Origin of the sequence: Nisaea sediminum (assembly GCF_014904705.1) — a bacterium.
Lineage (GTDB): Bacteria > Pseudomonadota > Alphaproteobacteria > Thalassobaculales > Thalassobaculaceae > Nisaea > Nisaea sediminum.
The window spans coordinates 168,393-391,295 of sequence record NZ_JACZCQ010000006.1 but is presented as its reverse complement, the minus strand read 5'-3'; the positions used below and the strand labels follow the sequence as shown (position 1 = coordinate 391,295).

The window sequence follows — 222,903 nt, the reverse complement described above, 5'->3', positions numbered from 1 at the left end:
TGTCGAGTGACAGTTTCAACAAGTCCTTTCCCGTCAGCTGGGAAGAGCTCCACCGCACTGCCAAGGCGCTGGCCTGGCGTCTGACCGAGGTCGGCCCGTTCGAGGGAATCGTCGCGATCACGCGCGGCGGGCTGGTTCCGGCGGCGGTCGTCGCCCGCGAACTGAACATCCGCATCATCGACACGGTCAGCGTCGCGTCCTACGGCGTCGGCGGGGACGACAAGGAGCGCGGGAAGATCAAGGTCATGAAAAACTGCGAGATCGCAGGCGACGGCACCGGCTGGTTGATCGTCGACGATCTGGTCGATACCGGCGAAACCGCGAAGGCGGTGCGCGCGATGCTGCCCAAGGCGCATTTCGCGACGGTCTATGCCAAGCCGGCGGGCCGTCCGCTGGTGGATACCTTCGTGACCGAGGTCAGCCAGGATACCTGGATTCATTTCCCCTGGGATCTGGAGCCGCGACCGGTCGAACCGATTTCCTCGCTCCGGCGCTGACAGCCGGACCTAGACCGCTTCCGCCAGATCGTCGAGCTGTTCGTTGTCGACGATCCTGATCCGCGACGCGTTCTCCACTGAGATCAGGCCTTTGCTCTTGAACTGGGTGATCGTCCGGCTGACTGTCTCCGTGGTGAGGCCGAGATAGTCGGCAATGTCGGTGCGCGTCATCGGCACGATCACCGGATTCGCCGGGAGGTGCCGTTTTTCCTGCCGCTCGGCAAGCCCGCGCAGGAACGACGCAACCCTTTCGGCTGCCGATTTGCGGCCGAGCAGAACGATCTGTTCCTGCATCAGATAAAGCTCTTCGGTCGCCCGCGCGAACATCCTGCGCTCCAAAGTCGGAATTTCTTCCATGAGGCGCCCGAGTTCGGTGCGCTGGAAGCGGCACATCGTCACCGGCGTGATGCTCTCCGCGCTGGCGCCGTAGCTGTGTCGCATGGAGACGCCGAGGAAATCGCCCGGAAAGAGAAATCCGGTGACGGATCTGCGGCCGTCCGCGAGGAGCTTGTAGAGTCTGACGGCGCCGGCGGTCAGGGTATAGACGAAATCGGCGGGCTCGCCCTCGTCCACAATCGGATCGCCGGCCGCGAAGTTGATCGTGGTCATGATGCTGTTCAGGCGCTGGACTTCACCCAAACGCAACGTGCCGCAAATCGCGAGATCGCGGATATCGCAGTCGTCGCAAGGCGATTGCAAAGCCGCCGCTGCGTTTTTCTCTCCCGACACATTTGCCATGGGGTGCTCCAGCCTGGGGCTGTTGGACCTGTTCCGCTATGGGCCTTATCAGCCTTGTTCACCCATCCACAGTAACGTGTCAGGCACGCAGGTGGAAGCGACTCTCGTCGCGCCATCAGGCTGCGCGAGTGTTCGAGCGCGCACGTTCTGTCACAGGGCAAGGCAGATCGAGATGAAAGAGACTTCCGGACCCTCCGGTTTGCTCGAGAAACAGCGCGCCACCGTGGGCCAGCGCGATGTCGCGGGCGATCGCGAGGCCAAGGCCCGATCCGCCGCCGTGCCCGGAAAGCTGGAAGGGAAGGAACAATTTTTCGCGTATGGGATCGGAAATGCCCGGACCGTTATCCCGAAAGCGGATCGTCAGCGTGTTGTCATTCTGCTCGAACCCGATATGGAACAATGTCGCGCCGGCCCGTGCGGCGTTCGAGGCCAGGTTGGCGAAGATGCGGTAGATCTGGTCCTGATCGATCGTGAGGAGGGAATCGGGTACCTCGCCGACCTCGATGACGAGCTCTTCCTCGTCGAGAGCCGTCCTCAGTTCCGGGAGAATCCCGTCCAGCAGTTCCTTCAAAGTGACGCGCTCGGTCATCAGCGGCACCGTTTCCTGCGTGAAGTTCAGGGTGTCGGAGCAGAGCTTCACCGCCCGGTCGATGGTCCGCAAGAAGGGCGGGACCGCTTTACGCACGAACGGATCGGAGCTTTCCGCGAAACGATCCGAGACAAGGGTCGCCGTGGCCAGCATGTTGCGCAGGTCGTGGTTGATCTTGTTGACCGCCATGCCGAGCGTGGCGAGCCGGGTCTTCTGGCGCAGGGCCCGGCGGACGCCCTGCTTCATTCCCGCAAGTTCCCGGATCGCGATGCCGATCTCGTCCCGGCGGGCGGTCGGAGGAAGATCGGACGTCGGATCTTCCGGCCGTTGCCGGAAGGCAATCATGCTCGTGGTGATGCGCTGCATCGGGAGCACCATCATCCAGCGCAGCGAGAGGAAGACCAGGGCGGCGGTAAAGAGCGAGATCACCACCGAGAGCGTCAGGATGCGCCAGGAGAAATCGAGCATCTCCATGCGCATCGGCGCCTCGTCGATGATCATGGTGACGAAGATATCCGGATCGCGCGGGGACTGGCCGTGCAGCCGGATCACCCTGTCCTCCGTCTGCGCGAGAGTTGAAAAGGCATTCAGGATGAGATCGATCACGCCGACCTCGCGGAGATCGAACGCCATCTCGACCTCGGGCACCTCCGGACGGCGCAGCATCGGCATGAAGTTGGACTCGTCGTTGGCGACGACGCTGTAGGCACCGACATGGTCCAGGAGCTGGCGCGTCAGCATCTCAGTGATCATCCCGTCGGGCGCAGCCTTCACCGACAGGGCCGCGAGATGGCCCTCGGCCAGCTTCTCCTGAAGGTAGCTCAGCCGGTAGCGCGCGATGGAGGGCGTATAGATCAGGACCTCCGCCACCATCACGAAGAAGACCGTCAGGAGCAGCAGCCGGAAGGAAAGGCTGTTCGCAAAACTCAACATGCACATGCGTCCGTCGGCAGAACCCGATGTCCGAGTTTAGCCGAAGGCGGCGAGGAAACGGACGATTTTGCGCATCCGCGGACTGAACAGGGTTTCCGTGAAGAAGGATCCGGCTGCCCGCTTGCCGATTTCCGCCAGGGTTGGATAGGCGACGATCGAGGAGGCGATGGCGCCGATCTTGATCTTCTGGCCGATCGCGAGCCCCCAGCTCTGGATCAGTTCGCCGGCATTTCGGCCGACGATGGTCGCGCCGATCACCTGTCCGTTTTTCAGCACGATCAGCTTGATGAATCCTTCGATCGCCCGTTCCGCGCGGGCGCGGTCGTTCTCCTGATAGGTCCATTTCAGGACCCTGACCTTCTCGCCGTGCTTCGTGCGCGCCTCCGCCTCGAGCAGGCCGACCTGGGCAAGCTCGGGGTCGGTGTAGGTGACGCGGGGAATGGCACTCATGTCGGCCTTTGACGGCAGGCGGAACAGCGCGTTCCGGATCACCACGCTAGCGTGATATCCGGCGACATGGGTGAATTGAAGGCCGCCCGCGGCATCGCCGATGGCATAGACCCGACGGTTGCTCGTCTTCAGGCCGGCATCGACCTTGATCCCGGTGCGTGTCGTCTCGATACCCGCGGCCTCGAGATCCAGCCCGTCCAGATTGGCACGGCGGCCGGCGGCCACCAGCAGATGGGAGCCTTCGATCTTCTGAAGTGTGCCGCCCGTCTCGACCGAGAGCGCGATGCCGCCTTCCTTGCCCGACGCTTCCTTCACCAGCGCGCCTTCGAGCAGCGTGACGCCGATCTCCGCGAGATGCGCGCGGATCAGGTCTGCCGCGTCCGGGTCTTCGTTGCCGAGCAGCTTGGCGGCTTCGATCACGGTCACTTCGGAGCCAAGATTGCGATGCGCCTCTGCCAGCTCGCAGCCGATCGGCCCGCCGCCGATAATGAGGAGGTGCGCGGGGCGTTCGGTCAGGTCGAAGATGGTTTCGTTGGTGAGATAGGGCGTTTCGGACAGCCCCGCCACCGGCGGGATCGCCGCGGAGGATCCGGTGGCGATGACGAAACGACGGGCGCGCACCCGGTAGCCTCCGCCGGTCACGGTACGGCTGTCGGCGAAGCTGGCGGCAGCCTCGATCACCCGCACGCCGAGCTTCTCGAAGCGCTCGACGGAATCATGCGGGGCTATGCCCGCGATGACGTCCTGCACGTGGGCATGGACCCGGGCGAAGTCGATTTCCGGCTCAGGAAGAGTGACGCCGAAGCGGCCGGCGCTTCGCGCCGTAGCCGCGGCGTGCCCCGCTGCCAGAAGCGCTTTTGACGGCACACAGCCGTAGTTCAGGCAGTCGCCGCCCATGCGCCCGCGCTCGAAGAGGACGACGCTTGCACCCATCTGCACCGCCCCGGCCGCGACGGACAGACCGCCGGAGCCGCCGCCGATGACGCAGATATCGGTCTCGATGAGTGTTTCTTCCGTTCTCTGGGCGGGCGCGTCTGTCTTCATGTCTCTCTGCATCGTCCCTCGACACGGAAGCTGGGAATGATAGCGTATTCCGTATCATCTGATCCAAGACACCTATGTCGCGCGACGGTCGAGGCACAACCAGTCACCTTGGCGTGAGCCGAAGGGGAGATAGAGCGCGCCCGCGAAGTGGCGCTGGCGAAAAAGGTTGCGATGGCGGGCGCGTCCGGTGCAAATACGCGCGCCCGCGTTGACTCGGGCAGGGCAGTTCTATATACAGCCCCGCACTCGCGAGATTGCTATATTTACGTCGACGGAGAATTCCCGTGAAACGCACCTATCAGCCGAGCGTCCTCGTACGCAAGCGCCGCCATGGCTTCCGGTCCCGTATGGCGACCGTCGGTGGCCGTCATGTCATTCGCAACCGGCGCGCCAAGGGCCGCAAGCGTCTGTCCGCCTAAAATGCTGCAACCCGGCTTCGGCCGGGCGGCACGCATTCGGAAAGCGTTCTTGCCATGCGCAACCCGTCCTCCGGTACGTTGGAGCGCCTGCAAAAGCGCAGTGAATTCCTCAACATTGCCCGGACCGGGCGCAAGGCCGTGACCCAGGGACTGGTGCTTCAGGCCCGTGCGCTTGAGCACGGCCAAGAGGGCCTTCTCCGGGTGGGCTATACCGCCAGCCGAAAGGTCGGCGGTGCGGTCGAGAGAAACCGCGCAAGACGAAGGCTGAGAGCCGTGGTTCATGATGCCTTGAACACGATGGCCGCACCTGGGCATGAATTTGTCCTGATCGCGCGCGCCAACACGCTCAGCAGATCGTATGACGGTCTCGTCGCCGACCTGAAGCGCGCGCTGTCCAAGGTCGGCGCCCTGAAGGAGGAGACGCGGCCGTGACCCGTCTCATAACCGCTCCTCTCGTCTGGCTGCTGAGCGGCCTGATCCACGCCTACAGGCTGTTCATCTCTCCGCTGCTGGGCACCAATTGCCGTTTCGAGCCGAGCTGTTCGCGCTACGGGCTGGACGCGATCCGCCGTCACGGGCCGTTTGCCGGCTCCTGGCTGACCCTGAAGCGGATTCTCCGTTGTCATCCCTGGGGCGGCTGTGGCTATGATCCGGTCCCCGAGCGGGGCGGGGTCGCTTCCCAAACACAACAAGAATGTCGGGCCGAATAATGAACGAGCAGAAGAATCTGATTGCCGCTGTCGTACTTTCCGTGGCGATCCTGGTCGGCTTTCAGTTTTTCTACGAGGTTCCGAAATCCGAGAAGGAGGCGGCACGGCAGGCCGAGATCGCGGCGTCCAGCCCTGCGGCAAGCTCGACGACTCCGAGCGCATCCTCCGTGCCTTCCGCCGTGCCCGGCCAGGGCGGCGGCGCTCCCGCCGTCAGCGAAATGTCGCCGGCCGACGCAGCCAAAGCCCGGCGCGACATCGCCGCGGATTCCAAGCGCGTGCGGATCCAGGCGCCCGGGATGCGCGGCACGATCTCGCCGGTCGGTGCGCGCATCGACGATGCGATCCTGACCCACTATCGCGAGACCCTCGACAAGGACAGCGACAACATTCACCTGCTGAAACCGGTCGGCGCGCCGAAATCCTATTATGCCGAGTTCGGCTGGGTACCGGAGGCCGCGGGAACGAAAGTCCCCGATGCCAAGACGGTCTGGAGCGCGGACAGCGACGTGCTGAGCCCCAGCCAGCCGGTGACCTTTACCTGGGACAATGGCGAGGGTCTGGTCTTCGAGCGCACCTATGCGATCGACGACGATTTCATGTTCACGGTGAAGCAGCGGGTCCGGAATACCGGCGATACGCCTGTCACCCTCTTCCCTTATGGCCTGCTGTCGCGTGGCGGCACCCCGAAGACGGCCGGCTTCTATATCCTGCACGAGGGCCCGCTCGGGGTCTTCGACGAGACCCTGAAAGAGGTCGATTACGACGACCTTCAGGAATCCGGCAAGGTCGAGGTCGAGGCGACCGGTGGCTGGATCGGGATAACCGACAAGTATTGGCTCGCGGCTCTGGTTCCGTCGCAGGACGAGGCCATGAAATACCGCTTCACGCATTCGATCCGCCAGCAGGACGATCGCTACCAGACCGACTATCTCGGCGCGGCCCGTTCCATAGCGGCGGGCGGCACGGCTGAAACGGAAGCCCATCTCTTCGCCGGCGCCAAGGAAGTGAAGCTGCTCGACCGCTACGAGGCGAAGTACGGCGTCGCCAATTTCGATCTCGCGGTGGATTTCGGCTGGTTCTATTTCCTCACCAAACCGTTTTTCTATGCGCTCTCCTGGATCCACGGGCTGGTCGGCAACTTCGGTATCGCCATCCTGATCTTCACCGTTTGCGTGAAGGCCGTGTTTTTCCCGCTCGCCAACAAATCCTACAAGTCGATGGCGAAGATGCGCGAGCTGACGCCGAAGATGCAGGCACTGCGCGAGCAGTATGGCGACGACAAGCAGCGCCTGAACCAGGAGATGATGGGGCTCTACAAGAAAGAGAAGGTCAATCCGGCCTCCGGCTGTCTGCCGATCGTGATCCAGATCCCGGTCTTCTTCGCACTCTACAAGGTGTTGTTCGTCTCGATCGAAATGCGCCACGCGCCGTTCTATGGCTGGATTCACGATCTCTCGGCGCCGGACCCGACCACGCTGTTCAATCTCTTCGGCCTGATCCCCTGGACCCCGCCGGCCTTCATTCCGCTGATCGGCGTCTGGCCGATCATCATGGGGCTGACCATGTTCCTGCAGCAGAAGCTGAACCCGCAGCCTGCCGACCCGATCCAGGCCAAGGTGTTCATGTTCCTGCCGCTCTTCTTCACCTTCCTGCTGGCCTCTTTCCCTGCCGGCCTGGTGATTTACTGGGCCTGGAACAACCTGCTCTCGATCGCCCAGCAGCGCCTCATCATGTGGCGCATGGGCGTGAAGTAGGAACGTGATGGAAGACGAACTGGACCCCGAAGCGCTGGAGGCTGGGCGCCTCCTCTTCGCGCAGGAATGCCGGTTCGTCTGGGGCGCGGCCCGGCTCGACCAGCTGCCGGACGCCGGCCTGCCGGAGATCGCCTTCGCCGGGCGCTCGAATGTCGGCAAGTCGAGCCTTGTCAACGCGCTGACCGGCCGGAAGACCCTCGCCCGCACCTCGAACACGCCAGGCCGCACCCAGCAGCTCAACTTCTTCGATCTCGGCGGAAGGCTGATGATCGTCGATCTGCCCGGATACGGCTACGCAAAGGTCTCCAAGACCCAGGTCGCGGCCTGGAACCATGTGCTGCGGCATTACCTGAAAGGCAGCACCGTCCTGCAGCGGGTCCTGCTGCTCATCGACTCCCGGCACGGCCTCAAGGATACCGACCGGGAGATGATGGATATGCTCGATCAGGCCGCGGTGTCCTATCAGGTGGTCCTGACCAAGGTCGACAAGCCGAAAAAGGCCGAGCTGGAAAAGGTGATCGCCGATACCGAAGCGGAATTGCGCACGCATGTCGCCGCACATCCTATTATCGTGCGGACGAGTGCCGAGAAGGGAACCGGTATTCCGGAGTTGCGGGCGGCGCTGGCGGCACTCGCCGCGTCTTGAACAGGGGGAGGATGATCATGACCGGACCGTCATTGACCGAGCTGCGCCAGACCTGGCTTTCCAAAGCGGATATCCTGACCGAGGCGCTGCCCTACATGCGCCGCTACAGTGGCAAGACGGTCGTGATCAAGTTCGGCGGCCATGCCATGGGCGACGAGGAACTCTTCAAGTCCTTCGCCGCCGACATGGTGCTTTTGAAGCAGGTCGGCATGGACCCGATCGTGGTCCATGGTGGCGGCCCCCAGATCGGTAAGATGCTGGATCGCCTCAAGATCAAGAGCGAGTTCATCGACGGCCTGCGGGTCACCGACACCGCAACGGTCGAGATCGTCGAGATGGTGCTGGCGGGCTCGATCAACAAAGGTATTGTCGCTGCGATCAATGCGGCCGGCGGCCGCGCGGTCGGCATCTCCGGTAAGGACGGCAACCTGATCACCGCCCGCAAGGTGACGCGGACCAAGGTCGATCCCGACAGCAGCATCGAGAAGGTGCTCGACCTGGGGCTCGTCGGCGAGCCGGCGAGCGTCGATGTCGAGATTCTGAAGATTTTCTCCAGCGGCGGCCTGATCCCTGTCATCGCGCCGATCGGCCTCGGACCGGACGGCGAGACCTACAACATCAACGCCGATACCTCCGCCGGGGCGATTGCCGCGGCCTCCGACGCCGCCCGCTTCCTGCTGCTGACGGACGTCGCCGGCGTGCTCGACAAGGACGGCAAGCTGATCCCGGAACTGTCGGTCGAGGAAGCGCAGGCCCGCATCGAGGACGGCACGATTTCCGGCGGCATGATCCCGAAGATCGAAACCTGCATCGAGGCGATCAAGACTGGTGCCCGCGCCGCGGTCATTTTCGACGGGCGCGTTCCGCATGCCTGTCTGGTGGAACTTTTCACCCCGCATGGCGTTGGTACGATCATACGCCGCTGAGTGACGTGCCGCGTCCGGTGAGAAAGCCGCCGGCCGGACCCCACATCCCGAACAGATTTGAGCGGGGCGGCCTATCGGGGCCGCAACGCTATCGCTGTGCCTGACTTTTGGGGCGGCCCAGTCCGCAGGGAGCGCGGTGTGCGAAGACTTATGGTTAAGCAAGCGTTTAAAGGAAAAGCGGTTGCGTTTGCGTTTCGTAAATAAATTTTTTGTAGGGTGAGGTCTCGACAGGCCGTTCTTCTGCCGTTTTTCAGTGCATGGCTGTCGAATTCTTTTTTGGGCCTTTCGGGAACCGGCGCTGTCCTCAGAAAGGAGGAAGCACGATGGGGAAAATGAAACACCTGATCAAACACTGTGTGGCATTCGCCGCCCTCGTGACCGCTATCTCCTCTCTTCCGGCGCCCTCGCACGCCACGCAGCCACAGCTCTGCACCCAGCACGGCGAGCTCGTCGCCCAGCTGGATCAGAAATACGGCGAAAAGGTTACCGCCTCGGGCTTCGACGGAGCCGGAAACTTCGTCCAGGTCTTCAGTTCGAAGAACGGCACCTGGACCATCGCGATTTCGGTGCCGGGCGGCCTGACCTGCGTCATCGCCGCCGGCGACGACTGGCAGGAAGAGAAAAAGCCGTTGCCGAAGGCCGAAGTCGCCTCCTGATCCCGGTTGGGAGCTGGCCGCGCGCCACAGCGCGGCGGATCAGTCCTCCTTCTCGGTTTCTTCACTGACCAGTTCGATCTGCCAGGACATCTGATCGTCGCTGAGCGGGAAGCCGCCGTCTTCGGTCGGCTTCAGCGCCTTTTCCGGCGGAATGTTCGCGAGCCGGAGCTGGAGCTGCACCGCGAACTCCATGCTGTATCCGGCCTTCCAGACCAGGGCGACAACCGCTTTCGGGTTGATCGAGGACGCCAGGGAATGCACCGCGTCCTCGGGCAGGCCGGAGACGCATTCCAGAGCCGCGAGAACGAACGGACGCTTGCCTTCGCTGACGGCGTCCCGCACCGCCTCTTCCGTCAGCGTTCCGTTCTCGAACATCTTCATGGCTCGGTCGCGCCCGGTGAGGATGATCTCGCTCTCCTCGGTGCCGTCGGCGAGCTCCGGATTCTCCTCCAGACGCCGTTCGAGCTCGCGCGCCAGCTGGGCCGAGGCTTCCGCCCCGAGATCGGCCCGCTTGGTGAGTTCGGCCACCAGGGCGTAACCGACGAACCGCGCCAGGCTGAGGGCGTGGCGGCCGAGCAGTTTCGGCCGTGTGACCAGCGGGCGATGCAGGACCGGCCGGTCCGCCGCGTTCTCGATCAGCTCGTCCAGCGTTTCCTCGCGGATCTGCGCCGACTTGTTGCCGAGCAGTTGGGCGATGGCGGCGTCGTCCTCGGCGCCGATGACAGCGTCGGACACCGTCTCTGAAACGGCCTGACGGCGGGAGATGGCGGCAATCGCACCGGCCACGGGCTCGTTGCGGATGATCTCGACCAGAAGCTCGTCAGCAAGCAGGGGAGAATGTTCGAGGATCGGGCCTGAGACCGAGAGCGTCGTATCCCGCGCCAGAACCTCGATGACCCGGCTGATCAATTCCGGCGGCGCATCGGGAAGATCCTTCACCGCGTCGGCCAGAACCGCGCGGACCCGGTCGACATGGTCGAGGGCAAGGGTCTCCAGCACCTCGACGGTCAGCTTGCGGATGCTCTCCCGGCGTTCCGAGCTGAGATCGGGTGCGATCGCCGCGACCTTGCGGGCGACGATGGAGCGGACATCCTCGCTCTCGTCCTTTGCCAGGAACTGGTCGGCATGACGCGGCGTGGCCGTGTTCGCGGCGACCGCCTCGCGAATCTCACTATTGTCGTCCTCGGCGAGGAAGAACAGGATCTCCGGAGGGGTCAGGTGGTCTTCCGCCAAGCGCCGACGTTCCGCCAGATTGGTGCTGGCGGCGATGTTCTTGGCCTGCTCGTACGCGGCCTTGTCCGCATCGCTCATGCGTCGCTTGGGCTTATTGGCCATCGCTGCGGTCTCCGCTTGCGTCCGGGGCGAGAGCACCCGGGTCTGGGGCACCCGGGTCTGGGGCAAAGGTGTAGGCGTTCTTGCCGCCATGCTTGATTTCGTACATCGCTTCGTCCGCGCGGGCGATCAGGTTTTCGGCATTTTCAGACGGGACATCGCCGCCGGGGGCAATCCAGGCGATGCCGATCGACATCCCGACCTTGCGCTTCTCGTCGACGGCATATTTGGCGAGCGTGCCGGCGGCCTCCAGCAGGTGCTCGGCCTTCGCCCGCGCCTTGTCCCTGTCCGCATTGTCGAACCAGACCACAAACTCGTCGCCGCCGAGACGTGCCGGCATGTCGTTGTTGCCCGAGCATCCGTGGAGCATCGCGGCGACGTCGAGCAGCACCTCGTCGCCCTTCTTGTGGCCCAGATTGTCGTTCACGAGCTTGAAGTTATCCAAATCGACATAGACCAGCGCGCCGCCGGCTCCCTTTTTCCGGAGACGGCCGTCGAGCCGCTCCTGAAAGGTCCGGCGGTTGAGCAGTTTGGTCAGCGGGTCGGTGGTCGAAAGCAGTTCCAGATTCTCGTGTGAGGCGACCTGCTCGATGGCGATGCCGATCTGGTTCGAGACCTCCTTCATGAGAGCGGCGTCATCCTCGTTCCAGGCGCCGCCTGCATGGTCGCGCCAGAGCACCACCGCCCCGTTGGTGCGCTGATGATAATCGGTCGGCACGGCGAGAATATGGGCGCCGTTCGGGTCATTGATAACGGTCGGTGTCAGGCCCTCTGTTTCCGCGGCAAGCAGGTTCCGGAGAAAATCCTCCGGGGGATCGCCGAGTTCGGCGGCGACCAAAAGCCTGCCGGAGGCGTTGCGGCGGCAGATGACGCAGCCGTCGGAGGCGAGCGAACGGGCGATCGCGCGGGCGGCGGAGGCCATCATTGCCTTCGGGTCGAGTTCGTCGCGGATGGTGCGGACAATATAGGCCATCAGGCGTTCGCGGTTGCGCGCCTTCGCCAGTGCGGCATCGCGCCGCCGTGCCTCGGTGACGTCGCGGCAGACACCGCGCGCGCCGAGCCATTCGCCGTCCTCGGTGTGAAGCGGGGCTGCAGACGCCTCGAGCTCGGCGATCGATCCGTCGGCCCGGCGGAAGCGGAACTCGATCCCGGTCGAGGGTTCTTTCGCACTGAAGGGGGTGACGATCTGGATGCCGTCGAGCTTGCTGACGAAATCGTCTGCGACCCGCCCGACCAGTTCGTCCGGCTCGTAGCCAAGCGCGCCGGCCGTCGAGACGAAGACGAATTTTCCGCTGGCGTCGGTTTCCCAGGCGAAGTCGCTGGAGATCTCGACCAGATCCTTATAGCGCTGACGCGATTCGACCAGGGCGTTGCGCAAATTCTGATCGAGCGAGATGTCGCGGCCGAAGAGCAGGACATGTTGTCCGCCATCGACCGGCAGCGCGGTGATGTCGGTCGTCCGTCCCGCTTCCTCGTCGAGGATTTTCATGTTCTGCGGCCGGCCGCCGCTCGACAGGGTCGCACTGACCAGCGCCGTGATCGAAAGCGCCGTGCCGGACATGATCCCATGCACGAGCGACATCGCCGCCGGATTGGTGCCGACGACTTTCTTCTCGGGGTCGACCAGGATCACCGGGCCCGGATAATCGAACAGCGGAGCTCCGTTTTCCAACAGTCTCAGGAGCCTATCTGCGTCGCTTTCCGCCAATTCTGCCAGATCCTCTTCGAGCGGCGAATGTTGGTCGCTCTCAAGCCCAGTCACATCGATTTCCCCCAACGGTCCCTTTTCCGATCCGCGCTCCCGTGAAGCTTGCCCACGCAGGCCGGAATGGTCACTTTAGGGCGATGAAAGATAACAATCTCCTAAAAGACAAGCGAATGCTGGACCCGAATGCGGTCGAGACCTGGATCTTCGATCTCGACAACACGCTCTATCCCGCAGGGAGCAATATTTTTGCGCGGGTTTCCAAACGCATCACGGTGTATGTCCAGGATCGCTTCTCGCTCGAAGAAGAGGCGGCGCGCGCCCTGCAGAAGGACCTGTTTTGGCGCCACGGCACCACGTTGCGGGGCCTGATGGTGGAGCATGGCGTGGACGGGGAAGAATATCTCCATTACGTGCACGACATAGATGTCTCGGACATCGATCCCAATCACGCCCTCGCCGAGGCCATCGGCCGGCTGCCTGGGCGCAAGATCATCTACACCAACGGTTCTGTCCCGCATGCGCGCCGGATCATGGAGCGGATCGGCGTCGACCATCATTTCGAGGACGTGTTCGACATCGTCGCGGCGGATTACGTGCCGAAGCCCAACCCGGATCCTTACGACATTCTCGTCTCGCGCCATGGCATCGACCCCGTGCGGGCCGTCATGGTCGAGGACATGGCCCGCAACCTCGAGCCCGCGGCCGCGCTCGGCATGACCACGGTCTGGCTCTCCGGCACGCTCGACTGGGCGAAGGAGGGCGCCGAGGAGGACTATGTCCACCATGTCGCTGAGGATTTGACGGAGTGGCTGAACGGCCTGTCAGGCACGCCCGCCGCCTGAACTAGCTTTCGCCGCCGTCGGTCCTGACCCGCTCCAGCCGGTGCGCGGTCAGCGCCGCAAGGAAGGCGACTGTCGCCGAGCCGAGCATGACGAGCAGTAGCGCGAAGCGTGCGTTTTCTTCCGTCAGGACCGCGCTCGCGATCGAGGCCATGGCCGCCCCTCCGGCCACCGTGATGGCGCTTGCGAGGCCGGCCGCGCTGCCGGTGAGTTTCGGGTGCACCGAGATCGCGCCGGCGTTCGCGCTCGGTATGGTCAGGCCGTTGGAGACACCGACCAGCATGCAGGGGCCGAGCAGGGCCATGACGTGATCGATCCCTGCGGCATAGAGCGCCAGACCGAGAAGCAATCCGGCACAGGCGAGGGTCCGCCCGGCGAGCATCATGGTTGTCAGCGGCACGCGCCCGGCGAACCGTCCTGAGAGAAAGCTCCCGAACATGAAGCCTGCCGTGATCGACCCCATGCCGAGACCGAGTGCCGCCGGCGAGAGGTCGAAGGCCGCCCCGGCCGCGAGCGGTGCCCCGGCGAGAAAGGCGAAGAAGGCGCCGACCGAAAAAGCCATGCAGAGGGCATAGGACCAGTAGCGTCCGGATTTCAGCAGTGCGGGATAGCTGCGGAACTGCGCACCCATCGAGCTGGAGCGGGTGAGGTTGGTTTCCCGAAGATCGATCCAGCAAAGAGCGAAGACGGCCAGCCCGAAGGCGTCGAGGAACCAGAAACTCGCGCGCCAGCCGAAAGTCTCGTCGAGCAGCCCCCCGAGGCTCGGCCCGAGCATGGGTGCCACCGCCCAGGCCATCGCGACATAGCCGATCCGGCTCGCGGCTTTTTCCCGGCTCGTGGTGTCGCGGATGACGGCGAGGGCCACGGCATAGGTCGGGGCGATCACCGCCTGGAGCAATCGAAAGCCGAGGAAACTCCAGATGTCAGGCGCGAAGATGCAACCCGTCGTCGCGGCCATGAAGACCGCGACGCCGCAAAGGATCACGGGCCGCCGCCCGAACCTGTCGGAAAGCGGCCCAAGCAGGATCTGCAGGATCGCGGACGCTCCGGCATAACCCGCCAGCGCGAGCCCGATGACGCCGTACTCGACGCCGAATTCGGCTGCCATGCGGGTCAGCGACGGGAGGAAGATATTGACGGGCAGGATGCAGAGCGCCGAGAGCAGGATCAGTGTGCCGAGGCGCGGTCCGTGTGCGGGCAGTGGCATAGTGTGTACCGGTGACGATTTCGGAGGGAGCGGGATCGGGTCAAGAAAAAGGCCCCGCAAGGGGGGCCTGCTTACCGCGCATGGGTGCTCGCGCCGGACGGCTACGCCGCCTCGCCCATGCGCCTTCCGACTACGACAATCGTCAGGAGCCCGTTCATGACGAAACAGCTTAGTCAGGAAAAGCACTAGGTCAATCGTCGGCGCATCGCCTCCAACATGCCAAGCAGAGGCGTGCGGTTGTTCCGACGTGACCAGGCGAGCCAGAGGTCGATTTCCGGCGGCGGCGCGCCAGTCGGCATTCCGATCGGACGGACGACGATCCCCGGATATCCGGACTCGAACCCGCTTTTCGGCACGATGGATATGCCCTCCCCGCCGGAAACGAGCGCCATGACTGTCGGGATTTCGCGCACGACCTGGACGACGTTCGGCTCGAAATTCCGGGCCGCGGTCAACGCGGTTACCCGCCCATGCAGACCGTTCGCGGTATCCGCGGGCGTACCGATAAAGCGCTCTCCCCGGAATGTATCGATCGGGACGGTCGAAAGCTCCGTCAGCCGGTGATCATGCGGGAGCACGGCGACCAGCAACTGGGTCGCGACCACGAAATGTTCGAGATCTGTGGGGACATCGACCGGTGGCCGGATCAATCCGGCGTCGATACGCCGGTCGCGGATCAGAGCGAGTTGTTCCGCTGTCGTTGCTTCGTGCAGGTCGAGCACCAGACCGGGGCGCCTGCTTCTCAGGGTGCGAAGAAATTCGGGCAAGACGCTACAGGAGGGCAGCACACCCAGCCGGACTTCCCCAGCTTCCCCTGCCGCAATCTTTCGCGCTCGGCCGACCGCAAGCTCGAGCCTCTCGGAGACTTGCTCAACCTCGGTGAGGAAGGCCGTGCCCGCTTCGGTCAGTGAGACCTGCCGGTTGGTACGCTCGAACAGCGCGACGCCAAGCGCGGTCTCGAGGGACTGGATGGCCATGCTGAGCGGCGGTTGGGTCATGTTCAGTCGCGCCGCGGCGCGTCCGAAATGGAGTTCCTGCGCCACAGCCATGAACTGGCGCAGTTGACGGAGGCTGATATTTGATCCGGAAAACATATTATTCATTGCAGAATAATATATTGGATATCGGATTGTTCACACCGCTTTAATGCCGGCCATCCAATCGAGGGGGGCAGGCAGGGCCATGGACATCGAACTTCCAACCGAAATCGCTATCGTTACGGGCGCAGGCAGCGGTATCGGCGCGGCAATAGCCAAAAGGCTCGCCGAAATGTGGCCGGTGCTCGTCATCGGACGGCGCTTCGACAGACTGGTCGAGGTCGCCGACGGGAACGGGACGGGTCTCATCCCCTGGGCAATGGATGTCACGGACCGGAGCGACGTCGATCGTCTGGCAGAAAAGCTGCGGACAGACGGGGTGAAGGTCTCGGCCTTGGTCAACAATGCGGGCCTTGCCCGCAGCGGGGCAGCGGCGCTCCCTCAGACTGACCTCAGGGAGAATTGGGACACTGTCATCGCGACCAACCTCACCGGAGCGTTTCAGCTCGCGATGGCCGTGGCGCCGTTCCTGCGGCGCCCAGGCGGCCGGATCGTCAATATCGGGTCCATTGCCGCCTATACCGGCGGGCGCAGCAAGGGCTCCGCGATCTATGCGGCGAGCAAGGCCGGAATGAACGGACTCACGGTCGGACTTGCTCGCGAGTTCAGCGATGAAGGCATCACCGTCAATGCGGTCGCGCCCGGTCTGGTCGCGGAAACGGAATTCACTGGCGGATGGGATCCGGAACGCGTTCGGCAGATGGTTTCCGAGACGCCGGTCGGCCGCGCGGGAACCGCGTCGGAGATTGCCGCAACAGTCGCATTCCTCTGCGGGAGCGAAGCCGGGTACATCACCGGGCAGGTCATTCATCAGAACGGTGGCACCTACTTCGCCCCCTGATCGCGGAAAACGCCAGCCTGACAGATTGACAGGTCCCGGCCGCTTGCCCATGTTGCGCGTCGATTTTCCGATATGTGCGACGGGGTATGAGGCAATGAGCGCGAGCCAACTCGAATCTGTGATCAATGCGGCCTGGGACGACCGGGACAATGTCGGTCTGGAGACCAAGGGCGAGATCCGCGAGGCGGTCGAGGAAGCGCTCAGCGGCCTCGACAACGGCACCATCCGCACCGCCGAGCCCCTCGGCAATCACGAATGGCAGGTGAACGAGTGGGCGAAGAAGGCGGTGCTGCTTTCCTTCCGCCTCAACGACATGGACATCATCCCCGGCGGTCCGGTCGACAGCGACCTCGGCCCCTCCGTCTGGTGGGACAAGGTGCCGTCCAAGTTCGCCGGCTGGGGCGCCAACCGTTTCCGCGAGGCCGGCTTCCGCGCCGTGCCGAACTGCGTCGTCCGCCGCTCCGCCTTCATCGCCAAGGGCGTGGTGCTGATGCCGAGCTTCGTCAATCTCGGCGCCTATGTGGACCAGGGCTCCATGGTCGATACCTGGGCCACGGTCGGTTCCTGCGCCCAGATCGGCAAGAACGTGCATCTCTCCGGCGGCGTCGGCATCGGCGGCGTTCTGGAGCCGCTGCAGGCCTCCCCGGTGATCATTGAGGACAATTGCTTCATCGGCGCCCGCTCCGAGGTGGTCGAGGGTGTGATCGTCGAGGAGGGCTCCGTGCTCTCCATGGGCGTTTTCCTCTCCGCCACGACCAAGATCGTCGACCGCAGCACCGGCGAGATCTTCATCGGCCGCGTGCCGTCCTATTCCGTCGTCGTGCCGGGCTCCCTGCCGGGCAAGCCGCTGCCGGACGGGACTCCGGGTCCGAGCCTCTCCTGCGCCGTCATCGTGAAGCGCGTCGACGCGCAGACCCGCTCCAAGACCTCGATCAACGACCTGCTTCGGGACTGATCTTGGGCACCCAGATCGATCCGGTCCGGCTGACGCAGGGCCTTGTCCGCTGCGAGAGCGTGACCCCCGCCGAGGGCGGCGCGCTCGTGCTGCTCGAGAAGGAACTGACGGCGCTTGGCTTCACTTGCCGGCGCCTGACCTTCCGGCATGAAGGCACACCGGATGTCGAGAATCTCTATGCCCGTATCGGCACAGCGGCCCCGAATCTCTGTTTCGCCGGTCATACCGACGTGGTGCCGCCGGGCAACGCCGCCGACTGGGCCGTGCCGCCCTTCTCCGGCGAGATTCGCGACGGAAAGCTTTTCGGACGGGGCAGTTCCGACATGAAATCCGGCGTCGCCTGCTTTGCGGCGGCGGCGGCGCGTTTCGTCGAGAAACGCGGAGCGAATTTCGGCGGTTCGATCTCCTTCCTGATCACCGGTGACGAGGAAGGCCCGGCGATCAACGGCACCGCGAAGGTGCTCGACTGGATGGCGGACGAGGGCGAGAGCATTGACGCCTGCATCGTCGGCGAGCCGACCAATCCGGACTATCTCGGCCAGATGATGAAGATCGGTCGGCGCGGCAGCTTCACCGGCTATCTGACGGTCCACGGGACACAGGGGCACAGTGCCTATCCGCATCTCGCGGACAATCCGATCCATCGCCTCGTGAAGATGCTGGAGCCGCTTACGGCGGGCGTGCTGGACGAGGGCACGGAGCATTTCCAGCCCTCCACGGTGGCGATTGTGACGGTCGATACCGGCAATCCGGCGACCAACGTGATCCCGGCGAAGACCTCGGCGACCTTCAACGCGCGCTTCAACGACTTGCATACGGCTGAGAGCCTCGAGGCGAAGTTCCGCCAGATCTTCGACGCCGTTGGCGGGCGTTACGACTTCAAGGTCGAATGCACCTCGAACGCCTTCGTGACCGAGCCGGGTCCGCTCAGCGACGCTGTCGCGGCGGCGGTGAAAGAGGTAACGGGCAAGGACCCGGAACTCAGCACGTCGGGCGGCACGTCGGACGCGCGCTTCATCCGCAAGTTCTGCCCGGTGGTCGAGTTCGGCATCGTCGGCCAGACCATGCACAAGACCGACGAGCATGTGACGGTCTCGGATATCGAGGCGCTGACCGATATCTACGAGGCCGCGCTCGGGAAGTTTTTCGACGCGGCAAGGGGATAGCCCGATGATCCCGGGCGTGAACGAGATCGTCCGCGCGCTCTATGGCTGCTGGTGCCTCGCCCTCAACCGACCGGGCGCGATCGAGCTGTTCGACCGCAGCGAGGCCGGGTTCTGGCGCTCTTTCTTCGCCGCGGTGCTGGCGCTGCCGGGGATCCTGATTTCCGAGGTCGCGCATGGCCGGGCGGAGTGGCTCGCGGGCGATTTCTTCGACTGGATCAGCTTCGGGCTGCGCTACGCGGTCTACTGGCTCGCCTTCCCCTATGTCGCGGCGCTGATCGCGGAGAAGATCGGGGCGCTCGATAAGATCCTCGATTATCTCGTGCCCTATAACTGGCTCTCCCTGCCCTTCGTCTACATCACGTGCCTGTTTTACCTGCTTGGCTCGGGTGGCGGTGCCATGGCGGGGATCTTCGAGACGCTCAGCATCGTGCCGTGGCTTCTGATTGTCCTGCTCCGCTGGCGCTGGGCGCGGGATCTGCTCGGCGTCTCGGGGCTGATGGCGGCCGGGTTCGTGCTCGCTGACGAAGTGGTCTCGCTGCTCGCCTATTTGCTGCTGGAAAGCATCGCCGTCGCGAGCTGACCGGTCAGTATCCGACCGAGACCAGATAGAGCCCATCCGGCGGTGCCGTCGGCCCGCCTGCGGCCCGGTCCTTCGCCGCAAGTGCCGCCTCCACGTCCTTCCGCGTCCATTTCCCTTCGCCGACCAGCTTCAGCGTGCCGGTGATGTTGCGGATCTGATGATGCAGGAAGGAGCGGGCGTGGGCGTTCAGGTGGATCTCCTCGCCGACGCGCGAGACGGTCAGGGCATCGAGGGTCTTCACCGGCGACTGCGCCTGGCAGTGCTTCGCCCGGAAAGTGGTGAAGTCGTGATTGCCGAGCAGGGCTTCCGCCGCCTCGTGCATGGCGCCGGCATCGAGCTGTTGCGGAACGTGCCAGACGCGGCCGCGATCGAGCGCCGGCGGGGCCGGGCGGTTGAGGATGCGATAGAGGTAGGACCGCCGGGTGGCGGAGAAGCGGGCATGGAACTCCGGATCCGCCTCCGCCGTATGGCGGATCACGATGGGGGCCGGTTTTAGGTGGAAGTTCACCGCCTTCATCACGGTGGCCGCATCGAAGCGGTCGGTCTCCAGGTCGAAATGCGCGACCTGCGCCAGGGCATGCACACCTGCGTCGGTTCGTCCGGCGCCGACGACCTCGACAGACTCGCCGGAGAAAGCGGTCACCGCCTCTTCGAGTGCCTGCTGGATCGACGGTCCGTTGGCCTGGCGCTGCCAGCCGGAAAAATCGCCGCCGTCATATTCGATCGTGATCCTGAAGCGCGGCACGGGGCTCAGCCGAGTTTCGTGCCGGGCGCGAGACCGTCGAAGCCGCGCAGCAGGTCTGCCGCATCCATCGGTGCCTTTCCCGGCCGCTGCAGGCGGGTGATGCGCAGCGCGTCCTCGGCGCAGGAGACGGTAAGCTCTCCGTCGAGCACGGTGCCCGGATCGTTGGAGAGCGGGCCGAGCTTCAGCACCTCACCCGCAAAGACCTTGAAACGTTCGCCGCCGAGTTCGAACCAGGCGCCGGGCCAGGGGGCGAGGGCGCGGATGGTCCGCTCCAGCTCCTCCGCGCCTTTCGACCAGTCGAGGTGGCCGGTCTCCCGGGTCAGCTTCTCGGCATAGGTGACGCCGTCCTCCGGCTGCGGGCTCGCCTCGACATAGCCGCCGGCAATCGCGGCGAGCGCCGGCAGGATCAGCTTGGCGCCGACGGCGGAGAGCGTGTCATGCAGGGTCTCGCCGGTGGTCTCCTCCGTGATCGGCACGCGCTCGGCCATCAGCATGTCGCCGGTATCGAGACCCTCGTCCATCGCCATGATGGTGACGCCGGTCTCACTGTCGCCGGCGAGGATGGCGCGCTGGATCGGCGCCGCGCCGCGCCAGCGCGGCAGCAGCGAGGCATGGACATTGATGCAGCCGAGCCGCGGCGCCTCCAGGATCTCCTTCGGCAGGATCAGCCCGTAGGCGACGACCACGGCGGCGTCGAGCGCGAGGTTGCGGAATCGCGCCTGTTCCTCGGCGTTGCGCAGCGAGACCGGGGTGAAGACCGGAATGCCGTGGCGCTCGGCGGCCTCGTGCACCGGCGACTTGCGCTCCTTCTTGCCGCGCCCGGCGGGGCGGGGCGGCTGGCTGTAGACCGCCGCGATCTCGTGTCCGGCGGCGACCAGCGCCTCCAGCACAGGCACGGAGAAGTCCGGCGTGCCCATGAAGGCGAGGCGGAGGGGCTCGTAAGGGGTGATGGCGGTCTGGGCGGACCCGGACATGGGAGAGGTTCCGATCGGATCTAGGCCGCTTCGTCTTCGGCGCGCTGTTTCTTCGCCTTGGCCATCTTCCTCAGGATCATGTTCCGCTTCAGAGCGGAGAGATGATCGACGAAGAGGACGCCGTCGATATGGTCGATCTCGTGCTGCAGGCAGGTGGCGAGCAGGCCGTCGGCCTCGATCTCCTGCGCGGCCCCGGTCTCGTCGAGATACTTCACCCTGACCGCGGCCGGGCGGGTCACGTCGGCATAGTGGCCGGGCAGGGAGAGGCAGCCCTCCTCGTAGGTGCTCACCTCGTCCGAGGACCAGACGATCTCCGGATTGACGATCCTGAGCGGTTGCGGCTCCTCGTCCTTGCCCGCGACGTCGATGACGATGAGCCGCTTGGTGAGGCCGATCTGGGGCGCCGCCAGGCCGATGCCGGGCGCGTCATACATGGTCTCCAGCATGTCATCGAGGATCTGCCGGATCTCGTCGTCGATTGTCTCGACCGGAGTGCATTTGGTCTTCAGGACCTTGTCCGGCGCCCAGACGATGTCACGCTTGCTCATGCGGGTGTTTCGGTTTTGTTGCCAGCCGCCCCTGAGTTAGGGGATCGCCCTGCCGAGGTCAAGTTTGGCGGCGCCTTCCGGAGGCGCGTGCGCTACGTCGAGCGTGGTAGGATAAGTGATTCGCAAGAAGCGGTTCGGATGTGGAAACAGGCATGGATAGTCTGACCCTGGTGCTGGCGGCGGTCGCCGCCCTCGCGGTTCTCGTCGCGGTCGTGGCCCTGATGCGGGGGCGCGGCGGGGACGACCGTATCGCCATGGTGCTCGAGGAGTCGGCCCGGCGCCAGGCGGAGCAGGCGGAGCGCGCCGCCGCGGCACAGGCCGAACTCGCGGGACGGGTGACCCAGCTCTCCGAAAACCATGCCGCGGCGCAGGCGAAGATCGCCGAGCTGATGCAGCTGCAGGAGCGGGAGGTCGCCAAAAGGCTCGACGAACGGCTGGCCGACGTGACCCGTAAGGTCGGCGAGAGCCTGGAGAAATCCAGCACCAAGGCGCAAACCTCGCTCTCGGAGCTGCAGCAGCGCCTCGCGATCATCGACACGGCGCAGAAGAACATCACCGAGCTTTCCACCCAGGTGGTCGGATTGCAGGATATTCTTTCCAACAAGCAGGCGCGCGGCGCCTTCGGGGAGATCCAGCTGAACGATCTCGTTAGCTCGATCCTGCCGCCCAACGCCTACCGTTTCCAGGCGCAGATTGGCGAGAACCGGCGCGTCGACTGCCTGATCGACCTGCCGAACCCGCCGGGTTCCATCGCGATCGACGCCAAGTTCCCGCTGGAGAGCTATCATGCGCTGATGAATGCCTCGAGTGACGCGGAGCGCGCCGCGGCCCGTAAGCAGATGGCGACCGCGATCCTGAAGCATGTGAAGGATATCTCGGCGCGCTACATCGTGCCGGGGGAAACGGCGGAATCGGCGCTGATGTTCCTGCCGTCGGAGGCGATCTATGCCGAGCTGCATGCGAACCTGCCGCAGGTCGTCGAGCAGTCCTGGAAGGAGCGGGTCTGGATTGTCTCGCCGACCACGCTGATGGCAACGCTGAACACGGTGCGCGCGGTGCTGAAGGATGCCCGCATGCGCGAGCAGGCGCACGTGATCCAGAAGGAGGTGCGCACCATGCTGACGGATGTCGGACGGCTGGACGAAAGGGTCGGCAAGCTGGAAACGCATTTCAATCAGGCGGAGAAGGATATCCGCGATATCCGCACCTCGACCAACAAGATCACCCGCCGCGGCGAGTTGATCGAGGAGATCGAGGTCGGGACTGCCGAGGGCTCGGGCGATGCGGCGGCCGATCTGCTCGGTACTACAGAACATCTGCCGCTCGAAAGCTGACCGTGGCCGACCGTGATCTGAAACACACGACGCTCGAATTGCCGGTGCTGACCGAGCGGCTTTGCCTCCGTGCCTACCGCGACGACGACCTTGAGAATGTCTTCCGGCTGCGCTCCAATCCGGAGGTCGTCGCGATGCTCTACGGCGAACCGATGACGCGCGCGGAGGCGCCGGAAGCGCTGGCGCGGTACATGATCCCGCCTGTCCTCGAAGCGGACGGGGACGAGCTCAAGATTGCCGTCGAACGGCGGGAGGACGGCGCCTATCTCGGGAACCTGAAGCTGCAGCTGCTGAGCCGGGAAAATCTGCAGGGCGAGATCGGCTATGTCTTCGACCCGCGCCATCAGGGCCGGGGCTATGCGCTGGAGGCCGCGCGCAAGGGACTGGAACTGGGCTTCGCGCATTTCGGCATGCACCGGATCAGCGCCCATTGCGACGTGCGCAACACCGCTTCCTGGAAGCTGATGGAGAAGCTCGGCATGCGGCGCGAGGCGCATTACCGGGAGAAGGAGTTCTTCAAGGGCGCCTGGGCGGAGGATTTCGTCTACGCCATCCTGGCGCGCGAATGGGCGAGCACCGGCTAGGCATCACGACGGTGAATGAAAGCGGTCTTCGGGAATGACCGCGATGGCGGTCAGCTCAATCAGAAGGTCGGGGTCGACGAGGCCGACCACCTTGATTCCGGTCGTGGCCGGACCGTGTTGTTTCGAGAATCGCTTCGTGCGGACCTGCTGGATCGCAGGAAGGTCCCGGTCCCGGACATAGTACATCGTGGTCGAGACGATGTCCTCGAGACGCCCCCCAAGGGCCCCCAGGATGGCCTCGATATTGTCGATTGCCATTTCGGTTTGAAGCCCCGGGTCCCCAGGCCCGACAATCCTTCCCTCGGCATCCCAGGCCACTTGACCGGTCAGGTGCACCCGCCGCCCCGACGGCTCGACCACGGCCTGGGAGAACGGGAACTCCGGATCCGACCAGACGTTTCCAGGGGAGATACGGATGATTTCAGTCATGCAGATTATGTACCGCTTCTGACCTTGTTAAGGAAAGTTGCAACCTCGCGGTCGAGCGACTGGGCCTGCGCCGCGACCCCCTTGGCGGCGGAGAGCACCTCGTCGGCCGTGCTGCCGGCCTCGCCGGCGACGCTCATCATGCCGTTCATGGTCTCGCTCACCTGATTGGTGCTCTGCGCCGCTTCCGAGGAGGAACGCGCGATCTCGTCCGTCGAGGCGCCCTGTTCCTCGACCGCGCTGGAGACCGCGATCATCTTTTCGGTCATGTCGCCGATCAGCGTGCCGATCTCGCGGATCGCCTCGACGGCCTGGTTCGTGTTGGCCTGAACGGCATCTATCTGAGCCGAGATCTCTTCGGTCGCCTTCGCGGTCTGGGTCGCGAGGTTTTTCACCTCGGAGGCGACCACGGCGAAGCCCTTGCCGGCATCGCCCGCCCGTGCCGCCTCGATCGTCGCGTTCAGGGCCAGGAGATTGGTCTGCTCGGCGATGTCGTTGATGAGGCTGACGACCTCGCCGATCTTTTGCGATTCAGCGTCCAGACTGACAACGATGCGGTCCGTGTTCTGCGCCTTCTCCGCAGCCTGCTGCGCTACCCGGGAGGTCTCGGAGATGTTCGCGCTGATCTCCTGCACCGACGCGGCGAGCTCCTCGGCCGCAGCGGCCACCGTGTTCACATTGCTTGAGGTCGCCTCCGCGACCGCGCGCACGCCGGTGGACTCGCTTTTCACCTGCTCGGAGGCGTTCACCATGGTCTCCGAACTCTTCTCCATCGCCGCCGCGGACTGGCCGACCTGATCGACAATGGCCTTCACCGACCGCTCGAACGTGTCCGCGAGGTTCAGCATCGCCTGGCGCCGTTCCTCGGCGGAGCGTGCCTCGGTGCGCTGCTGCTCGTCGCGCAGCCGCTCGACCTCGCGGCCATTGTCGCGGAACACCTCCACGGTCCGCGCCATGGCGGAGATTTCGTCGGAACCGGCGGTATCGACTTCGGTTTCCAGATCGCCGTCGGCGATCTCGGCCATTGTCCGCTGCAGGCCGTTCACCCGGCGCACAACCTGACGGGAGACCAGCAGCCAGCCGATCAGGAAGCTGAGCACGACGCTCGCGCCGCAGACCGCGAACATGAAGTACTTGCTGTTGGTCACCGTTTTGCGGGCCGACTGCTCGCTGACCGTCGCCGCGGCCTCGGCATCGGAGACGAGCTCGTGAACCTTGTCCGACATGGTCGCGACCGCGGCCCGGCTCTTCGCCAGCGCTTCCTGCGAGGCGGCTTCGGTCTCCAGAAGCCGGGTGCGCAGATTGAAGATGGAATTGTCTCCGAGACCGAAGCCGACCAGCAGATTGCCGCTTTCCAGAGTCAGAGGATCGAGCTTGTTCTCGAAGCTGCCGAGCGCGCTCAGGAGGCCGTTGTTCGACAGGATGAACTCGCTGGAGATCTGCCCGACCGCCAGCGTATCCGGCGCACCGGCCGCGGCATTCAGCAATCCGGCGATGTGGTTGGCCTTGGCGACGAGTTCGAGCGCGTCGCGAATCACGGTGACGTCCTCGTGGATCAGCTTGGAGATCGCGTCCTTGATATTGTCGACCAGGCCGGTACCGCCGGCGGTGAGCCGTGCGGTCGCCTCTTCGATCACCGGATCGATCGAGGCCCGGAAGGTCGCCGTCAGCTCGGCGACTTCCGCGTCGATGTCGGCGCGCCGCTGCGGGTCGCCGTTTCCGCCAAGTTCCGCTTTACGCAGATCGAACACCGATTTGGAGCCCTTGCCGAAGAACAGCAGCTTGAGGCCGATCTGCCTCAGATCGTAGGCGGCGTCGCTCTCGTCCAGCATGTTCACGGCGTCGTGGATCTGACCGGCGACACCCTTGAACCGGGTTTCCAGGGTGTCGACATCGGGCTCTGTCCCCGCCGTCGCCGCCAGAGCGATGATGGAGAGCATCTCATGCCCGAGAGCGGCCGTCCTGAGGCCGGATTCGAGCTGCACCAGCTCCTGGGTCAGCAGGTTCTCGACGGCCTCGCCGGAAAAACTGATCGCAGTCTCACCGCGCTGCCGCAGGGTATCGCTTGCCTGCCGCACGAGGGGCAGGGCGCCGGATACGAAGAGCCTCTGTTCCTTGCGGAGATTGGCCGTCGTCGTATCGAGCGCGGTACGTAGTTCGTCGCGTTGGCCGATCGTGGTCTGGAGTTCGGCGAGCGCGCTTTCGATCTCCCCGATCAGCGCGGACAGACCGGCCCGGCCTTCCTCGTCGAGCGACGGCATCTGCTGCAGGCGGCCTCGGAGATCGGAGAGACCGGCCTCCATGTCGGCTTGAATCGTATCGCGCTCTTCCTGGTTCGCGGCGCTGACCAGTGCTGGCGCTGTGGCGGCGATGTTCGCGCTCGCATTGGCGAGGGCCATCGAATTCTTGATCGCGGGGATGGACTGGCCGGTGAACTGGTCGAGCGCCTGCTGCAGGGTGGTGAAGGCGAGGATCGAGATGATGGCGGCGCTCAAGGTGATGAGGGTGATGCCGCCAAGCGCAAGATAGAGCTTGCCGCCGACACCGACGCCGCGCCGCGGACGGGAGCGGTCTTCTTCCGCCCGTTCGGCTTCCGCGTCGTCCGGAATGAGATTTACGTCGTCCGACTCCAGTGACTGGTCCACGGCCTGAGATCCCCCTGCAAGCTTTGCCTCCCTCCAAAGACGGATCGATGGAGAGTGCGTCCCCGAAACGGCGCTGGGGCACTCGCATTGTGCGGTGCAAAATAGCGCGTCAAGGCCACTTTGACGTCACCAGATAGGTGAGATCAAGTTCGAAAAAGGCACTGTAAATATTCACTTATTTCTCAGTTTTATGGTTAATTTTTAGATGGATTTGCCGATTAGTTGATAAACACGCATCCAGAAAGCGGATTACCTAATCGGATCAATGATTTCGCAGCGCAAAAAGAACGGGCGGACTGCAGAGGTCCGCCCATTCGCAAGCATCGGTTCAGGGTTGTTGCCCCTGCCGATCAGGTCCCGCTTCTGACCTTGTCGAGGAATGTCGCGACCTCTCGGTCCAGAGATTGCGCCTGCGCGGCGACCCCCTTGGCGGCGGAGAGTACCTGATCGGCGGTGGTTCCCGCCTCGCCGGCGACGCTCATCATGCCGTTCATGGTCGCGCTCACCTGATTGGTGCTCTGTGCCGCTTCCGATGAGGAGCGCGCGATCTCGTCCGTCGAGGCGCCCTGTTCCTCGACCGCGCTGGAGACCGCGATCATCTTCTCGGTCATGTCGCCGATCAGGGTGCCGATCTCGCGGATCGCGTCCACCGCCTGGTTGGTGTTGGCCTGCACCGCGTCGATCTGCGCGGAGATCTCCTCGGTCGCTTTCGCGGTCTGGGTCGCGAGGTTTTTCACCTCCGAGGCGACGACTGCGAAGCCTTTGCCTGCATCGCCGGCGCGGGCCGCCTCGATGGTCGCGTTCAGCGCCAGCAGGTTGGTCTGCTCGGCGATGTCGGTGATCAGCTTCACCACCTCGCCGATCTTCTGCGATTCCGCATCGAGACTGGCGACGATGCGGTCCGTCGTCTCCGCCTTGTCGGCGGCGCGCTGTGCCACACGGGAGGTCTCGGAGATATTGACGCTGATCTCCTGCACCGAGGCGGCGAGCTGCTCGGCCGCCGCGGCGACGGTATTCACATTGCTCGATGTGGTCTCGGCGATGGAGAGCACGCCGCCGGACTCATTCTTCACCTGCTCGGAGGTGCTCACCATGGTCTCCGAGCTCTTCTCCATCTCGCGGGCGGAGAGCCCGACCTGGTCGACGATGGCTTTGACCGACTGCTCGAAGGTATCGGCGAGGTTCAGCATCGCCTTGCGACGTTCCTCGGCGGAGCGGGCCTCGGCGCGCTGCTGCTCGTCGCGCAGGCGCTCGACCTCTCGGCCATTGTCGCGGAACACTTCCACCGTCCGTGCCATGGCGGAGATCTCGTCAGAGCCCGAAGTGTTTACCTCCGCCTCAAGATTGCCGTCCGCGATTTCGGCCATCGTCTGCTGCAGACCGTTCACCCGGCTGACAACCTGGCGCGAGACAAGCAGCCAGCCGATCAGCAGGCCGGCCAGCGCGCCGATCCCGCCTATCGCGAAGAGCAATTGGCGGCTCTTCACGATCGTGTCCTTGGCCGAATTCTCGCTCGCCGTCGCCTCGGTTTCGGCGGCGGCCACAAGCGCGTTCACATCACTGGTCATTGCCGCCACGCTTTCGCGGCTACGGGTGAGTGCGGCTACGGCTTCGGCCTCGGTTTCCAACAAAGTGCGGCGAAGCTCGAACACCGACTCGTCGCCTGTGCCGAAAGTGTTGAGCATTTCCGCCTTCTCCGCCGTGACCTCGTCGATCCCGCGTTCGCGGAACTCCCCCAGTGCGGCGTTCATCGCATCGGTGGCGGCCTGGAACTGGTACCCGGTCTGCTTGATGGAGTCGGCATCGGGCGCGCCGGCGGCCGCGTTCAGAAGGCCGGCCACGAGATTCGCCTGAGCGACGAGCTCCAGCGCGGTCTTGATATTGCCCGCGTCCTCGTTGACGAGCGTGGTGATGGAACTCTTCACGTTGTCGACCAGCTTCTCCCCGCCGGCGATGAGCTTGTAACTCGCCTCGGTAACGACCGGATCGATCGAGTTCTTGAATTTGCTCGACAGTTCCGCGACTTCGGCCTTGAGCGCGACACGCTTGATGTCGAGCTGCAGCTGCTGGCCGATCGGCAGGGAGCCTTTCGTAAGTTCCTGTTTACGAAGCTCGAAGACCGATTTGTCGCCGAGACCGAACAGACTGAGGCCGAGCGAGACATCTCGCAGCGCGATGGAATTCTCGGTCTCCGCCAGATTGTTCACGGCGTCGTAGACCTTGTTCGAGCTCTGATCGAACTCATCCTTCAGCATGTCCAGCATCTCTTCCGATCCGGCGGTCGTCGTCAGGGCGATGATCGACAATATCTCGTTACCGAAGGCGGCGGCCTTCAGCCCGGACTGCAATTGCTGAACCTCGCCCTCGAGCAATTCCTCGACGGCGCGTACGGACGAACTGATCGTGTCTTCGCCGCGAAAGGTCAGGGTCTCGTTCGCCAGCTGGATCACCGGGATCGCTTCCGCGACGAAGAGGCCGTGCGCCTGCCTGATCTCCGCGGTCTTCTTGCCGAGGGCGGTCCGCAGCTCTTCCCGGCGCTCGATCGTCGCCTGCAAGTCGGCGAGGGCGCCTTCGATGTCGGTGACGAGACCGGAGAGCTTGTTCCGCTCCGTTTCCGGCAGTGCGGTCAGGGTATCGAGCCGCTGGCGCAGTTCGCCGATACCGAGCTGCATGCCGTTCTCGATCTCCGCCCGCTCCTCGTCGGTCTGGGCGCTGACCAGTGCCGGCGCGGTCGCGGCGATATTCGCGCTCGCATTGGCGAGGGCCATGGAATTCTTGATCGCCGGGATCGAGCGCCCGGTGAACTGGTCGAGGGTCTCTTGCAGGCCTGTGAAAGCGGCGATCGAGATCCCGATGGCAACCAGGGTCACCAAGGTGACCCCTATGAGGGCCATGTAGAGCTTGCCTCCGACACCGGGACCCCGGCGCTTCGTCTTCGGTTTGTTCAACTCTTCGTCCGAGTCGACCGAGGGGTCATGGGTATGCGCTGCGTTTTCCACGGGGACCGTCCTTCGAATTCGCCATTAATACGTGTGTGCGGGACGACGGTGTCGCGTCCGCATAATCTATAGTGGGCAAGTCAGCAAACGTATTCGCGACTGCAATATCAGCGGTAAACGGGTATAGAGCGCAAGTGCAAAAAAGTCAGTGTTTTTATTCGGTTGTTAGATGGCGTTAAAGGTAAATTTGCAGAAGAATTTTCGGAAAATTTGATCAACTTCAATGGTGTTTCACGGGAACGGGCGGACCGTTGAAGTCCGCCTGCCCAGTGACGCTCTCTTTCGGCTGACCGGCGTCAGCCGATCAGGTCCCGCTTCTCACCTTGTTGAGGAAGGTCGCGACCTCGCGGTCGAGGGACTGCGCCTGCGCGGCGACGCCCCGTGCGGCAGAGAGCACCTGGTCGGCGGTCGTTCCCGCCTCGCCGGCGACGCTCATCATGCCGTCCATGGTCGCGCTCACCTGATTGGTGCTCTGCGCGGCTTCCGAGGTGCTGCGCGCGATCTCGTCGGTCGAGGCACCCTGCTCCTCGACCGCGCTGGAGATTGCCATCATTTTCTCGGTCATGTCGCCGATCAGGGTGCCGATCTCGCGGATCGCGTCCACCGCCTGGTTGGTGTTGGCCTGCACCGCGTCGATCTGCGCGGAGATCTCCTCGGTCGCTTTCGCGGTCTGGGTCGCGAGGTTTTTCACCTCCGAGGCGACGACTGCGAAGCCTTTGCCTGCATCGCCGGCGCGGGCCGCCTCGATGGTCGCGTTCAGCGCCAGCAGGTTGGTCTGCTCGGCGATGTCGGTGATCAGCTTCACCACCTCGCCGATCTTCTGCGATTCCGCATCGAGACTGGCGACGATGCGGTCCGTCGTCTCCGCCTTGTCGGCGGCGCGCTGTGCCACACGGGAGGTCTCTCCGATATTGTTGGAGATCTCCTGTACCGAGGCTGCGAGCTGCTCGGCCGCGGCGGCGACGGTATTCACATTGCTCGATGTGGTCTCGGCGATGGAGAGCACGCCGCCGGACTCGGTCTTCACCTGCTCGGAGGCGCTCACCATGGTCTCCGAGCTCTTCTCCATCTCGCGGGCCGAGAGGCCGACCTGGTCGACGATGGCCTTCACCGATTGCTCGAAGGTGTCCGCGAGGTTCAGCATCGCCTTGCGCCGCTCCTCCGCGGAGCGGGCCTCGGCGCGCTGCTGCTCGTCGCGCAGGCGCTCGACCTCTCGGCCGTTGTCGCGGAACACCTCGACTGTCCGCGCCATGGCGGAAATCTCGTCGGAGCCGGATGTGTCCACGTCGGTTTCCAGATCGCCGTCCGCGATCACGCCCATCTTGTCGGCGAGCAGATTGACCCGGCGCACCACCTGACGGAACACCATGAGCCAGCCGATCAGCAGGCCGGCCGCGGCGCTGATGGCGACCATCCCGAAGAGCAGTTTCTGGCTCTCCTCGATCCGGCGGAGCGCGCTGGTCTCGCTCGCCGCTGCGGTTTTTTCCGCCTCGGCAACGATCCCGCGGACTTCCTGCTCGATCGCGGCGGCCGTCTCACGGCTCGCCGCCAGCGCGGCGAGCGCCGCCTCGTCGATCTCGAGCTGCGACCGGCGCAGTCCGAAGACGCTTGCGTCTCCGACGCCGAATGCCGTGATCTTTGCGACGAGATCGGCCACCCGCGAATTCTGGGCATGCTGCTCGAATTCCGAGACGGCATCGTCGAGATTGACGCTCCCCATCAGGAATCGTCCGTCCAGCACATTGAGTCCCGGCATGTCGGTGGCGCTGGCACCCGAATTGATAAGTCCTGCGAGGAGATTGGCTTCGGCGGTGAGCTGCAGCGTCGCGCGCAGCCGCGCGACATCGCCCCGGACGAAGCCATTGATGGTCTTGCCGATCGTATCCGTGAGGGTCTTTCCGCCTTCGGTGAGGTTGGAGCTCGCGGCTGCGATCACCGGTTCCACCATCTCGGAGAACTGTTCTTCAAGCCCCGTGAGTTTTTGGTTCAGGGCTCCGCTCTTCTCCTGCAGGGCCAGGGTTTCCTGGAAGGTCAGCGACTTGTTGTAATCGAGCTCGGTCGTCCGGACGGCGAAGATGGAGTTCTCGCCGGTACCGAGTGCCAGGAGATCGTTCGTATAGGTCCTGAGGGTATTTGCCGCCTCCGTATCGGGCAGCAGTTCCTCTTGTTGCAGAATCTCCACAGCGATTGCATCGAAACGCTCGCGCAGCGGAGGCACTGCTTCGAAATCCGCGGTCGCCTTGGTCCGGGCGAGCAGGGCCAGGATCTCGCGAAGGCCCGCATTGAGGCGCAGTCCGGCCCTGAGCGCGCTGACTTCTCCCTCGAGCAGGGAGACGATCATCTTGGACGTACCGTCCACCGCGTCCCGGCCGGTCTTCGCCAGACTGGAACTCGCAGCGTCGACGAGCGGCGTGATCTCCCCGAGGAACTCTTCGTGGGTGGTGAGCAGCGCCGTCACGTTGGTGCGGATACGGGCTGCGATCTCGTCCTTTTCCCGCATCTTATGTCCGAGCGAGTCAATGCCGGTCCGGAAGTCGGTGATGAGCTGGAGGTTTTTCTGTCTCTGTTCTTCTGTGAGGGCGGACAGGCCGGTCACCCGGGTTTCCAGCCGGGTCAGCAGGGCGGCGATTTCGGCTTCGGTCGCGGCGCGTTCCTCCTCGGACTGTGCGGTCACGATTTCCGGTGCCTTGGCGGCGACGGCGGCGCTTTCGGCGGCCATCTGAAGCGAACTCTTGATCGCCGGGATCGCCTCGCCAGCGAAGCCGTTCATCGCCCGCTTCAGGTCGCCGAACGCCCAAAGGGAAACGGCTGCGGCCACCACGGTGATGAAGAACATTCCACCGATGGCAAGATAGAGTTTGCCACCGACACCGATCCCTCTGCGTTTGACAGCGGGCTGACCGGACTCTTCCTGATCGATTTCATCCGTGGTGAGTTCACTTGCCGACATTTGATTTCCTCCCGGGTAGTCCGCTTTGCCGCCGCTTGCCTCGCGCTCATCCAGCGCGGGAACGGGATCTTGTTCTCTGGTTCAATGGTGTTTCGGGGGCCGCTTCCGACCGCAACGCCCCGCAGCGCTCTGCTGCCGGTCGAAGCCGGAAGAATGCTGTAGGTACGATCTTCCCCAGAGACACCGTTCCCAAAGTCGAACATGTTCTCAGTATATTAATAATTGCCTAAAATACGGAGGGAAATAATGATCGAAAGTTCAGGGTTCTCAGGAAATTAAGAAGATTTACTTAAAAAGCAAGATTAATTGCTTAAATGGAGATTTGATATTAACACATTGAGATAAAGAAAAAATTTTTGAACATTCAGGTTTCGCGGAAGATTTCCGGAGTGTAGCGTGCCCGCAAATACGTCCTTTCGGCGTATAGAAATATTCAACTTTCACGTTAATTCGAGAAACAGTCCCGTACCCATGTCTGCGTCGCATGACAATCCGAGGCTTCGACGGGCATACGGATATCCTTATCCGGCGCCCGAGGGTGATTTCCTCTTCGCCCGTGGCCGGGCGGAGCCGTTTGACGACGGGATCGACCTGTCCGGCCGGCAGCCGGTGATCGCGGTTGGCTCCAACCGTGCGCCGGAACAGTTACGGCGCAAGTTCGGCGATGGTCCGGGCAGCGAGATTCCGGTGACCTGGGGCTGGATGCATGGCTATGACGTCGTCTATTGCGCGCATCTTGCGGGGTACGGGTCCGTCCCGGCGACGCTGCACACCAGTGCGGGCACGGAAGTCCAGGTCGCGGTCACCTGGCTGACGGCGCCGCAGCTCGAGCGCATGCACGAGACCGAAAATGTCGGGGAAAGCTACGTCTACGGGACCTTCGACGAGAGTGCGATCGACCTCGGTGCGGCGCGTCCGGTGGTGCGCGCCGGCTGCTACATCACCCGGCGCGGAGCGCTGGCACTCGACGGAGCACCGGTGGCGCTCGCGGAGATCGAGGCTCGAAACCGAAGCTTCTCCAGCCTCCCTCAGGCCGCCAAGCTCGCGCTGTTGCACGAACGTTTCGGGGACCGCCCGGATGTCGAGGACTGGATCCTCTCCCTGCTTGACGACGAGAACCTGGAGCGCCGCAGGGGCCTTTCTCAAAGGATGTCCGAAACCGTGCTCGCCTTCGAAGACCCGCGTTTCAGGATCCTGCTGGGGTAGCGGTCTCGGCGGTGATCTGCCAGACGGAGGTTTCCCGGATCTCCCTGTCCTCGAGCTCGGTGGAAACCGGGACCTGATAGGTGGCGCAATGCAGACGACCGCTTTTCGGCAGATAGGCCCGGCCCGGGTCGCCGACGAGCACGAGCGCGCCCGCCGCCGCGTGACGCCGCAGCCAGGCCTCGGCGCGCACGGCCATGGGGCGCTCGTAGAAGACGTCCCCGGCGAGCACGACATCGAACAGCGGATTGCCGTCCTCCGCGAGCGTCGGCTCGTCGAACATGTCCCGTCCGGCGAAGGACAGCCCCGTCTCGAGACCGTTTGCCTCTGCGTTCATCCGGATCGCGAGGCCGGCGACCGGATCTGTGTCGTTGGCGATGACCGTCGCGGCCGAAACCCAGAGGGCGGCAAGGCTGACGATGCCGGATCCGGCGCCGATATCGAGGACGCGGCGGCCGGCGACCAGATGGGGGTGATCGATCACATAGCGTGCGAGCGCCTGTCCGCCGGCCCAAGCGAAGGCCCAGTAGGGTGGCGGCAATCCGAGCTGCTGCAGCTCGCTTTCCGTCGCTTCCCAGAGCGGTGTGATTTCCGTCGCGAGATGAAGCGTCAGTTCCGGAACCATCGGCGGGGAAGCAAGTTCGGTGTTGCGGAGAATGAACTCCGCCGTGACGGACGGGGTTCCGCCCGGCGTCATCCTGCGAGGATCGCCAGGGTGACGATCCAGCCGAAATAGCGGTTGGACTGGAAGCGGAGCAGGCAGCCCTTCGGATCGTCGATATCGATCGTGCGAATCTGCCAGAGGAGCTGCGCGCCGGCGGCGGCCAGAACGAGATAGAACGTCCAACCGAGACCGATCAGCGCGCCGCTGGCGGCGATCCCCGCGAGGGTCAGGGGATAGACGATCCAGAGGAACGGCACCGTCCGGGCGCCGAGGGCGAGGGCGGAGGATTTCACGCCGATCAGCACGTCGTCCTCCTTGTCCTGGTGGGCGTAGATCGTGTCGTATCCGAGCGTCCAGACGATCCCGGCGGCGTACAGCACGCTGTTGGCGAGCTGGATATCTCCCGTGACAGCAGCCCATCCCATGAGCGCGCCCCAGTTGAAGGTCAGGCCGAGAACGAATTGCGGCCAGTAGGTGATCCGCTTGAAGAGCGGATAGGTGACGACCAGCACCAGCACCAGAACGCCGAGCAGCCAGCAGGTTTCGTTCAGTTGCAGCAGGATGAGCAGCCCGACGCCGAGTTGCAGGCCGAGGAAGGCGAAGGCCTGTCGCACCGAGATCGCGCCGCTGGCGATCGGCCTCTCCATCGTGCGGGCGACCTTGCGGTCGAACTCGCGGTCCCAGAGATCGTTGATGGTGCAGCCGGCGCCGCGCATCACGGTCGCACCGACGCTGAACAGGACATAGAGCCAGATGAGGTCGGGCACGGAGAGAGCCTTGCCGGTCGCCTGCCAGCCGAGCGCGAGGCCCCACCAACAGGGGAGCAGCAGCAGCCAGGTCCCGATCGGCCGGTCGAGCCGCATCAGGCGGGCATAGGGGCGTGCGGCGGATGGCAGCAGCCGGTCCACCCAGTCATTGCGTGCGATATCGCTTGCGGTCATGGTGGCTTCTGCATAAACCGGGCGGCACTCCCGGGCAAGCACCGGGGTGCGAGGTCCTGGCTGGCGCGGTTCCGCGTCGCCGAAGCGTGAGGCTGGATGAGCCAAAAGATCGAAACCCGTCTCTTCGTGAGCACCGATCTCTCCGCCGGCGGGAGTGTCGTCCTCGAGAAAGACCAGAGCCATTATCTGAAAAACGTCCTCCGGCTCGGCGCCGGCGCCAGGGTCGCGCTGTTCAATGGCCGGGACGGGGAATGGGTCGCGGAGATCGACGAGATCGGCAAGAGTAGGACCTCGCTCGGACTGAGAGAGCAGAGCCGTCCGCAGATCGAAGAGCCCGATATCTGGCTCGCCTTCGCGCCGATCAAGCGCGCGCGCATCGATTTCATCGCCCAGAAGGCGACCGAACTCGGGGCCTCGCTGCTCTGGCCGGTCCTGACCGAGCGCACCAACGTGGAACGCGTGAAGACCGACCGCCTGCTGGCGAACGCGATCGAGGCGGCAGAACAGACAGCACGGGTCAGCGTGCCGGAAATCCGAGAACCGGTGCGTCTCGACGCGCTGCTCGACGCCTGGCCGGAAGATCGCCCTCTGATCGTCTGCGACGAGACGGGGGCCGGTAACCCGATCGCCCATGTGTTGTCGGAGCATCCTTTCAAGGGGGGAACCCCTAGCGGATTGTTGATCGGTCCGGAAGGAGGTTTTGCCGATCGTGAACTTGACCGCTTGCGGCAATGCTCCTTTGTTACACCAGTCAGTCTAGGGCCGCGTTTGTTGCGTGCCGACACGGCGGCGCTCGCGGCGCTCGCCTGTTGGCAGGCACTGGCCGGGGATTGGACCATGAAACGTCCCGAGGGACTTGATCTCTAAACCCGAGAGCGCGGCCGTCAGGCGCGCAACTTCGATCCTAACGGAGGAAACATGTCCCGTCCCCCTGGCGCCAAGGGCGATCCCATCGTCAGCAAGGCGCAGCTCGTCGAGGATCTGGAATCCGCCTGCAAGCCGCGCGACGCGTGGCGAATCGGAACCGAGCACGAGAAATTCCCCTTCCGCCTCAGCGACCACAAGCGCTTGCCTTATTTCGGCAAGGACGGCATCGGCGCCATCCTGCAGGGGCTGGTCGACAAGTTCGACTGGGATCCGATCTACGAGGGCGACAATGTCATCGCGCTTAATCACAGCGGCTGCGCGATCACACTGGAGCCGGGCGGACAGTTCGAGCTCTCCGGCGCTCCGCTGGATAACCTGCACCAGACCTGTGACGAGGTGCACACCCACCTTGCGCAGATCAAGGAAGTGAACGACGAACTCGGCGTCGGCATGCTCGGGGCCGGTTTCGATCCGACCTCGACCCGCGAGGAGATCGAGTTCATGCCCAAGGGGCGCTATGTGATCATGAGCGCCTACATGCAGAAGGTCGGCACCCTCGGCCTCGACATGATGAAGCGTACCTGCACGGTGCAGGGGAACTACGATTTCGAGAGCGAAGCCGACATGGTGGAGAAATTCCGCATCAGTGTCGCTCTGCAGCCGGTCGCGACCGCGCTCTTCGCCAACTCGCCCTTCAAGGAGGGCAAGCCGAACGGCTTCAAGAGCTACCGCTCCCATGTCTGGACCGATACCGATCCGGACCGCTGCGGCATGCTGCCCTTCGTCTTCGAGGACGGCTTCGGCTTCGAGCGCTATGTCGACTACATGCTCGATGTGCCGATGTATTTCCTCTACCGCGACGGCGAGTATCAGGATGTGTCCGGCAAGAGCTTCCGCAAGTTCATGGCGGGCAAACTCGAGGGTTACGAGGGCGAAGAGGCCTTCATGGGCGACTGGACCGATCACATGACGACCAGTTTCCCTGAGGTCCGGCTGAAGAAATATATCGAGATGCGCGGCGCCGACACCGGCCCGTGGCGCAACATCTGTGCGCTGCCCGCGCTCTGGACCGGCATTCTGTACGACAAGGACGCGCAGCAGGCCGCGGCCGACATGATCGCCGGCTGGAGTATCGAGGAAATGGAAGCGCTGCGCGCTGCGGTTCCGAAACACGGCCTGCAGACCCCGTTCCGCGACGGCACGGTGCAGGACCTGGCGAAGCGCATGATCGAGATTTCCCGCCATGGCCTGAAGCGCCGGGCTTGCGTCGATTCCGAAGGCAATGACGAGACCGGCTTCCTCAACTGGCTGCAGGAAGTCGCCGAATCAGGCAAGTCTCCCGCCGACCGCCTGCTCGATCTCTATCACGGCGCGTGGGGCGGCAAGATCGATCCGCTGTTCGAATACCAGCGGTACTGATCGGCGGCGGCTATCGGACCGGAAAGGGGAAGGGATGGAGCTGGACGCGCTCCCGAGATACCCTTTGCTGGAAGGGCCGACGCCCTTCCAGCCCTTGCAGCGTCTCGGCCGGGAGACCGGCCATCCGCGCCTCTTTATCAAACGGGATGACGCAATGCCGCTCGGCCTGGGCGGCAACAAGCTGCGTTCTCTCGAATACTGGCTCGGCGCGGCGTTCGCAGCCGGCGCGGACACGCTGGTCGTCGCGGGGCACACCGCCTCGAACCAGTGCCGTCTGACCGCCGCGGCCGCGGCAAAGTCAGGTCTCGGCTGCGTCATCCTGCATAATGCTGACCGGCCGGCGCGCATCGAAGGCAATCTTCGGCTCAGCCATCTTTTCGGGGCCGAGATCTCCTACCTCGGCCCGGTCGGCGAGAGCGAGCGCAGACAGGCCGCGGAAGCCAGGGTCGAGGAGCTGCGCCGGGAAGGCCGTAAACCGTATCTCGTGGGAGACCCGGTGCTCGGTGCCGCGGGCTATGTCCATGCCGGTATGGAACTGCTCGATCAGGCCCGCGCCCGGGGCGTGGTGCTCCGACATATCCTGCTTCCGGGCTCCATGGGGCCGACCGAGGCCGGCTTTCTCTATGGCCTGGTCCGTGGCGGTTTCGACGGCGAAGCCCATCTCGTCAGCGTCGAATACGGTGTCGCGGAGCTGGCGGAGCGTGTCTCCCGGATCTTCGCCGGGCTCGAACTGCTGCTCGGGGCCGCCGATCGGCCGGTCGGTTCGATCGCCCGCTTCACCGACCGGTTTCTGGGGCCAGGGTACGGCATTCCGGGACCGGACGCCGTCGCGGCGATCCGGCAATTCGCCGAGACCGAGGCCCTGTTGCTCGAACAGACCTACACCGCGAAACCGGCCGCGGCCCTGCTTTCGATGCTGGCCGATGGCAGCATCGCGCCGGACGAGCCAGCCTGCCTGCTCCATACCGGCGGCACCGCGTCTCTCTTCGAAGACGATTTTTACAATGCCGTCCTCGTCCGGGGCGACTAGTCTCGGGCCCGCCATAAGAAGCGGAAGACAACAAGCAATGAGCGACGGAAACGAACAGGACGGCTTTACGGCCGGGCGCGGCATCATCCTGATGATTGCGGGCGTGTTCGTGATGTCCGTGATGGACATGATGATCAAGTGGATGTCGGCAGGTTATCCGAGCATCGAGATCGTCTTTTTCCGCACCCTGTTCGGGCTGATTCCGCTGTTCGCCATCGTGTATTGGACCGGTGGGCTTCGTCAGCTCCGGACCCGGCGCTGGAAGCTGCAGCTCGCCCGCGGCGTGACCGGAACCGGGGCGACGGTCGGCTTCTTCTTCGCGCTCGGCAAGCTCGAGCTGGCGGAAGTCGTTGCGCTGGCCTTCGCCTCGCCGCTTTTCGTCACTGCTTTGTCGGTGCCGGTGCTCGGGGAGCAGGTAGGGTTTCGAAGGGTTTGTGCGGTTCTGGTCGGTTTCGTCGGCGTATTGATCATCGTGCGTCCGGGCGCGGACGTGTTCTCGCCCTACGCGCTGCTGCCAATCGGAGCCTCTTTCTGCTTCGCGCTGGCGATGGTGCTCGGACGCCGTCTCTCCTCGACCGACAGCGCGGTCTCCATTGTCTTCTACACGACCCTCGCCGCGCTTACGGTCAGCGCGATCGGCACGCCCTCGGTCTGGGTCATGCCGGTGCCGGCGGATTGGAGCCTGCTCGCGGCATTGGGGCTGCTCGGCGGCTGCGGGCAGTTTCTCGTCACCTCCGCTTTCCGCGCGGCGCCGGCGGCGATCGTCGCGCCGTTCGAGTACTCGGCGCTGATCTGGGCGACGCTGTTCGGATACGTGATCTGGGCCGAAGTGCCGGACGGGATGACTCTGCTCGGCGGCGCCATTGTGATCGCCGCCGGTCTCTATATCGGCTACCGGGAGACCAGGCTCGGCCGCCGGCCGCAGGGACCCGGCGTTATGCCCGATTCCCCGGCGGACGGCCCCCCTGCGGACGGTAAAGGCGCCTAGGAAACCTTGATGCGGCTGAGGAAGCCGTCGATCTCGGAACGCAGCAGGTTCGTATCCTGGGCCAGTCGCTCGGAGGCCGTCAGCATGGACTGGGCGGCTTCGCCGCTGCGCGCGCTCTCGGCGTTGAGGGCGCTCATGCCTTCAGAGGCGCTGATGCTCCGCTCGCTCGCCTGCGCTACCTGATTGGAAATCTCGTTGGTCGCGGCGACCTGCTCCTCGATTGCCGCGGCGATCCCGGCGGAGATTCCGTCCACTTTGGCGACCGTTTCGACGATCAGGGAAATCGCCTTCACAGCCTCGGTCGATTCCTGCTGGATCGCCTGGATCTGGGCGGAAATCGTTTCCGTCGCCTCCGCCGTCTGCGAGGCGAGGTTCTTCACTTCCGTCGCCACCACCGCGAAGCCCTTGCCGGCCTCGCCGGCGCGCGCCGCCTCGATCGTCGCGTTAAGCGCCAGCAGGTTGGTCTGTTCGGCGATATCGGTGATCAGCTTCAGGAACTCTCCGATCTTGTCGACGGCACCGGCGAGGCCGGACACCGTTTCGTTCGTCTGGTTGGCCTGATCGACCGCCACACGGGTCACGCTGCTTGCTTCGGCGACCCGCTGGCCGATCTCGGAAAAAGATCTGGCAAGTTCACCTGCGACTTCCGCAGCCGTGCGCACATTATCCGCCGCCGAAGCGGTGTTCTCGTTCGCCGCACGGGACTGGTTTGTGAGAGATCCGGCGACCGAGTTCAACTCGCTGGCATTCCGGCCAAGTTCGGTGGAGGCGCTGGCGACAGTGGCCGCGATGGACCCGACCGTGGAAGAGAACGTGTCGGCAAGCGCGGACATTTCCTGCGCCTTCTGCGCCTGCATCCGGCGTTCCTGCTCCATCTGCTGCGCGCTCAGCCTTTCGGCTTCCGCCCTGGCTTCCTCGGCTTCCTTGAGGGCCTTGTCGGACAGGCTGAAGGATTTCGCCACCGTCAGCGACAGCCAGCCGACGATGACCGCCTCGACGATCACGATCACGGCGTGAAGAACCACCCGGCCGAAATCCGCGCCGTCGGGGAAGATCCAGGCGGGGAAGGTGAAGTTCAGGCCGATATGATGAACGGCGACCGCCGCGGTCGCTGCGACGACGGCACGAATGTCGCAAAACGTCGTCAGGATCGCGAGACACGCGAAATAATACATGTGAACGTCGATCTGCCAGGCATGGCCCTGGAACTGGAACAGCACCAGCGAGACCATGACCATGAGCCCGACGGCGAGGAGCATCCGTGTGGATGCTTCATGCTTGGCTTTCCATGCCGCGAGCCCGCAGACCGTCGCCGTCGCGATCGCGCCAGCTAGAGGGGCGAGCAGGGGGGCCGAGAATACAAGGCCCAATCCCGCGATCAAAGCGATGTGCGCGGTGATGAAGAGGGCGAGAAAACTGACCGATTTGGCGCGGATCGAATCCAGCGTGTTCATTTTCATAAATCCTTTTGGAGCGGAAAGCGGGTGCCGCCTTTGACGCCTATGCAACCGAAGAGCCCGCCGGGATCGACGACCGCCCAAGCGCCCGCATTGCGCAGGCGTTCGGACGCGTCGGGCCGTTCGAGCCGGACAAGCGCGATGTTGTTTGTGCCGCCATGGCGCAGCATGGAGCCGCCGGCTTCGGACACCGCACCGAGAACGGAAGATTTGTCGAACCAGGGAGGAAAAATTGCCGCGACCGTCTGGTCGGACCTGACAGGCGCCGTAAGCATCAGCCCGGCGAGGAACGCCGAACTGACAATCAACAATGCCACCGCACCGACCGCGTCACGCAAGTCGCTTTCCTCTTCGAGTTCTGAAGTGAACGGAGGACTCCTGCCTCAACCGATGCAGGATTTAAGCAACTCTACGTAAAAATACACTTAATGGGCCGGTAACCTTAGCAATCTGTTCCTACATCGCGGTGCCGCCGATGGTCACGCCCGTCATCTTCAGCGTGGGCTGTCCGACGCCGACCGGAACGCCCTGGCCGCTCTTGCCGCAGGTCCCGATCCCGTCGTCCAGCGCAAGGTCATTGCCGATCATCGTGATCTGGTTCATCGCGTCCGGGCCGTTGCCGATCAGGGTCGCGCCTTTGACCGGGGCGCCGATCTTGCCGTCCTCGATCAGATAGGCCTCGCTGGCGGAGAACACGAACTTGCCGGAGGTGATGTCGACCTGGCCGCCGGCAAAGTTGACCGCATAGAGACCTTTCTTCACGGAGGCGAGGATCTCGCCCGGGTCCTTGTCGCCGGCTTCCATGAAGGTGTTGGTCATGCGCGGCATCGGATGGTGCGCGAAGCTTTGGCGCCGTCCGTTGCCGGTCGGCTCCATGCCCATCAGGCGCGCATTCTGCCGGTCCTGCATGTAGCCGACGAGGATGCCGTCCTCGATCAGCACGTTGCGCTGGCTGCGCGTGCCCTCGTCGTCGATGCTGATCGAACCGCGGCGGTCGTGGATGGTGCCGTCATCGACCACGGTGACGCCCTTGGCGGCGACGCGCTGGCCGATCATTCCGGAAAAGGTCGAGGTTTTCTTGCGGTTGAAGTCGCCTTCCAGTCCGTGGCCGACCGCCTCGTGCAGCATGACGCCCGGCCAGCCGTTGCCGAGCACCACTTCCATCTCGCCCGCCGGGGCGGCGACGGAGGAGAGGTTCACCTCGGCGATCCGCATCGCCTCGTCGACCTGGGCCTTCCACTTCTCCGGCGTCAGGTAGAGATCGTAGGCGACCCGGCCGCCGGCACCGCAGCCGCCGGTCTCCATCCGGTCGCCTTCCGCCATCACGACGGAGACATTGAGACGCACCAGCGGACGGATATCCGCGACCCGGTGCCCGCCGGCGCGGATGATCTGCACCGCCTGCCAGGAGCCGGCCAGCGAGGCACTGACCTGTTTCACGCGAGGGTCTCTGGCGCGGGCGTAGGCGTCGATTTCCTTCAGCAGATCGACCTTGTCGGCAAACGGCGTCAAGGCAAGAGGGTTGGCGTCGGTGTAGAGCGTGGCGTTGCTGGCGGCGGGCGGGGCGGCGAGGGTGCCGCCATGGCCGTGACGGACACTGGAGACGGTGTCCGCCGCGCGCTTGATGGCCTCCTCGGAAAGATCGGAGGCATGCGCGTAGCCGTGCGCTTCTCCGGCGATCGCGCGCAGGCCGAAGCCCTGGGTCGAATCAAAGGAGGCGGTCTTCAGGCGGCCGTCATCGAAAGCAAGGCTCTCGCTCTGGCGGTATTCGAGGAACAGCTCACCGTCGTCCGCGCCGTGCAGCGCCTCGTCGACGAGGCGGCCGACCCGGTCGAGATCCATGCCGCTGCGCTCGAAAAACAGTTCGTCCGTCTTGCCAAGGTCGCTCATTGAGTCCGCTCCTGAAATGTCCCGCGCGGGTGCGGGGCGCCGGTATGGGCTTGATCTTTCCGATAGCATATGGTCCCAAGCACGGGAAAGTCACGGTGCGCCCTTGCGGAAGAGCGCGGCGCCCGTCCGTTGCAAGAGGCGCGTCACTTCGTCGCGGATCGCTGGACCGCCCCGTGCCGGAGATCGAATTGTCTTCACGCAATGAGGCGGACGGTGTATTGCGATACCCTTGTGAAGGGCCGCGCCTGACGCTAAAAACGGCCCCGAGTACGAATATTGCGGAGAGAACGGACACCATGAGGCTTTTTAACCGGGCAATCTCCAGCCTCGCGCATCTCGCGGCGCTGCCCCTCCTGTTGGTCGCAACGCTGGCTCAGCCCGCCGGCGCCGAAGAAATCCGCATGCCCCAGCCCTACCAGCTGGGTTTGCAGGATCCGGTCTCGCCGGTCGGTGTTCACATCGGTGAATTCCACACCTACTTGCTCTACCTGATTTTCGCGATCTCGCTCTTCGTGCTCGCGCTGCTGGTTTATGTCTGTTTCCGCTACCGCGCTTCGGCCAACCCGAACCCGTCCCGGACCTCGCACAACACGCTGATCGAGATCCTCTGGACCGCGGTTCCGGTCATTATTCTTGTGGTGGTCGCGATCCCGTCTTTCAAGAACCTCTACTATCTTGATCGTGCGGTCGATCCGGACATGACCATCAAGGTCACCGGAAACCAGTGGTACTGGTCCTACGAATATCCGGACGAGCAGATCGTCTTCGACAGCTACCTGCTTGAGGGCGAGGACCTGCAGAAGGTGAACGGCCACCGTCTGCTCGACGTCGACAATCCGCTTGTCGTTCCGACGGGCAAGAAGATCCAGATCCTGGTGACCAGCAACGACGTCTTCCATTCCTTCTTCGTTCCGTCCGCGGTGGTGCAGATCTATGCCGTCGGCGGCCGCACCAACGAGACCTGGATGCAGTTCGACAAGGAAGGCACCTTCTACGGCCAGTGCAACCAGATCTGCGGTCCGCGTCACGCCTACATGCCCATCGTTGTCAAGGCCCTCTCCGAGGCCGACTACGCCGAATGGCTGAAGGGGGCGAAGGATAAATTCGCGATGAACAACGATGCGCCGGTCCGCGTCGCCGTTAACGCCAACTAACAACCACGCTATTGGGAGAGACCGATATGAGTGCCGCGCACGCTCACGCTGATGACCATGGGGTGCCGACGGGTATCCGGCGCTGGTTGTATTCGACCAACCACAAAGACATCGGCACGATGTACCTGATCTTCGCGATCATCGCCGGCTTAATCGGCGGCGCGATGTCCATCTACATGCGGATGGAGCTCCAGAATCCGGGCGTCCAGTTCATGGAAAACGGCCAGGTCTGGAACGTCTTCACCACGGCCCATGGCCTGATCATGGTGTTCTTCCTGGTCATGCCGGCGCTGATCGGAGGCTTCGGCAACTGGTTCGTGCCGCTCATGATCGGTGCGCCGGACATGGCCTTCCCGCGGATGAACAACATCAGCTTCTGGCTGCTGATCCCGGCCTTCCTGCTGCTCTTCCTGTCGGTCTTCGCCGATGGCGGCGCGGGCGTGGGCTGGACGATCTACCCGCCGATGTCGAGCAAGCTCGGCACGCCTGGCCCGTCCATGGACATGGCGATCCTGTCGCTGCACCTTGCCGGTGCCTCCTCGATCCTCGGCGCCAGCAACTTCATCACCACGATCTTCAACATGCGCGCACCGGGCATGACGCTGCACAAGATGCCGCTCTTCGTCTGGTCGATCCTGATCACGGCGTTCCTGCTGCTGTTGGCGCTTCCGGTCCTGGCCGGCGCCATCACCATGCTGCTGACCGACCGCAACTTCGGCACGGCCTTCTTCGACCCGTCCGGCGGCGGTGATCCGATCCTGTTCCTGCACCTCTTCTGGTTCTTCGGCCATCCCGAGGTGTACATCATGATCCTGCCGGCCTTCGGCATCATCAGCCACGTGGTCTCGACCTTCTCGCGCAAGCCGGTCTTCGGCTATCTCGGCATGGCCTACGCGATGGTCTCCATCGGCTTCGTCGGCTTCATCGTCTGGGCGCACCACATGTACACGGTGGGCCTCGATGTCGACACGCGGGCCTATTTCACGGCGGCGACCATGGTTATCGCGGTGCCGACCGGTGTGAAGATCTTCTCCTGGATCGCGACCATGTGGGGCGGGTCGATCTCGTTCCGCGTCCCGATGATCTGGGCGATCGGCTTCATCTTCCTCTTCACGGTCGGCGGCGTCACCGGCGTGGTGCTGGCCAATGCCGGCGTCGACGTGGTGCTGCACAACACCTACTACGTGATCGCGCACTTCCACTACGTGCTGTCGCTGGGCGCGGTCTTCGCGCTGTTCTGCGGGTTCTATTACTGGTTCCCGAAAATGTCCGGCTACCACTACAACGGCTTCCTGGCCCGGGTGCATTTCTGGATCATGTTCATCGGTGCGAACCTGACCTTCTTCCCGATGCACTTCCTCGGGCTGGCGGGCATGCCGCGGCGCTACATCGATTATCCGGATGCGCTGCACGGCTGGAACTACGTGGCTTCGATCGGCGCCTATATGGGCGGTGCCGCAACCCTGCTGTTCCTCTTCATCGTCTTCGAGGCGTTCATGAAGAAGCGGGTCGCCGGCGACAATCCGTGGGGCGAAAGCGCGGACACTCTCGAGTGGACCGTGTCCTCCCCGCCGCCGTTCCACACCTTCGACGAGCTGCCGCGGATCAAGTGATCCGCGGCGCCTCGCGGCGCTGATTTCAGAGCGGACCGAAGCGAGAAAGGTTCTCTTGCGTGTCTGACACTTCCATCGAGCTCAAAGCGGCGGCACCGACCGCCGCTTCGGCGTCTGAAGCGATCCGGGACTACCTGTCGCTGCTGAAGCCGCGGGTGATGTCGCTTGTCGTCTTCACCGGGTTCGTCGGCCTCTATCTCGCCCCGGGCGAGCTCAATCCTGGCCTGGCGGCCGTTGCGGTGCTCTGCATCGCGATCGGAGCGGGCGCGTCCGGTGCGATCAACATGTGGTACGACCGTGATATCGACGCCGTCATGGCGCGGACGCGCGGCCGGCCGATCCCCATGGGCAAGGTCGGCGCCGACGAGGCGCTCGCCTTCGGCGTCATCCTGTCCGGCTTTTCCGTCATGGTGATGGGGCTCGCGACCAACTGGGTCGCGGCCGCGCTGCTGGCCGGCACGATCGGCTTCTATGTCTTCATCTATACGATGTGGCTGAAGCGCCGCACGCCGCAGAACATCGTCATCGGCGGTGCCTCGGGCGCGCTCCCGCCGGTGATCGGCTGGGCCGCCGTGACCGGCGACGTCACTCTGCTGCCGCTGGTCATGTTCCTGATCATCTTCATGTGGACGCCGCCACATTTCTGGGCGCTCTCGCTCTATCGTTCCGGCGACTACGAAGCCGCGGGCGTACCCATGCTGCCGGTGGTCTCCGGCCGGCGCGAAACCCAGAAGCAGATCCTGATCTACACCCTGCTGCTGGTACCGATCACCCTGCTTCCGGCCGCGTTCGACTCCATAGGTCTGCTGACTTACGGCCTGCCAGCCGCGGCGTTCGGTCTGGTCTTCACGCTTTCCGCATGGCGCGTGTTCCGCGATGCCAGCGAGAGGAACTGCCGCCGTTTGTTCGGCTATTCCATTCTCTATCTCTTCGTGATTTTCACGCTGCTGATCATCGATCGGGCGGCAGGGGCATGAGTGCGATGAGCGACGATCAGAAACCGGAAACCAGAGAGGAATTCTATGCCCGCAAGAAGGGCAAGAATCTCGCCATTCTGGCTTGTATCATTGCGTTCTTCGTCCTGTTCTACGTCATCACCATCCTGAAGATGGGTTGAGCCATGACGGAACCGACGGAACGTAAGCGGAGCAATGCGCGGGTCGGCCTGGCACTGGGTGCGCTGGTCCTCAGCATGGTCGGCGTTTCCTTTGCCGCGGTTCCGCTCTACGACCTGTTCTGCCGGGTCACCGGCTTCGGCGGCACCACGCAGATCGCGGACGGCGCCAATGCGGAGATCCTCGACCGGAAGGTCACGGTTCGGTTCGACGCGAGCGTGCAGCCGGACCTGAAATGGTCCTTCCGGCCGGTCCAGACATCGGTCGAACTCAAGATCGGGGAAACCAAGCTCGCCTTCTATGAGGCGGTGAACAACGGCGACGAGCCGATCGTCGGGACGGCGACCTTCAACGTGACGCCGGACAAGGCCGGGATCTATTTCGACAAGATCGACTGCTTCTGCTTCACCGAGCAGGTGCTGCAACCGGGTCAGCGGGTCGACATGCCGGTCTCTTTCTATATCGACCCGGACATGGACAAGGACGTAAAGATGGACGGGGTGACGACGATTACCTTGTCCTACACCTTCTACAAAGCACAGGATCAGTCCGGAGCAACAGCCGCGCGGAACCAGGCCGCCCTGAAAGAGACAGGGGCCGGGGCGCGCGGCGCGACGGACATCAAGGGATAATCAAGGAGAGGAAGGCGCGCAAAACGCCGGACTGAAGGGGAAAGATAATGAGCGGACATCCACAGCATTCCTACCATCTCGTCGAACCGAGCCCGTGGCCCTTTGTCGGATCCATGTCCGGCTTCATCACCGCGGTCGGCGCCGTCATGTTCATGCATGAATATGCGTTCGGCGGGTACATCCTGATCGCCGGCCTGCTCTCGATCATGATGACCATGTTCTTCTGGTGGCGCGACGTGGTGCGCGAGGCCGAGTATCAGGGCCATCACACCTCGATCGTCCAGCTCGGTATGCGCTACGGCATGATCCTCTTCATCGCCTCCGAGGTGATGTTCTTCGCCGCCTTCTTCTGGGCTTTCTTCGACAGTTCGCTCTATCCGGATACCGGTGTCTGGCCGCCGGAAGGCATCGTGCCGTTCGACGCCTGGGACCTGCCGCTGATCAACACCATGATTCTGTTGCTCTCTGGCTGCACGGTGACCTGGGCGCACCACGCGCTGATCGAGAACAAGCGGGACCAGTTCCAGCTCGGCCTCGGCATCACCATCCTGCTCGGCGCGGCTTTCACGGCGCTGCAGGCCTTCGAGTACAGCCACGCGGCCTTCGGGTTTACCGACGGCATCTACGCCTCGACCTTCTATCTTGCGACCGGCTTCCACGGCTTCCACGTGATCATCGGAACGACCTTCCTGACGGTCTGCTGGTTCCGCGGCCGCGCCGGCCATTTCAAGCCGGACCATCATTTCGGCTTCGAGGCGGCGGCCTGGTACTGGCACTTCGTCGACGTGGTCTGGCTGTTCCTGTTCGTCTGCGTCTACTGGTGGGGCGGCTGACGGCCGGTATGGGATCGATGCGGGAGGATAGCGCGTGAGCGAGCCTTACTATCCCCCGCTGTCCCCGCTATCGACCGGGCTCTCCTGCACCTGTCCGCGCTGTGGCAAGGGGAGCCTGTTCGAGGGCTTTCTAAAGGTCCGCGACGTCTGCGCGAACTGCGGGCTGGACCTGAAGAACGAAGACAGCGGTGACGGTCCCGCTGTCTTCATCATTTTCGTGCTCGGGGGGACCGTCGTGCCCCTCGCGCTCTGGATCGAGACGCTGTTCGAACCGCCGCTCTGGGTGCATGCCGTGCTCTGGAGCGCCGTGGTTCTCGGCGGCACCGTGGCGCTGCTACGGCCTTTGAAGGCCTACACGATCGCGCTGCAATTCAAGCACAAGACACCGCACCGCCCGCCGGGGACCTAGCCGGCGTCAACGGAGCGGGCCGCCCCGCTCCGGCGGGCACAGTCTGGGATTAGAACATGCTCGGCAATCGCAGGTTTCGCCCCACCTTCTGGGCCACCTTCTTCACTATCCTCGCTGCCGCTTTCATGCTCGGTCTCTGCTACTGGCAGATCGAGCGCCTGATCTGGAAGACGGGGATCGTCGAGCAGTTCGAAGCCCGCGTGGCCGAGGCGCCGGTGGCACCTCCGCAGACGATCGACGACATCGAGGACTGGCGGTATCGCCGCGTGCGTCTCGAAGGCGTCTACCTGCACGACAAGGAACTGCTGATCACCGGGAAACCGTTCGAAGGCAATGCGGGCTTCCACCTGATCACTCCGATGAAGCTGACGGACGGTCGAACGATCCTCGTGAACCGGGGCTGGATCCAGCTCAAGACCCTGGGACCTGTCGACACCAAGCCGATGCATGTCGAGGGTGTGCAAACCGTCGAGGGGCTGATCCGCGAAGACCGCTTGAAAGGCTATTTCGTTCCCGCGAACGAGCCGCAGAACGAAGTCTGGCTCTATGTCGACACGGCTGAGATGGCGGCCGCACGCGATCTCGGCCCGGTGCTGCCGTACTATGTCGACCGTCTGCGCGATCCGGGGCCGTTCCGGATGCCGATCGGGGCGGATACGAAGATCCATGTCCGCAACGAGCATTTGAGCTATGCGGTGACCTGGGCGCTTCTCGCCCTCACCCTGATCGTCATCTATGTCATTTTCCACCTGAAGCCGGAGGACGAACTGTCCGACGGCGGCGAGGGATCCGGCCGTGAGCAATAACCCCTATACCGCCCTCGAGGCCCGTTTCCGGCGCCACTCCGCTCTTTCCGGAGCGAGCGCCGTGCTCGGCTGGGATCAGGAAACGATGATGCCGCCCGGCGGCGCCGAGGCCCGGGCCGAGCAGATGGCCGTGCTCGATGTGCTGCAGCATGAACTGCTCTCCGATCCCGCGGTCGAGGAAGAGCTTTCTGAGGCCGAAGCCACTGTGCAGGCGCTCGAACCCTGGCAGCGCGCGAACCTGCGCGAGATGCGCCGGGTCCATACCAATGAGACCGTTGCCCCGGCCGCACTGGTGGAGGCGCGCTCGCGGGCGACGTCGGCCTGCGTCAATGCGTGGCGCGAGGCGCGCAAGCAGGACGATTTCGCCGCCGTCTCGGACAAGCTCTCACGTGTGCTCGATCTGACCCGCGAATACGGTCAGGTAAAGGCCGAAAAGCTGGGATGCAGTCTCTATGACGCGCTGATCGACAGCTACGAGCCGGGCGGGTCCATGGCCTGGATCGATCCGATCTTCGCCACGCTGAAGGTTGAGCTTCCGGCCCTCATGGAGAAGATCTTCGCTCACCAGGCGGCCGGGCCGAAAGCGCTGCAACCGGAAGGGCCGTTCCCGTCCGAGAGGCAAAAGGCGCTCGGCGAGAAAGTCATGGCCGCGCTCGGCTTCGATTTCACCCATGGCCGCCTCGATGAGAGCGCGCATCCTTTCACCGGGGGCATCCCGGAGGATATCCGGATCACGACCCGCTATTCGGAAGAGGATTTCACCCGCGCGCTGATGGGGGTGATCCACGAGACCGGTCATGCCCTCTATGAACACGGTCTGCCGGAGGAGTGGCGAGGTCAGCCGGTCGGCTCCTCGCGCGGCATGGTGATGCATGAGAGCCAGTCGCTGCTGATGGAGATGCAGGCTTGCCGCTCGCCGGCCTTCTACCGCTTCCTGGCGCCTCTGGCGTCTGACGTTCTCGGCAAGGACGGTCCGGCGCTCACCCCGGAAAATCTGAACCGGCTCGGCCATCGGGTCTCGCGCGGCCTGATCCGGGTCGATGCGGACGAGGTGACCTATCCGCTCCATGTCATGCTGCGCTACGACCTCGAAAAAGCGCTGCTGGCGGGCGACCTCAAGGTGAAGGACCTGCCTGGCGCGTGGCGCGAGGGCATGAAGGCCTCGCTTGGCGTCGAGCCGAAGGACGACCGAGACGGCTGTCTCCAGGACATCCACTGGTATCACGGTTCGTTCGGGTATTTCCCGACCTACACGCTCGGGGCACTCGCCGCGGCGCAGCTCTTCAAGGCGGCGAAGGATGCGCTACCCGGTCTCGACGGACAGATCGCCGGTGGCAATTTCGCACCGCTCCTGTCATGGCTCGGCGAGACCGTGCACCGGAAGGCGAGTTCGACGCTCACCAACGAGATACTCGCTGAGGCAACCGGCGCCGAACTCAGCGCCGATCCGTTCCTCGCTCATCTCTCCGAGCGCTATCTCTAAACGCGTCCTTATTCCGCAGGCTGCTGCTGACCCAGTTCGGCATGGTTCACCGCCATCACCTTGTGGCGGGCGCCCGAGGACATGCGCTCGTAGAGCCGCGCGATGGTCTTGCTGCCGGTGCGGGTGAAGAGGAACGGGAACAGTCCGTGCGCGATGCAGGCGAGCCCGCCCAGCATCATCGCCGCGCCGGTCGAGGTCGCGAAGCCGAAATGCTGCCAGTAGCTCTCGCCGACCGATTCGGGATGATTGGTGAAGAGTTTGAAGATCATGGCGCGGCTCCCGGCTGAATGACGAACAGAGGGATATTGTCAGCCCAATCCAGCGCAAATTGTTTGCAATCTTTGATATGAAATCTCAAAATGATGGAATATTTTTCTATCAAAATGAGATTTCTTAGCATGTCGATGGACGATATCGATCGCCGTATCCTGGCATTGCTGCAGGAGGACGCCGCGCTCTCGGTCGCCGAGATCGGCAGCCGGGTCGGGCTTTCCTCCACCCCCTGCTGGCGCCGTATCCAGAATCTCGAAAAGCAAGGCGTCATCCGCAAGCGCGTCGCGCTGCTGGATCGCCGCGCGATCGACGTGCCGCTCACCGTTTTCGTGATGATCCGGACCAGCCAGCACAATGACGTCTGGCTGGAGAAATTCGCCAAAGGGGTTTCTGCGATCCCGGAGGTGCTGGAGTTCTACCGGATGAGCGGTACGGTCGATTACCTGCTTCGCATCGTGGTGCCGAGCGTCGACGCTTATGACGCGGTCTACAAGCGGTTGATCTCCATTGCCGACCTCGCTGAGGTCAGCTCCAGCTTCGCGATGGAGGAAATCAAGTACACGACGGCACTGCCGCTGGGTTACGCTGGGTAGTCTGGCTCTAGCGAGAGAAACAATGACGGGGAAGATCGCGGCCGCTGCGCCTGCAACGCCTGCTCTCGAAACGGAGCGGTTGCAACTTGGTCCACTGGAGCTTGCCGACGCTGAGGTGCTTCAGAGATGCTTCCCGCAATGGGAAATCGTGAAATATCTCGGCAGCCATGTGCCATGGCCCTATCCGGCCGATGGGGCACTGACCTATGTCCGGGATATCGCCTTGCCGGCCATGCGCGCCGGCACCGAATGGAACTGGACGATCCGCCCGAAATCCGATCCCGGGACGCTGATCGGGGTGATTGGCCTGATGGATCAGCCGGATAACAACCGCGGTTTCTGGCTCCTTCCGGAATGGCGCGGGAAAGGGATCATGTCGGAGGCGGTGGAAGCCGTGACCGACTTCTGGTTCGAGACGCTTGGGCGTTCGGTCCTGCGCGTGCCGAAAGCGGTCGCCAATGAGGGCTCGCGGCGGATCTCCGAGCGTACTTCCATGCGCGTGATCGCCACCGGCGAAAAGGATTATGTCTCGGGTCGCTTGCCGATGGAGCTCTGGGAAATCACGCGCGAGGAATGGCGGGCGCGGCGTCGTACCGCTATTTGGTTTCCGTCCTGAGCGCATCGGCGAGCCGCGAAACCAGGTCTTCGAGCGTGGTTCCCATGGTGCGGTTCTCCACCACTTCCTTGCCGAGCGGGGTGCTCTCGACGAGGCGGTAGACCTCTGCTGCGCCCTCGAAGGTTTTCGAACCGAGGCCCGCATCCCCATAGGTTTTGGCGATCTCCTCCATTTCGCCGACCCAGCGATAGGCCTTGGGCGGCATGCCGGGCAGGCTGTTGGTGAGGCTTTTGAGCAGGTTCGCCTGTGCGCCTTCCATCTCGGCGCGAAACTCCGGCCCGACCCCTTCCAGTTCCGCCGTGACGAAGCTCTGGATCGCCAGCGCCTGCACGCCCTTGGTCAGGGTCGCGAAGCACATCTTGAGGGCGGAGGCGGCGCCGACCTCGCCCGCGACCACGCGGATATCGAGCGCCGGACGCAGCGATTCGAAGGCCTCCGCGCCCGGGCCGTTCACATAGATCCGGGGGCTCGGCCGTCCTGGATAGGGCGGGCCGCCGATGATGCCGCCGTCGAGAAAGCGGATGCCGGCCGCTTCGGCCCGGTCTCGCGCGGCCCTCGCGGTCGACGGAGCCGTGGCGTTGAGATCCACGAGCATGGCGCGGGGCGCCCCGCCGACCGTTCCGGCGGCCTTGATCATCCGGTCGACGAAGCCCGGCGCCTGGTCCGGCGGCATGATGGAGAAAATGGCGTCGCATTCGGTAAGCAGCCGGGCGTCGGAGCCGAGATCCTCGATCCCCGCCTGCTCCGCCAGGGCGCGGCTGCGGGCCGAGCGGCCCTCGAGGTTGGTGACCACCCGGACCCCGCCCTCGGCGAGGCGGCGACCTATGGCGTGACCCATGTCCCCCGGTGTCATGATCGCGATGCAGTCGAGTGCCATGGAGCCCGTCCCGTCGTCCAAGTTGTGCTGGCCGCGGGCATTGTTGCAAGAACCCCAGCCCACCGCTAGGTTGCGCTCTTTCGGACAGCGAAAAGAGACGGCGGACGTGCGCTATATCAGTACCCGGGGCAAGGCCCCCGAACTCGGCTTCGAAGACGTGCTCCTGACGGGCCTCGCCCGCGACGGCGGACTCTACGTCCCGAAGACTTGGCCGCAGCTCAGCGCAGCGGACCTGACGCGGCTGTCCGGGCTGACCTACGCGGAGACCGCGTTCGAGATCTGCCGCCTCTTCACCGGCGATGCGTTCGACGACGCGACGCTGAAGCAGATCATGGACGAGGTCTATGGATCCTTCGGCCACACCGCCGTGGCGCCGCTGAAGCAGCTCGACGCGAATCTCTGGATGATGGAGCTGTTCCACGGCCCGACGCTCGCCTTCAAGGATTACGCGATGCAGGTGCTCGGGCGCATGTTCGACCATGTGCTGGCAAAGCGCGGCGAGAAGGTGACGATCGTCGGCGCGACCTCGGGCGACACCGGGTCGGCGGCCATCCAGGCCTTCCGCGACCGGTCCAATGCCGAGATCTTCATCTTCTTCCCGAAGGGCCGGGTCTCTCCGGTGCAGCAGCACCAGATGACGACGGTGCACGCCCCGAACGTCCATGCCATCGCGCTCGAGGGCACCTTCGACGACTGCCAGGACATGGTGAAGGCGCTCTTCAACGACGCGGATTTCCGCGACCGGCACAATCTCTCCGCCGTCAACTCGATCAACTGGGCGCGGATCCTGCCGCAGGTGGTCTATTACGTGACCTCGGCGCTTTCGGTCGGTGCAACGGCCGATCGGCCGGTCTCCTTCGTCGTGCCGACGGGCAATTTCGGTAATATCTTCGCAGCCTATGCCGCCAAGCAGATGGGGCTGCCGATCGACCGGCTGGTGGTGGCGACGAACCAGAACGACATCCTCTCCCGCTTCCTCTCTTCGGGCGAGATGAAGCTCGAGGGCGTCATGCCGTCAATCAGCCCGAGCATGGATATCCAGGTCTCGAGCAACTTCGAGCGCTTCCTCTTTGATCTCTACGACCGCGACGGCGCCGCCGTGACCGAGGTGCTGACCGGCTTCCGCAAGGACGGCAGTTTCTCGATCTCGCAGGGCATGCTGGAGAAAGCGCGCGCCGTGTTCGACGGCTACCGCACGGACGAGGCGGAGACCAAGGCGACGATCAAGGCGGTCTTCGAGGAAACAGGCGAGATCACGGATCCCCATTCCGCCGTCTCCCTCGGCGCCGCGCGCAAGGCCCGCGCCTCGGGCGCTATCGGCACCGAGATGCCCTTGATCTCCCTCGCCTGCGCTCACGCAGCGAAATTCCCAGACGCGGTCGAGGCCGCGACCGGTATCCGCCCGGCGCTGCCTGCGCGGCTTTCCGACCTGCTCGAGCGCGAGGAGCGGATGACGGTGCTCGCCAATGACTATGGCACCGTCAGTACCCACATAGCCGGCATCGTTTCCGGCAAGGAGAATGCTGCATGAGTACCGCCGATAACGGCGTCCGCATCACCGAACTCTCGAACGGAATCCGGGTCGTCACCGACCGGATGGCGAGCGTCGAGAGCGTGTCCCTCGGGGCCTGGCTCAATGTCGGGACCCGGCACGAGGTGGCGGCCGAAAACGGTGTCGCGCATCTGCTCGAGCACATGGTGTTCAAGGGCACCAAGCGCCGCTCCGCGCCGCAGATCGCCGAGGAGATCGAGGCGGTCGGCGGGCATATGAACGCCTATACCGCGCGCGAGCAGACCGCCTATTACGTCAAGGTACTGAAGCAGGACGTCGCGCTCGGCGTCGATATCCTCTCCGACATCCTGACCGAGTCGACCTTCGATGAGACGGAGCTCAGCCGCGAGCGGCATGTGATCCTGCAGGAAATCGGCCAGGCGGCGGATACGCCCGACGACATCGTCTTCGACTATTTCCAGGAAGTCGCCTACCCGGACCAAGCCATGGGCCGGCCGGTGCTGGGGCGTTCGGAGATCGTCCGCGACATGAGCCGCGACGGCGTGATGTCCTTCATCAACGGCAATTACGCGGGCGATATCCTCGTCTTCTCCGCGGCCGGCAATGTCGAGCATGACAGGGTGGTCGAGGCGGTCGAGCGCGGTTTCGGATCACTCGCGGCGCAGTCCGGCGCGAAGACCGAGGCGGCGGCCTACAAGGGCGGCGAGAGCCGGGTCGAGAAGGACCTGGAGCAGCTTCACCTGCTGCTCGGCTTCGAGGGCATGGGGTTCCACGACGAGGATTTCTACGCCCAGCAGGTGCTCTCCATGCTGTTCGGCGGGGGGATGTCCTCACGCCTCTTCCAGGAGGTGCGGGAGAAGCGCGGCCTCGTCTATTCGATCTATTCCTTCAGCGCCGCCTACAATGACGGCGGCATGTTCTCGATCTATGCCGGTACCGGCGAGAAGGATGCGGCGGAACTCGTGCCCGTGGTCTGCGACGAACTGAAGGACGTGGCGGAGAGCGTCACCGAGCAGGAAGTCGAGCGCGCCCGGACCCAACTCCGTTCCGGCCTGCTGATGAGCCGGGAGAGCACCTCGAACCGCTGCGAGCAGTTGGCCCAGCACATGCTGGTCTATGGCCGGCCGGTGCCGGTCGAGGAGCTGGTGGCGAAGGTCGACGCGGTGGATACGGATGCGATCCGGCGGACGGCGAAACGCCTGCTGGCCTCGACCCCGACCCTGGCGGCGCTCGGCCCGACCGGGCAGCTCGAATCCTACGACAGCATCCGGGCGCGGCTGAACTGACGGGGCGACAGGCACTTCCGCTTGCCTTCCGCACGGTTAGCAGGAAAAATGATCTCCGGCATTGGACTCCAAGGGGGATCGCCGATTGGTCCTGACGTTTTTCCCGCCGTCGAAGATCGAGCCGCGCGTCACGTTGCCGCGTCTCTATCTGAGGCAACCGAACAAGAATGACTGGAGTGAATGGGCGGAGCTCCGCGCCGTCAGCCGGGACTTTCTCGTCGAGTGGGAACCGCGCTGGCCGGACGACGCCCTGACCCGTGCCGCCTTCCGCCGCCGCCTCTCGCGCTACGCGGAGGACTGGGCCCGCGACCAGGGCTATTCCTTCTTCATCTACCGCCGCAGCGACGACGCGCTGGTCGGCGGCATCACCATCGCCAATGTGCGCCGCGGCGTCGCCCAGTCCTGCACCATAGGCTACTGGATCGGCCGCCCGTTCGCCCGCCGGGGCTACATGAGCGAGGCGGTACACGGCGCCTGTTCCTTCGGCTTCGACCAGCTGGCGCTGCACCGGATCGAGGCGGCCTGCCTGCCGCGCAACTATCCGAGCCAGGGCGTGCTTCGGAAAGCCGGCTTCACCGAGGAAGGGCTGGCGCGCAAGTACCTGAAGATCGACGGGCGCTGGCAGGACCACATTCTCTTCGCGCTGCTGCGCGAGGAGTTCTATCCGAACTTCGCCGACGAACTGAAAAAGTTCTAGAACTCAGCCTGCAATCGAAAGATAGAGCGACAGGGATGCGACCGAGAGCACGGTGGTGATCAGAACTACGCGGCTCGTGAGCACCGCCTCTCGCTGGTAGAACTCCGCCAGCATGAAGGGGCCTGTGCCGGTCGGCAATGCCGCGAGCAGCACGGCGATGTGCGCGACGCCCGCGGGCAGGGCGAGGATCGGAACGGCGACCACCCAGGTGATGGCGGGCTGCACGACGAGCTTCAGCGCGATCAGAGCGGCCTGCAGCCGGCTGTCTGCGACCGGCTCCGCATTCCGCACGGCATTGTCGGCGAGGAACAGGCCGAGCGCGATAAGGGCGCAGGGAGAGGCCGCCCCGCCCAGCAGCGCAAGGTAGCGGTCGAAGGTCTCAGGGAGGGAGAGACCCGACGCCATGAAAAGCGCGCCGAGGGCGGGAGCGGCAAGTAAAGGGTTTTTCACGAGGGCGAGAAGCGTCCGGCGCAGGATGTCGCGGCGGCGCGATCCGGTCTGCAGCGCGCATTCGATCAGCACGATGGCGACCGCGAAGAGCACGCAGGCGGTCAGGATGGTCGCGATCATCGTCGCGCCCATGGCGGAACTGCCGATCACCGCCAGCACCAGCGGGAAGCCCATGAAACCGGTATTCGGATAGCTCGCATTGAGACCGTCGATCGCCGCATCCGCGAGGTGGCAACCCTGCCGCATGCGGACCCAGAGCGTCGCGCCGAAGACCAGCGCGCAGCCAGCCGTGAAGGCGATAATGAAGTCCGGCTGCCAGATCTCCGCGGGGTCGGCCTTGGCCATGATGCCGAACAGCATGGCCGGCAGGGCGAGATAGACGACGAAACGGTTCACTTCGCGGGTCGCGGTCGGGCCGAGGGCGCCCGAGCGCCGGGCGATAAACCCGGTCAGGATCAGGGCGAAGATCGGCAGGACGACGAGGAGATTGGCGAGCATGACCGGGGCGTTTCGATGCGGAACGGCTTTTCTCTACGCCTGTCCGTCGATACAATCCAATCCAGATCAGAGCAATAATTAAACCAATAAAGGTATCAATGGACACGCGGCAGATGCGCTACTTCGTGGCCCTGGCCGAGACCCTGCATTTCGGCCGGGCGGCGGCGCGCATGAACATGACCCAGCCGCCCTTCAGCCGGCAGATCGCCAATCTGGAGCGCGATCTCGGGGTGACGCTGGTCGAGCGCACGTCGCGCCAGGTTTCGCTCACCCCGGCGGGGCAGCGTTTCCTGAAGGACTCCCGGGCGGTTCTGGCGCAGTTCGAGGCCGCTTGCCGGGATGCCCGTCTCGTTGCCGAGGGGCAGAAGGGCGAGTTGCGCCTCGGTTTCATGATGCATGCGGCGCATCGCATCGTGCCGCGCCTTGTCGGCGGTTACACGGCGATCCGCCCGGATGTCCGCGTCTCGCTTTCGGAAACCACGCCGGCCGAGATCGAGACGAAGCTGCTGAACCGCGATCTCGATGCAGGCATCACCTTTTCCGGCGGCACCATGCCCCAGCTCGAAAGCCTGCCGGTGGTCACCGACCGGCTTTGCCTCGTCGCCCCCCTTTCGCACCCGCTCGCCGATTTCGAGACGGTCGGTCCTTGGGATCTGCGGGATGCCGACCTGATCGCGGCGCCTTCCGAAATCGCCGAAAACCTGCGTCGGAAAATCGCCGACTATCTTGCGGCGGACGGCATCGTGCCACGCTTCCGTTTCGAGCCGCAGCTGCAGAACACCATCCTCCGTCTCGTCGCCGCCGGGCTCGGGGTGGCGCTGGTGCCGGAATCGATCTGCGACGGGCAGCTCTCCGATATCGTCGCCCGGCCGCTCAGGAACGCGCCGACGCTCGAGGTCGTGCTGAAGGTGCGGCGGGAGGCGGATAACCCGGCAGTCGCGCCCCTTCTGGAGCTGATCCGCACGGAGTCTTTCTCCGTTCGCGCCGAATGACGGTTTGAATCCGGCGCGGCGAAGGGGCATCCTTCCGTCTTCCTTCCTCCGGTCCGGCCGGCACGGCCGACATCTTGCGGAATTGCCATGACCCAGACGCCCGCCTTTTCCTCCCGCCACCACAATCGCATTTCGGCCTTGCACGAGGAGGTCACGGCATGGCGCCGCGACCTGCACGCCCATCCGGAGACCGGGTTCGAGGAGGTGCGTACAGCCGGCATCGTCGCCGAAAAGCTCAAGGAGTTCGGCGTCGACGAGGTGCTGACCGGGATCGCCAAGACCGGCGTCGTCGGCATCGTACGCGGCAAGACGGACGGACCGAGGATCGGGCTGCGCGCCGACATGGACGCGCTGCCGATGCAGGAGACCGGCGACCATTCCTACAAATCGACGGTCCCCGGAAAGATGCATGCCTGCGGCCATGACGGGCATACCGCGATGCTGCTCGGTGCGGCGAAGCTGTTGGCCGAGAGCCGCGATTTCGCCGGCTCCGTCGCGCTGATCTTCCAGCCGGCGGAGGAGGGCGGCGGCGGCGGACGGGTGATGGTCGAGGAGGGACTGTTCGAGAAGGCCGACTGCAAGAGTGTCTGGGGGCTGCACAACTGGCCGGACCTGCCGCTCGGGACCTTCTGCCCGCTCGCCGGGCCGACCATGGCCGGGATCGACTATTTCGACATCGCCGTGCGCGGCCAGGGCACCCATGCGGGCATGCCGCATGACGGCGTCGACACGGTGCTGGCGGCGGCCCATCTCGTCACCGCGATCCAGAGCGTGCCGGGCCGCAACGTCTCGCCGCACGAGACCGCGACCATCGGCGTCTCCATGTTCAAGGGGTCCGACGCCTATGTCGTGATGCCGGACGAGGCGGTGATCGGCGGCTCGGTGCGCTATTTCAACCCGGCGGTCCGCGATCTTGCGGAAACGCGCATCCGATCGCTCGCGGAAGGCATCGCCAAGGGCTTCGGCTGCGAGGCGGTGATCGATTACCGCAAGAACTATCCGCCCGCGATCAACCCGCCCGCAGAGGCGGAGATCGCCGCAGGCATCGCCGAGAGCGTGGTCGGACCGGAGAAGGTGATCCGCGAGCACGATCCCTGCATGGCGGGCGAGGATTTCTCCTTCATGCTGAACGAGCGGCCGGGGAACTATATCTGGATGGGCACGGCGGCGCCGGACCACAGGTCGGGCAAGCTGCATTATCCGGACTACAATTTCAACGACGCCTCGATCCCGCTCGGCATCGGCTACTGGATGGCGCTGGTGGACGAACTGCTGCCGGCAGCGTGAAGGACCTGCAGGTCTTTCCCATCAGGCGTGGATCGAGAGCTGGATTTCCGTTCCGGTCGCGCGCGCGACGCGGCGGACCGTTTCGAGGGAGGGGAGCGTCTTCCCGCCCTCAAGACGGGCGATGGTGCTGCGCGACGTGTTCATCTTCTCCGCCAGAGCCTGCTGGGTCAGACCGGCTTTCGTGCGGGCTGCGATGATCTTTCGCGCGACTTCGAATTCCAGCTCGAGCGCTTCGTATTCGGCGCGGGTTTCCGGATCCTGAAGCAGTTCCGCCCGCAACTCTGCGAATGCGATTTTCTTAGCCATTGTCCAACATCCGTTTCAGGGCCTTAGCGAGTTCCCGCTCCGGCGTTTTCTGGGTCTTCTTGACGAAGGCACTGAGGATGACAATGCGGCGTCCCTCTGCGGTGAAATAGAGGGCTCGTCCGATCCCGTCTTTCCCCGATGCCCGCATCTCCCAGATTTTGTGTCTCAGATATCTTACATGGGGTAGGCCGACGTTCTGAGGCCCGAATTCCGTCAGGAGTTGTCCCACCCGGAATATGCGGGCCCTTATATCGGCCGGAAAAGTCCGGAGTTCCGTCGCCGCACGCTCGTCGACCTCAAGGTCCCACTTCATCCTACATCCCAAACGTATCAAAATTGAGACAGCGCAGCAATCGTGCTTTGACCCGATAATGAGACGTTCTGGAGTGTTTCTTGAGGCAGGGAACGGAGATCTAGGCCCGCCCAGCTTCCGTCGAGAGCAGGGCGGAATCGACGCCGAGTTTTTTCAGGGCGCGGTCCCACTTGCTGTCGAGGTCGGTGTCGAAGACCAGCGCGTTGTCCGCATCGACATTAAGCCAGGCGTTTTCCTGGATCTCGCCGTCGAGCTGGCCCGGGCCCCAGCCGGCATAGCCGAGCGCGAGCAGATGATTCTTCGGGCCCTGGCCGGAGGCGATGGTGCGGACGATGTCCACGGTGGCGGTGAGGCCGACCTCCCGGTCGATATCCAGCGTCTCCTCGCTCTGGTAGTCGGCGCTGTGCAGGACGAAGCCGCGCTCGGTATCGACCGGACCGCCGAAATGCACCGGCGGGTTGGCGACGATGTCCGCTTCCATGAGGTTCATGTCGAGCTGCTCGACCAGATCGGTGAACTCGATCGAGCCGACGAGACGGTTCAACACCAGGCCGATCGCGCCCTCGGCATTGTGGACGCAGACATAGATCACCGTCCGGGCAAAGCGCGGATCGCGCATCGCCGGCATCGCCACCAGCAGCTGGCCGGTGAGATAGCCTTCCTCGGTTTCGTCGGCGACCGTGGTCGTCATGTTTGCGCTTCCGCTCGTTTCGGTCTTCTTGTCCTGCGGGACGCAGGGTTCCGGAAAATGTGACCGACGTACGCCCCGAGGTCCACTATATATCCCTGACGGGTCGGTGAAAGGCCCCCGGAAACAAAGTCGGACATTGTGCTTATGAATTGGGTTTCGCGCCCCGTCTTTCCAACTCTGCTCCTGCTTCTGGGTCTGATTGCGGCAATCACGGCTCCGGCGGCGGACGCGCGCGCGGCGGGGGCATCGGACTGGGTCAGCACGGATTTCGCCGACGTCCGTCTGGTCTCGGCCATTTCCGGGACCGAGGGACGTGAGAGCGTGCCGCTCGGCCTGCAGTTTCGCCTGGCGGAGGGCTGGAAGATCTACTGGCGCGCGCCCGGAGATGCCGGTTTCCCGCCAGAGATCGCCTGGGACGGGTCGGAACATCTCGGGACGGCGGACTGGCAATGGCCGGTGCCGGAACGGTTCAGCCTCTTCGGGCTCGAGACCTACGGCTATCACGACGAGGTGGTGATCCCGATTCGCGCGGTGCTCACCGCGCCGGGAGCGCCGCTCGCGCTGCGTGCCGACATGAACGCGCTCGCCTGCAGCGATATCTGTGTGCCGCTGAACGCCAAGCTCGCGCTCGACATCGCGTCCGGCCCGGCGGAGCCGACGGCCTTCGCGCAGCTGATCGACCGGTTCCGGGCACGGGTGCCGCAGGATCTGAGCGGCCTCGGCCTCGACATCTCCTCGGTCTCCGCGGTCGGATCGCCGGTACCGCACTCGTTGGCCGTAAAGGTCACGTCTTCGGTTCCGCTGGCAGAGCCGGATGTTTTCCCGGAGGCGCGGGCCGGTTTCGCCTTCGGCAAGCCCGAGGTGGACCTCGCGCCGGACCGGCTCTCCGCGGTCCTGACCGTCCCGGCCTCGGTCCCGGAGGGCGGCCGCCTGGCGGAGGAAAAGGTGACGCTGACGCTGGTCGACGGCGACCGTTTCCTCGAGCGCAGCCTGATCGTCGGTGCCGCGGGCGAGGGGGCGGAGAGCGGACGCTGGGCCGCGCTCGCGGCGATCCTCGGCATCGCTTTTCTCGGCGGGCTGATTTTGAACCTGATGCCCTGCGTGCTGCCCGTGCTGTCGCTGAAACTGGTCGGCGCGGTCAAATATGGCGGCGCCGACAAGGCGGCGATCCGCACCGGCTTCCTTGCCTCCGCCGCTGGCATCCTCGCCTCCTTCCTGTTGCTTGCCGGCGGCGCAATCGCGCTGAAACAGGCCGGGCTCGCGGTCGGCTGGGGCATCCAGTTCCAGCAACCGCTCTTTCTTGCCCTGATGGTGGCGGTGCTCGTGCTTTTCGCCGGCAACCTCGCGGGCCTCTTCGAGATCAACCTGCCGCAACGTCTCGCCGCGCTCGGGCTCGCCGGCGGCGATGGCGGACAGGGACGTCTGACCGGTCATTTTCTGACCGGAGCCTTCGCGACCCTGCTGGCGACGCCGTGCTCGGCGCCTTTCCTCGGCACGGCCGTCGGGTTTGCCCTCTCGCGCGGCTCGGCGGAAATCCTGACCGTCTTCGCCGTAATGGGGCTCGGCCTCGCCGCGCCCTACCTGCTGGTCGCCCTCGTTCCGGGACTGGCGCGCGCGTTGCCGAAACCTGGACCCTGGATGGTCTGGTTCCGCCGCATTCTGGCGCTGGCATTGTTCGCAACCGCGCTCTGGCTCTTCACTGTCTTTACCGCGAGTGCGGCGCCGCTCGATGCGGCCCTGCTCGCTGGACTGGCGGTTCTGCTCACCGGCGCACTTGCCTGGCGGGCGCGGCATGAAGGGGCGGGGCGCCGTGCGGCCGGTCTCGCCGCTATTCTCGCCTTCGTGGCGGTGATCGGCGTCGGCGTGCAGGCGACGGCGCGCGACGGCACTGCGCCGGCGGCGGAAACCGCGGTGGACTGGCGCCCGTTCGACCGGCGAGAGATCGCCCGCCTCGTCTCGGCGGAAAAGACGGTGCTGGTCGATGTCACCGCGGACTGGTGCCTCACCTGCAAGGTCAACAAGTCGCTGGTCCTGGAAAGCGGTGCGCTGGCGGAACGGATCGCGTCCGGCGACATCGTGGCGATGCGGGCGGACTGGACCATGCCCGATCCGGCCATCGCGGAATATCTCGCATCTTTCGGCCGCTATGGTATTCCGTTCAATGCGGTCTATGGCCCGGCGGCACCGGCGGGTCTGGCACTGCCGGAACTTCTGAGCCTGGAAGCGGTGGACGCCGCGATCCGGGACGCACGCGGATAAGGGTGCTGGCATTCCTGCTGGCGGGCCCTATCTCTAGCAGCATGAATTACCGCGGCCGCATCGGCCGCAGGAACGTCATAGGGGGAGACCAGGCATGACGATCAAGGTTGGGGACAAGATCCCGGCGCTCAAACTCAAAACCAACACTTCGGACGGGATCGACGATCTCGACACGGGGGAGTTCTTCAAGGGCCGCAAGGTCGTGCTCTTCGCCGTCCCGGGCGCCTTCACGCCGACCTGCTCCGTGAAGCACCTGCCGGGCTTCGTCGAGAAGGCGGGCGACCTGAAGGCACGGGGCGTCGATGCCATCGCCTGCACGTCGGTGAACGATGCCTTCGTCATGGGCGCCTGGGCCAAGGACCAGAAGGCCGGCGACGCGGTCACCATGATCGCCGACGGCAATGCGGAGCTGGCGAAGGCGCTCGGCCTCGAGATGGACGTCTCCGTCGCCGGCATGGGCACCCGCTCCCAGCGCTATGCGATGGTGGTCGAGGACGGCACAGTCACGAAGCTGTTCGTCGAAGAGCCGCGGGCCTTCGAAGTGTCCAGCGCCGAGCACGTGCTCGCCAATCTCTGAGTCTGAACGTCACGAGCCGGAGCGGCAGAGCCGCTCCGGTTTCCTCTCCTGCCGCTAGCGCAGGAACTCGCCGAGATGGGCCGTGATCTGCGGCCGGACGGCGGTATCGAAATCGTCCATCAGTTCTTCCGTCAGCTTGTACCAAAGCGTCTCCCGGTCGGCGAGCGAGGCATCCTCGGCGATCGTCGCGCTGCGGGTGGCAAAGGCTTCCGCGACGGCCCGGCGCTTGTTCTCCGGCGTGCGGATCTCGAGCCGGACCGCGATCCGGGCGGCATAGCGCTCGGTCTGGTCGGTGGTGAAGGCGCCGGTAAGGCCCGTTTTCTTCTTCAGTGGCGTTTCGGTGACGGAAGCGTCGGTGATGACCATCACCAGCTTGTCCGTCCCGCCCATCGCCTGCAGCACATCCGCGCCCCAGCGCTCGGCCGCCGGGCCCGGCGCCACCGGCATCTTGTGCTCGACATTCGGCGCCGCGAAGGGCATGCGGAACTCGTTGAAGACCTCGATCGAACCGACAGCGAGCCGCACCGGCTGTTTATGCCGGAAGGTCAGCTCGGGGAAGGTTGCCGAGGGCGGTGTCTCGCAGGCCGACAGCAGCGGCAGCATCAGGACGAAAAGAAAGAGCGCAAGACGTTTCCGCATTTGATCCCCCTCGGAAAACCGGTCGATGACCCATACTAACGCAAGATATGGGGCGGCAATGTGATCAATTCCCGGAAGTTTTCGCCCTGAGCTTTTCCAGTGCTGGTTCGTCGTACTCCCAGTGAGACTTGCAGAACTCGCAGGTCACGGACACGAGGCCGTCGACCGTCATGTCCTGCACTTCCTCAGGCGTGAGGGACACAAGCACCGTCTCGACGCGCTCGCGGGAACAGCGGCACTGCTCGACGATCCTCTGGGCCGGATAGGCGACGATCCCGGACTCGTGGAACAGGCGGAAGAGCAGGCGGTCCGGGGCGATCCGGGTGCCGGCCAGTTCGTCCGCGCTCGCACTGCTCAGCATCACCACCGCCGTCCGCCAGGCATCCTCGTGCGCATCCAGGTCGTGTATCGGCCGGGCCTTGCCGGGTTCCGGCGCATCGCCGCCGTCGAGCGGCATGCGCTGCAGCATCAGGGCGCCCGCGCGCCAGATCCCGAACTCGTCCTTGCGCACGGCCACGTTGATCCCGGTCTCGAGCTGCTCCGACTGGCGGAAATAGGCATGGGTGCATTCCACCAGGGTCTGCCCGGACAGCGGCACGATGCCCTGGTAGCGCTCCATGTCGGCGCCCTGGTCGACGGTGAAGGCGATATAGCCGCCGCCGAACAGGCGCGGCACAGTCAGATCGCCCTCGGCGGAGGCGGCCTCGACCGCATCGCTGTCGAACGCCGCGTAGCCCCTCAGATGGCCGTCGCTGGTGATGTCCGCCACCATGCTGCGCACCGGGCCGTCGCCCTTGATCTGCAGCGAGAACACACCCTCGTATTTCAGCGCGCCGGCGAGGCAGACCGAGATGGTCATGAGCTCGCCCAGCAGCAGCGAGACCGGCTCCGGGTAGCCGTGCCGCGAGAGGATCGTATGGACGGCCGAATTCAGGCGCACCAGACGGCCGCGCAGGCCGAACGGGTTGACCTGGAACGGCAGCAGCAAATCATCGTGGCCCGACTCGGCAAATATGTCGGCGATGCTCATTTCGAGTCCCCGGTCGTCAGAATGTCCCTCAGGAGAGGCACCAGTGCAGGATCGCCTTCTGGGAATGCAGGCGGTTTTCCGCTTCGTCGAAGACGATGGATTGCGGACCGTCGATCACAGCGGTGGAGACCTCCTCCTCGCGATGGGCCGGCAGGCAGTGCATGAAGACCGCGTTCGGCTTCGCCTTCGCCATCAGTTGCTCCGTCACCTTGAACGGGGCCAGCTGATTGTGCGCGTTCGTGGTGTCGTCGCCCATCGAGACCCAGGTATCGGTGACGACGCAGTCCGCGCCGTCGACCGCGGCCTCGGGATCGTGCAGCAGCGTGACCTTGCCGCCGTTCTTCCCGGCCCAGGCAAGCAGGGCCGGGTCGGGGCTCCGCTCGGCCGGGCAGGCGATGCGGAGCTCGAAACCGAACTTCGCCGCCGCGTGGATCCAGGAGGAGGCCATGTTGTTGCCGTCGCCGCTCCAGGCGACGACCTTGCCGCGGATCGGGCCGCGATGCTCTTCGAAGGCCATGACGTCGGCCATGAGCTGGCAGGGATGGGAACTGTCGGTCAGGCCGTTGATCACCGGCACGGTGGCATACTCAGCCATTTCCCGGATGTTCTCGGCGCTGAAGGTCCGCATCATGATGCAGTCGACATAGCGCGACAGCACGCGGGCGGTGTCGGCGATGGTCTCGCCGCGGCCGAGCTGCAGGTCGGCCGCGTTCAGCACGACGACGTCGCCGCCGAGCTGCTTCATGCCAACCTCGAAGGAGACACGGGTGCGGGTGGAGGGCTTCTCGAAGATCATCGCCAGCGTCTTGCCGGCGAGCGGCTTCTCGGTGCCCGCCTCGCCGCGCTTCATGGCGAGACCCTCGTCCACCATGGCCCGAAGGGTGAGGGAATCGATCTGGTCGAGATCGAGGAAATGGTTGAGATCGCTCATTCTGGATTTCCGTCGTCGGGGGCGGAAGCGGCCGGTTCCCCGAGGAGAACCGGCCCGGCGCCTCAGGAGGCGTCCATGTCCGCGCAGACTTTCTCGATGATGCCGCAGGCTTCCGCGACATGGCTTTCGTCGATGATCAGGGGCGGCAGGATGCGGAGCACGTTTCCGCCCGCGCCGACGGTCAGGAGACCGCCCTCGCGCAGTTTGCCCTGCAGATCCGCGTTCTTCACCACGCAGGCGAGCCCGATCATCAGGCCCTTGCCCCGTACCGCCGAAATGATCTTCGGATGGCGTGCCGCGATCTCGCCGAGACGCTTGGCGAAAAGCTCGCCCATCTCGGTGACATGATCTAGGAAGCCCGGTGCCAGAATGACGTCGAGCACCGCGTTGGCCACCGCCATCGCCAGCGGGTTGCCGCCGAAGGTCGAGCCGTGCGTGCCCGGCGCCATGCCGGAGGCCGCCTTCTCGGAGGCGAGGATCGCGCCGACCGGGAAGCCGCCGCCGAGACCCTTGGCAAGGCTCATGATGTCCGGCGCGACGCCGGACCATTCATAGGCCCAGAGCTTGCCGGTCCGGCCCATGCCGCACTGGACCTCGTCATAGATCAGCAGCGCGTCGAACTCGTCCGCCGCCTGGCGCAGCGCCTTCAGATACTGGACGTCGGCGGGATTGATCCCGCCTTCGCCCTGGATCGGCTCGACCAGGATGGCAGCGGTCTTCGGGCCCATCGCCTCGCGCATCTCGTTCATGTTGCCGAAAGCGACATGGCGGAAGCCTTCCGGGCGCGGGCCGAAGCCGGTCCGGTAGGTCTCGTTGTCGCCGGCCGAGAGCGTGGTCAGCGTGCGGCCGTGGAAGGCCGAGGTGCAGCAGATGATCTCCTGCCGTTCCTTCTCGCCGCGTTCCCACTGGTACTTACGGGCGATCTTCAGCGCGCCTTCGTTGGCCTCGGCGCCGGAATTGGCGAAGAAGACCGTGTCGGCGAAGGAATTCGCGACCAGCCGGTCGGCGAGCTTCCGCTGTTCCGGCACCTCGTAGAGGTTGGAGACATGCCAGAGCTTTTCCGACTGCTGCTTCAGCGTCTCGACGAGATGCGGATGCGCGTGGCCCAGCGAGTTGGTCGCGATCCCCGAGGCGAAATCGAGGAATCGTCGGCCTTCGGTGCTGTACAGATAAGGGCCTTCCCCGCGCTCGAAAGCGATATCTATACGCCCGTAAGTGGGCATCACCGTGGTAACCAACGTTCCTCTCCTGAGAAAAAGAAATGGCGGCACCGATACCCGGCGCCGCCGGAAAGCGAAAAAAGCACGGAATCCGGGGAACGCCAAGGGGAATGTGGCGATGCCACGAGGAATCCGCCGAAATGACGCGACTCGGCTGGTTCGTGCGCCTGCGGGACCGGTTCAGGCCCAGCGAAAGAGCCCGAGGGCGCTGCGCACTTCCTCCATCGTCGCCTCGGTGATCTCGCGCGCCTTTTCCGTACCTGCGCGAAGGATGCTCACGACCTCGCCCGGGTCTTTCGCGAACTCGGCCCGGCGCTGGCGGATCGGCCAGACCAGTCGCTGCAGGATCTCCTCGAGATGTCCTTTCACCTTCATGTCGCCGAGTCCGCCGCGACGGTATCGGACCTTCAGCTCCGCCACGCCCTCCGCATCGTCGGAGAAGGCGTCGAGATAGGTGAAGACGACGTTGCCCTCGACCTTGCCCGGGTCGGAGGCGCGCAGATGGCCGGGATCGGTATACATGCGGCGCACTGCCTGGCGGATATCCTCCTGCGAGGCCGAAAGGGGAATGGCATTGCCGGTCGACTTGCTCATCTTCGCCGCGCCGTCGATGCCGGGCAGGCGGCCGACCGGCGGGACCAGCGCTTCCGGCTCCGGCAGCAGCGCCCGGCCGCTCTGGCGGTTCACGCGGCGAACGATCTCGACGGTCTGCTCGATCATCGGGATCTGGTCCTCGCCGACCGGCACGACATTGGCCTTGAAACCGGTGATGTCCGCCGCCTGCGCGACCGGATAGCAGAGGAAGCCGGCCGGCAGCTCGCGCCCGAAGCCGCGCTGGCGGATCTCGGCCTTGATCGTGGGGTTACGTTCGAGACGTGCGACGCTGACGAAGTTCAGATAGAGCTGGCCCAGCTCGGCGAGCGCCGGCAGCGCGGACTGTACGGCAATGGTCGTCGCCTCGGGGTCGATTCCGGCGGCGAGATAATCGAGTGCGACTTCCAGCACATTGCGCCGGACCTTTTCGGGATCGCCGGCATTGTCGGTCAGCGCCTGACAATCGGCGAGCAGGAGGTACTGCTTGTGGGTGTGCTGCAGCGCGACCCGGTTCTTCAGCGATCCGGCATAATGGCCGAGATGCAGCGGGCCTGTCGGCCGGTCGCCCGTCAGGATGACGGGACGGGTTTCAAGATTTTCGGACATCGGTTTGGCTCCTCTTGGGGAAGCCGCCGGACCGGTAAGACGGGAGAGAGTCGCGTGGTGCCCTTGTCAGCCGGATCGCGGCGGCAAGGGTCGAACAAAAACGGAAATGGACGACGTGCCGCTCCTAGAAGGAGCGCCACCAGAAATTGCGGCGGATTTCGGTGCACGTGGTCATGCCGCTTTCTCGCACGGTCTCGTCGGCCCGGCAACCGGATTTGCGTGCGTTCCCCGAGCGCTCGCATGTCGACGGCATTTCTGTGAGAAAGCCCATAAAATCCAATACGATCCTTCATGACTCCTTAAGCCCTGCGCCCTATAGTGCGGGGGTTCGAAAAGCGGAAGTGCCAGAAAGGAGTCCGCCCATGACAACGCCAGTGCAGTCGACCGTCGCGATCTTCGCGTTCCGGTCCGACAAGCAGCAGCAGCTGGTTCAGGCCCAGGTCGTCAGCAGCGCCGTCGAGACGGCGAAGCAGATCGCCCAGTCGAACGGCGCGCAAGCCGCGTCCTCCGGCGGGGTCGACATCACGGTCTGACCGGCAGGGCCCGAAGCAACCGCTTCCGGCCTGCTCAAGCTTCATAAAGACAGTCAGCGACGCTCAGGGATGCCGAGGCATCTCCGGGCTGCGCTGACTGTTTTTTCGTATCAGCGCCGCTTTCGCTTCAGGTCCTCGATCTCGCGTAGCTGTACCTCGAAAGCCTCGATCGCATGCCGCTCCTCTTTGGTGAGGGTCGAGCGGTCGAGCCTGTCGACCAGCACCTGCATCGCCCCGCCCATGCGCCCGAGCTGGCGCCCGTAGGAACCGACCTCGGTCAGGATCTCCTGCTCCATCTCAGGATCTGCGGAACGGCCGAGATTGACGTTGACCAGGCTGAAACTGCTTCCGGCCCAGTCGAAAATCCATTTCCAGGGGTTGATGGTTTGAGTGACTCCGCCCGAGAGCGGCAGGTTCACCGTACGCGGTTCGTTCGTTCCCGGCATCAGGGGCTCCTTCGTCACAATTTGACATATCATATTCGTTATTAAATTCACGGAAAGATAGTAGCGTTTCGGCTCTCGACCACCCTTTACGGAGTATGCAAGCGCATGGCGAACACGATCACCGACTTATCGCCCGATGAACTCATCCAGCTGTTGTCGGGAAAGTACTATGGAATGGTGTACCTGGGTCTGGCCAACGCCGCCTATACGAGCGCTGCAAACAAGCTGGCCTTTGAGATCGAACGTGATCTCAAGAAGGCTTTGGAGGACACACAATACATTCCCTCATTGCCGGACATAAATCAGGTGAACGAGAAGGAAAACCTGAGGAAAGTTGACGGCGCCTGGCATCTTGAGTGGGGGCCGGGGATCGCCGAAGATCTGAGTAATCTGGTCTATATTGCATCCTATCGATCGCCCGCATCCGAGGTCTATTTCTTCGTCGTCGGGATACGCGGGACGGACGTGTCATCCGGACCGATCGGAGATCTCGATCAGATCTTCGAGGATCTTTACGCGTTTGCGGCCCCGAACTGGACGACTTATCTGAACAGCGGCGTCGATGTTGAAGTCAAAATCGGAGATGTGACGGAATGCCGGCACTATGGTCCGCCCCCGAAGCTCCCGGGATCGCGTGCGGACATAGGCGGATGCGTGGCCGCGGGGACGATTGCCGGCTTCGACAAGATCGCCGGACTGAAGGGGAAGCTGCGGGATCCGTCGAGCAACGAGTTCAGCGGCGACAAGATGTACCTCGTGGACGCATTGGCGGACCTCTTGGCGAACTCCGTAAGTCCGATATCGAAGTCTCACGACATTCCGATCATCGTTACAGGGCATAGCCTTGGCGGCTGCCAGACGCAGGTTATGACCTCCTATCTCGCCTGGCAGTTTGGCGACCAGACAGTCATCGGTCATCCCTTTGCCCCCTCGACGGCGGGCGACGCGGGTTTTGCCGCGCAGAAGGCATTCGAATACGGTTGTTTCTGGCGCAACACGCTGGATCTGGTGCCGGCGGCTTTCGGAAGGCTGCCACCGATCGGCGGTCAGGGCGAGCTTATGGTCTCCTGGGCGGCGAACAATCTCTGGACCGGTTTCAGCTGGCCGCACAAGCCTCTCGACCCCGCCGTTCCGGGACCCGAATTGCCGGAAAAGAAACGCATCGAAGATCTCATCAGCAAACATGGCAAGGATATCTACGATATTCACTATTCACGGCCATCGGCCGGTATGGTCGATGTCGAGCTTGACGGATACCTGCCTGAGCCGGATGTCATTCAGGCCTTCCTCGACGATCTGGGTAAAGACAAGGAGGATCCCAAAGGCGGCCTTGCCCAGCTGATGTGGCAACATTTTCCACCGAATTATCAGACTTTGATGTGGGATCAGCAGGGCTCGGAGTTGGTCTATTTCAACTACCAGTCCTACAAATAGCTGTTCTGTCTGGATTGGCGCGTCAAGGTGGCCTCCCCTTGCGAGAGGAGGCCACTTGCTGACGTAGGGGGCAATGTTAGATTGCGCTCCTGAAATGCTTCCCGAGCTTCAGGCCCTGGCCCTGATAGTTCGAGCCGATGCCGCCGGCGCCGTAGATCTTGTCGGGAACCTCGGTCAGCGGCTCGTAGACCAGGCGGCAGACGACCTGCCCGTCGGTGATCACGAAGGGCACATCGTGCGAGCGCACCTCGAGCACGCCGCGGGTCGCTTCGCCGCCGGCCTCCGGCATGCCGAAGCCGGGATCGAAGAAGCCGGCGTAATGCACCCGGAACTCGCCGACGCGGGTGTCGTAGGCCCGCATCTCGGCTGCGTAGTCGAGCGGAACCGAGACATATTCCTTCGAGGCGAGGATGTAGAACTCGTCCGGGTCCAGCACCAGTTCCGCCGGGCGGTTCGGCAGGCGGTAGAGCGGCTCCCAGAAGTCGGAGACCTCGTAGCCGCCGGGCCGGTCGATATCGATCAGGCCGGTATGCTGCTTCGCCTTGTAGCCGATGAGGCCGGTCTTCGGATCGCCGGTCAGATCGACGCTGACCGCGACGCCCTCCTTGATGTCCGCGTCCTGACCATGCACCAGCTTCACGCTGTCCTGCAGACGGCGCATCGCGGCGTCGCTCGCCACCGGATTGCCGCGGCGGAAGCGGAGCTGGTTCAGCCGTGAGCCGGTGCGCGCCAGCACGCTGAAGGTGCGCGGGCTGATCTCGGCATAGAGCGGGCCCTCGTAGCCCTCGGGCACGCTCTCGAACTCGGCGCCGAAATCGGTGATCAGCCGGGTGAAGATGTCGAGCCGGCCGGTCGAGCTTTTCGGGTTCGCCGTGCCGGACACCTTGGCCGGCAGCGAGACGCTTTCCTGCAGCGGGACGATATAGACGCAGCCCTTTTCCAGCACCGCGCCCTCGGTCAGGTCGATCTCGTGCATGGAGAGCGTGTCGAGCCGCTGCTTTACCGTGGCATTCCGGCCAGGCAGGAAGCTCGCGCGCACCCGGTAGGCGATTTTCCCGAGGCGGAGATCGATGCTGGACGGCTGGATCTGGCCGTCGATCACCGGCGTCTCTGAGGCGATCTCGCCTTTGCGGATCATCTCGCGGATCGTCTGGCTCGGCAGAATCCCGGTGCTGCGCTTCTCGCGCGGGGCCGCTGCGCCGCTTTCCGGCGCGGGTGCTGTCGCATCTGCGGGCATCGTCTCTTCCGCCAAATCGTCCGTAACCGGCGCAAAATAGCAGACGATCATTTCGCGCAAAGGGGTTTGTTGCTCTGTCGACGATCTGATTGAAGCAGCCAGAGAAAAGTTTTTTATATTAGGAAAACCTAAGAGTTGAATTTCTGGTGCCAACTCGCAGAGGCTTTCACACATGAAGTCCGGAGAAAAATGCTGGCTCTAGTGCTTCTTGGCATGCGCTCGGGCTACGTAGCTCAATACTGATGAGGGTCTCACGAATATGAACCGTGCAAGGTTTTTGGTTGCGGCGCTGGCGCTCGGCTTTCTGGCCCTCTTGTCTGTGGAAAGCGCGACGGCACAGAATCAAAAGGCGGTAGGCACAGTGGATCCGGCCGAAAAAGCTCAGCGTCCTCTAATTGGCAAATGGGAGGGGACGGCACCGAGTTGCGATGCTAACTGTGGCTCCGACCGGTTTGCATTCTGCGTCGCCGAGGAAAAAAATTTGGGGGACCATTGCTCCTACTCTCAAATTGTTATCCCGGATCAGAAAGGCTTCGGTGGAGGGTGTCTTTCGGGACACAAGGCATTTTGCTCGCCTGTCAGCGAGTATCCGCAGGTTCAGGACTATGCGGCAATCGCGGCGGCAGGCGGCGTATGGAGAGGTACCGCACCCACTTGCGAAGGAAGCTGCGGTGACGGGTATTTTGCCCTCTGCCGTTCCGTGGACGGCGATTCCTGTGATTTCACCAGCGCAATTGATATATCAAAGTTGCCTGGCTCTTTCGGAGACGATTGCTGGTCTGGCCGGAAGGTATTCTGCGTTCCGACATCATTCCTATTCAACGTTCAGTAGCCCGGATTCAAACATCCAGTTCGGGTCAGTTTCCGCGCGGGTGTTTCGGGAAAGTTGGCGGCCATTCGTCTGATGTATCAGTCTCTCATTCTCTGCTCCGCCCCGCGCTCGGGCAGTACGCTCCTCTGCGATCTGCTCTCCGGCACCGGTGTCGCGGGGAACCCGCATTCCTTCTTCCGCCGCGAATCCCTCGCGGAATACGCGGAGGAGTTCGGGCTTCCAGCGCCGGTGATCGATGAGACCTATCTCGACGCGGCGATCCGCGAGGGAACCGGCGACACCGGTATCTTCGGTGTGCGCATCATGTGGGAGACGTTTGGCGAGCTCGATGCGGCGCTCGACCGGATCCATCCGGGGTTTCCCGACGCTCCGGCGCGGCTGGAGCGGGCCTTCGGAAAAACGCTCTTCGTGCATCTGAGCCGTTCGGACAAGGTGGCGCAGGCGATCTCCTACCTGAAGGCGCAGCAGACCGGCCTCTGGCACCGTTTTGCCGACGGCTCGGAACGCGAACGGATGGCACCGCCGAGACCGGCTGAATACGATCCCGCGCAGCTCGCGGATCTCGTCGCGCGCCTGACCGCGGCTGATGCCGGATGGAGGGATTGGCTGGCGGAGCACGGGATCGAACCGGTGCGCGTCGATTACGACGACCTGAGCCGAGATCCGAGAGCGGAGCTGGCGAAAGTGCTCCTTGCGCTCGGCCGCGATCCCGCGATTGCGGAGAGGGTGGAGATCAGGGCCGGGAAGCTTGCCGATGCGGAGAGCGCGGCCTGGGCCGAGCGCTACCGGCGCGAGGTCAGCTCTTGATCTTGTAGCCGCGCTTCAGCAGCAGATAGCAGAGTGTAACCAGCGCCGCGTTCATCCCCGTCAGCACGGCCGCGCCGACCAGCGGGTTCGAATCAGACCAGCCGATCAGGCCGTAGCGCACGCCGTCGATCATGAAGAAGAACGGGTTGAGGTGCGCGAGCTGGTTCCAGATCCCCGGAAGCTGGTCGATCGAATAGAAGGTGCCGGAGAGGAAGGCGAGCGGCTGGATGACGAAGTTCGTCACCGAGGAGAGATGGTCGAACTTTTCCGACCACATGCCGGCGGCGATGCCGATCAGCGACATGGCGAGCGAGGCGGAAATCGCGAAGAAGATCGCGACCGGCCAGTGCGCGGCGTGAAAGCCGACGGCGAAGGACATGGTGAGTACGGTGGAGATGCCGACGATGAGGCCGCGGGTCACGCCGCCGGCGGCAAAGGCGGCGAGCAGTTCGCCCGGCCCGAGCGGCGGCATCAGGACGTCCACGATATTGCCCTGCACCTTGGAGATCATGATCGAGGAGGAGGTATTGGCGAAGGCGTTCTGCATCATCGCCATGACGACGAGGCCGGGCGCCAGGAACTCGGAATAGGTGATGCCGTTGCCGAGATCGATCGAGCGGTGCATCGCCAGGGTGAAGATCGCGAGGAACAGCAGCGAGGTGACGACAGGCGCGAAGACGGTCTGGGTGATCACCTTGAGAAAGCGGCGCACCTCCTTCTCGTAGAGCGTCCAGACCCCGACCCAGTTCACCCGGCCGACATGGCGGACGGTGGGAATGGGTACGAAAGTCTCGTTGTCGTTCGGGACGAACGGGCGGTCTGTCATGAACTGGGCCGTTGGCGAGTGGGCGGTCGGCGCGCACAATAGGCGCCGAGTGGAGTGACAGCAACCAGATGGGGCATGCCCGGCGGGGAAACAAGCCGCGGGCGCCCGGAAACCCGATGAACGACAGTCAGAACGAGGCCGCGAAAGGCAAGCAGCGCCGGGCCAAGAAGGTGCCGAAACGGATCACCGAGAGCTATCTGAAGAATGTCGCGCTCTGGTACATGGAGCGCTATGCAAGCTCGGCGGCCAATCTCCGCAACGTACTGATGCGCCGGGTGCGGGTCTCGTCGGCCCATCACGGCACCGATCCGGCGGAAGGTGCGGAGATGGTGGAGGCGCTGATCCGGCGCTATGGCGAGGCGGGTATCCTCAACGACCGGCTGTTCGCCGAGACGCGGGCGCGCTCGCTCGCCGCGCGCGGCGGTTCTGCGCGGATGATCCAGCGCAAGCTGATGGAGAAGGGCGTCTCCCCGGCGGATATCGATGCCGCGCTCGAGGCGGTGCGCGAAGAGGGGACGGGCGAGCTCGATGCGGCGTTCCGATATGCCCGCCGCCGGAGGATCGGTCCCTTTCGCAGCGCGGAAAAGCGCGAGGAGACCCGCGACCGCGACCTCGGCGCTCTTGCCCGGCAGGGCTTCCCGTTCGAAATCGCAGCCAAAGTGGTCGATGCGGAGACTGTCGAGGCGCTCGAAGCGGAATTGGATTTCGCAAGCGGCGCCTGAGTTCCGCGTCAACGCAGCGCACAAAAATCGCTTAACCCCGTGCTTACGATTGCTATAGTGGCGCCCAACGAATCACGACGGATGCGGTCAGCAATCCGCATCGGAGCAGAGAGGGGGAAGCAATGTGGGAAGTCCATGATTTTCCGGTGCCGGCGGATCTCGCCAAAACCGCGCATGTGGACGAGGCCGGTTACGAGAAAATGTACCGGGAGTCGGTCGAGAACCCAGAGGATTTCTGGGCCGAGCACGGCAAGCGGATCGACTGGATAAAGCCCTATACCAAGGTGAAGGACGTCTCCTTCGACGCCTCCGACCTGCATATCAAATGGTTCCATGACGGCACCCTGAACGCGTCCGCCAACTGCCTCGATCGGCACTTGGAAAAGCGCGGCGACCAGGTGGCGATCATCTGGGAAGGCGACGACCCGAAGGACGACAAGAAAATCACCTATCGCGAACTGCATCGCGACGTCTGCAAGTTCTCCAACGCGCTGAAGGATCTCGGCGTGAAGAAGGGCGACCGGGTGACGATCTACCTGCCGATGATCCCGGAAGCGGCGGTCGCCATGCTGGCCTGCGCCCGCATCGGCGCGATCCATTCCATCGTCTTCGGCGGCTTCTCGCCGGACGCGCTGGCGGGACGGATCCAGGATTGCGAGAGCAACATCGTCATCACCGCCGACGAGGGCCTGCGCGGCGGCCGCAAGGTGCCGCTCAAGGTCAACACCGACAAGGCGCTGGAAGACTGCCCGGACTGCAAGACCGTGGTCGTGGTCAAGCGCACCGGCGGCAAGGTCGACTGGGTCGAGGGCCGGGACCACTGGTACCACGACATCTGCGGTGCGGCCTCGGCGGACTGCCCGCCGGCGGAGATGAGCGCGGAAGACCCGCTCTTCATCCTTTACACCTCCGGTTCGACCGGAAAGCCGAAGGGCGTGCTGCACACCACCGGCGGCTACATGGTCTTCGCCTCGATGACGCATCAATACGTCTTCGACTATCGCGACGGTGAGATCTACTGGTGCACGGCCGACGTGGGCTGGGTCACCGGGCACAGCTACATCATCTACGGCCCGCTCGCGAACGGCGCCACCACGCTGATGTTCGAGGGCGTGCCGAACTATCCGGACTTCAGTCGCTTCTGGCAGGTCTGCGACAAGCACAAGGTCTCGATCTTCTACACCGCGCCGACCGCGATCCGCGCGCTGATGCGCGAGGGCGACGGACCGGTCAAGTCGACCAGCCGCAAGAGCCTGCGCATCCTCGGCTCGGTCGGCGAGCCGATCAATCCGGAAGCCTGGATGTGGTACCACGAGGTGGTCGGCGAGAAGCGCTGCCCGATCGTCGATACCTGGTGGCAGACCGAGACCGGCGGCATCCTGATCACCCCGCTGCCGGGCGCGACGAACCTGAAGCCGGGCTCGGCGACCAAGCCGTTCTTCGGCGTCCAGCCGGTGATCGTCGACGGCGACAACAAGGTCCTGGAAGGCGCGACCGAAGGCAATCTCTGCATCCAGGACAGCTGGCCCGGGCAGATGCGTACGGTCTACGGCGACCACGAGCGCTTCATCCAGACCTACTTCACCACCTTCCCGGGGCGCTATTTCTCCGGCGACGGCTGCCGCCGCGACGAGGATGGCTATTACTGGATCACCGGCCGCGTCGACGACGTGATCAACGTCTCCGGCCACCGCATGGGCACGGCCGAGGTCGAGAGCGCGCTGGTCGCCCACGACAAGGTCGCCGAGGCGGCGGTCGTCGGCTATCCGCACGACATCAAGGGCCAGGGCATCTATGCCTATGTCACCCTGAATGCCGGGCTGGAGCCGACCGAGGAGCTGCGCAAGGAGCTGGTCGCCTGGGTCCGCAAGGAGATCGGCCCGATCGCCTCGCCGGACCTGATCCAGTGGGCGCCGGGCCTGCCGAAGACCCGTTCCGGCAAGATCATGCGCCGCATTCTGCGCAAGATCGCCGCGAACGAGCATGACGCGCTCGGCGACACCTCGACCCTGGCCGAGCCGGCGGTCGTCGACGATCTGGTCCAGAACCGGATGAACAAATAAGCCTGACGCAGGGCCCGCTTCGGCGGGCCCTGCTGCTTTCCGGCCCGATCAGGGATGAGGGGCCGGTACCTTGACCGGCGCTTGGGCTCCCTTGTCTTTCAGGCCGATTGCCGCGAGAGCGATCTGGATTGCCTCGTCGCCGAGGGCGTCGCCCGCCGGCTGGCAATAATAGCCAGCCAGGTAGTCCGTACCTTCCGAAGTGCTTCTGTCCCCGCCGCCCTGGCCCTGACTTCCGGCGAAGACGACGCAATTGCGTCGATGCGTTTGCGCGGTCACGTAGGTCGCCTGAAGGTCGCCGATAGTGATCGACCGCTGTGCGCCGTAGATGGCGTAGGAGCCGGAAAAGTAGGGGAATTTCGCGATCAGCGTTTCCGCGTCGTTGGTCCATTGCAAGAAATAGTTCGGCGCGAGGCGTACCAGAACAACCTCGACATGAGGGTCGACGCCGGTCCTGGCGATAGAGGTGACTGTGAAGACGCGCTTCGAATACTCGTCATCCCAGCCGTGATCGGCATATACCAGCGGGAGGTCGAGTGCGAGATAGAGAGGCGCTTCAGCTTCGGTGATCGGTTTCGGGTCCTTAGCGACCGCGGGAGCGCTGCCGAGTGCTGCGAGCACCGAAATCGCGGCAAATGCCCGCGCAATACGGGGCAGGGCAAAGGGCATCAGAAGATCCAGCCGCTGCTGAAATCGGCGGCAGACACGCCGTCGAGCTCGACCTGGCCGCCGCTATGGACCACGACGAGGTCGCCGTCCGAACTCGTTGTCGTGGAATAGGTCGTTCCGTTGGCGAGATCGAGGCGGTCTCCCTCGGCGCCGTTGAAGTCGCTAATGACATCGTTGCCCTGATTGGAGGCGCCGAAAGCGAATGTATCGGCTCCGAGGCCGCCGTTCATGGTGTCGTTCCCGAGGTTGCCGAAGATCACGTCGTTGCCGCTGTTGCCGGAGATCGTGTCCTCGTTCTGGCCGCCATAGAGCGTGTCGTTGCCATCGTCTCCGTAGATGATTTCCGACCCGAAATTGCCGTAAATGACGTCGTCGCCGGAACCGCCGCGAATGGTCTCGATGCCGTCCTGCTGACGCATCAGACCTGAGGCGTCGGCGCGCGCCGTACCGCCGTTCTGGCCGCCGAAAATGGTGTCGTCACCAGCCCCGCCGCTGATGACGTCATTCTCCTTGTTGCCATAGATCAGGTCATTGCCGCTCCCGCCGTACAGGTGATCGCTTCCGCCATTTCCCCAGAGGATGTCGTTTCCGGTCCCCCCGACGATGGTGTCGGCGATCTCCGCGCCGGACAGATAGTCGTTGCCCGTCGTCCCGGTAATCCTGCCCGAGCTCGGTTCCGGCGTCGTGGTGGTGTTGGTTACGGTGTTCGGCGGGAGGTTTGCATAGAGCGCGACCAGGTTGGCCTTGTCGGTCGCGGACAATGTCGGGTCGCCGTCGAGCGACGGGTTCATGATGCTCCCGTTTTCGGAGCTGTCGCTCAGGCCGACGACATGGCCGACTTCGTGCAGGAGGACCTCGTAGATCTTGTCAAGGTCGGTCCGGTCCGAATAACTCAGATCGAGATAGATGTACGCGGAGCCGTCCCCGGAATTACTGCCGTCTTCCCATCCGAGCCGACCGTCGCCATCCGGATCGTTGAAAATCGTTCTCGCGCTGGTAGCAGTGGAACTGCCGACAGTTTTTATGCCGACAAAGACAAAGGCCTGGTCGAATACATCGGTTCCGTAGAAATTGAAATTGACGCCGTTATCCCAAACTTCAAACGCGTCGCTGACTGTGTCTCTCAGATAGTATGAGGTGCTGTAGTAGCCCTGCGCTCTCATCTCCGCGGTGGCGTTCCAGTTGTAGCCGCCGCCCCGCCCGACATTATATCCGTTGTAGGCCATAGAAGATCTTCCCCAAGAGACCTGGTCTGTTTCCGACTTGTCTGAGCGATGGGCCTAACAAGCCGTTCTCGTTGAACTCACGCAATCCACCCGGCGTCGAAACCGGTCGATCCGACGCCAATCAGTGTCACCGTGCCGCCGCCGTGGGTAATCACCAGATCCGCACCCGAGCTCGAGGCCGAGTAGGCGGTCGTGAAGCTCAGCCGGTCGCCCTCCGCGGCATTGAAATCCGTCACCGTGTCGTTGCCCTGGGCGTCTGTCGCGAAGAAGAAGGTGTCGGCGCCGCTACCGCCGGTCAGGACATCGTTCTCGCGGTTGCCGAGGATGAGATCGTCGCCCGCCCCGCCGTCGATCGTGTCCTCGTTCTGGCCGCCAAAGAGCGTGTCGTTGCCGGCCTCTCCAAAAATCAGGTCCTGGCCGTAATTGCCGAAGATGGAATCGTTGCCGTCGCCGCCGAGGATGGTTTCCACGCCGTCCTGCTGGCGGAGATTGCCGTAGGCGTCGATCCTCGCCGTCCCGCTGTTCTGGCCACCATAGATCGTGTCGTCGCCGGCTCCGCCGGCGAGGAAGTCGATTTCCTTATTGCCGTAAATGATGTCGGCGCCGGCCTCGCCCGAGAGATAGTCCGTGCCGGACTCTCCCATCAGGATGTCGCTGCCGTCACCGCCCAGCACCGTGTCGTTGCCGAGCCCCGCCCGGACGATATCGTTTCCGCCGAGCGTGCTGAAACTGTCCGCTGTCTGGCTGCCGGTCCAGTTCTCGGCGCCGGTGGTCCCGCTCCTGTTGTAGCCGTAGATCGCGGCCGCCTTCGCGATATCGTAATCGGTGATCGTCACGGTGTCGCCGAGATAGCTGTTCATCAGGCTGCCGGGAGTCTCGTCATGGTCGAGCCCCAATGCGTGCCCGACTTCATGCCGCAGCGTCGCGGTAAAATTTCCCGAATCGTAGTAGTCCATGACGATGAAGTCATAATCGACACCGTCTGTCGCGATCAGTCCGTCGCCGTTGCCGTCGTAGGGAATATTGACGCCCAGGGTTCCGCCATAGCCGTCGATGTAGCTTTCCATCACGAACACGTCGGCGGCGTTTGTGTTCGAGGTGAAAACGAAATCGATGTTCAGCTGGCTTTCCCACTCGTCGAAAACGGAGCGGGCGATCGACTTTTCCGAGGAAGAGACCTCGTAAAATCCATAAAGCGTGAAAGTGAAGTCCAGCTCCGTCGTGTAGTGAACCGTCGAGCCGGGAACAAAGGAAAGACCGGTATAAAGACCCATTTTTATAACTCTCTCAAAAATATATAAAAAAAATTGATCAGGGACGTTTGAAACCCGCTCTGGTTGTCATATTTCCATGTGACGTTCCGTGTGTGAAGAGGCTAATGAAGGAAGGCCTGTTCAACCTTCCGTTCGTGTCCCCCGAGATCGGTTTTCCCCGAAAAAAAAGCCCGGCATGTGCCGGGCTTTTCGCTGTCTTGCAGGAAGTCGCAATCAGGCGGCGACGTCCGGTTTCAGGACCTTGTCGATATTCTCGAGGATGTTCTGCGGCGAGGAGGCGCCGTACGGGTCGGTGCCGCAATTGTCCTCGAAGCCTTCTTCCTCGAACCAGCCGACGACGGTGCCGTCATCGACCACCGCGGCGTAGCGCCAGGAGCGCATGCCGAAGCCGAGATTGTCCTTGTTGACCAGCATGCCCATCTTGCGCGTGAATTCGCCCGAGCCGTCCGGGATCAGCTTCACGTTCTCGACGCCCTGGGACTTGCCCCATGCGTTCATCACGAAGGCGTCGTTCACGGAGATGCAGTAGATCTCGTCGATGCCCTTGGCCTGGAACTCGGGATAGAGCTTCTCGAAATCGGGAAGCTGGAAGGTCGAGCAGGTCGGGGTGAAGGCGCCCGGGAGCGAGAACAGGACAACTTTCTTGCCCTTGAAATAGTCGTCCGAGGTCATGTCCGCCCACTTGTAAGGGTTGGGACCTTCGATGGACTCGTCGCGGACGCGAGTGCGGAAGGTGACGAAGGGAACTTTTCTGCCAAGCATCGGTCTATCCGGAAATGTTGTGTGTCAAAGGAACTCACCGCCCCGGCAGAGCCGCCGGCGCTTGCCCGGTACGGGATTGTTTCCTCGTTTTTATCGCTGCCGGAAGCGTCCGCAAGGAACGTTTGCGGACCCCGGTTGAATCAAATCGTACAATAGAATCTCGCAACGCGGTAGGGCGCGATTTGATTGATTCTAAAGCGTAAAGACCTGAATTTTCGGGTCTTCTGCTGCGCTGCGTCATATGGCCGCAGAAATCCTGCGCCTTCTCCGCTGTCCTAGGCCGGGTGCCGCTGGACCAGTTGCTTGGCGATGATCAGGCGTTGCATCTCGTTCGTGCCCTCGGCGATGGCGAGCAACGGGGCGTCCCGGTAGTAGCGCTCGATATTGTACTCCTTGGCATAGCCGTAGGCGCCGTGAAGCCGCATGGCTTCGAGGCTGTTATGCAGCGCCGCCTCGGTGGCGAAGAGTTTCGCCATCCCGGCTTCCATGTCGCAGCGCTCGTGGCGGTCGTAGGCGGCGGCGGCCTGTTCCACCAGCAGACGGGCGGCCTCGACCTGGGTCGCCATGTCGGCGAGCTTGAGCTGGATCGCCTGGTGTTCCGCGATCGGCTTGCCGAAGGTCTTGCGGATCTGCGCGTAGTGCACCGATTCCTCGAGGCAGGCGCGGGCGATACCGACGCCGCGCGCTGCGACGTTGATGCGGCCGAGTTCCAGGCCGCCGAGGATCTGCTGCATGCCGCGGCCCTCGATCTCGCCCACGAGGTTGGCGTCCGGGACGAAACAGTCGTCGAGCGTGAAGCCGGCGGAGTCGATGCCCTTGTAGCCGAGCTTCTCCAGCTTCTTGGAGACGTTGAAGCCCTCACTTTTTTCGACCAGGAACAGGCTCATGCCCTTGTGCCTGGGTTTCGCCTCCGGATCGGTCTTCGCCAACACCGCGAGGATATGTCCGTGATAGGCGTTGCTGATCCACATCTTGGTGCCGTTCAGCCGGTAGCCGCCCTCGCATTTCTCGGCGCGCAGCCGGATCGCCTGCAGGTCGGTGCCCGCATCCGGCTCGGTCAGCGCGATCCCGCCGCGAAGTTCGCCGGTGGCGAAACGCGGAAGCCAGGCGGCTTTCTGGGCCTCGGTCCCCGAGCGCTCGACCGCGGCGGCCATGATCAGGTGGGAATTGAATATGCCCGAGATCGACATCCAGACCCGGCTGACCCGCTCGACGATCCTGGTATAGGTCGTGGCGGAGAGCCCGAGGCCACCCCATTCCTCGCCGATGGTCGCGCCGAAGAGGCCGAGTTCGCACATCTTGGCGACGATCTCCTCGGGCCAGGCATCCTCCGCTTCCAGCTTATGCGCGTAGGGCGCCACGTCGCGCTCGAGGAACCGTTCGACGGCGTCGAGGACCATCCGCTCCTGCTCGGCGCGTTCTTCCTGGGTCAGACCGATGTCGTTCGCGGCGGCGATGGCGTTCATGAGATTTCCTCCCGGACGGGCCGGAGTGATGTGCCGGTTTGGGGTGTCGGCTTGGTTGGATTATCGATCAACCGAGAATACAGATTTCTTCAGCTGCGTGGACTCAGAATGTAGCGAAAGATAAGGCCGGAGAGTCCGATGACAAGAAAGATCCGGACGATATGGAAGGCCGCGATCAGCGGCACGCCGAGTTCGAGCACCGCTGCGGTGATGCTCATTTCCGCCATGCCGCCGGGCGAGACGGACAGCACCATCGTCGCCGCCGGAAGGCCCGTGACGCCGGCGACGGCGATCCCGAACGCGATATTGAGTCCGACCAGGACAAGCGTGCTGATCACGGCGTGCGGCAGGAAGCGCCGGAGCGAGAGCACGAGGTCGCGGCGGTAGCGCAGCCCGATGAAGCAGCCGATCAGGATCTGCGACAGGTTGAGCAGCTCCCGCGGCATGCCCGAGAGATCGAGCTGCAGCACGGTGATCAGCGCGGCGGATGCCAGCGGGCCGAGGATCCAGGCATTGGTGATGCGGCGCCAGGCCATCAGGCCGCCGGCGGCGAGGGACGCCGCGATGAGGATCGGAAAACCCTCGATGTCGAACGACAGCTTCTGCACCTCGAACGGCGAATGGCCGGTCGCACCGATCAGGATCAGCGTGGTCGGGATCGTGGTCACGACGCAGAGGATGCGGAGCGACTGGGCGAGCGAGACCGGGGCCATCTCTCCGCCCCAGCGCGTCGCCTGCAGCGCCATCTCCACCACGCCACCCGGCACGCTGGCGAAGAAGGCGGTGGCGATATCGACCTTCGCGATGCGGCGCAGATAGAGCGCCGAAAGCAACCCGAAACCGATGGAGGCGAGGGCGCACACCACCATGACGACGATATGGTCGATGACGAAAGCGGCGACGGCCGGCGTGAAATTCAAACCGATCCCGGTTCCGAGCAGAAGCTGGCCGGTCTGCCGTGCGCCTTTCGGCATCGTCAGGGTCTTGCCGCTCATGCTGATGGCCGCGACCACCAGCATCGGGCCGAGCAGCCAGGGAAGGGGAACGTGGCACAGCGAGAACACCCAGCCGCTCCCCGCCGCGATGGCGAGGCTGAGAGCGTGACGGGCGAGCGTTGCTGCGGACATCGTGGCGATGGTTCTGTCGGCGGGCCGGGAGCGACCCTGAAAGAAAGGGTCGTTCTTTTTACGGATCGGCCACGCCGTCCGTCAATCGCTTGACCCGGGATTCGCCGTCGTGGTTGGGATGTATTCCACATCGCCGAAAGGTCCGGGAGCGGAAGCGTGAACGAGGCGGAAATGCAGGAGCGGTTCGTTGCGCTCGTCGATGAGAATCCGATCAACCGGGCAATCCTCGAGCGCTTGCCAGATCTTCGGGTTGATGACGCGTGGCTGGTCGCCGGATGTCTCTTCGGGACTGTCTGGAACAGTTTTTCCAGTCGTCCGCTGACGGAAAATATCCGCGACTACGACATCTTCTATTTCGATCCGGACACGAGCTACGAAGCGGAAGACAGAGTAATCCGGCGTGGCGCCGATCTGTTTGCCGATCTTGGCGTCGAGGTCGAGATCCGCAACCAGGCGCGGGTGCCGCTCTGGTACGAGGAAAGGTTCGGCGTTCCCTACCCGCCGATCTCGGAGGCGCGCACCGGGATCGAACGTTTTGTCGTTGCGGGTACATGCTCCGGGATCTCGTCGGCAGGCGAGGTCTATGCGCCGTTTGGCTTCGCGGACATGTTCGGCGGCATCCTGCGCTGGAACCCGATGAACCCGACGCCGCACCAGTTCGAATACAAGTGCGGCACCTATCTGGAGCGCTGGCCCTGGCTCAAGGTCGTTGAGAAACCGACACTCGTCATCGCCCCTTGATACCCGGCGCTGTGCGCCGACATGAGGAAGGCGGGAAGGACGGGACATGAACGGTGAGATCGAAAACGTTGGTGAAAAGGATACGGCCGGCGTGATCCTGCCGCCGCCGGTCATTCTGCTGATCGCGGTGCTTCTCGGGTTCGGTCTCGACTATCTCATGCCGCGGCCCTTCGCGCCGGACTGGGCGCGATACTATCTCGGCGCGGCGCTGATCCTCGCCGCCATTGCGCTCGCCGTTGCCGGGGAGCGCCAGTTCAAGCAGGCGGGGACCAGCGTGAAACCCTGGGTGCCGTCGACCGCGATCGTGACGTCCGGGGTCTTCGCCCGCACCCGCAATCCGATGTATCTCGCCATGGTCATCCTGCTGGCCGGGGTCGGTCTGCTCGGCAATTCCCTCTGGTTCCCCGTCATCACCATCGGTTTCGTCGGGGTGATGCAGTATGGCGTCATCCTGCGCGAGGAAGCCTATCTCGAACGCAGGTTCGGCGCTGTCTATACGGATTACAAAGCCCGGGTTCGGCGCTGGATCTAGAATTCTATCTTTCCCCGCGACGCCGTGAGCGGCCCTTTTGCTGGAGCGGGCCGCGTGCGACAGTGCGCGCTGAAATCCGGGGGAGAGCGGGATGAATGCGAGAATCATTCTGGTGACGGGTGCGGCAAGCGGGATCGGCGCCGCCACGGCGCGGCGGCTGGTCCGTGCCGGTGACCGCTTCCTGTTGCATACCCGTTCGAACGAAGCCGGGCTCTCCCGTGTCGCCGAGGATCTCCGCGAGGCCGGGGCCGAGGTCGAGACCGTGTTGACGGATCTGGCCGCGCCGAACGCGGGGCGCATGCTGGTCGAGCGCTGCACGGAGCGGTTCGGCGGTCTCGACGTGTTGATCGCCAATGCCGGTTACGCGGACCGCGCGCCGCTCGGCGAGGCCGGGACGGAGCTTTTCGAGCAGGCGCACGACGCTATCGCGCGCTCCTTCTTTGAAATGGCGGAATCGGCGCTGCCCTGGCTCGAACGCTCGCCCGTGGGCCGCGCCGTCGCGGTCAGCGCGTTCGGTCCGCATGTCTGGCGTACGGACCTCCCGTCCTTCGCGGCGACGGCCGGGGCGAAGGCGTCCCTCGAGGCGACGGCGCGGGCGCTTGCCCTCAAACTGGCGCCATCCGGCGCGACGGCCAACATCGTCGCACCCGGATTCATCGAGAAGGACGCGGGCACGCCCTCGGCGCTGAAGCCCGGGGCTGTCGACGCCTTCGTTCCGTCGATCCCGATGGGACGGCGCGGGACGCCGGACGAAGTCGCGGCGGTGATAGGCTTTCTCGCTTCCCCGGAGGCGAGCTACGTTACCGGTCAGCTCATCCATGTGAACGGTGGATTGATCTAAGGGGGAAACAGGAATGACTGAGAAGAAAGTCGCCGGGGTGATCGGCCTCGGCTCCATGGGCATGGGCGCGGCGCGCTCGCTGGTCGCGGCGGGCGTCGAGACATGGGGCACGGATGTGCGCGCGGAGTCTGTGACGGATTTCGCCGCGAACGGCGGCAAGGGTGCGGCCAGCCCGGCCGAACTCGCGACCCATGTCGATGCGCTGCTGGTGCTGGTGGTCAATGCCGACCAGACCGAGAGCGTGCTGTTCGGCGAGACCGGCGCGGTGAAACACCTGAAGAAGGGCGCGGTGGTGGTTGCCAGCAGCACCGTTCCGGCGACCTATGCGCGGGATCTCGAAGCGCGGCTGGCGGAACACGGCATCCTGATGGTCGACGCGCCGGTCAGCGGCGGCGCGGCGAAGGCCGCGACCGGCGAGATGACGGTGATGGGCTCCGGCAGGCCGGAGGCTTTCGAGGCGTCCTCCTTCCTGCTCGATGCGATCGCGACCAAGGTCTACCGCCTCGGCGATGCGGCGGGTCCGGGCTCGACGGTGAAGACCATCAACCAGCTGCTTGCCGGCGTGCATATCGCCGCCGCCGCGGAAGCGATGGCGCTCGGCATCCGGGCCGGTGTGGCGCCGCAGGACCTGTTCGAGGTGATCTCCAATTCCGCCGGCTCCTCCTGGATGTTCAACAACCGGGTGCCGCATATCCTGGACGGCGACTACACCCCGCTCAGCGCGGTGAACATCTTCGTCAAGGATCTCGGCATCGTGCTGGAGACCGGCAAGCAGCTCACCTTCCCGCTGCCGCTCTCGGCGGCGGCGCACCAGCAATTCCTCGGCGCGGCCGCGGCCGGACTCGGGCGGGAGGACGATTCCGCCGTCATCAAGGTGTTCCAGAAGCTGGCCGGGATCGATCTGCCCGAAGCCAAGTCCTGATCAGAAGAAGCAGAGCAGTCCGTAGCAGGACGCACCGAACAGTTTCACCGCGACGAGATAGCCGATCAGGTCGAGCGCCAGCGTCAGGCCGAGGATCGGCAGCGCCACGAAGCCGATGAAATAGAGCGCCGCCCAGTGGGTGAAGCGGCGGCCGGGGATCCTCTGCCCGTGGATCAGCGGCGGCTTTTTGAATTGTGCGAACAGGGACATGGGCTAAGACTAACCGGCGAACGGGGCAGGGGAAACTGGAATGGCGTCAGGCGCCGGAACCGACAGGCGCGGCGAGGAACTGGACGGCATCGTCGCCCTCTGGGACAGCGTCGACCAGCGGCAGTGGGACGAGCTGCTGGCCAAGGCCGAGCGCCCGCCGCTGGAACAGGCCTCGGCCTACGGTGCCGCCATGAGCCGCGCCTCGGCCTACCGGCCGGTTCCCGCCGTCTTCATGCGCGGTCCCGAGCCCGTCGCCCTCGCGCTGCTGCTCGAATGGCGCTTTCCCGGCGGATTCCGCATCGCCAAGCTGACCCGCGGACCGGTCTTCCTGGCCGAGATTTCGGATGCCGAGCGGAAAGCGGTCTTCGGTCTGATCAAGCGGCGCTATCCGGTGGCGAAGCTGAACCTCTTCTTCATGACGCCTGAACTGCCCGCCGGGGAAGAGAGCGAAAGCCTCCTCAGGTCGGTCCGCATGCGGCCGATGGTGACCGGCTACAGCACGGTCTGGCTCGACCTGCGCCCGGAGCTCGACGAGCTCCGTGCCGGCCTGCACATGAAATGGCGCAACCAGCTGAAGCTCGCCGAGGGCGCGAAGTTTCGGGTGCGCAGCGGCTATGGCGGCGCGCCGATGGAGTGGCTGCTCTCCCGGCATGACCAGCACCGCAAGCGCCGCAGGTTCCGCGCGCCCGCCGGGGCCTTCGTCGCCGCCATTGCGGACAGCGGGCGGGACAAGCGCGCGGTGCAGGTTTTCACCGCCTATTCCGGCAGCGAGCCGGTCGCCGCGATCCTCACCATCCGGCACGGCAAGGCGGCGACCTATTATGTCGGCTGGACCGGGCTCGAAGGGCGGGAGAAGCACGCCCACAATTTGCTGCTCTGGAACGCGATCGAGAAGCTCAAGGGACTAGGCGTCGAATGGCTCGATCTCGGCGGGGTCGACGGGCTGCACATGCCGGGCGTCTCCCGCTTTAAGCTCGGCGTCGGCGGCGAGCTGGTGACGCTCGCGGGGACGTATCTCTGAGACTTTGCCGGTCAGGTATTGACCGGTCCGCCCCGTTCCTTGCCTGTCTTGAACCGCACCTTCGCGAAGGCAAGCAGCCGGTCCTCGACCAGGCGGTTGATGCTGCCGGCGGGGTACTTCCCCTTGGCGCCGCGCGCGCCGGCCTTCTTGCCGGTCAGCGCCTCGATGCCTTCCTCTATGGTCGAGATCGGCAGGATGCGGAACTTCTTCCGCTCGCAGGCTTTGACCACATCCTCACGGAGCATCAGGTGCTTCACGTTCGAGGTCGGAATAAGCACGCCCTGACTGCCGGTAAGGCCGCGCGCCGCGCAGACGTCGAAGAAGCCCTCGATCTTCTCGTTCGCGCCGCCGATCGCCTGCACCTCGCCCATCTGGTTGACCGAGCCGGTTACCGCCAGCGACTGGTCGATCGGCACGCCCGACAGTGCGGAGAGCAGGGCGTAGAGTTCCGCCGAGGAGGCACTGTCGCCGTCGACGCCGCCGTAGGACTGCTCGAATGTGAGGGTCGCGGCGAGCGACATCGGCGCCTCGGGCGCGTAGGTCCGGGCGAGATAGCCGGAGAGGATCATCACGCCTTTGGAGTGCAGCGGGCCGCCGAGTTCCACCTCGCGCTCGATATCGACCACCTTGCCGCCACCGACGCGCACCGTGGCCGAAATCCGGCTCGGTTTGCCGAAGGCGAAACTGCCGATCTGCAGCACAGAAAGCCCGTTCACCTGCCCGACCTTCGCCCCGCCGGTGTCGATCAGCACCGTTCCGCGAGTGATCTGCTCGATGGAGCGTTCACGAATCCTGTCGGCGCGGTGGATCTGCTTCGTAATGGCCTGATCCACATGGGCGCGCGAGACGGCCTGCTTGCCGGCCTCTCCCGCCCAGTGATCGGCCTCGCGCATCAGGTCGGCGATCAGCCCGACGCGGGTCGAGAGGCGTTCGGAATCCCCTGCGATCCGGGCCGCATGTTCCATCACCCGTTCGATCGCATCGCGTGCGAAGCGGCGCAGCTTGTTGTTGCGCGCGATCGTCGCGACCAGGCGGGCGAAGAGCTGGTCGTTCTCCGGCGTCCGGTCCAGCACCTCTTCGAAATCGGCGGCGACCTTGAAGAGGTCCTGGAAGTCCGGGTCGAGCGAAGAGAGCAGAAGATAGAGGCGGTAATCACCGAACAGCACGATCTTCAGGTCGAGCGGGATGGGATCCGGCTGCAGCGACAGAACGGTGGCGGTGGCGGATGTCATGTAAGGAGATTCGATGGTGATCTGCTCGGCATAGAGCGCCCGCTTCAGGGCCTCCCAGCTCATCGGGTTGAGCAGGAGCTTGTCCGCATTGATCAGCAGGAAGCCGCCGTTGGCATGGTGCAGCGCGCCGGGCTTGATCAGCGTGAAGTCTGTGATCAGGTTGCCCATCTGGGCGTAGTGCTCGATCCGGCCGATCAGTTTCCCTAGGGCCGGATGGTCCTCGACGATCACCGGCGCGCCGCCCGACGGGATGTTCGAGACCAAGACGTTGACCTGGTAACGCGTCGCCGGATCGTGCTCGACCGCGCCTTCGCCGCTGCCGCCGTTCGGCAGCGCGAGTGGGCCGTCCTCGTCGGAATGCATGAAGAGACCGATATGCTCGACCATGTCGTCGGCGACGATCTTCAGATAGGCGAGGACGTCGTCGCAGCAGGTCATCACCGTCTCGACATCGGCGATTTCCTGCTCGATGACATGCCGCGCGGTCTCGCGCGCGATCTTGCGCAGTTCGCGCAGCCGGTCACGCTCGATCATCGGCAGGCCGTGAAGGACCTTCTGCAACTCCTCCATCATTCCCTTGGTGGCTTCCTGGTAGCGCTTCTGCGCCTCCTCGGGAAGCTGCTGGAAGGTCTCGGGCGCCATCGGCTTCTGGCCGGAGAGCGGTGCGAAGGCAAAACCCTGCGGGGTGCGGATCAGGGTCACACCGTGCTTGCGCGCTTCTGTATCGACGCCCTCCAGCGCGTGCTGCTGCTTTTCCGCCGCTTCCTTGTTCACCGCATCGATCCTGAGGCGGTAATCCTCGCTCTCGAACAGGGTCGGCAGGACCGCCTTCAGGTCCGAGACAAGCTCATGCATGGCCTTGCGGAACGGCTCGCCCCGGCCCGGCGGAACCGAGATCGCCAGCGGCATGTAGGGCTTCTCGAAATTGTGCACATAGACCCAGTCCGGCGGCGCGTCGAGTTCGGCCCCGCGTTGCTGCAGAAAGCGGTTCACCGCCATGTGCCGGCCGGACCCCTTGGGGCCGATGACGAAGAGATTGTAGCCGCGCTGCTGCATGCCGGCGGCGAACTTGACGGCGCCGAGTGCCCGTTCCTGGCCGATCAGCGCCTCGATATCCTCGAGGTCGTCCGTGCTCTGGATGGAATGCGGCTTCAGGTCGGTTCTTGTGAAGAGTGCTTTTGCAGCAAGTGGCTTAACGGCCATGGCGCGTTCCTCTGAAAGCCTTCTTCGGTTTTATCGCCGCTTCGCCGTGCAAGAAAGACCGGAGTCCTCAAGCGGGTTTCCGGGAGGCCTCCGAGCGGATCTCGGAGACCCGGTCGCGCAGCCGCTTCAGGCCGCGGTCGGGCATGCCGAGTTCCTCCAGATGGTCCACCGTATTGAAGAGATATTCGGCGCAGGGCCCGAGAAAGCCATGCGCCCGCTCGATGGTGCGCGCCATCTCCTCTTCCGGCATCTCGCCGACATAGCGTTCATGCTTGCGGTTCATCACGAAGCCGATCGCCCGGATCGGTCCTTCGTCGCTCGAAAGGGAAAGCCAGCGCGGGATGTAAGCGTCGCTGACCATCTCCCGACGCCAGACGATCTCGAGCTCGTCATAGGCGGTGTCGCGTGTGATCCGGAAGGCGACGCCGCGGCAGCATCCGCCGAGGTCGAGCCCGAGAGTGAGGCCCGGTACTTCGGGCGAGCCCCGGCCGAGATGGGTCTGCAGGCAGAACCGGCGATGATAGCCGTGCGCCGTGGCGCAGCGGGACTCGGCGTAGTGGATCGTCGGATTCCAGATCAGCGAGCCGTAGCCGAACAGCCAGACATCCTCGTTCGGCTTCCCGTCCGGAAACATCGAGGCGAGCGAGGCATGCAGTTCCTCGTCGGTCAGGACCCTGTAGGTGGTCGCATGCTGGCGGATGAGCTCCCGGATATGGCCGGAGCGGATCGTGTCGCGCGTCAGCGGGATCTTGTTCGAAGGTGCCATGCACGGAACTTAGCACCGGCGACATACCCGCGATATGCGGCAATCCCGAACAGACTGTTGCCTCAGCCGCGCTTGCGCGACCAGCGGCCGACGACCTGCAGCGGGCGTCTGTCGAAATCGAGAAGCACAAGCAGGTGCGAGACCCGGTCACTCTCGTCGACGAGGGGGAGAATGAGTTCGTCGCTCTTCAGAAACTCTTTCTTGGTCCCGATATAGGGCGTGTCGGACAGGACCGGCGTCCGTTCGGTGACCGCTCGCGACAGGTTGGAGTGCAGCCTGCTTGGCGCGCGCTGATGGGCGATCTGCGAGATCCAGCGGCCGGTATAGTTGGCCAGGAGATGCTCCCGCACCGTTCCGCCGATGACCCTGTAGCAATAGTCGAGAGGATCCAGGGTGACCTGGAGAAAGATCAGATGCGGAAGAAGAGACGGAATATGGGCCGGATCGAACGCGTTCCGCGCAGGTAAATCGCTGATTCGTTCGAGAGAGGTCCAGTAATCGAGGCCAACCAAATGAAGACGCGAGGAAAGATTACGACGCAGGTCCGCGAACGCGTGGCCGGGTGCGTCATCATCTAGTATGCGGATCATTTGGCTCCGTTCAGTTTGTTAGCCCAGATTGGACGAAGGTAATTCAAACCTGCACCGGATACAGTAAATCTCGACTCAGTAGCCGAGCGACGGATCGACCCGGTTCTTCAAAGACTCGCCGTTTAACAAGCGTTTGCAGTTTTCAAACACCAGATCGAGCGTCGCAGGGATATAGGAACGGTCGTCGTCCGAACTGACATGTGGCGTAAGGATCAAATTCGGAACCTTCCAGAGAGGCGAGCCGGCGGGCAGGGGTTCCGGGTCGTGGACATCGAGGAGCGCGCCGCCGAGATGACCGTCCCGGAGCGCCTCGACGAGCGCTTCGTGATCGATCACCGGCGCCCGCCCGAAATTGACGAGGCCGGCTCCTTGTTTCATCGCGCGGATGGCCTGCCGGTCGATCAGTCCCGTCGTCTCCGGCGTTTGCGGAAGAGTGACATGCACGAAGTCCGCCGCACCGAGGACGGTTCGCAAACCGTCCGGACCATGCATCTCGTCCACGGACGGATGCGGGGCTCCGCCGCGCCGAATGCCCAGCACCTTGAGGCCGAGCGCCTTGAAGGCGCGCGTCGCGGCGCCGCCCATTTCTCCGACCCCGATCACGGCAACGGTCTTGCCGGCGATCGGCGGGACGTAGACGGGATTCCAGCGGGACGCGCGCTGGTCGCTAACATAAGCGGGAATCCGGTTATGCAGCATGAGGACCGCCATGGCGGCGGACTCGGCGGTCTTTTCGGCATGGACGCCCCGGTTGTTGGTCAGGATTGTGCGCGGCGGAAGCCAGGTCAGCGGCTGCAGATGTTCGACCCCGGCACCGATGATGTGGATCCAGCGCAGGTGCGGAGCCCGGTCGCCGAGTCCCGCTGTCGGCAGGTCCCAGGTCACCAGCGCATCGGCGTCCCGCATCGATTTTTCGAAATTGTCGAGGTCCCAATCCACGCGGATATCGATACGATCCGCGGCATCCCCGTGGCGTTCGAGGGCTGCGGCGATCCGCTCGCCGGTGAACCGGAAAGCCTCTTCTCCGGCGCGGTTGTTCTTGATGTGGAGAATGAGACGGCTTGTCGGGTGCATGTCGTCGGCCGGATTGTGAGTTGAGAAAGTATGCGGCAGGTCTTCCGGTGAGTTCTTCACCGGCTTCAATGGAACCATATCGATCGGCGCCGGGCGACACTTGCTGTCGGCGCGAAACGAAATTGGTATGATTCGTGCGAGGGCTTTGATGCAAAGGCTTTGCGAAGCAATGGTTTGGCTCGCAAAAGCTTCCCTGGAATGAGATATAGGGCAGGGACAGAACCAGAGGGCCGATCCGTTCATGGCGGAGAAAGTAGATTTTAGCCTCGTCCATTTCCTGATCGTCGACGGCAACCCGCTCTCGGCCGATCTCGCACGGGATTTGTTGCTGACGATGGGAGCGACGACGGTTTTCGTTGCGCATGGCTATGACGAGGCGATCGCCGCGCTCAAATCGAACGTGGTCGATGTACTGCTCACCGAGCTGCATTTGCCGCCGCGCTCCGGGCTCGATCTGATCCGCGAGGTGCGTTCCGGAAAGACGGGCGGGAACCGCCAGATGCCGATCCTCGTGATGTCCGCCCTCTCCGCCAAGGATCATGTCTTCGAGGCCCGCGACGCCGGGGTGACCGAGTTCATCGCAAAGCCGTATGGCGTCGAGGGATTCTACCGCCGTATGGTTGGCATCATTGCGCATCCGCGCGCTTTCGTTGACAGTGACAAATATTTCGGACCCGACCGGAGACGGCGCCAGTTGCCCTACGATGGCCCGGACCGTCGGCAATAATCATCTGGGGAGCCGGTTTGACCGCCGCGAAGTCCAAATTTCTGCCTCCTGTCGAAGACCTCCGCGCGCGTGCCGTCAATAGCAGGACGGGCATGGATCTGCGTCTGAGCCCGGCCGTATTGCGACGGCTGGAGGAGGTGGTCAACGAGTCGCGCGAGCGTTTCGTGGTCGATCTCGCGGCCCGGCTGCGCAAACTGCGCACCAGCGTCCAGACGGTTCTCGACGGCGATATGACGCAGGAGGACATGCTCGCGCTGGTCTTCGACGAGAGCCTGCAGATCAAAGGGATGGGCGGAACCGTCGGCTACAACGTGCTCAGTCTGATCGCCACGACACTGAACGATTTCGTCACCGGACGGACGGAACTCGGGCGTATCCAGTTCGAGATTCTGCAGCTTCACATCGACGCCATGTATGTCGTCATCGCCGACAGGATCATCGACAATGGCGGAATTCTCGAAGATCAGGTGCTCAGCGGATTGCGGGCGGCGGTGCGGAAGTTCGGGTGATGCAGGAAGCCGGTGACAGAGTGCTCCGGTATGCTTATCTTGTCCCCGTGAAGTCACCCGGAGCGCTAGATGGCGAGCTTTGAGACCACCGATCGCAGAGCCCTTGGTATCCTTTCGGACACGGTTGCCGAGAAACTAGGTCCGTCGGACAAGGTGACGCGGGAAATCCGCAGGGCCTACACTTCCGGCAAGCAGATCGACCGCTTCATGGCGCGCGCCGCCTTCGATGCCTTGCCGGGCTGGCAGCGCACCGATATCGGCTCTGCCGCCGAGCATCTTGCTCATGCGATCATTCGCGAGGCGCTTCAGGGCGAGCCGTTCCAGACGGAGCGCGATTGGCGGGACATGGAATCGCCGCAGCGGCGGGTCCGGACGGCACGCAAGCCTGATGCCGGTGGCGATCTTCAGGCGCCGCCGCGTTTCCTCACGCGCGCGCCGCGATAGCACGGCAACGTGCGCTATCGCACCTTCCGGACCGATGGCCTGCGCCCGTCGGAAAGACGGCGTTGTTTTTCATGCTGTGCATCGGCTAGAGTTTTCGTGGATTTTGAATTTATTTCCGGAGGATAGGCCGATGGGTCGATCCTTCCGGAGCAAACGAACGTCAGGCGCCTGCCGCTCGTGCGGACAGGCCTGTTAAGGAGTTGGCGATGCGCGGCAGAGAGCCGGTGCAGACATTTTCAGTCGTTGAGCACGTCGCGAAGGAATTCGCGCGGTTTCTGAACCGTGTGCAGAACGATCAGGTCGATATCCTCGGGTCATTCCTGATCGAGAACGAGTGGGAGCAGTACAAGAAGGACGCGGAAGGCGTCGTTCAATCGCTCGAGCTGGCCGGTTTCGCAATCGTCCCGAAAGAGCCGACGGACGCGATGTGCGCCGGAGCGGACAAGACGCTTGCCGGTGGCCTGATGGGGCAGCGCGGCGCGCGGGTTTATGTCGAAGCCGTTTTCGGCGCCATGGTCGATGGCTGGATCGCGAGCTACAACCCGAACCTGATCCTCGATATCTTTTCGATGGCGCTGTCGCGCGCTTCGAACCCGCGGGCGCGGCGCGACAGCGGCATGGATTCCTCTTTCCAGCGGTTCCGCAAACATTCTCAGGACATGCTGGCGGGGCTGATCAAGAACGGCCAGGTTGTGGTTCCGGACGAGCCGACGCCGGAAATGGTGGCGGCCGGCGTGGCCGAGACGGCGGAAATCCGCAATCGCACGAACCAGCAGGTCAGCATCGGCGCGGATCCGACCTATCTCGCCAATCTCTACGAAAACATGGTCGAGGCGCGCCCTAGATAGGGACCGCCTTTCGGCCTCATCCGATCACGTTCAGGACTTGTTGCCGGGCTTGAAGGCCGAGGCGAGAAGCGTGACGGCCTGCCGGTGGCGCGCACTGCTTGCCGGAGGCGGCGGCGCGGAGCTGCGCGTACTGGACATGGTCTGCGCACCGCCGCCGCTGATCGCATTCAGCAGCGACGCGGCATTGTCCGCGGGACGCTTGCGACCTGACGCCGGTTTCCGCAGGGTGGCCCGGCCGGCGGCCGCGCTCTGCACCGCAAGTGCGCAGATATTGTTGAGGAACGGCCGGACCAGGTCGGCTTTCAATTTCTCGTCCGACTCCGCCCAGACCCGAAGGAGCAAGGAGGCCTCGCGGCGGTTGTTGCCGGTCGCTTCCAGCGCTTCCAGCGCTTTTTCCTTTGCATGGTTCTTCGCCATTCACCACCTGCCGCGTCTTGGATCGGATCCTTTGCTAACAATAACATAGTTCGAGGGCCGAAGCGTATTCCGTTCGACAGGACGCGTCCGGCGGATCCGAAACTCTTGGTCGGCGGTCCGAGCGCCATATATCGTTTGATATGCGGCCCGGAGCCGCGACAGCAGACGGAGGAGTGATGCAGGCGCAGTTCTTCGTGCAACGCGGAGCGGCTCTCCTGACGCTCTGCCTCGTTCTTCTCGGTTCCTCGCTCGCGTCCGCCCCTGCCCCTGCGGCGGGGACGGCGAATCCTCTCCTCAGCGTTGTCCGCGTGGAAGCCCGCGTTCCGGGAGATTCGAGAACCGCCTCCCGCCTCGGCACCGAGCGCGCGGGCGCAGGTGTCGTGATCGCGGATGACGGGCTGATCCTGACGATCGGCTACCTGATCCTGGAAGCCGACGAGGTTTCGGTGACCGATCGGAATGGCCGCCGTTTTCCGGCCGATATCGTTGCCTACGATCATGCAACCGGTTTCGGGCTCCTCAGAGCCTACGAGGGCCTCAGCGTGCCCTCAGTCGCGCTCGGTTCGTCAGCTGCGGTCGAAAGCCGCCAGAAGGCGCTCGCCGCCAGCGTCGGGCCGGTGCCGGCGCTGCCCGTTGAGGTCCGCTCGGTGCATCCCTTCGCCGGCGGCTGGGAGTATCTCATCGACGGGGCGATTTTCACGGCGCCTCCGATTCCGGAATTCGGCGGTGCCGCGTTGTTCGGCGAGGACGGTCGTCTGCTCGGCATCGGCTCGCTCATCCTGCAGGATGCGGACGGGAGCGGGCAGACGGGCAACATGTTCGTGCCGATCGATCTGCTGAAGCCGATCCTGGCGGACCTGCTCGCCTTCGGGCGTTCGACGGAACCGGCCCGGCCCTGGATCGGGCTCTACCCCACGGAGGTGAATGGATATCTGATCGTCTCGGGGGTCTCCGAGGGCGGCCCGGCCGAAACGGCGGGGCTCCGGTTCGGCGATCTGCTGGTCGCGGTCGACGGAGCGCCGGTGACGGACATGGCCGCCTTCTTCCGCTTGGTCTGGGCGCTCGGCCCGGCGGGGACGCGGATCCCCCTCACGGTGCTCCGGGAGGGCAAGATCCACGTCGTCGACGTCGAAAGCCGGGATCGCCACAGCTGGCTCAAGCTCGGCCGGACCTACTGACACGGCCCGGCCGGTTTTTACTTCGGGTTCTTCAGCTCGACGACGCGCTGTGGGAACGGAATCTCGATGCCGTTCGCGTCCAGTGTCTCTTTCACCGCCTTGTTGAAATCGAACAGGGTCGGCCAATAGTCGGCGGAATTGACCCAGAAGCGCAGTCCGACATTCACCGAACTGTCGGCGAGGGCCCGGACACTGACCTGCGGAGCCGGATCGGCGAGGACACGCGCATCTCCTTCGGCGAGCTTCATCAGTGCGGCGAAAGCGGTGTCGATATTGCTGCTGTAGCCGATGCCGACAACGATATCGATGCGGCGGGTCGGATGCTTGGAAAAGTTGCTGATCGCGCCGCCGATGATTTGGCTGTTCGGTACCGCGATCGACACATTGTCCGGCGTCGTCAGCTCGGTGGTGAACAGGCCGACCTCGGCAACCGTTCCGCCATTGCCGCCCGCCGTGACGTAGTCGCCAACCTTGAAGGGGCGCAGGAAGAGGATCATCACCCCGGCGGCGACATTGCTGAGCGTGCCCTGGAGCGCCAGACCCACGGCGAGGCCGGCGGCGCCGAGCACGGCGATGATGCTGGTGGTCTCGACCCCGAAGCGGTTCAACACCGCGACGACGGTGACCACGATGACGAGGTAGCGGACGATGGAGGCGATCAGCGGCTTGATCGTGCCGTCCATCCAGCCGATCCGCTCCACGGCGTTCCGTGTCGCGCGGCTTGCCCATCCGGCGACGATCCATCCAAGCAAAAGGATCACTATGGCCCCGAGGACATCGAAGCCATAGGTGGCGAGAATCAGTTGGGTCTCGTCCCAGAGGACGTTCATTTCACCGGCGACATCGACATTCATGGTCGTGTTTCTCCACGCAACGGAAACCTGAGGTCAATTGGTCGCCATCCGCGCGCGCTCTGTCAAGCGCGCGGCAGGCCTCACTCGGCTGCCGCCGCGAGTTCCTTCAGGGCGTCTCCGGAGACCGAATAGCGCAGCCATTCCTCTTCGTGCTTGAACCCGAGCCGGCGATAGACCTCGCGGGCCGGGTTCCAGTGCAGCACCGAAAGCGCGATGCGGCCGTGTCCCGCCGCCACCGCTTCCGCCGCGACAGCGGCCATCAGCCGCTTGCCGAGACCCTTGCCCCGCGCCGCTTCGGAGACGAAGAAGTCGTCGATGTAGCAGACCGAACGGCCGAGCCAGGTCGAGTAGTTGGCGGAATAGATCACGTTTCCGAGCAGGTTCCCGGCGCCGTCGTCGGCGACGACGGCCTTGAAGCGGGGCTCGGGCCCGAAACCGTCACGCAACAGGTCGGCTTCCGTCGCCTTGAGCAGATGGCTTTCCTTTACATATTCCGCGAGCCCCTGCACCAGCTTGAAGAGTTGCGGAACGTCCTCGCGTGTCGCGGGGCGGATGATGATGCCGTCGGTCATTTTTTTCTCTCGTCAATTGGAGGCCGCGCGGGCCCGGATGTCTTCATAAAGCGCGTCGGGGATCTCGACGCCGTCCCGTGCCGCCTGATCGCGCAGGATCAGCCGGCGGTCGCCGGGCAGGCGGGCCCCTTCCTGGGCGATGATCTCGGCGAACATCTCCTCGCCGCGCAGGGCGAAGCTTTCCGCACCGCCGAAGGCCGCCGAATCGAACAGCAGGATCATATGGCCAATCGAGGGCGGGGCACCGGTCGGTTCGAAGAAGGACGTTCCCTCATAGCCGAAATTGGACCCGGTGAGGGCGCCGCAGAGCAGCTCCACCATCAGGGCGAGGGCCGCGCCCTTGGCGCCGGCACTGGTGCCGCCGAGCGGCGCCATGGAACCCTCCAAGGCGGCATTCGCATCGGTCGTCGCATTGCCGTCGGCGTCGAGCGCCCAATCGTCGGGAATGGATTTTCCGGCCTTGGCGGCAAGCATCACCTTGCCGCGGGCCACGGTGGAGACGGACAGGTCGATCACCATCGGAGGCTTGCCGGGACGCGGCCAGGCGAAAGCGATCGGATTGGTGCCGTAGAGCGCCTTCTTGCCGCCCCAGGGCGCGATCGCCGACGGCGTGTTGGAGAAGGCCAGCGCAACGAGCCCCTGGTCGGCCGCGTCCTCGACATGATGGCCGGCGACGCCGAAATGGTGCGAATGGGCGATGCCGATGGCCGCGACTCCGGTCTCTTTCGCCGCCTTGGATCCTTCCGCGAGCCCGAGCGTTATCGCAGGAAAGGCAAAGCCGATGTGGCTGTCGACATTGATCACGCCCGGACGGGCACGCTGTGCCGTCGGTTTCGCGAAGCCGTCGACCTTGCCGCATTTCGCCTGTTCGGCATAGGGGGGCACCCGCGCGACGCCGTGCGAGGAAATGCCGTCCGCTTCCGCCCGCACGAGCGCGCGCGCAACGATCTCCGCCATGTCAGGCGCGACCTTGCTGTTGACGAAGGCGGCCGTAATGGTGTCCTGCAGCGGCGCGAGGGGTATCCGCATATCTCGGTCTCCGGGAGGCTCGGTTCTCGGGTGGTCGGGAGCAGGTCCGACCTTGCGACGAGGCGGCGGGCGGTGTCAACGCGGCCGCCCTCTCCGGGCAGGCACGAGACTATCCACGCGGAGTACAATTGCAGGCATGGGACATTGCTATAAGCTGCGCCTTCCTACCTTACGAGTCACACGCGTGCAATGCGCCCGGAGTCCCCTATGACCGATAGTTCCCTGATCTGGAAAACCGCGACCGAAATCCGCAATCTGCTGGCCAAGGGCGAGGTCACTCCGCTCGATCTTCTGGACGCGCTTGAGACGCGGATCTCTGCTGTCGAGCCGAGGATCAATGCGCTGCCGACGCTGTGCTTCGAACGCGCGCGCGATCATGCGAAAGCGCTTATGGAAAAGCCCGTCGCGGATCGCGGGGAACTTCTCGGCATCCCGGTCGCGATCAAGGATCTGGAAGAAGTGAAGGGGGTTCGGACCACCTTCGGCTCGCCGATCTTCGCCGACCATATTCCGGATAAATCCGACATCGTCGTGGAGACGCTGGAGAAGAACGGCGGGGTGGTCTACGCCAAGGCGAACACGCCGGAGTTCGGCGCCGGGGGGAACACCTTCAACGAGGTGCTCGGCACCACGTTGAATCCCTGGAACCAGAAGCGCAGCGTCGCGGGATCTTCCGGCGGGTCGGCGGCGGCGCTGGCCTCCGGCACCGCCTGGCTCGCGCAGGGCTCCGATACCGGCGGCTCGCTGCGCAATCCCGCGAGTTTCTGTTCCATCGTCGGCCTGCGCCCGAGCCCGGGTCGGGTCGCGCGCGGACCGGCCGGCACACCCTTCGCCAATCTCCCGGTCGCGGGCCCGATGGCACGCAATGTCGCCGACGTCGCGCTGATGCTCGATGCCATGTCCGGCGAACATCCGCGCGATCCGATCTCGCTGGCACGCCCGGCGGAAAGTTTCAGCGACGCCGTGAAGGCGCAGCGGTTGCCGAAGCGGGTCGCTTTCTCGCGCGATCTCGGCTGCACGCCGGTCGATCCGGAAGTGGCGAAGATCTGCGAGGCCGCCGCGCTCAAATTCGAAGCGCTGGGCGTCAAGGTCGAGGAGGCGCATCCGGATTTTCACGATGTTCAGGAGATCTTCCAGGCCCTCCGCGCCGAGGGGTTCTACATGACCAAGCGGAAGCTTCTGGAAGAGCACCGCGACAAAATGAAGCCGGAAGTGGTCTGGAACATCGAGAAGGCGCTCGATTACAGCCTTGAGGACTTCACCCGCGTCCAGCTCGCACGCGGCGCCTATATCCAGCGCGCTGTCGATTTCTTCGAGACCTACGATCTCCTGCTCTCGCCCGCGACCTGCGTCGGCCCCTATCCGGTCGAGCAGCGTTACGTCGAGGTCTGCGACGGCCATACCTTCGACAATTACGTCGAATGGCTGACCATGGCCTATGCGATCACCCTGACGACTTTCCCCGCATTGTCGATTCCGGCAGGCTTCACCGCCGAAGGACTTCCGGTCGGGCTTCAGGTCGTCGGAGGACCGCGCGGCGAAGCTGCCCTGCTCTCCGCTGCGGGTCTGCTCGAAGCGGAGATCGGTCATGCGGCGGCGGTTCCGATCGACCCGATCTGATTACTGTTTTCGCAAAAGGCGGCGTCTGAGCTAGAATCAGTCTTCCAATATCGGAGCCGCCTTGAACGCGAAGCCCTGGAAACCGTTCGTCGTGCCGCAGTCGGGAGCGGGCCGGCAATTCGGCCTGCACCCGCTCGACGCGCCAAGCGAACGGTTCGGTCCGCTTGGCTCCTTTGTCGAGATCTGGCGGAGCAAGTGGCAGGGAGCGGAACTGCCTTCCTGGTCGGCCTTCGATTTCTACGATTTCCGCGGCTGGTACGGCTGGATCCACGTCGACGAGCAGATATCCGAGGCCCCATTCGACATGCGCTGCCGGCTCTGGGGAACTGAGCTCGTAGACCGGCTCGGGATCGACGAGACGGACCAGCCGCTGAGCCAGTCGCCGGCGATGGTCGAGCACGATATCATCCCGTTCTACCGGAACATTCTCGCCCTGCCCGCGATCGGCACGAACGCCGGCATGGTCACGAGCTACGGGCGCGTATCGGAATGGACGGTGGTCAAGCTGCCCTGCCCGGGCCACGGCGAGGAGGCGAATGTCATTTTGTCCTGCAGCGTGCAGGGGGTTGCGCTCTCCTTCCCGCCGGAGCAGCTCCTGTCGGTCGGCCGGGACTGATCCCGCGCCCTCAGGCGATCTCCAATGCGACCTCGCCGAACGGGCCGAAACGCGCCACCACCATATCTCCGCGTTCGGCGAAATGGACGCTGGTCGTCGTGCCCGTGCTGACATAGGCGCCAGACTCCAGCGGGAGCCTGTTGGCGACCCAGGCGAGGACCCCGAGCGGGCCGCCATCGACATTGGCGGCGTTGCCGGACGCCACGTGATGCTTGCCGACCGAGAGCGAGACCGTTGCGTTCATCAGCATGTCCCGGTCCCAGTCTGTCACGGGCTCGCCCCGGACCCAGCCGTAGGAGGATCCGTTGTCGGCGATGAGCAGGGCCGGACCGGCCTCGGTCCACTCTTCGTGGCAGGACGAGACGATCTCGACGGCCGGGACGATCGCGTCGACGGCGGCCGCGACGCTCTCCGCTGTATGCGTCCGGTCTCCGGGCCGCAAGGGGGTACCGATCCTGAGGGCGAATTCCGGCTCAAGGATGATGAAAGGATAATCGTCCTTGGCGATGCGGGCCGGACTCTCGGTGGCGGTTCCTGAGAGAAGTGCCCCGTGGAACGGCCCGTCGAGGTGGAGCAGATCCCGCGCGCCCTGATTGGTGCAGCCGACCTTGTGCCCGATGATCTTTCCGCCGCGCCGGCGGAGCATCTCCGTCAGAACCGTTTCCTGGATCTTGTAGGCGTCCTCGATATCGGTGTTGCCGTACCAGTTCCGGGTCGGTGCAGGCATCTTTCCGTCCAGTCTGGCCGAGAGAATCAGCTCCGTCAGACGTGCCGTGTCTTTCATTTGATGCGTTTCCTCGTGAAATTCCGTCTTTTTTTCCATCTAAGCAGTTGAGCGCTTCCGGCTCTACGGCTATATTTTCTTTGCTGCACCGCACAATGACTTGACGGAGCCAGGATGTCCCCCGACGGAGCCATGATGTTACCGGTCGTGTCGCACGCACCGGAGAAGATCGGCCGCTATTTTCTCGAGGACCTTGCTCCGGGAATGCGTGCCGAATTCAGCCGTAAGGTCACGGGGGCGATGGTCGAGCAATTCGCCAGTGTTTCTGGCGACCGCAACCCGATCCATTTTGACGAGGATTATGCGCGCGGTACGATCTTCCGCGAGCGCATCGTCCACGGGATGCTCTCGGCGGGTTTTTTCTCGTCGCTGTTCGGAACGGTCATGCCGGGACAGGGAAGCGTCTACCTGAAGCAGAATCTCAAGTTCGTCGCTCCCGTCCGCTATGAGGACGAGGTCAAGGCCGAGATCGAGGTGCTGGAGATCCAGGAAGCGAAGAGCCGTGTCCTGTTCGCCACGCGTTGCTATGTCAACGAGCAGTTGGTCATCGACGGCGACGCATTGATCATGGTACCCAGCCGTCCGCACTAGGATGGCTGGAACATGCGGATAATTCGGAGTCTCGGGGACGTTACCTCGGACGATCGCGGCGCGATCGCCGCTGTCGGCAATTTCGACGGGGTTCATCTCGGCCACAAGGCGGTGATCGGGCAGGCCCAGCGCGCGGCGCACCTCGCCGGCGTGCCGGCGGCCGTCCTGACCTTCGAGCCGCATCCGCGCATGCTCTTCCAGCCCGACGCGCAGGCCTTCCGGCTGACGAGTGCCGCCCTGCGCGCTGAAGCGATCGCCGCGCTCGGGGTCAATATCCTGTTCGAACTCGGCTTCGACGACGCCTTCTCCCATCTCTCGGCGGAGGATTTCATCGCGCAGGTGCTGCATCGCGGCCTCGGGCTCCGGCATGTCATCATCGGTCACGACTTCTTCTTCGGCCATCGCCGCCGGGGCACGCCCGAAATGCTGCAGGAGTTCGGCATCCGGCTCGGCTTCGGCGTTTCGGTGGTGGATGCGGTGACGGAAGAGGACGGCGCGGTCTATTCCTCGAGCCGGGTGCGCCAGTGCCTGAAGGAAGGCGATCCGCGCGGCGCGGCCGCGCTGCTCGGCCGTCCCTGGGAAGTCGAGGCCGAAGTCATCAAGGGCGACCAGCGCGGACGGACGATCGGCTTTCCGACCGCCAATCTTCAGCTCGCCGACATCCTGCACCCGGCGCACGGCGTCTATGCGGTGCGGGCGCGGGACGTCGAGGGCGGCGAATGGTGGAACGGCGTGGCGAATTTCGGGCGCCGGCCGACGGTCAACGACCGCGGTCCGCTGCTCGAGGTCAATCTGTTCGACGTGTCGCCGGACCTTTACGGGCGCAAACTCCGCGTGCAATTCATTGACTTTATCCGCCCGGAAATGAAATTTAGCGGCCTCGACGAACTGAAGGCGCAAATCGCGCGCGACGCGGAAGTCGCGCGGGAGAAACTGTCCGGATAAGAGGGCGCGGGCCGGAGCGGTCCGCCCAGAGAGAAAACCGATGAGCGTGGACTACAAGACGACCGTCTTTCTGCCGAAGACCGACTTCCCGATGCGCGGCAACCTGCCGACCCGCGAGCCCGAGATTCTGGCGCATTGGGAGAAGATCGGCCTGCAGAAGAAGCTGCGCGAGAGCCGCGCCGGCGCCGAGAAGTTCATCCTCCATGACGGCCCGCCCTACGCCAACGGCCACCTGCATATGGGCCACGCGCTCAACAAGGTGCTGAAGGACGTCATCAACCGCTCGCAGCAGATGCTCGGCAAAGACGCGAACTACGTCCCGGGCTGGGATTGCCACGGCTTGCCGATCGAATGGAAGATCGAGGAGCAGTACCGCGAGAAGGGTCTCGACAAGGACAATGTCCCGGTCGTCGAGTTCCGCCGCGAATGCCGCGAATTCGCGCAGAAGTGGGTCGATGTGCAGACCGAGGAGTTCAAGCGCCTCGGGGTCGGCGGCAACTGGCAAGATCCGTATCTCACCATGACCTTCCCGGCCGAGGCGCAGATCGCCCGAGAGATCGGCAAGTTCGTGATGAACGGCGGACTCTACAAGGGCGCCAAGCCGGTCATGTGGTCGGTGGTCGAGAAGACAGCGCTCGCCGATGCCGAGGTCGAGTATCACGACCACAAGTCGACCACGATCCATGTCCGCTTCAAGGTCGTCGAGCCGAAGCATCCGGCGCTTGACGGCGCCTCCGTCGTGATCTGGACCACCACCCCCTGGACCATGGCGGGCAACCGTGCCGTCGCGGGCGGCGAGGAGTTCGTCTATGTCGTCGTCGAGGTGAAGGCGGTCGCCGAAGGAAGTCTTGCCCAGGTCGGCGAGAAGCTGGTCGTCGCCGCCGATCTGCTCGACTCCGTGAAGCAGGCGGGCAAGATCGAAGAGGTCGCGGAACTGGCACGGGTCACCGGCGCCGAGATCGCGGGCTCCGTCCTCGCCCATCCGCTGCGTGGCCAGGGCTACGATTACGACGTGCCGCTGCTGCTCGGCGATTTCGTCACCACCGATGCCGGTACCGGTTTCGTGCATATCGCGCCGGGCCACGGTGCGGACGACTTCGTGCTCGGCCAGGCGAACGGCCTCGAAATCCCTCAGACGGTGGGCGACGACGGCTATTTCTACGATCACGTCCCGGTCTTCGCTGGCATGCATGTGCTGGAAGACAACCTGAAGATCTCCGCCATCATCCGCGATGCGGGCGGTCTTCTGGCGCGCGGTAGCATCACCCACTCCTATCCGCATTCCTGGCGGTCCAAGGCGCCGCTGATCTTCCGCAATACGCCGCAATGGTTCATCTCCATGGAGACGAACGATCTCAGGCTGAACGCGCTGAAGGCGATCGACGAGACCCGCTTCGTGCCGCAGGCTGGCCAGACACGTCTCCGTACCATGATCGAGCAGCGCCCGGACTGGTGCATCAGCCGCCAGCGCGCCTGGGGCGTGCCGATCCCGGTTTTCGTCGAGAAGAAGACCGGCGAGATGCTGCGCGACCAGGAGGTGATCGACCGGATCGGCGCCATCTTCGAGGAGGAAGGCTCCGACGCCTGGTTCAACAGCGATCCGTCCCGCTTCCTCGGCAACAAGTACAATTCCGACGATTACGAGCAGAACAAGGATATCGTCGAGGTCTGGTTCGAGAGCGGCTCGACCCATTCCTTCGTGCTGGAGGCTCGTCCGGAACTGAAATGGCCGGCGGACCTCTATCTCGAGGGTTCGGACCAGCATCGCGGCTGGTTCCACTCCTCGCTTCTGGAGAGCTGCGGGACCCGCGGCCGCGCGCCCTATGACGCGGTGCTGACGCACGGCTTCGTGCTCGACGAGAACGGCCGCAAGATGTCCAAGTCGCTCGGCAACGTGACCGCGCCGCAGGATGTCATCGACCAGAGCGGCGCCGACATTCTGCGCCTCTGGGTGGTGAACTCGGACTATTCCGAGGATCTGCGTATCGGCAAGGAGATCCTGAAGCACCAGGCCGACCAGTACCGCCGGCTGCGCAACACGCTGCGCTACCTGCTCGGCAATCTCGACGGCTTCACCGAGGCGGAGCGCCTGCCGGTCGCCGAGATGCCGGAACTGGAGCGCTGGGTGCTGCACCGGCTCTGGGAACTGGACGCGATGATCCGCGACCGGGTGGACGCGTTCGACTTCCATACGCTCTTCACCCAGCTGCACAATTTCTGCGCCGTCGATCTCTCGGCCTTCTATTTCGACATCCGCAAGGACAGCTTCTATTGCGACAGGCCGGACTCGATCCGCCGCCGCGCCGCGCGGACCGTGTTGGACGAGATCTTCAGCCGGCTGACCGCCTGGCTCGCCCCGGTGCTCTGCTTCACTGCGGAAGAAGCCTGGATGACCCGTGGCACCGGTCCGGAAGAGTCCGTGCATCTGCGCACCTTCCCGGAAACACCGGCCGAATGGCGGGACGATGCGGTCGCCGCGCGCTGGGCCGAGATCCGGAACGTTCGCCGGGTCGTCACCGGCGCGCTCGAGATCGAGCGCAACCAGAAGCGTATCGGCTCCTCCCTGCAGGCGGCTCCGAAGGTCTATGTTGGCGAGGCGGCGCTGAAGGCCTTCGAAGGCCTCGACGCGGCCGAACTCTTCATCACCTCGGACGCTGAGCTGATCGTCGGCGAGGCGCCGGCCGAAGCGTTCCGTCTCGAGGACGTCGCGGGCGTGGGTGTCGTTCCGGCACTGGCCGAGGGCGGCAAGTGCGAGCGCTGCTGGAAGGTACTGCCGGAAGTGACGGAGCCGCCGGTCTGCGGGCGCTGCGCCGATGCCGCCGGTTCCCTCGAAACCGCTGCCGAATAGACCGGTGACGGACGCCGCGAAACGCAGTCTGAAGCTCGGCGGGCTGCTGGCCCTGCTGGTCGTGCTCGCCGATCAGTCGACCAAGCAATGGGCGCTCTCGACCCTGTTCCAGGACGGGCGGATCGTTGAGGTCACGCCCTTCTTCAATCTGGTAGCGGTCTGGAATCGCGGGGTCAGCTTCGGCCTGATGGCGAGCGACGATCCGATGACGCCATACTATCTCTCGGCCTTCGCCCTGGCGGTGGTGATCGGTCTCGGTATCTGGCTCTCGAAGGCGACCAGCCCGCTACTCCGGATCTCGCTCGGTCTGATCATCGGCGGCGCGATCGGCAATGTGATCGACCGGATCCGCTTCCACGCCGTGGTGGATTTCATCGACTGGCATGTCGCGGGCTATCACTGGCCCGCTTTCAATATTGCCGATAGTGCGATATCCATCGGCGTGGTGTTTTTGCTGTTTGACAGCTTTCTGGGTGACTCGCGGAGGGCGGATGCCCATATCTCGAAAGGGAGCGGCGAGTGACGCGGAAAGCGAGAGACCGGAGTGAAATTGGCATGTTGAGCCTCGGCAGGGTTCTGGGACTCACCCTTTGCGTCGGTACGCTCGGCCTGCAGGCCTGCAGCGACATCCAGTCCGCGATCGGCAACAGGAAGCAGTCTCCCGACGAGTTCGCTGTGGTGGCGCGGCCGCCGCTCAGCCTGCCGCCGAACTTCGCCCTTCGTCCGCCGACCCCGGGCGAGCCGCGCCCGCAGGAGCGCGACGTCACGAAAGCCGCCGAACGGCTGGTCCTCGGCTCCGGGACCCAGAGCACCGTTTCCGGCACTGCCGGCAGCGTCCCGTCCTCCGCTCCGAGCACGCCGGTCTCCCGCGAGACTCCGGGCGAGTCGAAGCTGCGCCAGCTGCTGCGGACGGCGGAGGCCGAGCCCGGCATCCGGAACACGGTCAATCAGGAGACCAAGAGCTTCGTCTACGAAGAAGAATACCTGATCGACAATCTCCTGTTCTGGCGCGAGAAGGCGCCGCGCGGCGTCGTCGTCGATGCCGAGGCGGAGAAGAAGCGCCTGCAGGAGAACGCGGCACTCGGCAACGCCCCGACGACAGGCGAGACGCCGGTCATCGAGCGCAAGCGCAAGGGCCTGTTCGACTAGGTCCGAGGCGCTCAGAGCGGGATGCAGCGCCGGGAGAGGCCGCCAAGGCGGTCTTCGATCTCCAGTACGGCGACCTGCATGTCATACATTTCCGAGAGGCGCTCCGAGGTCATTGTCTCCTGCGCCGATCCGGCCGCCAGCACCGACCCGGCTTTCATCAGCACCACCTGGTCGGCGTATGCGAGTGCGTGATCGGGGTTGTGCGAGGAAATCACCAGCGTTCTTCCATCCGAGGCGAGCGCCCTGGCTCGTTTCAGTATCCGGTGCTGGTTGCCGTAATCGAGATTGGCGGTCGGCTCGTCCATGACCAGCACCGGTGCGGCCTGGACGAGGGCGCGGGCGATTAGCGCGAGTTGGCGCTGCCCGCCACTGATCGCGGAAAAGGAGCGTTCCGCGAGGTCGTCGAGCCCGAGTTGACCGAGCGCGGCCCGGGCCAGCTCCCGGTCGTTCTTCCCGGGTGTCTCGAAGGTTCCGAGGAAGGGCGCGCGCCCCATCAGCACGACATCCAGAACCGAGAACGGAAAATAGCCGTCCGCGACCTGCGGAACGTAGGCGAGGCGACGTGCAATTTCCTCGCGTGAGAGGGATGAGAGCGGGATACCGTCCAGCGTGACCGCGCCGGCCTGTGCGGGAAGCAGCCCCAGCAGGGTGCGGAACAGGGTCGTCTTGCCGCAGCCGTTCGGACCCAGCAGCATTGTCACCTGGTGCGCGCCTATATCGAGGTCGAGCGCGTGTCCGACCGCATGTCCCGGATAGCCGAAGCCGAGCCCGCGGGCACTGAGCGTCATCGCCATGACCGCCGCGCCCTTGCGAGAATCCAGAGGAAGAGCGGCGCCCCGATGAAGGCGTTGAGGATGCCGATCGGGATCTCGATCCCGGTGCTGCCGCGGGCGACTGTATCGACCAGCAGCAGGTAACCGGCGCCGATCAGGACGGTGGCCGGCAGCAGCCGGCTGAATTCCGGTCCGACGAGGAACCGGGCGACATGGGGGATGATCAGCCCGACCCAGCCGACAGTGCCCGAGATCGCCACCACCGACGAGGTCATCAGCGTCGCCGCGACGACGAGCACGGCGCGTAACCGTCCGGTCTCGACCCCGAGCGCGCGGGCCTCTTCCTCGTCGAGCGCCATCAGATTGATCCGCCAGCGCAGCAGGATGAGCGGGACGATCCCGGCAAGCACCGGCGGCCAGGCCGCCATCAGGTCGTCGAAGGTGATGCCGGCGAGGCTGCCCATCAGCCAGAAGGTGATCGCCGGCAACTGATCGTAGGGATCGGCGAGATAGGTCAGAACCGATATGCCGGCGCCCATCACCGCGCCGATGACCACGCCCGACAGCACCAGCACGAGGATCGGATCGTGCACGCCCCGCACCAGCTTCGACATGAAGTAGACGATGAGCACTGCGACAAGCCCGAAGACGAAGGCGAAGGCCTGGATCATCAGGACCGGCAGCGAGAGGAAGATCGCAGTGACGGCGCCGAGGCCTGCTCCGGCGGAGACGCCGAGAATGTCCGGGGCGACCAGCGGATTGCGGAACACGGTCTGGTAGGTGGCGCCCGAAGCGGCCAGCGCGAGGCCGACGAGGAGCGCGGCGGCGAGCCTCGGAAGCCGGATGTTCAGCACCACGGTTTCCGCCGCGCTTCCGGTCTCTGTGCCACTCACGAGGGATCCGAGGGCGGCGAGCACTTCGGAGATGCTGAGCGGGTATTGTCCGACGGTGGCCGCGATGCAGAAAAGCAGGAAGATTGCGGCAAGCCCGGCGGCGGCCCATAGGCCGGTCCGCATTCCCGAAGCGCCGCCTGCAAGCGTCATTTCGAGCGCCCGGTTCCCGGCCGGGTTCCGGGCCCGAGCACCTTGGCGAGCTGCGCGTCGGTAAGCTCCAGATGGTAGAAGGTTCTGTAGAAGGCGCGGGTTTCCGGCTCCAGTTCGCCGGCGAACCGGTCCGGATAGAGCACGGCCAGCAGCCAGCGTAGCCCGATCAGGCGGTTGGCGGACGGAGGCCGGTCGAACCAGCCGAAGGGTAGGGTGGGGGAGAGATAGACCCTGCCTGCCTTTACCGCGCCAAGCGTCGCCCAGACCTCGTCTGACCAGACCCGTTCGTAGAAATTCGGATCGGTGGTCAGGATGACGTCAGGGTTCCAGGCGAGCACCTGCTCCATCGAAACGGAGGCGAGATTGCCGGAACTCGCGACCTCCTCGGCGACATTCACAGCGCCGGCATATTTGAGGAGTTCCGAATTGATTGATCCGCCGACGCCGGTCCGCAGCCCGTCCGCGCCGCGACCGTAATAGACCCGGGGTGCCGAGGAGCCGACCGAGAGGGACTGCCTGACGGCGGCGAGGTCGGCGAGGATGCGTTCGGCCTCCCGTGCCTTTGCCTCCCCTTCCGCCGGCCGTCCGATCAGATTTCCGGTCGCACGGAAGGCTGCCGGAATCTGGTCGAAGCTGCCGTCGATCAGGACATAGGGGATCCCGGTCTGGGCCTGCACCCGGTCGGCCAGCGAGATATAGGTCGGCCTGAGCGAGCCGTAATCGAGGATCAGATCCGGCTTCGATGCGAGGACGGTCTCCAGATTGGCGCTGCCGCCGCGCCCCGTCAGCCGGCCGATTTCCGGCAGGTGGGCATAGGCTTGCGGCATCAGATCGCGTTCGTCGGGACGGGGCGAGCGCGTCCATCCGGCCATTAGATCCGGGGCGAGCATGTAGAGGAATATTCCCGCCGGCGGTCCCGCGGGGAAGACCTTGGTCACCCGCTCGGGTACGGGTACCGCGCGTCCGGCGGAATCGCTGAAGGCCGCGGCGCCGGCATCCGCCGCCGCTCCCAGCAGCATGCCGAACGTCAGACAGAATCGGATGATATCTCTGAGCGTCACTCTCGCAGGATGCATCCTGTCCTCGCCTGTCGCCATTGTTCCCGCCGGGACTTTGTACCATCTTGCAGTCAGGCGGTATGAACGACAATCGGGACCCGCCGCAACCGGGAGATTCTTTCATGAAAATCAGCGCACGCAATGCTCTCACCGGCAAGGTGGTCGAGTTTCAGGAAGGCGTGGTCACCGCCGTGATCACGATCGATATCGGGAATGGAAATCACGTCATTTCGTCGATCACAATGGACTCGGCGAAGCGGCTTGGGATCGAGGTTGGCAAGAAAGTCACCGCGATCATCAAGGCCTCCGATGTAATGCTGGCGGTTGATTGATCCAAGCCGCCCGGGAGACGAAGCAGAGGGGCATTTCGCTCTTCGCTGCAGGCAGTCTTGAGGCTGCGCTCGGCGCCGTCGTCGCCGAATTCAACTCCAAGACAGGACATCCGGTCCGGGCGATCTTCGGTCCGTCCGGACTGCTGCGCCAACGCATCGAAGACGGAGCGCCCGCGGACCTGTTCGCCTCGGCGGACATGGCCCATCCCGAAGCGCTCCGGCGGGCCGGGAAAGCCGGCGAGGTTGCGCTCCTCTGCCGCAACCGGCTCTGCGCGCTCGTCCGTTCCGAGATCGAGGTCTCGCCGGAGGCGCTGCTCGACGTCCTGCTGGATGAAAGCGTCCGTGTGGCGACCTCGACACCTGTCGCGGATCCGGCGGGCGATTATGCCTGGAAGCTGTTCGGCAAGGCAGAGCGGCTGCGCCCGGGAGCGTTTGCAGCCCTTGACGGGAAAGCTCTCAAATTGACGGGCGGCGCGGATGCGCTGCCGGTTCCGGCTGGACGCAATCCCTACGGCTGGATTCTCGAACGAGGGTACGCCGACCTGTTCCTGACCTACCGGACGAATGCGTCGATCGCCCGGAGCGAGGTAGGCAGTCTGAAAATCATCGACCTGCCGGAAGCACTGGCTGTCGGGTCCGAAAACGGACTGGCACTGCTGCGGAGCGCGCCGCCGGAAGCCGCCGCGCTGCGGGACTTCATCCTTGCTGAGCCCGGAAGGAGCCTCCTGGCGCAATACGGCTTCGATCTGCCCTGAGAGACGGCCTTGTTCCTGCCGCAAACCTGTCCATATCTCGAAGGGTCGAAAGCCGTTCTGCCGGCGACGCAACCCAGGAGACTGACCCCGTGAGATTTCCGGCCATCGGGCGAGGCGCGCTTTTCCTCGCCCTGTTCTGCATCCTGATCTCCGGCGGGCCCGCCGGGGCCAAGGTCTACGAGCCTGAGAGCTTCACCCTGCCGAACGGCATGCAGGTCGTCGCCATCACCGACCAGCGTGTGCCGGTTGTCACGCACATGGTCTGGTACAAGGTCGGAGGTGCGGACGAGGCGCCGGGCGAGACCGGGCTCGCGCATTTCCTCGAGCATCTGCTTTTCAAGGGCACCGAGAAGGTGCCGTCCGGCGAGTTCTCCCGCATCGTCTCGCGCAACGGCGGTCAGGGCAACGCCTTCACCGGATATGATTACACCGCCTATTTCCAGACCATCGCCTCCGACAAGCTGCCGCTGGTGATGGAAATGGAAGCCGACCGGATGACGAACCTCACGCTGGATGAGGACGAGGTTGCGGCGGAACGCCAGGTGGTGCTGGAGGAGCGGCGATCGCGGGTCGACAACAGCCCGGCCGCGCTGCTGAGCGAGCGGACGAACGCGGCGCTCTATCTGAATTACCCCTATCGACGCCCGCTGATCGGCTGGGCGCACGAGATCGAGGCGCTGACGCGGGAGAACGCGCTCGCCTTCTACCGCAAATGGTATGCCCCGAATAACGCCATTCTGGTCGTCGCGGGGGACATCACGATGGAGCGGCTGATGCCGTTGGCCGAGAAGTATTACGGCGTCATCCCGGCCCGTCCGGTGCCGGAGCGGGTGCGGCCCGCGGAGCCGGAGCAGATCGCCGCCCGCCGCGTCGAGCTTGCCCATCCGCTGGCCGCGCAGGAAAGCTGGACGCGGCGCTGGCTGGCGCCGAGCCGCTTCTGGGGCGAGAGCCGCCACGTGCTGCCGCTCGCGGTGCTGGCGGAGGTGATCGGCGGCGGCTCGACCAGCCGGCTCTACAAGAAACTTGTGATCGAGCAGAAGATAGCGCTCTCGGTCGGGGCTTTCAGCGGCGGCGGCGATATCGGTCCCTCGACCTTCGGCTTCTACGGCGTGCCCGCTGAAGGGCACAGTGTCGAAGAGCTTGAGAAGGCGATCGAGACCGAACTGCAGGCGATCCTGCGCGACGGTGTCGATCCGGCGGAGGTCGCGCGTGCTGTGAAGAGCATGAAGGCGAGCGCGGTCTACGCCCGCGACAGCGTCACCGCGCCGGCCCATGCGGTCGGCCAGGCGCTGGCGGTCGGGCGGACGATCGAGCAGATCGAGAACTGGCCGGAGGAAGTCGGTGCGGTTACCGCGGAGCAGGTGATGGAGGCGGCACACGCGATCCTCACCAAACCGGGCCATGTCACCAGCATCCTGCGCCCGAAACCGGCGAGCTGAGGAAAGACAGATGACGAAGATGCTTCTCCGTTGCGCCGTTTTCGCCCTCGGCACCCTTCTCGTCCTCGGCCACGCTGGCGGCGCCGAGGCGATTGAGATCCGGCGCGTGGTGAGCCCGGGCGGGATCGAGGCCTGGCTGGTCGAGGATCACAAGAACCCGATCATCACGCTCTCCGCCTCCTTCAAGGGCGGAGCGGCGGCGGATCCCGACGGCAAGGAAGGCCTTGCGGACATGGTCGCGGCTTTGCTCGACGAAGGTGCGGGACCCTATGACAGCGAGGCCTTCCGGCGGCAGCTCGAGGACCGTGTGATCGGCCTCGGCTTCAGCGCCGGGCGGGACGGCTTCAGCGCCCGCCTGCAGACCCTGACAGAGAACTCGGATACGGCGTTCGAGCTGTTGCGCCTCGCCATGACGGAGCCGCGTTTCGATCCGGAACCGGTCGAACGCATCCGGGCGCAGATCGTCTCCTCCCTGAAACGCAGCGCGACACGTCCGCAGACCATCGCCAGTCGGACCTGGTGGCGCGCGGCTTTTCCGGATCATCCCTATGGTCGGCCCGACAGCGGTACGGTCGATAGCGTCGGCCGGATCACGGTTACGGATATGAAGGGGTTCGCGGGCAGGGTGCTGACTCGGGACCAGATGGAGATCGGCGTGGTCGGCGACATCGACCCGGAGCGGCTGGGCCTGCTGCTCGACCGGACCTTCGGCGCCCTGCCGGACACGCCCGCGCCGACGACGCCGGAGGCGGCGCAGCTCAGCGCGGTCGGTGAGACCTTCGTGGTCGAGCAGGCGGTGCCGCAATCTGTCGTCGTGTTCGGCCATCGCGGGATTCCGCGCGACGACCCGGACCGTTTCGCCGCGGCCATCCTGATGGAGATCATGGCCGGCGGTTTCGGCTCCCGTCTGACGGAGGAGATCCGTGAGAAGCGCGGCCTGACTTACGGGATCTACGCTTTCAGCCTGCCGCTGGACGGCGCGCAGATGGTCATGGGCGGGGTCTCGACCCGCAACGACAAGGTCGCGGAGACCGTGCGGTTGGTGCGCGAAATCTGGGCCGGGATGGCGGAGAACGGACCGACCGAGCAGGAGGTGCGGGATGCCAAGACCTATATCAACGGGTCGTTCCCGATGCAGCTCACGAGCTCGGCGCCGATCGCGGGCATGCTGGTCTCCCTGCAGCGGGACAAACGTCCGCTCGACTACCTGGAGAAGCGTCCGGAACTGATCGATTCGGTGACGATGGAGGATCTCAGACGGGTTGCGAAGCGCCTGTTCCATGCGGACGAACTGACCTTCGTCGTGGTCGGTCAGCCGAAGGATCTGAAGGCCACGGCCCCGGTGCCGGAGCCGCGGTCCTGAGATTGCCGGAAAACCGAAAGCGGATGCGGGAGAGCGCCGTTCCTATGGTGGTTCGGCCGGACCGCATCTGCTAGATTCGGTAACCATGAAAGCGCTTCATCTGACGGCCGGGCCGCTCTGGCATGATTTCTCCGCGACATTCGAGGGCAAACTCGGGCCGGGCGGTCTGTCCGGTGCCGCCTTCGCCGCGCTTGCAGAGCCGGCCGCGGCGTCGCTCGAGGGCCTGCGCCGCAAGCGGGAGAACGGCGAACTGCCGCTGCTCTCCCTGCCGTCGCGCATCGACGATCTCGAGCTCGCCGAGACGCTCGCTGACGATATCCGCCGCCGCGCGGCCGACGTTCTGATCCTCGGGATCGGCGGCTCCAGCCTCGGCGGCGCGACGATCTGCCGCTTGGCGGAGAAAGGCGCCGCCTTCTCGCCGAACGCGCCCCGGCTGCATTTTCTCGACAATATCGATCCCGCCACTTTCACAGCGATCTACCAGCGCGTCGATTTCGCGAAGACCGTTGTTATCGCGATTTCCAAATCCGGCGGCACCGCGGAGACACTCTGCCAGACGCTGCTGCTGCACGACGCCTACGTCGAGGCCGGGCTCGACCCGGCGCGGCATTTCATCGCGATCACCGAGCCCGGCGCCCGTCCGCTCCGAAAGTTCGCGGAGAAGACCGGTTGCCCCTGCCTCGATCATGATCCGGATATCGGCGGGCGCTATTCCGGACTCACACTGAACGGTCTGTTGCCCGCCATGATCGTCGGGCTTGATGCGCGCGCGATACGCCGCGGTGCCGCTGCCGTGACGGCGGCCGCCCTGGAGGCGAACCGGCCGGAGGAGAGCGCGCCCGCGGTCGGCGCCATGATCAATGTCGGACTGCTGCGCGAGCGCGGCGTGACGCAGAGCGTGCTGATGCCCTACAGCGACCGGCTCGACCGGATCGGCGACTGGTACACCCAGCTCTGGGCCGAGAGTCTCGGCAAGGGCGGCAACGGCACCACGCCGATCGGCGCGCTCGGCGCGGTCGACCAGCACAGCGCCCTGCAGCTCTTTCTTGACGGGCCGCGCGACAAGCTCGTCACCATCGTGCAGAGCGACGTCGCCAATACCGGCGGACGGGTGAACGGCAGCGCGACCGAACTGATGGGCGAGGGACTCGCCTATCTCGAGGGCCGCACCATGGGCGACCTGCTTGACGCGGAGCAGCGGGCGACCGCGGAGACCCTGATCGCCAACGGGCGGCCGACCCGGATCATCCGCACCGCGAAGGTGGACGAGGAAAGCGTCGGCGCCCTGATGATGCATTTCTTCCTCGAGACCATGGTCGCCGCGGACCTTTTCGGGGTCGATGCCTTCGACCAGCCGGCGGTTGAGCAGGGCAAGGTCCTGGCGCGGCGCTATCTCGCGGAGATGGGCGGGTGAGCGCCGTCGCGGAGCGCATGGACGAACGCATCGGGCGGATCCGCCGCCTCCCCGACGGGCTGGTCAACCGCATCGCCGCCGGCGAGGTTGTCGAGCGGCCGGCGAGCGCGGTGAAGGAACTGGTCGAGAACGCGCTCGATGCCGAGGCGACGCGGATCGACATCGTGATGCGCGACGGCGGGCGGACTGCGATCAGCATTACCGACAACGGCGTCGGCATGACCCGCGAGGAGCTGGAGGTCGCGGTCGAGCGGCACGCCACCTCCAAGCTCAAGGGCGAGGACCTGACCAATATCATGAGCCTCGGTTTCCGGGGCGAGGCGCTGCCTTCCATCGGTGCCGTCAGCCGCATGACGATCACCACGCGCGCGGCGGCGGCCGGGCCTGAGGACAGCGCCTGGAGCCTTTCCGTCGAGGGCGGCCGGGTCGGCCCGGCGGAACCGGCGGCGCTCGGCCAGGGGACGCGGATCGAGGTCCGCGACCTGTTCTACGCGACGCCGGCACGGCTCAAGTTCCTGAAGGCGGCGCGTACGGAATACGCTCACGCGGTCGACGTGATCGAACGCCTCGCCATGGCGCATCCGCATGTCGCCTTCTCGCTCGGCGACGGTACGCGCACGAGCCTGCGCCTGAACGAGGCCGCGGGCGATCTCTTCGAGGCGCGGCTTGTCCGGCTCGGCGCCGTGATGGGACGCGATTTCGAGGACAACGCGCTGCCGATCGAGGCGGAGCGCGAGGGCATCCGGCTTTCCGGTTATGCGGGCTTGCCGACCATCAACAAGCGGACGACGAGCCACCAGTTCCTCTTCGTCAACGGCCGCCCGGTCCGGGACAAGCTGCTCTACGGTGCGGTGCGCGGCGCCTATATGGATTTCATCTCGCATGACCGGCACCCGATGCTGGCGCTGTTTCTCGACGTCCCGCCCGAAGTGGTGGACGTGAACGTGCATCCGGCAAAGACCGAGGTCCGCTTCCGCGAGCCGGGACTGGTGCGCGGCCTCATCGTGGGGGCGCTGAAGCACGCGCTGACCGCCGCCGGGCACCGTGCCTCGACCACGGTTTCGAACGCGGCCCTCGGCGCGCTCGGGCGCTCGGCGGAAACCGCCGGCGCGCCGCATTACCAGTGGCAGCCGCCGAGCTATACGCAGACCCATGTGCCGCGCGGCATGGCCGAAGCGGCAATGGCCTATCAGGCTCCGATCGGCGGCATGATGCAGGATGTCGCGCCGCAGGCGCGGGCCGAGGCCCCGGCGCCGGAGAGCGCAGCGCTGCAGAATCATCCGCTCGGCGCCGCACGGGCACAGTTGCACGAGAACTACATCGTCGCCCAGACCGGCGAGGGCGTGGTCATCGTCGACCAGCATGCGGCGCATGAGCGGCTGGTCTATGAGCGGATGAAGAAGGCGCTGGAGGCGGACGGCATCAAGCGGCAGATGCTGCTGATCCCGGAAGTGGTCGAGCTGGACGAGAGTTCCGTCGACCGGCTTGGCGCGCGGGCGGAGGAATTCGCCGAGCTCGGCCTCGTACTGGAGCCGTTCGGTGCCGGCGCCGTCGTTGTGCGCGAGGTGCCGGCCCTGATGGGCGAGGCGGACGTGCAGGGGCTGGTGCACGATCTTGCCGAGGAGCTGACCGAGTTCGGCGAGGCGATGGCGCTGAAGGACAGACTGGCGCATATCTGCGGCACCATCGCCTGTCACGGCTCGGTCCGTTCCGGGCGGCGGCTGACGGTCGAGGAGATGAACGCGCTGCTGCGCGAGATGGAGGCGACGCCCCATTCCGGCCAGTGCAACCACGGCCGGCCGACCTACGTCTCGCTCTCCCTCAACGATATCGAGAAGCTGTTCGGGCGGCGCTGAGCATGGCGGTCCGGATCAGGGCGGTTCGCGAAGGGGATCTTCCGGCGCTCTACCGGATCTCGCTCCTGACCGGGGACGCGGGCGGGGATGCGAGCCACCTCTACCGCGATCCTGAAATCATGGGTCATATCTATGTCGGCCCCTATTCCATGCTGCAGCCGGACCTCTGCCTCGTCGCCGAGGACGCGGAGGGCGTTGCGGGCTATGTGATCGGCACCGCGGACACGCGCGCCTTTGAGGCGCGACAGGAGGCCGAATGGTGGCCGTCTCTCCGCCGACGGTATCCCGATCCGGGTGCGGAACCCGACCCGCACTGGGATGCGGACACGAAACGGGCGCACCGCATCCATCATCCGGAGGGCGTGATCCCCGACGAAGTTGTGGCGACACATCCGGGGCATGTGCACATGAACCTGTCGCCGCGTCTGCAGCGCCGCGGAATCGGCACGCGGTTGCTGGAGACCTGGTATCCGCTCGCGCTGGCAGCCGGGGCGCGGCGGGTGCATGCGGCGGTCAATCCAGGCAATGCGGGAGGGCTCGCATTCTGGAGGCGCGCCGGGTTCACGCCGATCGAGCTTCCGCCGGAGAAGGACACCGGCAGGGCGATCTGGCTCGGGCGGGAGCTTCCCTGAGCCTGCGGTTCAGGCGAGCAAAAGCCGAAGTGGCTGGTTCGTTTTCACCAGATCCTCCAGCGTGCAGCTGTCGAGCTCCGCGAGGAACGCCTCGACGGCCCGGTGCAGGACGCCATTCAGGCGGCAGGCGGGCGTGATCAGGCACTCGTTGCGCCCGGTCCGGAAACATTCCACCACGTCGAAATCGTTTTCCATCCGCCTTACCACCTCGCCGATCCGGATCTCCGCCGCCGGACGCGCCAGCCGGAGACCCCCGGAGCGTCCCCGGAGCGCCTCGACGAACCCGTCATGGGTCAATGCGCTGGCGAGTTTCATCAGATGCGTTTTCGAGATCCCGAAGCGGTCGGAGGCCTCCTTGATGGTCACCAGGCGGCCGGTATTGACCGCGAGATGCATCAACAGGCGGAGGGCATAGTCGGTCTGCACATTGAGCCGCATGACGCGCTCACTTCAGGCCGAGCGCGAGAGATATCCCGGCCCAGATATAGAGCGGCAGGGGCGCGGCGACCCAGAGCAGGAGGATCGGTCCGATCCTGCGCCAGAGAGGAAGGCGGTGTTTCATCATGTCTCCTTTCAGCCGACGGCGTTGACGGCGGTCAGCGCGACGAGCAGGGCGATCCAGCCGAAGAAGGCGCCGCGCGCGGCGAAGACCAGCGCGCCGCCGGTCTCGTCGAGGAAGGATTTCCGGCCGAGACGCTTGTCTTCACGGCTGCCGGTCTCGAGCGCCGTGAGATAGATCAGGAAAAAACCGGCCGTGGCGGCGAGCGCCAGCAAGGTGATGATCTTGAGAGCGATCATTTGTCCTCTCCTTTCGGGATCTGCAGTTCGGGCAGGCCGAACATGGCGAGCTGCAGGCTGGTGGCGATACGCTGCGCCCGCTCCATGAAATGGAAGACCGCGCCGGGGGTGGGGGCGGTCTCTTCCAGTGTTTCCTGGAAGAGTGCGAGCCAGCGCTCGAAATGCGCGGGACGAACCTCCTTCAGCGCGAGGTGCGCCGGGACCGGCTTGCCGGAATATTGCCCGCTGTTGAGGGCCACTGAGCTCCAGAAGGCCTTCATCCGTGTGAGGTGCGGTCCCCAGTCCGAAATCCGGCGGGCGAAGACCGGGCCGAGCATCCCGTCCTGCCGGACCTTCCGGTAGAACGCCTCGACGAGACGGTCGATATAACTCTCATCTATCCCGAGCGCGGCGGCCTGAGCCTGGATTTCCGCCCGGCGTTCGGGCGCGCTGCGGATCGGTTCGATGCTCATTGGAGGTCTCCCTCTATAAAGATGAATTTAATATGCATCTTTAATTGTGCAACTCAAGAAGCCTTGCGCACCTGCGACAATCCGCGCCGGGGCAAGGCGGCGGAGGGTCAGTCGGCGGCGGCCTCGATCGCTTCCATGTCGTCGTCGGAGAAGCCGAAATGATGGCCGATCTCATGGATCAGCACATGGCGGACAATGCTTTGCAGGTCCTCGCCGCTCTCGCACCAGTAATCGAGGATCGGGCGGCGGTAGAGGAAGATGCGGTTGAGGTCCGACGGGCTCGCCATGCTCTCCGCCTCGCCGAACGGGATGCCGGCATAGAGGCCGAGGATATCGAACGGACTTTCGGCCTCGAACTGGTCCAGCACGTCCTCTTCGGCGAAGTCGGTCACCAGAAAGGTCACGCCCCCGGTTTGCGCGCGCAATTCGTCCGGAATCGTCGCGAAGGCCTCGCGTGCGAGGCGTTCGATATCGTCGAGGGTTGGCGGTTCGATCATCCGGGTCATGCCAAGGCTATAAACGGCGCGCGGGTTTTGCGCTAGCATGGACACCGAACGTTGGAGAGGGAAGCCGACATGGTCAAGAAGCTGGCCGGGGCGGAACGGGATCAGGCCCTCGCGGGATTGCCGGACTGGAGTCCGGTCCAGGGCCGTGACGCGATTTCACGCAGCTACCGCTTCGGCGATTTCGCGCAAGCCTTCGCCTTCATGACGAAGGTCGCGGAGATCGCCGAGGAGATGGACCACCATCCGGAATGGTTCAACGTCTACAATCGGATCGACGTGACGCTGAGCACGCACGATGCGGGCGGTCTGACGAGGCTCGATATCGATCTCGCCGTGCAGATGGACGAACTGGCGGAAGGCGAGCCGGCGACGGACTAGCGCCCGCTCAGACCTCGCCTGCGAGCCAATCCTCGATCAGCCGCCGGGCAATGGAGTCCTTGCTCGGCAGGCCTTTTCCGAGTGCCCCGAAATTCAGTAGCTCCTCGCGGCTGAACCATTGCGCGTCCTCGAGCTCGTCGTCGCGACGGAAGATCTCCGTCGTCTTTGCCTCGGCATGGAAGCCGAGCATGATCGAGGCGGGGAACGGCCAGGGCTGGGAGGAATGGTAGCGCACGTCGCGGACCTCGACGCCGGTCTCCTCGTAGACCTCGCGTGCGACCGCCTCCTCCAGCGTCTCGCCCGGCTCGACGAAGCCGGCGAGGGTTGAGTAGCGCCCCTCCGGCCAGACCGCCTGGCGTCCGAGCAGGGCCTTTTCGCCCGCCGCGTCGTGAACCAGCATGATGACCGCCGGGTCGGTGCGCGGGAATGCCGGCGCGCGGCAGCTTTCGTTGCTGCAATTGCGCTGGTGCCCGCCTTTCGAAATACGGGTCGAGGCGCCGCAGACGCCGCAATAGCGGTGCCGCTGGTGCCAGTGCATCAGGCCGCGCGCATAGGCGAGCACCGAGCCCTCGAAGCGCTCCAGCACCGGGCCGACCTGGCGCAGGTCGAGAAATTGTCCGGCCTCACCGATGAGCCCGGCCGCCTCCTCCTCCTCAAGATGGGAGAGATCGACCGCGACATGCGCTTCCGCACCGCGATTGCCGAGGAAGATAACGGTCTCGGAACGTTCGACGAGGGCGGCGAACTCCCGGGCGTTCAGCAGCGCCGCCGACGGGGTTTCGCTGTCAGCGCCGAGCACCAGCGAGCGGCTGCGCCAGACCGGTACCAGCCGGGTGGTTTCGTCGCCGACAAGCCGCTCCAGCCAGCCCTCCTCCTCGCGGAGATGGGCGCTGCGGTCGAGCCCGCTGAAACCGTAGATGTTCGGCTTGCGGCGGGTGAGATCTAGGGGATATCCGGATGTCATGGCGCCGGAGTTTACACGCTCCGGCGCCGGCGGCAATCACGGGTTGGAAGTTGCCCGGTATCACGCACCGCCCCCGTCCTCGATCGCCGCCTCGAAGAAGCTCTCGGAGTCTTCGCATTCCCGCAGCCTGCCGTTATCGACCCGCCAGAACCGCGTTGCGACCGATCGGATGAAGGTCCTGTCGTGCGAGACGAACAGGCTGGTGGCCTCATGAACCTTGAGCTCGCTCTCGAGGGCGAGCTGTCCCTCGATGTCGAGATGGTTCGTAGGCTCGTCGAGCAGGTAGAAATTCGGGAACGACAGGTGCAGGACGAGCATCGCGAGCCGGGCCTTCTGTCCGCCGGAGAGGCGCCCTGACGGACCCGACTGGCGGTCGATGGCTATGCCCGCGCCTGCCAGCAGGCTCCGTGCGCGCTGGTCGCCGATATCGAAGTGGTCGCAGATGATTGAATGCGGGCTGGTCGCGTCCGGAATGCCGACCAGGGCCTGATCGAGGTAGCCGAGCGCGAGCGACGGCGTGGCCTTGATGCCGGGGAAGATCGTTTCGGGGTCCGACAAGGCCTTCTGGACGCGCGACAGGAACTGGGATTTCCCGCATCCGTTCGGACCCATGAGCGCAATCCTGTCGCCCCTGTGCACACGCAGGAGTCCCGTCGTGAAGAGCGGATTGCCATCGGGTGCCACAATTTCCAGACCGTCGAGGGTCAGGAGCACGGAGGCATGGCTTCCCCGGTTGCCAAGCCGGATGCGTCCGGCCGACCGCTCGCGATGCGCCGGGCGCGCCGCTTCTTCCAGATCCTCGGCTCTCTGCTTAAGCTGCCTGGTCTTCGTCAGCAGAAGATCGCTTCCGGAATTGATGCCTATGTTCTTCAGCTTCGCGGCCTGATGGCGCAGCTTACGGGCGGTCTTCAGATCTTCCTGAAAACGCTTCTCTTCGAACTGGTCCATGTCGTCCAAGGCCGCTTTCGCCTGGCTGTACGACAGGGAAAAGGATTCCGAACGATCCGGCCGGATGAAGAGGGTTCTGTTCGTCACCGTATCGAGGAAGGCGCGATCGTGGCTGCTGACAAGAAGAGCGGTGTCGCGCGGGAGGGCGTTGAGCCAGGTTTCCAGTCGATCGATCCGGGCCAGGTCGAGATGGTTTGTCGGCTCGTCCAGTAGCAGAACATCCGGATCGTTCACTGCCGCGCGCGCCAGCAAGACCAGCCGTTGCCAGCCTCCGCTCAGTTCGGACAGTTTCCGGTCGCGAAACGGCTCCGGGACTTCGAGCGTTTCCAGCAGGACGTCCACCCGCCAGGACTCGCTTTCCGCGTCGGCCGCGTTCATCGCGTCCAGAACCGCCTGACGGAATGTCAGTTCTGCAAGGGAGGAGGGCAGGTGCTGTTCAACGCAGCCGATCGTCAGTCCGCGTGCGAGCAGGACATCGCCGGACGTAGGCTCGGCGGTGTCGGCGATACAGCGGAGCAGCGTGGACTTGCCGCGTCCGTTCGCGGCGACGACACCGACCCGGTCGCCTTTCGAGAGAGTGAAGTCGAGGTTGCTGAACAGCGGCTCGCCATAGGAGAAGCCGAGGCCGCGCAAAGTAACAAGGGTCATTGGAAGTCTTCCGGTCCGCCGGACGGGGATGGCGCGGGATGCCGCTCGAAGCGGCCATGCCATCAAATCCGGTAAATCTGCAGAACACGGTCCGGCAGGATTGAGAATCCACCGTTACCGCTCTCAAGGGCAGACCAAGAAGAGGGTGCTCTTTACGCGTCTCTGTGGTCAGCCCTGCAAACGCATTTGCAGGGCATGAACAGGGCCACGTTTTTTGTCATGTTGGACCAGGGGAGTCATGACTACGCCGTTTGTTCTGCGATTTCTGTCCAATAGCATCGAACACGGCCGATGTCATCTCCCGGTTGCGCGCCCGTCTATCCGCTTTCGTGCACGCACTCGAAGTCGCCAATGGGAACCTGATGGACCGCGAGCCCGGTCTCGGCGCGCCAGTGCAGAAGCTGGAGCTGCGGCGGTTCCATGAAGACCCTGAAGCCGGGCTCATGGTTTAAGTCGAGGCCCATCTGGTGCGCCGTCGAGGAGCAGATGTTGGCCGCGGTGCCCGCCCAGCGACGGTGTACGGAGCGGTGAAAATGACCCGCGAGCACGATTTCCACATTATCGAACCGGCGGATTACCGCCGCGAGGGCATCGCCGTCGCGGCAGCCGATCTCGTCCATCTTCGCGCCGGTCGCGAAGGGCGGATGATGCAGCATGACGATCGCCGGACGATCCCGTACTGCATGGAGGGCGGCCTCGAACCAGTCCCGCCGGTCCGGGGCGATCTCTCCATGCACTTCGCCTTCGACCAGGGTGTCGAGTGCGATCAGGGTCAGCGGTCCGATTTCGGCGACATAGTCGAGATGCCCCTCGGCCGGCATGTAGCCGTCCGGGGAGAAGGCGGATCGCATGTTCTCCCGGGCGTCGTGATTTCCGGGGACCACATAGACCGGAATCCCGAGGCGGCCGACGCTCTCGCGAAAGATCCGGTAGGAGCCGACCGTTCCGTCCTCGGAGACGTCGCCGGCGACGAGCAGGGCATCGGGGCGGGGCGTGAGGGATGCCAGCTTGTCGACGGCCGCTTCCAGGAACGATCTGGTGTCGATGGACCCATAGGCCGGGAGCCCGCCATCCATCAGGTGGGTATCCGTGATCTCGGCGATCAACATGCCCGGCACTCCCCCAATCTTTGACCCTATTGCACGGGTCCGTCGCCGAATTGTCCAGTTTGTTTCCCTTTGCAATTCGGCGAATGTGAATTAAGTCACCTTGACGGGGGAACTGGCGCACATTGGAAACGTTTTACTAGCATCACCTTTGCGCAGCCGGCTTCCGGCGAGATCACATTCGAAAAGACAGGAGACCGAAATGGCCCTCGAACTGCCTGCCCTTCCCTACGATTACGAAGCGCTCCAGCCGTACATGTCGAAGGAAACCCTCGAGTTTCACCACGACAAGCACCATCAGGCTTATGTGACCAACGGCAACAAGCTGCTCGAAGGCACTGGTCTCGAAGGCAAGTCCGTCGAGGAGATCGTGCAGACCGCCTACAAGGAAAAGATGGCCGGCCTGTTCAACAACGCCAGCCAGCATTGGAACCATGTCCAGTTCTGGCAGATGATGAAGAAGAACGGCGGCGGCGCCATTCCGGGCGCGCTGGAAAAGAAGATCGTCGAGGATCTCGGTTCCGTCGATGCCTTCAAGGCCGCCTTCATCGATGCCGGCGTCACCCAGTTCGGCTCCGGCTGGTGCTGGCTTGCGATGGGCAGCGACGGAAAGCTGAAAGTCACCAAGACGCCGAACGGCGAGAGCCCGATGGCCTATGGCGAGACCGCGCTGCTCGGCTGCGACGTCTGGGAGCATTCCTACTACATCGATTACCGCAACCGCCGTCCGGACTATGTGAAGGCGTTCATCGAGAACATGGTCAACTGGGACTATGTCGGCGAGCTGTTCGAAAAAGCCAGCTAAGCTTTTCTGCACAAGAATGTTTCGGCGCGGGTCCGCTTCTGGCGGGCCCGTTTTCGTTTCCGATGTGAAAAATTACCATGCCGGGAAGGCGACCCGCAAAAACGGCCATAAATTGGAAAAGACTTAAAAAAGTACTCAGATTTTGAACGATCTGGTAGCAGATCGAGCTTTCGTTTCAATGTTTTGCAGGCCAAGGAGTGATCTATTGGCTGAGCAGATGTCGAAATTCGTGATCGCAGCCTTCGGGTTCAATCTGGCCGTGGCGGCGGTGATATGCGCCGAGTGGAGCGGGCTTGTTTCGTGCGCCTCGTCCACCTCCGCCATCACACTCGGTTTTCTCGGTGCCGCGTCGCTTGCGATGATGCTTCTCCGGTCCAGGGCAAGAGACATCGGGAGCGAATTTCAGCGTCTCAAGGTTTCCGAATCCCGCCTTGGGCAAGGCGGAAGCGGGCTCGGAATGCATACTGTGTTCAATCTTGTCGTGAAGGTGTTGGAGGGAACGCTCCAGTGCCGCAGCGAACCGGGAAACGGTGCCGAGTTCGAGATCCGCTTTCCGATCCGGCCTCCGAGGCCGGCTTAGTCCGATCTCATTCGAAGATATCCGGATGGCCGGTTATCCATTCGTCGGAATCAGTCGGCCAAGGACATCGCTTTCAGATGTCCCCGGCGCCTTGAGAAACATGTCACGACGACCCTTGCTTTCCGCTCCCGAATTTGCACACTCAATGGTGTAACTGGAACGGAGGAGACAGGATATGGCGCCAGCACCAGCCGCCATGGTCCGGGCGGTGGAGCAGGGCGACATCGCACCTCCGATCGCATTGCGCAATAAGGCCGGAGGCGAGTTTAACCTCGCCGCCGACGAAGTCGCCGGCGACTTCAACATTTTCGTTTTTCTCGGCCACAACGCTGCCGCCAATTTAGCCGCAGTGACGGCATTCGTTTCCGCTCGCGATCAGTTGGCCGGATATGGCGCGCGCGCCTATTTCGTGGCTGCCGGCAAGAAGTGGCCGGAGCTTCCGGCAGACGTGGATACGGGCGCCGTCCTGCAGGACATCGAAGGCAAGGCATTCTCGGCATTTGGTCAGCAGGCTCTCTTCGGGCGGGCGATCAGCACGGCGCCAACCACAGTCTTGGTTGCGCCGAACCGCCATATTCTCCGTGTGCTCGAAGCGGAATGGCCAGACCATACGAAGACGGTTCTGGAAGAGCTGGAGGCGCAGTCGGCGCTGCGTGCCGCTCAGCCATACCGGATGCATCCACCTGTGCTTCTGATGCCGGACGTCTTCAGCCCCGGCGATTGCAGGCATTTGATGAGCGTCTATGCGATGCAGGGTCAGGAGTTTGTCGAACCCGGACACCACAAGCTCCAGAACCGGACCACCGACTGCAAGATGCGGATCCCGGACTACGGTCGCGAAGACCGTATTGACCATTGGGTTATCAATCCCGAGACCCAGGCTTATATCGACGAGCGGATCGCAAAGCGTCTCTTGCCGGAGATCCAGAAGTCCTTCCACTACAAGGTAACGCGCCATGAGCGTTACAGGATCGCCTGCTATCAGGGCGAGCGTGGCGGGCGCGCGCACGGACATCGCGACAATTCTAGCGCGATGTCTGCTTATCGCCGTTTCGCGGTGACCATCAATCTAAACTCGGATGAGTACGAAGGTGGTGAAATCTGGTTTCCGGAATTCAGCAAGCAGTCCTATAAACCTCCCGCAGGGGCCGCGATCGTGTTCTCCTGTTCACTGCTCCATGAGGTTCTGCACATGCGAAAAGGCAGACGATTCGCTTTGCTAGGATTTCTGTTCGGCGAAAGCTGAATGCGATCCATTTCCGGTTTCAAACAGGTTGTCGCGTGTCCCTGAAAATCTCTGTCTATGTTCCCTGCTACAACGCCGAACGCACGATCGGCGCCTGTCTCGCATCGCTGATTGCGCAAAGGCGTAAACCGGACGAGATCCTGGTTGTCGACGACGGCAGCACAGATCTCACGCTGACGGTCGCCAAGCGCTATCCCGGCGTCAAGGTCATTCATCATGCTGTCAACAAGGGGCTCGCGACCGCGCGCAATACGGGAGTTCAGTACAGCAAGGGTGATCTGATCGGATCGATCGATTCGGATTGTGCCGCCGACCCGCATTGGCTTCGGATTCTTGCGGAGGAAATGGAGCGCAATCCCGAACTGACCGGCGTCGCGGGCGCGGTAAACGAGACCGAGCGGAGCACGATTGCGGATCGCTGGCGGACCTACCACATGCGGCAGCACTACGGGAGGGGCGTGGTGGAGAACCCGCGTTTCCTCTTCGGTGCCAATACATTGTTCCGCCGAAGTGCGCTTGAGGCAGCGGGACCCTATCCCGCCCATTTGCGGACCAACGGAGAAGATTTCGAGATCTGCAAAAAGATCTATGCAAAGGTTCCGGATGCGAGATTGCGCTATTTGCCGGGCGCTTTCGTCCATCATTTGCGCCGGGATACTCTCAAGTCGATCGCGCACGCCTACTGGCGGTACCAGACCTATGTCAGCTGGTCGCGTCCGCATCTGCGGTCAATCCGGCGAACCCTGCGGCAGACCGCATTCTGCGTGAATCTTATCTGGCGGCATTACCTGCCGTGGGACTTTCGGAACAAGCAGCGAGACCTGACCTGGGCCGCGATTTATATCACCGCCGTGCTGCCCTGGCTGCAATTGCGCCAGCATCTGAAGAACCGGGCCGACCTGAAACGGATCAGGAAGAAGATTGAGGCGGCCAAGACTACGGCCTCCGGCAATTGAAGTCGTCTAGATTCTGGCCCGTTATCCAGCGTCACGGTACGCTGACCAGCGGAGACTCGCCCGACGGTTCCTGAGAGGCCTTCCCGATGTTCAGATATTCGATCGCCCTCGGCGGGGTGACCTTGGCGCTGCTGGCGGTCGTCGTCCTGCTATGGGCCGGCGTCGGTCCGGCCACGGGAACGGGGCTTGCGGCTGCCGTTTCGCTGGCGGCAGTCGCTGCCGTTCTGGTCGTGATGCTGGCGATCAGGTCGCGGACAGCGGAGAGCGAACTTCGCCGTTACAGGGAAATGGAGTTCCTTTTCGGCGCAATCTTCGAGCATTCGCCGGTCTGCATGAATCTGAAGGATCCGACGGGCCGGTATCTCATGGCCAACCGGGCCTATTGCGAGTGGTATGACCAGCCCCGGTCCGAGGTGATCGGCAAAAGCTCCCAATCGATCGTCTCGCAGTCGACCAGGAACAGCGGGGAAATCGAGCGCGTCGAGGCCGAGGTCGCGGAAACGGGCAGGCCCGCGACGCTGGAGATCGAAGCCGAGCGTCTCGGGCGGCGTCATAACAGGGTTCTTGTGAAATTTCCGGCATTGGACGACAGAGGCGTCGTGATCGGCCTCGGCACGATCGCGATCGATGTCACCGAAGCGAGAGAGGCTGAAGCGGCCCTTTCCGCGGAACGCGAGCGCGCGGCGCATCTCGAGGCGATCCTGCGGGGCGCCATCATGGCCATGCCGGCGGCCTTCGCGATCTTTGACCGCGAGGACAAGCTCGTCATCTGCAACAGGGAATTCGCCCAGTTCAATCCGACTTTCCGGAACGATCCCGATCTCGCGGTCGGTCTCAGTTTCAGCCAGATCGTTTCGGAGATCGTGGAGTGCGGACTGGTATCGGGGCTCGACCCGCAGGAAGCCGACCGCTTCATCGACGAGCGTCTCCGGATTCACCTCGATGCAACCGGTACTCCGCACGAGGAACTGCTGGGGGAAAGGACCTGTCTGACCTACGAGACCCGAGTTCCGCAAGGCGGGATCATTCTGCTGCGCCAGGACGTCACCGATCAGCGCTTGCTCGAACGTCAGCATCAGGAGGCTGAGGATCTCTTGCGCAACCTGTTCGACAATTTCGGGCATGGGATCATGATCCGGGATCGGGAGACGCGGCTTGTTCGCGCCAACAAGGCTGCACTCGAACAGATCGGGCTGAACGCGGAACAGATCGTCGGACGTACGACGAAGGAGATGTTCGAGCTTCTTGGGGCTGAAGACCGCACCGGGGATGTCACGGCGCAGGAAATCGCGATGATGGAGAAACGAGAGCGCAAGGACTCTCTCATTTCTCGGGCCGGACCCGACGGCAAGCTCGCGCATCTTCAGATCAGCCGCTTTCCGATCGTCGACCGCAACGACACGGTGCAGGGCCTGGGCGTCCTGCGCTACGACGTCACCGAACTTATCGAGTCCCAGCGCGCGCTTGAAAGCGCGAAGGACGATCTGGAGAAGAAGGTCTTTGAGCGGACCGAGGAGCTGCGGGTCAACGAGCGTAGATTCCGCATCCTGGCCCACGCCTCTGCCGACTGGTTCTGGGAATGTGACCAGGACCTTCGCTTCACCTATCTTTCCGAGAACTTTCCGACACCGCAGGGGCTGGCGATATCGAAGCTCACCGGAACGCGCCTGCCCGACTACCGTGCTCTGTTCGGCGAGGACGAAGAGGCGGCGCGCACCATGCGCGAGGCGTTCGAACGGCGTGAGCAGGTCCGGGATTACGAGATCGCCGGCACGTCCGAGGGTATGCCCGGTCATTACCGGCTGAATGCGATCCCGCTCTGGGAGAGCGGGAAATTCGAAGGGTATGTCGGCGCGGTCACGGATATTTCAGAACTGCACGAAGCCAGGCAAAGCCTGATCGAGTCGGAGCGGTTGGCGTCGCTCGGATCGATGGTTGCCGGCATCGCGCACGAAATCAACACGCCGATCGGCATCTGTGTCACTGCGGGCTCCACTGTCTCGAGTTCCGCCAGTGGTCTCATGACGGCGCTCGAAAGCGGAAACCTCAAGAAGAGCGAGTTCGAGGCCTCCCTGGCCCGGATCGTCGAGGGGATGCGGCTCGTGGATACAAATCTCGAGCGTGCCGCAAAGCTGATTTCGAGCTTCAAGAGCATCGCGGTCGATCAGACCAGCGAGGAGGAGAGGACGTTCAACCTGCTCGGATATCTGCAGGACATCATGGACAGCCTCAGCCCGCAGCTCCGGCGGGAGGGGGTCGGGGTCTCGATTTCCGGGCCGGATGATCTCGTTCTGAGGAGTTATCCCGGGGCGATCGCGCAGATTCTGACCAATCTGGTGATGAACTCGATCATCCACGGTTTCCCGGCGCGCGATCGCGGCAAGATCTCCGTCAAGGTTGCCCGGTTGGGGACCTTTCTCGAACTGACGTATGCGGACGATGGCGAGGGGATGGCGGAAGAGACGGTGAAGCGCATCTTCGACCCGTTCTTCACGACGAAGCGCGGTCAGGGCGGCAGCGGTCTCGGCATGCATATCCTGTTCAATCTGGTCACGCAGATCTTGAAGGGCACGGTGCGCTGTGAAAGCGCACCGGACGAGGGCGTCGAGGTCGTGATCCGCTTCCCGATGGTCGAGCCCGAGGGCTGACCTATCTCCTCGCCACGCCTGTTCCGGCGCGATCAGCCTGAATAAGCCTCTGACAAGTCACTGATACGCATTGTAAAAATCTTGCGGCGAATATAATCTTTTAAAAAAAAGATGGAATTAGGCCGCGTGATCGAAACCAGCCGCCTTAGCCAGAACGGCTTCAATTTCCTGACCATCCGCGTCGAGGAGCCGCTGACGGGCGATCTGGTTGGCTGCGGAATGGCGCTGCTGAACAACTATCCCGAATTCGGCCGGGGCATTCCGGTCCTCTGGGACCTCCGGGCCTCGGACCTGTCCCGCTACACCACCCGGGACATGGAAGAAACCAACGCCTATCTCGCGCAATATCCGGGACGCCTCAATGTCAAATCGGCCAGCCTGCTCCTCGATGAGGGAGCATTGTTCCTGGCCCGGCTTTGGTCGGTCTACCGGATCGAGCAATTTCCCCAGGAGCGAAAGGCTTTTCTGAAGTTCGAGGATGCCGTCGCTTGGCTGGCGGCCGACTAGCCGTCGCCGGGTGGTCCCGGTGCCTTCCCGTCCGGTCGCCGAAAACTCAATGCGGGCCTTGTCCTGACTGTTCATCAATGTAAGGTAGCGGTGATTGGGCGAAGCGTTCGGAGGGAGCCATGTCGAGAATGTTTCAAGCCGCTGCGGCCATGTCGATGGCCGCACTTCTGGTCTTGCTCGTCCCTCCGATGCGTGCCGGCGCTGGCACCGTTCTTGAAAAGATCGTCGCCGGAAAGACCATCGCGCTCGGTCTTCGCACGGATGCGCCTCCCTTTGCCTCCAAGGACGGAACGACTCTGAGCGGTTTCAGCGTGGATCTATGCGGCCTGATCGCGAATGTCATCGTCGATACGGCGGGTATCGACGGGCTGCAGGGGAAAATTGTCCAGGTCGACGCATCGAACCGGTTCGAGAAACTGGCCGCCGGCGAGATCGACGTGTTGTGCGGCGCGACCACGGCCACACTGTCGCGGCGCGAGCAGGTTTCTTTCTCCATCCCGACTTTCATCACCGGCGTCGGCGCCGCGGTGCGTTCGGACGCACCGGATCTGCTGAAGGAGGTCTTGCTGACGAACAGTCCCGCGAATGCGTCGCGGGCAGTTGTGGCGACTGCCCTGCAGGGGCGGACATTTGCCGTGCGCAAGGGGACGACTTCCGAGGCCTGGCTGATGAATAGCGCGATTGCGAAGATCGAGGGTGTGAAGATCGAGGTCGTCGAGACTCACGACCAGGGAATGGGCCGGCTCTCGGCGGGAACCATCGACGCCTATTTCGCCGACCGCGCCATTCTTGCCGGGCTTATCCGCAAGCGGGCGCTCAGCCAGTTCGAGTTCTCCCGCAAGAGCTACACGCTGGAGCCCTACGCGCTGGCGATTCCGCGCGGCGACGAGGATTTTCGGCTGCTGATCGACCGGGCGCTCAGCAAGCTCTATCGCTCGGGGAAGATCCTCGAAATCTTCGAGGCTCATTTCGGCCAGCCGAGCCCGGAGGTGCGGTTCTTCTACGGCGCCGTCTCGCTTCCCGAATAGTCGCGGGCGGGTGGATCAGCGCATTAGCTGGTATGGGATGTAGAGCGCGAGATCTTTCCAGAACCAGAGCAGCCCGGCGGTCATCAGCATGAAGATCGCGAAGGGGACCGCACCGCGCGCGACATCCTCCAGCCGCGCCTTGGCGACGGCCTGGATGACGAAGAGGTTCATGCCCACCGGCGGGGTGATCAGGGCGGTCTCGATCAGCACCACGAAGAAGATCCCGAACCAGACCGGATCGATCCCCATGTTGAGCACCGCCGGCAGCATGACCGGCACCATGATCAGCAGCATCGAGAGGCTCTCGAGGAAAAAGCCCATGATCAGCAGCACGAAGCCGACGGCAAGCATGAAGAGGCCGGGCGTCGTGATGCTCTCGGTGAGCAGCGAGGAGATGGTCTGCGGGATCAGGTAGAGCGTGATCGCGTAGGAGAAGACCTTAGCGCCGGCGATGATGATCAGCACCATCACCGAGGTCTTGAGCGACGCCTCGACCGCTTCCTTCAGCTTCGGCCAGTCCATCCGGCCCATCGCGAAGGTGATGATCAGCGCGACGATGAAGCCGAGGCCAGCGCTTTCCGACGGGGTGGCGATGCCGAGATAGATCGAGCCGACGACCGCGACCGCGAGCAGGATTGTCGGCAGGGCACCGAGCGTCGCATTGCCGCGCTCGCTCCAGTTCGCGGCGGCGACCCGCTCGTATTTGCCGGAGACGCGGGCATGGATCATGCCGTAGATCGTGAAGACGGTGGCGAGGAACAATCCAGGTCCGACGCCGGCAAGGAACAGGGTTGGGATCGAGGTCTCGGAGATCACGCCATAGACGATCAGCGGGATCGAGGGCGGGATCAGGATGCCGAGCGTGCCGCCGGCGGCCAGCATGCCGAAGACGAAGCGCCGGTCGTAGCCGCGCGCGACCATTTCCGGGATGGCGACGGTGCCGATCGTGGCGGCGGTCGCGACCGAGGAGCCGGAGATCGCGGAAAAGAGCGTGCAGGAGAGGATGGTGGCGACGCCGAGCCCGCCCGGCCAGTGGCCGACCCAGCTCTGCACGGCGGAATAGAGATCGCGTCCGACGCCGCCCTTGAGCAGCACGTTGGACATCAAGAGGAACATCGGCACGGCGAGCAGCTCGAAACTGTCCATCGAGCCGTGCAGGCGCTGCGGCACGGCGACCATCGGCAGGCCCTTCAGGGCGAGCAGGATCACGCCGAGACCGCCGAGTGCGAAGGCGACCGGGGTACGCAGCAGCAGCAGAGCAACCAGTGCCGTAAGGATCAGAAAGGCTTCCATCTCAGTGCGCGCCTTCCAGGACGTCGTCCTCGGGCAGGTCCTCGGTCCAGACGCGGATGAGCTGCGCCATTCCCTGCAGCACCAAGAGCGCGTTGCCGACCCAGACCGGCGCGCTGGTGATCCATTTCGGCGGCGCGAGATAGGTGTCGGTGGTGTGACCGGCGAGGGTTTCCTTCAGCCAGAGCGAGAAGCCGTAATAAATCGCGACCCCGGCGAAGACGAACATGACCACGATGGCGAGGCTTTCGGCGAGACGGCGCCAGAGCGAGTTCGGATTGCGCAGGACCAGCTCGATGGTCACCATCTCGCGGTGCTTCAGGACGTAGGCCGCGCCGAGATAGACCACCCAGACCTGGAGGATGCGGCTGACCTCGTCGACCCAGATCGTCGGGGCGATGAAGACGTAGCGCATGACGATCTCGAAGGTGATGAAGAAGCCGACGGCGACGAGACTCCAGGCGCAAAGCTTGCCTGTAAGCTCGGATAGAGCATCGATGCACCGCAGAATCATGACGGCACTTCCCTGACCTCACGGGTCCGCTGGAAAAGAGTGAGGGAGGCGGATGGCTCCGCCTCCCTCCGGCGGTCTGGTTACTTCGCGGCGGCGCGCGCGGCGTCGACGGCGGCCTGGCCGGCGGCACCGTTTTCCTTGATGAAGCGGTCGACCACGCCGGCAGTCGCCTGCTTCCAGGCAGCGCGTTGCGCATCGGTCAGCTCGACCACGTTCATCTTGCCGCGGGCTTCGGCGACGGCGTCCTCTTCCTCGGCGAAGATCGCGTCGCGGAGCTGCTGCTCGACCTCGCGGGCGGCGTCGTCGATGATCTTCTTCTGTGCGTCGGTGAGCCCTTCGTAGAAGTCCTTGTTCATGACCGCGACGAACTCGATGTCGCTGTCATAGGTCAGCGTCATGTGGTCCATCACCTCGTAGAGCTTACGCGACTTGACGGCGGAAGCGCCGGTCATGCCGACATCGACCGCGCCCTGCTGGTAGGCGAGGAACTGCTTGGAGCCGGACATCAGGGTCGGCGCGCCACCGAGGGCCTCGACGGTCCAGCCCTGCATCTTGCCGTAGGTCCGGACCTTCTTGCCCTGGAGGTCGGCGGGCTCGACGATCGGCGCGGACTTGCCGAGATAGATGTTCCGGCCGAAGGCCTGCCACCAGAGGATCTTGTTATTGGTCTCCTTCAGGATGGCGCCGTCGATCTCCTGCCGCAGGGCGGAGCCCGGCGCGACCGCGGCCCGGAGATGGGCCTCGTCGTCGAACATGAAGGGGATCGCCATGACGTCGACCGTCGGCACGGAGCCGGTATAGCGGGCGATGGAGGCGGAACCGGCCTCGATGGCGCCGGAGCCGACCGCGCCCGGAACCTCGTTGTCCTTGAACAGCTGGGCCGACGGGAACAGCTCGATCTTCAGGTCGCCGCCGGACTTCTCCTCGACGATCTTCTTGAAGGCGAGCCAGTTCTGCCCGAGCGAATGCTTCTCCGGCAGCTGCAGGGTGACGCGGATGGTGGTTTCGGCGAATGCCTGCACCGGCTGAGCCATCAGGGCGGCTGCGGCGACGGCACCGAGAATCCAACGCTTCATGGGTTTCCTCCTTTAAGGACTGGTCTTCTGGGTCATTCGAAAGGTTCGTTCGATCTGCCGGCCCGTTGCGCAACGGAGGCCTATCGAAGAAGAGGATTTCGGACGTTTCATATCCGAAATCGCGCGCGGGTCAACCTGTGTACGTGTTTGCCCGACGTCTTTCAGACGCGTTTGCGTGCCTTCGTTTCACAAGCGCGGATTTTCTTCCGCCAAAAGAGTGCGCTCGGCGAGGGCGTTGAGCACATGGCAATCCTTGCTGGACGAGTCGGGGCAGCCTGTGGAGATGCGGCGGAGTTCCGTTTCGAGCCGTCTCAGCTGGGCGATCCGCGCCTGGACCTGACCGAGCTGTTCCCTGGCGATGCGTGTTGCATCGCTGCAGGATTTCTCGGGATGATCGCTCAGGTCGATAAGCTCCCGGATTGCATCGATCGAGAAGCCGAGATTGCGTGCGTTCTTGATGAAGCCGAGCCGCATGACCGCCTTGTCCGTATAGCGCCGCTGATTGCCTTCCGTGCGGTCCGGCGCGGCGACGAGCCCGACTTGTTCATAATAGCGGATGGTCGGGATCTTGATCCCGGTATGTCGTGACAAGGCACCAATCGAGTGCATCGCGATACCCCTTGAACCTCTAGTAACTAGAGAGAGTAACCTTGTCTGCGATACCTCGGAAAGAGCGCGGCGGATAATCGTGTCCCCTCTGGCATCGTCCGCGACGACTTTGGCTGGCTCTCCGAAGGTGGATCGGGAGATCTGTCGGTGGTTGCGGGACGGATGCGGGCCCTGAGGAAGATCGTCGAGTTGGGGGGAGCAATCTCCGCGATGGTCTTTCTCCCGGCGCTGATCGCGGTGTCGATCTTTGACATCACCGGACGTCGGTTCCTGCAATACAGCTCGACCTTCCTGCAGGAGCTCGCCTGGCACTTCTTCTTCGGCTGCGTGATGCTGTGTATCGGCTACGCCTACCTGATGGACCGCCATGTCCGCGTCGACATACTGCGCGAGCGGCTGCCGGCGCGTCTGAAAACGCGATTGGAGCGCGTGCTTCTGGTCGCCCTCGCTCTTCCGTCTTGCCTCGTTCTTTTCTGGTTCGGAACCGATATGGCCTGGGTTTCCTTTACCCAGGACGAGGGCTCGCGCGCGGCACTGGGACTGTCGGCGCGCTGGATTGTCAAATCGGCCTTGCCGCTTGGCATGTTGCTGCTGCTTCTTGCGGTTCTCTATCGGCTTTTCCATCCCGCAAGTGACCGCGCAGATGCTGATTGAGTATCTGCCGCATCTGATGCTCCTTGCGCTTGTCCTGCTGCTGATCACCGGCTTTCCGGTCGGAGGAGTGCTCGCGGGCGTCGGGGTCGCCTTCGCCCTTCTCGGCGTTGCGATCGGGGAATATCCATTGCCGTCGCTGTTTCTCATTCCCAACAAGGTCTACCAGTCCATTGGCGAGAACCTGACCTATCCGGCCGTTCCGATGCTGCTCTTCATGGGGGTGGCACTCGAAAGCAGCGGCGCCGCGCGGGAGTTGTTGCTTTGCCTGCAGCGTGTCTTCGGCCGGATACCCGGGAGCATGTGCATATCGGTGATCCTGATCGGATTGCTGCTGGCTCCGCTGGCGGGCGTTATCGGAGCGTCGGTCGCGACGATCGCCGTGGCGGCGTTGCCGACCATGCTGCACCAGCGTTACCGGCCTGAGATTGCGACCGGCGTGGTCGCCGCTTCCGGGACGCTCGGTGTCATCGCGCCGCCGGCGATCATGCTGTTCTTCCTGTCGGACGCGCTGGAGCTGACGATCGGGAGCATGTTTCTGTCCCCGATCCTCCCGGTCCTGGGACTTGCGCTCGCATTCATGGCGTTCTTCGTGCTCGCGGACGTTGTGCGGCGGAGGCCGGGGGCGGACAGGAGCCCGGTCGCCGTAAGCGGCTCTCTTCCGGTCTATCTGCTTCGCGGTCTGGTGCTGCCGGTCGGGCTCATCGCCCTTGTCCTCGGCTCGATCGTTGCCGGGTGGGTCTCGCCGACAGAGTCCGCTGCGGTGGGGGCCGTCGGTGGCGGTGCGATGATCTTCATCTATCGCGGGTTCGATCTCGCCCTGCTGCGCCAGGCCCTGTACCGGACGATGGAGATCACCGGCATGGTGTTCTTCGTCGTCATGGGCGCGAGCATTTTCTCGATGGTGTTCCGCTTCTATGGCGGTGACGATATTGCGATCGGCCTTTTCGACCATCTCGCGCTTGGTGATTTCGCGGTTCTCGCGGCCGTGCTGGGTATCATTTTCGTGCTCGGATTCTTCATCGACTGGATCGAGATCACCCTCGTTTCGCTCCCTATCCTCTACCCCGCGATTCAGGATCTGGATTTTTCGCTCTATGTCGGGTCCGAACAGATGGCGCGTGTCTGGATCGGCGCACTGATTGCCCTGGTTCTACAGACCTCGTTTTTGACCCCGCCGTTCGGCTTTGCGCTGTTCTTTCTGAAGGGAGCCGCTCCGCGCTCCATCCGGATGGCTGAGATCTATCGGGGTGTCGTTCCTCTGGTCGCGATCCAGCTTCTGATGATCGGAACGGTGCTTTTCTTCCCTGTGATCGCGACATGGCTTCCCGCGACCGTCCTGGATCTCCGATAGACAGCGTGGCCGCTGCGGCTGGCCGGCGGCTCTCCCAAATCCGGGGCCGGTTCCAATAGGAAATCCGCGCCCGAATGCGGAACATGCGACAATTGATCCTGCGCAGAAATTTCGGCCGCCACTTATAGTCGATGCCATGGATCCCGATTGGCTCGCGACGATGGAACAAGGGCTGAACCGGATGAGGTTTCCGTCATGAACGGTGAGGGGACGCCCGGATCCGTATCTGTGGTCTACGATGGCGCCTGCCCGATTTGCAGGTCCGCCGCCCATGCGGTGACTCTCCGCAAAGAACACGGCGCGCTCGCGCTCGTCGATGCCCGCACGATGCCCGGGCACCGGCTTTGCCGGACGGCGGAGGCAAAAGGCCTCGACCTCGACAAGGGGATGCTGATCGAGGCCGGCGGGCGTCTTTATTATGGGGCGGAGGCGACCCTCTTCCTCGCGAGCTACGGCGATCCCAACCGTTTGACGACGAAGCTCGCCCGGCTGCTGAAACGCTCGCGCATCGCGTCGGAGACGGCTTACGTCATGCTCCGTGGCGTTCGAAAGCTCCTGCTGTTCTTGCGCGGTGTGGACGGTCTGCAGAAGCCGAGCGACGCGGGCCGCCCGATCTTTGCTCCGGTTTTCGGTGACGACTGGGAGCGCCTTCCTCCGGTCATCCGGCGGCACTATCCGAACCGGCCCTTTTCAGATGACGTGACCCGGGTCGAGGGTGTGCTCGACGTCATGAGCGCCGGCCCGGTCCGGCTGCTTGCGCCGGTGCTCTCCGCCCTTGGACAGATTCCGGCCCGCAACGAAAGCGGCGTGCCGGTGACGGTGACCTTCAGAAGCGATCCCGGCAGCGCGGCCTTCGTCTTCGACCGAGAGTTCCGCTTCAGCGACGGCGACTATCATTTCCGCTCGCGCATGCTCCATCTCGGCGGCGGCGAGGTCGTGGAAATCATGCGCTACGGATTTTACTGGCGCTGCCGCTACGCCTGGCGCGAGGGGAAGGTGATGCTCGCCCATCGCGGCTACGGGATCCGGCTTTTCGGGCGCCACGTGCCACTGCCGCTCGGCCTGCTGCTGGGGCGGAACGAGGCCGAGGAGGTTCCGCTGGACGCGGGCAGTTTCGGGATGATGACCCGGATCACTCATCCGCTTTGGGGCCGGGTCTATGAATATCGTGGCCGCTTCAGTTTCATGGAGGACGGGTGATGCCGCTGGATTCGGCCGCGTTCAGATCTGAGGGAGAACTGTTCCGGGAGGTCATGGGGGCCGAATGGTCGAAGCTGCATCCGGATATCCAGAAACGTTTCGAGAAGAACCCCGCACCGGGAGCGCCGCTGCGTTATCAGGGTGTTCTGGACGAGCTTTCCTGTTCCCTTGCCGGAAAACTGCTCGGCTTCCTGACACGGCCGCTCATAAAGGGGGCGCTGATCCCTCATAGTGCCACCGGCGTACCCGTCGATATCCAGGTCTATACGGAGCCGGGCGACCCCGCGATCTACAAGCACCGGATCTACCGGCTTCCGGGCCGCAAACCGGTCGAGTTCACCTCCTACATGCGCCGGAGCGATCGGGGCGAGGTCCTCGAATATGTCGGCTTCGGCCTCGGCATGAAGCTGCTTGTCTTCGAGAAGGACGGAAACCTGCATTTCCGCAGCGACGGCTATTTCTGGGATCTCGGTTTCGTCCGTCTGCCCGTGCCGGACCTGCTCTCTCCGGGTAAGACCTATCTCATGCATCTGAACGAGGGCGCGGGACGGTTCCGTATCCGGATCGACATCGAGCACTCGCTGTTCGGCCGGATGTTCGTGCAGGCGGGCGTCTTCGAGGAGGTGCAGGGGTGAGCGCGCGCATTCTCGTCCTCGGCGGCTACGGGACCTTCGGCAGTTTCATCTGCCGCAGACTTTCCGAGACCGTGGGCCTCACGATCATCGTCGCCGGTCGCTCGCTCGAGAAGGCGCGGGCCTTGGCTGCCCAACTGCCTGTCGCCGAGGCGGAGCGGATCGACGTGACGGAGCCTCTGGACGCGGCGCTCGCTCGGGTCCGCCCGGATATCGTTATCCACACCTCCGGCCCGTTCCAGGGCCAGAGCTACGCCGTCGCCGAGGCCTGTATCCGGGCTGGAAGCCATTATATTGATCTCGCCGACGGGCGCGACTTCGTCTCCGGAATCGGTGTGCTGGACGCCGCGGCGCGAGAGCGCGGCGTCACCTTGGTGAGCGGCGCGAGCTCCGTTCCCGCCCTGACGTCTGCCATCGCAGATCACTATCGTCCGCGCTTCGCCGAGATGCGCGAGCTGGATTACGCGATCACGACCGCGCAACGTACCGGACGGGGCCTCGCGACGACGCGGGCAATTCTCGGCTATGTCGGCCAGTCTTTCCTTACGATCGAGGACGGCCGACCGAAAACGGTCCATGGCTGGCAGGGGTTGACCTGGCGGCGCTACCGGCAGGCCGGCAGACGCTTCCTCGGCTATTGCGACATTCCCGATCACGCGATCTTTCCCGGACGGTATCCCGGATTACGCACCATCCGGTTCCGCGCCGGCCTCGAGGTCCCTCTCGCCCATCTCGGCCTCTGGGCCCTCTCCTGGTTTGTCCGTATCGGCGCGGTCCGCACTCTGGCGCCGTTGGCGCCGGCGCTGCTTGGGCTTTCCAACCGGTTCGACCGTTTCGGCACGGATGTCTCCGCCTTCCACATGCGGCTGAGCGGGGCGAGCCGAGACGGCACGGATATCTCTGTCACTTTCGAGCTGACGGCGCGGTCCGGGGACGGCCCGAACATTCCCTGCGTTCCCGCCATCCTGTTGGCGTGCAAACTGGCAGACGGTACGCTTCGTCGTCCCGGTGCAATACCCTGCGTCGGTCTGATCAGCCTGCATGACTATCTTGCCGAGCTGGCCTCGCTCGATATCTCGTGGGACGAGACGGAAGCCGCCTGAAGTTCGATAATTTCAACGATTACAGATAATTATGAGGCTTTCTCCGCTTCACCGCAGATTAAAGCTTGCGATAATACCAACTGGTTGGTATGTATTTTTCATGCCAAGACCGACAAAACACTCTCCCGAACGCGGCGATGCCCGCACCCGCCTCCTTGAGGCTGCCCGGGACGTGATCCGGGAGCAGGGCTTTGCCGCGACCAGCGTCGACGCGCTCTGTACCCGGGCGGGGGTCACCAAGGGTGCCTTCTTCCATCATTTCGAGAGCAAGGAGGCGCTCGGTGTTGCGGCGGCCGACTACTGGTCGGAGACGACCGCCGCGTTTTTCGCGAGCGCGCCGTATCATGCGCACGAGGACCCGCTTCGGCGGGTCCTGGGATATATCGATTTCCGACGCGAGATAATTGCGGGCGAGCTGGCCGAGTTCACCTGCCTTGTCGGCACCATGAGCCAGGAAGTCTACGACTCTCATCCGGCGATCCGTGCGGCCTGCGCCGAGAGCATTCTTGGACACGCCGCGGCGCTTGAGCCGGATATCGAAGCGGCCATGCAGCGTCATGACGTGACCGGCGACTGGAGTGTCGCGAGCCTCGCCCGGCATACCCAGGCGGTGCTGCAGGGCGCCTTCATCCTCGCCAAGGCGACCGGCGATCCCGCCGTCGCGATCGAGAGCGTCGATCACCTGAGACGCTATATCGAGCTGCTGTTCGCCACCGGAAAACCGGTCCGGCACTGATTTCCGAGAGAGACCATCATGCGAAAGATCAGGATCTTCGAGCATATCTCGCTCGACGGAATCATCCAGGGACCGGGCGGTCCGGACGAGGACCGTGACGGCGGGTTCGAGCACGGCGGCTGGGTCTGGCCGCATTCGGATCCGGCCCGGCGATCTGGTGGTATCCACCCACAGCGAACCCTTCGACCTGCTGCTCGGCCGCCATACCTACGACATCTGGAGCGGCTACTGGCCGACCGCAGAGGCCGGGCCGATCGCGGACAGCATCAATGGCGCGACGAAGTACGTTGCGACCCGCCGACCGGACAGTCTCGACTGGGAGCCGGTCGAAAGCCTCGGCGCGGATATCGCCGAAGGCGTTCGCCGTCTGAAGGCGACGGACGGTCCCGACCTGATCCTCTGGGGCAGCTCGAGCCTGACACCCTTGCTGCTCGGCGAAGGGCTGGCCGACGAGGTCACGCTCTTCGTCTATCCGGTGCTGCTCGGAACCGGAAAGCGCTTCTTCTCCGATGCCGCGGGCCCGCAGACGCTTTCACTGATCAGCTCGACGGCCACCGCTTCCGGCACCCTCATCAATCACTTCACGCGTGGCGCCCCGTTCCGGACCGGAGATTTTCGCGACGACAGGACCTGAGCGGTCGCATTTCGCACCGCATTCGCAATTGGAGCATAGATCATGACCGAGACTGAAAACGACCTCGTCCTCAGCCGTACCTATGACGCGCCCCGCGCCGCGATCTGGCGCTGCTGGACCGAACCCGAGCTGCTGATGCAATGGTTCTGCCCCAAGCCCTGGTTCGTCTCCGAGGCGCGGATGGACCTCCGTTCCGGCGGCGAGTTCTTTACCCGGATGAACGGCCCCGATGGCGAGTCATTCGGCAATGCCGGTGTCTTTCTCGAAATCGTCCCGGGCGAGAAGCTCGTCTTCACCGATGCCTTCACGCCCGGCTGGCGCCCCTCCGGCCGGCCTTTTATGTGCGCCGAAGTGGTGCTGAAGGATGCGCCCGGCGGCAAGACGGACTATCTCGCCCGCGCCATGCACTGGAGCGCCGAAGCGAAGCAGGAGCATGAGGCCATGGGCTTCCATGACGGCTGGGGCAAGGCGGGTGAGCAGCTGGAGGCGCTGGCGCAGTCGCTGTGAGCAAGCAAAGGGACTAAACGAAAAACGGCCCGGAAGTCTCCTTCCGGGCCGTCTTGATCTTCACTCGGACGCGAGCGCTTACTTCTGCAGCTCGGTCCAGATCGCGGTGTAGAGATCGCGCGATTCCGGCGGGCAGGTCGGCAGGAACTTGCCGGCGGCACGCAGCGCTTCCGGCGTGACGATTTCCGGTGCGGTCTTCATCTCCTCCGGCATGAACGCCTCGGAGCCGTCGACGCCGTTCGCGTAGCGCGCGAAGGCGGAGATCATCGCGGCGTTCTCCGGATCCATGATGAAGTTCTGGAACAGCTTGGCGTTCTCGGCGTTTTTGGCGTCCTTCAGAACGGCGACGGAATCCATCCAGAGCGGATAGCCTTCCTTCGGATAGCCGTAGGCCACCTTCGGGTTGTTCAGCCGGGCGCGGAAGGTCGAGCCGTTCCAGTTCACGGTCGCCTTGTATTCGCCGCTGGAGAGCTTGTCGGTGGTGCCGTAATCCATCGACAGCCATTTCGGCTTCGCCGCCATCAGCGTGTCGCGGACCTTTCTCAGCACCGTCTTGTCGGTGGTGCAGGCCTCGCCGCCGACATAGAACAGGGTCAGGTTGATGACGTCGTTCATTTCCGGGACGACATTGACCTTGCCGACCAGTTCCGCCGGCGGGTCGAGGAAGATCGCCGAGGTGTTGATGTCGCCGCCATAGACCGAGGTATCGACCGCGACGCCGGTGGTGCCCCACTGCCAGGGAACGGTGTAGTGGCGGTTCGGATCCCAGGTGACGTCCTGCCACTGCTTGGAGAGATGCTTGAAGTTCTCCATCTGGTCCGGGCGGCTCTCGAGCAGCAGTCCCTTCTCGACATAGATCGGCACGTAGTTGTTGGTCGGCACCACGATGTCGAAGCCGTGTCCGCCGGCCTCGATCTTGGTCAGCGCGGTGGTGTTCGAGTCATAGTCGGTGAGTGTGACCTTGACGTCGTAGGTCTTCTCGAATTTCTCGATCAGCTTGGGGTTGGTGTAGTTGCCCCAGTTATAGATGTTCAGTTCGCCCGCGGCGAAGGCCGGTGCGCTCAGGGCGAGCGTCGCGGCGGCTGTCAGTGCAAGCAAGGACGTACGCATGAGAATCTCCTTTCGTGCGCCTCTGTTCTGTTCTTTTCCGTTCACGGTTTCTTGTCGTTGCCCCTCCCGGTGAGGAGGAAGAAGGCGGTGAGCAGCACAATCGTCAGCCCGAGCAATGCCGTCGAGATGGCGTTGACCTCCGGCGTGACCGCCCGCCGCAATTGACCGAGCATATAGGTCGGCAGGGTATCCTGTCCGGCCGACTTCACGAACTCGGTAATGATGACGTCGTCGAGCGAGATGACGAAGGCGAGCATCGCGCCGGCGACGATGCCCGGCAGGACCAGCGGCAGGGTGACCCTGCGGAAGGTCTGCCAGGGCGTGGCGTAGAGATCCGCCGCCGCGATCTCCAGCGTGCGGTCCATGCCCTCGAGGCGGGCCCGGATCGGCAGATAGGCGAAAGGCACGCAGAAGGCGGAATGGGCGAGGATCAGGTAGCCGAGGCCGGAATAGCCGGTCGCGACCTTGATCGAGGCGAAGAAGATCAGCAGCGCCACCGCGGTGACGATCTCCGGCACCATCAGCGGCTGGTTTATCATCACATAGATGAAGGTGTTGCCCGGGAATCTCGCCGTCCGCGTCGTTCCGAGCGCCGCCATGGTCGCCAGCACCGTCGAGATGCCGGAGGCCCAGAGCGCGATCACCAGCGAGCGGATTGTGGCTTCCTGCACCAGCTCGTTCTCCGCCGCGATGGCGTACCAGCGGAAGGAGAAGCCCTGCCAGAGCGCGACCGAATCCCCCGCATTGAAGGAATAGATCACGATGATCACGATCGGGGCGTAGAGCGCGGCGAAGCAGGCCATGGTGATCGGCGTCACGCCCGGCAGCTGCCGGACGGAGAAGGTTTTCCGCCTGCGCTCAGCCATGCGGCTCCTCCCGCGAGGAGGCCCGGACATAGAGCAGCAGCGCGGCCATCACGATGAACAGCAATAGGATCGAGAGCGAGGCACCGAGCGGCCAGTTCCGGCCCTGGCCGAACTGCAGCTCGATGAAATTCCCGATCATCATGTTCTTGCCGCCGCCGAGCACCCGCGGCGTCACATAGGCGCCGAGCGAGGGCACGAAGACCAGGATCGAGCCGGCGACGATGCCCGGCTTGATGATCGGCAGGATGATGCGGCGGAACACCTGCACCCGGTTCGCATAGAGGTCGTATCCGGCCTCGACGAGGCGGAAGTCCAGCCGCTCGATCGCGGCATAGAGCGGCAGCACCATCAGCGGCAGATAGACATAGGACATGCCGATCAGCACGGCGGTGTCGGTATAGAGGATCTGCAGCGGCTCCGCGATTACGCCGAGGTCGATCAGCGCGTTGTTCACGATGCCCTCGTTGCGCAGCATCTCGAGGATCGCGAAGGTGCGGATCAGCAGGTTGGTCCAGAACGGGATGGTGATCAGGAAGAGCCAGAACATGCGCTGGCGGCCGGAGCGGGTGGCGATGAAATAGGCCGTCGGCAGGCCGAGCAGCAGCGTGATCAGCGTGGTCGAGAGCGAGAGCCGGACGGAACGCCAGAAGATCGTCAGATGCGCGTCGGCGAGCCCGATCGTGTCGTCGAAGATGTCCCGCGAGAACAGGATCTGGAACCAGGCATTGAAGCTCGGCTCCCAGATCACGCCGCTGAAATCGCCGGGTTTCAGGAAGGAATAGACCAGCACGATCAGCAGCGGGCCTGAGGCGCCGACGAGCAAGAGTGTCAGCGCCGGCAGGGAGAGCAGCCAGTTGCGCCTGACCCGGCGGGCCGCCGCGTCGGCTTCGAGGGTTCTAAGGCTGCCGCTCGCCTCGCTCATGCGTTTTCCTCGACGACGCGCAGCGCGCCTGTCGCGAAGCGGATGCCGGTGCGTCCGCCTTTCTCCAGGCCGGCGTCGGAGCGTGCCGTGACGCGCGCGACGAGCACGGTTCCGTCGCCGAGCTCGATATGGGCATGCATGTCGGTGCCGAAATAGACCAGCTCGCTGATGGTCCCGGAGAGGATACCGTCGGCCTCCGGGCAGAGGTCGATCTGCTCCGGGCGGACCGCAACGGTGACGCGGGTGCCGGCGCTCGGAGTGTCGGGGATGACGGCGGGGGCGGAGTTGCCGTTGCCGAATTTGACCGTCCCGGCTCCGGCCACTTCGGCGGGTAGGAAGTTGGACTCGCCGATGAAGTCCGCGACGAAGCGGTTGGCGGGCGCGTTGTAGATCTCGCGCGGGGCGCCGATCTGCAGGATCCGGCCGGCGCTCATCACCGCGATCCGGTCCGACATGGTCAGCGCTTCTTCCTGGTCGTGGGTGACGAAGATGAAGGTGATGCCGGTCTCGAGCTGCATCCGCTTCAGCTCGATCTGCATCTGCTTGCGCAATTTGAGGTCGAGGGCGGAGAGCGGCTCGTCGAGCAGCAGGACGGACGGCCGCGGCGCGAGCGCGCGGGCGAGCGCGACGCGCTGCTGCTGGCCGCCGGAAAGCTGCGAGGGATAGCGCTCTGCCATCTGCTCCATGCGGACCAGCGCCAGAACCTCGGCGACCGCCGCGCCGATCTCTGCCTTCTGCTTGCCGCGCATCTCGAGCCCGAAGCCGACATTCTGGGCCACCGTCAGGTGCGGGAAGAGGGCGTAGCTCTGGAACACGGTGTTGACCGGCCGCCGGAACGGGGGATCGGTGGTGATGTCCTTGCCGTCGAGAATGATGCTGCCGAAGGTCGGGGTCTCGAAGCCGGCGATCATCCGGAGCAGGGTGGTCTTGCCGCAGCCGGACGGGCCGAGAAGGGTGAAGAACTCGTTGGTGTGGATATCGACGGAGACATCGTCGAGCGCGCGGAGACCGCCCTCGGTCGGGCCGAAGATCTTGGTGATCGATTGGGCCGAAACCGCGACGTCGGTCATCAGCGCCCCTCCCTTGCCAGTGGCGGACGTTTGTTGAACCAGGGCGCCGCCCGTTCGAGCTCGGCACAGACGCTCATCAGGAGTTCATCCGCGCCGAAGGGGGCAGCGATATGGACGCCGATCGGCAGGCCGTCGCGCGACCATGACAGAGGCAACGAGGCCGCGGGCTGGCCGGAAGCGTTGAAGCAGGCTGTGTAGGGCGAATAGGCGAACACTCCGTCCGGGCCGAGCCGGTAGTCGAGATAACTTTCCCTGTCGTGGGAGAAACGCCCGACCCTCGCCGGAGGTTCCGCGAGCGTCGGGCTGACCAGCAGGTCGTAGCGATCGAGGAAGCCGGCCATCTGCCGTCCGTAGGCGTGCACCGTCTCCAGCGCATCAAGGTAATCGGCGCCAGAGATCGTCCGGGCGTACTCGCAGGCGCTGCGCGCGACCGGTTCCAGATCGTCAGGCTGCAGCTCGCGTCCGAGCTTCGCGAGCTTCTGGCTGACGCCGAGCGCGGTGCCGCAGGCGACGATCGAGGTCCAGGACTGCATCATGCCCATCGTGTCCACCTCGGGACGGGCGATCTCGACATGGTGGCCCATCTGTTCCAGCAGCTTCGCCGCCGCTTCGGCCGCCGCGGCGCATTCCGGATGGACTTTGTCGCCGTCGAAGGTCGTCGTACAGAGCGCAACCCGCAGACCTTTCGGGTGTTTCTCCATCGCCTCGATGAAGCTGCCTTCGAGCGGCGGTGCCACATAGGGAGCGCCCAGCTCCGGGCCGGAGCCGATATCGAGCAGCAGTGCGTTGTCGCGCACCGAGCGGGTGAGGAAGCCCTCGATCGCCATGCCGCCCCAGCCCTCGCCGGAGGCTGGGCCGTCGGGAAGCCGGGCCCGTGTCGGCTTGAAGCCGACGAGGCCGCAGCTGGAAGCCGGAATGCGGATCGAACCGCCGCCGTCGGAGCCGTGCGCGGCGGGAACGATCCCGGCCGCGACCGCGGCGCCGGAGCCGCCGGAGGAGCCGCCCGGCGTGTGGTTGAGATTCCATGGATTTCGCGTCGGCCCGCCATAGACCGCAGCCTCGGTCGCGCAGCCGATGCCGCCTTCGGGCGAGGTCGTGCGGGCGAAGACCACGAGGCCGGCCGAGAGCAGCCGTTCGACCAGCGTGGAATTGTAGGAATAGGTCGTGTTCCGGAGCAGGCGCGAGCCGTTATTGCCGGGAAAACCGATGGCCTCGGCGCCGAGATCCTTCAGCAGGAACGGCACGCCTTTGAGCGCTCCGTCGGGCAGGCCGGCAGCGATATTGGCGCGGGCGCGATCCGCCTGAACCTGGGTGACGGCATTCAGCGCGGGGTTGAGGGCGTCGACCCGCTCCAGTGCGGTGGAGAGCAACTCGTCCGGGCTGAAATCGCCCTTCGCGACGCCCTCGGCCAGTCCGGTTGCGTCGAAGTCGTCGTAGTCCGGGAGGCCCTGCATTTTCTTACTGTTTTCGCATGGTTGGAATACGGGATACGCGGCTGATCTGGCTCAAACAGTAGCAATTACGCGCTGGCGTACAACGATTATTCTGGTGGACCAGGTCGGCCCGGCGGTGCTCCGGAGGCGTTCATTGCCCCGGATAACGCTCGTCCGGGGCATGTGGTCGGCGGTTTCCGGGACGGCCCGGAAGCGAGCTGGCTACGGATGCGTCTCGGACGGCGCGTAGGGTCCGGAGGTCGGCGTCTCCGCCAGATCCGAGGGGCGGAAGCTGTCGATCCGGGCGAGGTTCCACGGGGTCGCGAAGGCGACAGGACAATCCTCCTCGAAGAGCTGCCCCGGTTTCAGGCGGTGATGCAGGATGCTGGTCGGGTCGGTCGCGCGGATATGCAGCGTCTCCGGCCGGATCTGGCTCGGATCGTCCAGCCCCATGGCGCCCAGCATCTCGGCGAAGCCGTGCAGCGTGTTGCGGTGGAAGTTCGCCACCCGCTTGTACTTGTCCTCGACCACCAGCCCGCGCTGCCGCGTCGGGTCCTGCGTCGCGACGCCGGTCGGGCAGCGGTTGGTGTGGCAGGCCCTTGCCTGGATGCAGCCGACCGCGAACATGAAGCCGCGGGCCGAATTGCACCAGTCGGCGCCGAGCGCAAGGGCGGTCGCGATATCCGCGCCGGAGATGATCTTGCCGCTGGCGCCGATCCGGATCCGTTCCCGCAGCCCGGCGCCGATCAGGGTCTGGTGGACGAAATGCAGGCCCTCGCGCAGCGGCATGCCGAGGCTGTTGGTGAATTCCACCGGCGCAGCGCCGGTGCCGCCCTCCTTGCCGTCGACGACGATGAAATCGGGATAGGCGCCCTGCGCGATCATCGCCTTGCAGATCGCCATGAACTCGTGCGGATGGCCGACGCAGAGCTTGAAGCCGACCGGCTTGCCCTTCGCGAGCCGGCGCAACTCCGCGAGGAAGGAAACCATGCCCTCCGGCGTCGAGAAGGACGGATGGCAGGCCGGGGAGATGCAGTCCCGGCCCATCGGGATACCGCGGGTCTCGGCGATCTCGGGCGTGATCTTGGAGGCGGGCAGGACGCCGCCATGGCCGGGCTTCGCGCCCTGGGAGAGTTTCAGCTCGATCATCTTGACCTGAGGGTCTGCGGCGGTCGCGGCGAACTTTTCCGGGTCGAACTTCCCGTCCGCGGTGCGGCAGCGGAAATAGCCCGCCGCGATCTGCCAGATCAGGCGGCCGCCATGGCGCCGGTGATGCGGCGAGATCGAGCCTTCCCCGGTATCGTGGGCGAAGCCGCCGGCGGCGGCGCCCTTGTTGAGCGCGGCGATCGCATTGGCGCTGAGGGCGCCGAAACTCATGCCGGAGACGTTGAAGAGCGAGATGTCGTAGGGCTGCGTGCAGTCCGGCCCGCCCACCCTGCGGCGGAAATTGTCCGTCTTCGGGTGAACCGGGGCGAGGGAATGGGTGAAATACCCGTAGCCCGCCTTGTAGACGTCCAACTGGGTGCCGAAGGGAACGGTCTCCTGTTCCTGCTTGGCGCGCTGGTAGACCAGCGAGCGTTGTTCCCGGTTGAACGGAAAGGCGTCGGCATCGCTCTCGATCAGGTACTGGCGGATCTCCGGACGGATGCCCTCGAAGAGCCAGCGCATATGGGCGAGGACGGGATAGTTGCGGAGCAGGCTGTGCCGGATCTGGACGAGATCGCGGATGCCGAGGAGCGTCAGGAAGGCGAAGACGGGAAAGGCGAGCCATGCCCAGGTAAAGCCAGCCAGCCCGAGCCCGAGCGCGGCGACGGCCGCTGCGGCGATCACCGCAAAGAAAGCAAAGCGCACTTAAGTGTCTCCTCCCGGTTGAGTCCGGATCCCCGGGCGAAGGTTAGACGCGGCGGACGCGTGCGGGAAGGGGCTGTGCACGCGCTGGCATCGGCCCGGACTTGCCGCGAGATTGGAGAGGACATCGGAAAAGTGGCGCACCCGAGAGGATTCGAACCTCTGACCTCTGCCTTCGGAGGGCAGCGCTCTATCCAGCTGAGCTACGGGTGCATGCCGGGGCCGTGCCGGGAAAAGCCGGCAGGCGAGCGACGCGGAACCTACCTGCGCGGGCGCCCTCATGCAAGGAGAAAGCGGCGGCGTAGGACGGCCTAGTCCTTGCCGGAGTCCGGGGGCGGTGCGGCGGCGTCGCGCTCGACCCTGGCGATCGCCCGGTCGAGCTGTTCGAGAAGCGCGTCGGTCTCCACCGAACGGGCGAGCACGCCCTGCTCGAAAATCAGATGCAGGGCATCGACATGACGCCGGACGGAGCCGATGCGCCGTTCCAGCGGTTTTTCCATCAATCTCCCGTCACGGGCGACGGGCTTGGTCAGCCGGTCGAGCCTAGCGGCGATCTCCGCGATGACGCCATAGCCGAAGGTCGCGGCCTGGCCTTTCAGGTCGTGGGCAATCCGCATGGCCATGATCCAAGGCTCGGCGGAGCGGCCGCCGGCCTCCTCGATCTCCTCGGCGAGCGCCGAGAGCCGTTTCAGTTCCGCACGCAGTACCGGGCGGTAATCCTCCGCGGTCGGGGCGTCCGTCGGGAGGCAACTGCTGCCGGCCCGGATCTCCAGCTTGTCGGAAAGGCGCCGTGCGGGTGTGCCCGGTCCCTCGAGCTGACGGCGCCGGCGGTCGGGCCCGACATAGCTGTCGGTGGCGAGAAAGTCGCGCGGCCGGGTGAAAACGGAATGCAGGCGCTTCTTCAGCTTGTCGGCGGAAACCGGTTTGACGAGATATTCGGTCACGCCCGCATCGCGCGCAGCGACGACCTGCGGCTCCTCGCTCACGGAGGTGAGCATGACGACCGGAAGACCGCGCAGTTCCGGCGAGCCATGCTGCCGAAGCCCGCTGACGAAGGTGAAGCCGTCGGTCGGCTCCATCATCCAGTCGCAGATGATCACGTCGTAGCGCCGGGCCTTCAGCTTCTCCATCGCGTCCGAACCGTCGGTCGCCTCGCCGATCTCGCCGAATCCGAATTCGCGCAGCAGCGAACGCAGCAGCTGCCGCATCAGATGACTGTCCTCCACGATCAGCGCGGAGCGGGAATCGAAGAGGCTGTCGCTTGGACCGGACGCCTTTCTCACGCCTGCTCCTCCTCTTCGGCCATGAAGGCGGCAAGGGCGTCGCGCTGCGCGCCGGTCAGTTCCGTCTCGCGTTCGGACGCGCCGTTCCGCCCCGGGGCCGGTGTTCGGCAGCGCTCGACGATGTCGTCGCGGCCGAGGACCTCTCCGATCCGGCGCAACAATCCCGGTTCGGAAATCGGTTTGACCACGGCCGCAGCCATTCCGGCCTCAATGAAGCGGTCGAGATCTTCCGGTAGTGCGTCGGCAGTCAGCGCCAGGACCGGCGGCGTCGAACCATCCAGGCGCTGCTTCAGGACCTTCATGGCGGTCAGGCCATCCATCCGGGGCATGTTGATGTCCATCAGGATGCAATCGTACGCGTCCTCGACCGCGCGCTCGACGGCTTCCTTTCCGTCCCGGGCGAAGACGTAGCTCGCGCCGTGGCGGCGCAGGATGTGCGCGACGACCTGCCGGTTGGTCGCATTGTCCTCAGCGACGAGCAGCCGTAGGCCGACCAGCAGCGGTTCGGCGAAAATCTGGCGCTCCACCGGCACGTCGATATCGGAAATCGTGACCGGAAGGCTTATGGAGAAGGTGCTGCCCTCGCCCGGTTTGCTCCTGACGGTGATCGTGCCGTTCATGCGCTCGACCAGGGCGCGGGTTATCGAGAGACCGATCCCTAGACCCTCGCCGCCTGCCATCTGGGCGAAGCGCTCGAAGATCCGGTGCTGCTGGTCTTCAGGGATCCCGATCCCGGTGTCCGAGACGTCTATCAGCAGGTGCGGGCGCTGACCGGAAGGCGCGACCAGCGCCGCGCGCAGGCGGATCGTTCCGCTCTCGGTGAACTTGACGGCATTGGTCAGGAGATTGACCAGGATCTGCTTGATCCGGCCGCGGTCACCCTGGATTGATTTGCCGTCCAGCCCCGTGGTGTTGACGTGGATTTCGTTGTCCCGGTCCCGCGCCGGGGAGTCGAGCATGGCGGCGACCTCGTGCATCAGGATTTCGGGATCGAAAACAGACTCGTTGAAGCGGAACTTGTCGGTCTCGATCCGGGTCGCGTCGATGACGTCGTCGACGAGCGTGCAGAGCATGTCGGCGGAGGTGGTCGCGGTGTCCGCCATTTCGCGGATCGCCGGGGTCCGCGTCTGGTAGCCGATTTCCCGCATCAATCCGATCATGGCATTCAGGGGGGTGCGCATCTCGTGGCTCATGCTGGCAAGGAAGCGGCTCTTGGCCCGGCTGGATTCCTCCGCCCGCTCAAGCGCCCTCGACAGTTCCCGCCGGCCTTGATGCAGCGCGCCGAGCTGTTTGATCGCGACGAGGGCGAGCAGGCTGCTGATGCCGATGATCACGACGAGGGTTGCGACCAGATAGGTCATGATGTCGAGCAGGGCGAGCTGATGCTCCGTCTGCTCGGCCGCGGCATCGCGCACGACTTCGAGCGAGAGGCGCTGCAAGGGTGCACCGAAGCCGGCGAGCCCTGCCGATATGATGCGGCCCCGGTCGGCCGGATGGGGCGGGGCGGCCGAGAGCCGGTGGTCGATGATCTCAATCGCGGCGAGCAGCTCCGTCAGCACCATGTCGAAGCCGCCGGTCTCGCGGACCGGCCGGTAGGCCTCGCCATTCTGCAATGTCAGGACCCGGCTGACGAAAATGTCGTAGCGTGTCTGGAGATCCTCGGCGGCGATCTTGCCGGTCTCGGACTGCTCCAGTGCGAGCGAGAGTCTCAGATATTCGGCCTGCAGCTGATAGGCCGCCCACTGATAGTTTTCCCGGGGTTCGGCGATCTCGGATTTCAGCTGGCTGTAGATCGTGATCGCCAGTGCCGCTGCCGCCAGGCTGGCGACGATCACCGCGACGGCGGCGACGGTCAGCCGCCGGATCCTCGTCCTGTCCTTGCCCCGAGCGGCGTCCACCTTACTGCACCACGAGCGTACGCAGTTGCCAGGCCGACCAGTTCAGGAAATCGTCGGTCACCAGTTTCGGATCAGAGTCGTAGGGGAAGACGATCCACAGCGGTCCCTTGTCCCGGACGGACATCGGCTTGCCGTTCTGGCGCACGGCGATGATGGCCCCGGCGGCGGAGGCCTCGGCGATCGGAATTTCGGCGGCGTAATCGTTGAGCGCGATGGCCCGCAGCTTGCCACCCAAGGCGGCGACATGCACCAGCAGTGTCTTCAGAGGGATGCCCCTGAATTCCTGCACTCCCTGAGTCCAGGGCGTGCTTGTCCGGATCGTCTCGGTCGCCATCGACTCAAGGGTATCGCGGTCGAAATCGACGGCGCTGCTGCCGGCGATATTACCGCTCACGGTGAGCAGGGGCTCGCCCGCGGCGCTCGCCGGACCGGTCCAGGTCGTGCTGCCGCCCACGACGGCGATTAGGAGAAAGAACGCGCATGCTCTCAGGCAGGTCCGCAACGACATCTGTGCCGCCTCTCATGTGATCGAAGGAGGCGATGGATACCGAAGAATATTTAAAATACGGTTTAAATTTCTCTCTGCATGCCTAGCGTGCCCGGTCCCGCGGGACGCGGCGGCAAAATTCAGGGAGCGGGCGCGCGCTGCCCTTGGCCGCGAGTTCGGCCCCGCTCGGAAGCGGACCGTCCGGATTGTCCAGCCAGGCGGCGATGTCGGCGCTGACCAGATCGCCCTCGAGATCCCTGAACAGCATGTGGTAGCCGTTCTCGTAAAGCGCGAGGCGCCAGCGGCGCACCCCGTCCGGTCCCGCCGGCAGGGTCTGCAGCATGCGGCAGGTCGGACCCCGCGGAATGATCCCATCCTCCTTGCCGTAGAGCACCAGCAGCGGCATGTCGAGCAGGGGGGCGGCCTCTAGCGCCCGGTCCATGAGGCCGGTCAGGCCCCAGGCGGACTCGATCCGCGTCTCCTTGATCATCATCGGGTCGTAGTAGAGCCGCCGCAGCATCTCGATATTGTCCGACGGGAGTTTCGGCAGGGTCTGCGGCCGGACGTGGATCCTGGGAGCGATATGGGCGCCGGCGGTCAGCGCGCCGCGCTGCCAGACATTCATGGTGCTGCGGCCCCAGACTGCGGGCGCGGAAAGCACTGCGCCGTCGAGGCGCGGCGGACCATAGCCTCCGAGTGCCGCCATGATGACGGCTCCTCCCATGCTTTCGCCAAGGGCATAGACCGGCAGGTCCGGGTATGCTCCGCGCAGCAGCTCGGTGACGGTGTCGAGATCGCGGATCATCGCCTCGGCGCCGGCCCAGTCGCCGCGCATCGAAGTGCCGCCGAAGCCGCGCTGGTCGTAGGCGATGACAAGCAGGCCTCTGGCGGCGAGCAGGGGTCCGAGATCGCGATAGGCGCCGGAATAGTCGTTGAAGCCGTGCAGGGCGATCACTGCGGCCTTCGGCCGTCCGTCCGGACTCCAGCGCTGGTAGGGAAGAAGCGCGCCATCCTGCATGATGAGCACGTCGTTCCGGATTTCGGCCGGACGGTGCGCTTCCACGCGCGGTGCGACAGAGGGGGTACACGACGCTCCGGCCAGAAGGGCAAGAGCGGCAATCAGAAGTCCGGTACGCGCCTTACGCCGCATGAATGCGGCCGGCCCCCTGCTTGGCGCTGGTGAGCTCGAGGAAGATGTCCTCGAGATCGCTTTCCTCGGTGCTGATGTCCTGGATGTGGAAGCCGGCTGAGGCGAGTGCGCCGAGGATGCGGGCGATCGGCCCGTCGCTCTTCCGGAACTCGAAGGTCAGCCGGTTGGGGCCGCTGATCTGCACCGAGAAGGACGAGAGCGCATGCGGCAGCTTCTCCGGCACCTCCGGCAGGTCCTCGGCGACGGTCACCGTGACCGTCTTGGCGTCGAGCCGGCGCATCAGGTTTTCCTTGGTGTCGCAGGCAATGACCTCGCCGTGATTGATGATCGCGATGCGGTCGCAGAGCTCTTCCGCCTCTTCCAGATAGTGCGTGGTCAGCAGGATGGTGACGCCGCGCCGGTTCAGTTCGCGGACATTGTCCCAGAGCTTGCGGCGCAGCTCGATATCGACGCCGGCGGTCGGCTCGTCGAGCACCAGGATCGGCGGGTTATGCACCATCGCCTTGGCGACCAGCAGGCGCCGCCGCATGCCGCCTGAGAGCGAGCGGGTATAGGCATCCGCCTTGTCGGCGAGCTCGACCAGCTCGAGGATCTCGTCCGTGCGCCGCTCGGATTTCGGCACGCCATAGAGCCCGGCCTGCAGGTCGAGCAGCTCGCGCGGGCTGAAGAAGGCGTCGATGTTCAGCTCCTGCGGCACGATGCCGATCGCGGCCCGGGCCTGGCGCGGATCCTCGTCGATATCGATGCCCCAGACCTTTGCCGTTCCGCCGCTCTTGTTCACCATGCCGGCGAGGATGTTGATCAGCGTCGATTTGCCGGCGCCGTTCGGTCCCAGAAGAGCGAAGATCGAGCCGCGCGGGACTTCGAGATCGATGCCCTTGAGGGCGTGCTTCCGGCGTGGACTGCCGGCCCGGCCGTAGACTTTCTCAAGCCCCTTGATCTCAAGGGCGAGGGCGGGGGCGGTCCGGATGGTCTGGCTCTCGTTGGGCACGGGAAAAGACTCTTTGCAGGCGATTGAAAATACGCGGCGAATGGCTATTATCTCCCGGCATTCCGGGATCGGAGACTGGGCTCAATATAGGTGCCCGCGCGTGGAAGGACCAGTCAGATGGCAAAACCGTTCGAAGTGATCACTGTTACGGACAAGCGCGTCGCCTGCGACGGCGGCAAGGGTGCGCTTGGCCATCCGCGGGTTTTCCTCACGATCGACCATCACGACGGCAAGGTGACCTGCCCTTACTGCTCTCGCGAATTTGTCTACAGCAAGCCCGTCGCGGGCGAAAGCGCGGCCTGACCGGTCACGCCGCGGCCGGTTTGCGGCCCGATAGCTGCCAATAGAGATTTCTCTCTCTCTTCTTCAGGGCGACGCACCTCAATTCGCCGGCCTCCGATGAGACCTCGACATGCTCGAAGCCGGCCGCACGCAATTTCTCGGTCAGTGTCTTGCCGCTGAACGCGGTCCTGTGCGCCATGAAGTCATTGCCCCGGGCGAGCTCCCAGGAGGCGCCGAACAGCATGTCGAGGCCCGTCACGTCTCTCGGGCCCTCCAGGGTATCCGCCTCGTAGAGCTTGGTTTCGGGGCCATGCTTGAGAATGGTCCGGCAGATCGCGACAAGGTCGGGCGTCCGCACGATGGCAAAGCCGGCATCGTCCAGCACGCGGTGGAAGTTGCTGAAGCAGAGCGGGACCTCGTGATAGTCGAGGTGCTCGATATTGTGCTTCGAGAACAGCATGTGTCCCGAACCGTCCGCGACCTTCGACAGGGTCCGGATGTCGTCGACGATATCGGGCTCGACATCGGGATCGAGGTCGATACGGATTTCCGTCCACTGGGTTTCGAAATCCAGCGGCGGCAGGGTTTCCTTGCTCTGGCGTCCGCAGCCGACATGTAGAAGTGTTTTCATCGAGTGCGCATTCCGCTGATAGCCGGGGTTTCCGCGATCTGAATGTTGTGGCTCATTCGGGCACATCCGCCATGCTCTGCACGCGCCCGGTGACCTCCCAGAAAAGGTTGTTCTCGACCTTCTTCATCGCCATGGCGAAGAGTTCGAGGCCGTTCGGGACCGTCCTGATTTCCACACCCTCGAAGCCGGCCTCGCGGAGCTTGCGGAAGAGCGTACGCTTGGTGAAGGCGGTGCGATGCGCCATGAACCGGTTGCCTTTGGCGATTTCCCAGCTCGCTCCGAACAGCATATCGAGGGCCATGACGTCATGTTCCTCGTCATAGACCTTGGCACGGTAGAGCGGTTTCTCGGGGCCGTGCTCGATCACCCGTCTGCAGATACCCTCGAGGTCGGGTGTGCGGATGGTGGCGAAGCCGCGATCGCCCAGAACCCTGTAAAAGCTGGCGAGGCACTGCGGCACGACATGGGACTCAAGATGTTCAATATTGTGTTTCGAGAACACCATCGCGGCCGATCCGTCCGGAATCTTCGACAAGGTCGCGATATCGTCGATCACGTCCGGCTCGACCGAAGGATCGATATCCACGCGGACCTCGCGCCATTCGTTCTCGAAGTCGAACGGCGGCAGGATCTCGGTGCTCTGGCGTCCACAGCCCACATGCAGCAGCGTTTTCATTGAGTCTCGATTCGGCCTTTCCCTTGAGAGGTTCATGCATACAGCCGCCGTTGCGCGTGTTCAATCGCCCAGACCGCCTGTCCCCAGCCAAATTGCTTGTCATGAAGTGTTCCGCCGCTAGACTCCGCCGAGGTTTCCCCGATGCCCAAGCTGGACCGCAGCCATGACCGATCTCGCCATTCCCGACGATCAGACCGCCGCCTCGAACGGGGACAACCATCTCTATCTGGTGGACGGTTCCGGCTATATCTTCCGCGCGTTCCACGCTTTGCCGTCGATGAACCGGTCCGACGGCACACCGACCAACGCGGTTTTCGGCTTCACCAACATGCTGCTGAAGCTGGTCGAGGATATCGAGGCCGACCATGTCGCCGTCATCTTCGATACAAAGCGGCTGACCTTCCGGAACGAGATTTTCGCCGACTACAAGGCGAACCGGGACGAGCCGCCGGAGGATTTGCGCCCGCAATTCTCGCTGATCCGTGACGCGGTCCGCGCCTTCAACGTGCCCTGCCTGGAGATGGAGGGCTACGAGGCGGATGACCTGATCGCGACCTACGCCAAGCAGGCGAAGGAAAAGGGGATGCGGGTCACCATCGTCTCCTCCGACAAGGACCTGATGCAGCTCGTCGATGACGGGGTCGACATGTACGACCCGATGAAGAACCGGGCGATCGGCCGCGACGAGGTGTTCGAGAAGTTCGGTGTCGGACCGGAGCGGGTGGTCGACGTGCAGTCGCTCGCCGGCGACAGCGTCGACAACGTGCCGGGCGTGCCCGGGATCGGCATCAAGACCGCGGCGCAGTTGATCACCGAATATGGCGATCTCGACACGCTCCTCGCACGGGCGGAGGAGATCAAGCAGCCGAAGCGGCGGGAGAACCTGATCGAGTTCGCCGAGCAGGCCCGGATCTCCCGCGAGCTCGTTCGGCTGAAGGACGATGTCGATGTGGTCGAGCCGCTGGAGCGGCTGACGGTCGAGGATCCGGATCACGCGACCGTGCTCGCCTTTCTGAGGGAAATGGAATTCAAGCGCCTGATCGCGCGCTACGAGGCGGAACTGGCGGACGGACAAGCGGTGGCGGGCGGTGGCAAAACGGCAGCCGCGCCGGCGGAGGGCTCGGTCGGCTCGCCGAAGCCGGAAGGCGAGGTCGCCTACGAACTCGTGCAGGAGGTGGAAGATCTCAAGCGCTGGATCGCGATGGCGCATGAAGAGGGGACGGTGGCGATCGACACCGAGACGACCTCGCTGAACGCGATGCAGGCCGACCTCGTCGGTGTTTCGATGAGCATCCAGCCGGGCAAGGCCTGCTATATCCCGCTCGGCCACGAGAGCGAGGGAGAGGCACAGGGCAGCCTCCTCGATGGCGGATCGGACAAGGAGCGTCCGAAGCAGATCGATCCGAAAGTGGCTCTCGGACTGCTGAGGCCGCTTTTCGAGGATCCGTCGGTTCTCAAGGTCCTGCACAACGCGAAATACGACCTGCTCGTGCTGGCGCAGGAGCGGAACGGCGGGATGAATGTCGCGCCGGTGGACGACACGATGTGCATGTCCTACGTGCTCGAGGGCGGGCTGCACGGGCACGGACTCGACGAGCTCTCGGAGCTGCATTTCGACCATACCAACATCAAGTTCTCGGAAGTTTGCGGCAAGGGGAAGACGCAGATCCCGTTCTCCCGGGTGGCGCTGGACAAGGCACTGGACTACGCGGCCGAGGACGCGGACATGACGGTGCGCCTCCACCGCGCGCTCCGGCCGGAGCTCCCGAAAGCCGGATTGCTGACGGTCTACGAGACCCTGGAACGGCCGCTGATCCCGGTGCTGGTCGGCATGGAGAAGGCGGGGATCCGCGTCGATCCGCAGATCCTGCGCGACATGTCGAAGGATTTCGAGAAGCGGCTGGACGAGCTCGCGGTGGAGATCCACAAGCTGGCAGGCGAGGAGTTCAACATCGGCTCGCCCAAGCAGCTCGGCGAGATCCTTTTCGACAGGATGGGCCTGTCGGGCGGCAAAAAGGGCAAGACCGGCGCCTATGCGACCGGCGCCGACATCCTCGAGGAGCTGGCGGCGCAGGGTCACGATCTGCCGGCCCGGGTGCTGGACTGGCGCCAGCTCTCCAAGCTGAAATCGACCTATACCGACGCGCTGGTGGAGGCGATCAATCCGGAGACCAGGCGCATCCACACGTCTTATTCCATGACCGGTGCGAGCACCGGGCGGCTGAGTTCCAACGATCCGAACCTGCAGAACATTCCGATCCGCTCGGAAGAAGGCCGGAAGATCCGTACCGCCTTCGTCGCCGAGCCGGGGAACAAACTGCTGGCGGTCGACTATTCCCAGATCGAGCTGCGACTGGTCGCCCATATCGCCAATATCGAGAGCCTGAAACAGGCGTTCCGCGACGGAATCGACATTCACGCCCAGACCGCCTCGGAAGTGTTCGGTGTGCCGCTGAAGGACATGGACCCGACCACAAGACGAAACGCCAAGGCGATCAATTTCGGCATCATCTACGGCATTTCCGCCTTCGGTCTCGCCCGGCAGATCGGCACGGAGCCGGGCGTCGCGAAGAAATATATCGACGCCTATTTCGAGCGCTATCCGGGCATCCGCGACTACATGAACGAGACCAAGAGCTCGGCCCGCGAACATGGCTATGTCACGACGATCTTCGGCCGCCGGGTGCACATCCCGGGGATCAAGGACAACAATCCGGCCCGCCGCGCCTTCTCCGAGCGCGCCGCGATCAACGCCCCGATCCAGGGTTCTGCCGCGGACGTGATCAAGCGCGCCATGGTGCGGATCAACCCGGCGCTCGACGAGGCGAGCCTGAAAGCGAAGATGCTGCTGCAGGTGCATGACGAACTGCTGTTCGAGGTGCCGGAAGCCGAGCTCGAGAAGACGACGGAGGTGGTGCGCCGGGTGATGGAGGGCGCCGCCGATCCGGTGGTCGAACTGTCCGTGCCGTTGGTGGCAGATGCCGGCACCGGCGACAGTTGGGCCGAGGCGCACTGAGGCGCAATCCGGGGAGGAGGGTCCGATGTTAAGTCACGTAACGCTCGGCAGCAACGATCTCGACCGCGCGGCTGCCTTCTACGATGCGGTCCTCGCCACGCTCGGGATCGCCCGCTTCTTCCGCGACGAGCTCCATGCCGGCTACGGCGATACCAAGGGCGACCAGACCTGGGTCATGCGTCCTTTCGATGGCAAGCCGGCAACGGTCGGTAACGGGACCCATATCGCCTTTCTCGCTTCGGACCGGGCCTCGGTCGACGCGTTTCACGCTGCCGCGATTGCCCATGGCGGCAGCGACGAAGGGGCACCGGGCCTCCGGCCGCACTACCACAGGAATTATTACGCCGCCTATGTCCGCGATCCCGACGGCAACAAGCTGCAGGCGGTCTGTCATTTGCCGGAGGCATCATGAGCAGTCCGCCGCGCCCGAAGCTGAAGCCCAAGGCCAAACCGCTTCCCGTCACGGTGCGGCAGGCGGAAGAACGGGACAAGGCGCGGATGGTCGAGATCATGGACCAGTGCTGGGAGGCGACCTGGATGCCGTTCATGCCGCCGGCGGTTCCGGCCCGTTACCGCAACGAGAATCTCGGTCAGGCCTTCGTCGATCACGCCTGGCAGACCTGCAGGGTGGCCGAGGCTGATGACGGCAAGACGGGCGTGGTCGGCTTTTCCTTCCTGCTCGACCGGCAGATCAAGACCATCCAGATTCTACCGGAACATCAGCGCCGGGGCGTCGGCCGCGCGCTTCTGGAGGATGCCGAGGCGGAACTCGCGAAAGCCGGCCACAATTCTGTCTATGTCGAATGTGACGTCTTCAACGCCCGCGCGGCTGTGTTCTACCGCGCCATGGGCTACGAGGAGACCGGCCGGATCGATACCGACATTCTCGGTTATAGGGTCGCGACGCACGTGTTCGAGAAGGCGCTCGGCGACGGGTAATGCCGACTACACCCGGATGTCAGGCGGTCCGGGTGAGCCAGGCTTCGGCTTCCGCAATCTCGTCCATCCTGAACCCCTTGATCTCCAGTCCGGGGATCAGCGCACCCTCGATATCGGACGCGGTGCGGAGCCAGCCTTCGTCGCTGAGAACGGCGCAACGGTCGAAGCGCCCAAGCATCCTGAAGAGCTGTGGCAGGTGCCCGAACTTCACGCCGATGGCGGCCAGGCTCGGCCAGGGAAACTGGTGGAGCCGGTAGAGCAATTGACCATGCTCGATGTCTTCCGTCACCGCGATCAGTTCCTCAATCGCATTCTGCATTGTCTCTTCGTCGATGCTGTCGCCTTCGAACTCCATCTCGATGCGGTTCGGCGCGGTTTTCGCGATCTTGATCATGGGGCGTCTCCGGTCCGTTGTTTGAACATCATATGGGGACGAAAGCGGCCGGCCGAAGGGACGGCATGTCGCAAGCACCAATAGGTTACCAATAGGTCGTCATCTCCACGCAAGTGGGGACCCAGGGAAGACGGGCTGAGCTCTACGATCCCTGGGTCCCCGCTTTCGCGGGAATGACGATCTTTTAGATCGATGTGAAAACAGAAAAGGCCGCCCGGAGGCGGCCTTTTCGTTGTTCGGCGTGAAGCACAGATCAGGCGGCGGCCTTGACCCCGGCTTCGATCACGGCGGCTTCGACATATTTCTCGAATTGCCGGAAGTTCTCCTGGAAGCGCTTGCGGAGATCGGCCGCGGTGGCGTCGTAGCCCTCCTTGTCCGACCAGCTGTTGCGCGGGTCGAGCACTTCGGACGGCACGCCCGGGCAGCTCTCCGGGATGAACAGGCCGAAATGCGGCTCCTGTTTCACCGGGACCTTGTCCAGCTTGCCGGCGAGCGCGGCCCGGACCATCGCGCGGGTGAAGGCGATCTCCATCCGCTTGGCGCCGGAGCCGGCGCGGCCGCCCTGCCACCCGGTATTGACCAGCCAGCAGGTCGCGCCGTGCTTGGCGATGCGCTCGCGCAGCATCTCGCCATAGACGCTCGGGTGACGCGGCATGAAGGGCGCGCCGAAACAGGTCGAGAAGGTCGCCTGCGGATCGTTGCCAAGACCCTTTTCCGTCCCCGCGACCCGTGCGGTGTAGCCGGAGAGGAAGTGGTACATCGCCTGTTCCGGCGTCAGCTTGGAGATCGGGGGCAGAACGCCGAACGCGTCCGCCGTCAGCATCATGATGTGCTTCGGATGACCTGCGGTGCCGCCGACATCGGTGTTCGGAATGAAGTCGATCGGGTAGCAGGAGCGGCTGTTCTCGGTGAGGCTGCCGTCGTCGAAATCGACCTGGCGCGTGTCCTGGTCGTAGACCACGTTCTCCAGAACGGTGCCGAAGCGCTGCGAGGCGGCGTAGATCTCCGGCTCGGCTTCTTCGGAAAGCCGGATCACCTTCGCGTAGCAGCCGCCCTCGAAATTGAAGATCCCCTTGTCGGACCAGCCGTGCTCGTCGTCGCCGAGCAGGATGCGGGTGCCGTCGGAGGAAAGCGTCGTCTTGCCGGTGCCGGAGAGGCCGAAGAAGATCGCGCTCTCGCCGTCCTTCGAGACGTTGGCCGAGCAGTGCATCGGCATCACGCCGACATCCGGGAGCATGTGGTTCAGGATGCCGAAGATCGACTTCTTGATCTCGCCCGCGTACCAGCTGCCGCCGACGATCACGAGGCGCTTGTCGAAATTGACCAGGATGAAGGTCTCGGAATTCAGCCCGTCGGCCTCGCCCGCGGCCTGCAGGCCCGGCGCCTGAAGCACGGTGAACTGCGGCTCGAAGCCTTTGAGTTCGGCCGCTTCCGGGCGGCGGAACATGTTCTTGGCGAAGAGGTTGTGCCAGGCGGTCTCGGTCACGACGCGGACCGGCAGGCGGTAATCCTCATCGGCGCCGGCGAAGCAGTCGAGCACGTAACAGTCGCGGTTCTGCATGTAGCCGGCGAGACGGCGGTGCATCTCGTCGAACAGCTCCGGCGTGCAGGGCCGGTTTACGTCGCCCCAGTTGATCTGGTCGTGGACCGACGGGGTATCGACGATGAACTTGTCCTTCGGAGAGCGGCCGGTGTGCTTGCCGGTCTCGACCGCGAGCGCGCCGCCCGGGACGATCTGGCCCTCGTCGTTGCGGATCGCATGTTCGTAGAGTTCCGCTACGGAGAGATTCCAGTAGGCGGTTCCGAGATTGAACAGCCCGTGCTGTTCCAGATCCTTTGCGGATCGTTCCTGGCCCATGAGACTCGTTTCCTCGATCTAGCTTCAGTGACTCCGCGCGGAAATTGCGACTCTTTTTTGCGGTTCCGCTCCGTTTAGGTCGGAGATTGTTACGAGTCTGTTTCTGCGATTGCAACCGCGCGGCGGATCCTTGGCGTGAAAAAATGCCGCATTATTCCGCGGCACTCTGCCGCGCCCGCTTGACCAGCGCGACCAGCGCCTTCCGTGTCTCTTCCGCGTCCCGGACCGGTGCGTCGTAATCGAGCCGGGCGACGGCGCCGCCGAGACGCAGGTCGCAGCCTTCCGTGTCGCATCCGGTCATCTCCCAGCCCTCGCCGGAAAGTTCCAGAAGAACAGAAGCGTAGAGCTGATTGGCGTCGGCATGGTCCTCGTTCATGTGGGCGACGATCCCGGCTTCGGCCTCTTCCAGTTCCGGCGCCCGGCCGGCGAGGATGTCGCTCGCGTCGACCCAGTGGATGCGCCCGAAGCCGGCAACGATATGCGCCCGCTCGACAGTCACCCGGTAGAAGCTGAAATCTTTGAAGCCGGCAAACATTCGCGCGGAGGAATGGCGGCGGAGATAGCGTTCGGCGTGGCGAGCGTCATCGGTTTTTTCGATCCGGCCGAGCACGGTGGCGCGGGGACCGGTCAGGGGCTCGTCATAACCGCCCGTGCCGTCGAACAGCAGCGAGACGCGCGGGTCCGCCTTGAGGTTCTTCGTATGCTCGGCAAGGTCGGACAGCAGCAGCAACGGGCTGCCGTCCTGATCGACCGCGGCCATCACCAGCGAGCCATAGGGCCAGGCATCCGCACCGGTCATGGCAGTCGAGAGCGTCGCGCGGTCGAGCGAGCGCATCAGGTGCCGGATCTGAGCGCCGGGAGTCGGATTCTGTTTCTCGTCGTCGCTCATGGTTTGTCGTCTCCGTTTGCTACCTTGGCCGGAATCAATATCGCGCCGGAGCGGAAGCGCAAGGGCGGATGGCAGGCAGTGGATCCCGACTTCCGTCGGGATGACGGCGAAGGGGAGGTCTCTTCACAGGCGATTACCGTCATCCCGATGAAAATCGGGATCCACTTGCGCCGCCGAAACAATGCCCAAAGCTTGTCACAGCTTCGCCCCATTCCGACATCATTCAGAACGTAGGAGATTGCAGCACTTGTCCGGCCGGCTGGTTCGATGGCCCGGATCGGTGCAGAATTGGGGGACGCCGCCCTGCGGCGGAAAGGAACGGGTCATGAGCACCATCGCATTGGTCGACGACGATCAGAACATCATTACCTCGGTATCCATCGCGCTCGAGGCGGAGGGGTTCGATGTCCGCACCTTCAAGGACGGCGAGGAGGCCCTGCGCGGGCTGACTCAGCGGCCGGTGGATCTCGCCATTCTCGATATCAAGATGCCGCGTATGGACGGCATGGAGCTGCTCGCCCGCCTGCGCCGCCAGAGCGCGCTGCCGGTGATCTTCCTGACCTCGAAGGACGACGAGCTGGACGAGGTACTCGGGCTCAAGATGGGCGCCGACGACTACATCACCAAGCCGTTCTCCCAGCGCCTGCTGATCGAGCGTATCCGTGCCCTGCTGCGCCGCCAGGAGCTGGCCCAGGACGAGGCCAACCCGGCGAGCGAGGCGGTGCTCTCCCGCGGCGACCTTGTGATGGACGGCTCGCGTCACCTCTGCGCCTGGAAAGGCAGGCCGGTGCCGCTCACCGTGACCGAGTTCCTGATCCTGCGCTCTCTCGCCACCCGCCCCGGACATGTTAAGAACAGGGACCAGTTGATGGATGCCGCCTATGGCGATGCGGTCTATGTCGACGATCGGACGATCGACAGCCACATCAAGCGCATCCGCAAGAAGTTCAAGGGCGTGGATGACGATTTCGAGCAGATCGAGACGCTTTACGGTGTCGGGTACCGCTATCGCGACCCGGCCATGGTGCCCGCCGGCTCGGCATGAGCCTTTCCTGGGGGGAGAGCTTCCGCGCGCTCGGCCGCTGGCGGAGGCCTCGGGGCGTGGCTGACATTCCGGAAAAGGCGGAGACCGCCGCGCAGGAGAGGCCGGCGACGGACGGCGTGCGCCGGCGCCCGCGCATTTCCGGGCTGACCAAGCGGATCCTCGCAATCAACCTTTTCGCCGTCGCGATCCCGCTCGTCGGCCTCCTTTACATGGACCGCTACCAGGACAATCTGATCGAGGCGGAACTTGAAGCGCTGACCCGGCAGGGCAGCATCTTCGCCAAGGGCGTCGCCGCGCTCGCCGTCGAGCCGGAATATTCCGAGGCCACCGAACTCTCGAAGGATCTGGTCCGGCGCATGGTGCGTCACGCATCGGACCAGTTCGGCACGCGCCTCCGGCTCTTCGCGCCCGACGGCCATCTCATGGCGGACAGCAACAGTTTCGGGCGCCAGGGCGGGGTGGTGCAGATCCGTCCGCTTCCGCCGCCGGAGCAATCCGGCATGTCGCCCTCGCTCTGGCTCGACAATCTCTACGACGTCCTGGTGAACTGGCTGCCGCGGGGAGGCGACTTTCCGCACTATGTGGAGCCGCAGATCCAGCGGGCCGAGGATTATCCGGAAGCGCGGGATGCGCTGCGAGGATTGAACGCGCGCGCTGTCCGGACCCAGGCGGACGGGCGCCTGCTCCTGACTTCGGCGGTGCCGGTGCGCCGCTACAAGCAGGTGCTCGGTGCGCTGATGCTGAGCGTCGACGGCGACGAGATCGACAATGCGATGCGCGACGTGCGCTTCGAGATCCTCGGCGTCTTCGCCTTTGTTTTCGCCGTGACCATCCTGCTTTCCCTCTATCTCGCCGGAACCATCACCCGGCCGGTGCAACGCCTGGCTGCCGCGGCGGAAAGGATCCGCCGCGACCGCACCCGGGAGACCGAGATCCCGGGCTTCGAGGGGCGTGACGACGAGATCGGCGATCTCGCCCGCGCAATGCGCGAGATGACCGAGGCGCTCTGGCAGCGGATGGACGCGATCGACCGTTTCGCCGCCGATGTCGCGCACGAGATCAAGAACCCGCTGACCTCGGTCCGGAGCGCGGTCGAGACCGCGGCGAAGGTGCAGGATCCGGAAAAACAGAAGAAGCTGATGGGGATCATCCTCGACGACGTGCAGCGTCTCGACCGTCTGATCAGCGATATTTCCGAGGCCTCCCGGCTCGATGCCGAGCTGTCGCGGACCGGAACCGAGACGGTCAATCTGGCGGCCGTGCTCGCGACTCTCGCCGAGGTTTATGCGACGGCGGACAACCGGCACGGGGTCCGCGTCCAGACCACTGTGAACGGCTCCGCGGATCTCAGCGTCCGGGGCAGCGAGAACCGGATCGTCCAGGTGATCCGCAATCTCGTCAGCAATGCGATCACCTTCTCGCCCGAAGGCGGCTCCGTCCGCCTGACCGCCGGCGCCGATCCGCTCGACGGCCGGGAGGTCATCGTCACGGTCGAGGATGACGGTCCCGGAATTCCGGAGAACAAGCTCGAGGCAATCTTCGACCGGTTCTATTCGGAGCGCCCCTCCGGCGAGAAGTTCGGCACCCATTCCGGGCTCGGTCTCAGCATCTCGCGGCAGATCGTCGAGGCCTCCTCCGGGCGGCTCTGGGCGGAGAACCGGATCGGCGCGGATGGCTCTGTCATTGGCGCCCGGTTCGTCATACGTTTACCCCGCGTGATAGGGTAAAAGCCTGACCTGACCGGGTGGGGATCCGATGGAACTGGTATATGGCACGACCGTCGCTGTCGACGGACGGGCGGTGCTTTTGCGCGGTCCGAGCGGCAGCGGCAAATCCGATCTGGCGCTGCGTCTGATCGAGGCGGGCGCGCAGCTGGTGGCTGACGACCAGACCCGCCTCGTCCGCGAGGCCGGGCGGCTCGTCGCGAGCGCGCCGGACACGATCGCCGGGCAGCTGGAGGTTCGTGGCGTTGGCATTGTGCCGGTGCAGAACGTGCGCCGGGCCCCTCTCGACCTCGTCGTCGATCTGGTGCCGCCGGAGCAGGTAGAGCGCTACCCGGAAGCGGGAACCTGCACTTATCTCGAGATCGGCGTTCCGTTGCTGGCGCTCGCGCCGTTCGAAGCCTCGACACCGGCCAAAGTGCGGCTTGCACTGATCCATTTCACGACCAGATAATGCGGCCTTCGCAGCGGCGCGTTCAGGGAGAGAAAAACGTGCAAGACTCCGCGGAAACCGGCGGAAAACCGATGCGCGTCGTGCTCGTGACGGGCCTCTCCGGCGCTGGCCGGACCACAAGCCTGAAGGTGCTCGAGGATGCGGAATTCGAGGCGGTGGACAACTTGCCGCTGTCGCTTCTCCCGGCCTTGCTGGCGCCGCGGACGGACGCGGAGGGCGGACATCGGATCGCCGTCGGTATCGATACGCGGACCCGGGATTTCACGCCGCAGCGCCTGACCGGCGAACTCGCGGCCCTGCGCGCCAGAAGCGATATTGCGCTGACCGTGGTCTTTCTCGATTGCGACGAGGACGTGCTGGTCCGGCGCTTCACCGAGACCCGCCGGCGGCATCCGCTCGCCATGGACCGCCCTGTTGCCGACGGTATCCGTACCGAGCGGGAGATGCTGGCGCCGCTGCGGGAACGGGCGGACGTGACGCTCGACACTTCCCGGCTCAGCGTCGCCGATTTCAAGCGGGTTTTCTCCGAGCAGCTCGGTATCGGTGGAGAGGGAGGCCTGACGGTGACGGTCACCTCTTTCAGTTTCCGCCGAGGCCTGCCGCGAGAGGCGGACATGGTGTTCGACGTCCGTTTCCTCAGGAACCCGCATTATGACGAAGCCCTGCGCCCGCTTGACGGGCGGGATCCGGCGGTTGCGGACTATGTCGCTGCGGATCCGGACTTTACCGACTTTTATGGACGTCTGGTCGGCTTCCTGAAGCCGCTGATGCCGCGCTTCCAGGCCGAGGGAAAGAGTTACCTGACCATTGCGGTCGGCTGCACGGGCGGACGGCACCGCTCGGTATTCGTCGCCGAAAGGGTGGCTCGGGAGTTGAAGGCGGGCGGCCTTGCTGTCACGTTGTTGCATCGTGACGTCGACCGAAGCGGCCAGGATTGACGCTCGGGCATGGCAGGATTATTCGGCTGAACGACAAGAAAACAGTGCAAAGAACACTGGCAACCGGGGGCTAACTGAATGGGTGCGGAGGCATTGGAATTGCCGATAGGCATTGTATTGGTCACGCATGGCAGGCTTGCCGACGAGTTCCGCGCGGCGGTGGAACATGTCGTCGGGCCGCAGGAGCATATGGCGACGGTCTGTATCGGGCCGGAAGACGATATGGAACAGCGGCGGGCGGAAATCCTGGAGAGCGTGGGAGCGGTCGATCAGGGGCGCGGCGTGATCGTGCTCACGGACATGTTCGGCGGCACGCCGTCGAATCTGGCGATCTCGATCATGGAAAAGGCGAATGTCGAGGTTCTCGCGGGAGCCAACCTGCCGATGCTGATCAAGCTGGCGAGTGTCCGCAACACCCTCGATATGAGCGCTGCGGCCGCCGAGGCTCAGGACGCCGGACGAAAATACATTCGCATTGCTTCCCAGGTCCTCGCCGGGACCGATTCGTGAGCGAGGAAGCCGTGGCGACCCGGTGTGCGGCGCGCGACCTGACGATCGTCAACCAGCGCGGGTTGCATGCGCGCGCGGCGGCGAAGTTCGTGAAGCTGGCCGAGGAATACGAGGCGGAGATTTCCGTCACCAAGGGCGATACAACCGTGTCCGGGCGCTCGATCATGGGGCTGATGATGCTGGCGGCGGCGCCGGGATGCACGATCCGCGTGGAGGCCGAGGGTGCGGACGCGGAAGCCGCGCTGGATGCCATCGCGAAACTGGTGGACGACAAGTTCGACGAAGATTGAGGAATTGACCCCGATGACGAAACGGGTATCCGGAAAGACCGGAGAACGGGTGATCGACGGGGTCGGCGTTTCGGCGGGGATCGCGATCGGCGTCGCCCATGTGGTCGAGACCGGTCTCGGCCAGCTGCCGGAATACGAGATCGACGAAAGCGCGGTGGAAGCGGAGGCGGGCAGGTTCCGCGCTGCGCTCGCGAAGGCGCAGAAACAGGTCAGCAAGCTGCGCCAGAAGACCGTGGGCATGCCGGACTCGGTGGCGGAGGAACTGGCGCCCCTGCTCGATGCGCACGCCGCCATGCTCGGTTCGAGCCGGCTCGGCAAAGGGATCGAGACCCAGATCCGCGCGCGCCGGATCAATGCGGAAGCGGCGGTTCAGCATGTCGTTCATGACATCGCCGAAGCCTTCGCGGCGATGAAGGATCCCTATCTCGCGGCCAGGGTGACCGATGTCCGGGACGTTGCCGGACGGGTGCTCCGCAACCTCGCGGACAAGCCCTATCAGGCCTTTTCAGTGTTGCCGAAAGACGCCGTCATCATCGCCGACGAACTGAGCCCGGCGGACACCGCCCTGCTCGATCCCAAGCGCGTGGCAGCACTGGCGACAACGGCGGGCGGGCCGGAGGGCCATTCCGCGATCATGGCGCGCTCCCTGGGCCTGCCGGCGGTTCTCGGGGTGCCCGGGCTGCTCGGCAAGGTGAGGTCGGGTGACCGCGTTCTGGTCGACGGCGAGCATGGCCGGATCGTGATTTCGCCGAGCGCGGAGACCCTGGCGGAGTTCGAGCGCAAGGCCGAGGCGCGCAAGAGGCTCGAAAGGCAGCTCGCCCGTTTGCGTTCCCTGCCGGCGGAAAGCCGCGACGGGGAGATCATCACCCTGCAGGCCAATCTGGAAATGCCGCGCGATGTCGAGCCGGCTCTGACCGCCGGCGCGGAGGGGGTTGGGCTGCTGCGCACCGAGTTCCTGTTCATGAACCGGGACAGCTTGCCCGACGAGGACGAGCAATATGCGGTGCTTCGCGGGATCGTGGAGGGGCTTGAGGGACGCCCGGTGACCATCCGGACGCTCGATGTCGGCGGCGACAAGATTTCGACAGCGCTCGGCGGCCGGATCGGAGTCTCGCCGAATCCGGCATTGGGGCTGCGTGGCATCCGACTTTCTCTCGCAGAGACCAAGCTGTTCGAGACCCAGCTCGCAGCGATCCTGCGCGCCGGCGCGCATGGGCCGGTGCGCCTGCTCCTGCCGCTGATTTCCTCTGCCGAACAGATCCGGCAGGCGCGGAAGATCCTCACCAAGGTGGTCCGCCGCCTGACGCGCAAGGGTGTCCGCATCGCGGATCCGGTCCCACCGCTCGGGGCCATGATCGAGGTTCCGGGGGCGGCGCTGATGGCGGACGGGCTCGCGCGCGAGGTCGATTACTTCGCCATAGGGACGAACGATCTGACCAGCTACGCACTTGCCATAGACCGCAGTGACGAGGCTGTGGCGGGGCTCTATAACCCTCTGCACCCGGCGGTTCTGAGGCTGATCCAGTTCACCGTCCAGGCGGGGCACCGGGCCGGGATCCCGGTCAGCATATGCGGCGAGATCGCGGGCGATCCGCGCTATGCGCCGCTGCTGGTGGGGCTCGGCGTCCGCGAGTTCTCCATGACCTCGCACAGCATCCCGCGGGTGAAACAGAGGATCCGCGCGATCGATACCGGCGCGGCAACGCGGCGGGCGCTGGCGATCATGGACCAGGGCGATGAGGGGCGGATCTCCGCGCTGCTGGACGATTTCAACGACAGTCTCTAGTCTCGGCTTTTCTTTCCCGCTCCTTCGGGTGTGCCCCAGATGACTTTTGCCTTGAACGCGGACGTGCTCGATGCGATCGAGCCGCCGATCGCCGAATCCCAGACCTGGATCGCCGGCCGGACATTCCCGGCGGAGAAGCCGCTGCTTGACCTCTCGCAGGCCGTGCCGAGCTATCCTCCGGCAAAGGAGCTGACCGACCATGTCGCCGAGCGCGCGGCGCATTTCGAGACCGCGCAATATTCGGTCATTCGGGGGTTGTTGGAACTGCGCCAAGACCTCGCGGCGCATGTCGGCCGGCGCTACGGCGGTAGCCTCGGGCCGGAGCATGTGCTGATTTCGGCCGGCTGCAACCAGGCCTTCTGCATGGCGGTTCTCGCCGTCGCGCGGGCGGGCGACGCGGTGATGCTCCCGGTGCCCTATTACTTCAATCACCAGATGTGGCTTGAGATGCAGGGGATCGACCCGATCCACCTGCCGTTCCGCTTCGACCGCGCCGGGGTGCCCGACCCGGAGCAGGCGCGCGAGATGCTGACGGATAAGACGAAAGCCATCGTGCTGGTCAGCCCGAACAACCCGACCGGAGCGGTTTACCCGCCGGAGGTGATCGCCGAATTCCGCGATCTTGCCGCCGAGAAGGGCATCGCGCTGATCCTGGATGAGACCTACCGGGATTTTCTCGAGGACGAGGACGGACCGCCGCACAATCTGTTCCAGGACGAGAAATGGGGCGAGACGCTGATCCAGCTCTACAGCTTCTCGAAGACCTTCAGCCTGACCGGTTATCGGGTGGGATCAGTAATCGCGGGCCCGAAGGTGATCGACGCGGTGACCAAGATCATGGACACGATCCAGATCTGCACGCCGCGGATCTCGCAATACGCGGCGCTTTACGGCCTTCGCCATGTCTGGCCATGGGTGGCGGAGAAGCGTGCCATGCTGAAAGGCCGCAAGGAGGCGCTGGAGGCGGCTTTCCGCTCGAACGATCTCGGCTACGAGCTGGTCTCCGCCGGCGCCTATTTCTCTTATGTCCGCCATCCCTTCGAGGATCTGACGGCGAAACAGGTCGCGCGCAAGCTGGCGGACGAGCAGAACATCCTCTGCCTGCCGGGCAGCTTCTTCGGGCCGGGGCAGGAGCGCTTCCTGCGCCTCGCCTTCGCCAACGCGAGCGCCGAGGTGATGCCGGAGCTGGCGAAACGGCTGCGCGCCAGTCTGGCGGCATGATGGATATCCGTCCCTACGACCCGGCGCGGGACGATCTCGCGGAAATCGTCGCTCTGGTGCATAGGGCGTTCGCGGAGTATCGCGGGGTTCTGAAGCCGGAAAGCGGTGCGCTCTCCGAGACCGTCGAGAGTCTTGCGAAGAGGCTGGAGAAAAACCGGCTATTTCTGGCTGAGGAGGTAGGGAAATTCCGCGGTGCGGTGTTCGCGACGCGGAAGGGGGATGCGGTCTATCTAGACCGGCTCTCCGTCGATCCGGAGGCGCGTGGGCGGGGGATTGCGAAGCGGCTGATCGAAGTTGTGGAACGTCACGCTCGTGAGACGGGTGCGGTGCGGGTCACGCTCGGCGTCCGGCTCGCTCTCTCGCAGAATATTTCCTTCTTCCAGCGCCTGGGTTTCGTCGAGACAGGCCGTCAGGCCCATGCGGGTTTCTACGCCCCGACTTCGATGGATATGGAGAAGCGGTTTATCCAGTGATTTAAGAGCCGTGATTTTAAAGTTTATTTTTTCAACACTGGTAATATCGGGATATTTGCTTCAGCATTCCAAGATAACTGAGAGACGACAGTGCGAAAATAAGGATAGGATGTAAATTTCCCAACTCTCGTAAGGAAAGCTTTCGCCGGATCATCTGAAACCGGTGGTATATCTCCATATGCAATCACGTAGGTGGCGTCGACTTTTAATAGATTTTTATTCCTGTGCTTTGCGACGCATTTCCAGTTTATTTCCCCGACTAAGGTTCCGCTGTTTTTGTCAAAATGTGTGAAATTAAACCCTCCTTCGAAACTAAATTTTACTTTATCAAAATTATTTCTTTCAAATTGATAATAATCAGGATCAACGTTGAATGTTAATCCATTTAGTCTGACGTCAATTAATTGTGCGGCCTCGACGACCTGATCATATTGTTGAATATGATCAGGTTTTGCTGCTACCAAACTGTCGCTGCCTTTTTTCTTAGGCGGCATCGGAGGCCTCCACAGTCTCTCGCCGCGCCGCCGCGTTATCGTTCGAAATCATTTCCATCTTATGACTGGTTCGAGATTGGGAAAGGGTCGCAATCAACCTTTCAAGAACATCACAGTCCGATTTCGCTTTGACGCGTGGTTCATTGCCCCGAGCAATAACGTCAGATTGCCATTTGCTCTCACTAGAGGTGCGCGCATTCCCTGCGGCAGCTTTTTGTTTAAGTGCGGAGAAGGTAGGCGTATATCCCATTGCATAGAAGACTTTGGTGATATTCTCGGTCGTGAGGTTGGCCTCATCGTCAAGAATTTGGGAAACACGGGCAGCCGAAATCCCCATTTTCTTCGAAAGAGTCTTTTGATTCAGGCCTTCGGCGTTCATTGCACGCAAAATTTCATACTGAATTTCAGCCTTAAAATCCTCCACCGCGAAGATCAGTTTTTCTTCGTCATTTTTCGGTCCGAACATTCCCCTACTCCCGAGCTTTTATAGTAGAGCGGCAAATTTTTTTGCCGCGGCTTTTAGTTTAGATTTGTTTGCTTGGTCCTGCTTCTTTCCCGTATCAATTTCTGTGCCAACGAAATCTCCGCCGGGGAGAAAACTTCCATAGATCCGCAGCTGATAGGCTTTAAATGCGAATACAGGGATTTTCTTTCCATCCGGTTTCCCATTTGAAAAGTCTCCCTGCTTCTTGAATTTGGTGTCGTCGAGATGCAAATATTCAAGCCCATCATTCGCAAAAAAACCCATATATTTCAAACATCTTGCCCTGTCTTTAGGTGATGCCTTTTCTAGGTTTTTTGACACTTGCTTAGTCAGCCAGACGCTGTGCTTTTCTCCTTTAGAGATCTCGATGCAGTCCGATTGATTCACGAACGTTAACTCGCTGATTAATTAAGTTATATGTTATTTTCTTCGACGGTGTCGAGGATCGAACTTACTATGCATAGAGGCTATGCAAATTCGTGTTAGCGAGACAACTTAAATTCGTAGATATGTAGCGTTCTTAAACCGACGCACCTCATATTGTGGCGGTTGGGCAATGTGAGTTGCAAATCCGAGGATATATTTTTCTCAAAATGGCATTAAATCGACGACTATCTCATTTCTTCGGGGGGCTCGCTAAAAGCGATTTCTGCAATCGTTAGATAGCGAGGCGGGTGATCTAAATAGCTAGATTTTGCCCTAGCCATTCCGCTGGATAAACGCCGAGAGCCGCCGCCCCGCTTCGTCGAGCGTCTCGTCCGAGGCGCCGTAGCTGAGGCGGAGATGGCCCGCGAGCATCTTGCCGAAGCCTTCTCCCGGCAGAAGGGACACCTTCTGCTCCTCCAGCAGTTTCCAGGCGAAATCGATCGTGTTCATGCCGGTCTCGCGGATGTCGAGCATCAGGAACATGCCGGCATCGGGTTTCCGCAGCTTCACTTTCGGAACGGAGGCGAGCGCGTCGCAGACCCGGTCGCGGCGGTGGCGGTAGAGTTTCCTAATATTGTCGACCGTGTCTTCCGCCTCGTCCAGCGCGGTCATCGCCGCTTCCTGTACGAAAGGCGGTGAGCCGAACAGCATGGCGCTCATGACGTGCTCCACGGCCTTGATCGTCTCCGGGGCGGCGACGACCCAGCCGAGGCGCCATCCGGTCATCGCAAAACTTTTCGAGAAGGAATAGACCGAGACGGTGCGGTCTTTCATGCCGTCGATCAGGCGCGGGCAAAAATGCGGCTGCTCGTAGGTCATGGTGCAGTAGACCTCGTCCGAGATGAGCCAAAGATCGCGCTCCCGGCAGAGCGTGGCGATCGCTTCCATCGTTTCTCGGGGCCAGACGGCGCCGGTCGGGTTGTTCGGGGAATTGACGACCATGGCCCGCGTTTCGGGGCGCAGCGCTGCGCGGATGTCGTCCATATCCGGTCGGAAATCGTTCTCCGGGCGCAGCGGCACCTGGGTCAGCGTCGCGCCGCGGGCGATGAGAGCGCCATAATAGGTGACGTACATCGGATCGAAGGCGATCACGTGGTCGCCCGGATTGAGCGTTGCTAGACCGGCGGTGAAGACGCCGCACTGGGCCCCGGGGATCACGGCCACATTCTCCACACCGACAGGCTCCCCGATCCGTTTGCTGTGGAAGGCGGCAATCTTCTCACGCAACGGCATGAGCCCGATATTGGGCGTGTAGTGGTGATGGCCCGCCTGCAAGGACTTCACCGCGGCGTCGACGATGCGCTCGTCCGTGGTGAAGTCGTGGTCTCCTACGGAAAGCACGATGAGGTCTTTTTCGCCGGTGCGCGAAAGTCTGCGGGCTTCGGAATGAACGGCCCAGGCGTCGTCCGCTTCGGACCCGCCCATGGCGGCGATATAGGAGGAGTGTACGGGCATCTGGTCGGGCTTTCGGCAGGCGGCGGGAATGCCAGATAATGCGGCTGGCCAGAGCCTGTCAATGCGGCCCACTTGCCCATTGCCGGGTTGCCCCTACATTGCGGGCCTGATATAGCCCTCATCGCTCGATACCGGCAGCTGGCCGGTGCGAATCTGTTCAAGGAGCTGCCCGAATGGCCGATACCGCGTTCACCGATTACAAAGTCGCCGATATTTCCCTCGCAGATTGGGGCCGCCGCGAAATCGCCATCGCGGAGACCGAGATGCCGGGCCTGATGGCGCTGCGCGAGGAATACCAGGGCAAGAAGCCGCTGGCCGGCGCGCGGATCACCGGCTGCCTGCATATGACGATCCAGACCGCGGTGCTGATCGAGACGCTCGTCGATCTCGGCGCCGAGATCCGCTGGAGCTCCTGCAACATCTTCTCGACCCAGGATCAGGCTGCGGCGGCGATCGCGGCGGCCGGCATCCCGGTCTTTGCCTGGAAGGGCGAGACCGAAGAGGAATATGACTGGTGCCTGCGCCAGACCATCAAGGGCCCGGACGGCTGGACCCCGAACATGCTGCTGGACGATGGCGGCGACCTCACGCTGATGATGCATGAGGAATATCCGGAGCTTCTGGAAGACGTCCGCGGCGTCTCCGAGGAGACCACGACCGGCGTGCACCGGCTCTACGAGATGGCGAAGGCCGGCACCCTCAAGGTCCCGGCGATCAACGTCAATGACAGTGTTACCAAGTCCAAGTTCGACAATCTCTACGGCTGCCGCGAGAGCCTGGTCGACGGCATCCGTCGCGCGACCGACGTCATGCTGTCGGGCAAGGTTGCCGTGGTCGCCGGATACGGCGACGTCGGCAAGGGCTCGGCCGCGAGCCTGCGCAACGGCGGCGCCCGCGTGCTCGTCACCGAGATCGATCCGATCTGCGCCCTGCAGGCGGCGATGGAAGGCTACGAGGTCGTGACCATGGAAGAGGCCGCGCCGCGGGGCGACATCTTTGTCACCGCGACCGGCAACAAGGACATCATCACGATGGACCATATGCGGGCAATGAAGGACCGCGCCATCGTCTGCAACATCGGCCACTTCGACAACGAGATCCAGGTCCAGCCGCTGCGCAACCTGCCGTGGCACAACGTGAAGCCGCAGGTCGACGAGATCGAATTCCCGGACGGCAAGCGGATGATCCTGCTGGCCGAAGGCCGCCTCGTGAACCTCGGCTGCGCCACCGGTCATCCGAGCTTCGTCATGAGCGCCTCCTTCACCAACCAGACGCTGGCGCAGATCGAACTCTGGAACAATCACGCCAAGTACGAGCGCCAAGTCTACGTGCTGCCGAAGAAGCTGGACGAGAAGGTTGCGGCCCTGCACCTGAAGAAGGTCGGCGCCATGCTCTCGCAGCTTTCCAAGGACCAGGCCTCCTATATCGGCGTCACGCCGGAAGGTCCGTTCAAGCCGGATACCTACCGTTACTAAAAACACATCGTAAGCGGCGGCGCTTGACCCGCCGCCGCTTACCCTTATCTGAAGCCATACGCACTCGCGTCGAGAGGACGGACCCATGCGGTGGCTTATCCCCGGAATGATCGGAGCGGCGTTGCTGGCCGGAAAGGCCGAAGCGCGCGAACTGGACCTGTCCTACGCGATCTATTTCGGCGGTCTTTCCGTTGCGGATTTCCAGTCGAAGATCGAGTACGGCGCCAACGATTACCGGGTGACAACGGAAGCCCGGTCGACCGGAATCCTCGAATATTTCTTCCCGATCAACGTGACGAGCGAAGGACTCGGCGCCATTGCGGACGGGCGGGTCGAGCCCGAAGCCTATCTCAGTCACGGCACCTTCAATGGCGAGCCGCGGCGGATCTCGCTCAGGAACCGGACCGGCGCCGCGCCGGAGATCACCATGGATCCGCCGCGAGATCCGGAAAAGCGCGATGCGGTCCCGGAAGCTCTTCAGCTCGGCACACTCGATCCTTATGCGGCGGTTGTCGCGCTTGCCCTCAAGTCCGACGGCCATCCCTGCGAGGCCGAGCTTCCGGTCTTCAACGGCCGGACGCGGACCGATTTCAGGCTGAAGCGCGCTGGGACCGACCGGCTGCAGAAGACCGATTACAGCGCCTTCAGCGGTCCCGCGGATGTCTGCGAGGTCGAGTACCAGACGCTCGCCGGCGGCTACAAAAAACCGTGGTTCGGTCAGGACAAGTCCAATTCGCGGACCCGCCTCTGGGTCGCGCGGCTGAGTGCGGACGGACCTTGGGTTCCCGTCCGGCTCGAGGCGGAAGGCCTGTTCGGCGTGGTGGTCGGGCATATCACCAGCGCCTCGGAACGTGTCGACCTTGCCGAACGCGCCTTGCTGAAACCCTGACAGGTCGCGCATTCCAGCATCCTGCAGTACGGCGAAACTCCGTCCTCGGCACTCCCGTCTATGGCGGCACTGTCTGCTGGTGCATATTGCCGCCCGGAAAGTTTGGAGCGCCTGCAGCCGTCTCGGCCAAAGGCTGGATAGGGTAGCTGCATGACGTCGCTTGCCGAAAAGGTCCTGGAGGGGGAACCCAATGCCGTCCGCCAGGCGGAGAATTTTGTCCGCTCCGCTGGTCATGATGTGGAAGCAAACGAACTCCGCAAGGCCCTGGTGCAGCACTACACACGGTCGCAAGGCGCGCGCAGGGATGCGGGCGTCGGTCACCTGGAACGCGATTTCGAGGCGGCGCTCCGCCACATGCGGCCACTCTACGAGGCCTCTCCGGATCATCCGGGATTCGCCTTCAGGTTCGCCTCCCTGCTGACCGAAACCGGGCGCTATGACGAAGGAATGCCGCTGCTGGAGAAGCTGCGGGAAGCGGGCGGTACGTTCGATTTGACGGTCAATGTCGAGGGCGCGATCGCGCGCGCGCTGTATCATAGGGGGGAGTTCGACCGGGCCGCGGACCTGTTGCGCCGCATCCTCGCCAAGGCGACCGAACACTTTGGCGCCGAGCCGAGCGACGAGCAGAGAAGACTGGTCGGATCGCTGCTCGCGAGATTGTCCCGTATCCATATCAACAAGGGCGACTATGGAGGGGCGGCGCGGATCGTCGAGGAAAATCCCTATGAGATCGACCATCCGTTCATGCGGCGGACGCTGCAGCGGGCGAAGACGCTCCTGAGTGACGGGCCGCCATCCCGGCTTTCCGACGCGCGTCCGGTCGAACTCGATCGCCTTACCGTGGCCTGCGTGAAGCACGGGACGAAATACGGCCCGGACTACGTCAATCGCCTCTTTTCCATGGTGAGGCGGCACCTGCCGGGAAACTGGCGCTTCGTCTGCTACACCGACGATCCCCGCGGCCTGCGTCCGGAAGTCCGCGTGATCGACATTTCGGGTATCCAGATCCGCGGATGGTGGACCAAGCTGGCGCTGTTCGACCCGAATCTGCCGGTCGCCGACCCGACCATCTTCTACCTCGATCTCGACACGGTGGTGGTGGGGGATCTCGGCTTTCTGGAGGGGCTGAAAGTGGGCTTCCATATTCTGGAACATCCGGATTCTCCCTGCTTCAACTCCTCCGTCATGCTGTTTGACCGCGCCTTCGCTGCGCCAGTCTATCAGCGGATCAGGAAGCGGGATGTCGAGCGCCTGGTCGGAGACCAGGACTGGATCGAGGAATGCATGCCGGGGCTGGACACGTTTCCGCACGGCCCGATCCGGCTTTACCGGGGTCTCCACCCGGATCTCGATCCGGCCGGCCTCGCGGAAACCGGCACACGTATCGTGACCTTTCCGACCAACCCGAAACCCCACATGATCGAACAGGGCTGGGTTCCGGAACACTGGCGCTAGGCCGGTCTATTTCAGCGCCAGAGCGTGGCGGATACCGAGCCAGATTACCGCGAGCCCGGAACTGATGATGCTTGTCAGCACCATCAGCCGTACGCCGATACCGATCTTTTCCGAAAGATTGCGCTGGTGGCGCAGATAGGCGAAATCGTGCTGGGCCTGGATCACCCGTTCGGGCGAGGTGACGTCCAGACCGAGCTCCGTCAGGGTTGCCCGCACCACCTGGCGGGCATCTTCATCGCTCATCACCCTACCGCTCCCTAGTCTGCGTGATCGGCGGTGAGGACTGCGACAAGGCCGGCGGCGGCAACCCCGAAACCGGCGATCGCATCGCGCAGCTCCGGTGCAACGGCAATTCCCAGAGACGCGAGGCATGCCGTCACGCCGAGCCAGGTGCTGCGCTCGCGAAGCCGGTTAAGGATCCAGGTTCGGTCAAGTTTCATGGTGCGGTCTCCTCGGGGGCGCTGGCACAATTGTCGATATCGGGGTCGAGTTTGCCCGCTGCGCGCAATTGCCGGCGGGCCTCGGGCGGCAAGGCGCAGAAGATATCCCGCGCGGCGTGAAGCGCGGCGAGCACGTTCTGCCGGCGGACCTCGATCCGGGCGGCCGCCTCCGGATCGGCGCAGCCACCGGCGACAGAGAGCAGGATCAAGGCGGTCAAAGGCCAAGAGCGTGGCATTTTCCACTCCTTTGTGATGTTGTGCGGCGGACTCGGGCAGGCGTGCCGGTGCCGCCGGCCGCGAGCTACAGATGCGACGGTGGAAAACGATGACGGAACTGGCAGCCCTGATCTCGCGCGGAGACGCCGATGCGGCGCGACGCGGCGAGGAGCTGCTCCGGAACGCCGGGATGACGGCGGAAACCGAAGTGCTGCGCAAATCGCTTGTGACCTATTACACCTTGGCCGAGGAACACCGGAGCGACAGCGGAGCGTCTCACCTCGACCGGGATTACGAGGCTGCGCTCGGGCATATCAAGGTTCTGGCCGCCGCTTTCCCTCAGAATCCCGAATATGCGTTCTGGCATGCGTCGCTTCTCGTCGATACCGGGCGTTACGGCGATGCATTGCCTTTGCTGCAGGCTCTGCGGGCGGCAGCGGCGGGCAGGCCGTTCGAAATCAATGTCCTCACCACGCTGGCCCGCGCGCACTATGCGCGGGGCGATCTGGCCGGTGCCTTCGCGACCTGCGAGACGTTGCTGGAACGCGTGCTGCCGATTTTCGGCGCCGCGCCGGACGCTGCGCAGAAAGCGTTCCTCGGATCGCTCCTGGCGCGGATGACCCGACTGCTGGTGAACCGGGGAGAACCGGAACGTGCCGTCGAACTCGGCACTCGGTTCCGCGACGTCGCGCACGACAAGTTCCTCGATCGGACTCTGGTTCGCGCCGAGCGATTGATCGATGGCGGCCGGCCCGCGACGCACCACGGCGCGGCCGCCGTCGATTGCGACGCACTGTCCGTCGTCTGCGTGAAACACGGCACGAAATATCCGGCGGACTACGTGAACCGGCTTTACAACATGGTCCGCAGGCATCTCCCGGGTAACTGGCGCTTCATTTGTCTGACCGACGATGCGAGCGGTCTCGACGAACGCATCCAGGCCATCGATATCTCGGGTTTCAAGGCCAACGGGTGGTGGGCGAAGCTCGCCTTGTTCAATCCCGACGTGGCGATACCTGACGATGCCGTGCTGTATTTCGATCTCGACACGGTGATCGTCGGGAGTCTCGATTTCGTCGACGGCATGCCTCTCGGGTTCCATATTCTGGAGCATCCGGGGGAGCCCTGCTTCAATTCCTCGGTCATGCTGTTCAGCCGGGCATTCGCCCGTCCGGTACATGATCGTTTCGATCCGGCGGTGATGGATCGCCTGGTTAGCGACCAGGACTGGATCGAGGAATGCATGCCGATGATCGACACATTCCCTGTGGGGCTGATAAGGCTTTATCGCGGGCTGCATCCGGATCTGGACTCCGCCGGACTGGCGGAAACCGGCACACGCGTGGTCACTTTCCCGACCGTCCCCAAGCCGCATCAGATCGGGCGCGGCTGGGTTTTTGATCACTGGCGCTGACGGGGGCCGCTTACCAGACGGAGAATCCGCTGGGCGGATGCCCGCGGGCTATTTCCGGAATCTCCGCCGTCGCAAGGATCGCCTCGTCGTTCACGGCAAGCACGCAAAGCAGATGATAGGTTCCAGCCGGGAGTCCGCTGAATTGCGCACCGTTTCCGCTCGTTGGGTCCGCGCCGCCATGCCAGGCAACCTCGTGTTCCCAGGGTTTGAGTGCGCCGATCCAGAGCTTGCCGCCGTCGAGATCGAGCGCCATGGCGATTGCATCGCCTGAAAGGAGTTCGATTGCGGTGCCGCCCGCATCCACCGTGACGCTCTCGGTGGTCGTGGTGAGCGGCGCTGTCGAGGCCATGGTCGCCGGGCCGACGAAATCGGTCGGGGTTGCGGTGAAGAGATTTTCGTCCCCGTCGATATCGAAGCCACAGAAGGCGCGCTCCGGGCGGAACCGGAGAGAGCGCAGCTCGACATACCATTTACCGCTTGTCTTGCCGCTGACGGAGCGGACTCCGCGTCCGATCAGAACCGGGCTGTTGTTGGTCGCCGTCGCGATCCGGTCGCCGGCGGAGAGGCTCGTCGCACTGTCCGAGGGATTCCAGCGGACGCCGGTCGCCGCGCCGCCGGTGCCGTCTTCAACGATCCACATGGCTCAGCTCTCTTCCGTTTCCCAGAGACGCAGTTCGTTGTCCCAGACCTCGGCGGTGACCCGCGTGACCGTGCCGGCCGTCTGGCCCGCATAGTTCGGCTGCAGGCCGATGCGTTTCACGCCCGCGGCACTGCCGCCGAGCGTCCATACCGGTTCGAAACCGCCGCCTGTCCCCTGGGTCAGGCGCAGCTTGCGGGTATATTCGAAGCCCGTTCCGATGGCTGAGAAATCGAATGTCGCGTTGCCGTCCAGAGTGGCGGTGAAAGCGTTCCACCGATCCGCATTGATCGACACGGTCTCGGTGCCGAGCGATCCGAGCACCTCGACGCTCATGCGCGTGCCGCGCAGATTGCCGCGTGCCAGGGCATACCCTTGCAGGTCGACGCCCATCGTGCGGATTTCTCCGCTTGCCCGGTCGATCTCGATCGGGCGGCCGGTCCATGTGCCGGTGTTGTCGAATGCGTGCAGGAAGATGAGACTTCCGCCCGCGGTGTCGGAGAGCGGGGTGTCGTCGAGGCCAAAATCGAGGAACGGCAGGTCGTTCCGCATCATGCGGACATATTGATACTGGCCGGGCGGCGCGTTCAGCAGAAGGGAATGCCCGTCGATCTTCAGCCCGCCGGCGATCGTGCCGCCGCTCAGCTCGAGGAAGGCGGAGAAGAGCGGGTAGGTGATCACCCAGTCGTCACGGCTGGTTGCGCCACCCGAGAAGCCGACAGACAAGGTGACGTCCAACCCGGAGATCGCCGTGATCGCGCCGACCATGAAATGGCTCGGATCGCCCGCGCTGGAGGCGCGCAGAACATGGCCCACCTTCCAGGCTGGCGGCGGCGCCGCCATCAGGGCGAAGGCGACGGAGCCGGTGGCCGGCACATGGGGCGATGCGGACAGTCCTGCCACGCCCTTCAATGCCGCCGTCTCCTCGGCGATCGCGCGGACGATGGCCGGGAAGCCGGACTCCTCCTCGGCATAGGCATTGCCGTCGAGATTGGCGTCGGTGAAGGTGCGGTCGCCGATGGTCGCGGACCAGCTCATCAGTAAAGCTCCTCTATGACGAATTCCTTGGAATAGCGCTCGAAGACGTCGTTCACGATCGGGGTGGTCTCGGCGATCCGTCCGTAGACCGTGCGCCGGTGCAGGTGCGCCGTGTCGTCGGGGTCGACCATGGCGAGGATGTCGCCGCCGGTGCCCTTCAGGCGCTCCAGTTCGTAGGCATTGGCCAGCATCTCGTCGATATCGAGATGCTCGATGCGGAAGCGCAGGCGGCGGTATTTCGGCTTGGCCTCGAAATAGGCCTGTCCGCCGCGCGACTTCACTATGCGGCTCTCGTCCACCTGCTCGATGCTCCAGCCGTATTGCAGGTTCACGCTGGGAGTCCAGGCGGGTGCGAGCAAGGCGCGACCGGCCTGCAGGTAGCCAGCCGGATTGTCCGGATCGTCGAGGTCGATGCGGACGTAGCGCACCCGCCGAGCCGCAGGGAGAATGGCGTAGGAGCCGATCCCGTAGGTTTCGGCGGTCTCGGTGTCGAGATGCCCGCCCCACTGGAATTCGCCCCAGTGACCGGTTCCGAACGGCACGACCCGGGGCCAGATCGGAACCGTCCCGGTATCCAGCTCCGGGGTCTCCGGGTCGCCGTTATGCAGCCGGACCCGCCAGGTGCCGCGCTGGGATAGATTGTGGTTCAGGATGCCAGCGAAGCTGACTGGGGCCTGCACGCCGAAATCGGCTTCGAACCAGCAGCATCCGCTCGCCGTGCCGACGCTCCGTGCGACCCGGCTCGGATGCGGATGGGCGAGATTGTCCAGTGGCAGGCCGCTGCTCCAGTCTTCGCCCGTCAGGGCTGCCGCATCGAGATAGTTCCGGTACACGATCAGCATGTTGCTCATGGTCCCGCTAACCCCAGAGGATGAGTTCCGCTTCGTCGAAGGCGCTGTCCTCGGAGAGGCCGACCAGCACCAGGTTCCGTCCCTCGGCAAGCCCATGGCGGGGGTAGCTGAGCCGGATCGTGGTTCCGAGCGCGAGGCTGTAGGGCCGGGTCTTGACCCGGACCCGAAAAAGATCGCGCGCCACGCCAAAAAGAGCGAGGCGCCGGAGGGCCTCGGCTGCCGCGTCCGTCCCGGAGGCGATCAGGCTTTCCAGCTGCAGATCGCGGGCGAGCCGGTGGCGAGTGCGGACGGCGCTGTCCGATGCCTCGGCATAGCGATAGGTCTCGGCAAGTGCGGTGCGCGTGCCGGTATCGAGGCCCGCCGCGCTTTCGCCTTCCGAGAGCGCACGCCAGTAGCGTCCGTATCCGAGCCTGAGGCGCCAGAGCGGCAGTGCGGCAGGCTCCCGTTCCAGGCTGAGAATGGCGCTTTCGTCGAACTGTTCCTCAGCTTCGGCCGAGGGTTCAGAAAGGCGTCCGGCCGTGAAGCGCCCGTTGCGGTCGAAGCCGAAATGGGCGCCGGCGGCCTCGGCGATGGCGTCGAGCGCGGCGAGCAAGGACGTCTTCTCCGACGCGAAGAAACCGGTCGCCATCGGCGTGGCGATCGTCAGAACCGCAAAGGCGCTCCAGTCGATATCGGTCAGTTCCGGAGCCCGCATAGCGATCCGCAGCATCAGGCTCGCCGCATCCTCGACATATCCCCCTGAACTCGCGTCGCCGCGGACATGCGCGGTGACGGGGCCCTCCGGCGCGCTGCCGAGGCGGAATGTCCCGGCTGGGAGATTTGTCGAATACTGCGCCGGCGCAGGGGGGGCGGTGCCGGAAGTGAGTGCCACGCCGCTGTCGAAGACGGCCTCGATTGCGTCGACCGGGCCGTCATGGACCTGATAGGTAAGGGTCGCCGCTTCGATCAGGATCGCCGGTACATGCAGGCAGCGGCCGTAGCAGAGCGGCTTGACCCGTCCCGCGAGCGCGGCGTCGCCTTCCGTCCCGCCGGTGCCGAGATAGAGGTTCTCCTGCAGCGGCCGCTCGAACAGGACCTGAAGGTCACGCAGATGGACCCGTATCCGGTCGTCGTCGAACTCGATGCGCTCAGCGGTTCCGTCGAACACGGTGCGATAGTCCGCGAGCCTGAATTTGTTGCCGCCGAGCAACAGGCGCACCCGGCGGCCATCGAAGGCGAGATCCCGCCAATGGTCGAGGCCGCCATCCGCGTTGTTGGCGTCCAGCGTTCCGAACCCCGGAACCGACCTCCCTCCGAGTTCGCCGCTGCGGTAGAGATGCCGCTCGAAACTCAGAGCCGAGAGCAGTCGCGCGTCGAAATAGCTGTTCCCGGGACTGTCTTCGGGCTCGGTGGCAAAACCGTGATCACTCAGATAGATCGGAACCGTGGCTGAGAGCGCGGGATCGTACGGCTCGAGGATCGCCAGATATCGCCGGACCGCGAACGGGTCCGCGATCAGCTTCTCGAAGGCATCCATTCAATCCCTCCTCAGGCGCTTCGCCGCGACAGGCTGCGTCCGAGCAGGCGGCTCAGGCGCTCGTTGTCGTCGCGCAGGGCGGCGACTTCGCTGTTGAGGCGCTTCATCTCCCGCACCAGCTCGCGGCTGTCGGCATGCTGGCGCTGCATCGCCTCGCGGCTTTCCCGGTCCGGCGCGTCGTTCGCCGGAAGCGAGAGAGTGACGGGAATGGTTCGGCCGTCGGGCAGGGGCACATAGGCTTCCGGCAGGCTGCCTTCGCCGAAGATCGCGACCGACGGTTCGAGGGCGATGCCGCCGCTCGCGGGGCCGCCCGCCGTCATGATGCCGCCACCGGCGAAACCCATGGCCGAGACCACGGCGTCGACGGCGGCGTTCTCCTGGCGGAGCCGCGCGAGCTGACCTTCGCCGAAGCCGCTCGGCAGCGGCAGTCCGGCGGCGTCGAGTGCGGTCAGGATCGCGACCGCGATTTCCGGCCGGTAGCCGAGATCGTAGCCGGCCGCGACCGGTCCACCGCCCTCGGAGAGATACTGCCCGCCGCCGCTTTCGTGCCAGGTCAGCGCACCGCCGGCCCCTTCGGCGGGGGCCAGCCGGTCACGGATCTGGGTCAGCACGTCGAGCTGCCGTTCGGCCGTCGAGATTTGCGTCTCGGTGCCGGCGAGGGCGGCCTCGAGCGTGCTGTCCACTTCCTCGAAGATTGCCGCATAGGCCTCGCCGGACGCGTGGACCTCACGAGCGACGCCGAGATAGTCGCGGGCGCTGGCCGCGAGCTCCGCGCGAGCGTCGAGATCGCCCTCCGTCGAGGCGGCGGCGAGCGCGGCGAAGGCCGTCTGCGCCCGTGCCAGCCGCTCCAGCGGGGAATGCGGCGAGAGGCTGCCGTCGATGGCGAGACCGTCCCGGGCCGCCCGCAGGTTCTCGGCCAGCCGGGCGAAATCGTCGACCGTATCCTTTTGCACCGAGATCTGCCGGTCGAGACCGGCGGTCGCGGCCTCGATGCTTTCGGCGAAGGTCTCGACCAGGCTCCCGCTCGCATCGAGCGCGAAGCCGAGCTCGTCCAGTCTGCGCGAGAGATTCCCGGCAATCCGGTCGAGCACGCTCCGGTCGTTGCCGAGCCCGAGCTGCTCGGCCTGCCGGAGCAGGCTGTCGCGCTCCTCCAGCGCCTGCCGGGCGGCGGCGCGGCCGGGGGAGAGGCCGTCCTCGAGGGACTGGACGAACTGCCCGCGCACCTCGGCGGCGAGCCGTTCGTTGGCCGTGTCGATCGCCGCCGTCACGTCGATGGTCCCGAGCCCGAGGGCCGCGAGTTCGGCATTGAGGGCTTCGAGGCTCGGAACCAGAGCGGCGATCTGGGCGCGCTGCTGCTCGTAGAGCAGCGCGAAGCCTTCCAGCGCCGGTTCCGGACCGGAAAGCGAGAGGGTGCCCAGCAGGTCGGAGACCATGCCGCGGATCGCGCGTCCGGCCTGGGTCAGGCGCGTGACGTCGGCCGTCTGCTGCCCGTCGCCGGGACCGAAGAGCAGCTTCGCGTCCTCGAAGAACAGGCGGATCGGCTCGAACGCCGCCGTGGCTGCGGCGCGCCCGTCGTCTCCCAGGGCGGATAGCTGCGCCTCGAGCGACCGGTTATAGGCGTCGAGGCTCTCGGCGCCGTCGCGATAGAGCGCAACGGTCTCCTCGAAGCTGGCGAGGAAGTCGATCCGGCGGAGCGAGCTTTCGAGATCCTCGAACGGCGCTGCGAGCAGCCGTGTCAGACCGTCGGAAAAGGTCTTGCGGGCTCTGGTGTCGGTTTCCGGATCGCCGGAGAGACCGGTCAGGGTGTTGTCGCGAAGGGCCTTTGCGAGCGACAGCTCGACGGCCCGTGCGATGAGTTCTTCCTCGTCCTCGATGCCGGTCAGATCGGCGCCGCTGGCGAAGTCGCCGCTGCTGTCGAGACCGGCGACGAAATAGCCGGTCGGAAGCGAGGACTTGCGGCCGCTGGCATAGCCGATCTGCAGGAAATTCGCGGCACTGCCCGAGAAGGCGGCGCCGATCCGGCTGGTCATGGCGTCGAGGGTTTCGATCACCCGGTCCTGCAGGTTCAGGATCTCGTCGAGCGGGCCGCCGTCGAGTTCGAGAGAGCTCTCGGCCGTTGCCCGGCCGCTCTCGATGCCGATCACCGCCTTGGCGAACGGGTAGTCCTCGTCCTTGAACAGTTCGCCGAGGCCCGCCACGGCGGCGGTGGCGATCGCCCCGATGGGAAGGATGCTGCCGGCGCTGCCAAGGAGCCCCGTCAGGCTGCCGCCGAAACCCGCTGCGCCGAACCCGGCGCCGCCGCCGATCGGCAGGAAGCTGGAGAGCAGGGATGTCCCGATGCCGAGGATGCCGGAGCTTCCGCCGCCACCGAAGGAGGAAAACAGGCTGCCCGCGATCGACGCGATCTGCCCGGCGCCCTTGCCGGCGATCCCGTCCCAGTCGAGTCGGGAGACCGCCTGGGTCAGTCCATAGGCCAACTCGTTCCAGAGCCCGGAGAAGGTGTCCGCCCCGGTACCGGCGATGTCGGCGAAGGCGGTGTCGAAATCGCCGACGATGTCGTCCGAAAGCCGCTCCCAGGCGAGGCCGCTCCGCCGCGCGGCGCGTTCCTGACCGAGGGCGAGCGTTTCGGTCGCCTCGGCCTGGTCCCGCAGGGCTTCGGTGATGCGCTGCTCCTGCCCTATGCGTTCGGCGCCGGTCGCGAGCGCTTCGGTCTGAAGGCGGTCGAACGCGGTCTCATGCAGGACCGGGTTGGCGAGCGTGTCGGTGGAGGACGGGCCCGGAAACCGGTCGAGGCCGATGGCGGCCGCCCCGATCCGCTCGACCATGTCGGCGGCGCTCGCGGCGAGGCTATCGAACGCGGACTCCGCCCGTTGCAGAACCTCCGGCAGGAGGTCGAGGGCCTCCATCAGCGCGTAGACACTGGGGGCGGCGCTGTCCGAGGGAAGCTGGCGGATCGGCATGGCGGTTCAGTCCTTGCTGGAAGATGTGGACAGACGTTCGGCGCGGGCGGCGAGATAGGCTTCGTCCATGGCGCGAAGCAGGGCGACGAAACGTTCCGGTTCCCGCTCTCCGAAGAGCGCGCAATAGGCCGCGATCTCGGTCAGGGGGATCGGCGCCTCCGCCGCTCCGACGGGGGTGACGATCAGCGGCCGGCCTCGGGCGAGCAGGGTGAAGGCGCGGGCGGTCTCCTCGAGGTCGGGAAACAGGTCCGGCTTCTCCGCCAGCGCGGGCGGGATCGCGCCGTCCCGCCCGGCGAGGGCGATCAGGAACTCTTCGCTCTCGCCCCAGGCGACGTGCCAGCGGACGAAGGCGGCAAGTTTTTTTCCGCCTCCTCCTGTTCCTGCTGGCGATAGAGCTCGATGTCGCTCGCCATCTCGACGATGAGGTCGCGGAAATCGCGCAATGCCGGGTCGAGCAGCAGCTCGCGGGCGTGGTCCGGCGAATAGGCGAGCGCCTTGCCGTCAAGTTCGAGATCGCGCCAGTCGAGCAGCACGGTCTCGGCCAGAACCTCGGCGGTGACGCGTTCGGCCGTCACCTCCTCCAGCGTCCCGGCGCGCAGCGCCCGGCGGTAGGGCTTCATGCGCCGCTGCATCGCCTCTCGGTAACGCCGGTTGCCGATGCGGGCGAGCTTGACGGACGCGCCGCCGCCCGCCTCGCCGCCGTCGAGCGCGACCCAGACACCGTCGTCCTCGGCGGTCCGGTTGGATTTGAACCTGCAAAGATCCATGTGTTTCTTCCTGTTCTGAGAGGGCCTGAAAATCAGGCGGCAAGACGGTCGATCTGGAGGGTCGCGCCGCTCGCGGGATCGCGCACCGCCTGGAACTGGAAGTCCGCCATCACGTCCTGGTCGGGACCGCCGGCGGCGATCGAGCCGCGGGTGAGCCGCACCTTCGGCAGCGTGAAGACATAGGCGTTGCCGTCCGCGTCCGTGACCCGGAAGGAGAGACTGGTGGCGGTACCGTTCAGGTATTTTTCGTAGAGTGCGCCGTCGGCGAAATAGAAGCTGGCCCGGCCCGTCACCTGGCAGCGCCCGCTGCCGATATCGACATTGCCGAGCGCGCCGACCGCGCCGATCCCGCGCAGCCCGTTGGCGAGCGAGATCGAAAGCGACTGGAGGAAGACACCGGAGAGCGCGGCGCCGCCTTCCATCACCTGGCCGATATTGTTGACGGCGTTCAGCACCGGGTTGCTCAGCGCCGGCACGGCGGGGCCGCTGCCGACGGTCGTGCCGGCGATGGCGGCCTTCGCTCCCATGAAGCCGAAGCTGCCGGTGAGCACGCGCCCTGTCTGGATCTGCAGGTCCATGCTGTCGGCCACCATCCCGGTGAAGGCGATGTACTGGCCGATATCGGTGAAGGCCTTCTCGAGGGTGAGCGAGGTTTCGGAGACCCCGTTGCGGATCATCGAACCGCCGATCGTGACGGACAGCCCTGCCGCGCCCTCGTCGCTCGCCGGAGCGGGCGAGACGGAGAGGCTGTTCGCGGCGATGCCGGTCACCCGGTAGAGGCCGTTATTCTCCCCGCTGTTCGCCGCGAAGCCGCCGACCTTCACCCACTGGCCGGTCTGGATCCCGGCGGCGGTGAAATCGGTGCTCGTACTGGTGAAGGCTGAGGATGCGTTGCTCGCCGCGATGTCGTCGGCAATCGAGACCGCGACCGGCGTGCTCCAGGCCGAGAACAGCGCGCTTTCGATCAGCGTGTCGTAGGCGCCGTAGGACAGCTCCAGATTGACCGATCCGGCGGCGCTGGCGCCGGTCTGGATCAGGTCCGGGACCTGGCGGTCCGCGCGGACCTCGGACGAGCTGGTCGTCGCGATCGTGTATCCGAGGCTCTCGCCGGTGAAGCGCAGCCGGGTGAGGGCCGCCGCCGGGGTCGTGCCCCAGAGCGGCTCCTTCACATAGGCGAGTTCCGTGCGGCTCGAATCCGCCATCGATAGTCTCCTTTGGCCAGAAATGGTTATGCGAGTGGGGTGGGATCAGACGAGTTCGTCGCGCCAGAACGGGATCGCGACCCGCGCCCGGTAGGCGCCGTCGATCTCCTCGTCCTCGGCAAGTTCGGGCGGCAGCAGCACGTGGCCCGCGATCAGAGCGCCGTCGAAGAGAGACGCCGCCATATCGGCGAGCGCGGTCGCCGCCTGCGCCCCGCCGCCAATGGGTGCGAAGCAGTAGACCAGGATCCGGCCGCGGTAGCGGCGCAGCTGGGGACGGCCGAGCGCGGCCTGTTCCGACTGCTCGTTCAGGATCATCAGCTTCACCCAGCACCCGTCCTCGGGCGGCGTGAAGACCACATTCTCGAAGGCGATCGGCGTCTCCGTCCAGTTGGCCGCGAAGAAGCTTTCGACCGCGCGCCGGGCGCCGGTGAAGGACATGGGGCAGGTTCCGTTCGATATCTGGAAATCAGCGGCGCACGATCAGCCGGAAAAGCAGCGGCGCGGCACCGGCGGAGACGGTGGTGACGTCGACTATGTCGTGCCAGCGCCCGTCGATGCGCAGCCGGTCGCCCGGTGCCGGACGCACCTCCCCGAGGCCGGCTCCCGAGAGCGTGATCAGCAAGTCGCCGCTCTGCACCAAGCCGCCGACGAAGGCGGCCTCGATGCTTTCGACAATGCCGGGGACCTCATGCTCCGATGGCGTTCCCGTAACCGTGCCGGTCGCGGGATCGTAGGACGGGGCGGCTGTCTTGCCGAGCGTCATCGGCGTGCCGTAGCGGGCGATCAGCCGCGCCGCGGTGCCGGAAAGCGTGGAGCCGGTTGCCGTCATGCGCGTTTCACCTCATGGTTCGCGGCCGAGCGCAGCAGCGGCTTCAGCAGCAGGTCGATCAGCGGATAGGTCCGACCGGGCCCGGCGTCGGGCAGATACTCGACCTCGACCGGTCCGACCTTCTCGCGCGCCACCTTGCCGCCGCGCTCGAGCGGCGGAAGCAGGTCGCCGGCAAGCGCGATCAGCGCGAGCTCGGCGGTGGCGTGTTCGATCCGGCGCGGGATGCCGGAGAGGGGACGCCCCTCGCGGTCAGTCGCGCCGGTGCGGGGCCAGGAAAGCGCCTGCCCCGGATCGGCGATGCGGCCTCGGAAACTGTAACTGCCGTCGATATAGGCGCTCGCCTGCAGGAGGGCGGCCTCCCGCGCGACGCTCGGCGCGCCGGACCAGCCGGCGACGTTGCGCGCCGCGAAATAGGCGTCCGCGTCGCCGAGCGAGAGATAGCTGTCTTCGCCGACGGTAAGGCTCATTTCCGCCTCCCGCGGCGGTGCCGGCGGTTCAATCGCTTTGCCTGCGCCGGTGCCGGTGCCGGATCGGGGATTGTTTCGGCGATGGCACGGCAGGGCGGCGGCCGGAGTTCGGGATCGTCGTCCGCGAGCAACCAGTTGCGGAACCGGCCGTCCTTGCCGCGGATGTAATCCGCCCGGTTCGCCAGAATGCGTTGCTCGCCGTAGCGGTGCTGCAGGGTCACGGTCGGCAGCAGGTCGGGTTCGGGCTCGGACATGGCGCGGCCTCGTCGGTAAATCGGATGCGAAAAATGCGGCCCGGACCTCCCGGAGAGGGGCGAGGGAGGCCCGGGCCAGGCGGGCGAGGAAGGCTCTATCCGGCGATGCGGACCGCGAGCTCCGGGCGCACCAGCTTGACGCCCCAGAGGACATCGAATTCCCAGACCGTCTGCTTGTACTGGCGCGAGATCTCGAGCCGGAGCGAGATCCCGGTCTCCGCGTCGGTCATCGAGAGGATCTGGTTGCCGAGCGAGAGATCCTGGGTGCCGGCGCTGAGCGGCCGCATGGCGAGCGCGAAGGCGTCGCGGTGAAAGGCCATGTTGACGACGTGGCTCTTGACCACCGTCACCGCCGCGTCGGTCGCGACATTGGATTTCAGCGCCGGGACGAGCGCGACCGTGACGCCGGTTCCGTCGAGCGTCGCGTCGGAGAGGACCGCGTAGGTCTGCCCGTGTCCGGCGAAGCTGATCACGTCGCCCGCCTTGAGCTCCGGGCTGCCGGTGTTGGATTTCAGCGCCACGCTCACCGCGCCCACGCTCGCCGCGTTCGCGGTAATGGTGAAGCTGCCGTCGTCGCTTGCGCTGCCGGCGCTGTGGGTCAGAACCCCGTCGTCGGCGAACCAGTCGATCCCGAATTTGCGGCCGATCTCGCCCTCGATCTTCACCGAGGCCGAGCCGACCTTCTCCGCGTCGGAGAAGGGGGAGAGCGCGAGGGCATTGGCTTCGGCGTCATAGTCGAGCACGGCCCGCCGGTCGCCGCGCGGGGCGAGCTGCTTGTTCAGCAGTTTGCGCGCCGAGGTGGCGTCTGTGACATCCGCGCCGAAGGGCGTGGTGCCCGCCGTGCCGACCAGGCCGTAGATGCCCTTGTACTCGGCATGCACGGAGGCGTTCACCGCATTGGCCAGAGCCCGGATCGCCTCGCTCATCTGCATCGGCACGAAGCTCTCGTTGCGGTCGATCTCCATCACCTCGCGGTCGGTCATGAAGAAGCCCGCCTTCTTCCAGTTATCGAGCGGGATCTGCACCTTGGAGATCGTGGTGTCGCCCGGCTGCGGGGCGGCTGCGGAGGGGGTGACGTCGGTCGCGGCGATGGCGCTCGGCAGCGGCACGTCGACCGTGTCGCCCTTGCGCGCCGCGTCGTTGGAATAATCCGCATTCACCAGGCGCGGCAGGATCGCCTGCTCGCGCAGCGCCAGAAGGCCGCGGGCCAGGATCTTCGGCATGATTTCGGTCATGGCATTCGCCATTTCGGAAACTCCTCGAATTGCATGAAGGGATTGGAGGTCCGCGCCGCCCGGCCCGCGCGCAGCACGAAACGCCGCCGGCCGTCCCGGCCGCCGGTTGGGTCAGTTCTGAATTTGAGAGCGTTCTAGCCGGTAACCCGCACCCGGCCGCTGGCGATCGCCGCGATATTGCGGTCGAGCGCGTTCTGGTCGTTGAGCGCGATCACCGTTTCCGGCGCGCCCGCCTGTCCGAGGCTCGGGGCGCCGCTGCCGCCCTTGGCCGGGATCTCGAAAGCTCGGCCATAGGTCTTGCTGGCCTGCAGGGACTGCACGAAGGCGCGCGGCGTGAGGAGTATGCCGTCCTCGGCATTTCGAACCGGCTCGCCGTCGTCGCCGCGCACCGCGACGGTATAGCCGGCCTCGCTCTCGGTGAGCATCAGACGCGGCACCACCACCGGTAGCAGCAGTTCGGCGATGCCGTGCTCGGCATGGATCGCGGCTCGCGCCTCGGCCGCGACCAGCGCCGCTTCCAGCTTGCCACGGGCCTCGTCCGGCCCGGCCTCGCCGCGGCTATCCAGTTCGGCCTTCAGCTCCTTGCGCGCGGCGCGCTCCTTCTCGAGCGCGGACTTGAGGCCGCTCACATCCTCGACACCTTCGGCATCGAGGCGAAAGCCGCCACCCTCGGTTTCAACGTAGAAGGCGCGTGCCGCCTCCGGGACGGCGTCAAGGGATTCGGTCACGGCGGGCAGGGGCATGGCTGGCTCCAGCTGGTGAAAGAGGTCTGAAACGAAAAACGCCCCGCTGGGCGGGGCGTATCGGTATCCGTTGATGTGGAATGGCGGTCAGTCGAACATGGCGTCGATTTCGTCCTGCGAGATGGCCTCGCCTTCCTGCATTGGCCCGCTGAGCGTGAGATCCTCGTCCTTGCGGGTGATGTCTTTCGGCAGCGGCATGGTCTGGAATTCGCGGATGTCCCACGTTTCCATCATCGCGTCGACGCGTTCCTCGATGTAGTTGAGGACCTTGATCACCTTGGTGATGCGCTGGCCGGTGAGGTCCTGGAAGTTACAGGATTCGTAGATCGCGGTGATGAAGTCGGCGATCTCGCCGAGCCGCGAGTTCGCGTACTCGTCCTTGGTCACCGACATCAGGTCCGCGATGACTTCCTCAATCTTCTCGGCATTCGACATGATGCCTTCGGTCGCGCTTTCCGTCTGGCGCACGATCTGGCTCAGCTCGGCGGAGGCGGCCTCGAACTTGTCGTCGTTGGAGAGCGGGTGGCGCAGCGCCGCGATCTCGACCTTGGTCGCGGCGATACGGCCGGCGATGTCGGCGATCTCTGTCCGGATCTCCTCGATCTTCTTGTCCTGCACGGAGGCGATCGCATCGGGATCGACCGGCGCACGCCCGTCGATCTTGCGCTCCAGGTTGCGGATCGCCTCCATCACTTCCGAGAGATCCACCTCGGCAGCGGCGACGACAGCGTTGGCATTCGCGTTCGTGCCTTTTTTCACGACCGCATTGGCCGTGCGCTTGGACTCGATGCTGTAAGGCGTTTTCATGAACCTGGGCAAAGCGTCTCTCCTCTGAATCGCCCCACACTTACGCGATCAAAGTTATCAATCGGTAAAGAGCTGTAACGCCGGAATGTTGCGCCCGCAATCCGTCAGACGAGGAAAATCAGATCGTCTCCGGCGACTGCAGGTCCGACGCGTCCTTCTGGTGCAGTTCGACCCGCCCCGCCTCGTCTCGCGGAATATCGAGCCAGTCCGCCATATAGCCGAAAGCGAGGGTCAACCCGTCCTCCACGGCGCGGATCAGGGACAGCAGCGCCGTGCTGTTCTCGGCGGCATCGATGGCGCGGGCCGTGGCGGTGGTCGCGCCGGCGCCGCTGCGCCGTGTCATCAGGTCGAGCCCCATGACGGCCATGCGGTCCTCCAGATCGATCAGATCCTGCCGACCGGCCGCGATCGCCGCGCCGCTATGCTCGACGAAACGCAGGTCGGCGCCATCCCCGTCTCCGGTCACGATCCGGTTCGGACCGAGTTCGAGACCGTCTTCCGGCAGGGTAAGGTTGCGTCCGAAGAGGATCGGGACCCGCGCGACATGCAGGATATGGCGCTGGTCGCTCGCCGATTGCCAGTGGGCGAGATTGAGCCAGGCGAGATCCATCAGCGGCGGGCGGGCGGTCAAGAAGCCGGTGCGGCTGGCATAGATGGTGACCAGCGGAATGCAGCCGAGACTGCTGTCGCCGCTCTCCGTCCGGCGCCAGGGACCGTCGCCGTCCTCGCCGCCGCGGCGCCAGATCTCGTAGCGGCCGGGGAACAACACCCTGATCTGCTGCCGGGTCCGGTCCTCCCAGGCGCCGGAACGCTCGTTGACGCTCTCCCGGATGCGGACCCGGGTGAGCTGGCTGCCGACCCCGTTCTCCTGCCCGCGCCAGCCGATCAGGTCCGGCGCCGGAACATGGACGAGATAGGGCCTCGCCGCATCGCCGCCGTCGTCGCCGAGGCGCGGATGGTCGACGAGAATATGCGTCAGGCCGTCGGTCAGCGCGGCCTGCAGAACGTCGCGGGCAAAGACCGTCAGATTGCGGCCGCCGAGATCGACATCGCCGGCCAGCGCAGTCATTGCCGTTGCTGGTCCGCCGGCAAGGCTCGCCGGCCGGTGGAACGGCTTGCCGACCAAGGTCTGCAGGGTGCGCTGCAATCCGTTGAAGAGCACGCTCCGGCCGAGCCTGATGGCATAGGCCTCGCGGCTCTCGCCGGGTTCCCGCGGCAGCCATTTCTCGCCGCGCAGGCGCATCACCCGGGTCCCGCCGAGCAGGTCGTGAATCAGTTCCCAGTCGGCGGCCATCTCGCGGTAGGCGGCATTCGGGGTCGCGACATCGGCACTCATCATCTCACCTTCCGCGTTTCGGGATCGGGGCAGTCTTCGTCATCGGCCGTCATGGCGGAGCCAGAGCTCGTGACGGCCGGCGATCTCGAACTGTTCGGGCACGAGTTCGGCGAAACGGCCGGCCTCCGTCGAAATCAGGGTCAGGATCGGCCCTGGAATGGACTCTCCGGCGACTTCCGAAGAGGTGAGACGGCCATCCGTGTTCATCCATTTGAGGCCGTGCAGATGAACCCGTACGCGCTCCGGATGCGCCGGCACCGGGCGATCCCGCTGGGGCGCTGGAAAACGGACGACGAAGCGGTGACGGTCGAACACCCGCTCGGCCAGAACGGCCAGGTTGCGGCCGAGCGCCATATCGCCGGCGAAGCCCAGCGTGCGCAGTTTCGCGGTCAACGCGCAGAGCACCCGCATCCCGCCGCGTGGTGGGATATAAAGCGTGGCGGTACCGGCCACGGCGCGCAGCCCGGCGAGGGCCGGCGGTGCGGCTTCGCGCAGGCACTGGAAAGTCACCGAGGCCGGATCGATCATGGCGCGGATATCGCCGAGCGACTCCTCCAGAAGGTCGAAATCCTCCTGGAACCGGCTGATGACGTCGGCCAGTTCGTCGGTAGCGAGACCGTCGACCGGGCCTGCCCAGTAAGCATGGCCAGCCGGATCGCAGATCTGTCCGAGCAGAGCCTGGACAAGAGCGATGTCGTGCGGCTGGCCAATCCCGGGCCCGACGGGTGCGTCGAGGCATGCGATCACACTCATCTCTCATCCCCTTCCATTGGTCCCGGCCATTGTTCCCGGACGATCACCGCCGGCTCCTGTCGCTCAGATCAGGAACTGCTCCGTGCGGGTTCTGTTCCGGTTCAGAAGAAGGTCGCTCAGCGCCCAGACCAGCGCGTCCAGCCGGTCGGGCGAGGATCCGCTCTCCCGTGCGCCGGTAAAGCCGCACATCTGGTCTTCCAGCGCATCGAAGCGGCCGAGATGTTTGACGCGCCCCTGTTCGTAGAGCGCCGCGACCGGCTCGGCCCGGAGCTGCTTGCCGCGGCTCGCCCTGACGAGGCGCAGCGGGGCCGACGGGTCGATGCTGCGCAGTATCTGCTCCACCATGTCTCCACCCTGATTGACCTCGGCCACGATGCGGTCGGCGCGGTGGCGGCGAAAGGCGTCGAGTGCGACGGCCGCCCAGTCGGCGGGCGCGCGGCGTCCCGACAGATCCTCCAGAACGTATCCGGTCTCCCCGGCGCGGGCCGCGACCACGATCCCGGTCTCGTTCGAGGCGGCATGGTGGCTCGCGGCCGGGTCGATGGCGACAACGATGCGGGCGAACTCGGGCGCGTCCGCCGGAGCGATCCGGGCCTGCTCGATCCCGTCGCGCTGCCAGAGCGCGCCTGGAATGTCGGCGAGGAATTCTCCGTCGAGCTCCTGGCGCCCGAGCCTTGTGCCGCCATAGGCCTGTTCCATCGCGGCCAGGAAGCCGGGCGCGAGGTTGAAGCGGTTCTCGGTGCTGCGGCCTCGGGTCAGAACCGTGTCCGCAGCGTCCATGATGCGTTTCAGCCATGCCTTCGGGCGCGGCGTCGTGGTCGCGACACATTGCGGCGCCTGTCCGAGGCGGAGGGCCATCATCAGATTGTCCCAGGCTTCGGGGCGCGGCCAGGCCGCGATCTCGTCCGCCCAGGCGGCGTCGAACTGGTGTCCCCGAACCTGATCAGGGTCGTCGGCGGACAGCAGCGTCGCGATGCAGCCGGACGGCCATGTGAGTCTGCGCTTCGACGGTTCGTAGTGCGGCCGCCTCCAGGGCGGGGCGATCGCCAGCAGGCCGCTTTCGCCCTCGATCATCACGTCCCGGACGTCGCCGGCCGTGGCGCCGATGACGGCGATGCGTCGGCGCGCGCCCGACTCGGCGCCGGCGCGGACCCATTCGGCACCGGTGCGCGTCTTGCCGAAACCGCGACCGGCAAGGATCAGCCAGACCCGCCAGGGCGGCGCGGGCGGGAGCTGCTTCTCCCGTGCCCAAAAGAGCCAGTCATAGAGCAGGATCGCGGCTTCCTCGTCGGAGATCTCATTCAGGATCCGGGTCCGTTCCAGAGCCGTCAGACTGCCGAGCGACGGCCTCGAGCCGGGCCGCGAGCTGCTGCTTTGCGCCTTCGAGCTTGCGTTCGAGATCGTCGGTTCCGGCATCGCGTCCCTCCCTGAAGGTTTCGGGTCTGTGCGCCCGGAGCAGGAACATCAGGAGCGAGTCCGAATATTTGCGGACCGTTCCGCAGATCTTTCCCTGATGGAAACGGGGCTGCTCGATGCCGTCGACCGCCCGGTTGCGGGCTTCCGCCTCGAGCAGGTCGACAGCGGTATCGAGGGCGTCGTCCCAGGCCTCGGCGAATTCGGAATCCTGCCTGCGGATCTGGTAGGCGTGACTGCGGGCGATACGTGCCTTGCGGGCCGCTTCGCTGACATTGCCGGTTTCCGAAAGGGCCTTCAGGAAGAGCCGCTTCTTGCGGGATCGGAGCGCGGATTCGGCCATGTTTTTCACCCATAAAAAAAGCGCTCCCGGGAGTGGTCCCGCAGAGCGCCGACTGTAGGATAGTATTTAGCCGATTTTATAAAGTTTGTAAAGCGGTTTTTTCCGATAGATTTTCGTAATTTAGTATGCAGTCTCGTGCTCTATCTGGAAATATTCCGCAATTTCATATGGTTGATTATACAAATGATCGGAAAAAACCGATCATTCAGGCGTGAAAAATCCCGGTTTGGCCGGCGCGCTTCGAAGTCGTTCACGGATGGCCGTGAGGCCCTGGTCCTCGATCCGGCGCAGGGTGACGTGGCTGCGCCCGTCGATATCCTCCAGTTTTCGCCATGGTATGCCGCAGGCGCGCGCCCAGACGATCTTGCGCTGCTCGGGACTGCAGGCAAACATCCAGTGGAGACTCTCGTCGAGCCGGTCGATCGCCGCCGGACTGGGGGCGGCGGGTCTTGTGCGGCCGGGCGCGGATCCATGCGCCAAGCTGTTCCGGACGACGTCCGGCCAACCCGTCAGACGCGGCTTCGCATAGGCCCGGGGCAGTCGGCGCAGCGTGTCCGCCGCTTCTTTCAGGCACTCCTTGATCCATTTTGGATCGGGCACGTTCTGTGTGACAGTCATAGACTCCCTCCAATAGGATCCCGTGCGCGCGCATCCAGTGCAGGCGTCAAAAAAATTGCAGAGTGGATTGGTTCCGCGCCAAATACGTTCTTGCGTCACGGGATCGGATTTTCCCGGTTAAAAATACCCACTTCACTGACGCGTAGGTTGTTGTATGCCATATGCATTCCGTCTGCAATAGGAAAAAAACTCTTGAACTTCCGATTGAGTAAGCCTAGGCTCCTGTCATGAAACTCGATACCCAGCGCAAGCGCATCCTCGAGCTGGTGGCGCACCGCGACCCGCCGACGGATCTCAAGAAAGCCTCGCTGGCCTGCGGCAAGAACCACGCCTATCTGCATCAGTTCATCAATCGCGGCACGCCGCGCAAACTGCCGGAAGACGTGCGCTATGCGCTGGCCCGCCATCTCGGGGTGGACGAATCCGTGCTGAGGGCCGATCGCGACGCGCTTCCGGCGGTGTCGCGGCCGAACCGGTTCACCCCTTCGCCCTTGGCCGACCAGAGAGGCGGCGCGGGCGTGATCGCCGTGCCGGAAGTCCGGATATCGGCCTCGGCCGGCGGGGGCGCTCACCTGGAACAGGAGCCCGGCGGGACCGACTGGTATTTTGATTCCGGCTGGCTGCGCTACGAGCTGCGCGCCGCGCCGCGCGATCTCAGGATCATCTCGATCGACGGCGATTCCATGGAGCCGGTGCTGCAATCCGGCGACAAGGTGATGATCGATCTCAGCCGGACCGCCCCCTCGCCGCCAGGGATTTTCGTGCTGCATGACGGGATCGGACTGGTCGCCAAGCAGCTCGAGCTTATTCCCAACAGCGAGCCTCCGCGTTTGCTGATCCGCTCCGAGAGCCCGCGCTATCAGAATTACGAGCGGACCCTGGAAGAGGTGAACATCGTCGGCCGTGTGATCTGGTTCGCCCGCCGCCTCTAGCCGGAGCCTTGGCTCTTACTATATCTTAACGGCTTGCCGGCACGATGGTTCGGCAATCTGGAGAGTCGTGTGAGCCGAGAGCCTAAAACCATCTGCGGACCGTTCCGCTACGTGCTGCTCGCCGTCGGCGTGGTCTGCACGGCGGTCGGCATTGCCGGAATCATCCTTCCGGGCCTGCCGGGAACTCTCTTTCTGCTGATCGCGCTCTGGGCCTTTTCCCGCTCTTCGGAGCGCTTCCATCTCTGGCTCTACAACCATCCCCGTTTCGGGCAGGGCCTGCGCGAATGGCACGAATACGGCGTGATTCCGCCGCGCGCCAAGATCGCCGCGGTGACCATGATCGCGGTCACGCTCGGTCTTCTGTGGGGTGTCGTGCTCGAGGACTGGCGAATGGCGGCGGCGACCAGCGCGTTGCTGACGCTGGTCGCGGCCTGGATCGTGACCCGGCCGGGCACGGTCAAGCTGGAAGATCCCGCCTGACGGCACCCGCCCCCTCTCGATCTGCCTAGTTCTTCTTCATGCCATGGCCGGCGCCATGGTTCATCTTCATGCCGGTGCCCGCGCCGGCGCCGACGGACTCGACCGTGATCTCGACCGTGACCTCGCCGGCTTTCTCGAATACCAGCGTCACCGGAAAACTCTCGCCCTCGACCAGCGGCGCCTTGAGGCCGATCATCATGACGTGATAGCTGCCCGGCTCGAGCATGACATGGCCGTTCGCCGGCACCTCGATCGGGCCGCTCGGGCGCATCTTCATGACGCCGTTCTCATGGATGTGCGTGTGCAGCTCGACGCGGTCGGCGACGTCGCCTTTGGCGTCCATCAGCCGGTCCGGCGTGCCGCCCATGTTCATCAGCTTCATGAAGGCGGCGCCGTTCTTCGCCCGGCCCGGGGTCGCGCGTGCCCAGGGATGGTCGATCATGATGTCGCCGGCCTTGAACTCATGGGCGCAGACGGGCGAGAGGCCGCCGAACAGCGGCAGGGTGAGAAGGACGAGCGCGGCGAAGCGCGCGATGTTATTCACGGAAAGATTCATTGCTCTGGCTTTCAATTCTGCGGCGCGGCGGGGCCGCGCGGGTATCGGGCTTGTGTGAACTGGAGCGTCAGAGGGGTGGTGCGCGCGGGAATTCGGACGATACGGTCCGCCGGGCGGGTGCCGATCGCGGCAGCTCGGCGGAGAAGCTCCGAAGAACGCGAAGCGGTTCCGGAGACTGCTCGGCCTCGGGCAGGTAGGTGAAAGAGCCGCCGCAGAGCCGGCAATGGTCGCAGGGATGCGAGGCCGTCTCCGTTCCGCCGCCGGTGCCGTCCGTGGCGTCGAGGCAAAGCGCCGCAAGGTCGGCGGCGAGGCTTCCCGGAAGCGGTTTTCCGAGGCTGGCCGCGGTGCCGAACGAAAAGCCGAACTGCAGGACGAAAGCGAAAAGCCCGATCCATGCCGCAAGGAAGCGCCGCCGGCGGTGGGCCGGGGCGGGCGCGCTCCTCAGTTCGGCAGTTGTCAGATCGGCTCGTGCCATGTCATCACCATTGCGGCGCGCCCGCCGACAAGGGACCGGGCAGCGCACGCGTGAAAAGGATGGGTGCTTTATGGGCCGCGGACGGCAGAGAAGCAAGCGGGGACGCGACGGGCAGCGGCGACGTTTCGCCGCAAACAGCACGGTTCTGGAGCTCGAGATCGAGCGTCTCGGCGGACGCGGCGACGGGCTTGCCGAGGCCGAGATCAAGGTCGGATATGCCGAGGAGACGCGGCCCGTGTTCGTGCCCTTCGCGCTGCCGGGAGAACGGGTCCGGGTGCGGCCGGTCGCTGACCGGGGCGAGGGCGTCGCTTGCGAACTGATCGAACTGGTCCAGCCGTCACCGGAGCGGATCGATCCCGCCTGCGCCCATTTCATGGCCTGCGGCGGATGCGCCGTGCAGCATCTCTCGGACGCGGCCTATCGCGGCTGGAAGCGGGATCAGGTGGTCCAGCATCTGCGCCGGGTCGGGCTCGGAGATGTTCCGGTGGCGGAGCTGCATCCGGCCGCACCGAGAACCCGGCGGCGCGCGGATTTCGTGCTGCGTCGGATCGGGGCGAAACTGATCGCCGGCTTCCACGAGCGGGCCAGCAACAGGATCGTCGAGCTTTCCGAATGTCCGGTCCTGCTGCCGGAGATCTTCGCGCTCCTGCAGCCTCTCCGCTCCCTGTTCGAGCCGGTCCTGAAACCGGGCGAGGGCGTCGATTGCGTCGTCAATGCGCTCGATAACGGGCTCGACCTGCTGCTCCGGCTGCCGGCCCATCCGGGCCTCGGTTTCCGCGAGAGCCTGGCCGCCTTCGCCGAAACCCGCGACCTCGCCCGGATTTCCTATCTTGCCGGCGACGAAACCCTGACCGACGCGGTGCCGCTGGCGGAACGCCGGCGGCCGGAAATCCGCTTCGGGGGCACGCCCGTAACGCCTCCGCCCGGCGCTTTTCTGCAGGCGACGCGGGACGGCGAGGCGGCAATCCAGAATTGCGTCCGCGAGGGTGTCGGGGAGGCCCGCACGGTGCTGGACCTCTATGCCGGCTGCGGCACGCTATGCCTGTCGCTCGAGGACGCGGCAGAGCGCGTCGCGGTTGAAGGCGACGACAGTCTGCTGGCGGCGATCCGTTCCGGGGCCGACGCGGCGGGGCTCGGCACGCGCCTCCGGACCGAACGCCGGGACCTGACGCAGCGCCCGTTCGCGGGCAAGGAGCTGGAACGCTTCGAGGCCGTGGTTCTCGATCCGCCGCGCGCCGGCGCACGCGAACAGTGCGTGGCCCTTGCCGCATCCGCAGTGCCGCGCGTGGTCTATGTCTCCTGCAATCCCGCGACCTTCGCCCGCGATGCGCGGGCGCTGGCCGATGGCGGCTATAACGTTACCGGGGTCACGCCGATCGATCAGTTCCTCTGGACTCCGCATGTCGAACTCGTCGCTACCTTCGAGCGGACGGGGCGATGAGTGACGGCGACCCGACCCGACTTCGCAAACGCACGGTCACGGTCTCCGGGCACCAGACCTCGATCTCGCTCGAGGAAGCCTTCTGGGAGGCATTGAAGGAGATCGCGCGGCGGCGGGAACTCTCGATCAACGCACTCGTCTCCGAGGTCGATTCCACCCGAAGCGGCAACCTTTCGAGTGCGCTCCGCGTCTTCGTGCTCACCGAACTGCAGCGCGGCGGTCCCGGCTCAATTCCCGAGTAGGCCCTTCAGCACGCCCTGCAAGGCTTTCTCGGGGGTCAGCTTCTCCACCGGCTGGGAGGGTGCCGCCGAGGGCTGTTCGGTTGCGGTTCCCGATCCCTGCTGCTGGGTGCCGCTTCCACCCTTGTTAAACTGACGTAGGATCCCGCGCTCGATCACCCGCTGCAGCACGAAGGCCTGCAGCTTGTTGGCGTCGAGTATCTGGCGTGGATTGTTGAGCGGCCCGACCACGCGCAGGCCGATCGGCGGCGAGTTCGGGTGTTCGCTCAGCCAGAACTGGGTGTTCACGTCCATTTCCTGTGGCGGGAGGTTGACGACTGCCGTGCCGCGGCCCTCGGCGGCCCTGGATTTCAGGGCGATATCCTCGGAACGCAGCACGCCGTCGGTGATCCTGTAGCTGGCGGTCAGGCTCTCGAACGGTGTTGTGCCGCCGCTCATGGCTTTTTGCGCCAGGACGAGGAAATCGACGGAGCGGTCGAGCTGCTTCAGTTGTTCGCTGACGGCGGGCAGGTCGAAGCCTTCTACGGTACCGTTGCGGACCGCCATGTTGCCGGAGCCCTGCAGGCCCGAGACGAGCGCGAACTCGCTGCGGCCGCTGGTCTGCAGCGCCGTCTCATAGTCGAGCGTACCGGTGACCTGCGCGACGTCGGCGGCCGACATCGCCGCTTGCCGGACGTCCGCGTTCTTGATCTTGAGCGTCATCTCCGCCGACGGCGTGGCTGCATGGCGGAGGTTCGCGGTTCCGTCCACGGTGCCGCCAAAGAGGCCGGAGGTCAGGCGCGAGACGGTGAGGGCACCATTCTCCAGCGTCGCGGCGAGATCGAGATTGTCGAATAGATAGGCGCCGTACTGGACCTGCTTCGCCTTCAGCGAGACATCCGCATCCGCGGCCAGCAGGCCGGAGGTGTCGATCGTCTCGCGGGACCAGGCGCGGGCGCCGCTCTTCACCGGGACGGCCGGAGCGACGCCGCCGCTCGGACGCGCGGCCCCCTTCGGCAGCCAGGGATCGATGGCGACGGCACCGGTTTCGGCAGCAAGCGTCAGTTTCGGGCGAGGTTCCTTCAGCGCCAGGGTCGCGTTGCCGGTGAGGGACAGCGGGCCGGCGCCGAGCTTCAGGCCGTTGATGGCGAGGTTCTCGGTGGTTCCTTCGAGCCGGGTTTCCACTTTGACCGGGCCGAGATCCCTTTTCTCCGGCGTGTATCCGGGGGCGAAGCTCCGGATCAGGGCGACCACGTCGGGATGGGTATAGCGGGTATCGAGCGCAAGTTTCGGCATGGCGCCGCTGGTGTCCACGGTTCCTTTCACGCCGAGTTGCCCGCCGTCGAGGTCCATTGTCGCGTCGACAGCGAGGGCGCCGCTCTGGGCGCTGACCAGGGTGGCGGCGAGTGCGAGGGATCCGAGCGACATGTCCGCGGGCAAGGCGCCCGGCGACAGTGTCTCCGCCATCCGTTTCACGTCCGGATGCTGCAATTTCAGAGCGAGATCGAGGCCGAGCGGCCGGGCCAGCGGCTGGAGGATGCCCTTCACCGAGGCGCTTCCGCCGATGGCATTTGCCGTGGCGTCGACAGTCAGGGCGGAGAAATCGCCGAGAATGCTCCCGGCCAGCTTCACCGCGCCGACGCGCTGGATGGTTTCGTTTGGCTCGATGCCACCGAGCCGCGCGAGGCGGGCGGCGGATTTCGCGTCGATCTCGAAGTCGAGCCTGGTATTGGGATCGGCGACCGACCCCGCGAGCGAGCCGCTCAGATTGACCCGCGCGCCGCCAAGATCGGCGATCGACAGCTTGCGCAGATTGAGCGCGCCGTTCTGGATCGTCGCGTCGATCTTGCCGTTGAGGATCGCGGTCTGGCGGACCAGAAGCTCGTCGAAATTGACCACGATATTGGCATCGAAGGTATTGAGGGCGACGGCGACCTGCTGCATCGGGGTGGGGCCGGCGGAGGCCGGCTTGGCGCTGCCGTCCGCCGCGGAGCCGTTCCCGGAGGTCTCGGGCGGCAGATAGGCGTCGAGATTGAGCTTGCCGAGATTGAGCGCGAGGCCGAAAGCCGGTCGCTCGCGCAGCAGCAGGGTCAGGCCGCCGCGGATCTGGGTGGTGTCGAGATCCATGATCCAGTTGGTGAGCTGGACCTGTTCCGGCGTCGCGGCGATGTCGGCGCCGAGACTGCCCTTGCGCAGCCGGTCGGGGGCGACGGCGTCGAGCTCCGCGCCGAGCCACGTCAGGGCGCCGCGCAGATTGTCGGAGACGAAATCCGCCCGACCGGCGAATTGCGGCTTTCCGCCGACGCTTTCGAGTGTGCCGGATACCGTCAGATCCGAGCCGCCGGGCATCTGCGCGCTCAGCACTTTCAGCACGAGGACCCGGCTCGCCAAAGCGACTTCCAATCTCGGCTGGCGGACCACGCCGTCGCGGAAATCCATGGCGTCGGCGGACAGCGTCAGGGCGGCTTCGATCCCCTCCGGAAGGGCGAACGGAGTCGCGGCGGCGGCCGGTGCCGCGGGCGCCCCCGGAGCGGGAGACGGTGCTGTTGCATCTCCGAACGAGGCGATCAACTGGTCGAGGGAGAAGCGGTCAAGCGCGAGCGTCGCGTCGACGGCGAGCGGGGCGCCCAGCTCGGCCGTGATCTTGCCTTTGGCGGTGAGGCCCGCGGCCGAGAGGGTCAGGTCGCTGGCGGCAATCTGCGTCTGATCGCCCTCCAGTTTCGCGGCGAGCTTGAACGGTCCCTTGAGGGCCGGGGGAACCGAACCCTTGGCAACACCGAGCGGCGCGAGCGCGTCGACCGCGCCCGCCAGATCGCCGCCGGACGCCGATACCGTGCCGGCGAGGCGGGGTTTGTCACCGAGCACGATTGTGCCGCCGAAGGAGGCCTCCGCGGCCTTCCCGCCGATGGAGAGCACGGTTTCCAGTACCGTCGCCCGCCCGGCATCGATGCGGCCGGTGGCGGCGGATATTGAGAGAGGAAGGCCCTGATAGGCGAGGCCGGCCGTCAGCTTGAAGGGACCGTCCAGGCTATCCGCGCTGAGCGTCGCGTCGAGCCCGGTGACGATATGCTCCTTGCCGCTCGCATGATCGAGAAAGCTCACCTGCCCGTTGACGATTTCGGCACCGTCGAGGGTGAAATCGAGAGCGCTGCCGCCGGCACGTGCCGTTCCCGCATCCGCCTGGGACGCCGTTTCCGTCCCGGTCGCGAACGTCCAGTTGTTGCCGCCGTCGGCGAACTGCTCGAGCCGGATGACCGGATCCTTCAGGGTGACGGAGGCAACCTTGATCTTGCCGCTCAGCAGCGGCGCCAGGGCGACATGGATCTGCAGCGCGCCGACCGAGACGAAGGTGTCGCCGGTTCCGCCCTCGGCATTGGCGAGGCGCAGCTTCTCCACCGAGAGGCGCGGCGCCGGAAGGACCTGGAAGCCGATGTCGCCGTCGATTTCGAGCTTGCGGCCGGTCTGGTCCTCGACCGCCTTGGTGATCTCGGCCTTGTAGCTGTTCCAGTCGACGAAACTCGGCCCGACGAGAACGACGACGCCGAGCACGACCACCAGCGCCAGGATCGCGAGAACCAGTTTCTTCACCATTGCCTCCATTCGGTGCCGCACGCACGGAGCCACCCGCGGTCCGGTAGAGTGCGGCACCAATATGGCCGCATTTGGATCTCCAATCTATATGGCGCGGGCCAAGGCACAAGTCACCTCATCGACATGGTGGCGGGGCGCGCAGGATCGGCTAAGCTGCCGCCGCAACTGGCAAGACCCATTCTGGAAAACCGACCGTGCTCGAAGTCCTGTTACCCGAAGCCGTACCGCTCTGGGGCGCTGTCGCGCTCATTCTTTTCAGTTACGTGACCTCCGCCGTCACCGTCGCCTTCGGGCTGGGGGGCGGGGTCATGATGCTGGTCGCCATCGGCTCCGTATTGCCGCCGCTCGCGGTCATTCCGGTGCATGGGGTGGTGCAGCTTGGCTCCAATGCCGGCCGCGCCTATCTGATGCGCCAACATCTGGAGCGTCGCCTGTTCGGGTTCTTCGTGCTCGGCGCCGTCGTCGGTGCGGCGATCGCGGCGCAACTGGTCATCGCAGTCCCGCAGGCGGCATTGCAGGCGGTGCTGGCGCTGTTCATCCTCTACACGGTCTGGGGACCGAAGCTCGGCAAGCACAAGGTTCCGGCGCCGGGCTTTGCCGCCGTCGGTCTGGCGACCACCTTCGCCACCATGTTCGTCGGCGCCACCGGGCCGCTGCTGGCCGCCTTCCTGCCGCCGGACCGCTACGGCAAGATGACGACCGTCGCGACCCACAGCGCCTGCATGACCATGCAGCACGGGGTGAAGATCGTCGCCTTCGGGATCCTCGGGTTCGCCTTCACGGAATGGGTGCCCCTGATCGCCGCGATGATCGCGACGGGCTTCCTCGGCACCGCGACCGGAAAGAAAGTTCTGGAGAGACTGCCGGAGCGGGTTTTCGCGATCGGTTTCAAGACCGTGCTCACCCTGCTGGCGGCGCGCCTGCTCTGGGTCGGTGCGAGCGACCTGACGGCTCTGTTCTAGGCCGGCTCGGTTTCCGGAATCTCAGTGCCCGCGACGGGCACCGGGACGACGTCGGCCGGCAGTTCGGAGACCGGGACCTGCATCGTCATCGGACGGATGACGTCATGCATCTTGATCGAGCGGATCTGCAGATCGTGGATGGCGTCCCGAGGGACATATTCGACGGCGATCTGGGCGAGCTTGCGGCGCAGCTGCGGCACCTTGATCTGCCAGACGGCATTGTCGACGAGGCGCTGCAGCTCGGTCTGGCAATGCAGCGAGATCGCCTTGCATTTTTCGCGGATGACCTGGGCGCTGGCGGGGCCGGGCGCCGTGAACATCACGTCGATGACGCATTTCTGGTCGCGGCCCCGGTCGCTCTCGAAATAGACCTCGATCGCCGGCGAGAGCCGCACCGGCTCGATCCGGATATAGCGGTTCGGGTCGTGGCTGATGATCGGCTCGAAATGCAGGATGCTCATCATCGCCGTGATCAGGCAGGTGCCGAAGGTGATGAAGCCGAAGAGATGCGCCCACGGCATGTGGTCCAGGGTGACAGGGGTCAGCGGATAGGTCACCAGACGGTCGTAGTAATCCGGATCGACCCGCCAGTTGAACAGCCGGAGATCCAGCACGAAGGAAAAGTCGCCCCAGTCGTTGATCGTCGGCCCGATGCCGAGAATCGCCGCATTCCAGAGCGCAACCATCAGGCCGGTCATGAAGATCATGCCGAGGGACGAGATCAGCGCGACGCCGAGATGCCATTTTGCCCAATAGGACGCGATCTCCGTACGGTAGCGGTGCATGACACGCGCTTCGCGTTCGGCCCTCTCGTCCAGGATCAGGTAACGGCCCATCGGCTAAAACACTTTCAATTCAGAAAGTTAATTGTCAGAAATCTAAAAGTAATGAAATTATATCCCATGTTTTGCTTTAAGGATAGGGCGCATGGTGGAAAAGATTCAATTTGATTGATTATAGAGGCAAGTCGTCGCGGTTGTCTTCCGTTTCCTCCAATTTTCTTGTGGGTCCGCCCTCTCCGTCGTATTCCGATAGGGTGGTGCGCCGAGGGGGGTGATCGAATGGAGCGGATGGCGTGATGTCGGGCGTTTTGAGCAGTCTGCTGGCGGGATTTCCTTATTTCGCCGCGCATTTCGGTGCCGCAGTCGCCATGCTGTTTGTCGGGGCGATGATTTACGTGCGAATCACGGCCCATGACGAGATGGCGCTGATCCGGCAGGGCAATGTGGCGGCCGCGCTCTCACTCGCCGGGGCCATCGTCGGGCTTGCCCTGCCGCTTGCCTTTTGTCTCGCGGGAAGCGTGAGCATTCTCGATATTGTCATCTGGGGATCGGTCACGCTGATCATTCAGATCCTGGCGTTCCGGCTCGTCGATCTGGCGGTGAAGAACCTTTCGGAGCGGATCGAACAGGGTGAAATCGGTCCGGCGGTTCTTCTGGTTTCAGTGAAGCTGTCGGTCGCATCCCTGAATGCGGCTGCAATCGCGGGGTAAGGAATGAAGCCCTTCCTGCCGCCCGACAAGCTAGGTTTGCTGGGTGCGGCGGCGGCGCTCATCCTTGGATTTCTGCTTAGCCCCGACTTTCGCGGGAGCGATGCGGAGAGGACGCCGCGCCGGCCTCTTCCCGGCGTGGAACGGCCCCGGCCCGAGGTGGCGCGGGAGCGGCCGACCACCGAACCGCCCGCCCCTTCCGTTGCCCGCCCGAAGCCGGAAACAGCCGAGCCGCGCGCCCCTTCCCCGGTCCGCCCGGATCCGGAGCCGGTCGCACCGTCACCGGTCGCGCCGCCGCCGGGCGTGCCACCTGCGCCTTCCGTCGCCCTGCCGCTGCCCAAGCCCGCCGTTCCGCCATCCGCGGCGCGGCTTTTGCAGCCCCCGTCGGACTGGGATAGGGCCGTCAGGATCGACTACACGCAGCGGCCTCGGAGCAGCACCGGTACGGCCTTCGCTGTCGGCGACGGTCGCTGGTTGACGGCGCGGCATGTCGTTGAAGGATGCGATCTCCTAGCCTTCATCGACGGGCGGCACATGTCGGAAAAGGTCAAACCTGACCGGGTGCAATATCCGTATGCCGATATCGCGATGGTCCGTGCCGAACAAACCCGGCCGCCGGCCGTCACGCTCGGCAGCCTGCCCAAAGTGGGCGACGAGGGGTACCATTACGGCTTTCCGGGTGTCGGAAAGGGGAGGGTGGTCTCGACTCTGCTCGGCCGTGTCCGGATCCGGGCTCGCTCGATTCAGGGCGTCGGGCGATTTGCTCTGGAATGGGCGGAAGTAAGGCGCGAAGGCCCGGGAGACGGCAGCCTCGGCGGGATCAGCGGCGGGCCGACCCTCGATGCTTCGGGCCGGCTTGTCGGGATCGCGATTGCCGGGAATCCGCGTCGCGGACGGGTGACGACCGTCGCGCCGTCGACGATCAGGGAACTCCTCCGCGACAACGGGGTCGTCGTTCGCCTTGAAGAGCGGGGTCGATGGTCATCGGCGCCGACATTCACGGAGCTTGAGCATCAGGGCACCGTCCGGCAGATCTACTGCCATGTCGGCTATCACACCAAATAGGTTTCGCGACCGATCACGGCACGAAGGCGCAGCGCATATTGCCCCAGTGCTGGCCTGACAGCGTGATCGGGCAGTCGATTTCCTTCAGCAGCACCTTCTGCCCGCCGCCCATGTCGCGGATATAGGTCTGCAACTGGAAGGGCTCCTTGTTTCCGGCGGCCAGCAGCCCGGCGCGGTCGTCGAAGATCCGCCGGTTCCGGCAATTGGCGGCGTTCCAGACAGGATCGTTCGGGCGCTGGGGCTGCGCATAGACCTTGTTGTGGGTCCCGATATAGCCGTTGCGGTCGGTCGCGGCGATGAAGCGGATCCGCTCGTCCCTGGCTTTATGGCGCTCCTGGATCGGGGTCAGGATCTCGTCCGTCAGGTCGACGAACTTGGTCGAATACTGCACCGGGTTGGTGCCGTGCATGATGGCGTAGTGCGTGTCGAACAAGTCGTCGAGCGAGATCCGCCTGGAGCTGATGGCGTTGCTCATGGCCTCCGCCGCCTCGCGGGCCGCGACCTCGCAGATCTCGCGGAACGTATCGTTCTCGCTCATCGCCTGCTCGATCATGGAGGCGACGGCACCGGCGGCGGTCTGGTCCATTCTCTCGAGGCCGACATGGATGCCGAGCGAGGTCGCCGCCACGACCCGTGCCGGGATCTTCAGGCCGCTGGCGAGGCCGATATGGCCAACCGTACCGGGAACCGCCTCTTCCTGTTTGTCGCAGAGCAGCAGCGCGCCGCGCGGAGAAAGGTCGGCGATGAAACCCTTCTGGTCGATATCGCCGAACTTGAAGGTTGCATTGATGACGGTCGGGACGCGGTTTGTGGTCCGGCGGTCCGCCTGATTGCTGGACCGGACCACGACCGACAGGCGCCGTTTCATGTCACCGACATTGATGCTGACATTCTTCGCCAAGGTTTCGATCGCGCCCGCGGACTTGCTGGTGCGGTCCGCATGCTCGGCGACACGCGCGATCGCGTCGGCGACCTGGGCGGTCATTTCCGAGGCCTCGTTCGAGGAGCGGCCGATTTCGCTGGTGGCAGCCTGTTGCTCTTCCACTGCCGTGGCGACGCCGGAAGCGATCCCGTTGACCTCGCCGATCTTGGTGGCAATTCCGGTGATGGCGTCGACGGAGGAGCGGGTCGCCGTCTGCACGTTCGCGGTGTGCTGGCTGACGTCCTGAATGGCGTTTTCGGTCTGCTGCGCCAGGGACTTCACTTCGGATGCGACGACCGCGAAGCCCTTGCCGGCTTCGCCCGCGCGTGCCGCCTCGATCGTCGCGTTCAGCGCCAGCAACTTGGTCTGCGCGGCGATCGAGTTGATGAGATCGACCACCGAGCTGATATTGGTCGTTGCCTCTTCCAGCGCGGCGACTTGGCTGCGGGCGTCATCCGCGGATGCGGTCGCCTGGTGCGTCAGGGCTGCGGACTCGGATACCTGGGAGGCGATCTCCTGGCTCGACGCGCTGAGTTCCTCTGTCGCGGCGGCGACCGAATTGACGTTGTTCGCGGTCACGTCCGTCGCCTGCCGAACTTCGTTGACCAGGGCAGCCATCTCGTTGGCGGCGACGGCAAGCCCGTTGGTCAGATCGGCGACCCGGTTCGCCTGCAGCGTGACCTCCTCCACCGTCTGGTCGATTTCGCGTTCCAGCGTATCGGCCATGTTGAGGATCTGGTCCTTGAGTTTTTCCGTTTCTTCCGAGCTGCTGTAGGCCTCCAGCGCAAGATCCATGTCGATCGCGACGGCCCTCGCGACGGCGTTGCAGTAGCGGAGGGCATCTTCGGTCCGCTTGTATTTCTTTGCGATCAACTTGAAGAGGAGCGGCTGAGTGAAGGTGTAAGCGCCGATATACCAGCGCGGGGTCAGGCCTATCTTCGCGTGGATCTTGCCGATCCTGATGGCGCGCTCCAGATGCTCTGCGCTGAAGCCGTCATTGAAAACGGTCCGCCAATGCTCCGTCTGGGCCCGTTTGAGGGCGTCGATGCCGGGACCCTTTTCGAGGATCGCAGCGGTTTCCGGCGCGGCGGAGACATGGGTGTAGAATGCATCGAGCACCGACGGCAATCCGGCCTCGATAACCGGCCAGATAGCCTTCATGTCCGCAAGAGTGTTCTTGTCCAATCCCGCAAATGCCAGTCTTGAAGTCTGCGCAGCATCGGTCATAGCGCTGTTCCCACCCAGATTTTTTACCATGATCGCGTTTTCACGATCAGTTTCCGCATTCCTTTTCCCTATTCTGCGGTGCGGTGGGTTAATAATACAATAATATTCTGGATATTTGATTGAAATTCGAATTGAAAACCAATCGCATAAAATTAATCTGTCTTAACATAGTGTTCAGCCGGGCTTTGACTTGCCGAATGCTGTCCGCGCGCCATTTACCAATTGTATGCAATTTGCGGACGGACGGATATGTTGCAGAAATTCATGTATTTGAAGTCATTGCCGAAAGCGGTCTGCGCCGCCGTCGTCATGTTGAATTCTGCTCCAGGTTGTGTTTCGGCGGCAGACCTGCCCGTGCAGCGTTCCGAGCGTCATGCCTTTCGGGTGGTCGAGCTTGCGGACGGTCTGGCGCACCCTTGGGGGCTTGCCTTTCTTCCCGACCGGCGAATTCTCGTGACGGAGCGCGAAGGCGGGCTTCGTCTGTTCGAGGCTTCGGGCGCCGGGGCGGGCCAGATCTCTGGTGTTCCAGAGTCCTATGCCTCCGGTCAGGGAGGTCTGCTGGACGTTGCGCTGCACCCGGATTTCGCCTCCAACGGACTGATCTACCTCTCCTATGCGGCCCGCGGTGCCGGGGGTGCGGGGACCGAAGTGGCCCGGGCCCGGTTGACCGGAAATGCGCTTACAGAACTTAAGGTTATTTTTCGCCAGCTGCCGAAGGTATCCGGCGGCCGGCATTTCGGCTCCCGTCTCGCCTTTGCACCGGATGGGACGCTTTTTGTCAGCATGGGGGACCGCGGCGGTTTTATGCGCGAGGCGCAGAACCCCGAAAACCATATCGGCACCGTGGTCCGGCTCAATGACGACGGTTCGGTGCCGGCGGACAATCCCTTCGTCGGGCAATCGGGCGTGCGGCCGGAGATCTATTCCTACGGGCATCGCAATGTCCAGGGCATGGCGCTCCGCCCCGGAACGGATGTGATCTGGGCGCACGAGCACGGACCGCGCGGTGGCGACGAGGTGAATATCCTCCGTCCCGGCCGGAACTACGGCTGGCCCGCCATCACCTACGGGATCGACTACAGCGGCGCGGTGATATCGGAGGAGACGGCCGCGCCGGGGATGGAGCAGCCGGTGGTCTACTGGGTGCCGTCGATCGCACCGAGCGGGATGGATTTCTATGACGGCGACAGGTTCCCGAACTGGCGCGGCGATCTCTTCGTCGGGGCGCTGGCCGGTTCGCATCTGCGCCGCCTGACCCTGGAGGGCGACCGGGTGACCGGCCAGGAGGTGTTGCTGGAGGATCTCGGCGAGCGAATCCGGGCGGTGAAACAGGGGCCCGACGGGTTGCTCTACATCCTGACCGACAGCTACGACGGGCAGTTGCTCCGGCTTGAGCCGGCGGAGTGATGCGGTTGTTCCTTCAAAAAACGAGGTTGCACCCATGATGTGATGATGGTGTAACCTCGCCGCATTCGGGTTCTGCTTTTCGGAGGCGGCCATGGCGGCGCAGACCATCGGGGTGAAAGTCAGCGAGGAATTGCGGGCGCGGCTGCGCGATGCGGCGGAAAAGGTCGGCCGCACGCCGCACTGGCTCGTCAAGCAGTCGCTGCTCGGCGCCATCGAGCGGATCGAGCGCGGAGAGCCTCTCGACGGCTATCTCGCCGCCGAGGCCGGGGTCGACCTCGAGGACGGCCCGGCGACCTCCGATCCGGGCCCGCGGCCCTTCCTTGATTTCGCCCAGGGCGTACAGGCCCAGAGCGTGCTGCGCGCCCGCATCACCGCCGCCTACCGCAAGCCCGAGACCCAATGCCTGCCCTATCTGATCTCCGAGGCCTCGCTCGCGCCGGCCAAGCTGAAGGCGGCGTCCGATCTCGCCCGCAAGCTGGTCGAGGCGCTGCGCGAGAAGAGCGTCGGCGGCGGGGTCGAAGGGCTGATCCACGAATACGATCTCTCCAGCCAGGAGGGCGTTGCCCTGATGTGCCTTGCCGAGGCACTGCTGCGCATCCCGGACCGGCAGACCCGCGACGCGCTGATCCGCGACAAGATCTCCGGCGGAGACTGGAAATCCCATCTCGGCCATTCCCCCTCGCTCTTCGTGAATGCGGCAACCTGGGGGCTCGTCGTCACCGGACGCCTGACCTCGACCCAGAGCGAGGAGAGCATGGGTGCGGCGCTGACCAAGCTGATCGGGCGCGGCGGCGAGCCGCTGATCCGCAGCGGCGTCGATGTCGCCATGCGGATGATGGGCGAGCAGTTCGTCACCGGGCAGACCATCTCCGAGGCGCTCGCCAACAGCCGGTCGATGGAGAAGAAGGGCTTCCGCTATTCCTACGACATGCTCGGCGAGGCGGCGACGACGGCGGAGGACGCCGCGCGCTATCTGAAGGATTACGAGCAGGCGATCCACGCCATCGGCAAGGCCGCGAAGAACCGCGGCATCTACGAGGGGCCGGGGATCTCGATCAAGCTCTCCGCCCTGCATCCGCGCTACCAGCGCCAGAAGCTCGACCGGGTGATGGAGGAGCTGCTGCCGATCCTGAAGAGGTTGGCGCTGCTCGCCCGCTCCTACGATATCGGCCTCAATATCGATGCCGAGGAGATGGACCGGCTGGAGCTGTCCCTCGACCTCCTTGAGGCGCTCTGTTTCGACCCGGAGCTTACCGACTGGAACGGCATCGGCTTCGTCGTGCAGGCCTATTCCAAGCGCTGCCCCTTCGTCATCGACTACCTGATCGACCTCGCCCGTCGCAGCCGGCACCGGCTGATGATCCGCCTCGTGAAGGGCGCCTACTGGGACAGCGAGATCAAGCGCGCCCAGGTCGACGGGCTGGAGGATTTCCCGGTCTTCACCCGGAAGATCCATACCGACGTCTCCTACCTCGCCTGCGCCAAGAAACTGCTGGCGGCGCCGGACGCGGTCTATCCGCAATTCGCCACCCACAATGCGCAGAGCCTCGCCGCGATCATGCAGATGGCGGGGCCGAACTATTATGCCGGGCAGTACGAGTTCCAGTGCCTGCATGGCATGGGCGAGCCGCTCTATGAGGAGGTCGTCGGCAAGGACAAGCTGAACCGGCCCTGCCGGGTCTATGCTCCGGTCGGCAGCCACGAGACCCTGCTCGCCTATCTGGTCCGCCGGCTGCTGGAGAACGGCGCCAACACCTCCTTCGTCAACCGCATCGCCGACCCGGCCTTCTCGGTCGACGACTTGATTGCCGATCCGGTCGCGGCCGCGCAGGCGGTCGAGCCGGTCGGCGCACCGCATCCGCAGATCCTCGTGCCGCGCAAGCTCTATAGTGACGTGCGGCCGAATGCGGAGGGCCTCGACCTCTCCAACGAGCAGCGTCTCGGCTCGCTTTCCGCAGCCCTGCTCTCCAGCGCCGAGAGTCTCTGGGTGACGGCGCCGGCCGTGCCCGATGCCACGCCGTCGGGGCCGGTGCGCGAGGTGCGCAACCCGTCCGACCGGCGCGATCTCGTCGGTACGGTCAGGGACGCCGATCCGGAGACCATCGCGAAAGCCTTCGAGACCGCCGAGGCGGCGGCGCCGGTCTGGGCCGCGACCGAACCGGCGGAGCGCGCCGCCCTGCTGCTGCGCGCCGCCGACCTGATGGAAGCGCGGATGCCGGTGCTGATGGGGATCTGCGTCCGCGAGGCCGGCAAGACCATGGCGAACGCCATCGCCGAGGTGCGCGAGGCGGTGGATTTCCTGCGCTACTACGCGACCGAGGTGGAAACGAAGTTCGACATGGACACCCACCGCCCGCTCGGCCCGGTGGTCTGCATCAGCCCATGGAACTTCCCGCTCGCGATCTTCACCGGCCAGGTCTCGGCGGCGCTTGCCGCGGGCAACCCGGTACTGGCCAAGCCGGCCGAGGAAACCCCGCTGATCGCCGGCGAGGCGGTGCGTCTGCTGCATGAGGCGGGGATCCCGATGGACGTCCTCCAGCTTCTTCCCGGCGCGGGCGATGTCGGCGCGGCGCTGGTCGCGGATGCTCGCGTGCGCGGCGTCATGTTCACCGGCTCGACCGAGGTCGCGCGGCTGATCCAGGCGGGGCTTGCCGGGCGTCTCGCGCCGGACGGCACGCAGATCCCGCTGATCGCTGAGACCGGCGGCCAGAACGCGCTCATCGTCGACAGCTCGGCCCTGCCGGAGCAGGTGGTCGCCGACGTCATCATGTCCGCCTTCGACAGCGCGGGGCAGCGCTGCTCGGCGCTCCGCGTGCTCTGCCTGCAGGAGGACGTCGCCGACCGCATGCTGACCATGCTGAAGGGCGCGCTGCGCGAGCTCGCGGTCGGCAATCCGGACCGGCTCTGGACAGATGTCGGTCCGGTCATCACCGGCGAGGCGCGGAGCAACATCCAGGCGCATATCGACGCCATGCGCGAGTGCGGCAATGCGGTCGAGTCTCTTCCCCTGCCGCCGGAGACCCGGCACGGCACTTTCGTCCCCCCGACGCTGATCGAGATCGGCGATATCTCCGCTCTGGAGCGCGAGGTCTTCGGGCCGGTGCTGCATGTCATCCGTTTCAAGCGCAGCCGTCTCGACCAGCTCGTCGATGCGATCAACGCGACCGGTTACGGCCTCACCTTCGGGGTGCATTCGCGGATCGACGAGACGATCGATCGGGTCGCGCGCCGGATCGCGGTCGGCAATGTCTATGTGAACCGTAATATCATCGGCGCCATTGTTGGCGTGCAGCCGTTCGGGGGGCGCGGGCTTTCAGGCACCGGCCCAAAGGCGGGCGGACCGCTCTATCTGAACCGCCTGCTCGCGCGGCGGCCCTTCGCCTCCGCGCTGCGCGAGAGCGCGCCCGAGGTCGGCCCGCAGCCGGCGCATCAGTTCGAAACCTGGCTGCGCGAGAGCGGCCGGTCCAAGGAGGCGGAAACGGCCGTCGCCTATATCGCCCGCTCGCCCCTCGGCACCGATCTTGACCTGCCGGGACCGGTGGGGGAACGGAACCGCTATCTCATCCATCCGAAAGGCCGGATCGCGGCCATCGCCCCGGGCGAGGCCGGGTTGCTGCGCCAGGTCTCGGCGATCCTCGCCGCCGGCAATCAAGCGGTCCTGCAGGAAAATGCGGCCGCTTCCGGGCTGGTATCTGACCTGCCGAAGGATCTCCGCGAGCGGGTGACGCTGACGAAGGACTGGGCGACAGAGCCGGACATCGCCGCCGTGCTCTTCGAGGGCGATGCGGACGCGCTGATCGGCATCCAAAAAAAGGCCGCCGAACGCGACGGCCCGCTGGTCGGCGTACAGGGCGTCTCGCCGGCCGGGCTTGCGGCGGGCCGTGAGGATTACTGCCTCGACTGGCTGGTCGAGGAGCAGTCCGTCAGCATCAACACGGCAGCCGCCGGCGGCAATGCGAGCCTGATGTCGATCGGCTGATCGCTCAGGCGGCGAACTCGTCGATCGCCTTCTCGTTCCAGATGATTCCGGCGCCGGGCAGGTCGGGCGGCAGCACCATGCCGTCCTCGATCTTCGGCCGCTCGGCGAGAAGGGTACCCGCGAGATCGAACCATTCGAGGATATGGCCGGTCGGCGTCGTCGCCAGCAGGTGCACGGAATGGTCCGGGAAGAGGTGGCTCGAAACCGGGATATTGTGCGCGGCGGCGAGCCCCGCGACCTCCATCCAGCCGGTGACGCCGCCGATCCGCATCGCGTCCGGCATCGCGTGATCGAGCGCGCCAGCCTCCAGCATCCGCGCCATGTCGCGGGCGCCGTACCAGTTCTCCCCGCTCTGCACCGGTGTCGCGATCGAGGCGCGTACGCTGGCATGGCCGGTGACGTCGTCCCAGGCGACCGGCTCCTCGATCCAGGCGAGGCCCTCGTGATCGAGCAGGTGCATCCGCTTCACCGCCTCGTCGGCTGTGAAGGCCTGGTTGAAATCCATCGCCACCCAGGCATCCTCGCCCGCGACGGACTTGATCGCCCGGGCGACCGCAACGTCCTCGCGCGGGTCCGGTGCGCCGGACTTCACCTTGAAGGCGCGGAAGCCGTCTTTCAGCGAGCGCTCGATGTCGCGCGCGGTCTCCTCCGGCCCCATCTGGCCGAGGCTGTCATAGACCCATATCGGGCGCGGCGCGGTGCCGAGCAGGGCGGCGAGCGGCAGCTCGTGCGCCTTCGCCAGCGCGTCCCAGAGCGCCATGTCGATGCCGCCGACCGCCGACGCCATCAGACCGGGCCAGCCGGCGAGCCGGCTTTTGGTCCGGAACATCTGCCAGATGTCCCGCGGCATCAGTGGCTGGCCCTTCACCAGGTCCTCGAGCTCGGCGACCAGCAAGGCGAGCGGGCGGAGGAAATGGGCGGCATAGGGGAAGAGATAGGCCGAGCCGACCACGCCGGCGTCGGTACCGATATCGAGCAGCACCAGCGGCGCCGCGTGCAGGGTGCCGGAGGCGGTCTTGTGTGGTTGCGGCAGGGGCGCGGTGACGGTGCGGACCCGGAAGCTGCCGATCCTGATGTCCTGGGTTCCGGTCATCCTGTCGCTCCTCCCGTGATCCTTGTTGCCGCGGTCTGCACGCCCGCCGCCGACCAGCCGCCGTCGATATTCACTGCCTGCCCGGTGATGTAGGAGGCCTTGTCGCTCAAGAGGAAGGCGGCGAGTTCGGCGACCTCCGCCGGCTCGCCATAGCGGTTCATCGGAATGCCCTGCATCCACTCGGCGCGGACATTGGCGTCCTGCACGCCCGCGATCAGCGGTGTGTTGATCGGTGCCGGGCAAAGCGCGTTGACCCGGATCCCGTGCTTGGCGAATTCGAGCGCGGCGACCTCGGTCAGGTTGATCACGCCGGCCTTCGAGGCCCCGTAGGCCGCCCGTTCGGCGCAGCCCCGGACCCCGGTCGCGCTGGCGAGCGAGACGAGGGCGCCGCCGGTGCCCTGATCGATCATGACTTTCGCCGCCGAGCGCAGGGTCGCATAGACCCCGGTCAGGTTGATCGCGATGATCCGCGCGAAATCCTCCGCATCGCCGTCGAGGATGGTCCTGCGATGCCCGATCCCGGCGCTGGCGACGCAGCCGGTGAGCCCGCCCATGCCCTTGGCGCCGTCGCGGATCCGCTTGTCGAGCATGGCCTCTTCGCGGACGTCGACCACGCCGGTCGTGACCCGTTCGCCGCCGAGCTTCTCCTTCGCCTGTCCGAGGTTTTCCTCGTTCAGGTCGAGCAGACAGACCGTGCCGCCTTCGGCGAGCAGTTTCTCGGCAATGGCGAATCCGATACCAGACGCGCCGCCGGTGATGACAACCTTGTCGGTCATGATGTGACTAGAGCCTCCTTAGCGTGTCGTAGGCGATGCCGGCGCCGAGGCCGGCAAAGACAATGCCGAAGGCAACGTTGATCCGCCGTCGCGCCCGGGCGAACAGGCGTATCATCGGCGCCGTCGAGAAAACAGTTGCTGTAATGCTGTGGCACAGGATTGCGAGCGCCGCGCAGAGCAGGACGATCGAGGCAAGGAGCCATGTGCCGGCATTTGCGGGCACGAAAGCGGTCAGGATGGAGCCGAAGAAAAGCGCCGCTTTCGGATTCGTGAGGCTGACCAGAAGTCCTGTCAAATAGGCGCGCTTGCCGCTCTGGCCGGAAACGTCGGCGCTGATGTCCCCGGTGCCGCCATATGCCGCGCTTCGGAGGGCCTTGAGGCCGAGCCAGAGAAGATACCCGGCGCCGGCGAGGCGGAGCAGGACGACCGCATCCGGAAACAGCTCGAACAGCGCGGAGACACCGAGGACCGCGAGGATGCTCCAGACCGTCGCGCCGGTAGAGAGGCCCAGTCCGGTCAGGAGGCCGCTGCGGCGGCCGCGAGCCATGGCCGAACTCATGACGGCGATCATGTTGGGGCCGGGACTGATCCAGGCGAGAAGATTTATCAGAATGATCGGCGAATAGATCGCGAGCAGGTCCATCGGCATGTCCCCCGGAGCGCCAAGAACTCGAAGCTTTGCGCGAGTCAGTTGTGGCGGCAACCCTTCTTCCGGATTGCGGTGGCGTTCGCTCCTGGCGGGGGCAATGCCGCTTCCGAAACGTTCCGAGACGCGCATTGCAAAAAGGCGGGCGATGAAAGACTGTTAGCCTCCCATTCCAATCCGGGCACGCTAGGGAGGACGCCATGGAAACGAGAGCCGCCGTCGCATTCGAGGCCGGCAAGCCGCTGCAGATCGAGACCGTCACCCTGGACGGGCCGCGCGCGGGCGAGGTGCTGGTCGAGATCAAGGCGACTGGGATCTGCCACACCGACGAATTCACCCGCTCGGGCGACGATCCGGAAGGCATCTTCCCGGCGATCCTCGGCCACGAGGGCGCGGGCGTGGTGGTCGACGTGGGACCGGGTGTAACCAGCCTGAAGAAGGGCGACCACGTGATCCCGCTCTACACCCCGGAATGCCGGGAGTGCGAATACTGCCTCAATCCGAAGACCAATCTCTGCCAGAAGATCCGCACCACCCAGGGCGCCGGCCTGATGCCGGACGGCACCAGCCGGTTCTCGATCAACGGCGAGAAGATTTTCCACTACATGGGTTGCTCGACCTTCGCCAACCACACGGTGATGCCGGAGATCGCGCTGGCGAAGGTGCGCGAGGACGCCCCGTTCGACAAGATCTGCTACATCGGCTGCGGCGTGACCACGGGCGTCGGCGCGGTGGTGAACACGGCCAAGGTGGAGCCCGGCTCCAACGTCGTCGTCTTCGGCCTCGGCGGCATCGGCCTCAACGTGATCCAGGGCGCCCGCATGGTCGGCGCCAACATGATCGTCGGCGTCGACCTCAACCCGGCGCGCAAGGAAATCGCCGAGAAGTTCGGCATGACCCACTTCGTCAATCCGAAGGAGGTCGAGGGCGACCTGGTGCCTTATCTGGTGGACCTGACCAAGGGCGGCGCCGATTACAGCTTCGAGTGCATCGGCAACGTCAACACCATGCGCCAGGCGCTGGAATGCGCCCACAAGGGCTGGGGCGAGAGCATCATCATCGGTGTCGCCGGCGCCGGGCAGGAGATTTCCACCCGCCCGTTCCAGCTCGTCACCGGCCGCTCCTGGCGCGGCACCGCCTTCGGCGGCGCGAGGGGCCGCACGGACGTGCCGAAGATCGTCGACTGGTACATGGACGGCAAGATCGACATCGACAGCCTGATCACCCACACCATGCCGCTCGAGGACATCAACAAGGGCTTCGACCTGATGCATCAGGGCAAGAGCATCCGCAGCGTGGTGGTGTACTAGCCTCCAATCACCACCCCAAGTTCGTCATCCCGGACCCGATCCGGGACCTTTCGAAGAGCCTGGCTCCACGTTCGGCAAGGTCCCGGCTCTGCGGCCGGGATGACGATTGATGGTACGCGGAAAGAGGCTCAGATCTCGGTGATCTTCGCCGCCGTCGCCTCGTCGCCGGTGTTCGGCGTGCCGGACTTCTCGATCAGCATCAGATGTGCCTCTTCCTCGGCGACCGGGCGGTGCTCGATGCCTTTCGGGATGACGTAGAGCTCGCCCGGGCCGAGCTCTACATCGCCGTTCTCTGTCTCGATGCGGATGCGGCCCTCGAGGACCATGAAGAAATCGTCCGTGTCGTCGTGATGATGCCAGTTGAACT

The 222,903-nt window shown here is 64.6% G+C and carries 226 protein-coding genes and 1 tRNA gene (2 of these 227 running past the window's edge); 111 read left to right on the top strand and 116 right to left on the bottom strand.

All coding sequences use genetic code 11. The features are described from left to right. On the top strand, positions 1-497 hold the 3' portion of the coding sequence (gene gpt / locus IG122_RS13920; protein ID WP_193184522.1) for a xanthine phosphoribosyltransferase. 1 nt of this gene lie to the left of the window's left edge; the window shows 497 of its 498 coding nt (coding positions 2-498); the start codon is cut by the window's left edge — 2 of its three bases fall inside, at positions 1-2; the stop codon is at positions 495-497. A gap of 9 nt (positions 498-506) precedes the next feature. On the opposite strand, the gene IG122_RS13915 is transcribed toward gpt, so the two are convergent. The 3 genes from IG122_RS13915 to IG122_RS13905 all read right to left on the bottom strand — a co-directional run bounded on the left by IG122_RS13915 (position 507) and on the right by IG122_RS13905 (position 4,251). After that, the gene (locus IG122_RS13915; RefSeq protein ID WP_193184520.1) at positions 507-1,235 is read right to left on the bottom strand and encodes a helix-turn-helix domain-containing protein; all 729 of its coding nucleotides are present in this window, start codon (positions 1,233-1,235) and stop codon (positions 507-509) included. Between the two features lie 115 nt (positions 1,236-1,350). Continuing rightward, positions 1,351-2,757, bottom strand: a complete 1,407-nt coding sequence (locus IG122_RS13910; RefSeq protein ID WP_193184518.1) for a sensor histidine kinase — start codon at positions 2,755-2,757, stop codon at positions 1,351-1,353. A gap of 36 nt (positions 2,758-2,793) precedes the next feature. Further along, positions 2,794-4,251, bottom strand: a complete 1,458-nt coding sequence (locus IG122_RS13905; protein WP_193184516.1) for a dihydrolipoyl dehydrogenase family protein — start codon at positions 4,249-4,251, stop codon at positions 2,794-2,796. A gap of 284 nt (positions 4,252-4,535) precedes the next feature. On the opposite strand from IG122_RS13905, the gene rpmH reads away from it, so the two are divergent. The 7 genes from rpmH to IG122_RS13870 all read left to right on the top strand — a co-directional run bounded on the left by rpmH (position 4,536) and on the right by IG122_RS13870 (position 9,362). Further along, on the top strand, positions 4,536-4,670 hold the full coding sequence (rpmH, locus tag IG122_RS13900) for a 50S ribosomal protein L34 (RefSeq protein ID WP_193184514.1): 135 nt from the start codon (positions 4,536-4,538) through the stop codon (positions 4,668-4,670). 54 nt (positions 4,671-4,724) lie between these two features. Further along, entirely contained in the window at positions 4,725-5,102 is a 378-nt protein-coding gene (rnpA, locus tag IG122_RS13895) for a ribonuclease P protein component (RefSeq protein ID WP_193184512.1), read from the top strand. After that, positions 5,099-5,380: a membrane protein insertion efficiency factor YidD gene (gene yidD / locus IG122_RS13890; RefSeq protein WP_193184510.1), complete on the top strand. Its 282-nt coding sequence runs from the start codon at positions 5,099-5,101 to the stop codon at positions 5,378-5,380. The genes rnpA and yidD overlap by 4 nt, the downstream gene beginning before the upstream one ends. Next, positions 5,380-7,134 carry a membrane protein insertase YidC gene (gene yidC / locus IG122_RS13885; protein WP_193184508.1) on the top strand — a complete coding sequence of 585 codons (1,755 nt, stop codon included), beginning with the start codon at positions 5,380-5,382 and terminating at the stop codon, positions 7,132-7,134. The genes yidD and yidC overlap by 1 nt, the downstream gene beginning before the upstream one ends. Positions 7,135-7,141: 7 nt before the next feature. Further along, positions 7,142-7,780 carry a ribosome biogenesis GTP-binding protein YihA/YsxC gene (gene yihA / locus IG122_RS13880; RefSeq protein ID WP_193184506.1) on the top strand — a complete coding sequence of 213 codons (639 nt, stop codon included), beginning with the start codon at positions 7,142-7,144 and terminating at the stop codon, positions 7,778-7,780. 17 nt (positions 7,781-7,797) lie between these two features. Continuing rightward, positions 7,798-8,706: an acetylglutamate kinase gene (gene argB, locus IG122_RS13875; RefSeq protein WP_226893569.1), complete on the top strand. Its 909-nt coding sequence runs from the start codon at positions 7,798-7,800 to the stop codon at positions 8,704-8,706. A gap of 323 nt (positions 8,707-9,029) precedes the next feature. Continuing rightward, positions 9,030-9,362: a hypothetical protein gene (locus tag IG122_RS13870; protein ID WP_193184502.1), complete on the top strand. Its 333-nt coding sequence runs from the start codon at positions 9,030-9,032 to the stop codon at positions 9,360-9,362. 39 nt (positions 9,363-9,401) lie between these two features. Here the strand turns inward: IG122_RS13870 and IG122_RS13865 are convergent, their stop codons facing one another. Both IG122_RS13865 and IG122_RS13860 read right to left on the bottom strand, forming a co-directional pair. Then, positions 9,402-10,697 carry a DUF2336 domain-containing protein gene (locus IG122_RS13865; protein ID WP_193184500.1) on the bottom strand — a complete coding sequence of 432 codons (1,296 nt, stop codon included), beginning with the start codon at positions 10,695-10,697 and terminating at the stop codon, positions 9,402-9,404. Beyond that, positions 10,687-12,456 carry a sensor domain-containing diguanylate cyclase gene (locus IG122_RS13860; RefSeq protein WP_193184498.1) on the bottom strand — a complete coding sequence of 590 codons (1,770 nt, stop codon included), beginning with the start codon at positions 12,454-12,456 and terminating at the stop codon, positions 10,687-10,689. The genes IG122_RS13865 and IG122_RS13860 overlap by 11 nt, the downstream gene beginning before the upstream one ends. A 116-nt stretch (positions 12,457-12,572) precedes the next feature. Here IG122_RS13860 and IG122_RS13855 point away from each other — a divergent pair, with 116 nt between their 5' ends. Next, positions 12,573-13,244 carry a pyrimidine 5'-nucleotidase gene (locus IG122_RS13855; protein ID WP_226893568.1) on the top strand — a complete coding sequence of 224 codons (672 nt, stop codon included), beginning with the start codon at positions 12,573-12,575 and terminating at the stop codon, positions 13,242-13,244. Position 13,245: 1 nt separating this feature from the next. Here the strand turns inward: IG122_RS13855 and IG122_RS13850 are convergent, their stop codons facing one another. Together IG122_RS13850 and IG122_RS13845 are read right to left on the bottom strand one after the other, a co-directional pair. Beyond that, entirely contained in the window at positions 13,246-14,448 is a 1,203-nt protein-coding gene (locus IG122_RS13850) for a multidrug effflux MFS transporter (RefSeq protein ID WP_193184487.1), read from the bottom strand. A gap of 185 nt (positions 14,449-14,633) precedes the next feature. After that, positions 14,634-15,497 (bottom strand): LysR substrate-binding domain-containing protein, encoded by an 864-nt coding sequence (locus tag IG122_RS13845; RefSeq protein ID WP_193184485.1) that lies wholly within the window; start codon positions 15,495-15,497, stop codon positions 14,634-14,636. A 133-nt stretch (positions 15,498-15,630) separates the two neighbouring features. Between IG122_RS13845 and IG122_RS13840 the strand changes: the two genes are divergently transcribed. The 4 genes from IG122_RS13840 (at position 15,631) to IG122_RS13825 (ending at position 19,087) form a co-directional block, all read left to right on the top strand. Then, positions 15,631-16,386 (top strand): SDR family NAD(P)-dependent oxidoreductase, encoded by a 756-nt coding sequence (locus IG122_RS13840; RefSeq protein ID WP_193184482.1) that lies wholly within the window; start codon positions 15,631-15,633, stop codon positions 16,384-16,386. 94 nt (positions 16,387-16,480) lie between these two features. Next, positions 16,481-17,341, top strand: coding sequence for a 2,3,4,5-tetrahydropyridine-2,6-dicarboxylate N-succinyltransferase (gene dapD, locus IG122_RS13835; protein WP_193184480.1), 861 nt, complete (start codon positions 16,481-16,483; stop codon positions 17,339-17,341). Between the two features lie 2 nt (positions 17,342-17,343). Then, positions 17,344-18,507 (top strand): succinyl-diaminopimelate desuccinylase, encoded by a 1,164-nt coding sequence (gene dapE, locus IG122_RS13830; RefSeq protein ID WP_193184478.1) that lies wholly within the window; start codon positions 17,344-17,346, stop codon positions 18,505-18,507. A 4-nt stretch (positions 18,508-18,511) separates the two neighbouring features. Further along, the gene (locus tag IG122_RS13825; protein ID WP_193184476.1) at positions 18,512-19,087 is read left to right on the top strand and encodes a hypothetical protein; all 576 of its coding nucleotides are present in this window, start codon (positions 18,512-18,514) and stop codon (positions 19,085-19,087) included. Between the two features lie 4 nt (positions 19,088-19,091). On the opposite strand, the gene truA is transcribed toward IG122_RS13825, so the two are convergent. From truA to def, 3 genes are read right to left on the bottom strand one after another with little or no spacing between them, the layout of a single operon-like run. After that, a complete protein-coding gene (gene truA / locus IG122_RS13820; RefSeq protein ID WP_193184474.1) occupies positions 19,092-19,832 on the bottom strand; it encodes a tRNA pseudouridine(38-40) synthase TruA in 741 nt (246 codons plus the stop codon). Between the two features lie 5 nt (positions 19,833-19,837). Further along, positions 19,838-20,806 (bottom strand): methionyl-tRNA formyltransferase, encoded by a 969-nt coding sequence (gene fmt, locus IG122_RS13815; RefSeq protein WP_193184472.1) that lies wholly within the window; start codon positions 20,804-20,806, stop codon positions 19,838-19,840. Between the two features lie 20 nt (positions 20,807-20,826). After that, positions 20,827-21,354 (bottom strand): peptide deformylase, encoded by a 528-nt coding sequence (gene def / locus IG122_RS13810; protein WP_193184471.1) that lies wholly within the window; start codon positions 21,352-21,354, stop codon positions 20,827-20,829. A 152-nt stretch (positions 21,355-21,506) separates the two neighbouring features. Here def and IG122_RS13805 point away from each other — a divergent pair, with 152 nt between their 5' ends. Further along, complete coding sequence (locus IG122_RS13805) at positions 21,507-22,688, top strand: DNA recombination protein RmuC (protein WP_193184469.1); 1,182 nt, start codon at positions 21,507-21,509, stop codon at positions 22,686-22,688. A gap of 2 nt (positions 22,689-22,690) precedes the next feature. After that, the gene (locus tag IG122_RS13800; RefSeq protein WP_319024887.1) at positions 22,691-23,272 is read left to right on the top strand and encodes a GNAT family N-acetyltransferase; all 582 of its coding nucleotides are present in this window, start codon (positions 22,691-22,693) and stop codon (positions 23,270-23,272) included. 3 nt (positions 23,273-23,275) lie between these two features. Here IG122_RS13800 and IG122_RS13795 read toward each other — a convergent pair whose 3' ends face one another. The 4 genes from IG122_RS13795 to IG122_RS13780 all read right to left on the bottom strand — a co-directional run bounded on the left by IG122_RS13795 (position 23,276) and on the right by IG122_RS13780 (position 32,292). Beyond that, a complete protein-coding gene (locus IG122_RS13795) occupies positions 23,276-23,701 on the bottom strand; it encodes a RidA family protein (protein ID WP_193184467.1) in 426 nt (141 codons plus the stop codon). 5 nt (positions 23,702-23,706) lie between these two features. After that, a complete protein-coding gene (locus tag IG122_RS24485) occupies positions 23,707-26,343 on the bottom strand; it encodes a methyl-accepting chemotaxis protein (protein ID WP_193184464.1) in 2,637 nt (878 codons plus the stop codon). A 350-nt stretch (positions 26,344-26,693) separates the two neighbouring features. Further along, the gene (locus tag IG122_RS24480; RefSeq protein WP_193184462.1) at positions 26,694-29,342 is read right to left on the bottom strand and encodes a methyl-accepting chemotaxis protein; all 2,649 of its coding nucleotides are present in this window, start codon (positions 29,340-29,342) and stop codon (positions 26,694-26,696) included. 304 nt (positions 29,343-29,646) lie between these two features. Then, positions 29,647-32,292 carry a methyl-accepting chemotaxis protein gene (locus IG122_RS13780; protein WP_193184460.1) on the bottom strand — a complete coding sequence of 882 codons (2,646 nt, stop codon included), beginning with the start codon at positions 32,290-32,292 and terminating at the stop codon, positions 29,647-29,649. 471 nt (positions 32,293-32,763) lie between these two features. On the opposite strand from IG122_RS13780, the gene IG122_RS13775 reads away from it, so the two are divergent. Beyond that, positions 32,764-33,498, top strand: a complete 735-nt coding sequence (locus tag IG122_RS13775) for a hypothetical protein (RefSeq protein WP_193184458.1) — start codon at positions 32,764-32,766, stop codon at positions 33,496-33,498. On the opposite strand, the gene IG122_RS13770 is transcribed toward IG122_RS13775, so the two are convergent. After that, positions 33,479-34,192: a class I SAM-dependent methyltransferase gene (locus tag IG122_RS13770; protein WP_193184456.1), complete on the bottom strand. Its 714-nt coding sequence runs from the start codon at positions 34,190-34,192 to the stop codon at positions 33,479-33,481. The genes IG122_RS13775 and IG122_RS13770 overlap by 20 nt on opposite strands. Further along, positions 34,189-35,100: a 4-hydroxybenzoate octaprenyltransferase gene (gene ubiA / locus IG122_RS13765; protein ID WP_193184454.1), complete on the bottom strand. Its 912-nt coding sequence runs from the start codon at positions 35,098-35,100 to the stop codon at positions 34,189-34,191. The genes IG122_RS13770 and ubiA overlap by 4 nt, the downstream gene beginning before the upstream one ends. A gap of 96 nt (positions 35,101-35,196) precedes the next feature. Between ubiA and IG122_RS13760 the strand changes: the two genes are divergently transcribed. The 4 genes from IG122_RS13760 to IG122_RS13745 are packed head-to-tail and all read left to right on the top strand — an operon-like array spanning position 35,197 to position 39,404. Next, on the top strand, positions 35,197-35,967 hold the full coding sequence (locus tag IG122_RS13760; protein ID WP_193184452.1) for a 16S rRNA (uracil(1498)-N(3))-methyltransferase: 771 nt from the start codon (positions 35,197-35,199) through the stop codon (positions 35,965-35,967). A gap of 51 nt (positions 35,968-36,018) precedes the next feature. Continuing rightward, entirely contained in the window at positions 36,019-37,386 is a 1,368-nt protein-coding gene (locus tag IG122_RS13755) for a glutamate--cysteine ligase (protein WP_193184450.1), read from the top strand. Positions 37,387-37,420: 34 nt separating this feature from the next. Further along, positions 37,421-38,416 carry a 1-aminocyclopropane-1-carboxylate deaminase/D-cysteine desulfhydrase gene (locus IG122_RS13750; protein WP_193184448.1) on the top strand — a complete coding sequence of 332 codons (996 nt, stop codon included), beginning with the start codon at positions 37,421-37,423 and terminating at the stop codon, positions 38,414-38,416. A 37-nt stretch (positions 38,417-38,453) separates the two neighbouring features. Then, on the top strand, positions 38,454-39,404 hold the full coding sequence (locus tag IG122_RS13745) for a DMT family transporter (RefSeq protein WP_193184446.1): 951 nt from the start codon (positions 38,454-38,456) through the stop codon (positions 39,402-39,404). Here the strand turns inward: IG122_RS13745 and IG122_RS13740 are convergent. From IG122_RS13740 to tldD, 3 genes are all read right to left on the bottom strand, one after another. After that, positions 39,401-40,858 (bottom strand): methyl-accepting chemotaxis protein, encoded by a 1,458-nt coding sequence (locus IG122_RS13740; protein ID WP_193184444.1) that lies wholly within the window; start codon positions 40,856-40,858, stop codon positions 39,401-39,403. The genes IG122_RS13745 and IG122_RS13740 overlap by 4 nt on opposite strands. Positions 40,859-40,860: 2 nt before the next feature. Continuing rightward, the gene (locus IG122_RS13735; RefSeq protein WP_193184442.1) at positions 40,861-41,199 is read right to left on the bottom strand and encodes a hypothetical protein; all 339 of its coding nucleotides are present in this window, start codon (positions 41,197-41,199) and stop codon (positions 40,861-40,863) included. Positions 41,200-41,317: 118 nt separating this feature from the next. Continuing rightward, a complete protein-coding gene (gene tldD, locus IG122_RS13730) occupies positions 41,318-42,751 on the bottom strand; it encodes a metalloprotease TldD (protein ID WP_193184440.1) in 1,434 nt (477 codons plus the stop codon). A gap of 296 nt (positions 42,752-43,047) precedes the next feature. Between tldD and coxB the strand changes: the two genes are divergently transcribed. From coxB to IG122_RS13685, 9 genes are read left to right on the top strand one after another with little or no spacing between them, the layout of a single operon-like run. Beyond that, on the top strand, positions 43,048-43,905 hold the full coding sequence (coxB, locus tag IG122_RS13725) for a cytochrome c oxidase subunit II (RefSeq protein ID WP_226893566.1): 858 nt from the start codon (positions 43,048-43,050) through the stop codon (positions 43,903-43,905). 26 nt (positions 43,906-43,931) lie between these two features. Then, a complete protein-coding gene (gene ctaD, locus IG122_RS13720) occupies positions 43,932-45,518 on the top strand; it encodes a cytochrome c oxidase subunit I (protein ID WP_193184438.1) in 1,587 nt (528 codons plus the stop codon). Positions 45,519-45,577: 59 nt separating this feature from the next. Then, the gene (locus tag IG122_RS13715; protein ID WP_193184436.1) at positions 45,578-46,495 is read left to right on the top strand and encodes a heme o synthase; all 918 of its coding nucleotides are present in this window, start codon (positions 45,578-45,580) and stop codon (positions 46,493-46,495) included. Beyond that, a complete protein-coding gene (locus tag IG122_RS13710; protein ID WP_193184434.1) occupies positions 46,492-46,635 on the top strand; it encodes a hypothetical protein in 144 nt (47 codons plus the stop codon). Before IG122_RS13715 ends, IG122_RS13710 begins: the two co-directional genes overlap by 4 nt. A 3-nt stretch (positions 46,636-46,638) precedes the next feature. Then, on the top strand, positions 46,639-47,265 hold the full coding sequence (locus IG122_RS13705; protein WP_193184432.1) for a cytochrome c oxidase assembly protein: 627 nt from the start codon (positions 46,639-46,641) through the stop codon (positions 47,263-47,265). Positions 47,266-47,312: 47 nt separating this feature from the next. Then, entirely contained in the window at positions 47,313-48,098 is a 786-nt protein-coding gene (locus tag IG122_RS13700) for a cytochrome c oxidase subunit 3 (RefSeq protein ID WP_193184430.1), read from the top strand. Between the two features lie 34 nt (positions 48,099-48,132). Then, complete coding sequence (locus IG122_RS13695) at positions 48,133-48,507, top strand: DUF983 domain-containing protein (RefSeq protein ID WP_193184428.1); 375 nt, start codon at positions 48,133-48,135, stop codon at positions 48,505-48,507. 56 nt (positions 48,508-48,563) lie between these two features. Beyond that, positions 48,564-49,313 (top strand): SURF1 family protein, encoded by a 750-nt coding sequence (locus IG122_RS13690; protein ID WP_193184426.1) that lies wholly within the window; start codon positions 48,564-48,566, stop codon positions 49,311-49,313. Next, positions 49,303-50,796, top strand: a complete 1,494-nt coding sequence (locus IG122_RS13685) for a carboxypeptidase M32 (protein WP_193184424.1) — start codon at positions 49,303-49,305, stop codon at positions 50,794-50,796. The genes IG122_RS13690 and IG122_RS13685 overlap by 11 nt, the downstream gene beginning before the upstream one ends. Before the next feature lie 8 nt (positions 50,797-50,804). Here IG122_RS13685 and IG122_RS13680 read toward each other — a convergent pair whose 3' ends face one another. After that, complete coding sequence (locus IG122_RS13680) at positions 50,805-51,065, bottom strand: DUF6356 family protein (protein WP_193184422.1); 261 nt, start codon at positions 51,063-51,065, stop codon at positions 50,805-50,807. A 129-nt stretch (positions 51,066-51,194) separates the two neighbouring features. Between IG122_RS13680 and IG122_RS13675 the strand changes: the two genes are divergently transcribed. Then, on the top strand, positions 51,195-51,662 hold the full coding sequence (locus IG122_RS13675; RefSeq protein WP_226893565.1) for an Lrp/AsnC family transcriptional regulator: 468 nt from the start codon (positions 51,195-51,197) through the stop codon (positions 51,660-51,662). Between the two features lie 22 nt (positions 51,663-51,684). Further along, the gene (locus IG122_RS13670; RefSeq protein ID WP_193184420.1) at positions 51,685-52,278 is read left to right on the top strand and encodes a GNAT family N-acetyltransferase; all 594 of its coding nucleotides are present in this window, start codon (positions 51,685-51,687) and stop codon (positions 52,276-52,278) included. On the opposite strand, the gene IG122_RS13665 is transcribed toward IG122_RS13670, so the two are convergent. Beyond that, positions 52,259-53,155, bottom strand: coding sequence for an NAD(P)-dependent oxidoreductase (locus IG122_RS13665; RefSeq protein ID WP_193184418.1), 897 nt, complete (start codon positions 53,153-53,155; stop codon positions 52,259-52,261). The two genes, IG122_RS13670 and IG122_RS13665, sit on opposite strands and share 20 nt — an antisense overlap. Before the next feature lie 106 nt (positions 53,156-53,261). On the opposite strand from IG122_RS13665, the gene thrC reads away from it, so the two are divergent. The 3 genes from thrC to IG122_RS13650 all read left to right on the top strand — a co-directional run bounded on the left by thrC (position 53,262) and on the right by IG122_RS13650 (position 56,651). After that, positions 53,262-54,686, top strand: coding sequence for a threonine synthase (gene thrC / locus IG122_RS13660; RefSeq protein ID WP_193184416.1), 1,425 nt, complete (start codon positions 53,262-53,264; stop codon positions 54,684-54,686). Further along, positions 54,683-55,954, top strand: coding sequence for a M16 family metallopeptidase (locus tag IG122_RS13655; RefSeq protein WP_193184414.1), 1,272 nt, complete (start codon positions 54,683-54,685; stop codon positions 55,952-55,954). The genes thrC and IG122_RS13655 overlap by 4 nt, the downstream gene beginning before the upstream one ends. 85 nt (positions 55,955-56,039) lie before the next feature. Continuing rightward, complete coding sequence (locus IG122_RS13650; RefSeq protein WP_193184412.1) at positions 56,040-56,651, top strand: GNAT family N-acetyltransferase; 612 nt, start codon at positions 56,040-56,042, stop codon at positions 56,649-56,651. Between the two features lie 3 nt (positions 56,652-56,654). Here IG122_RS13650 and IG122_RS13645 read toward each other — a convergent pair whose 3' ends face one another. Continuing rightward, positions 56,655-57,599, bottom strand: a complete 945-nt coding sequence (locus tag IG122_RS13645; RefSeq protein ID WP_193184410.1) for an AEC family transporter — start codon at positions 57,597-57,599, stop codon at positions 56,655-56,657. A gap of 98 nt (positions 57,600-57,697) precedes the next feature. On the opposite strand from IG122_RS13645, the gene IG122_RS13640 reads away from it, so the two are divergent. Both IG122_RS13640 and IG122_RS13635 read left to right on the top strand, forming a co-directional pair. Beyond that, on the top strand, positions 57,698-58,591 hold the full coding sequence (locus IG122_RS13640; protein WP_193184409.1) for a LysR family transcriptional regulator: 894 nt from the start codon (positions 57,698-57,700) through the stop codon (positions 58,589-58,591). A gap of 87 nt (positions 58,592-58,678) precedes the next feature. Next, on the top strand, positions 58,679-59,878 hold the full coding sequence (locus IG122_RS13635; RefSeq protein WP_193184407.1) for a M20 aminoacylase family protein: 1,200 nt from the start codon (positions 58,679-58,681) through the stop codon (positions 59,876-59,878). Positions 59,879-59,899: 21 nt separating this feature from the next. On the opposite strand, the gene IG122_RS13630 is transcribed toward IG122_RS13635, so the two are convergent. The 3 genes from IG122_RS13630 to IG122_RS13620 all read right to left on the bottom strand — a co-directional run bounded on the left by IG122_RS13630 (position 59,900) and on the right by IG122_RS13620 (position 61,188). After that, positions 59,900-60,184, bottom strand: a complete 285-nt coding sequence (locus IG122_RS13630; RefSeq protein ID WP_193184406.1) for a helix-turn-helix transcriptional regulator — start codon at positions 60,182-60,184, stop codon at positions 59,900-59,902. Then, the gene (locus IG122_RS13625) at positions 60,177-60,497 is read right to left on the bottom strand and encodes a type II toxin-antitoxin system RelE/ParE family toxin (RefSeq protein ID WP_193184404.1); all 321 of its coding nucleotides are present in this window, start codon (positions 60,495-60,497) and stop codon (positions 60,177-60,179) included. Before IG122_RS13625 ends, IG122_RS13630 begins: the two co-directional genes overlap by 8 nt. A gap of 100 nt (positions 60,498-60,597) precedes the next feature. Next, positions 60,598-61,188: a YqgE/AlgH family protein gene (locus tag IG122_RS13620; protein ID WP_193184402.1), complete on the bottom strand. Its 591-nt coding sequence runs from the start codon at positions 61,186-61,188 to the stop codon at positions 60,598-60,600. A gap of 144 nt (positions 61,189-61,332) precedes the next feature. Here IG122_RS13620 and IG122_RS13615 point away from each other — a divergent pair, with 144 nt between their 5' ends. Both IG122_RS13615 and IG122_RS13610 read left to right on the top strand, forming a co-directional pair. Next, positions 61,333-63,447: a protein-disulfide reductase DsbD family protein gene (locus tag IG122_RS13615; RefSeq protein WP_193184400.1), complete on the top strand. Its 2,115-nt coding sequence runs from the start codon at positions 61,333-61,335 to the stop codon at positions 63,445-63,447. A gap of 94 nt (positions 63,448-63,541) precedes the next feature. Next, on the top strand, positions 63,542-64,024 hold the full coding sequence (locus tag IG122_RS13610) for a peroxiredoxin (RefSeq protein WP_193184398.1): 483 nt from the start codon (positions 63,542-63,544) through the stop codon (positions 64,022-64,024). A 54-nt stretch (positions 64,025-64,078) separates the two neighbouring features. Here IG122_RS13610 and IG122_RS13605 read toward each other — a convergent pair whose 3' ends face one another. The 5 genes from IG122_RS13605 to trpS form a co-directional block, all read right to left on the bottom strand. Next, a complete protein-coding gene (locus IG122_RS13605; RefSeq protein ID WP_193184396.1) occupies positions 64,079-64,663 on the bottom strand; it encodes a hypothetical protein in 585 nt (194 codons plus the stop codon). Between the two features lie 64 nt (positions 64,664-64,727). Continuing rightward, complete coding sequence (locus IG122_RS13600) at positions 64,728-65,693, bottom strand: Hsp33 family molecular chaperone HslO (protein ID WP_193184394.1); 966 nt, start codon at positions 65,691-65,693, stop codon at positions 64,728-64,730. A gap of 28 nt (positions 65,694-65,721) precedes the next feature. Beyond that, positions 65,722-66,624 carry an ornithine carbamoyltransferase gene (gene argF / locus IG122_RS13595; RefSeq protein WP_193184392.1) on the bottom strand — a complete coding sequence of 301 codons (903 nt, stop codon included), beginning with the start codon at positions 66,622-66,624 and terminating at the stop codon, positions 65,722-65,724. Positions 66,625-66,686: 62 nt separating this feature from the next. Next, positions 66,687-67,862: an aspartate aminotransferase family protein gene (locus IG122_RS13590; RefSeq protein ID WP_226893564.1), complete on the bottom strand. Its 1,176-nt coding sequence runs from the start codon at positions 67,860-67,862 to the stop codon at positions 66,687-66,689. A 162-nt stretch (positions 67,863-68,024) separates the two neighbouring features. Continuing rightward, positions 68,025-69,044, bottom strand: coding sequence for a tryptophan--tRNA ligase (trpS, locus tag IG122_RS13585; RefSeq protein WP_193184389.1), 1,020 nt, complete (start codon positions 69,042-69,044; stop codon positions 68,025-68,027). A gap of 362 nt (positions 69,045-69,406) precedes the next feature. Between trpS and IG122_RS13580 the strand changes: the two genes are divergently transcribed. Continuing rightward, a complete protein-coding gene (locus IG122_RS13580) occupies positions 69,407-69,577 on the top strand; it encodes a hypothetical protein (protein ID WP_193184387.1) in 171 nt (56 codons plus the stop codon). 110 nt (positions 69,578-69,687) lie between these two features. On the opposite strand, the gene IG122_RS13575 is transcribed toward IG122_RS13580, so the two are convergent. Beyond that, a complete protein-coding gene (locus IG122_RS13575; protein ID WP_193184385.1) occupies positions 69,688-70,023 on the bottom strand; it encodes a hypothetical protein in 336 nt (111 codons plus the stop codon). Between the two features lie 105 nt (positions 70,024-70,128). On the opposite strand from IG122_RS13575, the gene IG122_RS13570 reads away from it, so the two are divergent. Next, the gene (locus IG122_RS13570; RefSeq protein ID WP_193184383.1) at positions 70,129-71,457 is read left to right on the top strand and encodes an alpha/beta hydrolase family protein; all 1,329 of its coding nucleotides are present in this window, start codon (positions 70,129-70,131) and stop codon (positions 71,455-71,457) included. 76 nt (positions 71,458-71,533) lie between these two features. On the opposite strand, the gene IG122_RS13565 is transcribed toward IG122_RS13570, so the two are convergent. Beyond that, positions 71,534-72,694, bottom strand: a complete 1,161-nt coding sequence (locus tag IG122_RS13565) for a 2'-deoxycytidine 5'-triphosphate deaminase (RefSeq protein ID WP_193184381.1) — start codon at positions 72,692-72,694, stop codon at positions 71,534-71,536. A 259-nt stretch (positions 72,695-72,953) separates the two neighbouring features. Here IG122_RS13565 and IG122_RS13560 point away from each other — a divergent pair, with 259 nt between their 5' ends. Both IG122_RS13560 and IG122_RS13555 read left to right on the top strand, forming a co-directional pair. After that, complete coding sequence (locus IG122_RS13560) at positions 72,954-73,526, top strand: hypothetical protein (RefSeq protein ID WP_193184379.1); 573 nt, start codon at positions 72,954-72,956, stop codon at positions 73,524-73,526. Positions 73,527-73,580: 54 nt separating this feature from the next. Continuing rightward, positions 73,581-74,333 carry a Stf0 family sulfotransferase gene (locus IG122_RS13555; RefSeq protein WP_226893563.1) on the top strand — a complete coding sequence of 251 codons (753 nt, stop codon included), beginning with the start codon at positions 73,581-73,583 and terminating at the stop codon, positions 74,331-74,333. Here IG122_RS13555 and IG122_RS13550 read toward each other — a convergent pair. Further along, positions 74,323-75,159 (bottom strand): ABC transporter permease, encoded by an 837-nt coding sequence (locus IG122_RS13550; RefSeq protein ID WP_193184377.1) that lies wholly within the window; start codon positions 75,157-75,159, stop codon positions 74,323-74,325. The genes IG122_RS13555 and IG122_RS13550 overlap by 11 nt on opposite strands. Positions 75,160-75,275: 116 nt before the next feature. Between IG122_RS13550 and IG122_RS13545 the strand changes: the two genes are divergently transcribed. Continuing rightward, complete coding sequence (locus tag IG122_RS13545) at positions 75,276-75,881, top strand: regulatory protein RecX (RefSeq protein WP_193184374.1); 606 nt, start codon at positions 75,276-75,278, stop codon at positions 75,879-75,881. Positions 75,882-76,003: 122 nt separating this feature from the next. After that, positions 76,004-77,944, top strand: coding sequence for an acetate--CoA ligase (acs, locus tag IG122_RS13540; protein WP_193184373.1), 1,941 nt, complete (start codon positions 76,004-76,006; stop codon positions 77,942-77,944). A 48-nt stretch (positions 77,945-77,992) separates the two neighbouring features. Here acs and IG122_RS13535 read toward each other — a convergent pair whose 3' ends face one another. From IG122_RS13535 to IG122_RS13510, 6 genes are all read right to left on the bottom strand, one after another. Beyond that, a complete protein-coding gene (locus IG122_RS13535) occupies positions 77,993-78,610 on the bottom strand; it encodes a hypothetical protein (protein ID WP_193184371.1) in 618 nt (205 codons plus the stop codon). Beyond that, positions 78,610-79,836 (bottom strand): calcium-binding protein, encoded by a 1,227-nt coding sequence (locus tag IG122_RS13530; RefSeq protein WP_193184369.1) that lies wholly within the window; start codon positions 79,834-79,836, stop codon positions 78,610-78,612. Before IG122_RS13530 ends, IG122_RS13535 begins: the two co-directional genes overlap by 1 nt. Positions 79,837-79,913: 77 nt before the next feature. Beyond that, positions 79,914-81,110, bottom strand: coding sequence for a matrixin family metalloprotease (locus IG122_RS13525; RefSeq protein ID WP_193184367.1), 1,197 nt, complete (start codon positions 81,108-81,110; stop codon positions 79,914-79,916). Positions 81,111-81,323: 213 nt separating this feature from the next. Then, positions 81,324-81,872 carry a peroxiredoxin gene (locus IG122_RS13520; RefSeq protein WP_193184365.1) on the bottom strand — a complete coding sequence of 183 codons (549 nt, stop codon included), beginning with the start codon at positions 81,870-81,872 and terminating at the stop codon, positions 81,324-81,326. Positions 81,873-82,147: 275 nt separating this feature from the next. Further along, positions 82,148-83,338 (bottom strand): acyl-CoA dehydrogenase family protein, encoded by a 1,191-nt coding sequence (locus tag IG122_RS13515; protein WP_193184362.1) that lies wholly within the window; start codon positions 83,336-83,338, stop codon positions 82,148-82,150. Between the two features lie 89 nt (positions 83,339-83,427). Beyond that, a complete protein-coding gene (locus IG122_RS13510) occupies positions 83,428-84,465 on the bottom strand; it encodes an AbrB family transcriptional regulator (protein ID WP_193184360.1) in 1,038 nt (345 codons plus the stop codon). Positions 84,466-84,621: 156 nt separating this feature from the next. Between IG122_RS13510 and IG122_RS13505 the strand changes: the two genes are divergently transcribed. The 4 genes from IG122_RS13505 to ltnD all read left to right on the top strand — a co-directional run bounded on the left by IG122_RS13505 (position 84,622) and on the right by ltnD (position 87,501). Next, positions 84,622-85,206, top strand: coding sequence for a nucleotidyltransferase family protein (locus tag IG122_RS13505; protein ID WP_319024886.1), 585 nt, complete (start codon positions 84,622-84,624; stop codon positions 85,204-85,206). Between the two features lie 46 nt (positions 85,207-85,252). Next, positions 85,253-85,738, top strand: coding sequence for a methyltransferase family protein (locus tag IG122_RS13500; protein ID WP_193184358.1), 486 nt, complete (start codon positions 85,253-85,255; stop codon positions 85,736-85,738). 91 nt (positions 85,739-85,829) lie between these two features. Then, on the top strand, positions 85,830-86,579 hold the full coding sequence (locus IG122_RS13495) for an SDR family NAD(P)-dependent oxidoreductase (protein WP_193184356.1): 750 nt from the start codon (positions 85,830-85,832) through the stop codon (positions 86,577-86,579). Between the two features lie 13 nt (positions 86,580-86,592). After that, the gene (ltnD, locus tag IG122_RS13490; protein WP_193184354.1) at positions 86,593-87,501 is read left to right on the top strand and encodes an L-threonate dehydrogenase; all 909 of its coding nucleotides are present in this window, start codon (positions 86,593-86,595) and stop codon (positions 87,499-87,501) included. Here ltnD and IG122_RS13485 read toward each other — a convergent pair whose 3' ends face one another. Beyond that, positions 87,502-87,711 (bottom strand): hypothetical protein, encoded by a 210-nt coding sequence (locus IG122_RS13485; RefSeq protein WP_193184352.1) that lies wholly within the window; start codon positions 87,709-87,711, stop codon positions 87,502-87,504. Between the two features lie 40 nt (positions 87,712-87,751). On the opposite strand from IG122_RS13485, the gene IG122_RS13480 reads away from it, so the two are divergent. Continuing rightward, entirely contained in the window at positions 87,752-88,732 is a 981-nt protein-coding gene (locus IG122_RS13480; RefSeq protein ID WP_193184350.1) for a lipid II:glycine glycyltransferase FemX, read from the top strand. Positions 88,733-88,743: 11 nt separating this feature from the next. Here IG122_RS13480 and IG122_RS13475 read toward each other — a convergent pair whose 3' ends face one another. From IG122_RS13475 to IG122_RS13460, 4 genes are all read right to left on the bottom strand, one after another. Continuing rightward, the gene (locus IG122_RS13475; protein ID WP_193184348.1) at positions 88,744-91,167 is read right to left on the bottom strand and encodes a Lon protease family protein; all 2,424 of its coding nucleotides are present in this window, start codon (positions 91,165-91,167) and stop codon (positions 88,744-88,746) included. Between the two features lie 67 nt (positions 91,168-91,234). Next, entirely contained in the window at positions 91,235-91,933 is a 699-nt protein-coding gene (locus IG122_RS13470) for a gamma-glutamylcyclotransferase (RefSeq protein WP_226893562.1), read from the bottom strand. 62 nt (positions 91,934-91,995) lie between these two features. Next, positions 91,996-92,523, bottom strand: coding sequence for a PAS domain-containing protein (locus tag IG122_RS13465; protein WP_193184346.1), 528 nt, complete (start codon positions 92,521-92,523; stop codon positions 91,996-91,998). Positions 92,524-92,598: 75 nt separating this feature from the next. After that, positions 92,599-93,675, bottom strand: a complete 1,077-nt coding sequence (locus tag IG122_RS13460; RefSeq protein ID WP_193184344.1) for a D-2-hydroxyacid dehydrogenase — start codon at positions 93,673-93,675, stop codon at positions 92,599-92,601. Positions 93,676-93,838: 163 nt separating this feature from the next. Between IG122_RS13460 and IG122_RS13455 the strand changes: the two genes are divergently transcribed. From IG122_RS13455 to IG122_RS13440, 4 genes are all read left to right on the top strand, one after another. Next, the gene (locus IG122_RS13455) at positions 93,839-94,324 is read left to right on the top strand and encodes a response regulator (RefSeq protein ID WP_193184342.1); all 486 of its coding nucleotides are present in this window, start codon (positions 93,839-93,841) and stop codon (positions 94,322-94,324) included. 92 nt (positions 94,325-94,416) lie between these two features. Continuing rightward, positions 94,417-94,833 (top strand): Hpt domain-containing protein, encoded by a 417-nt coding sequence (locus IG122_RS13450; RefSeq protein WP_193184340.1) that lies wholly within the window; start codon positions 94,417-94,419, stop codon positions 94,831-94,833. Between the two features lie 69 nt (positions 94,834-94,902). Continuing rightward, on the top strand, positions 94,903-95,277 hold the full coding sequence (locus tag IG122_RS13445; protein ID WP_193184338.1) for a hypothetical protein: 375 nt from the start codon (positions 94,903-94,905) through the stop codon (positions 95,275-95,277). 206 nt (positions 95,278-95,483) lie between these two features. Next, a complete protein-coding gene (locus IG122_RS13440) occupies positions 95,484-96,125 on the top strand; it encodes a hypothetical protein (protein ID WP_193184336.1) in 642 nt (213 codons plus the stop codon). A gap of 30 nt (positions 96,126-96,155) precedes the next feature. Here the strand turns inward: IG122_RS13440 and IG122_RS13435 are convergent, their stop codons facing one another. Continuing rightward, the gene (locus IG122_RS13435) at positions 96,156-96,542 is read right to left on the bottom strand and encodes a hypothetical protein (RefSeq protein WP_193184334.1); all 387 of its coding nucleotides are present in this window, start codon (positions 96,540-96,542) and stop codon (positions 96,156-96,158) included. A gap of 176 nt (positions 96,543-96,718) precedes the next feature. Between IG122_RS13435 and IG122_RS13430 the strand changes: the two genes are divergently transcribed. Continuing rightward, the gene (locus IG122_RS13430; protein ID WP_193184332.1) at positions 96,719-97,720 is read left to right on the top strand and encodes a S1C family serine protease; all 1,002 of its coding nucleotides are present in this window, start codon (positions 96,719-96,721) and stop codon (positions 97,718-97,720) included. A 17-nt stretch (positions 97,721-97,737) separates the two neighbouring features. Here the strand turns inward: IG122_RS13430 and IG122_RS13425 are convergent, their stop codons facing one another. The 3 genes from IG122_RS13425 to IG122_RS13415 form a co-directional block, all read right to left on the bottom strand. Then, entirely contained in the window at positions 97,738-98,574 is an 837-nt protein-coding gene (locus IG122_RS13425; RefSeq protein WP_226893561.1) for a mechanosensitive ion channel family protein, read from the bottom strand. Between the two features lie 80 nt (positions 98,575-98,654). Next, positions 98,655-99,146, bottom strand: coding sequence for a GNAT family N-acetyltransferase (locus tag IG122_RS13420; RefSeq protein ID WP_193184330.1), 492 nt, complete (start codon positions 99,144-99,146; stop codon positions 98,655-98,657). Positions 99,147-99,158: 12 nt separating this feature from the next. Beyond that, on the bottom strand, positions 99,159-100,175 hold the full coding sequence (locus IG122_RS13415; RefSeq protein WP_193184328.1) for an Ldh family oxidoreductase: 1,017 nt from the start codon (positions 100,173-100,175) through the stop codon (positions 99,159-99,161). A 207-nt stretch (positions 100,176-100,382) separates the two neighbouring features. On the opposite strand from IG122_RS13415, the gene IG122_RS13410 reads away from it, so the two are divergent. After that, entirely contained in the window at positions 100,383-101,795 is a 1,413-nt protein-coding gene (locus IG122_RS13410; RefSeq protein ID WP_193184326.1) for an amidase, read from the top strand. Between the two features lie 61 nt (positions 101,796-101,856). Then, positions 101,857-102,411: a PAS domain-containing protein gene (locus IG122_RS13405; protein WP_193184325.1), complete on the top strand. Its 555-nt coding sequence runs from the start codon at positions 101,857-101,859 to the stop codon at positions 102,409-102,411. A 10-nt stretch (positions 102,412-102,421) separates the two neighbouring features. Here the strand turns inward: IG122_RS13405 and IG122_RS13400 are convergent, their stop codons facing one another. Then, entirely contained in the window at positions 102,422-103,195 is a 774-nt protein-coding gene (locus IG122_RS13400; RefSeq protein ID WP_193184323.1) for a 2-keto-4-pentenoate hydratase, read from the bottom strand. 114 nt (positions 103,196-103,309) lie between these two features. Here IG122_RS13400 and IG122_RS13395 point away from each other — a divergent pair, with 114 nt between their 5' ends. Genes IG122_RS13395 through IG122_RS13375 form a run of 5 tightly spaced genes read left to right on the top strand, consistent with a single transcriptional unit; the run spans position 103,310 to position 108,728 of the window. Next, entirely contained in the window at positions 103,310-103,786 is a 477-nt protein-coding gene (locus tag IG122_RS13395; protein WP_226893560.1) for a MaoC family dehydratase, read from the top strand. Between the two features lie 12 nt (positions 103,787-103,798). Continuing rightward, a complete protein-coding gene (locus tag IG122_RS13390) occupies positions 103,799-104,731 on the top strand; it encodes a bifunctional riboflavin kinase/FAD synthetase (RefSeq protein WP_193184313.1) in 933 nt (310 codons plus the stop codon). Positions 104,732-104,771: 40 nt separating this feature from the next. Beyond that, positions 104,772-107,579: an isoleucine--tRNA ligase gene (ileS, locus tag IG122_RS13385; protein ID WP_193184311.1), complete on the top strand. Its 2,808-nt coding sequence runs from the start codon at positions 104,772-104,774 to the stop codon at positions 107,577-107,579. A gap of 4 nt (positions 107,580-107,583) precedes the next feature. Further along, positions 107,584-108,102: a signal peptidase II gene (lspA, locus tag IG122_RS13380; RefSeq protein WP_319024885.1), complete on the top strand. Its 519-nt coding sequence runs from the start codon at positions 107,584-107,586 to the stop codon at positions 108,100-108,102. A 32-nt stretch (positions 108,103-108,134) separates the two neighbouring features. Further along, positions 108,135-108,728 (top strand): DUF3035 domain-containing protein, encoded by a 594-nt coding sequence (locus IG122_RS13375; RefSeq protein ID WP_193184307.1) that lies wholly within the window; start codon positions 108,135-108,137, stop codon positions 108,726-108,728. Positions 108,729-108,739: 11 nt separating this feature from the next. Here IG122_RS13375 and IG122_RS13370 read toward each other — a convergent pair whose 3' ends face one another. Genes IG122_RS13370 through IG122_RS13360 form a run of 3 tightly spaced genes read right to left on the bottom strand, consistent with a single transcriptional unit; the run spans position 108,740 to position 111,620 of the window. Then, complete coding sequence (locus IG122_RS13370; protein WP_226893559.1) at positions 108,740-109,522, bottom strand: ABC transporter ATP-binding protein; 783 nt, start codon at positions 109,520-109,522, stop codon at positions 108,740-108,742. Then, a complete protein-coding gene (locus IG122_RS13365) occupies positions 109,513-110,544 on the bottom strand; it encodes a FecCD family ABC transporter permease (protein ID WP_193184305.1) in 1,032 nt (343 codons plus the stop codon). Before IG122_RS13365 ends, IG122_RS13370 begins: the two co-directional genes overlap by 10 nt. Next, entirely contained in the window at positions 110,541-111,620 is a 1,080-nt protein-coding gene (locus IG122_RS13360) for an iron ABC transporter substrate-binding protein (RefSeq protein ID WP_226893558.1), read from the bottom strand. The genes IG122_RS13365 and IG122_RS13360 overlap by 4 nt, the downstream gene beginning before the upstream one ends. 104 nt (positions 111,621-111,724) lie before the next feature. Between IG122_RS13360 and IG122_RS13355 the strand changes: the two genes are divergently transcribed. The 7 genes from IG122_RS13355 (at position 111,725) to IG122_RS13325 (ending at position 119,393) form a co-directional block, all read left to right on the top strand. After that, the gene (locus tag IG122_RS13355; protein ID WP_193184303.1) at positions 111,725-111,934 is read left to right on the top strand and encodes a TOBE domain-containing protein; all 210 of its coding nucleotides are present in this window, start codon (positions 111,725-111,727) and stop codon (positions 111,932-111,934) included. Further along, positions 111,931-112,689 carry a molybdate ABC transporter substrate-binding protein gene (locus tag IG122_RS13350; protein WP_193184301.1) on the top strand — a complete coding sequence of 253 codons (759 nt, stop codon included), beginning with the start codon at positions 111,931-111,933 and terminating at the stop codon, positions 112,687-112,689. The genes IG122_RS13355 and IG122_RS13350 overlap by 4 nt, the downstream gene beginning before the upstream one ends. A gap of 89 nt (positions 112,690-112,778) precedes the next feature. Next, a complete protein-coding gene (locus IG122_RS13345; protein WP_319024884.1) occupies positions 112,779-114,128 on the top strand; it encodes a M16 family metallopeptidase in 1,350 nt (449 codons plus the stop codon). A gap of 10 nt (positions 114,129-114,138) precedes the next feature. Continuing rightward, positions 114,139-115,491 carry a M16 family metallopeptidase gene (locus tag IG122_RS13340; protein WP_193184299.1) on the top strand — a complete coding sequence of 451 codons (1,353 nt, stop codon included), beginning with the start codon at positions 114,139-114,141 and terminating at the stop codon, positions 115,489-115,491. An 85-nt stretch (positions 115,492-115,576) separates the two neighbouring features. Continuing rightward, positions 115,577-116,905 carry a glucose-6-phosphate isomerase gene (locus tag IG122_RS13335; RefSeq protein WP_193184296.1) on the top strand — a complete coding sequence of 443 codons (1,329 nt, stop codon included), beginning with the start codon at positions 115,577-115,579 and terminating at the stop codon, positions 116,903-116,905. Between the two features lie 17 nt (positions 116,906-116,922). Continuing rightward, positions 116,923-118,761, top strand: a complete 1,839-nt coding sequence (mutL, locus tag IG122_RS13330) for a DNA mismatch repair endonuclease MutL (RefSeq protein WP_193186084.1) — start codon at positions 116,923-116,925, stop codon at positions 118,759-118,761. Positions 118,762-118,763: 2 nt separating this feature from the next. Continuing rightward, the gene (locus IG122_RS13325) at positions 118,764-119,393 is read left to right on the top strand and encodes a GNAT family N-acetyltransferase (RefSeq protein WP_193184294.1); all 630 of its coding nucleotides are present in this window, start codon (positions 118,764-118,766) and stop codon (positions 119,391-119,393) included. A 9-nt stretch (positions 119,394-119,402) separates the two neighbouring features. Here IG122_RS13325 and IG122_RS13320 read toward each other — a convergent pair whose 3' ends face one another. The 4 genes from IG122_RS13320 to IG122_RS13305 all read right to left on the bottom strand — a co-directional run bounded on the left by IG122_RS13320 (position 119,403) and on the right by IG122_RS13305 (position 121,140). Then, complete coding sequence (locus tag IG122_RS13320) at positions 119,403-119,831, bottom strand: Rrf2 family transcriptional regulator (protein WP_193184292.1); 429 nt, start codon at positions 119,829-119,831, stop codon at positions 119,403-119,405. Positions 119,832-119,966: 135 nt separating this feature from the next. Next, positions 119,967-120,191: a hypothetical protein gene (locus IG122_RS13315; RefSeq protein WP_193184289.1), complete on the bottom strand. Its 225-nt coding sequence runs from the start codon at positions 120,189-120,191 to the stop codon at positions 119,967-119,969. Continuing rightward, positions 120,188-120,643: a group III truncated hemoglobin gene (locus IG122_RS13310; protein ID WP_193184287.1), complete on the bottom strand. Its 456-nt coding sequence runs from the start codon at positions 120,641-120,643 to the stop codon at positions 120,188-120,190. The genes IG122_RS13315 and IG122_RS13310 overlap by 4 nt, the downstream gene beginning before the upstream one ends. A 107-nt stretch (positions 120,644-120,750) precedes the next feature. Then, the gene (locus tag IG122_RS13305) at positions 120,751-121,140 is read right to left on the bottom strand and encodes a metallopeptidase family protein (RefSeq protein WP_226893557.1); all 390 of its coding nucleotides are present in this window, start codon (positions 121,138-121,140) and stop codon (positions 120,751-120,753) included. A 78-nt stretch (positions 121,141-121,218) separates the two neighbouring features. Between IG122_RS13305 and IG122_RS13300 the strand changes: the two genes are divergently transcribed. Next, positions 121,219-121,527 (top strand): 4a-hydroxytetrahydrobiopterin dehydratase, encoded by a 309-nt coding sequence (locus IG122_RS13300; protein WP_193184284.1) that lies wholly within the window; start codon positions 121,219-121,221, stop codon positions 121,525-121,527. Positions 121,528-121,534: 7 nt separating this feature from the next. On the opposite strand, the gene nudC is transcribed toward IG122_RS13300, so the two are convergent. The 3 genes from nudC to IG122_RS13285 all read right to left on the bottom strand — a co-directional run bounded on the left by nudC (position 121,535) and on the right by IG122_RS13285 (position 125,196). After that, a complete protein-coding gene (nudC, locus tag IG122_RS13295; protein ID WP_193184282.1) occupies positions 121,535-122,491 on the bottom strand; it encodes an NAD(+) diphosphatase in 957 nt (318 codons plus the stop codon). 60 nt (positions 122,492-122,551) lie between these two features. Further along, positions 122,552-124,087, bottom strand: a complete 1,536-nt coding sequence (locus IG122_RS13290) for an ABC-F family ATP-binding cassette domain-containing protein (RefSeq protein ID WP_193184280.1) — start codon at positions 124,085-124,087, stop codon at positions 122,552-122,554. A 317-nt stretch (positions 124,088-124,404) separates the two neighbouring features. Further along, positions 124,405-125,196 carry a phosphodiesterase gene (locus IG122_RS13285; RefSeq protein ID WP_193184278.1) on the bottom strand — a complete coding sequence of 264 codons (792 nt, stop codon included), beginning with the start codon at positions 125,194-125,196 and terminating at the stop codon, positions 124,405-124,407. Positions 125,197-125,395: 199 nt separating this feature from the next. Between IG122_RS13285 and IG122_RS13280 the strand changes: the two genes are divergently transcribed. The 7 genes from IG122_RS13280 to IG122_RS13250 all read left to right on the top strand — a co-directional run bounded on the left by IG122_RS13280 (position 125,396) and on the right by IG122_RS13250 (position 132,963). Next, positions 125,396-125,998, top strand: coding sequence for a superoxide dismutase (locus tag IG122_RS13280; protein WP_193184276.1), 603 nt, complete (start codon positions 125,396-125,398; stop codon positions 125,996-125,998). A gap of 205 nt (positions 125,999-126,203) precedes the next feature. Then, entirely contained in the window at positions 126,204-126,578 is a 375-nt protein-coding gene (locus IG122_RS13275) for an ATP-binding protein (RefSeq protein WP_226893555.1), read from the top strand. A gap of 175 nt (positions 126,579-126,753) precedes the next feature. Further along, positions 126,754-127,824 (top strand): 2OG-Fe(II) oxygenase family protein, encoded by a 1,071-nt coding sequence (locus IG122_RS13270; protein WP_193184272.1) that lies wholly within the window; start codon positions 126,754-126,756, stop codon positions 127,822-127,824. A 35-nt stretch (positions 127,825-127,859) separates the two neighbouring features. Then, the gene (locus tag IG122_RS13265) at positions 127,860-128,780 is read left to right on the top strand and encodes a glycosyltransferase (RefSeq protein ID WP_193184270.1); all 921 of its coding nucleotides are present in this window, start codon (positions 127,860-127,862) and stop codon (positions 128,778-128,780) included. Positions 128,781-128,866: 86 nt separating this feature from the next. Beyond that, the gene (locus IG122_RS13260) at positions 128,867-131,428 is read left to right on the top strand and encodes a PAS domain-containing sensor histidine kinase (RefSeq protein ID WP_193184268.1); all 2,562 of its coding nucleotides are present in this window, start codon (positions 128,867-128,869) and stop codon (positions 131,426-131,428) included. Between the two features lie 126 nt (positions 131,429-131,554). Next, entirely contained in the window at positions 131,555-131,935 is a 381-nt protein-coding gene (locus IG122_RS13255; RefSeq protein WP_193184266.1) for a hypothetical protein, read from the top strand. Positions 131,936-132,054: 119 nt separating this feature from the next. Then, positions 132,055-132,963 carry an amino acid ABC transporter substrate-binding protein gene (locus tag IG122_RS13250; protein WP_193184263.1) on the top strand — a complete coding sequence of 303 codons (909 nt, stop codon included), beginning with the start codon at positions 132,055-132,057 and terminating at the stop codon, positions 132,961-132,963. Between the two features lie 15 nt (positions 132,964-132,978). Here the strand turns inward: IG122_RS13250 and IG122_RS13245 are convergent, their stop codons facing one another. From IG122_RS13245 to IG122_RS13230, 4 genes are all read right to left on the bottom strand, one after another. Continuing rightward, the gene (locus IG122_RS13245; protein WP_193184261.1) at positions 132,979-134,256 is read right to left on the bottom strand and encodes a TRAP transporter large permease; all 1,278 of its coding nucleotides are present in this window, start codon (positions 134,254-134,256) and stop codon (positions 132,979-132,981) included. Position 134,257: 1 nt separating this feature from the next. Beyond that, complete coding sequence (locus IG122_RS13240) at positions 134,258-134,767, bottom strand: TRAP transporter small permease (RefSeq protein ID WP_193184259.1); 510 nt, start codon at positions 134,765-134,767, stop codon at positions 134,258-134,260. 80 nt (positions 134,768-134,847) lie between these two features. Further along, positions 134,848-135,843 (bottom strand): TRAP transporter substrate-binding protein DctP, encoded by a 996-nt coding sequence (gene dctP, locus IG122_RS13235; RefSeq protein ID WP_193184257.1) that lies wholly within the window; start codon positions 135,841-135,843, stop codon positions 134,848-134,850. A 186-nt stretch (positions 135,844-136,029) separates the two neighbouring features. After that, positions 136,030-136,452 carry a MerR family transcriptional regulator gene (locus IG122_RS13230; RefSeq protein ID WP_193184254.1) on the bottom strand — a complete coding sequence of 141 codons (423 nt, stop codon included), beginning with the start codon at positions 136,450-136,452 and terminating at the stop codon, positions 136,030-136,032. Positions 136,453-136,599: 147 nt separating this feature from the next. On the opposite strand from IG122_RS13230, the gene IG122_RS13225 reads away from it, so the two are divergent. The 8 genes from IG122_RS13225 (at position 136,600) to IG122_RS13190 (ending at position 143,269) form a co-directional block, all read left to right on the top strand. Further along, entirely contained in the window at positions 136,600-137,106 is a 507-nt protein-coding gene (locus IG122_RS13225; RefSeq protein WP_193184253.1) for a TRAP transporter small permease subunit, read from the top strand. Then, positions 137,096-138,457: a TRAP transporter large permease gene (locus tag IG122_RS13220; protein ID WP_193184251.1), complete on the top strand. Its 1,362-nt coding sequence runs from the start codon at positions 137,096-137,098 to the stop codon at positions 138,455-138,457. The genes IG122_RS13225 and IG122_RS13220 overlap by 11 nt, the downstream gene beginning before the upstream one ends. A gap of 195 nt (positions 138,458-138,652) precedes the next feature. Then, positions 138,653-139,657 (top strand): DUF4166 domain-containing protein, encoded by a 1,005-nt coding sequence (locus tag IG122_RS13215; RefSeq protein WP_193184244.1) that lies wholly within the window; start codon positions 138,653-138,655, stop codon positions 139,655-139,657. Continuing rightward, positions 139,657-140,292, top strand: coding sequence for a DUF4166 domain-containing protein (locus IG122_RS13210; protein WP_226893554.1), 636 nt, complete (start codon positions 139,657-139,659; stop codon positions 140,290-140,292). Before IG122_RS13215 ends, IG122_RS13210 begins: the two co-directional genes overlap by 1 nt. Continuing rightward, complete coding sequence (locus IG122_RS13205; protein WP_193184242.1) at positions 140,289-141,392, top strand: saccharopine dehydrogenase family protein; 1,104 nt, start codon at positions 140,289-140,291, stop codon at positions 141,390-141,392. Before IG122_RS13210 ends, IG122_RS13205 begins: the two co-directional genes overlap by 4 nt. Positions 141,393-141,492: 100 nt before the next feature. Further along, positions 141,493-142,128, top strand: coding sequence for a TetR/AcrR family transcriptional regulator (locus tag IG122_RS13200; protein ID WP_193184240.1), 636 nt, complete (start codon positions 141,493-141,495; stop codon positions 142,126-142,128). 94 nt (positions 142,129-142,222) lie between these two features. Then, the gene (locus tag IG122_RS13195; RefSeq protein ID WP_319024883.1) at positions 142,223-142,762 is read left to right on the top strand and encodes a dihydrofolate reductase family protein; all 540 of its coding nucleotides are present in this window, start codon (positions 142,223-142,225) and stop codon (positions 142,760-142,762) included. A 42-nt stretch (positions 142,763-142,804) separates the two neighbouring features. Further along, positions 142,805-143,269, top strand: coding sequence for an SRPBCC family protein (locus tag IG122_RS13190; RefSeq protein ID WP_193184238.1), 465 nt, complete (start codon positions 142,805-142,807; stop codon positions 143,267-143,269). Between the two features lie 78 nt (positions 143,270-143,347). On the opposite strand, the gene IG122_RS13185 is transcribed toward IG122_RS13190, so the two are convergent. The 12 genes from IG122_RS13185 to IG122_RS13130 all read right to left on the bottom strand — a co-directional run bounded on the left by IG122_RS13185 (position 143,348) and on the right by IG122_RS13130 (position 156,327). After that, positions 143,348-144,379, bottom strand: a complete 1,032-nt coding sequence (locus IG122_RS13185) for an extracellular solute-binding protein (RefSeq protein ID WP_193184236.1) — start codon at positions 144,377-144,379, stop codon at positions 143,348-143,350. 41 nt (positions 144,380-144,420) lie between these two features. Further along, positions 144,421-145,245 carry an ABC transporter permease gene (locus IG122_RS13180; RefSeq protein WP_193184234.1) on the bottom strand — a complete coding sequence of 275 codons (825 nt, stop codon included), beginning with the start codon at positions 145,243-145,245 and terminating at the stop codon, positions 144,421-144,423. Further along, positions 145,238-146,167, bottom strand: a complete 930-nt coding sequence (locus IG122_RS13175) for an ABC transporter permease (protein WP_193184232.1) — start codon at positions 146,165-146,167, stop codon at positions 145,238-145,240. The genes IG122_RS13180 and IG122_RS13175 overlap by 8 nt, the downstream gene beginning before the upstream one ends. Then, positions 146,164-147,237 (bottom strand): ABC transporter ATP-binding protein, encoded by a 1,074-nt coding sequence (locus tag IG122_RS13170; protein WP_193184230.1) that lies wholly within the window; start codon positions 147,235-147,237, stop codon positions 146,164-146,166. Before IG122_RS13170 ends, IG122_RS13175 begins: the two co-directional genes overlap by 4 nt. Next, a complete protein-coding gene (locus tag IG122_RS13165; RefSeq protein ID WP_193184228.1) occupies positions 147,237-148,691 on the bottom strand; it encodes an amidase in 1,455 nt (484 codons plus the stop codon). Before IG122_RS13165 ends, IG122_RS13170 begins: the two co-directional genes overlap by 1 nt. Before the next feature lie 201 nt (positions 148,692-148,892). Next, positions 148,893-150,521 carry an FMN-binding glutamate synthase family protein gene (locus IG122_RS13160; RefSeq protein ID WP_319024882.1) on the bottom strand — a complete coding sequence of 543 codons (1,629 nt, stop codon included), beginning with the start codon at positions 150,519-150,521 and terminating at the stop codon, positions 148,893-148,895. A gap of 133 nt (positions 150,522-150,654) precedes the next feature. Next, positions 150,655-150,731, bottom strand: a tRNA-Arg gene (locus IG122_RS13155). A gap of 98 nt (positions 150,732-150,829) precedes the next feature. Beyond that, complete coding sequence (locus IG122_RS13150) at positions 150,830-151,801, bottom strand: response regulator (protein ID WP_193184226.1); 972 nt, start codon at positions 151,799-151,801, stop codon at positions 150,830-150,832. Next, entirely contained in the window at positions 151,798-153,699 is a 1,902-nt protein-coding gene (locus IG122_RS13145) for an ATP-binding protein (RefSeq protein ID WP_193184223.1), read from the bottom strand. The genes IG122_RS13150 and IG122_RS13145 overlap by 4 nt, the downstream gene beginning before the upstream one ends. A gap of 1 nt (position 153,700) precedes the next feature. Continuing rightward, positions 153,701-154,153: a molybdopterin-dependent oxidoreductase gene (locus IG122_RS13140; protein ID WP_193184221.1), complete on the bottom strand. Its 453-nt coding sequence runs from the start codon at positions 154,151-154,153 to the stop codon at positions 153,701-153,703. 136 nt (positions 154,154-154,289) lie between these two features. After that, positions 154,290-155,336, bottom strand: a complete 1,047-nt coding sequence (locus IG122_RS13135; RefSeq protein WP_193184218.1) for an alpha/beta hydrolase — start codon at positions 155,334-155,336, stop codon at positions 154,290-154,292. Continuing rightward, positions 155,326-156,327 carry an ABC transporter ATP-binding protein gene (locus tag IG122_RS13130; RefSeq protein ID WP_193184216.1) on the bottom strand — a complete coding sequence of 334 codons (1,002 nt, stop codon included), beginning with the start codon at positions 156,325-156,327 and terminating at the stop codon, positions 155,326-155,328. Before IG122_RS13130 ends, IG122_RS13135 begins: the two co-directional genes overlap by 11 nt. A gap of 117 nt (positions 156,328-156,444) precedes the next feature. Here IG122_RS13130 and IG122_RS13125 point away from each other — a divergent pair, with 117 nt between their 5' ends. Next, positions 156,445-156,630, top strand: coding sequence for a zinc-finger domain-containing protein (locus tag IG122_RS13125; RefSeq protein ID WP_193184214.1), 186 nt, complete (start codon positions 156,445-156,447; stop codon positions 156,628-156,630). A gap of 4 nt (positions 156,631-156,634) precedes the next feature. Here the strand turns inward: IG122_RS13125 and IG122_RS13120 are convergent, their stop codons facing one another. Beyond that, a complete protein-coding gene (locus IG122_RS13120; protein ID WP_193184212.1) occupies positions 156,635-157,240 on the bottom strand; it encodes a class I SAM-dependent methyltransferase in 606 nt (201 codons plus the stop codon). 52 nt (positions 157,241-157,292) lie between these two features. Next, positions 157,293-157,916: a class I SAM-dependent methyltransferase gene (locus IG122_RS13115; protein WP_193184210.1), complete on the bottom strand. Its 624-nt coding sequence runs from the start codon at positions 157,914-157,916 to the stop codon at positions 157,293-157,295. Between the two features lie 163 nt (positions 157,917-158,079). On the opposite strand from IG122_RS13115, the gene polA reads away from it, so the two are divergent. From polA to IG122_RS13100, 3 genes are read left to right on the top strand one after another with little or no spacing between them, the layout of a single operon-like run. Continuing rightward, positions 158,080-160,932, top strand: a complete 2,853-nt coding sequence (gene polA, locus IG122_RS13110) for a DNA polymerase I (RefSeq protein WP_193184208.1) — start codon at positions 158,080-158,082, stop codon at positions 160,930-160,932. 25 nt (positions 160,933-160,957) lie between these two features. Continuing rightward, positions 160,958-161,344 carry a VOC family protein gene (locus tag IG122_RS13105; RefSeq protein WP_193184206.1) on the top strand — a complete coding sequence of 129 codons (387 nt, stop codon included), beginning with the start codon at positions 160,958-160,960 and terminating at the stop codon, positions 161,342-161,344. Then, positions 161,341-161,871 (top strand): GNAT family N-acetyltransferase, encoded by a 531-nt coding sequence (locus IG122_RS13100; protein ID WP_193184204.1) that lies wholly within the window; start codon positions 161,341-161,343, stop codon positions 161,869-161,871. Before IG122_RS13105 ends, IG122_RS13100 begins: the two co-directional genes overlap by 4 nt. Positions 161,872-161,890: 19 nt before the next feature. On the opposite strand, the gene IG122_RS13095 is transcribed toward IG122_RS13100, so the two are convergent. From IG122_RS13095 to IG122_RS13085, 3 genes are all read right to left on the bottom strand, one after another. Further along, positions 161,891-162,265 (bottom strand): SpoIIAA family protein, encoded by a 375-nt coding sequence (locus IG122_RS13095; protein ID WP_193184202.1) that lies wholly within the window; start codon positions 162,263-162,265, stop codon positions 161,891-161,893. 253 nt (positions 162,266-162,518) lie between these two features. Beyond that, positions 162,519-164,123 carry a phosphoenolpyruvate carboxykinase gene (locus tag IG122_RS13090; RefSeq protein WP_193184200.1) on the bottom strand — a complete coding sequence of 535 codons (1,605 nt, stop codon included), beginning with the start codon at positions 164,121-164,123 and terminating at the stop codon, positions 162,519-162,521. A 151-nt stretch (positions 164,124-164,274) separates the two neighbouring features. Beyond that, on the bottom strand, positions 164,275-165,012 hold the full coding sequence (locus IG122_RS13085) for a HugZ family pyridoxamine 5'-phosphate oxidase (RefSeq protein WP_226893553.1): 738 nt from the start codon (positions 165,010-165,012) through the stop codon (positions 164,275-164,277). A 325-nt stretch (positions 165,013-165,337) separates the two neighbouring features. On the opposite strand from IG122_RS13085, the gene IG122_RS13080 reads away from it, so the two are divergent. The 9 genes from IG122_RS13080 to IG122_RS13040 all read left to right on the top strand — a co-directional run bounded on the left by IG122_RS13080 (position 165,338) and on the right by IG122_RS13040 (position 173,450). Then, the gene (locus IG122_RS13080; RefSeq protein WP_193184198.1) at positions 165,338-166,057 is read left to right on the top strand and encodes a response regulator transcription factor; all 720 of its coding nucleotides are present in this window, start codon (positions 165,338-165,340) and stop codon (positions 166,055-166,057) included. 56 nt (positions 166,058-166,113) lie between these two features. After that, positions 166,114-167,784 carry a stimulus-sensing domain-containing protein gene (locus IG122_RS13075; protein ID WP_319024881.1) on the top strand — a complete coding sequence of 557 codons (1,671 nt, stop codon included), beginning with the start codon at positions 166,114-166,116 and terminating at the stop codon, positions 167,782-167,784. Between the two features lie 28 nt (positions 167,785-167,812). Continuing rightward, positions 167,813-168,232 carry an HPr kinase/phosphorylase gene (locus tag IG122_RS13070; RefSeq protein WP_193184194.1) on the top strand — a complete coding sequence of 140 codons (420 nt, stop codon included), beginning with the start codon at positions 167,813-167,815 and terminating at the stop codon, positions 168,230-168,232. A 38-nt stretch (positions 168,233-168,270) separates the two neighbouring features. Then, positions 168,271-169,170: an RNase adapter RapZ gene (gene rapZ / locus IG122_RS13065; protein WP_319024880.1), complete on the top strand. Its 900-nt coding sequence runs from the start codon at positions 168,271-168,273 to the stop codon at positions 169,168-169,170. A 78-nt stretch (positions 169,171-169,248) separates the two neighbouring features. Further along, the gene (locus tag IG122_RS13060; RefSeq protein WP_193184190.1) at positions 169,249-169,680 is read left to right on the top strand and encodes a PTS sugar transporter subunit IIA; all 432 of its coding nucleotides are present in this window, start codon (positions 169,249-169,251) and stop codon (positions 169,678-169,680) included. Further along, positions 169,677-169,970, top strand: coding sequence for an HPr family phosphocarrier protein (locus IG122_RS13055; RefSeq protein WP_193184188.1), 294 nt, complete (start codon positions 169,677-169,679; stop codon positions 169,968-169,970). The genes IG122_RS13060 and IG122_RS13055 overlap by 4 nt, the downstream gene beginning before the upstream one ends. A 13-nt stretch (positions 169,971-169,983) precedes the next feature. After that, positions 169,984-171,756 (top strand): phosphoenolpyruvate--protein phosphotransferase, encoded by a 1,773-nt coding sequence (gene ptsP, locus IG122_RS13050; protein ID WP_193184186.1) that lies wholly within the window; start codon positions 169,984-169,986, stop codon positions 171,754-171,756. 39 nt (positions 171,757-171,795) lie between these two features. Further along, on the top strand, positions 171,796-172,977 hold the full coding sequence (locus IG122_RS13045) for an aminotransferase (RefSeq protein ID WP_193184184.1): 1,182 nt from the start codon (positions 171,796-171,798) through the stop codon (positions 172,975-172,977). Next, complete coding sequence (locus IG122_RS13040) at positions 172,974-173,450, top strand: GNAT family N-acetyltransferase (protein ID WP_193184182.1); 477 nt, start codon at positions 172,974-172,976, stop codon at positions 173,448-173,450. The genes IG122_RS13045 and IG122_RS13040 overlap by 4 nt, the downstream gene beginning before the upstream one ends. A gap of 23 nt (positions 173,451-173,473) precedes the next feature. Here the strand turns inward: IG122_RS13040 and IG122_RS13035 are convergent, their stop codons facing one another. From IG122_RS13035 to IG122_RS13020, 4 genes are all read right to left on the bottom strand, one after another. After that, positions 173,474-173,944, bottom strand: a complete 471-nt coding sequence (locus IG122_RS13035) for a hypothetical protein (RefSeq protein ID WP_193184180.1) — start codon at positions 173,942-173,944, stop codon at positions 173,474-173,476. Further along, on the bottom strand, positions 173,934-174,410 hold the full coding sequence (locus tag IG122_RS13030) for a helix-turn-helix domain-containing protein (RefSeq protein ID WP_193184178.1): 477 nt from the start codon (positions 174,408-174,410) through the stop codon (positions 173,934-173,936). Before IG122_RS13030 ends, IG122_RS13035 begins: the two co-directional genes overlap by 11 nt. An 18-nt stretch (positions 174,411-174,428) precedes the next feature. After that, positions 174,429-174,815 carry a hypothetical protein gene (locus IG122_RS13025; protein WP_193184176.1) on the bottom strand — a complete coding sequence of 129 codons (387 nt, stop codon included), beginning with the start codon at positions 174,813-174,815 and terminating at the stop codon, positions 174,429-174,431. 312 nt (positions 174,816-175,127) lie between these two features. Further along, positions 175,128-176,309, bottom strand: a complete 1,182-nt coding sequence (locus tag IG122_RS13020; RefSeq protein ID WP_193184174.1) for a pyridoxal phosphate-dependent aminotransferase — start codon at positions 176,307-176,309, stop codon at positions 175,128-175,130. Between the two features lie 173 nt (positions 176,310-176,482). Here IG122_RS13020 and ahcY point away from each other — a divergent pair, with 173 nt between their 5' ends. The 3 genes from ahcY to IG122_RS13005 all read left to right on the top strand — a co-directional run bounded on the left by ahcY (position 176,483) and on the right by IG122_RS13005 (position 180,128). Beyond that, on the top strand, positions 176,483-177,784 hold the full coding sequence (gene ahcY, locus IG122_RS13015; RefSeq protein WP_193184172.1) for an adenosylhomocysteinase: 1,302 nt from the start codon (positions 176,483-176,485) through the stop codon (positions 177,782-177,784). An 85-nt stretch (positions 177,785-177,869) separates the two neighbouring features. Then, on the top strand, positions 177,870-178,673 hold the full coding sequence (locus tag IG122_RS13010) for a DUF3108 domain-containing protein (RefSeq protein ID WP_193184170.1): 804 nt from the start codon (positions 177,870-177,872) through the stop codon (positions 178,671-178,673). A 150-nt stretch (positions 178,674-178,823) separates the two neighbouring features. After that, a complete protein-coding gene (locus IG122_RS13005) occupies positions 178,824-180,128 on the top strand; it encodes a tetratricopeptide repeat protein (RefSeq protein ID WP_193184168.1) in 1,305 nt (434 codons plus the stop codon). A gap of 6 nt (positions 180,129-180,134) precedes the next feature. On the opposite strand, the gene IG122_RS13000 is transcribed toward IG122_RS13005, so the two are convergent. The 3 genes from IG122_RS13000 to IG122_RS12990 are packed head-to-tail and all read right to left on the bottom strand — an operon-like array spanning position 180,135 to position 180,804. Then, positions 180,135-180,371 carry a hypothetical protein gene (locus IG122_RS13000; protein ID WP_193184165.1) on the bottom strand — a complete coding sequence of 79 codons (237 nt, stop codon included), beginning with the start codon at positions 180,369-180,371 and terminating at the stop codon, positions 180,135-180,137. Positions 180,372-180,385: 14 nt separating this feature from the next. Beyond that, positions 180,386-180,568: a hypothetical protein gene (locus tag IG122_RS12995; RefSeq protein ID WP_193184163.1), complete on the bottom strand. Its 183-nt coding sequence runs from the start codon at positions 180,566-180,568 to the stop codon at positions 180,386-180,388. Then, positions 180,565-180,804 carry a hypothetical protein gene (locus tag IG122_RS12990; protein WP_193184161.1) on the bottom strand — a complete coding sequence of 80 codons (240 nt, stop codon included), beginning with the start codon at positions 180,802-180,804 and terminating at the stop codon, positions 180,565-180,567. Before IG122_RS12990 ends, IG122_RS12995 begins: the two co-directional genes overlap by 4 nt. A gap of 89 nt (positions 180,805-180,893) precedes the next feature. Between IG122_RS12990 and IG122_RS12985 the strand changes: the two genes are divergently transcribed. Continuing rightward, positions 180,894-182,198, top strand: a complete 1,305-nt coding sequence (locus IG122_RS12985; RefSeq protein WP_193184159.1) for a hypothetical protein — start codon at positions 180,894-180,896, stop codon at positions 182,196-182,198. Positions 182,199-182,208: 10 nt separating this feature from the next. On the opposite strand, the gene IG122_RS12980 is transcribed toward IG122_RS12985, so the two are convergent. The 20 genes from IG122_RS12980 to IG122_RS12890 form a co-directional block, all read right to left on the bottom strand. Further along, positions 182,209-182,838 (bottom strand): hypothetical protein, encoded by a 630-nt coding sequence (locus IG122_RS12980; RefSeq protein WP_193184157.1) that lies wholly within the window; start codon positions 182,836-182,838, stop codon positions 182,209-182,211. A gap of 3 nt (positions 182,839-182,841) precedes the next feature. Further along, the gene (locus tag IG122_RS12975) at positions 182,842-183,873 is read right to left on the bottom strand and encodes a hypothetical protein (protein ID WP_193184156.1); all 1,032 of its coding nucleotides are present in this window, start codon (positions 183,871-183,873) and stop codon (positions 182,842-182,844) included. Then, positions 183,873-184,724 (bottom strand): hypothetical protein, encoded by an 852-nt coding sequence (locus IG122_RS12970; protein ID WP_193184154.1) that lies wholly within the window; start codon positions 184,722-184,724, stop codon positions 183,873-183,875. Before IG122_RS12970 ends, IG122_RS12975 begins: the two co-directional genes overlap by 1 nt. 7 nt (positions 184,725-184,731) lie before the next feature. Then, positions 184,732-186,240: a hypothetical protein gene (locus tag IG122_RS12965; RefSeq protein WP_193184152.1), complete on the bottom strand. Its 1,509-nt coding sequence runs from the start codon at positions 186,238-186,240 to the stop codon at positions 184,732-184,734. An 11-nt stretch (positions 186,241-186,251) separates the two neighbouring features. Next, positions 186,252-189,200 carry a hypothetical protein gene (locus IG122_RS12960; RefSeq protein ID WP_193184150.1) on the bottom strand — a complete coding sequence of 983 codons (2,949 nt, stop codon included), beginning with the start codon at positions 189,198-189,200 and terminating at the stop codon, positions 186,252-186,254. Positions 189,201-189,206: 6 nt separating this feature from the next. Beyond that, on the bottom strand, positions 189,207-189,476 hold the full coding sequence (locus IG122_RS24625) for a phage tail assembly chaperone (RefSeq protein ID WP_449867109.1): 270 nt from the start codon (positions 189,474-189,476) through the stop codon (positions 189,207-189,209). Positions 189,477-189,502: 26 nt separating this feature from the next. After that, entirely contained in the window at positions 189,503-189,967 is a 465-nt protein-coding gene (locus tag IG122_RS12955) for a hypothetical protein (protein ID WP_193184148.1), read from the bottom strand. A 32-nt stretch (positions 189,968-189,999) separates the two neighbouring features. Next, positions 190,000-191,169, bottom strand: a complete 1,170-nt coding sequence (locus tag IG122_RS12950) for a phage tail tube protein (protein ID WP_193184146.1) — start codon at positions 191,167-191,169, stop codon at positions 190,000-190,002. Positions 191,170-191,214: 45 nt separating this feature from the next. Next, complete coding sequence (locus IG122_RS12945; RefSeq protein WP_193184144.1) at positions 191,215-191,607, bottom strand: phage tail terminator-like protein; 393 nt, start codon at positions 191,605-191,607, stop codon at positions 191,215-191,217. Positions 191,608-191,635: 28 nt separating this feature from the next. Next, positions 191,636-191,998 (bottom strand): hypothetical protein, encoded by a 363-nt coding sequence (locus IG122_RS12940; protein WP_193184142.1) that lies wholly within the window; start codon positions 191,996-191,998, stop codon positions 191,636-191,638. Further along, positions 191,995-192,465: a DnaT-like ssDNA-binding protein gene (locus tag IG122_RS12935; RefSeq protein ID WP_193184140.1), complete on the bottom strand. Its 471-nt coding sequence runs from the start codon at positions 192,463-192,465 to the stop codon at positions 191,995-191,997. Before IG122_RS12935 ends, IG122_RS12940 begins: the two co-directional genes overlap by 4 nt. Next, the gene (locus IG122_RS12930; protein ID WP_193184137.1) at positions 192,462-192,719 is read right to left on the bottom strand and encodes a hypothetical protein; all 258 of its coding nucleotides are present in this window, start codon (positions 192,717-192,719) and stop codon (positions 192,462-192,464) included. Before IG122_RS12930 ends, IG122_RS12935 begins: the two co-directional genes overlap by 4 nt. 95 nt (positions 192,720-192,814) lie before the next feature. Next, on the bottom strand, positions 192,815-193,966 hold the full coding sequence (locus IG122_RS12925) for a P22 phage major capsid protein family protein (protein WP_193184135.1): 1,152 nt from the start codon (positions 193,964-193,966) through the stop codon (positions 192,815-192,817). 122 nt (positions 193,967-194,088) lie between these two features. Further along, positions 194,089-194,697, bottom strand: coding sequence for a hypothetical protein (locus tag IG122_RS12920; protein WP_193184133.1), 609 nt, complete (start codon positions 194,695-194,697; stop codon positions 194,089-194,091). 87 nt (positions 194,698-194,784) lie between these two features. Beyond that, on the bottom strand, positions 194,785-195,516 hold the full coding sequence (locus IG122_RS12915) for a protein phosphatase CheZ (protein WP_226893552.1): 732 nt from the start codon (positions 195,514-195,516) through the stop codon (positions 194,785-194,787). 106 nt (positions 195,517-195,622) lie between these two features. Further along, positions 195,623-196,843 carry a DUF4055 domain-containing protein gene (locus IG122_RS12910; RefSeq protein ID WP_193184131.1) on the bottom strand — a complete coding sequence of 407 codons (1,221 nt, stop codon included), beginning with the start codon at positions 196,841-196,843 and terminating at the stop codon, positions 195,623-195,625. A 36-nt stretch (positions 196,844-196,879) separates the two neighbouring features. Next, complete coding sequence (locus IG122_RS12905) at positions 196,880-197,593, bottom strand: hypothetical protein (RefSeq protein ID WP_193184129.1); 714 nt, start codon at positions 197,591-197,593, stop codon at positions 196,880-196,882. Positions 197,594-197,656: 63 nt separating this feature from the next. Then, complete coding sequence (locus tag IG122_RS12900) at positions 197,657-199,009, bottom strand: DNA-packaging protein (protein ID WP_193184127.1); 1,353 nt, start codon at positions 199,007-199,009, stop codon at positions 197,657-197,659. Then, on the bottom strand, positions 198,891-199,349 hold the full coding sequence (locus tag IG122_RS12895; protein ID WP_193184125.1) for a terminase: 459 nt from the start codon (positions 199,347-199,349) through the stop codon (positions 198,891-198,893). The genes IG122_RS12900 and IG122_RS12895 overlap by 119 nt, the downstream gene beginning before the upstream one ends. Before the next feature lie 201 nt (positions 199,350-199,550). After that, the gene (locus IG122_RS12890) at positions 199,551-199,967 is read right to left on the bottom strand and encodes a DUF6362 family protein (RefSeq protein ID WP_193184124.1); all 417 of its coding nucleotides are present in this window, start codon (positions 199,965-199,967) and stop codon (positions 199,551-199,553) included. A gap of 227 nt (positions 199,968-200,194) precedes the next feature. Between IG122_RS12890 and IG122_RS12885 the strand changes: the two genes are divergently transcribed. Next, positions 200,195-200,899: a S24 family peptidase gene (locus IG122_RS12885; RefSeq protein WP_193184122.1), complete on the top strand. Its 705-nt coding sequence runs from the start codon at positions 200,195-200,197 to the stop codon at positions 200,897-200,899. 69 nt (positions 200,900-200,968) lie between these two features. Continuing rightward, on the top strand, positions 200,969-201,379 hold the full coding sequence (locus tag IG122_RS12880) for a YbaN family protein (protein ID WP_193184120.1): 411 nt from the start codon (positions 200,969-200,971) through the stop codon (positions 201,377-201,379). A gap of 25 nt (positions 201,380-201,404) precedes the next feature. On the opposite strand, the gene IG122_RS12875 is transcribed toward IG122_RS12880, so the two are convergent. Both IG122_RS12875 and IG122_RS12870 read right to left on the bottom strand, forming a co-directional pair. Next, positions 201,405-201,923: a copper chaperone PCu(A)C gene (locus tag IG122_RS12875; protein WP_319024879.1), complete on the bottom strand. Its 519-nt coding sequence runs from the start codon at positions 201,921-201,923 to the stop codon at positions 201,405-201,407. Between the two features lie 79 nt (positions 201,924-202,002). Continuing rightward, a complete protein-coding gene (locus IG122_RS12870; protein ID WP_193184116.1) occupies positions 202,003-202,410 on the bottom strand; it encodes a DUF2946 family protein in 408 nt (135 codons plus the stop codon). A 70-nt stretch (positions 202,411-202,480) separates the two neighbouring features. Here IG122_RS12870 and IG122_RS12865 point away from each other — a divergent pair, with 70 nt between their 5' ends. Further along, complete coding sequence (locus IG122_RS12865) at positions 202,481-203,851, top strand: class I SAM-dependent RNA methyltransferase (RefSeq protein ID WP_193184114.1); 1,371 nt, start codon at positions 202,481-202,483, stop codon at positions 203,849-203,851. After that, positions 203,848-204,093 carry a ribbon-helix-helix domain-containing protein gene (locus IG122_RS12860; RefSeq protein ID WP_193184112.1) on the top strand — a complete coding sequence of 82 codons (246 nt, stop codon included), beginning with the start codon at positions 203,848-203,850 and terminating at the stop codon, positions 204,091-204,093. The genes IG122_RS12865 and IG122_RS12860 overlap by 4 nt, the downstream gene beginning before the upstream one ends. On the opposite strand, the gene IG122_RS12855 is transcribed toward IG122_RS12860, so the two are convergent. Next, positions 204,079-207,657, bottom strand: a complete 3,579-nt coding sequence (locus tag IG122_RS12855; RefSeq protein ID WP_319024878.1) for an AsmA family protein — start codon at positions 207,655-207,657, stop codon at positions 204,079-204,081. The two genes, IG122_RS12860 and IG122_RS12855, sit on opposite strands and share 15 nt — an antisense overlap. Before the next feature lie 197 nt (positions 207,658-207,854). Between IG122_RS12855 and IG122_RS12850 the strand changes: the two genes are divergently transcribed. Next, positions 207,855-208,622 (top strand): sulfite exporter TauE/SafE family protein, encoded by a 768-nt coding sequence (locus tag IG122_RS12850; protein WP_319024877.1) that lies wholly within the window; start codon positions 207,855-207,857, stop codon positions 208,620-208,622. On the opposite strand, the gene IG122_RS12845 is transcribed toward IG122_RS12850, so the two are convergent. Continuing rightward, positions 208,619-209,458, bottom strand: coding sequence for a hypothetical protein (locus IG122_RS12845; protein WP_193184108.1), 840 nt, complete (start codon positions 209,456-209,458; stop codon positions 208,619-208,621). The two genes, IG122_RS12850 and IG122_RS12845, sit on opposite strands and share 4 nt — an antisense overlap. 242 nt (positions 209,459-209,700) lie before the next feature. Between IG122_RS12845 and IG122_RS12840 the strand changes: the two genes are divergently transcribed. After that, a complete protein-coding gene (locus tag IG122_RS12840) occupies positions 209,701-210,114 on the top strand; it encodes a DUF350 domain-containing protein (RefSeq protein WP_193184106.1) in 414 nt (137 codons plus the stop codon). A gap of 3 nt (positions 210,115-210,117) precedes the next feature. Next, positions 210,118-211,176, top strand: a complete 1,059-nt coding sequence (locus IG122_RS12835) for a S1 family peptidase (protein ID WP_193184104.1) — start codon at positions 210,118-210,120, stop codon at positions 211,174-211,176. Between the two features lie 13 nt (positions 211,177-211,189). Here IG122_RS12835 and IG122_RS12830 read toward each other — a convergent pair whose 3' ends face one another. After that, a complete protein-coding gene (locus tag IG122_RS12830; RefSeq protein WP_193184103.1) occupies positions 211,190-213,325 on the bottom strand; it encodes a methyl-accepting chemotaxis protein in 2,136 nt (711 codons plus the stop codon). 354 nt (positions 213,326-213,679) lie between these two features. Here IG122_RS12830 and IG122_RS12825 point away from each other — a divergent pair, with 354 nt between their 5' ends. After that, a complete protein-coding gene (locus IG122_RS12825; RefSeq protein WP_319024876.1) occupies positions 213,680-214,732 on the top strand; it encodes a PQQ-dependent sugar dehydrogenase in 1,053 nt (350 codons plus the stop codon). Positions 214,733-214,823: 91 nt separating this feature from the next. Then, positions 214,824-218,711: a trifunctional transcriptional regulator/proline dehydrogenase/L-glutamate gamma-semialdehyde dehydrogenase gene (gene putA, locus IG122_RS12820; RefSeq protein WP_193184094.1), complete on the top strand. Its 3,888-nt coding sequence runs from the start codon at positions 214,824-214,826 to the stop codon at positions 218,709-218,711. Positions 218,712-218,715: 4 nt separating this feature from the next. On the opposite strand, the gene IG122_RS12815 is transcribed toward putA, so the two are convergent. Genes IG122_RS12815 through IG122_RS12805 form a run of 3 tightly spaced genes read right to left on the bottom strand, consistent with a single transcriptional unit; the run spans position 218,716 to position 221,223 of the window. Beyond that, complete coding sequence (locus IG122_RS12815) at positions 218,716-219,804, bottom strand: enolase C-terminal domain-like protein (RefSeq protein ID WP_193184092.1); 1,089 nt, start codon at positions 219,802-219,804, stop codon at positions 218,716-218,718. After that, positions 219,801-220,580: an SDR family NAD(P)-dependent oxidoreductase gene (locus IG122_RS12810; protein WP_193184090.1), complete on the bottom strand. Its 780-nt coding sequence runs from the start codon at positions 220,578-220,580 to the stop codon at positions 219,801-219,803. The genes IG122_RS12815 and IG122_RS12810 overlap by 4 nt, the downstream gene beginning before the upstream one ends. A gap of 7 nt (positions 220,581-220,587) precedes the next feature. After that, positions 220,588-221,223 carry a LysE family translocator gene (locus IG122_RS12805; RefSeq protein WP_193184088.1) on the bottom strand — a complete coding sequence of 212 codons (636 nt, stop codon included), beginning with the start codon at positions 221,221-221,223 and terminating at the stop codon, positions 220,588-220,590. A 203-nt stretch (positions 221,224-221,426) separates the two neighbouring features. Between IG122_RS12805 and IG122_RS12800 the strand changes: the two genes are divergently transcribed. Then, positions 221,427-222,536, top strand: a complete 1,110-nt coding sequence (locus IG122_RS12800; RefSeq protein WP_193184086.1) for an S-(hydroxymethyl)glutathione dehydrogenase/class III alcohol dehydrogenase — start codon at positions 221,427-221,429, stop codon at positions 222,534-222,536. 128 nt (positions 222,537-222,664) lie between these two features. Here the strand turns inward: IG122_RS12800 and IG122_RS12795 are convergent, their stop codons facing one another. Then, positions 222,665-222,903: the 3' portion of a cupin domain-containing protein gene (locus IG122_RS12795; RefSeq protein WP_193184083.1), read on the bottom strand. Its footprint extends 115 nt past the window's final position; 239 of the gene's 354 nt are visible here — the last part of the coding sequence; its start codon lies beyond the right edge, outside the window — the gene reads right to left on this strand; the stop codon is at positions 222,665-222,667.

What these genes read in the sequence shown, in the direction of transcription:
- IG122_RS12870 (WP_193184116.1), bottom strand. Translation starts at nt 202,410, where the DNA reads ATGGCACGAGCCGATCTGACAACTGCCGAACTGAGGAGCGCGCCCGCC.
- dapD (WP_193184480.1), top strand. Translation starts at nt 16,481, where the DNA reads ATGAGCGCGAGCCAACTCGAATCTGTGATCAATGCGGCCTGGGACGAC.
- IG122_RS13220 (WP_193184251.1), top strand. Translation starts at nt 137,096, where the DNA reads ATGCTGATTGAGTATCTGCCGCATCTGATGCTCCTTGCGCTTGTCCTG.
- IG122_RS13230 (WP_193184254.1), bottom strand. Translation starts at nt 136,452, where the DNA reads ATGCACTCGATTGGTGCCTTGTCACGACATACCGGGATCAAGATCCCG.
- IG122_RS13240 (WP_193184259.1), bottom strand. Translation starts at nt 134,767, where the DNA reads ATGATTCTGCGGTGCATCGATGCTCTATCCGAGCTTACAGGCAAGCTT.
- IG122_RS12970 (WP_193184154.1), bottom strand. Translation starts at nt 184,724, where the DNA reads ATGAGCAACATGCTGATCGTGTACCGGAACTATCTCGATGCGGCAGCC.
- IG122_RS13545 (WP_193184374.1), top strand. Translation starts at nt 75,276, where the DNA reads ATGAACGACAGTCAGAACGAGGCCGCGAAAGGCAAGCAGCGCCGGGCC.
- IG122_RS13795 (WP_193184467.1), bottom strand. Translation starts at nt 23,701, where the DNA reads ATGACTGAAATCATCCGTATCTCCCCTGGAAACGTCTGGTCGGATCCG.
- IG122_RS12965 (WP_193184152.1), bottom strand. Translation starts at nt 186,240, where the DNA reads ATGGATGCCTTCGAGAAGCTGATCGCGGACCCGTTCGCGGTCCGGCGA.
- IG122_RS13475 (WP_193184348.1), bottom strand. Translation starts at nt 91,167, where the DNA reads ATGGCCGTTAAGCCACTTGCTGCAAAAGCACTCTTCACAAGAACCGAC.
- IG122_RS12935 (WP_193184140.1), bottom strand. Translation starts at nt 192,465, where the DNA reads ATGAGCCTTACCGTCGGCGAAGACAGCTATCTCTCGCTCGGCGACGCG.
- IG122_RS12990 (WP_193184161.1), bottom strand. Translation starts at nt 180,804, where the DNA reads ATGCCACGCTCTTGGCCTTTGACCGCCTTGATCCTGCTCTCTGTCGCC.
- IG122_RS13400 (WP_193184323.1), bottom strand. Translation starts at nt 103,195, where the DNA reads ATGAAAGACACGGCACGTCTGACGGAGCTGATTCTCTCGGCCAGACTG.
- IG122_RS13645 (WP_193184410.1), bottom strand. Translation starts at nt 57,599, where the DNA reads ATGCTCGCCAATCTCCTCGTCGTCCTGCCGATCTTCGCCCTGATCCTG.
- IG122_RS12800 (WP_193184086.1), top strand. Translation starts at nt 221,427, where the DNA reads ATGGAAACGAGAGCCGCCGTCGCATTCGAGGCCGGCAAGCCGCTGCAG.
- IG122_RS13100 (WP_193184204.1), top strand. Translation starts at nt 161,341, where the DNA reads ATGAGCAGTCCGCCGCGCCCGAAGCTGAAGCCCAAGGCCAAACCGCTT.
- IG122_RS12890 (WP_193184124.1), bottom strand. Translation starts at nt 199,967, where the DNA reads ATGACTGTCACACAGAACGTGCCCGATCCAAAATGGATCAAGGAGTGC.
- acs (WP_193184373.1), top strand. Translation starts at nt 76,004, where the DNA reads ATGTGGGAAGTCCATGATTTTCCGGTGCCGGCGGATCTCGCCAAAACC.
- IG122_RS13335 (WP_193184296.1), top strand. Translation starts at nt 115,577, where the DNA reads ATGAAAGCGCTTCATCTGACGGCCGGGCCGCTCTGGCATGATTTCTCC.
- polA (WP_193184208.1), top strand. Translation starts at nt 158,080, where the DNA reads ATGACCGATCTCGCCATTCCCGACGATCAGACCGCCGCCTCGAACGGG.
- IG122_RS13250 (WP_193184263.1), top strand. Translation starts at nt 132,055, where the DNA reads ATGTCGAGAATGTTTCAAGCCGCTGCGGCCATGTCGATGGCCGCACTT.
- IG122_RS13410 (WP_193184326.1), top strand. Translation starts at nt 100,383, where the DNA reads ATGACCGATAGTTCCCTGATCTGGAAAACCGCGACCGAAATCCGCAAT.
- IG122_RS12830 (WP_193184103.1), bottom strand. Translation starts at nt 213,325, where the DNA reads ATGACCGATGCTGCGCAGACTTCAAGACTGGCATTTGCGGGATTGGAC.
- IG122_RS13870 (WP_193184502.1), top strand. Translation starts at nt 9,030, where the DNA reads ATGGGGAAAATGAAACACCTGATCAAACACTGTGTGGCATTCGCCGCC.
- nudC (WP_193184282.1), bottom strand. Translation starts at nt 122,491, where the DNA reads ATGACATCCGGATATCCCCTAGATCTCACCCGCCGCAAGCCGAACATC.
- IG122_RS13755 (WP_193184450.1), top strand. Translation starts at nt 36,019, where the DNA reads ATGTCCCGTCCCCCTGGCGCCAAGGGCGATCCCATCGTCAGCAAGGCG.
- IG122_RS13285 (WP_193184278.1), bottom strand. Translation starts at nt 125,196, where the DNA reads ATGTTGATCGCCGAGATCACGGATACCCACCTGATGGATGGCGGGCTC.
- IG122_RS13615 (WP_193184400.1), top strand. Translation starts at nt 61,333, where the DNA reads ATGAATTGGGTTTCGCGCCCCGTCTTTCCAACTCTGCTCCTGCTTCTG.
- def (WP_193184471.1), bottom strand. Translation starts at nt 21,354, where the DNA reads ATGAGCAAGCGTGACATCGTCTGGGCGCCGGACAAGGTCCTGAAGACC.
- IG122_RS12905 (WP_193184129.1), bottom strand. Translation starts at nt 197,593, where the DNA reads ATGAGTGTGATCGCATGCCTCGACGCACCCGTCGGGCCCGGGATTGGC.
- IG122_RS13030 (WP_193184178.1), bottom strand. Translation starts at nt 174,410, where the DNA reads ATGTTCGGACCGAAAAATGACGAAGAAAAACTGATCTTCGCGGTGGAG.
- IG122_RS13740 (WP_193184444.1), bottom strand. Translation starts at nt 40,858, where the DNA reads ATGAACACGCTGGATTCGATCCGCGCCAAATCGGTCAGTTTTCTCGCC.
- IG122_RS12900 (WP_193184127.1), bottom strand. Translation starts at nt 199,009, where the DNA reads ATGCCGGAACCGACGATCTCGAACGCAAGCTCGAAGGCGCAAAGCAGC.
- IG122_RS13175 (WP_193184232.1), bottom strand. Translation starts at nt 146,167, where the DNA reads ATGAGCGAGGCGAGCGGCAGCCTTAGAACCCTCGAAGCCGACGCGGCG.
- IG122_RS13395 (WP_226893560.1), top strand. Translation starts at nt 103,310, where the DNA reads ATGTCCCCCGACGGAGCCATGATGTTACCGGTCGTGTCGCACGCACCG.
- IG122_RS13045 (WP_193184184.1), top strand. Translation starts at nt 171,796, where the DNA reads ATGACTTTTGCCTTGAACGCGGACGTGCTCGATGCGATCGAGCCGCCG.
- IG122_RS13375 (WP_193184307.1), top strand. Translation starts at nt 108,135, where the DNA reads ATGTTGAGCCTCGGCAGGGTTCTGGGACTCACCCTTTGCGTCGGTACG.
- IG122_RS13515 (WP_193184362.1), bottom strand. Translation starts at nt 83,338, where the DNA reads ATGAACGCCATCGCCGCCGCGAACGACATCGGTCTGACCCAGGAAGAA.
- ileS (WP_193184311.1), top strand. Translation starts at nt 104,772, where the DNA reads ATGAGCGTGGACTACAAGACGACCGTCTTTCTGCCGAAGACCGACTTC.
- IG122_RS13905 (WP_193184516.1), bottom strand. Translation starts at nt 4,251, where the DNA reads ATGAAGACAGACGCGCCCGCCCAGAGAACGGAAGAAACACTCATCGAG.
- IG122_RS13680 (WP_193184422.1), bottom strand. Translation starts at nt 51,065, where the DNA reads ATGATCTTCAAACTCTTCACCAATCATCCCGAATCGGTCGGCGAGAGC.
- mutL (WP_193186084.1), top strand. Translation starts at nt 116,923, where the DNA reads ATGGACGAACGCATCGGGCGGATCCGCCGCCTCCCCGACGGGCTGGTC.
- IG122_RS13690 (WP_193184426.1), top strand. Translation starts at nt 48,564, where the DNA reads ATGCTCGGCAATCGCAGGTTTCGCCCCACCTTCTGGGCCACCTTCTTC.
- IG122_RS13840 (WP_193184482.1), top strand. Translation starts at nt 15,631, where the DNA reads ATGGACATCGAACTTCCAACCGAAATCGCTATCGTTACGGGCGCAGGC.
- yidC (WP_193184508.1), top strand. Translation starts at nt 5,380, where the DNA reads ATGAACGAGCAGAAGAATCTGATTGCCGCTGTCGTACTTTCCGTGGCG.
- IG122_RS12930 (WP_193184137.1), bottom strand. Translation starts at nt 192,719, where the DNA reads ATGTCCGAGCCCGAACCCGACCTGCTGCCGACCGTGACCCTGCAGCAC.
- IG122_RS12925 (WP_193184135.1), bottom strand. Translation starts at nt 193,966, where the DNA reads ATGGCGAATGCCATGACCGAAATCATGCCGAAGATCCTGGCCCGCGGC.
- IG122_RS13855 (WP_226893568.1), top strand. Translation starts at nt 12,573, where the DNA reads ATGCTGGACCCGAATGCGGTCGAGACCTGGATCTTCGATCTCGACAAC.
- IG122_RS13035 (WP_193184180.1), bottom strand. Translation starts at nt 173,944, where the DNA reads ATGCCGCCTAAGAAAAAAGGCAGCGACAGTTTGGTAGCAGCAAAACCT.
- IG122_RS13440 (WP_193184336.1), top strand. Translation starts at nt 95,484, where the DNA reads ATGCGCGGCAGAGAGCCGGTGCAGACATTTTCAGTCGTTGAGCACGTC.
- IG122_RS13125 (WP_193184214.1), top strand. Translation starts at nt 156,445, where the DNA reads ATGGCAAAACCGTTCGAAGTGATCACTGTTACGGACAAGCGCGTCGCC.
- IG122_RS13430 (WP_193184332.1), top strand. Translation starts at nt 96,719, where the DNA reads ATGCAGGCGCAGTTCTTCGTGCAACGCGGAGCGGCTCTCCTGACGCTC.
- IG122_RS13535 (WP_193184371.1), bottom strand. Translation starts at nt 78,610, where the DNA reads ATGCCCTTTGCCCTGCCCCGTATTGCGCGGGCATTTGCCGCGATTTCG.
- IG122_RS12815 (WP_193184092.1), bottom strand. Translation starts at nt 219,804, where the DNA reads ATGACCGGAACCCAGGACATCAGGATCGGCAGCTTCCGGGTCCGCACC.
- IG122_RS12955 (WP_193184148.1), bottom strand. Translation starts at nt 189,967, where the DNA reads ATGGATCTTTGCAGGTTCAAATCCAACCGGACCGCCGAGGACGACGGT.
- IG122_RS13850 (WP_193184487.1), bottom strand. Translation starts at nt 14,448, where the DNA reads ATGCCACTGCCCGCACACGGACCGCGCCTCGGCACACTGATCCTGCTC.
- IG122_RS12940 (WP_193184142.1), bottom strand. Translation starts at nt 191,998, where the DNA reads ATGACGGCAACCGGCTCCACGCTTTCCGGCACCGCGGCGCGGCTGATC.
- IG122_RS13910 (WP_193184518.1), bottom strand. Translation starts at nt 2,757, where the DNA reads ATGTTGAGTTTTGCGAACAGCCTTTCCTTCCGGCTGCTGCTCCTGACG.
- IG122_RS13705 (WP_193184432.1), top strand. Translation starts at nt 46,639, where the DNA reads ATGACGGAACCGACGGAACGTAAGCGGAGCAATGCGCGGGTCGGCCTG.
- coxB (WP_226893566.1), top strand. Translation starts at nt 43,048, where the DNA reads ATGAGGCTTTTTAACCGGGCAATCTCCAGCCTCGCGCATCTCGCGGCG.
- IG122_RS13310 (WP_193184287.1), bottom strand. Translation starts at nt 120,643, where the DNA reads ATGAGCATCGAACCGATCCGCAGCGCGCCCGAACGCCGGGCGGAAATC.
- IG122_RS13325 (WP_193184294.1), top strand. Translation starts at nt 118,764, where the DNA reads ATGGCGGTCCGGATCAGGGCGGTTCGCGAAGGGGATCTTCCGGCGCTC.
- IG122_RS13105 (WP_193184206.1), top strand. Translation starts at nt 160,958, where the DNA reads ATGTTAAGTCACGTAACGCTCGGCAGCAACGATCTCGACCGCGCGGCT.
- IG122_RS13040 (WP_193184182.1), top strand. Translation starts at nt 172,974, where the DNA reads ATGATGGATATCCGTCCCTACGACCCGGCGCGGGACGATCTCGCGGAA.
- IG122_RS13315 (WP_193184289.1), bottom strand. Translation starts at nt 120,191, where the DNA reads ATGATCGCTCTCAAGATCATCACCTTGCTGGCGCTCGCCGCCACGGCC.
- IG122_RS13915 (WP_193184520.1), bottom strand. Translation starts at nt 1,235, where the DNA reads ATGGCAAATGTGTCGGGAGAGAAAAACGCAGCGGCGGCTTTGCAATCG.
- IG122_RS13775 (WP_193184458.1), top strand. Translation starts at nt 32,764, where the DNA reads ATGTCTGCGTCGCATGACAATCCGAGGCTTCGACGGGCATACGGATAT.
- IG122_RS13510 (WP_193184360.1), bottom strand. Translation starts at nt 84,465, where the DNA reads ATGTCCGCAGCAACGCTCGCCCGTCACGCTCTCAGCCTCGCCATCGCG.
- IG122_RS13605 (WP_193184396.1), bottom strand. Translation starts at nt 64,663, where the DNA reads ATGCGGAAACGTCTTGCGCTCTTTCTTTTCGTCCTGATGCTGCCGCTG.
- IG122_RS13625 (WP_193184404.1), bottom strand. Translation starts at nt 60,497, where the DNA reads ATGAAGTGGGACCTTGAGGTCGACGAGCGTGCGGCGACGGAACTCCGG.
- IG122_RS13620 (WP_193184402.1), bottom strand. Translation starts at nt 61,188, where the DNA reads ATGACGACCACGGTCGCCGACGAAACCGAGGAAGGCTATCTCACCGGC.
- IG122_RS13445 (WP_193184338.1), top strand. Translation starts at nt 94,903, where the DNA reads ATGGCGAGCTTTGAGACCACCGATCGCAGAGCCCTTGGTATCCTTTCG.
- ltnD (WP_193184354.1), top strand. Translation starts at nt 86,593, where the DNA reads ATGACTGAGAAGAAAGTCGCCGGGGTGATCGGCCTCGGCTCCATGGGC.
- IG122_RS13200 (WP_193184240.1), top strand. Translation starts at nt 141,493, where the DNA reads ATGCCAAGACCGACAAAACACTCTCCCGAACGCGGCGATGCCCGCACC.
- dctP (WP_193184257.1), bottom strand. Translation starts at nt 135,843, where the DNA reads ATGAAGCGTTGGATTCTCGGTGCCGTCGCCGCAGCCGCCCTGATGGCT.
- IG122_RS13465 (WP_193184346.1), bottom strand. Translation starts at nt 92,523, where the DNA reads ATGATCCGCATACTAGATGATGACGCACCCGGCCACGCGTTCGCGGAC.
- IG122_RS13670 (WP_193184420.1), top strand. Translation starts at nt 51,685, where the DNA reads ATGACGGGGAAGATCGCGGCCGCTGCGCCTGCAACGCCTGCTCTCGAA.
- yihA (WP_193184506.1), top strand. Translation starts at nt 7,142, where the DNA reads ATGGAAGACGAACTGGACCCCGAAGCGCTGGAGGCTGGGCGCCTCCTC.
- IG122_RS13115 (WP_193184210.1), bottom strand. Translation starts at nt 157,916, where the DNA reads ATGAAAACGCTGCTGCATGTGGGCTGTGGACGCCAGAGCACCGAGATC.
- IG122_RS13560 (WP_193184379.1), top strand. Translation starts at nt 72,954, where the DNA reads ATGAACCGTGCAAGGTTTTTGGTTGCGGCGCTGGCGCTCGGCTTTCTG.
- IG122_RS13170 (WP_193184230.1), bottom strand. Translation starts at nt 147,237, where the DNA reads ATGACCGACGTCGCGGTTTCGGCCCAATCGATCACCAAGATCTTCGGC.
- IG122_RS13600 (WP_193184394.1), bottom strand. Translation starts at nt 65,693, where the DNA reads ATGAGCATCGCCGACATATTTGCCGAGTCGGGCCACGATGATTTGCTG.
- IG122_RS13280 (WP_193184276.1), top strand. Translation starts at nt 125,396, where the DNA reads ATGGCCCTCGAACTGCCTGCCCTTCCCTACGATTACGAAGCGCTCCAG.
- IG122_RS12865 (WP_193184114.1), top strand. Translation starts at nt 202,481, where the DNA reads ATGGGCCGCGGACGGCAGAGAAGCAAGCGGGGACGCGACGGGCAGCGG.
- IG122_RS12950 (WP_193184146.1), bottom strand. Translation starts at nt 191,169, where the DNA reads ATGGCGGATTCGAGCCGCACGGAACTCGCCTATGTGAAGGAGCCGCTC.
- IG122_RS13165 (WP_193184228.1), bottom strand. Translation starts at nt 148,691, where the DNA reads ATGCAGGGCCTCCCGGACTACGACGACTTCGACGCAACCGGACTGGCC.
- IG122_RS13655 (WP_193184414.1), top strand. Translation starts at nt 54,683, where the DNA reads ATGAGTACCGCCGATAACGGCGTCCGCATCACCGAACTCTCGAACGGA.
- IG122_RS13305 (WP_226893557.1), bottom strand. Translation starts at nt 121,140, where the DNA reads ATGATCGAACCGCCAACCCTCGACGATATCGAACGCCTCGCACGCGAG.
- IG122_RS12810 (WP_193184090.1), bottom strand. Translation starts at nt 220,580, where the DNA reads ATGACCGACAAGGTTGTCATCACCGGCGGCGCGTCTGGTATCGGATTC.
- IG122_RS13525 (WP_193184367.1), bottom strand. Translation starts at nt 81,110, where the DNA reads ATGGGTCTTTATACCGGTCTTTCCTTTGTTCCCGGCTCGACGGTTCAC.
- IG122_RS13570 (WP_193184383.1), top strand. Translation starts at nt 70,129, where the DNA reads ATGGCGAACACGATCACCGACTTATCGCCCGATGAACTCATCCAGCTG.
- IG122_RS13020 (WP_193184174.1), bottom strand. Translation starts at nt 176,309, where the DNA reads ATGCCCGTACACTCCTCCTATATCGCCGCCATGGGCGGGTCCGAAGCG.
- IG122_RS12995 (WP_193184163.1), bottom strand. Translation starts at nt 180,568, where the DNA reads ATGAAACTTGACCGAACCTGGATCCTTAACCGGCTTCGCGAGCGCAGC.
- IG122_RS13365 (WP_193184305.1), bottom strand. Translation starts at nt 110,544, where the DNA reads ATGACGCTTGCAGGCGGCGCTTCGGGAATGCGGACCGGCCTATGGGCC.
- ubiA (WP_193184454.1), bottom strand. Translation starts at nt 35,100, where the DNA reads ATGACCGCAAGCGATATCGCACGCAATGACTGGGTGGACCGGCTGCTG.
- IG122_RS13290 (WP_193184280.1), bottom strand. Translation starts at nt 124,087, where the DNA reads ATGACCCTTGTTACTTTGCGCGGCCTCGGCTTCTCCTATGGCGAGCCG.
- IG122_RS13805 (WP_193184469.1), top strand. Translation starts at nt 21,507, where the DNA reads ATGGATAGTCTGACCCTGGTGCTGGCGGCGGTCGCCGCCCTCGCGGTT.
- IG122_RS13090 (WP_193184200.1), bottom strand. Translation starts at nt 164,123, where the DNA reads ATGGGCCAGGAACGATCCGCAAAGGATCTGGAACAGCACGGGCTGTTC.
- IG122_RS13355 (WP_193184303.1), top strand. Translation starts at nt 111,725, where the DNA reads ATGAAAATCAGCGCACGCAATGCTCTCACCGGCAAGGTGGTCGAGTTT.
- IG122_RS12910 (WP_193184131.1), bottom strand. Translation starts at nt 196,843, where the DNA reads ATGATGAGTGCCGATGTCGCGACCCCGAATGCCGCCTACCGCGAGATG.
- IG122_RS13085 (WP_226893553.1), bottom strand. Translation starts at nt 165,012, where the DNA reads ATGAGCGACGACGAGAAACAGAATCCGACTCCCGGCGCTCAGATCCGG.
- IG122_RS13010 (WP_193184170.1), top strand. Translation starts at nt 177,870, where the DNA reads ATGCGGTGGCTTATCCCCGGAATGATCGGAGCGGCGTTGCTGGCCGGA.
- IG122_RS13635 (WP_193184407.1), top strand. Translation starts at nt 58,679, where the DNA reads ATGACCCAGACGCCCGCCTTTTCCTCCCGCCACCACAATCGCATTTCG.
- IG122_RS13390 (WP_193184313.1), top strand. Translation starts at nt 103,799, where the DNA reads ATGCGGATAATTCGGAGTCTCGGGGACGTTACCTCGGACGATCGCGGC.
- tldD (WP_193184440.1), bottom strand. Translation starts at nt 42,751, where the DNA reads ATGAGCGACCTTGGCAAGACGGACGAACTGTTTTTCGAGCGCAGCGGC.
- IG122_RS13745 (WP_193184446.1), top strand. Translation starts at nt 38,454, where the DNA reads ATGAGCGACGGAAACGAACAGGACGGCTTTACGGCCGGGCGCGGCATC.
- argB (WP_226893569.1), top strand. Translation starts at nt 7,798, where the DNA reads ATGACCGGACCGTCATTGACCGAGCTGCGCCAGACCTGGCTTTCCAAA.
- IG122_RS12835 (WP_193184104.1), top strand. Translation starts at nt 210,118, where the DNA reads ATGAAGCCCTTCCTGCCGCCCGACAAGCTAGGTTTGCTGGGTGCGGCG.
- IG122_RS13370 (WP_226893559.1), bottom strand. Translation starts at nt 109,522, where the DNA reads ATGGCGATGACGCTCAGTGCCCGCGGGCTCGGCTTCGGCTATCCGGGA.
- IG122_RS12975 (WP_193184156.1), bottom strand. Translation starts at nt 183,873, where the DNA reads ATGAGCTGGTCCGCGACCATCGGCGACCGCACCTTCACCGACGCCAAT.
- IG122_RS13415 (WP_193184328.1), bottom strand. Translation starts at nt 100,175, where the DNA reads ATGCGGATACCCCTCGCGCCGCTGCAGGACACCATTACGGCCGCCTTC.
- IG122_RS13180 (WP_193184234.1), bottom strand. Translation starts at nt 145,245, where the DNA reads ATGGCTGAGCGCAGGCGGAAAACCTTCTCCGTCCGGCAGCTGCCGGGC.
- IG122_RS13750 (WP_193184448.1), top strand. Translation starts at nt 37,421, where the DNA reads ATGGAGCTGGACGCGCTCCCGAGATACCCTTTGCTGGAAGGGCCGACG.
- IG122_RS13080 (WP_193184198.1), top strand. Translation starts at nt 165,338, where the DNA reads ATGAGCACCATCGCATTGGTCGACGACGATCAGAACATCATTACCTCG.
- IG122_RS13480 (WP_193184350.1), top strand. Translation starts at nt 87,752, where the DNA reads ATGGCGTCAGGCGCCGGAACCGACAGGCGCGGCGAGGAACTGGACGGC.
- IG122_RS13500 (WP_193184358.1), top strand. Translation starts at nt 85,253, where the DNA reads ATGAACGGTGAGATCGAAAACGTTGGTGAAAAGGATACGGCCGGCGTG.
- IG122_RS13665 (WP_193184418.1), bottom strand. Translation starts at nt 53,155, where the DNA reads ATGGCACTCGACTGCATCGCGATCATGACACCGGGGGACATGGGTCAC.
- IG122_RS12920 (WP_193184133.1), bottom strand. Translation starts at nt 194,697, where the DNA reads ATGCCCCTGCCCGCCGTGACCGAATCCCTTGACGCCGTCCCGGAGGCG.
- rnpA (WP_193184512.1), top strand. Translation starts at nt 4,725, where the DNA reads ATGCGCAACCCGTCCTCCGGTACGTTGGAGCGCCTGCAAAAGCGCAGT.
- IG122_RS13470 (WP_226893562.1), bottom strand. Translation starts at nt 91,933, where the DNA reads ATGGCACCTTCGAACAAGATCCCGCTGACGCGCGACACGATCCGCTCC.
- IG122_RS13530 (WP_193184369.1), bottom strand. Translation starts at nt 79,836, where the DNA reads ATGGCCTACAACGGATATAATGTCGGGCGGGGCGGCGGCTACAACTGG.
- IG122_RS12805 (WP_193184088.1), bottom strand. Translation starts at nt 221,223, where the DNA reads ATGGACCTGCTCGCGATCTATTCGCCGATCATTCTGATAAATCTTCTC.
- ahcY (WP_193184172.1), top strand. Translation starts at nt 176,483, where the DNA reads ATGGCCGATACCGCGTTCACCGATTACAAAGTCGCCGATATTTCCCTC.
- IG122_RS12860 (WP_193184112.1), top strand. Translation starts at nt 203,848, where the DNA reads ATGAGTGACGGCGACCCGACCCGACTTCGCAAACGCACGGTCACGGTC.
- IG122_RS13120 (WP_193184212.1), bottom strand. Translation starts at nt 157,240, where the DNA reads ATGAAAACACTTCTACATGTCGGCTGCGGACGCCAGAGCAAGGAAACC.
- IG122_RS13550 (WP_193184377.1), bottom strand. Translation starts at nt 75,159, where the DNA reads ATGACAGACCGCCCGTTCGTCCCGAACGACAACGAGACTTTCGTACCC.
- IG122_RS13640 (WP_193184409.1), top strand. Translation starts at nt 57,698, where the DNA reads ATGGACACGCGGCAGATGCGCTACTTCGTGGCCCTGGCCGAGACCCTG.
- IG122_RS13435 (WP_193184334.1), bottom strand. Translation starts at nt 96,542, where the DNA reads ATGGCGAAGAACCATGCAAAGGAAAAAGCGCTGGAAGCGCTGGAAGCG.
- IG122_RS13630 (WP_193184406.1), bottom strand. Translation starts at nt 60,184, where the DNA reads ATGGCTAAGAAAATCGCATTCGCAGAGTTGCGGGCGGAACTGCTTCAG.
- IG122_RS13095 (WP_193184202.1), bottom strand. Translation starts at nt 162,265, where the DNA reads ATGATCAAGATCGCGAAAACCGCGCCGAACCGCATCGAGATGGAGTTC.
- IG122_RS12885 (WP_193184122.1), top strand. Translation starts at nt 200,195, where the DNA reads ATGAAACTCGATACCCAGCGCAAGCGCATCCTCGAGCTGGTGGCGCAC.
- IG122_RS13185 (WP_193184236.1), bottom strand. Translation starts at nt 144,379, where the DNA reads ATGCGTACGTCCTTGCTTGCACTGACAGCCGCCGCGACGCTCGCCCTG.
- IG122_RS13865 (WP_193184500.1), bottom strand. Translation starts at nt 10,697, where the DNA reads ATGGCCAATAAGCCCAAGCGACGCATGAGCGATGCGGACAAGGCCGCG.
- IG122_RS12945 (WP_193184144.1), bottom strand. Translation starts at nt 191,607, where the DNA reads ATGTCCTTCACCGGCGCCCGGCGCGCGGTCGAAAGCTTCTTCGCGGCC.
- IG122_RS13425 (WP_226893561.1), bottom strand. Translation starts at nt 98,574, where the DNA reads ATGAATGTCGATGTCGCCGGTGAAATGAACGTCCTCTGGGACGAGACC.
- IG122_RS13450 (WP_193184340.1), top strand. Translation starts at nt 94,417, where the DNA reads ATGGATCTGCGTCTGAGCCCGGCCGTATTGCGACGGCTGGAGGAGGTG.
- ctaD (WP_193184438.1), top strand. Translation starts at nt 43,932, where the DNA reads ATGAGTGCCGCGCACGCTCACGCTGATGACCATGGGGTGCCGACGGGT.
- IG122_RS13675 (WP_226893565.1), top strand. Translation starts at nt 51,195, where the DNA reads ATGTCGATGGACGATATCGATCGCCGTATCCTGGCATTGCTGCAGGAG.
- IG122_RS13710 (WP_193184434.1), top strand. Translation starts at nt 46,492, where the DNA reads ATGAGTGCGATGAGCGACGATCAGAAACCGGAAACCAGAGAGGAATTC.
- IG122_RS13190 (WP_193184238.1), top strand. Translation starts at nt 142,805, where the DNA reads ATGACCGAGACTGAAAACGACCTCGTCCTCAGCCGTACCTATGACGCG.
- IG122_RS12960 (WP_193184150.1), bottom strand. Translation starts at nt 189,200, where the DNA reads ATGCCGATCCGCCAGCTTCCCTCGGACAGCGCCGCCCCCAGTGTCTAC.
- trpS (WP_193184389.1), bottom strand. Translation starts at nt 69,044, where the DNA reads ATGTCCGAAAATCTTGAAACCCGTCCCGTCATCCTGACGGGCGACCGG.
- IG122_RS13210 (WP_226893554.1), top strand. Translation starts at nt 139,657, where the DNA reads ATGCCGCTGGATTCGGCCGCGTTCAGATCTGAGGGAGAACTGTTCCGG.
- IG122_RS13245 (WP_193184261.1), bottom strand. Translation starts at nt 134,256, where the DNA reads ATGGAAGCCTTTCTGATCCTTACGGCACTGGTTGCTCTGCTGCTGCTG.
- IG122_RS13270 (WP_193184272.1), top strand. Translation starts at nt 126,754, where the DNA reads ATGGCGCCAGCACCAGCCGCCATGGTCCGGGCGGTGGAGCAGGGCGAC.
- IG122_RS13610 (WP_193184398.1), top strand. Translation starts at nt 63,542, where the DNA reads ATGACGATCAAGGTTGGGGACAAGATCCCGGCGCTCAAACTCAAAACC.
- IG122_RS13360 (WP_226893558.1), bottom strand. Translation starts at nt 111,620, where the DNA reads ATGCATCCTGCGAGAGTGACGCTCAGAGATATCATCCGATTCTGTCTG.
- IG122_RS12980 (WP_193184157.1), bottom strand. Translation starts at nt 182,838, where the DNA reads ATGTGGATCGTTGAAGACGGCACCGGCGGCGCGGCGACCGGCGTCCGC.
- IG122_RS13825 (WP_193184476.1), top strand. Translation starts at nt 18,512, where the DNA reads ATGATCCCGGGCGTGAACGAGATCGTCCGCGCGCTCTATGGCTGCTGG.
- IG122_RS13485 (WP_193184352.1), bottom strand. Translation starts at nt 87,711, where the DNA reads ATGTCCCTGTTCGCACAATTCAAAAAGCCGCCGCTGATCCACGGGCAG.
- IG122_RS13340 (WP_193184299.1), top strand. Translation starts at nt 114,139, where the DNA reads ATGACGAAGATGCTTCTCCGTTGCGCCGTTTTCGCCCTCGGCACCCTT.
- IG122_RS13580 (WP_193184387.1), top strand. Translation starts at nt 69,407, where the DNA reads ATGACAACGCCAGTGCAGTCGACCGTCGCGATCTTCGCGTTCCGGTCC.
- IG122_RS12845 (WP_193184108.1), bottom strand. Translation starts at nt 209,458, where the DNA reads ATGGGCCGTTACCTGATCCTGGACGAGAGGGCCGAACGCGAAGCGCGT.
- IG122_RS13575 (WP_193184385.1), bottom strand. Translation starts at nt 70,023, where the DNA reads ATGCCGGGAACGAACGAACCGCGTACGGTGAACCTGCCGCTCTCGGGC.
- IG122_RS13565 (WP_193184381.1), bottom strand. Translation starts at nt 72,694, where the DNA reads ATGCCCGCAGATGCGACAGCACCCGCGCCGGAAAGCGGCGCAGCGGCC.
- IG122_RS12840 (WP_193184106.1), top strand. Translation starts at nt 209,701, where the DNA reads ATGTCGGGCGTTTTGAGCAGTCTGCTGGCGGGATTTCCTTATTTCGCC.
- IG122_RS13260 (WP_193184268.1), top strand. Translation starts at nt 128,867, where the DNA reads ATGTTCAGATATTCGATCGCCCTCGGCGGGGTGACCTTGGCGCTGCTG.
- IG122_RS13845 (WP_193184485.1), bottom strand. Translation starts at nt 15,497, where the DNA reads ATGGCTGTGGCGCAGGAACTCCATTTCGGACGCGCCGCGGCGCGACTG.
- ptsP (WP_193184186.1), top strand. Translation starts at nt 169,984, where the DNA reads ATGACGAAACGGGTATCCGGAAAGACCGGAGAACGGGTGATCGACGGG.
- IG122_RS13460 (WP_193184344.1), bottom strand. Translation starts at nt 93,675, where the DNA reads ATGGTTCCATTGAAGCCGGTGAAGAACTCACCGGAAGACCTGCCGCAT.
- IG122_RS13770 (WP_193184456.1), bottom strand. Translation starts at nt 34,192, where the DNA reads ATGACGCCGGGCGGAACCCCGTCCGTCACGGCGGAGTTCATTCTCCGC.
- IG122_RS13760 (WP_193184452.1), top strand. Translation starts at nt 35,197, where the DNA reads ATGAGCCAAAAGATCGAAACCCGTCTCTTCGTGAGCACCGATCTCTCC.
- IG122_RS13005 (WP_193184168.1), top strand. Translation starts at nt 178,824, where the DNA reads ATGACGTCGCTTGCCGAAAAGGTCCTGGAGGGGGAACCCAATGCCGTC.
- IG122_RS13780 (WP_193184460.1), bottom strand. Translation starts at nt 32,292, where the DNA reads ATGTCGGCAAGTGAACTCACCACGGATGAAATCGATCAGGAAGAGTCC.
- IG122_RS13215 (WP_193184244.1), top strand. Translation starts at nt 138,653, where the DNA reads ATGAACGGTGAGGGGACGCCCGGATCCGTATCTGTGGTCTACGATGGC.
- IG122_RS13070 (WP_193184194.1), top strand. Translation starts at nt 167,813, where the DNA reads ATGGAACTGGTATATGGCACGACCGTCGCTGTCGACGGACGGGCGGTG.
- fmt (WP_193184472.1), bottom strand. Translation starts at nt 20,806, where the DNA reads ATGTCCGGGTCCGCCCAGACCGCCATCACCCCTTACGAGCCCCTCCGC.
- IG122_RS13420 (WP_193184330.1), bottom strand. Translation starts at nt 99,146, where the DNA reads ATGACCGACGGCATCATCATCCGCCCCGCGACACGCGAGGACGTTCCG.
- IG122_RS13135 (WP_193184218.1), bottom strand. Translation starts at nt 155,336, where the DNA reads ATGCGGCGTAAGGCGCGTACCGGACTTCTGATTGCCGCTCTTGCCCTT.
- IG122_RS13700 (WP_193184430.1), top strand. Translation starts at nt 47,313, where the DNA reads ATGAGCGGACATCCACAGCATTCCTACCATCTCGTCGAACCGAGCCCG.
- argF (WP_193184392.1), bottom strand. Translation starts at nt 66,624, where the DNA reads ATGAGCGATCTCAACCATTTCCTCGATCTCGACCAGATCGATTCCCTC.
- IG122_RS13455 (WP_193184342.1), top strand. Translation starts at nt 93,839, where the DNA reads ATGGCGGAGAAAGTAGATTTTAGCCTCGTCCATTTCCTGATCGTCGAC.
- IG122_RS13495 (WP_193184356.1), top strand. Translation starts at nt 85,830, where the DNA reads ATGAATGCGAGAATCATTCTGGTGACGGGTGCGGCAAGCGGGATCGGC.
- IG122_RS12985 (WP_193184159.1), top strand. Translation starts at nt 180,894, where the DNA reads ATGACGGAACTGGCAGCCCTGATCTCGCGCGGAGACGCCGATGCGGCG.
- IG122_RS13060 (WP_193184190.1), top strand. Translation starts at nt 169,249, where the DNA reads ATGGGTGCGGAGGCATTGGAATTGCCGATAGGCATTGTATTGGTCACG.
- IG122_RS13300 (WP_193184284.1), top strand. Translation starts at nt 121,219, where the DNA reads ATGGTCAAGAAGCTGGCCGGGGCGGAACGGGATCAGGCCCTCGCGGGA.
- putA (WP_193184094.1), top strand. Translation starts at nt 214,824, where the DNA reads ATGGCGGCGCAGACCATCGGGGTGAAAGTCAGCGAGGAATTGCGGGCG.
- IG122_RS13000 (WP_193184165.1), bottom strand. Translation starts at nt 180,371, where the DNA reads ATGAGCGATGAAGATGCCCGCCAGGTGGTGCGGGCAACCCTGACGGAG.
- IG122_RS12895 (WP_193184125.1), bottom strand. Translation starts at nt 199,349, where the DNA reads ATGGCCGAATCCGCGCTCCGATCCCGCAAGAAGCGGCTCTTCCTGAAG.
- IG122_RS13520 (WP_193184365.1), bottom strand. Translation starts at nt 81,872, where the DNA reads ATGCTTGGCAGAAAAGTTCCCTTCGTCACCTTCCGCACTCGCGTCCGC.
- IG122_RS13320 (WP_193184292.1), bottom strand. Translation starts at nt 119,831, where the DNA reads ATGCGGCTCAATGTGCAGACCGACTATGCCCTCCGCCTGTTGATGCAT.